At 71.6% G+C, this 226449-nt stretch carries 207 protein-coding genes (2 of these 207 only partly in view); 114 read left to right on the top strand and 93 right to left on the bottom strand.

Translation table 11 applies throughout. The features are described 5' to 3' along the window. Positions 1-567, top strand: partial view of a diacylglycerol/lipid kinase family protein gene (locus OHO83_RS12935; RefSeq protein ID WP_330279474.1) — the final stretch only. The gene continues 792 nt to the left of window position 1, outside the view; 567 of the gene's 1359 nt are visible here — the last part of the coding sequence; its start codon lies off the left edge, out of view; its stop codon occupies positions 565-567. Positions 568-948: 381 nt separating this feature from the next. On the opposite strand, the gene OHO83_RS12930 is transcribed toward OHO83_RS12935, so the two are convergent. From OHO83_RS12930 to OHO83_RS12920, 3 genes are all read right to left on the bottom strand, one after another. Then, positions 949-2112, bottom strand: coding sequence for a magnesium and cobalt transport protein CorA (locus tag OHO83_RS12930; RefSeq protein ID WP_330279473.1), 1164 nt, complete (start codon positions 2110-2112; stop codon positions 949-951). Positions 2113-2218: 106 nt separating this feature from the next. Continuing rightward, positions 2219-2863 (bottom strand): LysE family translocator, encoded by a 645-nt coding sequence (locus tag OHO83_RS12925; RefSeq protein WP_266558479.1) that lies wholly within the window; start codon positions 2861-2863, stop codon positions 2219-2221. Positions 2864-2955: 92 nt separating this feature from the next. Further along, positions 2956-3870, bottom strand: a complete 915-nt coding sequence (locus OHO83_RS12920) for a helix-turn-helix transcriptional regulator (RefSeq protein ID WP_330279472.1) — start codon at positions 3868-3870, stop codon at positions 2956-2958. A 109-nt stretch (positions 3871-3979) separates the two neighbouring features. Here OHO83_RS12920 and OHO83_RS12915 point away from each other — a divergent pair, with 109 nt between their 5' ends. Both OHO83_RS12915 and OHO83_RS12910 read left to right on the top strand, forming a co-directional pair. Next, positions 3980-5677: an AMP-binding protein gene (locus OHO83_RS12915; RefSeq protein WP_329433551.1), complete on the top strand. Its 1698-nt coding sequence runs from the start codon at positions 3980-3982 to the stop codon at positions 5675-5677. After that, positions 5674-7320, top strand: a complete 1647-nt coding sequence (locus tag OHO83_RS12910; protein ID WP_266675205.1) for an AMP-binding protein — start codon at positions 5674-5676, stop codon at positions 7318-7320. Before OHO83_RS12915 ends, OHO83_RS12910 begins: the two co-directional genes overlap by 4 nt. A gap of 120 nt (positions 7321-7440) precedes the next feature. Here OHO83_RS12910 and OHO83_RS12905 read toward each other — a convergent pair whose 3' ends face one another. Then, positions 7441-8241 carry a hypothetical protein gene (locus OHO83_RS12905; protein WP_329433547.1) on the bottom strand — a complete coding sequence of 267 codons (801 nt, stop codon included), beginning with the start codon at positions 8239-8241 and terminating at the stop codon, positions 7441-7443. 348 nt (positions 8242-8589) lie between these two features. Between OHO83_RS12905 and gcl the strand changes: the two genes are divergently transcribed. Continuing rightward, positions 8590-10377 carry a glyoxylate carboligase gene (gene gcl, locus OHO83_RS12900; RefSeq protein WP_266675207.1) on the top strand — a complete coding sequence of 596 codons (1788 nt, stop codon included), beginning with the start codon at positions 8590-8592 and terminating at the stop codon, positions 10375-10377. Positions 10378-10483: 106 nt separating this feature from the next. After that, positions 10484-11740, top strand: coding sequence for a Shedu anti-phage system protein SduA domain-containing protein (locus tag OHO83_RS12895; RefSeq protein WP_266675208.1), 1257 nt, complete (start codon positions 10484-10486; stop codon positions 11738-11740). A gap of 316 nt (positions 11741-12056) precedes the next feature. Here the strand turns inward: OHO83_RS12895 and OHO83_RS12890 are convergent, their stop codons facing one another. From OHO83_RS12890 to OHO83_RS12880, 3 genes are all read right to left on the bottom strand, one after another. Next, on the bottom strand, positions 12057-13514 hold the full coding sequence (locus tag OHO83_RS12890; RefSeq protein WP_266675209.1) for a catalase: 1458 nt from the start codon (positions 13512-13514) through the stop codon (positions 12057-12059). A 209-nt stretch (positions 13515-13723) separates the two neighbouring features. Then, the gene (locus tag OHO83_RS12885) at positions 13724-14614 is read right to left on the bottom strand and encodes a 2-hydroxy-3-oxopropionate reductase (RefSeq protein ID WP_330279471.1); all 891 of its coding nucleotides are present in this window, start codon (positions 14612-14614) and stop codon (positions 13724-13726) included. 56 nt (positions 14615-14670) lie between these two features. After that, positions 14671-15510 carry a TIM barrel protein gene (locus OHO83_RS12880; RefSeq protein WP_329433542.1) on the bottom strand — a complete coding sequence of 280 codons (840 nt, stop codon included), beginning with the start codon at positions 15508-15510 and terminating at the stop codon, positions 14671-14673. Between the two features lie 160 nt (positions 15511-15670). Here OHO83_RS12880 and OHO83_RS12875 point away from each other — a divergent pair, with 160 nt between their 5' ends. The 8 genes from OHO83_RS12875 (at position 15671) to OHO83_RS12840 (ending at position 23032) form a co-directional block, all read left to right on the top strand. Continuing rightward, entirely contained in the window at positions 15671-15922 is a 252-nt protein-coding gene (locus OHO83_RS12875) for a hypothetical protein (RefSeq protein WP_266675212.1), read from the top strand. Further along, the gene (locus OHO83_RS12870; protein WP_266675213.1) at positions 15919-16296 is read left to right on the top strand and encodes a helix-turn-helix domain-containing protein; all 378 of its coding nucleotides are present in this window, start codon (positions 15919-15921) and stop codon (positions 16294-16296) included. Before OHO83_RS12875 ends, OHO83_RS12870 begins: the two co-directional genes overlap by 4 nt. 156 nt (positions 16297-16452) lie before the next feature. Next, entirely contained in the window at positions 16453-16983 is a 531-nt protein-coding gene (gene uraD, locus OHO83_RS12865) for a 2-oxo-4-hydroxy-4-carboxy-5-ureidoimidazoline decarboxylase (protein WP_330279470.1), read from the top strand. Beyond that, complete coding sequence (uraH, locus tag OHO83_RS12860) at positions 16983-17372, top strand: hydroxyisourate hydrolase (RefSeq protein ID WP_227298087.1); 390 nt, start codon at positions 16983-16985, stop codon at positions 17370-17372. The genes uraD and uraH overlap by 1 nt, the downstream gene beginning before the upstream one ends. Before the next feature lie 5 nt (positions 17373-17377). Beyond that, positions 17378-18325, top strand: a complete 948-nt coding sequence (gene pucL, locus OHO83_RS12855) for a factor-independent urate hydroxylase (RefSeq protein WP_266675214.1) — start codon at positions 17378-17380, stop codon at positions 18323-18325. A 196-nt stretch (positions 18326-18521) separates the two neighbouring features. Then, positions 18522-19877: a nucleobase:cation symporter-2 family protein gene (locus OHO83_RS12850; protein WP_266675215.1), complete on the top strand. Its 1356-nt coding sequence runs from the start codon at positions 18522-18524 to the stop codon at positions 19875-19877. A 44-nt stretch (positions 19878-19921) separates the two neighbouring features. After that, entirely contained in the window at positions 19922-21310 is a 1389-nt protein-coding gene (locus OHO83_RS12845) for an 8-oxoguanine deaminase (RefSeq protein ID WP_266558447.1), read from the top strand. A 345-nt stretch (positions 21311-21655) separates the two neighbouring features. Next, positions 21656-23032: a nucleobase:cation symporter-2 family protein gene (locus OHO83_RS12840; RefSeq protein ID WP_266676739.1), complete on the top strand. Its 1377-nt coding sequence runs from the start codon at positions 21656-21658 to the stop codon at positions 23030-23032. 169 nt (positions 23033-23201) lie between these two features. On the opposite strand, the gene OHO83_RS12835 is transcribed toward OHO83_RS12840, so the two are convergent. Beyond that, positions 23202-24344: an MFS transporter gene (locus OHO83_RS12835; RefSeq protein WP_330280769.1), complete on the bottom strand. Its 1143-nt coding sequence runs from the start codon at positions 24342-24344 to the stop codon at positions 23202-23204. A 162-nt stretch (positions 24345-24506) separates the two neighbouring features. Here OHO83_RS12835 and OHO83_RS12830 point away from each other — a divergent pair, with 162 nt between their 5' ends. Then, positions 24507-25250, top strand: a complete 744-nt coding sequence (locus OHO83_RS12830; protein WP_266675216.1) for an AraC family transcriptional regulator — start codon at positions 24507-24509, stop codon at positions 25248-25250. A gap of 130 nt (positions 25251-25380) precedes the next feature. Here OHO83_RS12830 and OHO83_RS12825 read toward each other — a convergent pair whose 3' ends face one another. Continuing rightward, entirely contained in the window at positions 25381-26205 is an 825-nt protein-coding gene (locus OHO83_RS12825; protein ID WP_330279469.1) for a chitosanase, read from the bottom strand. 187 nt (positions 26206-26392) lie between these two features. Beyond that, positions 26393-27325, bottom strand: a complete 933-nt coding sequence (locus OHO83_RS12820) for a helix-turn-helix domain-containing protein (protein ID WP_330280768.1) — start codon at positions 27323-27325, stop codon at positions 26393-26395. Positions 27326-27427: 102 nt separating this feature from the next. Between OHO83_RS12820 and OHO83_RS12815 the strand changes: the two genes are divergently transcribed. Then, positions 27428-28282, top strand: a complete 855-nt coding sequence (locus tag OHO83_RS12815) for an NAD(P)H-binding protein (protein ID WP_330279468.1) — start codon at positions 27428-27430, stop codon at positions 28280-28282. 48 nt (positions 28283-28330) lie between these two features. Here OHO83_RS12815 and OHO83_RS12810 read toward each other — a convergent pair whose 3' ends face one another. The 3 genes from OHO83_RS12810 to OHO83_RS12800 all read right to left on the bottom strand — a co-directional run bounded on the left by OHO83_RS12810 (position 28331) and on the right by OHO83_RS12800 (position 30140). Beyond that, complete coding sequence (locus OHO83_RS12810; RefSeq protein WP_266675219.1) at positions 28331-28753, bottom strand: acyl-CoA thioesterase; 423 nt, start codon at positions 28751-28753, stop codon at positions 28331-28333. 61 nt (positions 28754-28814) lie between these two features. Beyond that, complete coding sequence (locus OHO83_RS12805) at positions 28815-29453, bottom strand: hypothetical protein (RefSeq protein ID WP_330279467.1); 639 nt, start codon at positions 29451-29453, stop codon at positions 28815-28817. Positions 29454-29546: 93 nt separating this feature from the next. Continuing rightward, positions 29547-30140 carry a histidine phosphatase family protein gene (locus tag OHO83_RS12800; protein WP_266675221.1) on the bottom strand — a complete coding sequence of 198 codons (594 nt, stop codon included), beginning with the start codon at positions 30138-30140 and terminating at the stop codon, positions 29547-29549. 222 nt (positions 30141-30362) lie between these two features. Here OHO83_RS12800 and OHO83_RS12795 point away from each other — a divergent pair, with 222 nt between their 5' ends. Both OHO83_RS12795 and OHO83_RS12790 read left to right on the top strand, forming a co-directional pair. Further along, on the top strand, positions 30363-33224 hold the full coding sequence (locus tag OHO83_RS12795; protein WP_330279466.1) for a DEAD/DEAH box helicase: 2862 nt from the start codon (positions 30363-30365) through the stop codon (positions 33222-33224). Next, positions 33221-34498: an SWIM zinc finger family protein gene (locus tag OHO83_RS12790; RefSeq protein ID WP_323186948.1), complete on the top strand. Its 1278-nt coding sequence runs from the start codon at positions 33221-33223 to the stop codon at positions 34496-34498. The genes OHO83_RS12795 and OHO83_RS12790 overlap by 4 nt, the downstream gene beginning before the upstream one ends. A 175-nt stretch (positions 34499-34673) precedes the next feature. Here the strand turns inward: OHO83_RS12790 and OHO83_RS12785 are convergent, their stop codons facing one another. Together OHO83_RS12785 and OHO83_RS12780 are read right to left on the bottom strand one after the other, a co-directional pair. Continuing rightward, positions 34674-35207: a hypothetical protein gene (locus tag OHO83_RS12785; RefSeq protein WP_266675223.1), complete on the bottom strand. Its 534-nt coding sequence runs from the start codon at positions 35205-35207 to the stop codon at positions 34674-34676. Positions 35208-35263: 56 nt separating this feature from the next. Continuing rightward, entirely contained in the window at positions 35264-35722 is a 459-nt protein-coding gene (locus OHO83_RS12780) for a hypothetical protein (protein ID WP_330279465.1), read from the bottom strand. Positions 35723-35793: 71 nt separating this feature from the next. Between OHO83_RS12780 and OHO83_RS12775 the strand changes: the two genes are divergently transcribed. Continuing rightward, a complete protein-coding gene (locus tag OHO83_RS12775) occupies positions 35794-36528 on the top strand; it encodes a DUF7873 family protein (RefSeq protein ID WP_266675225.1) in 735 nt (244 codons plus the stop codon). Positions 36529-36865: 337 nt separating this feature from the next. On the opposite strand, the gene OHO83_RS12770 is transcribed toward OHO83_RS12775, so the two are convergent. Both OHO83_RS12770 and OHO83_RS12765 read right to left on the bottom strand, forming a co-directional pair. Further along, positions 36866-37498, bottom strand: a complete 633-nt coding sequence (locus OHO83_RS12770; protein ID WP_330279464.1) for a peptidase — start codon at positions 37496-37498, stop codon at positions 36866-36868. After that, complete coding sequence (locus tag OHO83_RS12765; protein WP_266675227.1) at positions 37495-38703, bottom strand: pyridoxal phosphate-dependent aminotransferase; 1209 nt, start codon at positions 38701-38703, stop codon at positions 37495-37497. The genes OHO83_RS12770 and OHO83_RS12765 overlap by 4 nt, the downstream gene beginning before the upstream one ends. Before the next feature lie 92 nt (positions 38704-38795). Here OHO83_RS12765 and OHO83_RS12760 point away from each other — a divergent pair, with 92 nt between their 5' ends. Next, positions 38796-39434 carry a winged helix-turn-helix transcriptional regulator gene (locus tag OHO83_RS12760; protein WP_266675228.1) on the top strand — a complete coding sequence of 213 codons (639 nt, stop codon included), beginning with the start codon at positions 38796-38798 and terminating at the stop codon, positions 39432-39434. A 64-nt stretch (positions 39435-39498) separates the two neighbouring features. Here the strand turns inward: OHO83_RS12760 and OHO83_RS12755 are convergent, their stop codons facing one another. Genes OHO83_RS12755 through OHO83_RS12745 form a run of 3 tightly spaced genes read right to left on the bottom strand, consistent with a single transcriptional unit; the run spans position 39499 to position 42926 of the window. Further along, the gene (locus OHO83_RS12755) at positions 39499-40350 is read right to left on the bottom strand and encodes a hypothetical protein (RefSeq protein WP_330279463.1); all 852 of its coding nucleotides are present in this window, start codon (positions 40348-40350) and stop codon (positions 39499-39501) included. Continuing rightward, positions 40350-41621 carry a VWA domain-containing protein gene (locus tag OHO83_RS12750; protein WP_330279462.1) on the bottom strand — a complete coding sequence of 424 codons (1272 nt, stop codon included), beginning with the start codon at positions 41619-41621 and terminating at the stop codon, positions 40350-40352. The genes OHO83_RS12755 and OHO83_RS12750 overlap by 1 nt, the downstream gene beginning before the upstream one ends. Positions 41622-41666: 45 nt before the next feature. Further along, positions 41667-42926 (bottom strand): FAD-dependent monooxygenase, encoded by a 1260-nt coding sequence (locus tag OHO83_RS12745; RefSeq protein WP_266675231.1) that lies wholly within the window; start codon positions 42924-42926, stop codon positions 41667-41669. Between the two features lie 167 nt (positions 42927-43093). On the opposite strand from OHO83_RS12745, the gene OHO83_RS12740 reads away from it, so the two are divergent. Then, positions 43094-44008 (top strand): HipA family kinase, encoded by a 915-nt coding sequence (locus OHO83_RS12740; protein ID WP_330279461.1) that lies wholly within the window; start codon positions 43094-43096, stop codon positions 44006-44008. An 87-nt stretch (positions 44009-44095) separates the two neighbouring features. Here OHO83_RS12740 and aceB read toward each other — a convergent pair whose 3' ends face one another. Then, on the bottom strand, positions 44096-45733 hold the full coding sequence (gene aceB / locus OHO83_RS12735) for a malate synthase A (RefSeq protein WP_266675233.1): 1638 nt from the start codon (positions 45731-45733) through the stop codon (positions 44096-44098). A gap of 230 nt (positions 45734-45963) precedes the next feature. Then, the gene (locus OHO83_RS12730; protein ID WP_330279460.1) at positions 45964-46569 is read right to left on the bottom strand and encodes a nucleotidyltransferase family protein; all 606 of its coding nucleotides are present in this window, start codon (positions 46567-46569) and stop codon (positions 45964-45966) included. 224 nt (positions 46570-46793) lie between these two features. Between OHO83_RS12730 and OHO83_RS12725 the strand changes: the two genes are divergently transcribed. Continuing rightward, a complete protein-coding gene (locus tag OHO83_RS12725) occupies positions 46794-47108 on the top strand; it encodes a DUF5955 family protein (RefSeq protein ID WP_329433525.1) in 315 nt (104 codons plus the stop codon). A 35-nt stretch (positions 47109-47143) separates the two neighbouring features. Here OHO83_RS12725 and yczR read toward each other — a convergent pair whose 3' ends face one another. Then, positions 47144-48637 carry a MocR-like transcription factor YczR gene (gene yczR / locus OHO83_RS12720; protein ID WP_266675236.1) on the bottom strand — a complete coding sequence of 498 codons (1494 nt, stop codon included), beginning with the start codon at positions 48635-48637 and terminating at the stop codon, positions 47144-47146. A gap of 100 nt (positions 48638-48737) precedes the next feature. On the opposite strand from yczR, the gene OHO83_RS12715 reads away from it, so the two are divergent. Together OHO83_RS12715 and OHO83_RS12710 are read left to right on the top strand one after the other, a co-directional pair. Then, the gene (locus OHO83_RS12715) at positions 48738-48881 is read left to right on the top strand and encodes a hypothetical protein (protein ID WP_328542119.1); all 144 of its coding nucleotides are present in this window, start codon (positions 48738-48740) and stop codon (positions 48879-48881) included. Then, a complete protein-coding gene (locus OHO83_RS12710) occupies positions 48878-49411 on the top strand; it encodes a universal stress protein (RefSeq protein ID WP_329433523.1) in 534 nt (177 codons plus the stop codon). The genes OHO83_RS12715 and OHO83_RS12710 overlap by 4 nt, the downstream gene beginning before the upstream one ends. A 333-nt stretch (positions 49412-49744) precedes the next feature. Here the strand turns inward: OHO83_RS12710 and OHO83_RS12705 are convergent, their stop codons facing one another. Next, positions 49745-50371 carry a response regulator gene (locus OHO83_RS12705; protein ID WP_266675238.1) on the bottom strand — a complete coding sequence of 209 codons (627 nt, stop codon included), beginning with the start codon at positions 50369-50371 and terminating at the stop codon, positions 49745-49747. Next, entirely contained in the window at positions 50368-51546 is a 1179-nt protein-coding gene (locus tag OHO83_RS12700; protein ID WP_330279459.1) for a sensor histidine kinase, read from the bottom strand. Before OHO83_RS12700 ends, OHO83_RS12705 begins: the two co-directional genes overlap by 4 nt. 135 nt (positions 51547-51681) lie before the next feature. Here OHO83_RS12700 and OHO83_RS12695 point away from each other — a divergent pair, with 135 nt between their 5' ends. Both OHO83_RS12695 and OHO83_RS12690 read left to right on the top strand, forming a co-directional pair. Further along, complete coding sequence (locus OHO83_RS12695) at positions 51682-52758, top strand: ABC transporter permease (RefSeq protein ID WP_266675240.1); 1077 nt, start codon at positions 51682-51684, stop codon at positions 52756-52758. Then, positions 52755-53513, top strand: coding sequence for an ABC transporter ATP-binding protein (locus OHO83_RS12690; protein WP_330279458.1), 759 nt, complete (start codon positions 52755-52757; stop codon positions 53511-53513). The genes OHO83_RS12695 and OHO83_RS12690 overlap by 4 nt, the downstream gene beginning before the upstream one ends. Here OHO83_RS12690 and OHO83_RS12685 read toward each other — a convergent pair. Further along, entirely contained in the window at positions 53456-54256 is an 801-nt protein-coding gene (locus tag OHO83_RS12685; RefSeq protein WP_330279457.1) for an IclR family transcriptional regulator, read from the bottom strand. The two genes, OHO83_RS12690 and OHO83_RS12685, sit on opposite strands and share 58 nt — an antisense overlap. 304 nt (positions 54257-54560) lie before the next feature. Here OHO83_RS12685 and allB point away from each other — a divergent pair, with 304 nt between their 5' ends. Together allB and alc are read left to right on the top strand one after the other, a co-directional pair. Further along, entirely contained in the window at positions 54561-55901 is a 1341-nt protein-coding gene (gene allB, locus OHO83_RS12680) for an allantoinase AllB (protein ID WP_266675242.1), read from the top strand. 5 nt (positions 55902-55906) lie between these two features. Further along, positions 55907-57031: an allantoicase gene (alc, locus tag OHO83_RS12675; protein WP_266675243.1), complete on the top strand. Its 1125-nt coding sequence runs from the start codon at positions 55907-55909 to the stop codon at positions 57029-57031. 73 nt (positions 57032-57104) lie between these two features. Here alc and OHO83_RS12670 read toward each other — a convergent pair whose 3' ends face one another. Further along, the gene (locus OHO83_RS12670) at positions 57105-57836 is read right to left on the bottom strand and encodes an SDR family oxidoreductase (RefSeq protein WP_329433517.1); all 732 of its coding nucleotides are present in this window, start codon (positions 57834-57836) and stop codon (positions 57105-57107) included. A gap of 326 nt (positions 57837-58162) precedes the next feature. On the opposite strand from OHO83_RS12670, the gene OHO83_RS12665 reads away from it, so the two are divergent. Together OHO83_RS12665 and OHO83_RS12660 are read left to right on the top strand one after the other, a co-directional pair. Continuing rightward, on the top strand, positions 58163-59065 hold the full coding sequence (locus tag OHO83_RS12665) for a DMT family transporter (protein WP_266675245.1): 903 nt from the start codon (positions 58163-58165) through the stop codon (positions 59063-59065). A gap of 153 nt (positions 59066-59218) precedes the next feature. After that, positions 59219-59626: a ribonuclease gene (locus OHO83_RS12660; protein WP_266675246.1), complete on the top strand. Its 408-nt coding sequence runs from the start codon at positions 59219-59221 to the stop codon at positions 59624-59626. A 23-nt stretch (positions 59627-59649) separates the two neighbouring features. On the opposite strand, the gene OHO83_RS12655 is transcribed toward OHO83_RS12660, so the two are convergent. Continuing rightward, complete coding sequence (locus OHO83_RS12655; protein WP_330279456.1) at positions 59650-59850, bottom strand: hypothetical protein; 201 nt, start codon at positions 59848-59850, stop codon at positions 59650-59652. Between the two features lie 180 nt (positions 59851-60030). On the opposite strand from OHO83_RS12655, the gene OHO83_RS12650 reads away from it, so the two are divergent. The 10 genes from OHO83_RS12650 to OHO83_RS12605 all read left to right on the top strand — a co-directional run bounded on the left by OHO83_RS12650 (position 60031) and on the right by OHO83_RS12605 (position 71876). Then, positions 60031-61296: a histidine kinase gene (locus OHO83_RS12650; protein WP_330279455.1), complete on the top strand. Its 1266-nt coding sequence runs from the start codon at positions 60031-60033 to the stop codon at positions 61294-61296. A gap of 120 nt (positions 61297-61416) precedes the next feature. Beyond that, a complete protein-coding gene (locus tag OHO83_RS12645; RefSeq protein ID WP_330279454.1) occupies positions 61417-62091 on the top strand; it encodes a response regulator transcription factor in 675 nt (224 codons plus the stop codon). A 102-nt stretch (positions 62092-62193) separates the two neighbouring features. Beyond that, complete coding sequence (locus OHO83_RS12640; RefSeq protein WP_330279453.1) at positions 62194-63456, top strand: RNA-guided endonuclease InsQ/TnpB family protein; 1263 nt, start codon at positions 62194-62196, stop codon at positions 63454-63456. 148 nt (positions 63457-63604) lie between these two features. After that, the gene (locus tag OHO83_RS12635; protein WP_329433512.1) at positions 63605-64852 is read left to right on the top strand and encodes an ROK family transcriptional regulator; all 1248 of its coding nucleotides are present in this window, start codon (positions 63605-63607) and stop codon (positions 64850-64852) included. A gap of 45 nt (positions 64853-64897) precedes the next feature. Beyond that, complete coding sequence (locus OHO83_RS12630) at positions 64898-66079, top strand: cytochrome P450 family protein (RefSeq protein ID WP_330279452.1); 1182 nt, start codon at positions 64898-64900, stop codon at positions 66077-66079. Between the two features lie 68 nt (positions 66080-66147). Next, positions 66148-66594, top strand: coding sequence for a PaaI family thioesterase (locus OHO83_RS12625; protein ID WP_266675253.1), 447 nt, complete (start codon positions 66148-66150; stop codon positions 66592-66594). A 182-nt stretch (positions 66595-66776) separates the two neighbouring features. Then, the gene (locus OHO83_RS12620; protein WP_266675254.1) at positions 66777-67553 is read left to right on the top strand and encodes an IclR family transcriptional regulator; all 777 of its coding nucleotides are present in this window, start codon (positions 66777-66779) and stop codon (positions 67551-67553) included. 170 nt (positions 67554-67723) lie between these two features. Then, entirely contained in the window at positions 67724-69391 is a 1668-nt protein-coding gene (locus tag OHO83_RS12615; RefSeq protein ID WP_443066044.1) for an OPT/YSL family transporter, read from the top strand. 59 nt (positions 69392-69450) lie between these two features. Beyond that, the gene (locus OHO83_RS12610; RefSeq protein ID WP_330279451.1) at positions 69451-70515 is read left to right on the top strand and encodes a hypothetical protein; all 1065 of its coding nucleotides are present in this window, start codon (positions 69451-69453) and stop codon (positions 70513-70515) included. A 65-nt stretch (positions 70516-70580) separates the two neighbouring features. Then, the gene (locus OHO83_RS12605) at positions 70581-71876 is read left to right on the top strand and encodes an alpha/beta fold hydrolase (protein WP_329433507.1); all 1296 of its coding nucleotides are present in this window, start codon (positions 70581-70583) and stop codon (positions 71874-71876) included. A 25-nt stretch (positions 71877-71901) separates the two neighbouring features. Here the strand turns inward: OHO83_RS12605 and OHO83_RS12600 are convergent, their stop codons facing one another. Beyond that, on the bottom strand, positions 71902-72906 hold the full coding sequence (locus tag OHO83_RS12600) for a Gfo/Idh/MocA family protein (RefSeq protein ID WP_266675257.1): 1005 nt from the start codon (positions 72904-72906) through the stop codon (positions 71902-71904). Positions 72907-73033: 127 nt separating this feature from the next. Here OHO83_RS12600 and OHO83_RS12595 point away from each other — a divergent pair, with 127 nt between their 5' ends. The 9 genes from OHO83_RS12595 (at position 73034) to OHO83_RS12555 (ending at position 82040) form a co-directional block, all read left to right on the top strand. Further along, the gene (locus OHO83_RS12595; RefSeq protein WP_329437706.1) at positions 73034-73771 is read left to right on the top strand and encodes a GntR family transcriptional regulator; all 738 of its coding nucleotides are present in this window, start codon (positions 73034-73036) and stop codon (positions 73769-73771) included. A 150-nt stretch (positions 73772-73921) separates the two neighbouring features. Further along, positions 73922-74911, top strand: a complete 990-nt coding sequence (locus tag OHO83_RS12590) for a substrate-binding domain-containing protein (RefSeq protein ID WP_266675258.1) — start codon at positions 73922-73924, stop codon at positions 74909-74911. Between the two features lie 116 nt (positions 74912-75027). Further along, positions 75028-76032: a sugar ABC transporter substrate-binding protein gene (locus tag OHO83_RS12585; protein ID WP_266675259.1), complete on the top strand. Its 1005-nt coding sequence runs from the start codon at positions 75028-75030 to the stop codon at positions 76030-76032. Continuing rightward, positions 76029-77078, top strand: a complete 1050-nt coding sequence (locus OHO83_RS12580) for an ABC transporter permease (protein WP_266675260.1) — start codon at positions 76029-76031, stop codon at positions 77076-77078. The genes OHO83_RS12585 and OHO83_RS12580 overlap by 4 nt, the downstream gene beginning before the upstream one ends. Next, positions 77075-77875, top strand: a complete 801-nt coding sequence (locus tag OHO83_RS12575; protein ID WP_266675261.1) for an ATP-binding cassette domain-containing protein — start codon at positions 77075-77077, stop codon at positions 77873-77875. Before OHO83_RS12580 ends, OHO83_RS12575 begins: the two co-directional genes overlap by 4 nt. A 173-nt stretch (positions 77876-78048) precedes the next feature. Next, positions 78049-79233, top strand: a complete 1185-nt coding sequence (locus OHO83_RS12570; protein WP_266675262.1) for an ROK family glucokinase — start codon at positions 78049-78051, stop codon at positions 79231-79233. Further along, positions 79233-79811: a sugar kinase gene (locus OHO83_RS12565; protein WP_266675263.1), complete on the top strand. Its 579-nt coding sequence runs from the start codon at positions 79233-79235 to the stop codon at positions 79809-79811. Before OHO83_RS12570 ends, OHO83_RS12565 begins: the two co-directional genes overlap by 1 nt. Before the next feature lie 241 nt (positions 79812-80052). Then, positions 80053-81336, top strand: a complete 1284-nt coding sequence (pcaDC, locus tag OHO83_RS12560) for a bifunctional 3-oxoadipate enol-lactonase/4-carboxymuconolactone decarboxylase PcaDC (RefSeq protein ID WP_329437705.1) — start codon at positions 80053-80055, stop codon at positions 81334-81336. 68 nt (positions 81337-81404) lie between these two features. After that, entirely contained in the window at positions 81405-82040 is a 636-nt protein-coding gene (locus OHO83_RS12555) for an MBL fold metallo-hydrolase (RefSeq protein WP_266675264.1), read from the top strand. 29 nt (positions 82041-82069) lie between these two features. On the opposite strand, the gene OHO83_RS12550 is transcribed toward OHO83_RS12555, so the two are convergent. Beyond that, positions 82070-82642 (bottom strand): isochorismatase family protein, encoded by a 573-nt coding sequence (locus OHO83_RS12550; RefSeq protein WP_266675265.1) that lies wholly within the window; start codon positions 82640-82642, stop codon positions 82070-82072. A 158-nt stretch (positions 82643-82800) separates the two neighbouring features. On the opposite strand from OHO83_RS12550, the gene OHO83_RS12545 reads away from it, so the two are divergent. Next, on the top strand, positions 82801-83580 hold the full coding sequence (locus OHO83_RS12545) for an exodeoxyribonuclease III (protein ID WP_266675266.1): 780 nt from the start codon (positions 82801-82803) through the stop codon (positions 83578-83580). A gap of 72 nt (positions 83581-83652) precedes the next feature. Here the strand turns inward: OHO83_RS12545 and OHO83_RS12540 are convergent, their stop codons facing one another. Next, positions 83653-85425: an SGNH/GDSL hydrolase family protein gene (locus OHO83_RS12540; protein WP_330279450.1), complete on the bottom strand. Its 1773-nt coding sequence runs from the start codon at positions 85423-85425 to the stop codon at positions 83653-83655. A 167-nt stretch (positions 85426-85592) separates the two neighbouring features. Here OHO83_RS12540 and OHO83_RS12535 point away from each other — a divergent pair, with 167 nt between their 5' ends. From OHO83_RS12535 to OHO83_RS12515, 5 genes are all read left to right on the top strand, one after another. Then, positions 85593-86033: a DUF6278 family protein gene (locus OHO83_RS12535; protein WP_266675268.1), complete on the top strand. Its 441-nt coding sequence runs from the start codon at positions 85593-85595 to the stop codon at positions 86031-86033. A 105-nt stretch (positions 86034-86138) separates the two neighbouring features. Continuing rightward, on the top strand, positions 86139-86882 hold the full coding sequence (locus OHO83_RS12530; protein WP_266675269.1) for an amino acid ABC transporter ATP-binding protein: 744 nt from the start codon (positions 86139-86141) through the stop codon (positions 86880-86882). Between the two features lie 17 nt (positions 86883-86899). Next, the gene (locus OHO83_RS12525; protein WP_266675270.1) at positions 86900-87817 is read left to right on the top strand and encodes a glutamate ABC transporter substrate-binding protein; all 918 of its coding nucleotides are present in this window, start codon (positions 86900-86902) and stop codon (positions 87815-87817) included. 9 nt (positions 87818-87826) lie between these two features. After that, positions 87827-88471 (top strand): amino acid ABC transporter permease, encoded by a 645-nt coding sequence (locus tag OHO83_RS12520; RefSeq protein WP_266675271.1) that lies wholly within the window; start codon positions 87827-87829, stop codon positions 88469-88471. Further along, complete coding sequence (locus OHO83_RS12515; RefSeq protein ID WP_266675272.1) at positions 88468-89337, top strand: amino acid ABC transporter permease; 870 nt, start codon at positions 88468-88470, stop codon at positions 89335-89337. The genes OHO83_RS12520 and OHO83_RS12515 overlap by 4 nt, the downstream gene beginning before the upstream one ends. Before the next feature lie 54 nt (positions 89338-89391). Here the strand turns inward: OHO83_RS12515 and OHO83_RS12510 are convergent, their stop codons facing one another. Both OHO83_RS12510 and OHO83_RS12505 read right to left on the bottom strand, forming a co-directional pair. Next, positions 89392-90957: an alpha/beta fold hydrolase gene (locus OHO83_RS12510; RefSeq protein ID WP_266675273.1), complete on the bottom strand. Its 1566-nt coding sequence runs from the start codon at positions 90955-90957 to the stop codon at positions 89392-89394. Between the two features lie 143 nt (positions 90958-91100). Then, a complete protein-coding gene (locus OHO83_RS12505) occupies positions 91101-91859 on the bottom strand; it encodes a hypothetical protein (protein WP_329433497.1) in 759 nt (252 codons plus the stop codon). Positions 91860-91962: 103 nt separating this feature from the next. Here OHO83_RS12505 and ggt point away from each other — a divergent pair, with 103 nt between their 5' ends. The 3 genes from ggt to OHO83_RS12490 all read left to right on the top strand — a co-directional run bounded on the left by ggt (position 91963) and on the right by OHO83_RS12490 (position 96141). Then, positions 91963-93831, top strand: coding sequence for a gamma-glutamyltransferase (gene ggt, locus OHO83_RS12500; RefSeq protein WP_443066043.1), 1869 nt, complete (start codon positions 91963-91965; stop codon positions 93829-93831). A gap of 169 nt (positions 93832-94000) precedes the next feature. Then, positions 94001-94699 (top strand): glycoside hydrolase family 75 protein, encoded by a 699-nt coding sequence (locus tag OHO83_RS12495; protein ID WP_266675275.1) that lies wholly within the window; start codon positions 94001-94003, stop codon positions 94697-94699. Positions 94700-94887: 188 nt separating this feature from the next. Continuing rightward, positions 94888-96141, top strand: coding sequence for a M48 family metallopeptidase (locus OHO83_RS12490; protein WP_330279449.1), 1254 nt, complete (start codon positions 94888-94890; stop codon positions 96139-96141). An 85-nt stretch (positions 96142-96226) separates the two neighbouring features. Here the strand turns inward: OHO83_RS12490 and map are convergent, their stop codons facing one another. After that, positions 96227-96994, bottom strand: a complete 768-nt coding sequence (map, locus tag OHO83_RS12485) for a type I methionyl aminopeptidase (protein ID WP_266675277.1) — start codon at positions 96992-96994, stop codon at positions 96227-96229. A 52-nt stretch (positions 96995-97046) separates the two neighbouring features. Between map and OHO83_RS12480 the strand changes: the two genes are divergently transcribed. The 7 genes from OHO83_RS12480 (at position 97047) to hydA (ending at position 105069) form a co-directional block, all read left to right on the top strand. Further along, a complete protein-coding gene (locus OHO83_RS12480; protein WP_227298150.1) occupies positions 97047-97298 on the top strand; it encodes a helix-turn-helix domain-containing protein in 252 nt (83 codons plus the stop codon). Positions 97299-97416: 118 nt separating this feature from the next. Next, positions 97417-98745: a hypothetical protein gene (locus tag OHO83_RS12475; protein ID WP_330280765.1), complete on the top strand. Its 1329-nt coding sequence runs from the start codon at positions 97417-97419 to the stop codon at positions 98743-98745. A 174-nt stretch (positions 98746-98919) separates the two neighbouring features. Beyond that, complete coding sequence (locus OHO83_RS12470) at positions 98920-99762, top strand: nitrilase-related carbon-nitrogen hydrolase (RefSeq protein ID WP_266675278.1); 843 nt, start codon at positions 98920-98922, stop codon at positions 99760-99762. A 47-nt stretch (positions 99763-99809) separates the two neighbouring features. Beyond that, a complete protein-coding gene (locus tag OHO83_RS12465; RefSeq protein ID WP_266676754.1) occupies positions 99810-101096 on the top strand; it encodes an aspartate aminotransferase family protein in 1287 nt (428 codons plus the stop codon). Between the two features lie 51 nt (positions 101097-101147). Beyond that, positions 101148-102692, top strand: a complete 1545-nt coding sequence (locus OHO83_RS12460) for a PucR family transcriptional regulator (RefSeq protein WP_330279448.1) — start codon at positions 101148-101150, stop codon at positions 102690-102692. A 102-nt stretch (positions 102693-102794) separates the two neighbouring features. Next, the gene (locus OHO83_RS12455) at positions 102795-103637 is read left to right on the top strand and encodes a nitrilase-related carbon-nitrogen hydrolase (protein ID WP_266675280.1); all 843 of its coding nucleotides are present in this window, start codon (positions 102795-102797) and stop codon (positions 103635-103637) included. Between the two features lie 25 nt (positions 103638-103662). Next, the gene (hydA, locus tag OHO83_RS12450; protein ID WP_329433490.1) at positions 103663-105069 is read left to right on the top strand and encodes a dihydropyrimidinase; all 1407 of its coding nucleotides are present in this window, start codon (positions 103663-103665) and stop codon (positions 105067-105069) included. 36 nt (positions 105070-105105) lie between these two features. On the opposite strand, the gene OHO83_RS12445 is transcribed toward hydA, so the two are convergent. After that, positions 105106-105573: a hypothetical protein gene (locus OHO83_RS12445; protein ID WP_266675282.1), complete on the bottom strand. Its 468-nt coding sequence runs from the start codon at positions 105571-105573 to the stop codon at positions 105106-105108. Between the two features lie 123 nt (positions 105574-105696). Between OHO83_RS12445 and OHO83_RS12440 the strand changes: the two genes are divergently transcribed. Then, positions 105697-107145: an alpha/beta fold hydrolase gene (locus OHO83_RS12440; protein ID WP_330279447.1), complete on the top strand. Its 1449-nt coding sequence runs from the start codon at positions 105697-105699 to the stop codon at positions 107143-107145. A gap of 83 nt (positions 107146-107228) precedes the next feature. Here OHO83_RS12440 and OHO83_RS12435 read toward each other — a convergent pair whose 3' ends face one another. The 11 genes from OHO83_RS12435 to rfbB form a co-directional block, all read right to left on the bottom strand. Next, positions 107229-108350, bottom strand: a complete 1122-nt coding sequence (locus tag OHO83_RS12435) for a winged helix DNA-binding domain-containing protein (protein WP_329433486.1) — start codon at positions 108348-108350, stop codon at positions 107229-107231. A gap of 8 nt (positions 108351-108358) precedes the next feature. Continuing rightward, positions 108359-109480: an epoxide hydrolase family protein gene (locus OHO83_RS12430; protein WP_329433485.1), complete on the bottom strand. Its 1122-nt coding sequence runs from the start codon at positions 109478-109480 to the stop codon at positions 108359-108361. Between the two features lie 176 nt (positions 109481-109656). Continuing rightward, positions 109657-110769, bottom strand: a complete 1113-nt coding sequence (locus OHO83_RS12425) for a DegT/DnrJ/EryC1/StrS family aminotransferase (protein ID WP_266675286.1) — start codon at positions 110767-110769, stop codon at positions 109657-109659. A 9-nt stretch (positions 110770-110778) separates the two neighbouring features. Then, a complete protein-coding gene (locus OHO83_RS12420) occupies positions 110779-111234 on the bottom strand; it encodes a hypothetical protein (RefSeq protein WP_266675287.1) in 456 nt (151 codons plus the stop codon). 29 nt (positions 111235-111263) lie between these two features. Then, a complete protein-coding gene (locus OHO83_RS12415) occupies positions 111264-111716 on the bottom strand; it encodes a nuclear transport factor 2 family protein (protein ID WP_266675288.1) in 453 nt (150 codons plus the stop codon). Positions 111717-111788: 72 nt separating this feature from the next. Then, positions 111789-112964, bottom strand: a complete 1176-nt coding sequence (locus OHO83_RS12410; RefSeq protein WP_330279446.1) for a macrolide family glycosyltransferase — start codon at positions 112962-112964, stop codon at positions 111789-111791. Positions 112965-113014: 50 nt separating this feature from the next. Then, positions 113015-113617: a dTDP-4-dehydrorhamnose 3,5-epimerase family protein gene (locus tag OHO83_RS12405; RefSeq protein WP_266675290.1), complete on the bottom strand. Its 603-nt coding sequence runs from the start codon at positions 113615-113617 to the stop codon at positions 113015-113017. A gap of 12 nt (positions 113618-113629) precedes the next feature. Then, positions 113630-114544 carry a glucose-1-phosphate thymidylyltransferase RfbA gene (gene rfbA / locus OHO83_RS12400; RefSeq protein ID WP_266675291.1) on the bottom strand — a complete coding sequence of 305 codons (915 nt, stop codon included), beginning with the start codon at positions 114542-114544 and terminating at the stop codon, positions 113630-113632. Between the two features lie 166 nt (positions 114545-114710). Beyond that, positions 114711-116147, bottom strand: coding sequence for an MFS transporter (locus OHO83_RS12395; protein WP_266675292.1), 1437 nt, complete (start codon positions 116145-116147; stop codon positions 114711-114713). Positions 116148-116229: 82 nt separating this feature from the next. Further along, positions 116230-117255, bottom strand: coding sequence for an MDR family NADP-dependent oxidoreductase (locus OHO83_RS12390; RefSeq protein ID WP_266675293.1), 1026 nt, complete (start codon positions 117253-117255; stop codon positions 116230-116232). 108 nt (positions 117256-117363) lie between these two features. After that, a complete protein-coding gene (gene rfbB, locus OHO83_RS12385) occupies positions 117364-118332 on the bottom strand; it encodes a dTDP-glucose 4,6-dehydratase (RefSeq protein ID WP_266675294.1) in 969 nt (322 codons plus the stop codon). 449 nt (positions 118333-118781) lie between these two features. Here rfbB and OHO83_RS12380 point away from each other — a divergent pair, with 449 nt between their 5' ends. Together OHO83_RS12380 and OHO83_RS12375 are read left to right on the top strand one after the other, a co-directional pair. Continuing rightward, complete coding sequence (locus tag OHO83_RS12380; RefSeq protein ID WP_266675295.1) at positions 118782-119801, top strand: TIGR03842 family LLM class F420-dependent oxidoreductase; 1020 nt, start codon at positions 118782-118784, stop codon at positions 119799-119801. 157 nt (positions 119802-119958) lie between these two features. Then, positions 119959-121479 carry an NCS1 family nucleobase:cation symporter-1 gene (locus tag OHO83_RS12375; RefSeq protein WP_227298156.1) on the top strand — a complete coding sequence of 507 codons (1521 nt, stop codon included), beginning with the start codon at positions 119959-119961 and terminating at the stop codon, positions 121477-121479. Between the two features lie 16 nt (positions 121480-121495). On the opposite strand, the gene OHO83_RS12370 is transcribed toward OHO83_RS12375, so the two are convergent. Both OHO83_RS12370 and OHO83_RS12365 read right to left on the bottom strand, forming a co-directional pair. Next, positions 121496-122149: a hypothetical protein gene (locus tag OHO83_RS12370; RefSeq protein ID WP_330279445.1), complete on the bottom strand. Its 654-nt coding sequence runs from the start codon at positions 122147-122149 to the stop codon at positions 121496-121498. Positions 122150-122304: 155 nt separating this feature from the next. Further along, complete coding sequence (locus OHO83_RS12365) at positions 122305-123309, bottom strand: carboxymuconolactone decarboxylase family protein (protein WP_266675297.1); 1005 nt, start codon at positions 123307-123309, stop codon at positions 122305-122307. A gap of 200 nt (positions 123310-123509) precedes the next feature. On the opposite strand from OHO83_RS12365, the gene OHO83_RS12360 reads away from it, so the two are divergent. Together OHO83_RS12360 and OHO83_RS12355 are read left to right on the top strand one after the other, a co-directional pair. After that, complete coding sequence (locus tag OHO83_RS12360; protein ID WP_266675298.1) at positions 123510-124673, top strand: sensor histidine kinase; 1164 nt, start codon at positions 123510-123512, stop codon at positions 124671-124673. Beyond that, positions 124670-125353 carry a response regulator gene (locus OHO83_RS12355; protein WP_266675299.1) on the top strand — a complete coding sequence of 228 codons (684 nt, stop codon included), beginning with the start codon at positions 124670-124672 and terminating at the stop codon, positions 125351-125353. The genes OHO83_RS12360 and OHO83_RS12355 overlap by 4 nt, the downstream gene beginning before the upstream one ends. Before the next feature lie 36 nt (positions 125354-125389). Here OHO83_RS12355 and OHO83_RS12350 read toward each other — a convergent pair whose 3' ends face one another. Continuing rightward, complete coding sequence (locus OHO83_RS12350; protein ID WP_266675300.1) at positions 125390-126250, bottom strand: AraC family transcriptional regulator; 861 nt, start codon at positions 126248-126250, stop codon at positions 125390-125392. Positions 126251-126575: 325 nt separating this feature from the next. On the opposite strand from OHO83_RS12350, the gene OHO83_RS12345 reads away from it, so the two are divergent. The 15 genes from OHO83_RS12345 to OHO83_RS12275 all read left to right on the top strand — a co-directional run bounded on the left by OHO83_RS12345 (position 126576) and on the right by OHO83_RS12275 (position 143192). Next, positions 126576-128147, top strand: a complete 1572-nt coding sequence (locus OHO83_RS12345) for an ABC transporter substrate-binding protein (protein ID WP_323186951.1) — start codon at positions 126576-126578, stop codon at positions 128145-128147. A gap of 56 nt (positions 128148-128203) precedes the next feature. Next, positions 128204-129157 carry an ABC transporter permease gene (locus tag OHO83_RS12340; protein ID WP_323136394.1) on the top strand — a complete coding sequence of 318 codons (954 nt, stop codon included), beginning with the start codon at positions 128204-128206 and terminating at the stop codon, positions 129155-129157. 14 nt (positions 129158-129171) lie between these two features. Continuing rightward, entirely contained in the window at positions 129172-130032 is an 861-nt protein-coding gene (locus OHO83_RS12335) for an ABC transporter permease (RefSeq protein WP_389569907.1), read from the top strand. Beyond that, positions 130029-131060 (top strand): ABC transporter ATP-binding protein, encoded by a 1032-nt coding sequence (locus tag OHO83_RS12330; RefSeq protein WP_329433478.1) that lies wholly within the window; start codon positions 130029-130031, stop codon positions 131058-131060. Before OHO83_RS12335 ends, OHO83_RS12330 begins: the two co-directional genes overlap by 4 nt. Further along, on the top strand, positions 131057-132103 hold the full coding sequence (locus OHO83_RS12325; RefSeq protein WP_266675303.1) for an ABC transporter ATP-binding protein: 1047 nt from the start codon (positions 131057-131059) through the stop codon (positions 132101-132103). The genes OHO83_RS12330 and OHO83_RS12325 overlap by 4 nt, the downstream gene beginning before the upstream one ends. 19 nt (positions 132104-132122) lie before the next feature. Next, positions 132123-133967, top strand: coding sequence for a gamma-glutamyltransferase family protein (locus OHO83_RS12320; protein ID WP_330279444.1), 1845 nt, complete (start codon positions 132123-132125; stop codon positions 133965-133967). A gap of 120 nt (positions 133968-134087) precedes the next feature. Next, positions 134088-134939 carry an inositol monophosphatase family protein gene (locus tag OHO83_RS12315; RefSeq protein WP_330279443.1) on the top strand — a complete coding sequence of 284 codons (852 nt, stop codon included), beginning with the start codon at positions 134088-134090 and terminating at the stop codon, positions 134937-134939. A gap of 168 nt (positions 134940-135107) precedes the next feature. Then, a complete protein-coding gene (locus tag OHO83_RS12310; protein WP_330280764.1) occupies positions 135108-136517 on the top strand; it encodes a phytoene desaturase family protein in 1410 nt (469 codons plus the stop codon). After that, entirely contained in the window at positions 136514-137029 is a 516-nt protein-coding gene (locus OHO83_RS12305) for an O-acetyl-ADP-ribose deacetylase (protein WP_266675306.1), read from the top strand. The genes OHO83_RS12310 and OHO83_RS12305 overlap by 4 nt, the downstream gene beginning before the upstream one ends. An 88-nt stretch (positions 137030-137117) precedes the next feature. Continuing rightward, entirely contained in the window at positions 137118-138584 is a 1467-nt protein-coding gene (locus tag OHO83_RS12300) for an AlkA N-terminal domain-containing protein (RefSeq protein WP_330279442.1), read from the top strand. Between the two features lie 13 nt (positions 138585-138597). Next, entirely contained in the window at positions 138598-139086 is a 489-nt protein-coding gene (locus OHO83_RS12295) for a methylated-DNA--[protein]-cysteine S-methyltransferase (RefSeq protein WP_330279441.1), read from the top strand. Between the two features lie 490 nt (positions 139087-139576). Then, positions 139577-140212 carry a hypothetical protein gene (locus OHO83_RS12290; protein WP_330279440.1) on the top strand — a complete coding sequence of 212 codons (636 nt, stop codon included), beginning with the start codon at positions 139577-139579 and terminating at the stop codon, positions 140210-140212. A 108-nt stretch (positions 140213-140320) separates the two neighbouring features. Then, positions 140321-140548 (top strand): ferredoxin, encoded by a 228-nt coding sequence (locus tag OHO83_RS12285; RefSeq protein WP_266675310.1) that lies wholly within the window; start codon positions 140321-140323, stop codon positions 140546-140548. After that, positions 140538-141929 carry an NAD(P)/FAD-dependent oxidoreductase gene (locus OHO83_RS12280; protein ID WP_266675311.1) on the top strand — a complete coding sequence of 464 codons (1392 nt, stop codon included), beginning with the start codon at positions 140538-140540 and terminating at the stop codon, positions 141927-141929. The genes OHO83_RS12285 and OHO83_RS12280 overlap by 11 nt, the downstream gene beginning before the upstream one ends. 24 nt (positions 141930-141953) lie before the next feature. After that, on the top strand, positions 141954-143192 hold the full coding sequence (locus OHO83_RS12275; RefSeq protein ID WP_266675312.1) for a cytochrome P450: 1239 nt from the start codon (positions 141954-141956) through the stop codon (positions 143190-143192). An 8-nt stretch (positions 143193-143200) separates the two neighbouring features. Here the strand turns inward: OHO83_RS12275 and OHO83_RS12270 are convergent, their stop codons facing one another. From OHO83_RS12270 to OHO83_RS12260, 3 genes are all read right to left on the bottom strand, one after another. Further along, positions 143201-143938, bottom strand: coding sequence for an SIR2 family NAD-dependent protein deacylase (locus OHO83_RS12270; RefSeq protein ID WP_330279439.1), 738 nt, complete (start codon positions 143936-143938; stop codon positions 143201-143203). A gap of 67 nt (positions 143939-144005) precedes the next feature. Then, positions 144006-144503, bottom strand: a complete 498-nt coding sequence (locus tag OHO83_RS12265; protein WP_266675314.1) for an NUDIX domain-containing protein — start codon at positions 144501-144503, stop codon at positions 144006-144008. Positions 144504-144547: 44 nt separating this feature from the next. Beyond that, complete coding sequence (locus OHO83_RS12260) at positions 144548-145609, bottom strand: ADP-ribosylglycohydrolase family protein (protein ID WP_266675315.1); 1062 nt, start codon at positions 145607-145609, stop codon at positions 144548-144550. Positions 145610-145867: 258 nt separating this feature from the next. Between OHO83_RS12260 and OHO83_RS12255 the strand changes: the two genes are divergently transcribed. Then, positions 145868-147019, top strand: coding sequence for a glycerate kinase (locus OHO83_RS12255; RefSeq protein ID WP_330279438.1), 1152 nt, complete (start codon positions 145868-145870; stop codon positions 147017-147019). A gap of 187 nt (positions 147020-147206) precedes the next feature. On the opposite strand, the gene OHO83_RS12250 is transcribed toward OHO83_RS12255, so the two are convergent. After that, positions 147207-148058, bottom strand: a complete 852-nt coding sequence (locus OHO83_RS12250) for a PaaX family transcriptional regulator (protein ID WP_330279437.1) — start codon at positions 148056-148058, stop codon at positions 147207-147209. Between the two features lie 97 nt (positions 148059-148155). On the opposite strand from OHO83_RS12250, the gene OHO83_RS12245 reads away from it, so the two are divergent. Next, positions 148156-149361, top strand: a complete 1206-nt coding sequence (locus OHO83_RS12245) for an LLM class flavin-dependent oxidoreductase (protein ID WP_266675318.1) — start codon at positions 148156-148158, stop codon at positions 149359-149361. After that, on the top strand, positions 149358-150404 hold the full coding sequence (locus tag OHO83_RS12240) for a zinc-binding dehydrogenase (protein ID WP_330279436.1): 1047 nt from the start codon (positions 149358-149360) through the stop codon (positions 150402-150404). The genes OHO83_RS12245 and OHO83_RS12240 overlap by 4 nt, the downstream gene beginning before the upstream one ends. Before the next feature lie 58 nt (positions 150405-150462). Here the strand turns inward: OHO83_RS12240 and pssA are convergent, their stop codons facing one another. The 9 genes from pssA to OHO83_RS12195 all read right to left on the bottom strand — a co-directional run bounded on the left by pssA (position 150463) and on the right by OHO83_RS12195 (position 161786). After that, positions 150463-151317, bottom strand: coding sequence for a CDP-diacylglycerol--serine O-phosphatidyltransferase (gene pssA, locus OHO83_RS12235; protein ID WP_266675320.1), 855 nt, complete (start codon positions 151315-151317; stop codon positions 150463-150465). Beyond that, positions 151304-151960, bottom strand: coding sequence for a phosphatidylserine decarboxylase (locus OHO83_RS12230; RefSeq protein ID WP_100591521.1), 657 nt, complete (start codon positions 151958-151960; stop codon positions 151304-151306). The genes pssA and OHO83_RS12230 overlap by 14 nt, the downstream gene beginning before the upstream one ends. Before the next feature lie 171 nt (positions 151961-152131). Next, positions 152132-153337 (bottom strand): acyl-CoA dehydrogenase family protein, encoded by a 1206-nt coding sequence (locus OHO83_RS12225; protein ID WP_266675321.1) that lies wholly within the window; start codon positions 153335-153337, stop codon positions 152132-152134. Positions 153338-153364: 27 nt separating this feature from the next. Beyond that, positions 153365-153868, bottom strand: coding sequence for a MaoC family dehydratase (locus OHO83_RS12220; protein WP_266675322.1), 504 nt, complete (start codon positions 153866-153868; stop codon positions 153365-153367). 5 nt (positions 153869-153873) lie between these two features. After that, on the bottom strand, positions 153874-154839 hold the full coding sequence (locus tag OHO83_RS12215; RefSeq protein ID WP_266675323.1) for an HpcH/HpaI aldolase/citrate lyase family protein: 966 nt from the start codon (positions 154837-154839) through the stop codon (positions 153874-153876). Further along, a complete protein-coding gene (locus tag OHO83_RS12210) occupies positions 154836-156884 on the bottom strand; it encodes a protein meaA (RefSeq protein WP_266675324.1) in 2049 nt (682 codons plus the stop codon). Before OHO83_RS12210 ends, OHO83_RS12215 begins: the two co-directional genes overlap by 4 nt. A gap of 21 nt (positions 156885-156905) precedes the next feature. Continuing rightward, positions 156906-158243, bottom strand: coding sequence for a crotonyl-CoA carboxylase/reductase (gene ccrA / locus OHO83_RS12205; protein ID WP_330279435.1), 1338 nt, complete (start codon positions 158241-158243; stop codon positions 156906-156908). Positions 158244-159022: 779 nt separating this feature from the next. Continuing rightward, positions 159023-159853, bottom strand: a complete 831-nt coding sequence (locus OHO83_RS12200; RefSeq protein ID WP_329433461.1) for a TetR family transcriptional regulator — start codon at positions 159851-159853, stop codon at positions 159023-159025. A gap of 127 nt (positions 159854-159980) precedes the next feature. Beyond that, the gene (locus tag OHO83_RS12195) at positions 159981-161786 is read right to left on the bottom strand and encodes a 3-hydroxyacyl-CoA dehydrogenase family protein (RefSeq protein ID WP_266675327.1); all 1806 of its coding nucleotides are present in this window, start codon (positions 161784-161786) and stop codon (positions 159981-159983) included. A 355-nt stretch (positions 161787-162141) separates the two neighbouring features. Here OHO83_RS12195 and OHO83_RS12190 point away from each other — a divergent pair, with 355 nt between their 5' ends. Beyond that, entirely contained in the window at positions 162142-162741 is a 600-nt protein-coding gene (locus OHO83_RS12190) for an adenylosuccinate lyase (RefSeq protein ID WP_266675328.1), read from the top strand. On the opposite strand, the gene OHO83_RS12185 is transcribed toward OHO83_RS12190, so the two are convergent. The 3 genes from OHO83_RS12185 to OHO83_RS12175 form a co-directional block, all read right to left on the bottom strand. Then, the gene (locus tag OHO83_RS12185) at positions 162731-163300 is read right to left on the bottom strand and encodes a GNAT family N-acetyltransferase (protein WP_330279434.1); all 570 of its coding nucleotides are present in this window, start codon (positions 163298-163300) and stop codon (positions 162731-162733) included. The genes OHO83_RS12190 and OHO83_RS12185 overlap by 11 nt on opposite strands. A 59-nt stretch (positions 163301-163359) precedes the next feature. Further along, entirely contained in the window at positions 163360-164931 is a 1572-nt protein-coding gene (locus OHO83_RS12180; protein ID WP_330279433.1) for an alpha/beta hydrolase, read from the bottom strand. Positions 164932-165064: 133 nt separating this feature from the next. After that, positions 165065-166111 carry an Rv2578c family radical SAM protein gene (locus OHO83_RS12175; protein WP_266675331.1) on the bottom strand — a complete coding sequence of 349 codons (1047 nt, stop codon included), beginning with the start codon at positions 166109-166111 and terminating at the stop codon, positions 165065-165067. 143 nt (positions 166112-166254) lie between these two features. On the opposite strand from OHO83_RS12175, the gene OHO83_RS12170 reads away from it, so the two are divergent. The 4 genes from OHO83_RS12170 to OHO83_RS12155 all read left to right on the top strand — a co-directional run bounded on the left by OHO83_RS12170 (position 166255) and on the right by OHO83_RS12155 (position 172750). Further along, positions 166255-166698 (top strand): SRPBCC family protein, encoded by a 444-nt coding sequence (locus OHO83_RS12170; RefSeq protein ID WP_266675332.1) that lies wholly within the window; start codon positions 166255-166257, stop codon positions 166696-166698. Positions 166699-166877: 179 nt separating this feature from the next. Next, complete coding sequence (locus OHO83_RS12165) at positions 166878-169289, top strand: MFS transporter (RefSeq protein WP_389565908.1); 2412 nt, start codon at positions 166878-166880, stop codon at positions 169287-169289. A 154-nt stretch (positions 169290-169443) separates the two neighbouring features. Further along, positions 169444-171900: an ATP-binding SpoIIE family protein phosphatase gene (locus OHO83_RS12160; protein WP_330279432.1), complete on the top strand. Its 2457-nt coding sequence runs from the start codon at positions 169444-169446 to the stop codon at positions 171898-171900. Positions 171901-172027: 127 nt separating this feature from the next. Beyond that, positions 172028-172750, top strand: a complete 723-nt coding sequence (locus OHO83_RS12155) for a class I SAM-dependent methyltransferase (RefSeq protein WP_266675334.1) — start codon at positions 172028-172030, stop codon at positions 172748-172750. Here OHO83_RS12155 and OHO83_RS12150 read toward each other — a convergent pair. From OHO83_RS12150 to OHO83_RS12140, 3 genes are all read right to left on the bottom strand, one after another. Continuing rightward, on the bottom strand, positions 172718-173119 hold the full coding sequence (locus OHO83_RS12150) for a hypothetical protein (protein ID WP_330279431.1): 402 nt from the start codon (positions 173117-173119) through the stop codon (positions 172718-172720). The genes OHO83_RS12155 and OHO83_RS12150 overlap by 33 nt on opposite strands. A 54-nt stretch (positions 173120-173173) precedes the next feature. Then, entirely contained in the window at positions 173174-173440 is a 267-nt protein-coding gene (locus OHO83_RS12145; RefSeq protein WP_266675336.1) for a GlsB/YeaQ/YmgE family stress response membrane protein, read from the bottom strand. A gap of 132 nt (positions 173441-173572) precedes the next feature. Next, on the bottom strand, positions 173573-175099 hold the full coding sequence (locus tag OHO83_RS12140) for an LCP family protein (RefSeq protein WP_266675337.1): 1527 nt from the start codon (positions 175097-175099) through the stop codon (positions 173573-173575). A 114-nt stretch (positions 175100-175213) separates the two neighbouring features. On the opposite strand from OHO83_RS12140, the gene tatA reads away from it, so the two are divergent. The 8 genes from tatA (at position 175214) to OHO83_RS12100 (ending at position 183676) form a co-directional block, all read left to right on the top strand. After that, positions 175214-175402 carry a Sec-independent protein translocase subunit TatA gene (gene tatA, locus OHO83_RS12135; protein ID WP_266675338.1) on the top strand — a complete coding sequence of 63 codons (189 nt, stop codon included), beginning with the start codon at positions 175214-175216 and terminating at the stop codon, positions 175400-175402. 114 nt (positions 175403-175516) lie between these two features. Next, positions 175517-176350 carry a M55 family metallopeptidase gene (locus tag OHO83_RS12130; RefSeq protein ID WP_266675339.1) on the top strand — a complete coding sequence of 278 codons (834 nt, stop codon included), beginning with the start codon at positions 175517-175519 and terminating at the stop codon, positions 176348-176350. Next, on the top strand, positions 176343-177677 hold the full coding sequence (locus OHO83_RS12125; RefSeq protein ID WP_266675340.1) for a M20/M25/M40 family metallo-hydrolase: 1335 nt from the start codon (positions 176343-176345) through the stop codon (positions 177675-177677). The genes OHO83_RS12130 and OHO83_RS12125 overlap by 8 nt, the downstream gene beginning before the upstream one ends. Before the next feature lie 88 nt (positions 177678-177765). Then, complete coding sequence (locus OHO83_RS12120) at positions 177766-179772, top strand: dipeptidyl-peptidase 5 (protein WP_330280763.1); 2007 nt, start codon at positions 177766-177768, stop codon at positions 179770-179772. Beyond that, on the top strand, positions 179769-180707 hold the full coding sequence (locus OHO83_RS12115) for a S66 peptidase family protein (protein WP_266675341.1): 939 nt from the start codon (positions 179769-179771) through the stop codon (positions 180705-180707). Before OHO83_RS12120 ends, OHO83_RS12115 begins: the two co-directional genes overlap by 4 nt. A gap of 201 nt (positions 180708-180908) precedes the next feature. Further along, on the top strand, positions 180909-182642 hold the full coding sequence (locus OHO83_RS12110; protein WP_330280762.1) for a CocE/NonD family hydrolase: 1734 nt from the start codon (positions 180909-180911) through the stop codon (positions 182640-182642). Positions 182643-182786: 144 nt separating this feature from the next. Further along, positions 182787-183077, top strand: coding sequence for a LapA family protein (locus tag OHO83_RS12105; protein ID WP_266675342.1), 291 nt, complete (start codon positions 182787-182789; stop codon positions 183075-183077). Positions 183078-183121: 44 nt separating this feature from the next. Then, complete coding sequence (locus tag OHO83_RS12100; protein ID WP_329433448.1) at positions 183122-183676, top strand: GNAT family N-acetyltransferase; 555 nt, start codon at positions 183122-183124, stop codon at positions 183674-183676. On the opposite strand, the gene OHO83_RS12095 is transcribed toward OHO83_RS12100, so the two are convergent. Next, positions 183645-183998: a DUF6204 family protein gene (locus OHO83_RS12095; protein ID WP_266675344.1), complete on the bottom strand. Its 354-nt coding sequence runs from the start codon at positions 183996-183998 to the stop codon at positions 183645-183647. The genes OHO83_RS12100 and OHO83_RS12095 overlap by 32 nt on opposite strands. Before the next feature lie 146 nt (positions 183999-184144). Between OHO83_RS12095 and OHO83_RS12090 the strand changes: the two genes are divergently transcribed. Next, the gene (locus tag OHO83_RS12090) at positions 184145-186139 is read left to right on the top strand and encodes a DUF5107 domain-containing protein (protein ID WP_266675345.1); all 1995 of its coding nucleotides are present in this window, start codon (positions 184145-184147) and stop codon (positions 186137-186139) included. 22 nt (positions 186140-186161) lie between these two features. On the opposite strand, the gene OHO83_RS12085 is transcribed toward OHO83_RS12090, so the two are convergent. The 6 genes from OHO83_RS12085 to OHO83_RS12060 form a co-directional block, all read right to left on the bottom strand. Next, a complete protein-coding gene (locus OHO83_RS12085) occupies positions 186162-187442 on the bottom strand; it encodes an amidohydrolase (RefSeq protein WP_405603600.1) in 1281 nt (426 codons plus the stop codon). Further along, a complete protein-coding gene (locus OHO83_RS12080; RefSeq protein WP_330279430.1) occupies positions 187343-188641 on the bottom strand; it encodes an amidohydrolase family protein in 1299 nt (432 codons plus the stop codon). The genes OHO83_RS12085 and OHO83_RS12080 overlap by 100 nt, the downstream gene beginning before the upstream one ends. 199 nt (positions 188642-188840) lie before the next feature. Beyond that, entirely contained in the window at positions 188841-189572 is a 732-nt protein-coding gene (locus tag OHO83_RS12075; protein WP_266675348.1) for a GntR family transcriptional regulator, read from the bottom strand. Positions 189573-189633: 61 nt separating this feature from the next. Beyond that, positions 189634-189993: a VOC family protein gene (locus tag OHO83_RS12070; RefSeq protein ID WP_116507920.1), complete on the bottom strand. Its 360-nt coding sequence runs from the start codon at positions 189991-189993 to the stop codon at positions 189634-189636. Positions 189994-190110: 117 nt separating this feature from the next. Beyond that, a complete protein-coding gene (locus OHO83_RS12065; protein ID WP_266675349.1) occupies positions 190111-190950 on the bottom strand; it encodes a class I SAM-dependent methyltransferase in 840 nt (279 codons plus the stop codon). 107 nt (positions 190951-191057) lie between these two features. Beyond that, on the bottom strand, positions 191058-192563 hold the full coding sequence (locus OHO83_RS12060) for a bifunctional phosphatase PAP2/diacylglycerol kinase family protein (protein ID WP_266675350.1): 1506 nt from the start codon (positions 192561-192563) through the stop codon (positions 191058-191060). 92 nt (positions 192564-192655) lie between these two features. Between OHO83_RS12060 and OHO83_RS12055 the strand changes: the two genes are divergently transcribed. From OHO83_RS12055 to OHO83_RS12045, 3 genes are all read left to right on the top strand, one after another. Next, positions 192656-194287: an ATP-binding cassette domain-containing protein gene (locus OHO83_RS12055; RefSeq protein ID WP_266675351.1), complete on the top strand. Its 1632-nt coding sequence runs from the start codon at positions 192656-192658 to the stop codon at positions 194285-194287. Between the two features lie 218 nt (positions 194288-194505). Then, positions 194506-195765, top strand: a complete 1260-nt coding sequence (locus tag OHO83_RS12050; RefSeq protein WP_266675352.1) for an aminotransferase class I/II-fold pyridoxal phosphate-dependent enzyme — start codon at positions 194506-194508, stop codon at positions 195763-195765. After that, positions 195762-196787, top strand: coding sequence for an MBL fold metallo-hydrolase (locus OHO83_RS12045; protein WP_266675353.1), 1026 nt, complete (start codon positions 195762-195764; stop codon positions 196785-196787). The genes OHO83_RS12050 and OHO83_RS12045 overlap by 4 nt, the downstream gene beginning before the upstream one ends. On the opposite strand, the gene OHO83_RS12040 is transcribed toward OHO83_RS12045, so the two are convergent. After that, on the bottom strand, positions 196767-197429 hold the full coding sequence (locus OHO83_RS12040; protein WP_266675354.1) for a DedA family protein: 663 nt from the start codon (positions 197427-197429) through the stop codon (positions 196767-196769). The genes OHO83_RS12045 and OHO83_RS12040 overlap by 21 nt on opposite strands. Next, the gene (locus tag OHO83_RS12035; protein ID WP_266675355.1) at positions 197426-198199 is read right to left on the bottom strand and encodes an MBL fold metallo-hydrolase; all 774 of its coding nucleotides are present in this window, start codon (positions 198197-198199) and stop codon (positions 197426-197428) included. Before OHO83_RS12035 ends, OHO83_RS12040 begins: the two co-directional genes overlap by 4 nt. Before the next feature lie 84 nt (positions 198200-198283). On the opposite strand from OHO83_RS12035, the gene OHO83_RS12030 reads away from it, so the two are divergent. From OHO83_RS12030 to OHO83_RS12015, 4 genes are all read left to right on the top strand, one after another. Beyond that, positions 198284-198715 (top strand): hypothetical protein, encoded by a 432-nt coding sequence (locus OHO83_RS12030; protein ID WP_330279429.1) that lies wholly within the window; start codon positions 198284-198286, stop codon positions 198713-198715. A 124-nt stretch (positions 198716-198839) separates the two neighbouring features. Further along, a complete protein-coding gene (locus tag OHO83_RS12025) occupies positions 198840-200993 on the top strand; it encodes a phage holin family protein (RefSeq protein WP_266675357.1) in 2154 nt (717 codons plus the stop codon). An 86-nt stretch (positions 200994-201079) separates the two neighbouring features. Then, positions 201080-202465 carry an amino acid permease gene (locus tag OHO83_RS12020; RefSeq protein ID WP_330279428.1) on the top strand — a complete coding sequence of 462 codons (1386 nt, stop codon included), beginning with the start codon at positions 201080-201082 and terminating at the stop codon, positions 202463-202465. Between the two features lie 93 nt (positions 202466-202558). Next, positions 202559-202984, top strand: a complete 426-nt coding sequence (locus tag OHO83_RS12015; RefSeq protein WP_266675359.1) for an OsmC family protein — start codon at positions 202559-202561, stop codon at positions 202982-202984. Positions 202985-203111: 127 nt separating this feature from the next. On the opposite strand, the gene OHO83_RS12010 is transcribed toward OHO83_RS12015, so the two are convergent. Continuing rightward, the gene (locus OHO83_RS12010) at positions 203112-203972 is read right to left on the bottom strand and encodes a helix-turn-helix domain-containing protein (protein ID WP_266675360.1); all 861 of its coding nucleotides are present in this window, start codon (positions 203970-203972) and stop codon (positions 203112-203114) included. 150 nt (positions 203973-204122) lie between these two features. Next, entirely contained in the window at positions 204123-204938 is an 816-nt protein-coding gene (locus OHO83_RS12005; RefSeq protein ID WP_266675361.1) for a helix-turn-helix domain-containing protein, read from the bottom strand. Between the two features lie 84 nt (positions 204939-205022). Here OHO83_RS12005 and OHO83_RS12000 point away from each other — a divergent pair, with 84 nt between their 5' ends. Then, positions 205023-205328: a 4a-hydroxytetrahydrobiopterin dehydratase gene (locus tag OHO83_RS12000; protein ID WP_266675362.1), complete on the top strand. Its 306-nt coding sequence runs from the start codon at positions 205023-205025 to the stop codon at positions 205326-205328. A gap of 6 nt (positions 205329-205334) precedes the next feature. Beyond that, complete coding sequence (locus OHO83_RS11995; RefSeq protein WP_266675363.1) at positions 205335-206048, top strand: class I SAM-dependent methyltransferase; 714 nt, start codon at positions 205335-205337, stop codon at positions 206046-206048. Positions 206049-206083: 35 nt separating this feature from the next. Here OHO83_RS11995 and OHO83_RS11990 read toward each other — a convergent pair whose 3' ends face one another. Together OHO83_RS11990 and OHO83_RS11985 are read right to left on the bottom strand one after the other, a co-directional pair. Continuing rightward, complete coding sequence (locus tag OHO83_RS11990; RefSeq protein ID WP_329433433.1) at positions 206084-206548, bottom strand: hypothetical protein; 465 nt, start codon at positions 206546-206548, stop codon at positions 206084-206086. Continuing rightward, positions 206548-207024, bottom strand: coding sequence for a hypothetical protein (locus tag OHO83_RS11985; protein WP_266675365.1), 477 nt, complete (start codon positions 207022-207024; stop codon positions 206548-206550). The genes OHO83_RS11990 and OHO83_RS11985 overlap by 1 nt, the downstream gene beginning before the upstream one ends. Positions 207025-207063: 39 nt before the next feature. Between OHO83_RS11985 and OHO83_RS11980 the strand changes: the two genes are divergently transcribed. After that, positions 207064-208032, top strand: a complete 969-nt coding sequence (locus OHO83_RS11980) for a helix-turn-helix transcriptional regulator (protein ID WP_330279427.1) — start codon at positions 207064-207066, stop codon at positions 208030-208032. Positions 208033-208104: 72 nt separating this feature from the next. Here the strand turns inward: OHO83_RS11980 and OHO83_RS11975 are convergent, their stop codons facing one another. From OHO83_RS11975 to OHO83_RS11955, 5 genes are all read right to left on the bottom strand, one after another. Continuing rightward, positions 208105-208977, bottom strand: a complete 873-nt coding sequence (locus OHO83_RS11975; protein WP_323186953.1) for an aldo/keto reductase — start codon at positions 208975-208977, stop codon at positions 208105-208107. 68 nt (positions 208978-209045) lie between these two features. After that, complete coding sequence (locus tag OHO83_RS11970) at positions 209046-209831, bottom strand: ABC transporter ATP-binding protein (RefSeq protein ID WP_266675367.1); 786 nt, start codon at positions 209829-209831, stop codon at positions 209046-209048. Beyond that, complete coding sequence (locus tag OHO83_RS11965; RefSeq protein WP_330279426.1) at positions 209828-212557, bottom strand: ABC transporter permease subunit; 2730 nt, start codon at positions 212555-212557, stop codon at positions 209828-209830. The genes OHO83_RS11970 and OHO83_RS11965 overlap by 4 nt, the downstream gene beginning before the upstream one ends. 12 nt (positions 212558-212569) lie before the next feature. Beyond that, positions 212570-213826 (bottom strand): ABC transporter substrate-binding protein, encoded by a 1257-nt coding sequence (locus OHO83_RS11960; protein ID WP_266675369.1) that lies wholly within the window; start codon positions 213824-213826, stop codon positions 212570-212572. Positions 213827-213981: 155 nt separating this feature from the next. Further along, complete coding sequence (locus OHO83_RS11955; protein WP_266675370.1) at positions 213982-215808, bottom strand: AMP-dependent synthetase/ligase; 1827 nt, start codon at positions 215806-215808, stop codon at positions 213982-213984. Between the two features lie 494 nt (positions 215809-216302). Here OHO83_RS11955 and OHO83_RS11950 point away from each other — a divergent pair, with 494 nt between their 5' ends. Continuing rightward, complete coding sequence (locus OHO83_RS11950) at positions 216303-216509, top strand: hypothetical protein (RefSeq protein WP_266675371.1); 207 nt, start codon at positions 216303-216305, stop codon at positions 216507-216509. A gap of 151 nt (positions 216510-216660) precedes the next feature. Here OHO83_RS11950 and OHO83_RS11945 read toward each other — a convergent pair whose 3' ends face one another. After that, positions 216661-217527, bottom strand: a complete 867-nt coding sequence (locus OHO83_RS11945; protein WP_266675372.1) for a LysR substrate-binding domain-containing protein — start codon at positions 217525-217527, stop codon at positions 216661-216663. A gap of 132 nt (positions 217528-217659) precedes the next feature. Here OHO83_RS11945 and OHO83_RS11940 point away from each other — a divergent pair, with 132 nt between their 5' ends. Further along, a complete protein-coding gene (locus OHO83_RS11940; RefSeq protein ID WP_266675373.1) occupies positions 217660-218703 on the top strand; it encodes a bile acid:sodium symporter family protein in 1044 nt (347 codons plus the stop codon). On the opposite strand, the gene OHO83_RS11935 is transcribed toward OHO83_RS11940, so the two are convergent. The 3 genes from OHO83_RS11935 to OHO83_RS11925 form a co-directional block, all read right to left on the bottom strand. Further along, positions 218636-219886, bottom strand: coding sequence for a DUF4185 domain-containing protein (locus OHO83_RS11935; RefSeq protein ID WP_266675374.1), 1251 nt, complete (start codon positions 219884-219886; stop codon positions 218636-218638). The two genes, OHO83_RS11940 and OHO83_RS11935, sit on opposite strands and share 68 nt — an antisense overlap. Positions 219887-219896: 10 nt before the next feature. Next, positions 219897-221801, bottom strand: coding sequence for an exo-alpha-sialidase (locus OHO83_RS11930; protein ID WP_330279425.1), 1905 nt, complete (start codon positions 221799-221801; stop codon positions 219897-219899). Between the two features lie 135 nt (positions 221802-221936). Further along, positions 221937-222860 carry a quinone oxidoreductase family protein gene (locus OHO83_RS11925; RefSeq protein WP_266675376.1) on the bottom strand — a complete coding sequence of 308 codons (924 nt, stop codon included), beginning with the start codon at positions 222858-222860 and terminating at the stop codon, positions 221937-221939. A gap of 93 nt (positions 222861-222953) precedes the next feature. Between OHO83_RS11925 and OHO83_RS11920 the strand changes: the two genes are divergently transcribed. Next, positions 222954-223400, top strand: coding sequence for a MarR family winged helix-turn-helix transcriptional regulator (locus OHO83_RS11920; RefSeq protein ID WP_266675377.1), 447 nt, complete (start codon positions 222954-222956; stop codon positions 223398-223400). Between the two features lie 100 nt (positions 223401-223500). Here OHO83_RS11920 and fdhD read toward each other — a convergent pair whose 3' ends face one another. The 3 genes in view from fdhD to OHO83_RS11905 are tightly spaced (at most 7 nt apart) and all read right to left on the bottom strand, a layout consistent with a single transcriptional unit that may run on beyond the window. Beyond that, a complete protein-coding gene (gene fdhD / locus OHO83_RS11915) occupies positions 223501-224349 on the bottom strand; it encodes a formate dehydrogenase accessory sulfurtransferase FdhD (RefSeq protein WP_266675378.1) in 849 nt (282 codons plus the stop codon). A gap of 7 nt (positions 224350-224356) precedes the next feature. Then, a complete protein-coding gene (locus OHO83_RS11910) occupies positions 224357-225217 on the bottom strand; it encodes a 2Fe-2S iron-sulfur cluster-binding protein (protein ID WP_266675379.1) in 861 nt (286 codons plus the stop codon). Continuing rightward, positions 225214-226449: the 3' portion of an NAD(P)H-dependent oxidoreductase subunit E gene (locus tag OHO83_RS11905; protein WP_330279424.1), read on the bottom strand. It continues 669 nt past the right edge of the window; only the last 1236 of its 1905 coding nucleotides appear in the window; its start codon lies off the right edge, out of view — the gene reads right to left on this strand; it ends in the stop codon at positions 225214-225216. Before OHO83_RS11905 ends, OHO83_RS11910 begins: the two co-directional genes overlap by 4 nt.

Raw genomic sequence — 226449 nt, 5'->3', positions numbered from 1 at the left:
TCCTTCGGGGTGTACGCCGACGTCGTGCAACGGCCCGAGTACCGCGACGACAAGGCGGGCACGGTGCTGTCCCTCATGCCGGACCTGCTGCTCGGCGAAGGGGTGCGACGGCTCGACGCACAGGTCGACGGCACCGTGCTCTCCGACCAGCAGGCCCTGCTGGTCAGCAACAATCCGTACGTCTCACCCGACGAGATCAGCGCCGGCGGCCGTCGGCCCAGGCTCGACGACGGCGAGCTGGGGGTGCTCGGGATCCGGGTGGAGGACGCGGCGCAGGCCGCCGATCTGGCGGTGCGGGGCACGCAGTCCACGGGGCTGACCGTCATGACCGCACATCGGGTCGAGGTGACCGGCGGCACGGACGAGATCCCCGTCGCGGTCGACGGCGAGGCGCTGCAGATGCCCACCCCGGTCGTGTGCACGCTGCGCCCGGGCGCGCTGCGGGTCCTGGTGCCGCGCGACCGTCCGGGCACCGTCGCGCCTGCGCCGGCCATGAACTGGCGACTGATCATCGATCTCGCGCTCGGGCGCACCGAACGGACCGACGACGAGCAGATCCCCGCCTGACGAACGACGAAAGGCGGCCGTGAACGGGGCGCCGCCGGCGCGGGGCGACACCCTCCGCGCGCATCGCCGGCGGACGCGCGCGGTGCCGTAGTTTCGCCCTTCGACCTGGCCGGCGGCCGACGTTCCCGAGGAGCTCGTGCATGAATCAGCACCCACTCAACGCCGTCGGAATGAGTGGCTCTCGGAACGCCGCCGGTCGACGCTGAGCACGTTCGTCGCGACGGGCGCGGCAGCGCTTCTCCTCGGCCTCGACCGCAGCTGGACGCAGGTCTCAGGAGGCCGACATGTGCGCAACTGGGCATGCCGGTCGGCCTCGTCGCCGCCCCGGACAGCATCTGAGGCGTGCGGACGGCGCAGCGGCTCTCGCCGGTCCGCTCGTCGTCACAGCCAGTCCCGCCGCTTGAAGATGAAGTACAGGCTCACACACACCACCGCCATCAGAAGGATCGCGAACGGGTAGCCGAACCCCCAGCCCAGCTCCGGCATGTGGTCGAAGTTCATGCCGTAGATCGTGCCGACCAGGGTCGGGGCGAAGAGGATGGCCGCCCAGGACGAGATCTTCTTGATCTCCTCGTTCTGCTCGAAGCCCGCCTCCGCCAGTGCCCGCATCTCCGCGTTCTGCTGCTGGGTCACCTGCGTCGCGTTCACCGTCAGGATGTCCGCGAGGGCCTGGCGGAAGCCGTCGACCCGTTCGCTGGTGTGCGTGACGTGGTCGGCCACGTCCCGCAGGTAGCGCTGGAGTTCCTCGTCCGTGCCGTACTTGGCGAAGCCCGCCATCAAGCCGTGCAGCATGCCCACCAGGGGGCGGGTCGCGCGCTGGAACTCGACCATCTCGCGCGAGAGTTCGTAGATGCGCCGGGACACCTCGGGCGCACCGCTGAACACCTCCGTCTCGATCTCGTCGATGTCCGTCTGGACGCCGGCGACGACCGGGGCGTAGCCGTCCACGACCGCGTCGAGGATCGCGTAGAGCACCGCCTCGGGGCCGAGTTTCAGCAGCTCGGGGGAGTCCTCCATGCGGCGGCGCACACCGGACAGGTCGGGGGCCGCGCCGTGGCGGACCGTGATGACGAAGTCCGCGCCGACGAACACGTGCAGCTCCCCGAACTCGACCTCCTCCGGCGCGTCCAGGTAGCGGGCGGCGCGCAGGACGACGAACAGCGTGTCCCCGTACCGCTCCAGCTTCGGCCGCTGATGTGCCTCCAGAGCGTCCTCGACCGCGAGCGGATGCAGGTCGAACTCGGCCGCCAGGGAGAGGAGCTCGGACTCGGTCGGGCGGGCCAGGCCGATCCACGCCATGCCGTCCGGCTGCTCGCGCAGCTCGCGGAACGTCTCGGCGAGCGTCGCGGGCGACGACACCCGTACCCCGTCCCGGTACAGCGCCGCCTGCACCACGCTGGCCGTCTCCGGCCCGGGGCTCGTGGGTGCGGCGGGCGGGGGCGGAGTGGTGTCGAGCCTGGGCCGGTTCACCGGTGGCTGTCCGGTGGTGCGGCGCCACATGTACTTCTTCGGTTCCACTCCGGGGCGGGCCCGCCGCTCTGCCATGTCTCCGCCTTGCGTGTCGAAACGGCTGTCACTTCGGCCACTGCGCAGGATATATGGCCCAAATGCGGCCGGCGCGGGGTGATCGTCGGAAGCCGTCCGCCGGGGATCAGTCGGCGCGGCCCGTCGCCGCGACCGTCACGCCCAGGCCGATCATCGCGAAGCCTCCCGTGCCGCCGATCAGTGACAGGCGCCGGTCGGACCGGGCGAACCACGTACGCGCGGCGGACGCCGTCAGGCCCCACAGCGTGTCCGTGACCAGGCCGATCGAGATAGGCATCAGTCCCAACAGGAGCATCTGTGCCGGCACTTGACCGGCCGAGTGGTCCACGAACTGCGGCAGGACCGCCGCGAAGAAGACGATGCCCTTGGGGTTGGTGACCCCGACGAGCGCGCCGTCCGCCACCGTTCGCAGATCTCCGCGCGGCGGGCCCTGCGGCCCCCGGATGTCCTCGGCCCGCATCTCTTTGCGGTGCCGGAAAGCCTGCACGCCGAGGAGGACCAGATACGCGGCTCCCGCCAGCTTCACGGCCATGAACACCCCGGCCGAGCGCTCCACCAGGGAACCGATCCCGAGTGCCACGGCCACCACGAGCACGTACGAGCCGATGACATTGCCGAGCGCCGTCGCGACCGCCGTCCGCCGGCCGTGCGCGAGCGCGCGCCCGATCACGAACAGCACGCTCGGCCCAGGGATCACGATCACGAGGAGCGACATCGCCGCGAAGGCGAGATACCGGTCTGTGGACACCATGGCGCCCAGCATGTCCCGCTCCCCCCTTTCGCGTCCATGGAGCGCCTGAGGCGGTGCTCCCGGTCACCGAGGGCCTTGCCCTCGAGGAGCGGCTAAGGCAGCAGCCCTGCCCTCCGCGCCGCCACCACGGCCTCCAGGCGCGTGTGCGCGCCCAGTTTCCGCATCGCCGACCGCAGATAGCCCTTGACCGTCTCGGACCGCAGGCCGAGCCGCTCGGCCGTGACCGCGTTCGTCGCGCCCGTGGCCACGCACGCGAGGACGTCCACCTCGCGTGGGGTGAGGCCCACGTCGCGTACCCGTGGCGGAGCCGTCGCCGAGGCGAGCCGCCCGCACACCGCGAGGAGTTCCTCGCGCAGTGCCGGATCCACGACGCGAGGCGCGAGCGCCCGCAGCGCACCGTGCGCCTCCCGCACCTCCTCCCACGCCGCCGAGCCGACCGCCGCAACGGCCCCCGAACCGGCCGCCGGACCACCCGCACCGGCCACCGCCCCGGCCATCCCGCCGGCCACCGGGCCGGCGGCTCCCGCTCCCGCCACCGCCGCCAGCAGCGCGCGCGCCTCGTCCCGTACCACCAGTGCCTGTTCCACGTCGCGCGCGGCGGCGACCGCCTCGCCCAGCGTGCGGTCGCCCAGTGGTTGGGCGGTGCGCAGGGCGCCGTAGAGGACGCCCCGGACCCGGCGGCGTACGACGACGGGGACCGCGAGGACCGAGAGCAGGCCCTCGGCCGCGACCGCCGCGTCGTACTCATGGCTGATGTGCCGCGACACCGGGTAGTCCGTGACGGCGCACGGCCGGGACAGGGCGAGCGCCTTGCCGCCCAGGCCGTTGCCCGTCGCGATGGCGAGACCGCGGAGCGCGCCCGTCACCGCGCCGCTCAGCTCACCGATGCGCACCGAGCCGGCGCCGCCCGCCATGAGTCCGCCGAACGCGACGGGCAGTCCGGTGCCCCGCCGCAGCCGCACCAGAGCGGCACGCATCTCCACCGCGTCGGCCCCGTCTGCGCTCACTCGCCGTGTCCCTCCAGAGAGCGGGTCGTCCACCACCCCCGTCCGGGGGTGGTGAGATCTGCGTCACGGATTACACGATGGCATGCACGGTCCGCAATGAGGAGGACACATGACGACGGCGACCAGCGGTACGGATCCGAGCCCGACCGAGCAGTTCCGCACGGCGAGGGACTTCCTGCTGCGCAACGCGGACGACTACACCACCGCGTACGAGGGCTTCGCCTGGCCGCGCCCCGAGCGGTTCAACTGGGCCCTCGACTGGTTCGACGCCATCGCCGACGGCAACGGGAAGACGGCCCTGCACATCGTCGAGGAGGACGGCCGCGAGGGCCGCTTCACCTTCGACGAGCTGCGCCGCCGCTCGAACCGCGTCGCGAACTGGCTGCGCGGCCAGGGTGTTCGCGCGGGCGACCGGGTCCTCCTGATGCTCGGCAACCAGGTGGAGCTGTGGGAGATCATGCTCGCCGCGATGAAGCTGCGGGCCGTCGTCATCCCCGCGACGCCGCTGCTCGGCCCCGCCGACCTGCGCGACCGCGTCGACCGCGGCCGGGCCCGGCACGTCATCGTGCGGCCCGAGGACGTCGAGAAGTTCACCGAGGTCCCCGGCGACTTCACCCGAACCGTGGTCGGCGCGGGCGCCACGAACGGCTGGCTCTCCTACGAGGACGCCGATGACGCCCCCGAGACGTTCGAGCCCGACGGCGTCACCCTCGCGAAGGACCCGCTCCTCCTGTACTTCACCTCCGGCACGACCGCCCGGCCCAAGCTCGTCGAGCACACTCATGTGTCGTATCCCGTGGGGCACTTGGCGACCATGTTCTGGATCGGTCTGCGTCCCGGCGACGTCCATCTGAACATCTCGTCGCCGGGCTGGGCCAAGCACGCCTGGTCGAACTTCTTCGCGCCGTGGAACGCGGAGGCGACCGTCTTCCTCTACAACTACACGCGCTTCGACGCGGGCCGGCTCATGGAGGTCATGGAGCGCGCGGGCGTCACGTCGTTCTGCGCCCCGCCCACCGTGTGGCGCATGCTGATCCAGGCCGACCTGACACAGCTCGCGACGCCGCCGCGCGCGGTCGTCGCCGCGGGGGAGCCGCTGAACCCCGAGGTCATCGAGCAGGTGCGGCGCGCCTGGGGTATCACCATCCGGGACGGGTTCGGGCAGACGGAGACGGCCGTACAGGTCTCCAACAGCCCCGGTCAGGAGCTGAAGACCGGATCCATGGGGCGCCCCAGCCCCGGCTACAGGGTGGAGCTGCTGGACCCGGTCACCGGCGAACCCGGCGCGCAGGAGGGCGAAATCAGCCTCGACCTGTCCGAGTGCCCCGTCGGCCTCATGGTCGGCTATCACGGAGACCCCGAGCGCACGGCCGAGGCGATGGCGGGCGGTTACTACCGCACCGGCGACATCGGCTCGCGTGACGCCGACGGGTATCTCACGTACGTCGGCCGCTCGGACGACGTGTTCAAGGCGTCCGACTACAAGATCAGCCCGTTCGAGCTGGAGAGCGCGCTCCTGGAGCACGAGGCGGTCGCCGAGGCGGCGGTCGTGCCCGCCCCCGACGAGCTGCGGCTGGCCGTCCCCAAGGCGTACGTCGTCCTTGCCGAGGGGTACGAGCCCGGGCCCGACACGGCGAAGCTGCTGTTCGAGCACTCGCGGGACGTCCTCGCGCCGTACAAGCGCGTCCGGCGTGTGGAGTTCGCGGAGCTGCCGAAGACGGTCTCCGGCAAGATCCGGCGGATCGAGCTGCGCGAGCGCACGGCGCAGGGTTCCACGGCCGAGTACCGCGAGGAGGACTTCCGATGACACGCGAATCCCTCACGACGATCCAGTCCCCGCCGCTCTCGTACGCGCACGGGACGGACTCGGCGCCGCTCCTCGGCGACACGATCGGCCGCAATCTCGACCGGGCCGTGGCCGCCCACCCCGACCGTGACGCACTGGTCGACGTGCCGTCCGGACGGCGCTGGACCTACGCCCAATTCGGCGCGGACGTCGACGAGTTGGCGCGCGGACTGCTCGCCAGGGGCGTGCTCAAGGGGGACCGGGTCGGGATCTGGGCGGTCAACTGCCCCGAATGGGTCCTTGTGCAGTACGCGACCGCGCGCATCGGTGCGGTCATGGTGAACATCAACCCCGCCTACCGCGCGCACGAGTTGGAGTTCGTGCTCAAGCAGGCCGGCGTCTCCCTCCTCGTCGCCTCGACCGAACACAAGGGCAGCGACTACCGGGCCCTCGTCCGGCAGGTGCGGGAACGGTGCCCCGAGCTGCGCGAGGCGGTCTTCATCGGCGACGACGGCTGGGACGCCCTGACGGCGGGCGCGGCAGCGGTGACGGTGGAGCAACTCGACGCCAGGCAAGCGGAGTTGAGTTGTGACGACCCGGTCAACATCCAGTACACCTCGGGCACGACCGGCTTCCCGAAGGGCGCCACGCTCTCCCACCACAACATCCTGAACAACGGCTTCTGGGTGGGCGAGACGGTCGGCTACACCGAGCAGGACCGGGTCTGTCTGCCCGTGCCCTTCTACCACTGCTTCGGCATGGTGATGGGAAACCTCGGCGCCACGTCGCACGGCGCCTGCATCGTCATTCCCGCCCCGTCCTTCGACCCCGTCGCCACGCTCCACGCGGTCGAGCGCGAACGGTGCACGTCGCTGTACGGCGTCCCGACCATGTTCATCGCCGAGCTGAACCTCGCCGACTTCGCGACGTACGACCTGTCGTCGCTGCGGACCGGCATCATGGCGGGTTCGCCGTGCCCCGTCGAGGTCATGAAGCGGGTCGTCGCCGAGATGCACATGGCGGAGGTGTCCATCTGCTACGGCATGACGGAGACGTCGCCCGTCTCCACGCAGACGCGCCGCGACGACGACCTGGAGCGCCGCACCGGCACGGTCGGCCGCGTCCTTCCGCACATCGAGGTCAAGGTCGTCGACCCGGTCAGCGGCGTGACGCTGCCGCGCGGCGAGCCGGGGGAGCTGTGCACGCGCGGCTACAGCGTGATGCTCGGCTACTGGGAGGAGCCGGAGAAGACGGCCGAGGTCATCGACCCGGGACGGTGGATGCACACCGGTGACCTGGCGGTTCTGCGCGAGGACGGCTATGTCCAGATCGTCGGCCGCATCAAGGACATGATCATCAGGGGCGGCGAGAACGTCTACCCGCGAGAGATCGAGGAGTTCCTCTACGCGCACCCGAAGATCGCGGACGTCCAGGTCGTGGGCGTGCCGGACGAGCGGTACGGCGAGGAGGTCATGGCCTGTGTCATCCTCCGCGCCCCCGAGGACACGCTCACCCTGGGGGAACTGCGCGCGTACTGCCACGACCGGCTGGCCCACTACAAGACGCCGACCCGGCTGCGCATCCTGGACGCGTTCCCGATGACGGTGAGCGGCAAGGTCCGCAAGATCGAACTGCGGGAGGGGTACGGGGGCGACGCCGGCTGAGACATACGGATGTCTGCGGGGCCTCACCCGGGCGCGATCGGCCCAGGTGGGGCCCCGCCCCGTGCCTGTCGTCGTGCCCGCCCCCCTACCTGTCCCTGAGACGGAAGAACCCGGCAGGGCCTACGCCCCGGCAGCTATCAGTTCGTCCGCCGGATTGTTGACCGGCTGGGGCACGCCCGCCAGGTCGAGGACGAAGAGCGGGACATCGAGTTCGTCGGCGCGGGTGCGCGCGTCCTCGTCGTAGCCCGCGAGGGAGAAGTAGACGCACACCGCCGACTCCGTCATGCCGGTCAGCCACAGGCACTCCACGTCCCGCAGAGTGGCGGGCCGCACCGACGGCTCGACCTGGGCGACGACGCCGCGGGCCGCGAGGCCTATGCCGGACGAGGGGCGCTGGTCGGCGCGGCGCACGTCCCGGTAGCCGAGCCAGCGCAGATAGAGGGCGACGGCGGTCACGGCGTCGCGCGCCGTGCGGATGGCCACCGGCTGGAACGCGGGGCGCGGGGCGGGAGCCGTGGGCGGCAGCGGAATGTGGGCGGGCCCGGGTCGCGTCGTGCCGGCCGGATCCGGACCGCCCGGCGTGGGCGGGTGCGCGGGCCCCGGCCAGGTGGCGCCGCCCGCCACGGCGGAGTCCGGCGACGCGTCATGGCTCGGCGCCGGATCGCCCTCGACCGGGATCCGCAGCACCGTGCCGCACGCGCAGCCGAGCTCCGGGCGCGGCCAGCGGTCCCGGCGCCCGCAGGCCCCGCATCGCACGGTCACCCAGTCGTCGAGCCAGGTGCGGTGCGTGACCGGCTCCGCGGGCGCCCCGCGCCGCACCGGCGCCACGACGGGCGCGCCGCACGAGCACGGATAGACCGGTGGCGCATACACCTGTTCACGCCGGCAGGCGGGGCACCGCACCGGCACGTTCTGAGCCATGACCCACTCCCGGCATCCGCCCGGGGCTCCGCACCCGGGCTCACGCGATGGCTTCCCGCCCTTGGGTCTTTCGTTCGGATCAGGCCGGACGAAAGACCCTCGGTGCCCATCGTCCTCCAAACTCCCCGGCCGCGGCAGGCAGTCGGGCGAGATCCCTCCGGATCCGTCGACGAGAGGCCGTCCCTTGACGGTCGGGGGGTCGCCGCCTACATTGCTTCCATATAGCAGAACCTAGTTTCCGCAATGTGGAAATTAGACGCTGAAGACAGTACGAAGACGACACGGACTCACAGCTCGCCGCGGGGCGCGACGGGAGCGCGAATCCGACAGCCGAAGCAGGAGAACTCAATGGCTCGTATGACCGCTGCCAGCGCGGCAGTTGAGATCCTCAAGCGCGAAGGCGTCACGAACGCGTTCGGCGTGCCGGGTGCCGCCATCAACCCCTTCTACAAGTCCCTCAAGGAGGTCGGCGGCATCAGCCACACGCTGGCCCGCCACGTCGAGGGCGCCTCACACATGGCCGAGGGCTACACCCGTACGAACCCGGGCAACATCGGGGTCTGCATCGGTACGTCGGGCCCGGCCGGCACCGACATGATCACCGGCCTCTACTCGGCCATCGGTGACTCCATCCCGATCCTGTGCATCACGGGCCAGGCGCCCAGCCACCTCCTGCACAAGGAGGACTTCCAGGCCGTCGACATCGCCTCGATCGCCAAGCCCGTCACCAAGATGGCCGTCACGGTCCTCGAAGCGGCCCAGGTGCCCGGCGTCTTCCAGCAGGCGTTCCACCTGATGCGCTCCGGCCGTCCCGGCCCGGTCCTCATCGACCTGCCGATCGATGTCCAGCAGACCGAGATCGACTTCGACCCGGAGACGTACGAGCCGCTGCCCGTCTACAAGCCGGCCGCGACCCGCGCCCAGATCGAGAAGGCGATCTCCTTCCTCCTGGAGTCCGAGCGCCCGCTGATCGTCGCCGGCGGCGGCATCATCAACGCGGACGCCTCCGACCTCCTGGTCGAGTTCGCCGAGATCACCGACACACCGGTCGTCCCGACCCTCATGGGCTGGGGCACCATCCCGGACGACCACGACCTGAACGCGGGCATGGTCGGCCAGCAGACCGGCCACCGCTACGGCAACGCCACGTTCCTGGAGTCGGACTTCGTCCTCGGCATCGGCAACCGCTGGGCCAACCGTCACACCGGCTACAAGCTGGACGTGTACCGCGAGGGCCGCAAGTTCGTCCACGTCGACATCGAGCCGACCCAGATCGGCAAGATCTTCGCCCCGGACTACGGGATCGCCTCCGACGCCAAGGCCGCGCTCGAGCTGTTCGTCGAGGTCGCGCGTGAGCTCAAGGCCGCGGGCAAGCTCCCCGACCGCTCGGCGTGGGTCGCCTCCCACCTGGAGCGCAAGGGCACGCTGCACCGCCGCACGCACTTCGACAACGTGCCGATGAAGCCCCAGCGCGTCTACGAGGAGATGAACAAGGCGTTCGGGCCCGACACCCGATACGTCACCACCATCGGCCTCTCCCAGATCGCCGGCGCGCAGATGCTCCACGTCTACAAGCCGCGCCACTGGATCAACTGCGGCCAGGCCGGTCCGCTCGGCTGGACCATCCCGGCCGCGCTCGGTGTCGCCACCGCCGACCCGGACACCCAGGTCGTCGCGCTCTCCGGCGACTACGACTTCCAGTTCATGATCGAGGAGCTGGCGGTCGGTGCGCAGCACCGCATCCCGTACGTCCACGTCCTGGTCAACAACGCCTACCTGGGCCTGATCCGCCAGGCGCAGATCGGTCTCGACATCAACTTCCAGGTCAACCTGGAGTTCGAGAACCAGAACAGCCCCGAGCTCGGCGTCTACGGCGTCGATCACGTCAAGGTCGCCGAGGGCCTCGGCTGCAAGGCGATCCGCGTCACCGAGCCCGACCAGCTCCTGCCGGCCTTCGAGGAGGCCAAGAAGCTCGCCGCGCAGTACCGGGTGCCGGTCGTCGTCGAGGCGATCCTGGAGCGCATCACGAACATCTCGATGAGCCCGACGGCCGACATCAGCGCCGTCAAGGAGTTCGAGGAGATCGCCACCGAGCCCGGCCACGCGCCGACCGCGATCCGGCCGCTGACGGCCTGATCGGGCGCCTGCCGGTCCGATCAGGGGCGGTCCACCCGATGGGGGGTGGGCCGCCCCTTCGGCTTGCGCGGAGCCGTTGTCAGCGCCGCGCGCCACAATGCGACGCATGACGATACGAGTTGACATGTCGTTGGAGTGGCAGCTCCGCCAGATCGGCGGAGAGGCCGCCGACGAAGGGGTGCGGACGGCGATATCCGCCGTGGAGACGTACATGCACGGTGGGAGCGGCCGTAAGCGCCGGGGCGGCAAGGCGCTCGTGCGCCTGCTCGTCCTGGCGCGCGAGACAGCCGCTCGCGCGGGGGAGTGGGAGGCCGTACGGCAGCTCCACGACTCGATCGCCTATGCGGAGGGGCGCATCCTCCGGCCGGACTTCGAGGAGCGCTACCGGCTCTTCCAGGACGGGGCGCGCGACGAGGGCAAGCGTGACTTCCTCGCGCGCACACTGTGGGCGACACACCACTGGATGGTGTCTGCCGCCCGCGAGTTCATGAAGGACCGCCCCGACGCCACCGCGGGAGAGCTGGTGGAGCACTTCCGGATCCAGGGCGAGGACGCCAGGTTCATGGAGGCTCCCGACAGCCGACCCGGACGCTACGTCATCCCCCGCGGCCGGGCCGAGACCGCGATCTGGCTGGAGCGCATCCTGAGCGACGGCCGCATCGACATCGAGGACCCCGCCGAGTCGGCCCGGAAGATCGTCACGCGGCCGGAGGCGCTGGCGCTGCTCGCCGCGGACAGCGAGGGGCAACTGCTGCTCCAGGCGGCAGAGTTGCAGCGCAGGGCCGCCGGCCTGAAGGCGTTGTGCAAGGTCGTCGAGGACCCCGCGGCATCCGAGCAGGACCTGCACCGGGCTCTCCAGGGCCAGCCGTGGATCTTCGGCGGACGCTATGTGGGCGAGGCCGTTCAACGCAGGCTGGTGCCGGGCGACGAGGTGGACATCCCTTTGATCCGCGGGGACGGCGCTCTGCACGTGGTGGAACTCAAGCGTGCGATGAGCCTGAAGGGATCACTGGTCAAGAGGTACCGCGACGCGTGGGTGCCGACGGCCCAGGTGCACGACGCCGTGGGACAGGCCGTCAACTACCTTGTGGGCCTGGACGAGAACCGTGACCGCATCCGCGAGGAGTTCTGCATCGAGACACGCCGTGCCAGTGCGATCGTCCTGATCGGGCATCCTGATCTTCAGGCCGACGTGCCGGAGGCCGAGATCAGCGAGGCACTGCGCACGTTCAACACGCACGTGAACCGCGTCGAGGTCCTCACCTACAAGGAGCTCCTGGACAACGCGCGCCGCGCGCTCGGCACGCAGAAGAGTGCCGGTACGGGACCGTCCGTACCGGCACTCTGGCCTGACGTCAGATGAACGTTGACGTTGGTGCCGCCCGAAGGCACGCGACTGGCGAAACATGCATGCGTGCCGCCGGGCGGATTCTGTGGTGTGGACGGTACCGCGGCGGTCTGAGATGAACCCCGGCGGCTGCCTTTCCCTCAGGTCGAGAAGGGGCCGCCAGGATCTTGACCACCGCACTGGCTCGCAGAGCCGCCGCGGACCGTACCTGTCCGCCTGGGGCGGACCGCCCGCACCGCCGTGTGACCACCCCTCATCCGGGTCTGCACAGTGGCGCGGGCTTCGCGTCCGGGACCTGACCTCCCGTCAGACCCCGGACGCGGCTCGGGTGCTAGTCCTCGCGCAGGGCGCGGACCGCTTCCTCGACGCGCTTGCCGTACTCGGCGTCGGCGGCGTGGAAGTGAGCCAGGTTCTTCTCGATCACGTCGTCGCGCGAGACCTGCGAGAGGCCGCCGGCGATGTTGGCGATCAGACGGGACTTCTCGTCCTCCGACATCAGGCGGAACAGCTCGCCCGCCTGGAAGAAGTCGTCGTCCTTGGTGTGGGCGGGCGCCTCGTGCGTGCCGGTGTAGCCGGCGACGGCGAGCGGGGCCGACAGCGGGCGGCCGGTCTCGGCGGGCCCGTCGTACGAGTTGGGCTCGTAGTTCTTGCGGTCGCGGCCGTACGCGTTCGAGGCCATCAGGCCGTCGCGGCCGTAGTTGTCGGCGTCGGTCGCCTTCGGCGCGTTCACCGCGAGCTGCGTGTGGTTGACGCCCAGGCGGTAACGGTGCGCGTCCGCGTAGGCGAACAGGCGGCCCTGGAGCATCTTGTCCGGGGAGGGGCCGATGCCGGGCACGAAGTTGTTCGGGGAGAACGCGGCCTGCTCGACCTCGGCGAAGACATTGTCCGGGTTGCGGTCGAGGACCAGGCGGCCCACGCGCTGCAGCGGGTAGTCCTTGTGCGGCCACACCTTCGTGAGGTCGAAGGGGTTGAAGCGGTAGTCGTCCGCCTCGGCGACCGGCATGAGCTGCACGTACAGGGTCCAGGACGGGTTGACGCCGCGCTCGATGGCCTGGAGCAGGTCCGTCTGGTGCGAGTTGGGGTCCTTGCCCGCGATCTCGGCGGCCTGCTCGCCGGACAGCGAGCGGATGCCCTGGTTCGTCTTGAAGTGGTACTTGACGAAGAAGGCCTCGCCCTCGGCGTTCGTCCACTGGTAGGTGTGCGAGCCGTAGCCGTTCATGTGGCGGTACGAGGCCGGGATGCCGCGGTCGCCCATCAGCCAGGTGATCTGGTGCGTGGCCTCGGGGGCGTGCGCCCAGAAGTCCCAGACGTTGTCCGCCTCCTGCTTGCCCGTGAAGGGGTCGCGCTTCTGGGAGTGGATGAAGTCGGGGAACTTGATCGGGTCCTTGATGAAGAACACCGGGGTGTTGTTGCCGACGAGGTCGTAGTTGCCCTCTTCGGTGTAGAACTTCAGCGCGAAGCCGCGCGGGTCGCGGACCGCGTCCGCGCCGCCGAGGTTGTCCGCGACGGTGGAGAAGCGGATGAACGTCTCGGTGCGCTTGCCGACCGTGTTGAGGAAGTCGGCGTGGGTGAAGCCGGTGACGTCGTCCGTCACCTCGAAGTAGCCGTACGCGCCGGAACCGCGCGCGTGGACGACACGCTCCGGGATGCGCTCGCGGTTGAAGCGAGCGAGCTTCTCGAGGAGGTGCTGGTCCTGGAGGAGAAGCGGGCCACCGACGCCGGCGGTGGCGGAATTCTGGTTGTCGGCGACAGGAGCGCCGGACTCGGTCGTGAGCACACGCTTCGACATGGTGGCGAGGGTGACCTTCCGTACGGAACTGCTGGGACTGCTGACGGTGAACCGGAGCGTAAGAGGCTCTGAACAGCTACGTCAACAGTTTGTTGAAGTTGTGGTCAACAGTTTGTTGAAGTGAAAGGCATGGTTCCGGGCCGTGGCGACGCCTGGGCGCGACAGGACAGGTGTCAGCGCCGCCACGGCCCGGAAGTCCGGGGGGGGGGTCAGACCTGCTGACCGGAGAGGCGCTCGACGCCGCGCAGCAGCGCGGAGTGGTCGAGGCCGCCGTCGCCCTGGGCGCGCAGGGAGGCGACGAGCTGGGCGACCACGCCGCCGACGGGCAGGGCGGCGCCCACGTTGCGGGCGGCGTCGGTGACGATGCCCATGTCCTTGTGGTGCAGGTCGATCCGGAAGCCGGGCTTGAAGTCCCGGTTCAGGAAGTTGTCCTTCTTGCGGGTCAGGACGGTCGAGCCGGCCAGGCCGCCGTTGAGGACGTCGAGCGCGGCCGTCAGGTCCACGCCGGACTTCTCCAGGAAGACCACGGCCTCGGCGCACGCCTGGATGTTCACGGCGACGATCAGCTGATTGGCGGCCTTCACGGTCTGGCCCGAGCCGTGCGGACCGCACAGCACGATGGTCTTGCCGAGGACGTCGAGGAGCGGCTTGGCCTCGTCGAAGTCGGCCTGCTCACCGCCGACCATGATCGACAGGACGGCCTCGATCGCGCCGGCCTCGCCACCGGAGACCGGGGCGTCGATGACGCGGATGCCCTTGTCCTTGGCGGCCTTCGCGAGGTCCACCGAGGTCTGCGGCGTGATCGACGACATGTCGATGATCAGCGCGCCGGACCTCGCGTTCTCGAGGATGCCGTTCTCGCCGTACGCGATGGCCTCGACCTGCGGAGAGGCGGGCACCATCGTGACGATGACGTCGGCGTCCTTGACGGCCTCGGCGATCGAGCCGGCCGCGGTGCCGCCGGCGGCCGCGAGCCGCTCCAGCTTGTCCTTCTCGAGGGTGAAGCCGGTCACCGAGTAACCAGCCTTGATCAGGTTCTCGGACATGGGGGAGCCCATGATGCCGAGTCCGATCCACGCGATCTTGGGAAGGTTGCTCATGAGGGTGCCTCTCTAACTGCGGTCGTACGTAAGTGAGTTGGCGCGCGTCGGAATGCTCAGCGCGCGGCGCGGGCCGCGGTGGGCAGCCAGTCGAAGGCCTCGGCGCTCGGCTTGTCGCCGGGCTTGTACTCCAGGCCGACGTAGCCCTCGTAGCCCGTCTTCGCCAGCTGGTCGAGCAGTTCCTCGAGCGGCAGCGAACCGGTGCCGGGGGCGCCGCGGCCCGGGTTGTCGGCGATCTGCACGTGGCCGGTCTTCGCGGTGTACTGCTCGATCACTGCGGCCAGGTCCTCGCCGTTCATGGACAGGTGGTACAGGTCCATGAGGAACTTGGCGTTGCCGAGGCCCGTGGCGGCGTTCACCTTGTCGACGATCTCGATCGCCTTGGGGGCGCTCACGATCGGGCACAGCGGCGACTCGGGCTTGTTCAGGGCCTCGATCAGGAGGATCGCGCCGACGCGGTCGGCGGCACGGGCCGCGAGCACCAGGTTCTCCAGGGCGAGCTCGTCCTGCACGGCCGGGTCCACGCCGTCGACGCGGTTGCCGTACAGCGCGTTGAGCGCCTTGCAGCCGAGGGACTGCGCGAAGTCCGCCGCGATGTCGATGTTCGCGCGGAACCTGTCGCTCTCCTCGCCGGGAACCGACAGGGCGCCGCGGTCGGGGCCCGGCAGCTGTCCGGCGTAGAAGTTGAGCCCGGTGAGCTGTACGCCCGCGTCCTCGATCGCCTTCTTGAGGGCGTCGAGCTCGGACTGCTCGGGGGTGGGGGCGTCGACCCAGGGCCACCACAGCTCGACCGCGGTGAAGCCCGCCGCGGCGGCGGCCGCGGGACGCTCCAGGAGCGGGAGTTCCGTGAAGAGGATCGACAGGTTGACGTTGAAGCGCTGGTCTGCGAATCCCATGGGGGTCGGCGCTCCCTTCCGTATCGAGATCCGTACGGCACTCGGTGTCGAGTTCCGTATAGCGGAAGTTCGTTTCTGCTTGATGGAAGACTGCCGGGGATGCTTCGCTCTTGTCAAGAGGGGCTGCCGGAAAATCGGCGCGCGGCAGTAGGTTGACCCCGTGCGATTGAGAGTGGAGTTCACGACCGAGCCCTTCGACCTCGACGAGGCGCCGCCCCACGCGGTCGTCGCCCGCGACGTCATCCAGAAGGCCGAACTGGACGCGGTGGATGTCGGACCCTTCGGCAACACCGCCGAAGGGGAGGCGCAGGCCGTGCTCGGCGCGGTGGACGCGCTGCTGCGCCAGGCCCTGGCGGCCGGCGCCACCCGCGTCTCGCTCCAGGTCAATGTGATGGGGGAGGGCGATAAGTGACCGCTACAGGAGACGTCCCCTTCGTCAGCGCGGTGAAGCCGCTGGTGGACGCCATGGGGGGCGAGATGCTGCCGCCGCAGGAGGCGGGCAAGGATGACGTCGTCCTGCACTGGGAGGGTCGCGAGGTCATCGCCGTACGGCTGCCCCAGCTGGCCGACTCCCTGGATCACATCCTGGTGGCCATGGAGCGCGGACAGGGCATGCCCCTGTCGGCCCTCGACCGCAAGGCCAAACAGGAGGTCGTGCGGATACTGGAGGCACGAGGTGCCTTCTCCGTGCGGCACGGAGTGGAGACCGTGGCCGGGGCGCTCGGCGTCTCCAGGTTCACCGTCTACAACTACCTGAACAGGGAAAACGCGGCCAAGGGAGAGTAGGCCGCCCTCTAGCACGCCAAGGTGTCGAACCAGCCGCCGTCCGGATACCGGGCGGCGGTTTTTGTAACTCCGAGTTTTCAACAAAGTGTTGACGTGGTGTTTCGGAGGGCGTTAGCTATCCGCAGCCCGTCCAGCACAAGGCCACGGAGGCTTCCCGTGACTTCACGTCCGATGCCGGGGCTTTCCCGGTTCAACACGCTTCAGGAGAACGCGGCCGCCGCCGCGCTCCACGAGGTGTGTGCCAGCTCGGCGTGGGGGAGCAAGCTCCTCGCCCAGCGCCCCTTCACCACCGTGGAGGAACTCTTCGCCGCCAGCGACGCCGCCATGGCCGAGCTCGCAGCGGAGGATCTCGCCGAGGCGATGGCGGGGCATCCCCCGATCGGCCGCCCGAAGCCGGGCGACCCGACCTCGTCCCGCGAGCAGCGGGGCATGGCCGGCGCCTCCGAGGAGCTCAAGGCCGAGATGCTCGAACTGAACCTGGCGTACCAGGAGCGGTTCGGTCATGTCTTCCTGATCTGCGCCACCGGGGCGACCGGCGAGCAGATGCGCGACGCGATGAAGGCCAGGATCGGTAACGACACGGGTACGGAGCGCGAGATCGTGCGCACGGAACTGGGGAAGATCAACCGTATCCGCCTGACCCGCCTCGCCGAAGAAGACGTAGAAGTGGAAGAGGACAAGGACTGATGAGCACCGCGACCACCGCGTCGGTGTCGACGCACATTCTCGACACCAGCATCGGACGCCCCGCCGAGGGCGTCGCCATCTCGCTCGCCGCCCGCTCGGGCAGCGACGCCGAGTGGGTGGCGCTCGGCGGCTCCGCGACCGACGCGGACGGGCGCTGCAAGGACCTGCCGGCGCTGCCGGAGGGCACCACCCACGTACGCCTCGACTTCGCCGTCGAGACGTACTTCGAAAAGAAGCAAGCCGAGGCGCAGCAGGACGCCCCCCGCGTAAGGGACAGCGGTGCGTTCTTCCCGGAGGTGGCGATCACGTTCGCCGTCAAGCCGGGCGAGCACTATCACGTACCGCTGCTGCTCAACCCGTTCGGCTACTCCGTTTACCGAGGGAGCTAGCAGACATGCCCACGATTCTCGGCCAGAACCAGTACGGCAAAGCAGAGAACCGCGTCGTCAAGATCACGCGGGACGGCGACACCCACCACATCAAGGACCTGAACGTCTCCGTCGCCCTCTCCGGCGACCTCGACGACGTCCACTACAACGGCTCGAACGCCAACTGCCTTCCGACGGACACGACGAAGAACACCTGCTTCGCGTTCGCCAAGGAATACGGCATCGAGTCGGCCGAGCAGTACGGCATCCACCTCGCCCGGCACTTCGTGGACAGCCAGCCGTCCATCCACCGTGCGCGCATCCGCATCGAGGAGTACTCCTGGGAGCGCATCTCCGGCTCCGACGGCAACTCCAAGTTCATCGGCGCCGACGAGGTGAAGCACTCCTTCGTCCGTAAGGGCCAGGAGACCCGCCTCGCGCAGATCACGTACTCCGCCGAAGGTGACGGGGGAGGGAAGTTCGAAGTCCTGTCCGGGCTCAAGGACCTGACCGTGATGAACTCCACGAACTCCGAGTTCTGGGGCTACATCAAGGACAAGTACACGACGCTCCAGGAGGACTACGACCGCATCCTCGCCACGTCCCTGTCGACGTGGTGGCGGCACAACTGGACCTCCGACGAGCAGCGCATGCCGCAGTGGGAGAAGTCCTACGAGCAGTCCAAGAAGCACATCCTCCAGGCGTTCGTGGAGACGTACTCGCTCTCGCTCCAGCAGACGCTGTACCAAATGGGTTCGCGGGTCATCAACAACCGCAGCGAGATCGACGAGATCCGCTTCTCCGCGCCCAACAAGCACCACTTCCGGCAGGATCTCTCCGCCTTCGGTCTGGAGAACGAAGCCAAGGACGGCGCCGTGTACTACGCGGCCGACCGCCCCTACGGCCTGATCGAGGCCACCATCCTGCGCGACGGCTGCGAGCCGCACATCCCGGTCGACATGACCAACCTCTGACGGCAGTCGATGTCCCCGGGGCTCTGCAACGGCCCCGGGGACCGAGTTCCCGCAACGACCGGTCACATCACCGGAGGGAACAGCAGTGACTCCGCCCCAAGGGGCTCTTCACTCGGCCGTACGGTCTCATGACGGTCAAGCCCTGACCGCCCTCCCGTAGGAAGACGAGCGGTTTACTACAGCTCAGGAGACGTCAATGGTGCAGGACTTGACCGTCCACCCGGTTGACCAGAAGCTCCACCCCTCGCGGCTCGTCCCCGCGGCACTCCAGCACATCGCCGCGATGTACGCGGGCGTGGTCACGCCCCCGCTCATCATCGGTCAGGCCGTCCACCTCGACACGGCGGGCCAGACCCGCCTCATCGCCGCCAGCCTGCTCATCGCGGGCGTGGCCACCCTCCTGCAGACCCTCGGCGTCAAGGGGCTCGTCGGCAACCGGCTGCCCTTCGTCAACGCCGCCTCCTCGGCCGGCATCGCGCCGATGCTCGCCATCGCCGAGACCAACGCGCGGGGTGACCAACTCCCCGCCATCTACGGTGCGGTGATGGTCGCCGGCGTCTTCTGTCTCGCGATCGGCCCCTTCTTCGGCAGGCTCCTGCGCTTCTTCCCGCCGCTCGTCACGGGCGTCGTCATCACCCTCATCGGGGTGACCCTGATGCCGGTCCCGGTCGCCTGGGCCCAGGGCGGCGACAGGACCGCCGCCGACTTCGGCGACATGAAGTACCTGGGACTCGCCGCCTTCACGCTTGTCGTCATCCTGATGATCCAGCGCTTCGGCCGCGGCTTCGTCAAGCAAGTCGCCCTGCTTCTGGGCCTGTTGGTCGGCACGCTGGCCGCGATCCCGTTCGGCATGGCGGACTTCGGCGCCCTCAGGTCGGCCCCGGTCGCCGCACTGCCCACACCGTTCGCCTTCGGCACGCCCGAGTTCCAGCCCGCCGCGATCCTCTCGCTCTGCCTGGTGATGCTCGTCCTGATGACGGAGTCCAGCGCCGGAATGCTCGCCATCGGCGAGATCTGCGACCGGGAGACCAGCGGCAGGACCATCACCCGCGGCCTGCGCACCGACGGCCTCGCCACGCTTCTCGGCCCCGTCTTCGGCGGCTTCCCCACCTCGGCCTTCGCCCAGAACGTCGGCGTCGTCTCGCTGACGAAGGTGCGCAGCCGCTACGTGGTCGCCGCCGCGGGAGGCGCGCTCCTGGTCCTCGGCGCCTTCCCGGTGCTCGGCGCGGTGGTCTCCACGGTGCCGATGCCGGTCCTCGGCGGCGCGGGCATCGTCCTCTTCGGCTCCATCGCCGTCAGCGGCATCCGTACGCTGTCCGAGGCCGGCCTCGACGACAGCTCGAACATCATCCTGGTCGCCGTCTCGCTCGGTGCGGGCATCATCCCGCTCGCGGCGCCCACCTTCTACGCCGAATTCCCGGCGTGGGCACAGACCGTCCTCGGCTCCGGCATCAGCGCGGGCGCCCTGGTGGCCGTTTCGCTGAACCTGTTCTTTCACCATCTCGGCACCCGCGGCCGCGCCACCGCCGCCGCGGCACTCAAATCCTCCTAGGGTCCTGCCGTGCCCAATCGCCACTCACTCATGAAGGAAGCACCATGGCACCTTCGGCAGCCCCTTCCCGCATCGTCATCGAGAACGCGGCCATCGCGACGGTCGACGCCAACGACACCGAGTACGCCTCGGGGTACGTGGTCGTCGCCGACAACAAGATCGAGTCCATCGGCGCCGGCCAGGCCCCCGCGGGCCTGGAGAACGTCGTGCGCCGCGTCGACGGCACCGGCCACCTCGTCACGCCCGGTCTGATCAACACGCACCACCACTTCTACCAGTGGATCACCCGCGGCCTGGCCACGGACCACAACCTGTTCAACTGGCTGGTCGCGCTGTACCCGACGTGGGCACGCATCGACGAGCAGATGGCCCGCGTCGCCGCGCAGGGCTCCCTCGCGATGATGGCCCGCGGCGGTGTGACCACCGCGATGGACCACCACTACGTGTACCCGAAGGGCTCCGGCGACCTGTCCGGCGCCATCATCGGGGCCGCCTCCGACATGGGTGTCCGCTTCACGCTCGCCCGTGGCTCCATGGACCGCTCCGAGAAGGACGGCGGCCTGCCGCCGGACTTCGCGGTCGAGACCCTCGAGGGTGCGCTCGCGGCCACCGAGGAGACCGTCGACAAGCACCATGACGCCTCCTTCGGCGCGATGACCCAGGTGGCCGTCGCCCCCTGTTCGCCGTTCTCCGTGTCCACCGAACTCATGAAGCAGGGCGCCGAGCTGGCGCGTCGGCTCGGGGTACGGCTGCACACCCACGGCAGCGAGACGGTCGAGGAGGAGAAGTTCTGCCACGAGCTCTTCGGCATGGGCCCGACCGACTACTTCGAGTCGACGGGCTGGCTCGGTGAGGACGTGTGGATGGCGCACTGCGTCCACATGAACGACTCGGACATCGCGGCCTTCGCCCGTACGGGCACGGGTGTCGCGCACTGCCCGTCGTCCAACGCGCGTCTGGCGGCCGGCATCGCCCGCGTCCCGGACATGCTCAAGGCCGGCGTTCCCGTCGGTCTCGGCGTCGACGGCACCGCGTCCAACGAGTCGGGCGAGCTGCACACCGAGCTGCGCAACGCGCTCCTCATCAACCGGCTCGGCGCGCACCGCGAGGCCGCCCTGAACGCCCGTCAGGCGCTCCGGCTCGGCACCGCCGGCGGGGCCCGGGTCCTGGGCCGCGCCGCCGAGATCGGCTCCCTGGAGGCGGGCAAGCTCGCCGACCTGGTCCTGTGGAAGATCGACGGCATCGGGCACTCCTCGATCGCCGACCCGGTCACCGCCATCGTCTTCGGCGCGGCGGCCCCGGTCACCCTCTCCCTCGTCAACGGAAAGCCGGTCGTCGAGGACGGACGCCTGCTGCACGCCGACGAGGACGCCATCGCCCGCGATGCGCGTCAGGAGGCCCAGCGCCTCGCGCGGATCACCGCCGAGGCCTGACAACCCTGGAACTCCGGTCGGGGGGGACGGCCCCCGACCGGACTTGAGCTGCCGAGCGGGCTGCTCAAGTGCCGCCCCGGATCGTGGCCCAACACTTCACGATCCCGGGGCGGTCAGCACTACCTGGGCGCAGTACCCACAACCGAATACCGGCAAGTCCTTGCACGTCGTACCACCTCCCAGAAGCGAGTGCCGCCCAGGCACTGGAAAACAACCGGAGGAGCCGCTGTGGCCATCAAGCCCAGGTTCACCAAGCAAGGCACCACCCCCGACGAGATATCCGAGGGGCACACCGAACATCCGACGGGCAAGCACCCGGTGGACGAGAAGCTGCCGCCGCTGAAGATGGCGACGACCGGCCTCCAGCACGTCGCCGCCATGTACGCGGGCGTCGTCGCGCCGCCCCTCATCGTGGGCGCCGCCGTGGGCCTGTCGCCCAAGGAGCTCACCTTCCTGACCGGCGCCTGCCTCTTCACCGCGGGGCTCGCCACCTTCCTCCAGACCCTCGGATTCTGGAAGATCGGTGCCCGTCTGCCGTTCGTCAACGGCGTCACCTTCGCCGGCGTCGCCCCCATGATCGCGGTCGTCAACTCGACCGACGACAAGAAGGACGCGCTGCCCGTCATCTTCGGGGCCGTGATCGTCGCCGGCGTTCTCGGTTTCATCGCCGCCCCCTTCTTCAGCAAGCTGGTGCGGTTCTTCCCGCCGGTCGTGACCGGCACGGTCATCACCCTCATCGGCGTCTCGCTGATGCCCGTCGCGTTCGGCTGGGCCCAGGGGCCCAACCCCGCGGCGAAGGACTACGGTTCGACGACCTATCTCACGCTGGCCGGCATCACCCTGGTCATCGTCCTGCTGCTGCGCAGGTTCACCACGGGCTTCGTGAAGCAGATCGCCGTACTACTCGGCCTGATCATCGGCACACTCGTCGCCATCCCCTTCGGCGTCACGGACTTCAGCCCGATCGGCGACGCGGACGTCGTCGGATTCCCGACGCCGTTCCACTTCGGCGCCCCGCAGTTCGCCGCCGCGGCGATCGTCTCCCTGTGCGTCGTCATGGTCGTCTCGATGACCGAGTCCACGGCCGACATGCTGGCGCTCGGCGAGATCGTGGAGCGCCCCGCCGACGAGAAGACCATCGCGGCCGGTCTGCGGGCCGACACGCTCGGCTCGGCGCTCAGCCCGTTGTTCAACGGCTTCATGTGCAGCGCGTTCGCCCAGAACATCGGCCTCGTCGCGATGACGAAGATCCGCAGCCGGTACGTCGTCGCCACGGGCGGCGGCTTCCTCGTCCTGATGGGTCTGTGCCCGATGGCCGCTTCGCTGATCGCGGTCGTGCCCCGGCCCGTCCTCGGCGGCGCGGGCGTCGTGCTCTTCGGTTCGGTCGCGGCGAGCGGCATCCAGACCCTCGTCAAGGCGAACCTGGAGCGGGACAACAACGTGCTGATCGTGGCCGTTTCGCTGGCCGTCGGGCTCATCCCGATCGCGGCGCCGGAGTTCTACCACGCCTTCCCGGAGACCGCGAAGATCATCCTGGATTCGGGTATCTCCACGGGCTGTGTGGCCGCGGTGATCCTCAATCTGATGTTCAACCACATCGGCCGCGGCGAGGACGCGGACGACGTGACGGCCCCGATGGAGCCGGGCGGTGAGATCGCTCAGACGCGCACGGTCGCCGGCGCCTCCACCTCGGCAGGGTCTTCCGCGGCAGGGGTGCACTGAACGTAACGTGCGCGACGCCGCCGACCGCATGGCGGAAGTTACTTTCCAGTTAACCCGGATTGCCGGTCCCGTGTGAGCCGCTGCGCGACGGGACCGGCCCCGGCGTCACAGCACGGAAGAAGCGCCACCCATGAATGACACCCTGACGTGCGGGCTGCCGCGCTGACCGTCATTCCGCCTCCTTCGCGGACCTTCCGCCGGGCTCGCGCAGCGTCCGTACGAGCAGCCAGCCGAGCGCCGGCAGGACGGTCAGCGGAGCGAGCGCTGTCCGCAGGGAGGTGGCGTCCGCGAGGGCGCCGATCGCCGGGCTCGCGATGCCGCCGACGCTGACCGCGAGGCCCAGCGTGACGCCGCTCGCGGTGCCCACGCGCCTCGGCAGATAGTCCTGGCCGAGCGTGATGTGCAGCGAGAACGGCACGTACAGACCGGCCGACGTCAGCGCCACGCACCCGTAGAGCGCGGGACCGGGGACGAAGACGACCCCGGCCACGGCGAGGACCGTCAGGGCGTACGACCAGCGGAGCACCGGCACGCGGCCGAAGCGGGTCGCGAGTCTGCCGCCCGCCACGGTGCCCACCGCGCCGCCGACGTAGAGCACGAACAACGCGGCCGTGCCCGCCACCTCGCCCCCGCCCGCCCGCTGGCGCGCGTACAGCGAGATGAACGCGCTCAGGCCGACGAAGACGACCGAGCGGCACATGATGGCGCCCGTCAGCTTGAGGAACGACGGCCAGTCGGCCCTGTCGGCCGCCGCGAGCGCGGGTCCGGCCGTCGCCGGGGCATCTCTCCGGCCCGAGCGCAGGGCGGCCACGCACAGCGCCGCTCCGGCCAGGCCCGGGACGACGAGCAGCGGCGACGCGTGCAGCCCGCCGGTCGCGACCACGGCCGAGACCAGCAGGGGCGCGGTGGCGAATCCGAGGTTGCCGCCCAGCGAGAACCAGCCCATCGCCGTATGGCTGCCACGGCTCGCGGCGCGGGCCACGCGCGCGGCCTCCGGGTGGTAGGCGGCCACCCCGATCCCGGACACCGCGACCACCACCAGTGTGAGGGCGTACGAGTCCCCGACGCCGGCCAGCGCCACACCGGCCCCGCCCACCACGCAGCTCACCGGAAGCAGCCATGGCATCGCCCACCGGTCGGTGAGTGCGCCGAACAGGGGCTGCACCACCGACGACAGCAGGGACGCGGCCAGGACGATCCCGGAGGCGGCGGCGTACGTGTAGGCCCGCTCGGAGACGAAGAACGGCACCAGAGCGGCCACCGCGCCCTGGTAGACGTCCACACACGCGTGCCCCAGGGCGAGCAGGGTGATGGGCCCGCGCCGGGAGTCCGACGGTCCGGGGGCATGCGTGGGTGGAGTCGTGGGCCCGGTCGTCGCAGTCGCGGGTGCGGGGGAAACGGAGGTCCGGTTGTCTGACACCCGCCCATCGTCCGTACCGGCCACGGTGGCGCGCTTCCGATAAAGTGCCAACGTATGCCGGATATCCGCCACACCCCGCAGGCGCCCACCCGCACCCAGACGCTGGCGGCGGGCGGACGGATCGAGCCGCACCGGCACGACGAGCACCAGATCGTCTACGCGGGCTCAGGGGTCCTCGCCGTCACCACCGACGCCGGCACCTGGTTCGCGCCCGGCACCCGCGCCATCTGGGTACCGGCCGGCTGTGTCCACGCCCACCGCGCCCACGGCCACCTGGACCTCCACACACTCGGCCTGCCCGCCCGGGTCAACCCGCTCGGTCTGGAAGCGCCCACCGTCCTGACCGTCGGCCCGCTCCTGCGCGAACTGCTCCTTGCCGCCACCCGTGGCCCTTACGACGACCGCCCCGAGAGCAGGCGCCTGCGCGCCGTCCTCCTCGACCAGCTGCGGGCGTCCCCACAGCAGCCCCTCCAACTCCCCACCCCCACCGACCCGCGCCTGAAGGCGGTCTGTGACCTCCTGTACGACGACCCGGCCGACGCCCGCCCCCTGGCCGCGCTCGGGAGGGCGTCCGGAGCCGGCGAACGCACGCTGAGCCGCCTCTTCCGCCGCGAACTGGGGATGACCTTCCCCCAGTGGCGCACCCAGCTCCGCCTCTACCACGCGCTGCGGATGCTGGCGGAGGGCGACCCGGTCACCGCGGTCGCGCACCGCTGCGGCTGGTCCTCCACCAGCGCGTTCATCGACGTGTTCCGCCGCGCGTTCGGCTGCACACCGGGGGAGCACAGCCGGCGCTAGGGCCTCTCGCCGCGTCTCCCTCGGCCGCCCGTGGCGGGCGCCGCGTCGTGAGGGTGGCTGTTCGGCTTGGACGAAAGCGGCGCGCACGGCACCGGCAGGTGCCGAACGCGCCGCCCCACAAGGGGAGTTGTCAGCCGATGTGGTAGCTGTCCCCGTACACCATCCAGTCCAGCGGCGGGTCCAGGTCCAGGTTGCCGTTCTTCAGGAAGACGCGCTGCGCGGTGTCGACGCGGCTCGTGTCGCTGTGGGCCTCCTCCTGCTTCATGGCCCACACCCGCGCGTCGAGGAACGCGTTCAGGTACGCGACCTCGTCGCCACCCTGCGCCGGTGGCTTCGCCCGGGCGAGAGCGCGCTTGCGGATGTTGCGGAAGCTGGTCGCGTCGTCGCCGTCACCGTGCATCACGATGGCGTCGTAGTACGCGAACTGCCCGAGCGTGCCGATGCCGTCGGCCTTGCCCTGTGAGACCGCCGGGTTGAAGTACACGCGGTCGCGCTCGTCGTTCTGGGCCTGCTGGAACGCGGAGTCCTCGGCCGCCTTCCCCCAGTCGCGCCGGTAGTCGGGGTCGAGGCCGTCGTGCGAGTCGGTGCCGTCCACCTCGCGCAGGGCGGGCAGGTACTTCGCCAGGACGTTGCCGGGCTTGCGCCGGGTGTAGAGCTCCACGAGGTCGAGCATGTCGCCGGTGCCGGAACAGAAGCCGATGATCCCGGCGGTGTAGCCGCGGCCGTCGCCGATGTCCTCGATGTAGCCGTACTGGGCCTTCCAGTCGAGCGAGGAGTTCTCCGCGCTCGACACCAGCTTCATGGCGATCTCCTTCTTCGCCGGGTCGTCGAGCCCGCCCGCGGAGACGGGCGTGGCCGTCGCGAGCTGGGTCGTGAGCAGCGGGGCCGCGACGACCGAGGCGCCGATCAGGGCGAGCAGGGTGCGACGCGACGTGCGTATGTGGGGGGTGTGCACGGGACCTCCATGGGGGGAGCTCGTTGTTCCGCGAACTGTTAGGAAGGTTTCCTACCAGAGATTGCGGGTGACGTATACCCGTCAAGCGGGAGGGAGTTGGGGGTCCGGGGCGGGGGTCGCCGTACTGGTGCAGGTGTTCCCGCACGTGAACGGCGGTTTTATGTGTGGCGGGGAGAGGGGAGGTGCGTCAGCGGCCCGGGCCGCAGGGGCGCGCGGCCGGGAGGCGCCCCGAGACGAACGCCGTCGGCGGTACGCCGAACAGCGCGTGGAACTCCGCCGTCATGTGCGACTGGTCGTAGTAACCGGTGGCCTGCGCGAGCCCCGCCCACCGCGGGTTCCCCCCGGCGCCCGCCCCGGCGAGCACCTGGCGCACCCGGTCGATCCGAGCGAAATGCTTGGGGGACAGGCCGATGTCATCCGCGAAGACATTGCGCAACTGGCGCTCGCTCACGGCGAGTTGCCGCGCCACCTGCGTGACCGTCCCCGGCCGGTCGCGCCCCGGGGCGGTCGACAGAGCCTCGACCGCCGCCCGCACCAGGCCGTCGCGGGCACGCTCGTCCCGGTCGCGGGGCATGAGGTCCTCCGGCAACAGCTCCGCCATGCGCGCGAGCACGGCGTCCGGGTCCGGAGCGGGCCCGAGGGCGGCGAGCCCGCGCGCGAGCCGCCGGCCCGCCTCGCCCGGAAGTGACTCCAACGGCTCGGCGCGGCCCACGAGTTCGCGTACGGACACCCCGAACAGCGGGCGTGCGGCACCGGGCCGGAACCGGAGCTGCAGACACATCGGGAGCCGCTTCTCCTCGTAGTACGACGCCTTGGTGCGCGGCCCGATGGCGACCACGTCGGTGCCGCCGTCCGGCAGCACACGGAACACGAGCCGCGTAGCCGTGTCCGGGACGTGAGTGATCGCGCCGGTGTCCCCCTGACCGAAGTCCGGGGAGCCGACGGAGCCGACGGAGTCGATCGAGTCGATCTCGGTGATCCAGGGCCGCAGCACCTCCGGCGGCGCGACAGCGGTGCCGTAGCGCCCGGGGGTGCTGTGGTGCCGAGGGGTGCTGTGGTGAGCGGGGGTGCGGGTGCGGTCCGGCGTCCCCGCCTCTTCAGCTGTCCTGTCCCGCAGCATGGTCACCGCTCCACGTTAACCGGGGGGAGTGCCGTCCGGGGGCCGCCGGCTGTGCCGGAATTTCCTAGCCGCGGTGGCCCGCTGACCGGCAGCGTCGAAGCCATGATCCTCATCACCGGTGCCACCGGCACCATCGGCAGTGAAGTGACCCGTCTCCTCGCCGCGCGCGGCGTCCCGCACCGCGCCCTGACCCGTGATCCGGCCCGAGCCGCCTTCGGACCCGCCACCGAGGTCGTCCGCGGGGACCTCGACGACCCGAGGACCCTCGACGCGGCGACGGCCGGCGCCACGGCCGTCTTCATGGTGACCCTGCCCGGCTCGGGCTCAGGGCCAGGGGCCCAGGACAAGGCCCTGCTGGACGCGGCCGTGGCGGCGGGCGTACGCAGGGTCGTGAAGCTCTCGGCGATCGGCACGGGTGAGCCGGGCGCCGGAGGCTTCGGCATGTGGCACGTCCCGGGTGAAGAGGCGCTGCGGGCGGGTGACGTGGAGTGGACCGTGCTGCGTCCCACGACGTTCGCGTCGAACTTCCTGTGGTCGGCGCCGGAGATCCGCGCGGGGCGGCCCGTCCCCAACCAGTTCGGGGACGGCGCCCAGGGCGTGATCGACCCGCGCGACGTCGCCGAGGCAGCCGTGGAGACCCTCCTCGCCGACGGGCACGACGGCCGCGTCTACACCCTCACCGGGCCCGAACTCCTCACCGTGCCCGACCAGGCGGCCGCCGTCGCCGCGGTGGCCGGCCGGTCTGTCGAGACCGTCGAACTGACCCCGGAGTCCGCCCGCGAGTACGTGCGCGCCGCGGGCATCGCCGAGCAGTCCGTGGACAGCGTTCTCGAAGGGTTCGCCTACGTCCGCGCCGGCCGTAACGCGATCGTCACGGACGACGTCGAACGCATCCTCGGACGCCCGCCCCGCACCTTCGCCCTGTGGGTCGAGGAGCACAAGGAGGCGTTCGTGTAAGGCTGTTGGGTGAGTAGTCCTGCCCGGAAGCGCGTGGTTCTTCCGGAATCAGAGACCGAAAGCGCGTGGATCCGACGCGAGTGCCCGGAAGTATTCGCGCGGATCCGCCACGAGCCTGCGCTCCTTGAGGTCCATCAGGCCCCCCACCCCGGTCACCTCCGCCGCGAGTGTGCCGTCGGCCTTGCGCACCGACTGCTCGATCCGGAACGTCTTGCCCTCCGTCCACACGAACGTACAGCTCACGTCCACCTCGTCGCCCGCGCGCAGCTCGCGGCGGTAGCGGACGGTCGTCTCCAGGGTGACCGGGCCGACCCCCTTCGCCAGCAGGTCGGCCTGCTGGATCCCGCCGTGCTGGAGCAGCGCCCATCGCGCGTGCTCCGCGTACTGCAGATACACGCTCTGATTGAGGTGCCCCTGCGAGTCGGTCTCGTACCCGCGCACTTGAATGCGCACGGTGAACGGCTCGGCCACGATGTCCCCTTCGCCGGCTACTGGGTCTGCTGCTTCGACTGCTACGGCTGGTGCCTGATCGTCATGATCTTCTCGGCGACGCCAGCAAGTACCGGCCCCCGGTGCGGGGTTCCGCGTGCTCGCTGACCTGCCACCCCGCCCGCTCCAACGCGGCGGCGCAGCCCGCGGTTCCGTCCGGTCCACGCCCCCTCACGGCCACGGCCTCCGGCTGTGGTGTGCCGCCGACTCTATAGCCGTCCCCGTCCGTGCCCTCCGCCGGTGGGCAGCCCGCCGCCTCCAGGGCGAGGGCGGCGGCCTGCACCAGATGCGTGCGCTCCCAGGCGCACGGCCGGTCGGTGGCGCCGTCCGGATTGGTCATGCGGCGCATCTCCACGAGCCCCTGCCAGGCGCTGCGCACCTCGCGCGCCCGCGCCGGACCGCGAGGACCCGGCGCCTCTCCGCCCACCCGTGCCGCGAACGGGCCGCCGCCCGAAGCCTCCGGCGGCGGGGGCCGCTCGGCGCGCTCGGGCACGTCCCCCGCCTCCCGTATCCGGTGTCCGGTCGGTGTCAGGAAGTGGTCGTGCGGCGGGCGCGGGTGCCGGAACGCGAGCTTCATCAGGACGAGACGCGCGAGCTGCGCGTCGCCGCCCTTCAGCCGCCCGGTGACCGGGTCGGCCTCCTCGACGATGCGCCGCTGCGCGGCGGACAGCGGCCTGGTCATGGCGCCACCCCCTGATCCCGTCCCTCGGCCGTGCGTGCTCCGTACGTTCCGATGGTGCAGCAAGGGTCTGACAACGGCCGGTCCGACGGCGTATCAGGGTCGCAGGTTCCACCCGGCGACGACCGGGCGGCTGTGTTCCGTGCTCAGCCTGCTGACCGTGCCCGTCGCGAGCAGGAAGTGCGCGCCGTCCGCCGGGGTCAGGCCGAGCCTGCGCGCCGTGAGGACCCGCAGGAAGTGGCCGTGGCCGACGAGGACGACACTGCCCTCGTTCTCCGACAGCGCGGCGTCCACCTTGGCCAGCATCCGGTCGGCCCGCGCCCCGACCTCTTCGGGGCTCTCGCCGGGGTGCTCCGGGGGCCCTGGCGCGACCCCGTCCGTGAAGAGGAACCAGCCGGGCCGGGTGCGCTGGATCTCGAGCGTGGTGACGCCCTCGTACGCGCCGTAGTCCCACTCGCAGAGGTCGGCGTCGACCCGCACGTTCCCGAGACCCGCGAGTTTCGCGGTCTCGTGCGCACGCACCATCGGGCTCGAGAAGACGGCACCGACGTGATAGCTGTGGACGAGCGGGGCGAGCTTGCGGGCCTGCTCGCGGCCGTTCTCCGTCAGCGGGATGTCGGTCCAGCTCGTGTGCTGCCCGGACAGGGCCCACTCGGTCTCGCCGTGCCGGACCAGCAGCAGGTCACCCATGCGACTGTCCTGTTCTCTCCGAGGCTGCCGTCGGTCGGGCCCGGCGATCTTGCCCGGCCCGTCGTTCGAACCGTACACGCGGTGCGGGAGGGACGCCCGGCCTTGATTGTCAGACCCCGCCCGTAAGGTCGTAGACGTCGTCGGTCCCGCCGGACGAGGACGACGCGCGCCGCACCGACCAGGGCGAACGCATGCCGTACGGATCAGGGAAGGAGCCGGGCCATGACGGAGCAGACCCACCACCGGGGCGTCACCGTCTCCGCGGCCGCCGTGTTCCTCCCCGCGCCCCTGCCGCGCGAGAGCACGGTCGCGTTCTGGCACCCGGACGGCACGGACCTGCCCGGCGCCACCCCGCTCACCGTCGTCCGGCCGCACGGAGCGGGCGCCCGCACCCGGACCGTGCCCGCCGTCCGGCTGTCCGTCACCGACGCCCTGCCCCTGCTCGTGCGGGCGCGGCACACCCCCGGCGCCCACCCCGCCGCGGCCTGCTGGGGCGCCGCCGCCCTGCACGCCCTGCACCTCGTGGGCCGCGGCCGCCTCCTGCCCGGCCTCACCGCCTCCGATCACGACGCGTGGCGTGCGGGCCCGCTCGACGCGGACGACATCGCACAGCTGCGCGCCATCGCCGCCGCCATGCCGTACGAGGCCCATGCCGCGCCGGTGGAGGGCTCCGAGCCGCTGCGGCTGCCCGATCCCGAAGCTCTCGTGCGCGCGTTCCTCGACGCGGTCGCCGACTCCCTGCCGCGCAGCCCCGCCGCCCCCTTCGCGGCCGGGGCGCCCTTCGCCTCCTTCGCGCCGCAGCACCTGCCCCGCGCGCGTGCCTGGGCGGTCGAGGCGGCCGCAGGCATGGACGCGGGCGTGCGGGTCTCCCTGCGCCTCGACCTGTCGAACTTCACGCTCTTCGACACGGACGACGCCCCCGGCCCCGCCGACACCTCTGCCCGTGAGGACGGCCCGGCAAGCGCCGGTACCGAGGAGCGGCGGCGGGCCGGGGCCGCGCTCGTCCAGGTGCACAGCCTCGCCGACCCCACCCAGGTCGTCGACGCGGCGCGGCTCTGGGCCGGCGACGGCGAGGCGCACTTCGGCCCGCGCGCCAGGATCGACGCCGTTCTCGCCCTGCGCCGCGCCGCCCGCGTCTGGCCCCCGCTCGGCCGCGTCCTGGAGCGCGACGTGCCCGCCGTCCTCGCGCTCTCCGAGGGCGAGCTCCTCGACCTCCTCGGCCCGGCCACCGCCCGCCTCGCGGACGCGGGCGTCGAGGTTCACTGGCCCAGGGACCTGGCCCGCGCCCTCACCGCCACCGCCGTGGTGCGCGCCGCCGCGCCCGGCTCCGCCACCGACGGCACCCCGTTCTTCGACGGGGAGGAACTCCTCAAGTTCAACTGGCAGTTGGCGCTCGACGGCGACCCGCTCACCGAGCGTGAGATGGACGAACTCGCCGAGTCCCACCGTCCCGTCGTCCGGCTGCGCGACCAGTGGGTCGTCGTCGACCCCGACCTCGTCCGCAAGGCCCGCAAGCGCGAACTGGGGCTGCTCCAGCCCGTCGACGCGCTCGCCGTGGCCCTCACCGGCGAGGCCGAGATCGACGGGGAGCGGGTCGAGGCCGTCCCCACCGGAGTCCTCGCCCACCTGCGCGACCGCCTCGTCGAAGGCCCCTCCGCCGCCGCCCAGCCCGCGGGCCTGCACGCCACGCTCCGCGACTACCAGCTGCGGGGCCTCGCCTGGCTCGACCTCATGACCTCGCTCGGCCTCGGCGGCTGCCTCGCCGACGACATGGGCCTCGGCAAGACGGTCACCCTCATCGCGCTCCACCTGCGCAGGAACAAGGCGGCGCCCACCCTCGTCGTCTGCCCGGCGTCCCTCCTCGGGAACTGGCAGCGGGAGATCATCCGCTTCGCCCCCGGCGTCCCGGTCCGCCGCTTCCACGGCGCCGACCGCACCCTCGACGGCCTCGACGGCGGCTTCGTCCTCACCACGTACGGCACCCTGCGCACCCGCGCCGCCGAACTGGCCGGCCACACCTGGGGCATGGTCGTCGCCGACGAGGCGCAGCACATCAAGAACCCCTTCTCCGCCACCGCCAAGGCGCTGCGCACGATCCCGTCGCCCGCCCGTGTCGCGCTCACCGGCACGCCCGTGGAGAACAACCTCTCCGAGCTGTGGGCCCTGCTCGACTGGACGACCCCCGGGCTGCTCGGCCCGCTCAAGTCGTTCCGCGCACGGCACGCGCGCGCCGTGGAGACCGGTGAGGACGCCGAGGCCGTCGAGCGCCTGGCCCGCCTGGTGCGGCCGTTCCTGCTCCGCCGCAAGAAGTCCGACCCCGGCATCGTCCCCGAGCTGCCGCCCAAGACCGAGTCGGACCACCCGGCCCCCCTCACCCGCGAACAGGCCTCGCTCTACGAGGCGGTCGTCCGCGAGGCGATGGCCGAGATCGAGGCCGCAGAAGGCATCGCACGCCGCGGCCTGATCATGAAACTCCTGACGTCGCTCAAGCAGATCTGCAACCACCCGGCGCAGTTCCTCAAGGAGGCGGACGGCCCGCGCGCCCGCCTCACCGGCCGCTCCGGCAAGCTCGCCCTGCTCGACGAACTCCTCGACACGATCCTCGCGGAGGACGGCTCCGTCCTCGTCTTCACGCAGTACGTGTCCATGGCCCGCCTCCTCGCGACCCACCTGGCCTCCCGCGCGATCCCCTCCCAACTCCTGCACGGCGGAACGCCCGTGGCCGAACGCGAGCGCATGGTCGACCGCTTCCAGTCCGGCGAGGTACCCGTCTTCCTGCTCTCCCTCAAGGCCGCCGGTACCGGCCTCAACCTCACGCGCGCGGGCCACGTCGTCCACTTCGACCGCTGGTGGAATCCGGCCGTCGAGGAGCAGGCCACCGACCGCGCCTACCGCATCGGCCAGACCCAGCCCGTCCAGGTCCACCGCCTCATCACCGAGGGCACCGTCGAGGACCGTATCGCCGAGATGCTCGCCGCCAAGAAGGCCCTCGCGGACGCCGTGCTCGGCTCCGGCGAAGCCGCCCTGACCGAGCTGACCGACCGGGAGCTCGCCGACCTCGTCTCCCTCAGGAGGACGGCATGACCCCCCACACGCCGGGCCGCGCGGGCGCGCACGCCCAGGCCCGCGCCCGCGTCGACGACCGCCGCCGCACCTTCCCGCCCCTGCCGCCCCGCACCCGCACGGCCGACGACTTCGCCCTGACCTGGTGGGGGAACGCGTGGGTGGACGCCCTCGTGGACACGGCGCTCGACACGGCCCGCCTCACCCGCGGCCGCGCCTACGCCGACCGAGGGCACGTCGACGCCATCACCGCGACCCCCGGCCGCGTCATGGCCTACGTCCACGGCTCACGCCCCCGGCCGTACCGCACGGAGATCCGTCTGCGCACCCTTCACGACGACGACTGGGAGCGCATCCTCGACACGGCGGCCGCCCGCCCCGACCACATGGCCGCGCTCCTCGACAAGGACGTGCCGCACGCGCTGGCCGCCGTCGCCGACCTCCTGCCCGCCGTCGGCGACCTGATCCCCGACTGCTCCTGCCCGGACGACGGTCACCCCTGCAAGCACGCGGCCGCGCTCTGCTACCAGACGGCACGACTGCTCGACGAGGACCCGTTCGTCCTGTTCCTGCTGCGTGGCCGCGGCGAACAGGAGCTCCTCGCCGACCTGACCCGGCGCAACGCGGCCCGTGCCGCCGGCGAGCGCTCCGCCACGGCTCCCGCGCTGCCCTCGGTCGAGGCCCGCGAAGCCCTCGCCCCCCGCACCCTGCCGCACCTGCCCCCGCCGTTCCCGGCCCCCGCGCACCCGGGCCGCCCGCCCGTCTACCCGCACGCCTCCGGCGCCCCCGACCCGCTCGCCCTCGACCTCCTCGCCACGGAGGCCGCGGCCCGCGCCCACACGTTCCTCACCCGGGGCATCGACCCGATCGCCGGACTCACCCCCTGGCAGGACGCGGTCCGGCTCGCCGCCGCCCACCCCGGCTCCGGCCTCGCGGCGTCCACGCGCGCGCTGTACAAGTCCCTCGCCCAGGGCACCGGACGCACGGCCACCGACCTGGCCCGCGCCGTCGCCGCCTGGCGCCAGGGCGGACTCGCGGGCCTGGACGTCCTCGAAGGGGAGTGGGACCCGCCGGCCGGTCCCTTCGACCGCGCCCGCCCGGCCCTCATCGCCGCGGACTTCCCCCACTTCCGCCCCCACCGTAACCGGCTCTCGACCGACAACCTCCAGCTCCGCCTCGGCCGCGAAGGCCTCTGGTACGGCTACGAGTCGGACCCCGGCCGCGAGGACTGGTGGCCGAGAGGCACCCCCGACACGGACCCGGTGGGCGCCCTCACGGCATTGCTCGGCCGCTGAAGGCCGGGCCGGGCCGGCGGGCGCACCCCCGACACGGACCCGGTGGGCGCCCTCACGGCACTGCTCGGCTGCTGAAGGCCGGGCCGGGCCGGCGGGCCGTCAAGAGCTCGCTCCCACAAGGCGTACGGCTCACGGCGCACGACTCACGGCTCCGGCCCACGACCGGGCACGGTCTTCACAACGCCTCGGCCCACCGCGTCAGCGTCGTGAAGTCCCTCTCGCGCAGCCCGTGGCGCGGGTGGATGCGCAGGAGCAGCGCCGGGGCGTCGTGGTGCGCCGTCACATGACGGGAGTCCAGGTCCGTGATCATGTCGTCGACCCAGGCGAAGGGCCGCCCGGCCGCCCAGTCGAGCAGCGGGCGCGTCTTCCAGTAGAGGCCGTCGGGATCGCGGGCGAACAGTTCGGGCCACTCGATCACGGGGAGCGCGGCGGGCAGTCCGATCGCCGGGCCGATCATCTCGTTCGCCTCGTGCATCCACGTGGTCGCCCAGGCCAGTTCGAAGGGCAGGCCGACCAAGCGCCGGCCGTGGGAGGGGTTGAGCACGACCCGTAACCCGCGGCGGTGGCGGCGGGAGCCGGGGGTCTGGCGCGCGAGCCAGTTCGCCGGGTGGCAGCGGTGAGCGGCGTATCCGCGCAGACGGGGGAGGCGGGCGGCGTACGGGTTGAGGGGTCCGTCGACGTCGAGGAGGAGCAGCGGCCTGTCTGTCATGCAGAGGTGTTGCCCAGTGAGACCGGTGATCGCTCATCGCGCCGCCGGACACACCGTCAGCGCACGCTCGGGGCCGCCGACTCGATGAACCTCGTCAGGGCGTCCTTGCACCGCCGCGACCGCCGGTCCCGGTCCTCCTCGTCCACCGACTCGTGCAGACAGTTCGCCAACTCGAAGGCGGACTCCGCCAGTTGACGGGTTTCCGCCCGGTCGCACACCAACTGGAGCCGCGCCAGCGCCTGCCGCGCGCTGATCCGCGCCTCGTACGACGCGAAGCGGGCCTCCTCCGCCTGCGAGGAACCCGGCAACTCCTGCGCCCGGAACCACCGGTCGTTCTGACTGCGCCGGTAGTCGAACAGGGCCCCGGCGAACGCGCTGTAACTGGAGATCCGCTCCTGACGCAGCTGCTCGGCACGGGCGAGCCCGGCGACCCGCTCCGTGGACCGCGCCTGGAAGAAGTGGGTGACGACGGACCCGAGCAGGGTGCCGAGCACGGCTATCAGCGCCGCATCCATGGTGAGTTGCTCCTCGTGGTCCGGGGAAAAACCATTCGATTCGGAGTGCGGTGCCTGACTACCTTTCTCGCGTGGCAACGAAACTCAATCAGATCATCGCAGTCGAGAAAGGCGTCAAGTCCAAGGCACACCAGGACCTGACGGCGGCCCATCACGGGCTTCACAAGCCGGCACTCCTGGCCGGGATCTCGCGTACCTACCAGCCCAAGGACGAGGAGGGCGAGCAGCTGCCGCCCGAGTCGACACGGGTCCAGGTGAGGGCCGAGCACGTGCTGCGGGACACCGCGAAGACGCTCACCCGGCTGTTCGATGTGACCGCCACCAAGGACTGGGCGAACTGCGAGGCGCGCGCCGATGTCACCGTCGACGGACGGGCCGTCCTGAGCCAGGTGCCGGTCGCGTATCTGCTCTTCCTGGAGAAGCAGCTCGTCGACCTTAACGCCTTCGTGCGCAAGCTGCCCGTGCTCGACGCCTCCGAGGCGTGGACGCAGGACCCGTCGACCGACGACTGGAAGACGGAGCCGGTGCGGACGCTGCGCACCAAGAAGGTGCCGCGCAACCACGTGAAGGCCGAGGCGACCGAGAAGCACCCGGCGCAGGTCGAGGTGTACTACGAGGACGTGCCCGTCGGGTACTGGACGACCGTGAAGTTCTCCGGGGCGCTGCCCGCGCGCAGGGTGAACGAGCTGCTCGAGCGGATCGAGAGGCTCCAGCAGGCCGTCAAGTTCGCCCGCGAGGAGGCGAACGCGGCGGAGGTCGCCGACCAGCGGGCGGGTGACCCCGTGTTCAGCTACCTCTTCGGCTGATCCAGGGGCACATTCAAGACTCCCCGGGCGCCGCTGAGCGGCGGCCGGGGTGCGCGAGGAGCGCAAAGCTGAAGCTGAAGCTTGTCGTGACGGTGCGGTCCGCACAGCACACGCGGACCGCCATCAATCTCAGACTCTTGCTCCAGACTCAGTATTCGCCGCTCATCGCCGAATCGATCGGACCCGGGCCCCAGGCCCCGAATTGCCGGTTCGAATCCGGCCCGCCCAGCTCGATGGGCGGTAGTCCAAAGGCAGGACGCAGGGCATTGACACTGACCCGGGTCCTCAAGCGTGTCGGCGTGTGATGTGAGTGGCATTCATGGGGTCCGGGGGCCGGCTACGCCCTCGGACCCGCTCCGTGTCCGGGACCCAACGAGACTCCCCGCCCCGCGAAGAACGTCTCGAACGTCGCCGACGGCAGTTCCGCGCAACGGGTCTCGGGGCTGATCCCCGACGGGTTGTGGAAGCGGAAGCGGTCACCGTCGTGGGCCGTGAGCAGGACCAGGTGTCCGCCCCGGCCGGGCGCGGGCCGTTCCGGGCGCCGGATCCCGTAGTGGACCGACGCCATGACCGTACGGCCCCCATCGAGCAGCCCGGAGATCTCGTCGACCGTCAGTGTGCGGTGCACGGTCGCGTCCAGGCCGAGTTCCTCGCGGGCGTACTCGGCGAACGGGGCGTAGATCAGACCGTGGATGTCGCCCTCCGCGTCCACGGTGTACGCGCCGTACTTGAGCGCTCCGTCACGCAGGTCGAACAGGCTGGGAGCGGTCGGGCCGAGTGCCATGCGCAGGCAGGTCAGGCCGCACAGATGGCCGCACCACCGCGCGTAGTCCTCCACCGTGGCCGCGCCCGAGGTCTCCCAGGCGGGGTCGTCCGCGCGGTCGTGGCCGCCCTCCACGATCGCCTCGACGAGTTCGGGCGAGGCGAACTGCGTCAGGCTCGGCAGGGCGCAGGTGGTGCAGAACGTCACTGGCGGTACCCACTCAGGAAGCGGCCGATCCGGCTGATCGCGGCGTCTAGATCGTCAGCGTACGGGAGGGTGAGGATGCGGAAGTGGTCCGGGCGCGGCCAGTTGAAGCCGGTACCCTGGACAACCTGGATCTTCTCGCGGAGCAGCAGGTCGAGGACGAACTTCTCGTCGTCGACGATGGGGTGGACCTTGGGGTCGATGCGCGGGAACGCGTACAGGGCGCCCTTGGGCTTCACGCAGGAGACCCCCGGGATCTCGTTGAGCTTCTCCCAGGCCTTGTCGCGCTGTTCGAGGAGGCGGCCGCCCGGCGCGGTCAGTTCGCGGATGGACTGGCGGCCGCCGAGCGCGGCCTGGATGGCGTACTGGGCGGGGGCGTTGGCGCACAGCCTCATGGAGGCGAGCATCGTCAGGCCCTCCAGGTAGTCACGGGCGTGCTGCCGCGGTCCCGTGACGACCAGCCAGCCGGAGCGGAAGCCCGCGACGCGGTATGTCTTGGAGAGCCCGCAGAAGGTGAGGACGACCAGGTCGGGGGCGAGGGCGGCGGCGCTGTGGTGGACCGCGTCGTCGTACAGGATCTGGTCGTAGATCTCGTCGGCGAGCACCATCAGGCCGTGCCGGCGGGCGAGGTCGAGGATGCCCTCGATGATCTCCTTCGGGTAGACGGCGCCCGTGGGGTTGTTGGGGTTGATGATGACGACGGCCTTGGTGCGGTCGGTGATCTTCGCGGCCATGTCGTCGAGGTCGGGGTACCAGTCGGCCGACTCGTCGCAGACGTAGTGCACGGCCTTGCCGCCGGAGAGCGTCGTGACGGCCGTCCACAGCGGGAAGTCCGGGGCGGGGATGAGGACTTCGTCGCCGTCCTCCAGGAGTGCCTGTACGGCCATGGAGACCAGCTCGGACACGCCGTTGCCGAGGAACACGTCGTCGACGCCGACCTCGAGGCCGAGCGCCTGGTAGCGCTGGGCGACGGCGCGGCGGGCGGACAGGACGCCCCGCGAGTCGGTGTAGCCATGGGCCTGGGGGAGCATCCGGATCATGTCCTGGACGATCTCCTCGGGCGCCTCGAAGCCGAAGAGCGCGGGGTTGCCGGTGTTGAGGCGCAGGACGCTGTGGCCCGCCTCCTCAAGGGCGTTGGCGTGCTCGATCACCGGGCCGCGGATCTCGTAGCAGACCTCGCTGAGCTTGCTCGACTGCCGGAACTCCATGTGGTGCCCTCCCGGACTGCCCGTGACGTGTGTGACTTGGTTTTACCAAGTGACCGCTTGGAAAGTCCAACAAGTTGCATAGACTGCGAGCCATGCCACGCCGAAGCTACGACCAGTACTGCGCCGCCGCCCGCGCCCTCGACGCCGTCGGGGACCGCTGGACGCTCCTGATCGTCCGTGAGCTCCTCGCGGGGCCGCGCCGCTACACCGATCTGCACGCCGACCTGCCCGGCGTCAGCACGGACGTACTCGCCTCACGTCTGAAGGACATGGAGCGCGAAGGCGTCGCGGAGCGCCGCAGGCTTCCCGCGCCCGTCTCGGCGTATGTGTACGAACTGACCCCGCGCGGAAGGCAGTTGCTGCCGGTGCTCCAGGCGCTGGGGGAGTGGGGCGCGCCGGCCCTGGAGGAGCGCGGGCCCACGGACGCGGTGCGCGCGCACTGGTTCGCCCTGCCTCTCCTGAGCCATCTGGAGCGGCTGGGCGGCGAGGGCGTGGTGGAAGTACGCCTCGACGAGGGGGAGTTCCATGTGCGGGTCGGCGGCTCGGGCGCGGACGGGCCTGTGTACGGCGAGGGGCCCGTGGCCGGTGAGTCCGACGCGCGGCTCGTCCTCGGCACGGAGACCTGTGTCGCCGTGGTGCGGGGCGAGCTGACGCTGGAGGAGGCGGCGCGCGCCGGCCGTGTCGCCGTGTCCGGGGACGGCGCCCTGGCGAAGGCGCTGCGGGTGGCGTGACGCAGCGGCCGACTCGCCCATGGCGTCCGGCACTTGAGGTGCGCGGGCGCCATGGGCGGGGGTGTCACATGCCCGGCGGTACCCGGGACGGGCGGCCCGTGCCGCGCGTCAGGGCGTAGCCGCCGATGCCCGCGAGCGCCGCCAGGATGCCGCCCGCCGCCGTCCAGACCCAGCGGTCCGACCACCAGCCGGAGGACCAGCCGTCCTCGGGCTCACCCGTCGCGAGGGCCTGGCCGGCCGACGAGCCGTTCTCCTCGTCGGAGCCGTCGTCGGAGGCGGCAGCGGCTTCCTTCGTCGTCGAGCCCGGCACGAGCGGGGCCGCCAGCGTGCCGTCCACCGCCGAGGACCCGCCGACGTCCTTGGAGGTCACCTCGACCTCGGCCGAGACGGGCAGCCCCTGGTCCGAGGGCGTCAGTGTGGCCGCCGTGAGCCGGACGTAGTACGTGCCCGGCAGCGGGTCGTTCGCCCACTGCTCCGACCAGGCCCGCACCGTACGCAGGGTGCAGGACAGCCCGACCGACGTCGCGTCCGGCGCCGTCGCCCTCGACTGCATCCCGTACATGCAGGACTGACGGCGCCTCAGTCCGTCGTACACGTCGATCCGCCATATCGCGCCCGAGGGCCGCGCGGCCGAGTCCGGCAGCTTCACCGTCGCCTTGACCGTGGGACGCTGCCCGGCGTCCGCCGGGAACGACCAGTACAGGTAGTCGCCCGTGGAGGCGCCCGCGGTGGCCTGCTGGCCCTGCTTCACCTCCTGCGCGGTACGGAACGACGTGCCCGCCTCGGTGGGGGCCTTGTCGTCACCGGAGGAGCCGGAGTCGCCGGAGCCGGCGAACGCCGTACCGGCCCCGAGCAGCGCGGTCAGCGCGCTCGCGCCGAGAAGTCCCGCCGTCACCAGCAGTTTGGTCGTACGCATCAGTTGGTCCTCCAGACCGCGACCCGCCAGCGCGAGATCCAGCCCCACAGCACACCCGCGGCGAAGCCGGTGAGCACCAGGGCGCCGAGCAGCCACCAGCCGCGGCCGAGGCCGAACGCGGCCACGTCGGACGCCGCGCTCGGCGCGTCCACGACGTCGACGGTCAGCTCGACCGGGAGCCCCGGCGTCGTCTTGACCGACGCGGGGGCCGAGTAGGAGTTCGACACCTGGAGGCACACGGTCTCGGGCGCCGCCTCGTCGCCGTCCTGCTCGGGCTTCGGGTAGCGCAGACCCGTCGAGATCACGTCCGTACGCCCGTCGCCCGCCTCCGAGCCCCGGACGATCTCACGGCCGTGCTCGGTGACCGCGCGCAGCAGCACGCCGTAGTCCTTGTTGACGGCGCGGTCCGCGGCGACGCTCACCGAGGCGCGCAGTTCCTGTCCGGGAGCGACGGCCACACGGTAGAAGCGGTGCTCCCCGAACGTCTCGCGGTCCGTGTACAGACCGGGCTTGATCTCCGGCGCGCCGGTGCACTCGTCGGTGCCCTCGACGGCCACGGGGTTGACCACGGGGTCGGCCGCCCGGTCCACCAACTGGCCGACGCGGTCGGTGAGTTCGTCGGTGTGCCGCACGGAGGTGTAGGTCCCGCCGGTGGCCTCGGCGATGCAGCTGAGCTGGTCACGCGTCTTGGCGTCCGGGACCAGGCCGAGCGTGTCGATGGTGAGGTTGATGCCCTTGGCGGCGATGTCGCGCGCGACCTCGCACGGGTCCAGCGGCTGGCAGGTGTCCTCGCCGTCGCTGATGAGGACGATGCGGCGCGATCCGTCGCCGCCGTCCAGGTCCTCGGCCGCCTTCAGGAGCGCGGGGCCGATCGGCGTCCAGCCGGTCGGCGAGAGGGTGGCGACGGCGGTCTTCGCCTCGGTGCGGTCGAGCGGCCCGACCGGGTAGAGCTGCGCGGTGTCCTTGCAGCCCACCTTCCGGTCCTCGCCGCGGTAGTCGGCGCCCAGCGTGCGGATGCCGAGCTCGACCTCCTTCGGCGTCGCGTCGAGCACCTCGTTGAACGCCTGCTTCGCGGCGGCCATGCGGCTTCCGCCGTCGATGTCGCGCGCCCGCATGGAACCGCTCACATCGAGCACGAGCTCGACCTTCGGAGCGGCCGTGGGCTGCCCGTCGGGATTGTCCGCCGCGGAGGCGCCGACGGGTGTCAGCCCCATGGTCAGGGCGGCGAACAGGACGCAGGTTCCCGCCGCCAGCCGTTTTCTTATGATCATCGCCGGATCTTATGGATCAACGTACGCACACAACAAAACGAGTGCTCAGCGGGGATGCGGGCCGGTGCCGGAATCCAGCTGTTTCCCGCCGAACACCCCGGTTCCGTCCGCCTGTGCCCACCATGCCTCGAGCCCGGCCCGGTCCAACTCCCGCCAGTCGGGGGTCTCCTGCACGAGCGCCCGGCCCAGGCTCCGCCCGAGCCCGACCAGCGCACCGCCGGCGGCCGTGCGGGAGTCGTCGTACGCGGCGAGCGCCTCGTCGACGTCCGCCGCGGAGCGCAACGCGGATTCGAGGGCGGCGCCGTCCTGGAGGGCCTTCACCGCGCCCGCCCCGGTGTGCGGGCGCGCGACCGTCGCCGCGTCCCCGGCCAGCAGGAACCGGCCCGTCGCGTACCGCGGGGCCGTGAAGTCGTACATGGGCTGGAGCGCGAGCTCCTCCGGGGTGGTGAGGCGGACCAGGTCGCCCCAGTACGACGGCAGCAACTCCTCGGCCACATGGGCGAGATGGGAGTGCAGCGCGTCGGTGAGGGTGCCGGGCGGCAGGCTCGTCGGCAGGTCGACGCGCAGCGCCGCGTCGACGCCCGGCGGGGGAGCCGTGTAGAGAACCCAGTTCACGCGGTGGCCGCCGGCCGGGCCGCCGTCCGGGATCCGGTAGACGATGAGGTGTCCGCCGGGGAACACGACGTACGCGCAGTCCTCCTCGGCCCACAGCCCGGGCTCGGCGAGGCGCTCGGCCGGGAACGCGCCCCGCCAGGCCAGATACCCCGCGTACCGTGGCTGTACGTCGGGGAACGCGCAGGCCCTGACCGCCGAGCGGTAGCCGTCCGCGCCGATGACGAGGCCGAACTCCTCGGCGCCGCCGGCCGCGCAGTGCACGCGGGCCCCGCCCGCCGTCGCCTCGACCCGCGCCACCGCCGCACCCGTACGGAACTCGACGCCCGCCGGCACCGCCCGGCGCAGTTCGCGCCAGAGCGGCCCCCAGTTGTACGTACGGAACGGGAACGGCATGGTGGCGATCTCGCGGCCGAGCACTGTGTCCCTCGCGGACCCGCCGTCTCCGTCGCGTACGTACCAGCGGCGGCGCACCAGGCCCACCCACGGCATGCCCGCGTCCATGTACCCGGCCGACTCCAGCTCGGCGTACCGCGCGTCGTGCACCGCGAGCCCCACGCCGCGCTCCGCGAGGGAGCCCGCGGCCCGCTCGTACACGACGATCTCGTCCGCGCCCCCGCGATGCGCCGCGAGAGCCGCCGCGCAGCCCGCGATGCTCCCGCCCACGACCGCGACCCGGCCACCGTTCACCATGCGTATCCGTCCCCGTCCTCGGTCCCGCGCAAGGGAGATGGCGCGAGGAGATCTCCGCGGCCGGGACGACGGTACCGGCAGTCGCCGGGCGCCGCGCGGACCCGGAGCCCGCACGGTGCGTTCCCGGCCACCCCCGGCCGTGGGGGCCGCCGGTTAGGCTGGCGGGTGTGCTGCGAGAAGTGACGGCTGTCCGGTATCTGACTCCCCTGCGGACCGGCGGCTCCGTGCCGGGGGTCGTCGAGGCCGACGACCTGGGGACCTACGTCGTGAAGTTCACCGGCTCCGCGCAGGGCCGCAAGGCGCTCGTCGCGGAGATCGTCGTCGGTGAGCTCGCGCGCCGCCTCGGCCTGCGCTTCCCCGAGCTGGTCCTCACGCACTTCGACCCCGAGGTGGCCGCCCACGAGCCGCACCAGGAGGTCCAGGACCTGCTGCGCGCGAGCGACGGGCTCAACCTCGGGATGGACTTCCTGCCGGGCGCGAAGGACTTCACGCCCGAGGTCGCCGCCGCCTTCACGGTCGGCCCGCTGGAGGCCGGGAAGATCGTGTGGCTCGACGCTCTCACGGTCAACGTGGACCGTACGATCCACAGTTCGAACCTGATGATCTGGCCCACCTTCGGCATCCAGGAGCCGAAGCTGTGGCTGATCGACCACGGCGCGGCCCTGATCTTCCACCACCGCTGGGACGCGTCCGCGCCCGACAAGGCGTACGACTTCCGCCATCACGCCCTCGGCGCCTACGGGCCCGACACGGCGGCCGCCGACGCGGAGCTGGCACCCCTCGTCACCGAGGAGATGCTCCGCGAGATCACCGCTCTCGTCCCCGACGCGTGGCTGACCGACGAGCCGGGCTTCACCTCGCCGGACGAGGTCCGCGAGGCATACGTCTCCTACCTCGCGGCCCGCGCCCGTACGTCCGGCGCCTGGCTGCCGACGGACTTCCCGTCGCGCGACCAGCTCGCGGCGGCCGACGCACGCCGCGCCGCCGACACGGAGAAGGGCCGCCCCGACTGGCTCAAACGCGTCCCCGACCTGCACGGCAAGCCGGCCGCCGAGCAGGACTGGTCCGTCCACCTCGGCTGACCTCGGCCGATCGGGGTGTCCGCCCCGGACACCACCGAACCCCCGGCGCTGTGCGGTGCCGAGGGCTCGGGTGGTGCGGGGCAGGACTCAGCCGGCGAGCTGCTCGTACGCGGGCAGCGTCAGGAAGTCCGCGTAGTCCGCGTCCAGGGAGACCTGGAGGAGGAGGTCGTGGGCCTGCTGCCACTTGCCGGCCGCGAAGGCCTCCTCGCCGATCTCGGCCTTGATGTTCGCGAGCTCCTGGGCCGCGACCTCACGGGCCAGGTCGGCCGTGACGGTCGTGCCGGAGTGCTCGCCGCCCTCGAAGACGACACCGGCGTTGATCCACTGCCAGATCTGCGAGCGGGAGATCTCGGCGGTGGCCGCGTCCTCCATCAGGTTGAAGATGGCGACGGCGCCGAGGCCGCGCAGCCACGCCTCGATGTAGCGGATGCCGACCTGGACGGCGTTGACCAGGCCGTCGTAGGTGGGCCTGGCGTCGAGGGAGTCGATCGCGATCAGGTCGCCGGGCGCGACGGACACGTCCTCGCGCAGGCGCTCCTTCTGGTTCGGCCGGTCGCCGAGGACCGCGTCGAAGGACGCCATCGCGATCGGGACCAGGTCGGGGTGGGCGACCCACGAGCCGTCGAAGCCGTCACCGGCCTCGCGGTCCTTGTCGTTCTTGACCTTCTCGAACGCGACCTTGTTGACCTCGGCGTCGCGCCGCGACGGGATGAACGCGGCCATGCCGCCGATCGCGTGCGCGCCGCGCTTGTGGCAGGTGCGGACGAGGAGTTCGGTGTAGGCGCGCATGAACGGTGCCGTCATCGTGACCAGGTTGCGGTCCGGCAGGACGAACTTGGCGCCGCCGTCACGGAAGTTCTTGACGATGGAGAACAGGTAGTCCCAGCGGCCCGCGTTCAGGCCGGCGGCGTGGTCGCGGAGCTCGTAGAGGATCTCTTCCATCTCGTACGCGGCCGTGATCGTCTCGATCAGGACGGTCGCGCGGACGGTGCCCTGCGGGATCCCGACGTAGTCCTGCGCGAAGACGAAGATCTCGTTCCAGAGGCGGGCCTCCAGGTGCGACTCCGTCTTCGGGAGGTAGAAGTACGGGCCCTTGCCGAGCTCGATCAGACGCTTGGCGTTGTGGAAGAAGTACAGGCCGAAGTCGACGAGCGCGCCGGGAACGGGGCGGCCGGCCTCGTCCTTGAGGTGGCGCTCGTCCAGGTGCCAGCCGCGCGGGCGCATCACGACGGTCGCGAGCTCGTCGTTGCCCTTGAGGGCGTACGACTTGCCGCTGCGCTCGTCCGTGAAGTCGATGCTGCGCGTGTAGGCGTCGACCAGGTTGACCTGGCCCAGGACGACGTTCTCCCAGGTGGGGGCCGAGGCGTCCTCGAAGTCCGCGAGCCAGACCTTGGCGCCCGAGTTGAGGGCGTTGATGGTCATCTTGCGGTCGGTGGGACCGGTGATCTCGACGCGGCGGTCGTTCAGCGCGGCCGGGGCGGGCGCGACGCGCCAGGTGGTGTCCTCGCGGATATGAGCGGTCTCCGGGAGGAAGTCGAGCGTGGAGGTGCGGGCGATCTCGGCGCGACGCTCCGCGCGGCGGGTGAGGAGCTCGTCACGCCGGGGCGTGAACAGCCGGTGCAGCTCGGCCACGAAGGCGAGGGCCGCGTCCGTGAGCACCTCTTCCTGCCTGGGCAGGGGCTCTGCGTCGACGATGGCCAGCGGGGACGGCGCTGGTGCGGACATGAGCTGTCACTTCCTTCAGCGAACGGGCGCGGGCGGCACCGAGTGCCGTGGGCGCCGGGATACGACTACGGACCCCGCGCGGGGGGACCGGCCCTTCTGAACAGTGGATACTAGTTTCCTCATTGTGGAAGTTCAATGGTTTGTTGATGTCGAGATTCTTCGGGTCGACATAACGTGGCGCTCGGTGCCAGGCCCCTCACGCCCCGTTCATGCCCTCGCCCACCCCTCACTCATTCAAGGTGCTCGAGGTCGGCCTCGGTGTCGATGTCGTAGTCATCGGCCACATCGCCGCACTCCACGAGCGTGAGTTCCGGCGCGTGCTCCTTCAGGTACGCGCGCGCCCCGCGGTCCCCGGCCGCGCTCGCCACGATCCCCGGCCAGTGCTCCGCCCCGAACAGGACCGGATGCCCGCGTTCCCCGTCGTACGCGGCCGCCGCGAGCGACCCCGCCGACCGGTACGCGGCCCGGACCCGAGCCACCGCAGGCGCCCCGATGCCCGGTTGGTCCACCAGGAGTACGAGTGCGGCCGACGCCCCCGTGCCGGCGAGCGAGCCGAGGCCCGCCCGCAGAGAGGACCCCATGCCCTCCTCCCAGGCCGGGTTCTCCACGAGCACGCACCCCGTGAGGTCCGCCCGCGCCCGTACGTCCTCGGCGGCCGCGCCGAGCACGACGTGGACGCGCTCGCAGCCGCCCGCACGCAGCACCGCCACCGCGTGCTCCACCAGGGGGCGGCCGCGGTGCGTCAGGAGCGCCTTCGGCCGCCCGCCGAGCCTGCGCCCGCCGCCCGCCGCGAGCAGCAGTCCCGTCACCGGAGCGTCATCCGTTGCGTGTGTCATGAAGCCTGGATACCTCACCGGGCGCCCCGCGCGCCGACCTCCGGGACACTCGTGAGGCCGGAATTCGGTCGGCACGGTGGCGGGCGCGGCAGAAAGTGGCGTTTACTGGCCGGCGACCCCGATGTGGCGAGTCCGGCCGACGCCCCGCCGGGGCTGCGGAAGGCGTACGGCGTGCGGAACGCGCACGTTCGCGGTCGCACAAAGGCGTGCGAGGGGGGAGAGCGGTGTTGCGGAGCGTGGGGCAGAAGCTGGTGGCGGTCAGGGAAGAGGATCCGCGGGTGGCGGAGTTACGCACCGCGGTGTCCAGGCTGCGCCGTGAACTGGCCGCCCATCCGGCCGAGTTCCCCGACCGGGCCGTCGCCGAGGACGAACTGGCCGCCCTGGACGCGATGGCCGCCGGCGGCCTCCCCGAGATCCCGCGCCTGCGCCGCTCCCTGCTGCTCATCGCGGGCGCGATCGGCTCGGTCAGTGCCCTGGCGAAGGGCCTCGGGGATGTGCGGAACGCGGTGGAGCTGTTCGGCGGGCCGCCACTGCACTGACCTCGTAAGCGGGTTGACGGTCCCTCAGTCCGGTGTCACGCCACCCAGTGGGGCCGGCCCGGCTCGTCCCCCGTCGCGCCGAGGCCGTCCGCGAGTGTCTGCGCCAGGCGGCGCACCGCCTCCCTGGCGACCTCGGGAGGCTGGGTGTAGGGGAAGCGCAGCCGGTGCTCGTGCGTGCCCGGGTCCGCGCCGAAGCGGGAGCCGCCCTCGATACGTACCCCGTGCCGCAGGGCGGCCCGGGCGAGGGCCGAGGCGATCGGGCGGCCCAGGTCGATCCAGAGCGACAGGCCGCCCGGCGGCAACTGCCAGCGCCACTCCGGCAGTTCACGCGCCAGGTCCTCGGCGAGCGCGTCCCGCTGGGCCCGCATCCGCGGCAGGCGCTCGCTCAGGACCTCGTCCATCCGGTCGAGCAGCCGCAGCGCGACGAGCTGGTCGAGCACGGAACCCGACATGTCGAACGGCACCCGTGCCGTGGCCAGTTCCGTGATGAGCCGCGACCCGGCCCGCACCCAGCCGATACGCAGCCCGCCCCAGTGCGACTTGCTCAACGAGCCCACGGTGACGACCTGTTCGCCCGCGCCGTGCGCGGCGAGCGAGGCGAACGGCGCGGGCGCTGGCACGTCCAGCGCGATGTCGGCGACCGTCTCGTCCACGACCAGCCAGGTCCCGGTCGCCCGCGCCGCATCGAGGAGCCGCACCCGCTGCTCGCGCGGCATCAGCCGCCCGGTCGGATTGTGGAAGTCCGGGATCAGATAGGCGAGCCGCGGCGCGGTCTGCCGCAGCGCCGACTCGAACAGGTCCGTGTCCCAGCCGCCGTCCGTGACCGGCACCGGCGTGGCCCGCATCCCGCCCCTGTTCAGCGCGTCCAGGGCGTTCGGGTACGAGGGGTTCTCGACCAGGACGCGGTCGCCCGCCCTCGCGAGGAGCCCCAGGGTGAGCGACACCGCCTGCTGGGCGCCCGAGGTGATGAGGATCTGCTCGGGGAGCGTCGGCAGGCCGCGCCGAGTGAACCGCTCGGCGACCGCGGCCCGCAGCTCGGGAAGTCCGTACGGGTGGTAGCCGGGCGTCGACGCGTGCCGGGGCAGCAGTGTGCTCGCGGCGGCGAGCGCGTCGGCGAGTTCCGCCTCGGGCGCGCCGGGCGCCGCGACGGCGAGGTCGATCACGTCGTCGCCCGTGGGGAAGACGGCCACGCTGGCGGGCCGCTGTCCCTCGGGCAGCTCGGTCCAGGTGCCCGCGCCGCGCCTGCTGCGGGCGTAGCCGCCCTCGCGCAGCAGGTCGTAGGCGGCGGTGACCGTGGCGCGGCTGACCCCTAGGGCCGTGGCCAGCTCGCGCTCGGCGGGCAGCCGGGTGTGCAGCGGGATACGACCGTCGAGCAGCAGGGTGCGCACGCCCTGGGCGAGGGCGCGGTAGCCGGGCCTCTCCCCGGCGGTCACCGCCAGGAGGCCGGCGAGGCGGCGGCTGCCCAGGGATCTGTTCATGCTGTCCGCGCCCGGAGTGTTCAAGGCGTGGACCACTCGATTGCCTGCCATGCCAACTCTCCGTTATTGGCCCTGCTGTCCAGGCCAATCAGCGTACAGACTCGACAGAGGTCAGAGGCTTTGGCCTGGGGAGCGGCTGAGGAGGCATGCCATGGACGGATACGGGGCGGGCTGTGTCACGGACCGTTTCGAACGGGAGATGCAGCGTCGGGCGGAAGCGCGCACCGTACGCCCGGCGGGCGCCTGGGTGCGCGCGCTCGTGAACGGGAAGCGGCGCAAGGGGAGGAAGCCGTGACCGGGGTCGTGGCCCGGCGCCCCGAGACAGTGGCCGGGCGGGTCGTCGTCGGGGTGAGCGACTCGCTCGGCGGGCTCGCGGCGCTGCGCGCGGCCGCCGAGCAGGCGCGCCGCTCGGGCCGGGTCCTCGTCGCCGTCCTCGCCTGGGAGCCGCCCGAGGGCGAGGGCATGTACGCCCGCCGCCCCGACCGGCAGTGGGCCCGGCACTGGCACGGAGAGGCCCGCGCCCGCCTCGACCGCGCCTTCGCCGAGGCCCTCGGCGGGCCGCCCCGGGACGTGGACCTGGTACGCCGTGTGGTCAGGGCCAGGCCGGGCCGCGCCCTGCGCGACGCGGTGGCGGGCCCGGACGACCTGCTCGTCATCGGCGTCCGGCCGCGCCGCATGTGGCGCGGCCGGATCCACCGCTACGTCGTCGCACACGCCGGCTGCCCGGTCCTGACCGTGCCCGCGCCGCCGCTGGCACGGCACGAGCTGCGCGCGCTGCGCCGGGCGAGCGCACATGACTTCGCGGCGGCGGGTCCGGCGGGGTGACCGGGCGCAGCGCCGCGTGGGCCCGCGGCCGGTGACGGTCGCTGGGCGGATCCCCGGCGTGGGCGTGGGACGCGTCGGCCGGTGGTGCTGACGGTGCTGGGGCGGTATGGCTGCGGTGGGTGACCGCAGGTGATTTCGCGGCGGTGGGTCGGACAGGGTGACCGGGCGCAGCGCCGCGTGAGCTTGCGGGCGGTGATGGTCGTTGCGTGGATCCCCGGCGTGGGCGTGGGGTGCGCGTCGGCCGGTGGTGCTGATGGTGCTGGTGCCGGGATGGCATGGGCTGCGGTGGGTGGGTGCGGGTGACTTCGCGGCGTTGGGGGTCCGGCAGGCGGGTCAGCGGCGCATCAGGCCGCGCGCGGTGGCCGCGGCGACCGCCGCCGTGCGTGAATCGACGCCCAACTTGGCGTAGATGTGCACCAGATGGGACTTCACCGTCGCCTGGCTGAGGAACAGTTCCTTGCTGATCCGCTGGTTCGACAGGCCGTCCCTGACGAGCTGGAGGACCTCCAGCTCGCGGCGGCTGAGCGCCTCGGCCGGGGCCCGCATGCGGTCCATCAGGCGGTGCGCGATCGCGGGCGCGAGCGCGGACTGGCCGGAGGCCGCCGTGCGGACCGCCGCCGCGAGCTCCTCCGGCGGCGCGTCCTTCAGCAGATAGCCGGACGCGCCCGCCTCCACCGCGGCCAGGATGTCCGCGTCCGTGTCGTACGTGGTCAGGACGAGGACGCGCGGCGCACCGGGCCTCGCCGCGATGGCCGCGGTCGCCTCCGAGCCGTGCATGCCGGCGCCGAACTGGAGGTCCATGAGGACGACGTCGACCCCGCCGGCCGCGGCGAGCTCCACGGCCCGTTCCGCCGTGGCGGCCTCCGCGGCGATCTCGAAGTCGGGTTCGGCGTCGAGGACCGCGCGGAGCCCGGCGCGTACGACGGGGTGGTCGTCGGCGAGCAGGAGCCGGATGCTCATGCCACCCCTCCCGCCACCGGAAGAGGGAGCGTGATCGCGACAGCCGTGCCCTGACCCGGCGCCGACTCCACCGTGAACGTGCCCCCGAGGGACTCGGCGCGTGAGCGCATCGCGGGCAGGCCGAACCCGCCGTCACCGGCCGGGGCCGACGCGGGGTCGAAGCCGCGCCCGTCGTCCACGATGTCGAGCGCCACGGCCGTGTCCATGAAGCTGAGGGTGATCTCGGCTCGGCGCGCACCCGCGTGCCGCACGGTGTTGGCGAGGGCCGACTGCGCGATGCGCAGCAGCGCGACCTCGTACGGCGTCGGCAGCCCGGCCGGCGTGCCGCTTTCCGTGAAGCGGACGGTGAGCCCGGGAGCTGTCGCGCACAGCCGCTCCAGGGCCCCGGCGAGCGACCCGTTGTCCAGGTCCGGCGGGGACAGGGCCCGTACGAAACGGCGGGCCTCCGCCAGGTTGTCCTGGGCGGCCGCGCGCGCCTGTTCGATGTGCGGGGCGGCCGGGGACTGCGGCGGCAGCGCGCGCTGGGCCGCGCGCAGCAGGAGCTGGATCGAGGACAGGCCCTGCGCGAGGGTGTCGTGGATCTCGCGGGCCAGTCGCTCCCGCTCGGCGAGGGTGCCCGCCGTGCGCTCGGCGGCGGCGAGTTCGGCGCGCGTCGCCATCAGCTCCTCGATCAGGTGCCGTCTGCGCTCGCTCTCGCGGTACAGCGTCTGGTAGCCGATGACCGTCGCCACGGCCACGGCCGCGCCGAGGAGCGGCCCTATGAACGCCCCCGGGTTGAGAGGCTGCCCATGACGCACGTACGAGGCGATGGCCGCGCCCGCGGTGAGCGTCACGGCGGGCACGCCCCAGCGGGCGGGCAGCAGATGCAGCTCGAGGAAGTACAGCGGGAACGCCAGCCACAGGCCGTCGGGGGAGAGGGCGAGGAGCACCAGCCACACCGCGCACAGCGCCCCGAGCCACAGCGCCGCCCCCGCCCGCGTGGCCCGTACGGCCGGGATCAGCGGGCCCGCGCCGTACACGACGGCCATCACGACCGCGGCGGCCACCACGGCGCCCGCCCCCGTGGAGTCCCCGGCCAGTGCCCGGCCGGCGACCAGCACGAGCAGCCCGGCCATCAGCAGATGCAGGCACAGGCGCAGGACGCGCAGAACGGGGGTCAGGGAACGTGGATCCATACCGTCACCAGCGTAGGCAGAAGATCCCGGCCCGCGGTCAACCGAAAGTTTGAAAGGTGGCTCCTTCCTTCGATCCGGGTGAAGCGTGCTGTGGCGCGATGCCCGGGACGAGGGCCCGGCCGCAGGCTGGGGACCATGTTCGTCGCATGGAGAGATCTACGGTTCGCCAAGGGCCGGTTCGCGCTGATGGGAAGCGTGGTCGTGCTGATCACGCTGCTTGTCGGCCTGTTGTCCGGCCTGACCGCGGGCCTGGCCCGGGACAACACCTCGGCGCTGACCGGGCTGGCCGCCGACCGTCTGGCCTTCGCCCGGCCCCCGGACGGCCAGGCGGTGTCGTTCACCGGGTCGACGGTCGCGGCCGGGCAGTGGCGCGCGCTCGCCGCGAGCCCGGGGGTCGACAGCGCGCAGCCGCTCGGAATCAGCACCGTCAACGCCGAAGCGGGCCATCACACGGCGGCCGTGTCCGCGTTCGGTGTGCGGCCCCGCTCGGGGCTCGCGCCCGACACGACGGCGCCCGGCACGGCCGTCCTGTCCCAGCAGGCGGCGGACGATCTGGGCGCGGGGCCCGGTGACCGTATCGCCCTGTCCGGCACGTCCCTCACGGTGAGCGCGGTCGCGGGCGACGCCTCGTACAGTCACACGCCCGTCGTCTGGATCGACCTCGGTGACTGGCAGAGCGTGGCGCCGGGCGGGCAGCGCTCCGGGGAGCAGGCCACGGTGATCGCCCTGCGCACCGGGGACGGCGCCGACCTGGGCGCCGCGGACCGGGCCGCGGGCACCGAGACGCGGACCGTCGACGGGGCGCTGGAGGCCATAGGGTCCTACCAGGCCGAGAACGGCTCGCTCCAGCTGATGCGGGGCTTCCTCTTCGTCATCTCGGCGATGGTCATCGGCGCTTTCTTCACCGTGTGGACGATCCAGCGCAGCGGCGACATCGCGGTCCTCAAGGCTCTCGGCTCCTCGACGCCCTATCTGCTCAAGGACGCGCTCGGGCAGGCCGTGGTCATGCTCGTCGGCGGTACTGCTCTCGGTACGGCACTCGCGGCGCTCGTCGCCGTCTTCGTGCCCGACAGCGTGCCGTTCGTCATGGAGCCGCTCACCACGCTCGGCCCGGCCGCCGTCATGACCGTCCTCGGCGCGGCCGGCGCCGCCCTGTCCATCCGGCGCATCACCGCCGTCGACCCCCTCACCGCACTCGGGAGCGCCCGATGAGCCTCGACCTAGACGAGATCACCCTGACCTACCCGGACGGCGACGGCCGCATCACGGCGCTCGACGGGGTCACGCTGCACGTCCCGGCCGGCACGGTCACCGCCGTCGTCGGCCCGTCCGGCTCGGGCAAGTCCAGCCTCCTCGCGGTCGCGGCGACGCTGGTCACGCCCGACAGCGGCACCGTGACGGTGGGCGGCACGCCGACGGACTCGATCGGCCCGGCCGAACGCGCCGAGCTGCGCCGCCGCTCCCTCGGCATCGTCTTCCAGCAGCCCAATCTGCTGCCGTCCCTGACCGCCCTCGAACAGCTCCAGGTCATGGCCCACCTGGACGGCCGCAAGCCGCGCGAAGTGCGGGAGAGGGCAGGGGAGTTGCTGGCCGCGGTCGGGCTCACGGACCAGGCTCGGCGCCGCCCCCACCAGCTGTCCGGCGGTCAGCGCCAGCGCGTCAACATCGCCCGCGCCCTGATGAACGAGCCGTCGGTCCTGCTCGTGGACGAGCCGACGAGCGCCCTCGACCACGAGCGCGGGGCGGCCGTACTGGATCTGCTCGCCCGCCTCACGAGGCAGCGCGGCACCGCGACGGTCCTGGTCACGCACGACCGGGCGCATCTCGCGGTCGCGGACGAGGTGTGCGAAATGGTGGACGGGCGGCTCACGAAGGCCGACCCGTCCCGTGACACCGCGGGCGGTGCCCGCTACACGCCCACCCCGGAGCTCGACAGCGCCACCGACAGCTCTTCGGCGACCTGCTGAAGCACCGGCACGATCTTCTCGGTCGCCGCGTCGGTGACGCGGCCCGCCGGCCCCGAGATCGAGATCGCGGCGGCCGTGGGGGAGTTGGGCACGGAGACGGCGAGGCAGCGCACACCGATCTCCTGCTCGTTGTCGTCGACCGCGTACCCGGCGGTGCGCACCTCGGCGAGCGCGTCGAGGAAGCCTTCGGGTGTCGTGATCGTCTTCTCCGTGGCGGCCGGCATGCCGGTCCGCGCGAGCAGCGCGCGCACCTCGTTGGCCGGGGTGTCGGCGAGCAGGGCCTTGCCCACGCCCGTCGAGTGCGGCAGGACGCGACGGCCCACCTCGGTGAACATCCGCATCGAGTGCTTGGACGGCACCTGCGCGACGTACACGATCTCGTCCCCGTCGAGCAGCGCCATGTTCGCCGTCTCACCGGTCACCTCGACGAGGCGGGCGAGATAGGGGCGGGCCCAGGTGCCGAGCAGGCGGGAGGCGGACTCGCCGAGGCGGATCAGGCGGGGGCCGAGCGAGTAGCGCCTGTTGGTCTGCTGGCGCACGTAGCCGCAGGCGACCAGGGTGCGCATCAGTCGGTGGATCGTCGGCAGGGGAAGGCCGCTGCTCGCGGAGAGCTCACTGAGACCCACCTCGCCCCCGGCGTCGGCCATCCGCTCCAGGAGGTCGAAGGCGCGCTCGAGGGACTGGACTCCGCCGGTCGGGGCGGAAGGGCCAGAGGACTTGGTGCTGGCGCTTGACGTCGGCACGGGCGCGTTCCTTTCGGGGCGGAAGGGCAAGGCTGCAGCCTACCCGGCGGTCACCGCGGGGGGTGTGGCACGGCCCGGGTTGTTCCGGCCGGTCAGGGCGTCTTTGTCCGGGTGTCGCCGGGCCGTACCCGTGTTCTCTTGACGGTGTCGTCGTAGATAGCTACGTTCTGGCTTACGGAATTCTAATTCCACTTTGTGGAAACGTCCAGGACGGCGTCGCCCCGTACGAGACGGGTCTTGACGGACCCTGGACCGGAGTGAAAACTCCTTCAACAGAACGTTGAATTTACTGAGAGGGGCTCGGGTGTCCGACGTCGAACTGGTGCTGCGCTCGACCCGCGTCATCACCCCCGAAGGCACGCGGCCGGCGTCGGTCGCCGTCGCCGGGGGAAAGATCGCCGCCGTCCTTCCGCACGACGCGGACGTACCGGCCGGCGCCCGGGTCGAGGACTTCGGTGACGATGTCCTCATGCCCGGCCTCGTGGACACCCATGTCCACGTGAACGACCCGGGGCGCACGGAGTGGGAGGGCTTCTGGACGGCCACCCGCGCCGCCGCGGCCGGCGGCATCACCACGATCGTCGACATGCCGCTCAACTCGCTGCCGCCGACGACGACCGCGGCCAACCTCCGCACCAAGCAGGACGTCGCCGCCGCCAAGGCGCACATCGACGTCGGCTTCTGGGGCGGCGCGCTGCCCGACAACGTCAAGGACCTGCGTCCGCTGCACGACGCCGGTGTCTTCGGCTTCAAGTGCTTCCTCTCGCCGTCCGGCGTGGACGAGTTCCCGCACCTCAACGGTGACCAGCTCACCGCCTCCATGGCGGAGATCGCCGGGTTCGGCGGCCTGCTCATCGTGCACGCCGAGGACCCGCACGAGCTGGACGTCGCCCCGCACAACAGCGGTCCCAAGTACGACGACTACCTCGCGACCCGGCCGCGGATCTCCGAGGACGTCGCGATCAAGGGGCTCATCGACACCGCCAAGCGGATCGGCGCCCGCGTCCACATCCTGCACCTGTCCTCCTCCGACGCGCTGCCGCTGATCGCCGAGGCCAAGGCGGGGGGCGTCAAGCTCAGCGTCGAGACGTGCCCGCACTACCTCACGCTCACCGCCGAGGAAGTCCCGGACGGCGCGAGCGAGTTCAAGTGCTGCCCGCCCATCCGCGAGGCCGCCAACCAGGACCTGCTGTGGCAGGCGCTCGCCGACGGCACCATCGACTGCGTCGTCACCGACCACTCGCCGTCGACCGCCGACCTGAAGACCGACGACTTCGCCACCGCGTGGGGCGGCATCTCCGGCCTCCAGCTGAGTCTCTCCGCCATCTGGACCGAGGCCCGCAAGCGCGGCCACTCCCTCGACGACGTGGTGCGCTGGATGTCCTCGCGCACCTCGGAGCTGGTCGGCCTCGACGACCGCAAGGGCGCCATCGCCGCCGGCCGCGACGCCGACTTCGCGGTCCTCGCCCCCGAGGAGACGTTCACCGTCGACCCGGCCGAGCTGCAGCACCGCAACCGCGTCACCGCCTACGCGGGCAAGACGCTGCACGGCGTCGTGAAGTCGACCTGGCTGCGCGGTGAGCGCATCGTCGCCGAAGGCGAGTTCACCGCTCCCGCCGGCAAGCTCCTCGAAAGGAACAACTGATCACTGTGACGGCGATACCCGGCTTCACCGGCGACGCGAACCCCTACGGCGGCGGGGACCCCTACGCCGACTACCGCACCTCCGACTTCCCGTTCACGCAGTACGCCGACCTCGCCGCGCGGCAGCTCGGCGCCGGCGTCATCGCCGCCAACGACGAGTTCTTCGCCCAGCGCGAGAACCTCCTCGTGCCCGAGCGCGCCGAGTTCGACCCCGAGCACTTCGGCCACAAGGGCAAGATCATGGACGGCTGGGAGACCCGCCGTCGCCGCGGCACCGGCGCGGACCACCCGTGGCCGACCGCCGAGGACCACGACTGGGCGCTCGTCCGGCTCGGCGCCCCCGGCGTGATCCGCGGCATCATCGTCGACACCGCCCACTTCCGCGGCAACTACCCGCAGGCCGTCTCCGTCGAGGCCGCGTCCGTCGAGGGCGCGCCCACCCCGGAGGAGCTCCTGTCGGGCGACGTCAAGTGGACGACGCTCGTACCGCGCACGGCGGTCGGCGGCCACGCGGCCAACGGTTTCGCCGTCGACGTGGAGCAGCGCTTCACGCACCTGCGCGTCAACCAGCACCCCGACGGCGGCATCGCCCGCCTGCGCGTCCACGGCGAGGTCGTGCCCGACCCCAAGTGGCTCGCCACCCTCGGCACCTTCGACGTCGTCGCCCTGGAGAACGGCGGCAGCGCCGAGGACGCCTCCAACCTCTTCTACTCGCCCGCGAGCAACACCATCCAGCCGGGTCGCTCCCGCAAGATGGACGACGGCTGGGAGACCCGCCGCCGACGCGACCAGGGCAACGACTGGATCAGCTACCGCCTGGTCGCCCAGTCGCAGATCCGCGCCCTGGAGATCGACACCGCGTACCTCAAGGGCAACTCGGCGGGCTGGGCCTCGGTCTCGGTGCGCGACGGCGAGTCCACCGACGAAGCCGCGTGGGTCGAGGTCCTGCCCCGTACACGCCTGCAGCCCGACACCAACCACCGCTTCGTGCTCGACACCCCCGCGGTCGGTACCCACGCGCGCGTGGACATCTACCCGGACGGCGGCATCTCCCGCCTGCGCCTGTTCGGCTCGCTGACCGACGAGGGCACGGCCCGCCTGACGGCCCGCCACCAGGAGCTCGGCGGCTGATCCCGTCCCTCCCGCAGACCCGCGCGGGGGCGTACCGGCCCGACAGCACCGGTACGCCCCCGCGCGCATCACGTCACGCCGCGTGCCCGCCGTCCACGGCGAACTCCGCGCCCGTGATGTACGTGGCCTCGGGGCCCGCGAGATAGGCGACCATCGACGCCACCTCGTCGGCCGTGCCGAATCGGTCCAGCGCGACGGAAGCCGTCTGGCCCGAGGCGTAAGGGCCGTCCGCCGGGTTCATGTCGGTGTCGATCGGCCCCGGGTGGACGATGTTCGCCGTGATGCCGCGGCCGCCCAACTCGCGCGCAAGCGCCTTCGTCAGGCCGATCAGGGCCGCCTTGGTCGTCGTGTACACCGTCCCGCCGGGACCCGGTACGCGCTTGGCCATGCAGGTGCCGACGGTGACGATCCTGCCGCCGTCGGACAGCCGCGTCGCGGCGGCCTGCGAGGCCAGCAGGACACCGCGCACGTTCACCGCGAGCGCGTGGTCGATCTCGGCGAGGGAGAAGCCCTCCAGAGGTCCGAGCACCCCCAGGCCCACGTTGTTCACCAGCACGTCGAGCCTGCCGAACGCCTCCGCCGCCTGCTCCACGGCGCCGGCCGCCTCGTGGGCGTCCGCCGAGTCGGCGCGCAGGGCGAGGCCGCGCCGGCCCATGGCCTCGATGCGCCGCACGACCTCCTCGGCGGCCTCCTTGCCGTTCACGTAGGTGACCGCCACATCCGCGCCTTCGCGGGCGAGCCGCAGCGCGGTAGCCGCGCCGATGCCACGGCTGCCACCGGTGACGAGTGCTGCCCTGCCGTTCATGGGTCCTCCTGAAGCCATCGGTTGTTATGACTTCAAGTAAATGGACGGGCGGTCCCTGGCGCTGGCGGCAAACGGACACCTATGCCGCAGCCCCCGGCCACGCGGGCAGACCGATGAGTTGTGGGTGGGTGGGTGGGTGCGGGGCGTGGGTGCGGCCAGGGCCTCTCGTCCGGATCAGGCGAAAGTCCCGAGTCGGCCCGGTGGCCCGAGCCGGCCCGGTGGGCGGAAAGCGCTGGCCCGGACGATCTTGCCGCGGGTACGGTGAGCCGCCCCCGTGCGAGCCGCCGCCGTCTCCACGCCCGCCGTACGCCGCCGGAGACCGCACCTTGACCACGCTCACCGTCGCCGCGCCCCGCCGCGCCTGGCTCACCGACCTGCCCGTTCTCCTCGTGGCCGTCGTCTGGGGAGCCAGCTATCTCGCGGCCAAGGGCATCACCACACAGACCACCGTCCTCGCGGTGCTCGTGCTCCGCTTCGGCGCCGTCCTTCCGGCGCTCGCCGTCGCCGGGTGGGGCGCGCTGCGCGGGCTGCGCGCGGCGCAGTGGCGCGGGGCGGGACTCCTCGGGCTGATCCTCAGCGGGATCTTCCTTCTGGAGACCTACGGCGTCGTCCACACCTCCGCGACGAACGCGGGCCTCATCATCAGCCTCACCATGATCTTCACGCCCCTCGCGGAGGCCGCGGTGACCCGGATCCGGCCGTCCCGGACGTTCCTCGCCGCGGCGGCCGTCTCGGTGGCGGGCGTCGTCCTGCTCACCCAGAGCGGCGGCTTCACGGCCCCGTCGGCCGGTGACCTCCTGATGCTGCTCGCGGCACTCGCCCGTACCGTCCACGTCCTTGCCATGGCCCGGATGAAGTCCGTGCGGGGCGCGGACGCGCTGCCCCTGACGACGGTCCAACTGGGCTCTTCCGTGGTCGTGTTCGCCCTCCTGTGCGCGGTGCCGGGGACAGGCGCCGCGCCGTGGGATGCGGCCGCGGACTTCGGCGCGCGCGAGTGGGCGGGGCTCGTCTTCCTGTCCGTCTTCTGTACGCTCTTCGCCTTCTTCGTACAGATGTGGGCGGTCCACCGGACGTCACCGTCCCGGGTGAGTCTGCTCCTCGGTACGGAGCCGCTGTGGGCCGCGACGGCCGGCATCGTCATCGGCGGCGAACGCCTGGGACTGCTGGGCCTGTCGGGAGCCGTGTTCGTGCTGGCAGGGACGGCATGGGGGCGTCGGGCCACCGCCTGAGACACCGCCCCGGACGCACGGCGATCAGGCCCCGATCGGGCGCCGAACGCTCCCCGGGCGCGCCTGAAGCGGCGCCTCCGATCGGTTAACTTCCGGAAAACTCCCCTGACTTGACGTTGACACGTCATGCTCTACGCGCGTCACACTAGGGCCATGCGAATCCCCCCACGAATCGCCAGTGTCACTGCCCTCGCCGCCGCCCTGCTCATCGGCGGCCCCGTCCTCGCCGGCTCGGCCACCGCGGCCCCGGCCCCCGTCACGTACTCCGTGACCGCCGTCGGCGACATCTGCTACTCGGCGCTGCCCTCCCAGGCCCACGACACCCTCGACCTCATCGAGCAGGGTGGCCCCTACCCGTACGACCAGGACGGCGTCGTCTTCCAGAACAGGGAAGGCGTCCTGCCCTCGCAGTCCACCGGCTACTACCACGAGTACACGGTCATCACTCCCGGCTCCCCGACCCGCGGCGCCCGCCGCATCGTCACCGGTGAGCAGTCCCAGGAGGACTACTACACCGGCGACCACTACGCGACGTTCGACCTCGTCGACCGCGGCTGCTGAACCGTCCGCGGTGACCGGCGCCGTCAGCTCCTGATGCTCTCCGACGCGGCGAACAGGGCGAACGCGAGCACGGTCAGCGCGATGCTCCCGTACACCTCGTGGCCGTCGAGGAAGCCGAGGTGCTGGACGACGCCCCAGCTCAGCCATCCGGTGAACTCGTGCAGCAGGCCGATCGCGCCCTGAATGAGCGCGATCGCGCCGATGAACTCCAGAACCTTCTTCATAGGTGACAACCTCGCCCCGCGGACCTCCCACGCACATCGGCCGCGGGGCGAGGCGCGTCCCGCCGCAGGACGCGACTTCCGCAGGAGCGTGCCTACCGAAGTACCGGCCGCCGCGACTTTCGTCCACGGTCCGCTCCACGGGGCGGTCCCGGGCGCCCCGGGTGCGTAGATTTGTCGACCATGGAGGTTCAGGAGCGGACAGATGCGACCCCACCGGGAGAGCGGTACCGGTGGCGGCGCAGGATGCTGCCCTCGGCCGTCGCCGACGAGCTCGACCTGGACCCGGACGGCCGCCCCGGCCGCAGGCGCCGCACCCTGCGCGACTGGGTCGTCGACTTCACTTCCTTCGGTGTCGCCGTGGGCATCGGCCTGCTCGGCGCCCACTCCGTCTCGAACGACCCGAACACCTCCGAGGGCCTCGCCGACCTCGACCAGTGGCTCGGCGCTCTCGCCTGTGCCTCCGTGTGGCTGCGCAGGCGGTGGCCCATGGGCCTGGCCGTCGCGCTGTCGGCCGTCAGCATGGTGTCGAACAGCGCGGGCGGCGCCACCCTCGTCGCCGTCTTCACCCTCGCCGTGCACCGCCCCTTCCGATACGTCGCCTGGGTCGCCGGCGCCTCCTGCGCCCTGATCCCGTTCTTCTTCTGGATCCGGCCGGACCCGGACTCGCCGTACCTCGTCTCCGTCGCCTTCACGATCGTCCTGACGATCACCGTCGTCGGCTGGGGCATGTTCGTACGCTCCCGGCGCCAGCTCCTGCTGTCGCTGCGCGACCGGGCGCGGCGCGCCGAGACCGAGGCCGGACTGCGGGCCGAGCAGGCGCAGCGCCTCGCCCGTGAGGCCATCGCCCGCGAGATGCACGACGTGCTCGCCCACCGGCTCACGCTGCTCAGCGTCCACGCGGGCGCCCTGGAGTTCCGGCCCGACGCCCCGCAGAAGGAGGTCGCCCGCGCGGCCGGCGTCATCCGCGAGAGCGCCCGCGAGGCGCTCCAGGACCTGCGCGAGATCATCGGCGTCCTGCGGGCCGACGACCACGGAGAGGAGTCGGGGCGGCCCCAGCCGACGCTGGCCGCGCTCGACGCCCTGGTCGCCGAGTCGCGCGAGGCGGGCATGAAGATCGTCCTCGACCACCGGGTCGCCGCCCCGGACGCCGTCCCCGCGTCCGTCGGCCGCACCGCCTACCGCATCGTCCAGGAGGGACTGACCAACGCCCGCAAGCACGCCCCCGGCGCCGAGGTCGTGGTCGTCGTCTCCGGCGCGCCGGGCGACGGCGTCACCGTCTCGGTCCGCAACCCGCCGCCCCCCGGCGAGGTCCCGCACGTGCCCGGCTCGGGCCAGGGCCTGATCGGCCTCACGGAGCGCGCGACCCTGGCCGGTGGCAGCCTCGGCCACGGCGCCTCCGACGACGGAGGCTTCGCGATCGAGGCGTGGCTGCCGTGGCCCGGGTGACCCCCGCCCGCGGCGGGCACCCGTGGACCAGGTGATCACCGCCTCGCTACGGTGACCCCCGGGGACGGTGGCGGCGGCGACGGTGACGGCTGCGGTACGAGGGCGCGAAGGCGGGACTGGATGAGTGCGGTGGAACCGATCAGGGTGCTTCTCGTCGACGACGACCCGCTCGTGCGCGCGGGGCTCTCGTTCATGCTCGGGGGCGCGTCCGACATCGAGATCGTCGGCCAGGCGGGCGACGGCTTGGAGGTCCCCGCCCTCGTCGCCGAGACCCGTCCCGACGTCGTCCTCATGGACATCCGCATGCCGGACGTGGACGGGCTCGCCGCGACCGAGGCGCTGCGGGCTCACCCCGACGCACCCGAGGTCATCGTCCTCACCACGTTCCACGCCGACGAACAGGTACTGCGCGCACTGCGCGCCGGGGCCGCGGGTTTCGTCCTCAAGGACACCGCGCCCGCCGAGATCGTCGAGGCGGTCCGCCGGGTCGCCTCCGGAGCGCCCGTCCTGTCGCCGACCGTGACCCGGCAGCTCATCGCGCGGGCCACCGGCCCCGACCCGCAGCGGGACCGCAGGGCACGCGCGCGTGAACGGCTCGCCGAACTGGCCGACCGTGAGCGGGAGGTGGCCGTCGCCGTGGGCCGCGGCGCCGCCAACGCGGAGATCGCCGCCGAGCTCTACATGAGTGTCGCCACCGTCAAGGCGCACGTCTCCCGCATCCTCGCGAAGCTCGGCCTGAACAACCGAGTCCAGATCGCCCTCCTCACACACGACGCGGGACTTCTGGACGACTGACCCGCGCGGCACGGGTAAATAGCCCGTCGGTTTCGTAAGGGCGCGGAGCGCCCGCGATCGGTTCTGCCCGGCGGCGCCGGGACAGGCGAACACCCGTCCAGGGTGTCACTGGATCGCGGACAGGAATGCGAAAGTCGTTTGTGTGTGCGGGGGTTGGTTTTAGCGTCAGGTGTCATGAAGCTGGTGGTGCAGGTCAAGCTGCTGCCGACGCCGGAGCAGGCGGCGGCTCTGGAAGCGACCCTGCGCGTCTGCAACAGGGCCGCCACCCACGTCGCGTCCGTCGCGTTCGACACGGGTGTGAAGGACTGCAACGGGCTGCAGAAACTCCTCTACACGGACATCAAGGCGACCTTCGGACTGTCGGCGCAGCCCGCGGTGCGGGTGGTGAAGAAGGTCGTCGACGCCTACGCCGCGCTGGCCGCCCAGGCCAGGGCCGGGATCCTGGGGAAGGCCACCTCGAAGCGCTACCGCAGGGCGATGAGCAGCCCGGTCAGCTTCCGGCCCGAGGCGGCGCAGCCGTTCGACGACCGCTGCCTGTCCTGGCAGCAGGATGCACTCACCGTGTCGATCTGGACGGTCGAGGGCCGGATGAAGGTCCTGCGCTACACCGGCTCCGCCGGCCAGCTGAAGGTCCTGCACGAGCACCGCAAGGGCGAGTCCGATCTTGTGCAGCGCGGCGGGAAGTGGTTCCTGATCGCCACCTGCGACCTGCCCGAACCTGATGTTGGGGAGCCGGTGGACTTCATCGGTGTCGATCGCGGGATCGTCAACCTCGCCACGACCTCCGACGGCGTCAACTACCAGGGCCGCGGCTTGCGGCGCTACCGGAACTGGTGCGCGCGCAAACGGGCCGAGCTGCAGAAGAAGCAGACGCGCTCGGCCACCCGCCGTCTGGCGCGGCGGTCGAAGAAGGAGCAGCGGCATGCCACCCACCTGAACCATCGCATCAGCAAGGAGATCGTGTCGGTCGCGCAACGCACCGGTCGTGGCATCGCCGTCGAGGAACTCGGCGGGATCCGGGACCGGGTACGGCTTCGACGCGACCAGCGCGGCACGCTCTCCTCCTGGCCCTTCCGCCAGCTCGGCCGGCACCTCGCCTACAAAGCCCGACAGGCCGGGGTGGCTTTCCTTGAGGTGGATGCGGCCTATACCTCGCAGCGCTGCCCGCGCTGCGGCCATACCGAGAAGGCCAACCGGCCCGCTCGGGACCACTTTTGTTGTCGTCGGTGCGCTCTCGCTGGACCCGCCGACGTCGTCGCCGGGGTCAACGTGCGTGATCGCGCACGCTCGGCGTGGGTATTTGTCACCATGCCCGTCCCCGCCACCGCGGCACAGCCGGAGGCGAAGGGGAGATGCGACCCGTGACCGTCCCGTCGTAGGGGACAGTCGGGAGCGCGACAAGGTGTAGACGATACAGAGCGAACAAGCTCGATCGTTTACGGTCGAGAGGGTGACAGCGTGATCCGGGTGTGGCGAACAGCGTCCAGGGTCCGCCGCACGGGGGAGGATGACGATGGCCGGACCACGCCGGCGCACGGTGCGTGACCTCAGACGCAACAACCGCGCCACGGTGCTGCGCAAGCTCTACTTCGACGGACCGCTCAGCCGACAGGAGTTGGGACCCCTCACCGCACTCAGCTCGGGGTCGATCAGCAACGTCGTCTCCGAACTCGTCGCCGACGGCCTCCTGGAGGAGGCCGGGTCGGTCGACTCCGACGGCGGCAGGCCGCGTACGCTCCTGCGCGTCGCCCCGCACTGCGGCCACCTCGCCGGCGTCGACATCGGCGAGACACGCGTACGGGTGGAGCTGTTCGACCTCACCCTGAACGAACTCGCGCGTGTGGACGCCCCGTTGCCCGACGGACACCATGACGCACAGGACGTCGTACGGATCGTCGCGGCCGGCCTCGCGCAGGTGCTCGGCGAGGCGCAGGTCGCCCCGGACGCCCTCATCGGCGTCGGCATCGGCGTGCCCGGCATCGTCGACGCCTCCGATGCGGGCGGCGCCGTCGGGGCCGTCGTGCACGGGCAGGCCATCGGCTGGGACGCCGTCCCTCTCGAAGCGATGCTCCGCGACTGCGGTGAACTCCCCACGGAACTGCCCCTGTTCGTCGACAACGGCGCCAGGACACTGGGTCTCGCCGAGATGTGGTTCGGCGCGGGCCGCGGCGCCCGCACCGCCGTCGTCACCCTCATCGGCTCCGGCGTCGGCGCCTGCGTCATCGCCGACGGCGTCCCCTACCAGGGCTCGTCCGGCAGTGCGGGGGAGTGGGGCCACACGACGCTCCAGGTCGGCGGCCGCCGCTGCCGGTGCGGGGCGCGTGGCTGCCTTGAGGCGTACGCGGGTGCCGAGGCGCTGCTCGAACGATGGCGCGAGAGCGGCGGCCACTGGACCTCGACCGACGAGGAAGGGGCGCTGGCCGAACTCCTCGCCGACCCCGGCGCCGGTGAACTCCTCGACGAGACAGCGGAGTTCCTCGGAGCGGGCATCGCCGACCTCGTCAATCTCTTCAACCCGGAGCGCATCGTCGTCGGCGGCTGGGCCGGGCTCCTCCTCGGCCCCCGACTCCTCGAACCGGTCCGGCGGGCGGCCGCCGCGTACGCCCTGCGCCACCCGTACGCGCAGACCACGATCGAACTCGGGCGCCTCGGGCCCGACGCCGTGACGGTCGGCGCGGCGACCCTGCCGCTCGCGCGCTTCCTCGCCGAGGGCGGCGCGTCGATCACCTCACGGGAACCGATCGTCAGTGGCGCGAGTTAGATTCGGCAGAAGGTGAGGGCCAGGGTCACAGCGAGGGGCGGCGCCATGGGGGAAGCGATCGATCTGGGCGGATACGCGGGCTTCACGGCCGACCCGTATCCCGTCTACGAGGAGCTGCGCGCCCGCGGCCCGGTGCACCGGGTGCTGCTGCCCAAGCCCGCCGACGACGGCGAGGCGTGGCTGATCGTCGGGCACGAGGAGGCGCGCGCCGCGCTCACCGACCCACGCCTGGTCAAGTCCCCCGCCAAGCTGGGCTTCTCGGGCCTCGACGAAGAGCTGATCGGCACCCATCTGCTGATCACCGACCCGCCGCACCACACGCGGCTGCGCTCCCTCGTCACCCGCGCCTTCACCGCACGCCGCGTCGAGTCGCTGCGCCCGCGCATCCAGCGCATCACCGACGACCTGCTCGACGCGATGCTCCCGCACGGCCGCGCCGACCTCGTCGAGTCGTTCGCCTTCCCGCTGCCGCTCACGGTCATCTGCGAGCTCCTCGGTGTCCCGGACATCGACCGCGCCGACTTCCGGCGTATGTCGAACGAGGTGGTCGCGCCGAGCGACCGCGACGGCGAGTACGCGACGTTCGTGGAACTCGCCGCGTACCTGCGCGACCTGATCGAGGACAAGCGGGCGTCGGCCCCCGCCGACGACCTGCTCAGCGCCCTGATCCGCACGACCGCGGAGGACGGCGACCGGCTCTCGCCCGACGAGCTGTGCGCCATGGCCTTCATCCTCCTCATCGCGGGCCACGAGACGACGGTGAACCTGATCGCGGGCGGCGTGCGCGCCCTGCTGATGCACCCGGACCAACTCGCCGCGCTGCGCGCCGACATGACGCTCCTCGGCGGCGCCGTCGAGGAGATGCTGCGGTACGAGGGTCCCGTGGAGAACGCGACGTACCGGTTCACGGTCGAGGACACCGAGGTCGGCGGCACGGTCATCCCCGGCGGCTCCGCCGTCCTCGTCGGTCTGGCCGCCGCCGACCACGACCCGGAGCGCTTCCCGGAGCCGGACCGCTTCGACATCCGGCGCGACGCCCGGGGCCACATCGCCTTCGGGCACGGCCTTCACCACTGTCTCGGCGCGCCCCTGGCCCGCCTCGAAGGCCAGATCGCGCTGCGCGCGCTCCTGGACCGCGCCCCCGCGCTCGCACTCGACGGCCCGGCGGACGACTGGCTGCCCGGCATGTTGATACGGGGCGTGCGAAGCCTGCCGGTCCGGTGGTGACCGACGCCCCCGCGTGCGCCACGGCCGGCCGGCCGTACCCGCCCCAGCCGACCTGCCCGGAGACCTCCATGACCGCACCACGCGACAACGACAGCCCTCAGGAGCCGGACCTCGCCCTGGCGGCGAAGCTCCTGGACGCTCAGCCGTTCAGCCGTCTCGTGGGCGCCCGGCTCACCGCGTTCGGTGACGGCGCGGCCACCATCGAGGTCGACATCAGACCGGAGCTGCACCAGCAGAACGGGTTCCTGCACGGCGGGGTCCTGTCCTACGCCGCCGACAACGCGCTGACGTTCGCGGGCGGCACCGTCCTCGGCGCGGCCGTGCTCACCGGCGGCTTCTCCATCCAGTACGTCCGCCCGGCCACGGGCCGCACCCTGGTCGCCCGCGCCCAGGTCGTGCACGGCGGCCGGCGCCAGGCCGTCGTCCGCTGCGACCTGTCGACCGTGGACGAGGAGGGCGCGGAGAGGCTGTGCGCCGTGGCCCAGGGGACGATCCTGCCGGTCGCCCAGAGCTGAGCCTGCCGGTCGCGCAGGGCTGAGCCGACTGCGCCGACGGCGTCCCCCCGAGTTTCATTCGAGGGCTGGAAACCCTTGACACCTGCGATGCCGCACACCCATAGTTCTCGCCGCTGAGCGCAACGACGTTGCGCTCAGCGCACCGAACCGGAGTGAGAACCAGGCGTCAGGAGGAGCGGGCGATGACCGAGAACAGCCCGAAGACCGGTGGACCCGGAGTCCTCCAGGGCGCCGATCGCGCCCTGCTCGCGCTGCTCTCCTTCACGGAGCGCCGCCCCGAGTGGGGCGTGAGCGAGATCGCGAGGGAACACGGCTGGGACAAGGCCGTCGCCCAGCGCATTCTCGCCACACTCACCGCACGCGCGTTCCTGACCTGTGACAGTACGACACGGCGCTACCGGCTCGGGCCCGCCGTGTCCCGGCTGGCCCGCGTCGGGGAGCACAGCGGCGTCCTGCCGTCCCTGGTACGGCCCGTCCTCGCCGGCCTACTGCGCGAGACCGGCGAGAGCGTCGTCCTCAACGTGCCCAACGGCAGCGGCTACCGCTGTGCCGCCGCCGTCGACGGCACCGGTCCCGTCCGCTACACGGCGATAGTCGGCGCCCTCATGCCCGGCCACGCCGGAGCCTCCGGACACGCGATCTTCGCCCACTACCCCGAGGCGGAGATCCGGCAGATCTTCGGCGCGACCCCACTCCAGCGCTTCAACGACCACACCGTCACCGACTTCGACGACCTGCTCCGCGTCTATGGAGACGTACGGGAGAAGGGCCACAGCGTCAGCCTCGGCGAGTACGACGAGGCGGTCGCGGCCATCGCGGCACCCGTGTTCCAGGCCGGCACCGTCGCGGCGTCGCTCACGGTCATCGGCCCCTCGCACCGCATCGTGCGCGACGCCGACCGCATCACCCGGCTCGTCGTCGAGGGAGCACACGAGGCCACGGCCGCCTTCGGTCCCTGACGCCCTCCCACCGCTCCCGGCCGGCGCGGACCGCGCTCCCGGCAGGTCCGGCCCCGAATCGCAACTGCCACACCCACCGCATCAGCCCCATACCTGTCTTCACCTGTCCCCGCGCCGTGCGCCGCCCCGCGCACGCCGCCCGGTCCCGCCTGCCCGCAAAGGGGTGTCCCGTGTCGCACCACACCTCAGTCACCACCGTCAACGCCGAACCACCCCCGGGGGACAGCCCCGGCTCCGGACACCCCCGCGTCCGTGAACCCGTCGTTCTCGTCGTGCTCGCCGCGCTCTCCGTCGTCGGCGCGCTCATCGGCGCCGACCTCGTCGCCAAGCTCGGCATCTCCGCCAACACCTCCGTGGTCGGCGCCCTCATCGCCATGCTGGTCGGCCGCATCCCCGTCGCCGGGCTGCGCAAGATGCGCTCGGTGCACCGGCAGAACCTCGCCCAGAGCGCCATCTCCGCCGCCACCTTCGCCTCCGCCAACGCCCTGCTCACCTCGGTGGCCGTGCCGTACGTCTTCGGCCGCAAGGACCTGGTGTGGCCGATGCTGGCGGGCGCGTTCATCGGCCTGCTCATCGACACCTGGGTGCTCTACCGCGCGTTCGGCTCCCGGCTCCTGCCCGCCGACGCGGCCTGGCCGCCCGGCACCGCCGCGGCCGAGACCATCAAGGCCGGCGACAAGGGCGGCAAGCGCGCCCTCGTCCTGGGCGCGGGCACCCTCGTGGGGCTCGGCGGCACCCTCCTGAGCATGCCCCTGTCCGCCGCCGGTGTCGCCTTCCTCGGCAACGTCTGGGCCCTGCTGATGTTCGGCGTCGGCCTGGGACTGCGGGAGTTCAGCCCGGACCTGTTCCACACGGACCTCGGCGCGGGCTACGTACCGCACGGCGTGATGGTCGGGGCGGGCGTCGTCGCCCTCGGCCAGGCGGTCCGGCTGCTCGTGCAACGCCGCCCCTCGCGGACGACCGCCCGCGCCGAGCCCCAGGCACCCGCCGGCCCCGCCGCGGACCCCACGACCGCCTTCACCGTCGACGAGCGCACGCTGCGCCGCACCCTCCTGCGGGGCTACGCCCTGTTCACCGGCGGAGCCGTCGTCCTCGCCGTCGCGGGCGGACTGATCGGCGACATGAGCCCCCTCGGCCTCGTCGGCTGGGTCCTGTTCGCCGCGTTCGCCGCCCTCGTGCACGAGCTGATCGTCGGGCTCGCCGCGATGCAGTCGGGCTGGTTCCCGTCCTTCGCCGTCACCCTGATCTTTCTCGTCTTCGGCCTGCTCATCGGCATACCCTCCGTGCCGCTCGCCCTCCTCGTCGGCTACGTGTCCGCCACCGGCCCCGCCTTCGCCGACATGGGCTACGACCTCAAGGCCGGCTGGCTCCTGCGCCGTGACCACAGCCCCTGGGACCCCTACGAGCGCGAGGGCCGCCGCGAGCAGTTCCGCGCCGCGCTCATCGGCTTCGCCGCCGCCCTCGTCGTGGTCGCCGTCCTGTGGCAGTCGTACTTCCGCCAGGGCCTGATCCCGCCCGTCGCCAAGGTGTACGCGGACACCGTGAAGCACGGCCTCGGTGACCCGGGCGTCCTGCGCACCATGCTGCTCTGGGCGATTCCCGGAGCCCTGATCCAGCTGCTCGGCGGCCCCCGCCGGCAGATGGGCGTGATGCTGGCGACCGGCCTCCTGATCCTCACCCCGAACGCCTGCTGGCTGGTCCTCGCCGCACTCGCCGTGCGCGTCGTCTACCGCAGGGTCCGCGGACCCCGCGCGGACGAGGAACTCAACCTCGTCGGCGCCGGCCTCATCGCGGGCAGCTCACTCGGCGACTCGGCCCAGATCGTCAAGGCCGGCTGAACGCCCTTTCCCACCACCGCAGTTCACACTGCAGCGCACGTGCAAGGAGAAGTACCCCCATGGAGATGTTCAGCCGCCTCGAACCCCGCGGCGAGTACCTGAGCTTCGAACTCGCCCTCGCCGCCCGCAAGCTGGTCGAGCAGGTCATGCTGGTCAAGCCAGGCGAGCACGTCGTCCTGACGGGCGACACCAGCAGCGACCGCCGTGTCGTCGACGCGACCGCGCAGGCCGTCGCCGCGGCGGGCGCCCACCCCGTCGTCGTCTGGTACGAGACGATGCCCAGCTCCTCCATGGAGCCGCCGCGCCCGGTCGCCGGTGCCATCGCGGACGCCGACGTGTGGATCGAGTTCGCGGTCTCCTACGTCATGCACTCGGACGCCTTCCGTACGGCGATGGCGAACGGCTGCCGCTACACCAACCTCACGGCCATGGACGTCCACATGCTCGTGGCGACCGTGGGACGCCCCGACTTCGACGGGGTCATCCGCCTGGGCAAGGCCCTCGTACGCCTCCTGGAGCAGGCCGACGAGGTCCGCATCACCTCCGCGAACGGCACCGACATCACCGGCCGCAACGGGGACCGGCCCATCAACCTGCGCGGCAAGCCCGCCGAGAAGCCCGGTGAGACCGTCATGCTCTCGGGGCAGATCTCCTGGAACCCCCTGGAGGAGACCCAGGACGGCGTCCTCGTGTTCGACGGCGCGCTGTGGCCGCCGGACCAGCTCGGCCTGCTGCGCTCCCCGGTGCGCTGCACCGTCGAGAAGGGCGTCGTCACCAAGATCGAGGGCGGCCAGGACGCGGACGTCTTCCGCCGCTGGATGGAGTCCTGGGACGACCCGAACATGTACCGCATCGCCCACTGGTCGCTCGGCTTCAACCCGGGCGTGCTCGCGCCGACCGGCCGCATCGTCGAGGACGAGCGCGTCTTCGGCTGCGTCGAGCTCGGCATCGGCACCAAGGGCGCCTGGATCGGCGGCGAGCCCTGGGTGTCCGCCGCCCACACCGACGGCTCGGTCCTCGGCCCGTCGATCTATCTCGACGGCGAGTGCATCGAGCGCGACGGCGTGTACGTGCACCCCGAACTGGTCAGGATCTGCCAGGAGTTGGGCGTCGAGGGCTACTGACCGACCCTACCGGGTCGCCCCTCGCGAGGGGCGCCCCGCCTCCGTACGACCTCCTGGAGCCAGCCATGACCACCTACCGCCACAGCGGTCTCGTCTGCCACGACCACACCCTCGACGTACCGCTCGACCACGCGCGCCCCGACGGCCCGGCGATCTCCCTGTTCGCCCGCGAGGTCGTCGCCGAGGAGCACGAACACCGCGACCTGCCCCGGCTCCTGTGGCTCCAGGGCGGACCCGGGGGCCGCGCGGAGCGGCCCAACGCGGCCGGCGCCTGGCTGCGCCGCGCCCTCGAGGACTACCGGGTCGTCCTGCTCGACCAGCGCGGCACGGGCCGCTCCGCACCGGCCGACCGCACCACGCTCGCCGCCGTCGAGGACCCGGCCGCCCACCTCGCCCACTTCCGTGCCGACTCGATCGTGCGCGACGCCGAACTCCTGCGCCGCCACCTCCAGGGCGACCGCCCCTGGACCGTCCTCGGCCAGAGCTTCGGCGGGTTCTGCGCCCTGACCTATCTGAGCCTGGCGCCCGAGGGCCTGGGCCAGGTGTTCATCACCGGGGGCCTGCCCACGCTCACCGGTCACGCGGACGACGTCTACCGTGCCGCGTACCGCCGCACCCTCGCGCACAACGACCGCTACTTCGCCCGCTATCCGGGTGACCTGCGGCTCGCCGGCGCGGTTGCCGCGCATCTGGCGGACCACGACGTCCGGCTCCCCGGCGGGGAGCGCCTGACCGTGCGCCGCTTCCAGACCATGGGCATCAACTTCGGCACCTCGGCCGGCTTCGACGCACTCCACTACCTCCTGGAGACCGCGTTCGTCGACGGTGCCCGCGGGCCCGCCCTGTCCGACCCGTTCCTGCGCGGCGTCGACGCCACGGTCTCCTTCGCCCCGCGCCCCCTCTACGCCGTCCTGCACGAGCCGATCTACGCCCAGGGCGGCCGCGCCACCGACTGGTCGGCCCACCGGATCCGCGACGAGTTCCCGCAGTTCGACGCCCCCGGCACCGCCAGGACCGGTACCGCCACAGCCCTCCTCCGCTTCACCGGCGAGATGATCTACCCCTGGCAGTTCGACGAGGACCCGGCTCTCGTCCCCCTCAAGGACACGGCCGAGCGCCTCGCCCGCCGCACGGACTGGCCCGCCCTCTACGACCTCGACCGGCTCGCCGCGAACGAGGTGCCGGTCGCCGCGGCCGTCTACCAGGACGACATGTTCGTCGACCGCGAGCACTCCCTGGAGACGGCGAAGCTCGTACGGGGGCTGCGCGCCTGGGTCTCGGACGCGCACGCCCACGACGGCGTGAAGGCGGACCCCGCGGTCCTCGACCGGCTGATCGCGACGGCGCGCGGGGAGGCCTGAGCCGGGCTCGGCGGGGGCTCGGGGATCAGCCCCCGGGGATCTCCTCCATCCGGACCAACCGCCGTTCCCGGCGGGACAGTTCGCAGGCCTCCGCGATCCGCAGGGCGTGCAGCGCCTCGCGGCCGTCGCACGGGTTCTCGCGTTCGCCGCGCACCACGTCGACGAACGCGACGAGCTCCGCCTCGTACGCGGGGGCGAAGCGCTCCAGGAAGCCGGGCCAGGGCTTGGACGCGGCGGGCGGGCCCTTGGGCTCGGTGGAGGCGACGGGCGTGCGGTCGTCGAGGCCGACGACGACGGTGTCCAGCTCGCCGGAGAGTTCCATGCGTACGTCGTAGCCCGCGCCGTTGCAACGTGTCGCCGTCGCCGTGACCAGCGCGCCGTCGTCCAGTGTGAGGACGGCGGCCGCCGTGTCGACGTCCCCGGCCTCGCGGAACATCGCGGGTCCGGCGTCGGACCCGGTCGCGTACACCTCCGTCACCTCGCGGCCGGTCACCCAGCGCAGGATGTCGAAGTCGTGGACCAGGCAGTCCCGGTAGAGGCCGCCGGACAGCGGCAGATACGCGGCCGGCGGGGGCGCCGGGTCGCTCGTCATGGCCCGTACGGTGTGCAGCCGGCCGAGGCGGCCCGAGCGAACCGCCTCGCGCGCCGCGGTGTACCCCGCGTCGAAGCGGCGCTGGAAGCCCAGCTGGAGCACCGTCCCGGCCCGCTCGACCTCGGCGAGCGCGGTCAGTGTGCCCGGCAGGTCGAGGGCGATGGGCTTCTCGCAGAACACCGGGAGCCCGGCCCGCGCCGCCCGCCCGATCAGCTCGCCGTGCGCGGACGTCGCCGCCGTGATGACCACCGCGTCCACGCCCCACGAGAAGATCTCGTCCACCGTGGGCGCCGCCGTCGCGCCGATCCGGTCCGCGAGCGCGACGGCGCGCTCCGGGTCCGCGTCCGTGACGACGAGCGAGCCGACCTCGCGGTACCGCTCCAGAACTGCTGCGTGGAAGGTGCCGATACGGCCCGTCCCGATAAGTCCGATGCGCATGCAGTCAAGGTGCCGCCCGGGGAACCCGCTGTCAACGGTTTGTCCGGACAACCGAACTTCACGACTTCCCGTCAACATTCCTTGCGACTACGCTCGGCCCGTGGCCAAACCAGTAGTCGACCCGACCGTGTCGCTCCAGCTCAGCGTGGACCGCAGCAGTCCGGTCCCGCTCTATTTCCAGCTCTCGCAGCAGCTGGAGGCGGCGATCGAGCGCGGCTCCCTGACCCCCGGCAGCCTGCTCGGCAACGAGATCGAGCTCGCGGGCCGGCTCGGTCTGTCCCGGCCCACCGTGCGCCAGGCCATCCAGTCCCTCGTCGACAAGGGTCTCCTCGTCCGCCGGCGTGGCGTCGGCACCCAGGTCGTCCACAGCCAGGTCAAGCGCCCCCTGGAGCTGAGCAGCCTCTACGACGACCTGGAGGCGGCGGGCCAGAAGCCCGAGACGCGCGTCCTGGCCAACACGCTCGTGCCGGCGTCCGCCGAGGTCGCGGCCGCGCTCGGAGTGGGGGAGGGCGACGAGGTGCACCGGGTCGAGCGGCTGCGGCTGACCCACGGTGACCCGGTCGCGTACCTCTGCAACCACCTGCCCACCGGGCTGCTCCCGCTCGACACGGAGCGGCTGGAGGCGACGGGGCTCTACCGGCTGATGCGCGCCGCCGGGATAACCCTGCACAGCGCCCGCCAGTCCGTCGGCGCGCGCGCCGCCACGGTCGAGGAGGGCGAGCGGCTCGCCGAGCCCGCGGGCGCCCCGCTCCTGACGATGCAGCGGACCACGTTCGACGACACCGGCAGACCCGTCGAGTTCGGGTCGCACACGTACCGGGCGTCCCGCTACTCCTTCGAGTTCCAGCTCCTCGTACGGCCGTAGAAGCGTCGTGGAAGCGCCGTGGGCGTGGCGCGAACTCGACGCCGAAGACCAGCCGTAAGAATGTTATGACAAAGTCATTGACGGTGCCGGGTGCCCACCGCTAGAACTCCTCCAGCCGCACACGGGCGGCGAGGAGAGAGGTGGCACACCATGCGCACAGCCCGCACGGCAGCAACCCTCATGGCGGTCGTCGCACTCGCGGCCGGATGCAGCAGCTCCGGAGGCAAGACCTCCGAGGACAAGGCCGACGGCTCCACGGGCGGCAAGCCGGCCGGCACGCCCCGCCTGAAGATCGCGATGGTCACCCACTCCGGCGAGGGCGACACCTTCTGGGACATCGTCCAGAGCGGCGCCAAGCAGGCCGCGGCCAAGGACAACGTCCAGTTCCTCTACTCGAACGACAAAGAGGCCAAGGGGCAGGCCGAGCTGGTCCAGTCCGCGATCGACAAGAAGGTCGACGGGATCGTCGTCACCCTCGCCAAGCCCGAGGCCATGAAGGCTGTACTCGCCAAGGCGAAGGACGCCGGGATCCCGGTCGTCACGATCAACTCGGGCGGCGAGTTCTCGCAGCGGTTCGGCGCGCTCACCCACATCGGGCAGGACGAGTCCGTGGCCGGCGAGGCCGTCGGCAGCGAACTCAACGAGCGCGGCCGCAAGAAGGTGCTCTGCGTCATCCACGAACAGGGCAACGTCTCCCTGGAGCAGCGCTGCGCCGGAGTCAAGAAGACCTTCAGGGGCACCGTCGAGAACCTCAACGTCGACGGCACCGACGCCCCCTCGTCCCAGTCGTCCGTCGAGGCCAAGCTCCAGGCGGCCAAGGACATCGACGCGGTCGTCGCGCTCGGCGCCCCCGTCGCGGCCGTCGCCGTCAAGGCGAAGCAGGACGCGGGCAGCGAGGCGGAGGTCGACACCTTCGACCTGAACGCGGCCGTGGTCAAGAGCCTCAAGGCCAAGGACGTCGGCTTCGCCGTCGACCAGCAGCCCTACCTCCAGGGCTATCTCGCCGTCGACGAACTGTGGCTCTACAGGACCAACGCCAACGTCATCGGCGGCGGAAAGCCCGTCCTGACAGGCCCGGCGATCGTCACCGAGAAGGACGTGCCGAAGCTCGAGAAGTACACCGCGCGCGGTACCCGGTGAACGGACGCGTGATCCCGGTGCCTGATACTTGGACGTTTGGGGCCGGTCGTCGAGCCCCCGGGGCAGGTCCGCCGGCCCCGCAGATCCAGGCACCAGAAGAAGAAGGGCACGGCCTCGTGGCACGGTTTCGGAGCTGGGTGAGCATCGCCCTCGCAGGGGCAGTCGGTCTCACCCTCGCGGGGTGCAGCAGCACCGGCGGCAAGCGGGCGGAGGACGCCAGGAAGGCGGCCTCGGCCCAGGGCAAGGCCGCGGTGAACACCCCGCGCTGGACCGTCGCGATGGTGACCCATTCGGGCGACGGCGACACCTTCTGGGACATCGTCCAGAGCGGCGCCAAGCAGGCCGCCGTCAAGGACAACATCAACTTCCTGTACTCGCACAGCGACGAGGCGCAGCAGCAGGCCCAGCTCGTCGACGCGGCCGTGGACAAGAAGGTCGACGGCCTGATCGTCACGCTCGCCAAGCCCGACGCCATGAAGGCCGCCGTCGCCCGCGCCGAGAAGGCCGGCATCCCCGTGATCACCGTGAACTCCGGCTCCGAGGAGTCAGAGAAGTTCGGCGCGCTCACGCACATCGGACAGGACGAGACGATCGCGGGCCGGGCCGTCGGCGAGGAGCTGAACAAGCGCGGCCGCAAGAAGGCCCTGTGTGTCCTGCACGAGCAGGGCAACGTCGGCCACGAGCAGCGCTGCGCCGGTGCCAAGGAGACCTTCAAGGGCCAGATGCAGAACCTGTACGTCGAGGGCACCAACATGCCCGACGTCCAGTCCTCCATCGGCGCCAAGCTCCAGGCCGACAAGTCCATCGACTCCGTCGTCACGCTCGGCGCGCCCTTCGCCGCCACCGCCGTGAAGGCCAGGCAGGACGCGGGCAGCAAGGCCGAGATCGACACCTTCGACCTCAACGAGAAGGTCGCCGCCGGCCTGAAGGACGGCACGCTCGGCTTCGCCGTCGACCAGCAGCCCTACCTCCAGGGCTACGAGGCCGTGGACCTGCTCTGGCTCTACCGCTACAACGCGGACGTCCTCGGCGGCGGGAAGCCGGTACTCACCGGTCCGCAGATCATCACCAAGGACCAGGCCGCCAAGCTCGAGGAGTACACGAGGCGGGGGACCCGATGAGCGCCGCCGCACCAGAGACCCCGCCGCTGACGGACGAGCGGCTCCTGAAGACGTCGCCGCTGCGCAAGCTCATGGGCCGGCCCGAACTCGGCTCGGTCGTCGGCGCCGTCGCCGTGTTCGTCTTCTTCGCGATCTTCGCGGACAGCTTCCTGCGGGCCTCCAGCCTCGCCACGGTCCTGTACGCGTCGTCGACGATCGGCATCATGGCCGTACCGGTGGCCCTGCTGATGATCGGTGGCGAGTTCGACCTCTCCGCCGGCGTCATGGTCACCACGTCAGCGCTGATCTCGTCGATGTTCAGCTACCAGATGACGGCGAACGTCTGGGTCGGCGTGGGCGTCTCGCTCCTGCTCACGCTCGCCATCGGCGTGTTCAACGGCGTCATGCTGACCCGCACCGACCCGCCGAGCTTCATCATCACGCTCGGCACGTTCCTGATGCTGACCGGCATGAACCTCGGTTTCACCAAGCTGATCAGCGGCACCGTCTCCACCAAGTCGATCTCCGACATGGAGGGCTTCTCCTCCGCGAAGGACGTCTTCGCCTCCACGCTCACCATCGGCGGCGTCGACTTCAAGATCACCATCCTGTGGTGGCTCGCCCTGATCGTCGTCGCCACCTGGATCCTGCTGCGCACCCGCGTCGGTAACTGGATCTACGCGGTCGGCGGCGGCGAGGACGCGGCCCGCGCCGTCGGTGTCCCGGTCAACAAGACCAAGATCGGCCTGTACATGGGCGTCGCCTTCGGTGCCTGGATCTCGGGGCAGCACCTGCTGTTCTCGTTCGACGTCGTGCAGTCCGGCGAGGGCGTCGGCAACGAGCTGATCTACATCATCGCGGCCGTCATCGGCGGCTGCCTGATCACCGGCGGCTACGGGTCCGCGGTCGGCGCGGCCATCGGCGCCCTGATCTTCGGCATGACGAGCAAGGGCATCGTGTTCGCCGAGTGGAACCCGGACTGGTTCAAGTTCTTCCTCGGGGCGATGCTGCTCCTCGCGACCCTGCTCAACGCGTGGGTCCGCAAGCGCGCGGAGGCGACGAAATGACCGAGACCGCAGAACGTACGGCGCTTGTGGAGCTCGACGGCGTCAGTAAGTACTACGGAAACATCCGGGCCCTGGAGGACGTCTCCCTCGTCGTGCACGCGGGCGAGATCTCCTGCGTCCTCGGCGACAACGGCGCGGGCAAGTCGACCCTCATCAAGATCATCGCGGGTCTGCACAAGCACGACTCCGGGTCCTTCAGCATCGAGGGCGAGGAGACGCGGCTCGCCAACCCGCGCGAGTCCCTCGACCGCGGCATCGCCACGGTCTACCAGGACCTCGCCGTCGTCCCGCTGATGCCGGTCTGGCGGAACTTCTTCCTCGGCTCCGAGCCGACGAAGGGCTCCGGCCCCTTCAAGCGCCTGGACGTCGACCTGATGCGCCGGACGACCCATGCGGAGCTGCTCCGCATGGGCATCGACCTGCGCGACGTCGACCAGCCCATCGGCACCCTCTCCGGCGGCGAGCGCCAGTGCGTGGCGATCGCCCGCGCCGTGTACTTCGGCGCCAAGGTCCTCGTACTCGACGAGCCGACCGCCGCGCTCGGCGTCAAGCAGTCCGGCGTCGTCCTCAAGTACGTCGCCGCCGCGCGTGACGCGGGCCTCGGCGTGGTCCTGATCACGCACAACCCGCACCACGCCTACCTCGTGGGCAACCGCTTCGTCCTCCTGAAGAGGGGCACGATGTTCGGCAGCTACGCACGCGACGAGATCACCCTCGACGAACTGACCCGCCAGATGGCAGGCGGCAGCGAACTGGACGACCTGCGCCACGAGCTGGAGGGCCGGGACGCCCCGTGAGCGAGGCGCCCCCGAAGGCGCGCGGCGGGCCGTGACACGGGCGGCTCCGCCGCGGGGCGCGCCGGGCCGAAGACAACCCGCGACGACGGACCCGCGGTAGCGCCCCGGTCACTCCGAGTGACCGGAACCGAGCGGATACGCCCCCGCTGCTGCGAAATGGCACAATCGGCGCGATGAGCACCTACCGCGACCTCGCGCACCGCGGCTCCGCACGAGCCACTGTCCTGCGGACCGTCGGCACACGTGAGCGCCGTTCCCACCTGACGGCGCCCCGCGTCCCGACCGTCGGTATCGACATCGGCGGTACGAAGGTGATGGCGGGTGTCGTCGACGCCGACGGCAACATCCTGGAGACCCTGCGCACCGAGACGCCGGACAAGTCCAAGAGCCCCAAGGTCGTCGAGGACACCATCACGGAGCTGGTGCTCGACCTCTCCGACCGGCACGACGTGCACGCCGTCGGCATCGGCGCGGCCGGCTGGGTCGACGCCGACCGCAACCGGGTCCTGTTCGCCCCGCACCTGTCCTGGCGCAACGAGCCGCTGCGCGACCGTCTCGCCGGCCGCCTCTCCGTCCCCGTACTCGTCGACAACGACGCGAACACGGCCGCCTGGGCCGAGTGGCGGTTCGGCGCGGGCCGAGGCGAGGACCACCTCGTCATGATCACGCTGGGTACCGGCATCGGCGGCGCGATCCTGGAGGACGGCCAGGTCAAGCGCGGCAAGTTCGGCGTCGCCGGTGAATTCGGCCATATGCAGGTCGTTCCCGGCGGCCACCGCTGCCCGTGCGGCAACCGCGGCTGCTGGGAGCAGTACAGCTCCGGCAACGCGCTCGTGCGCGAGGCCCGCGAGCTCGCCGCCGCGGACTCCCCGGTCGCGTACGGGCTCATCGAGCGCGTCAAGGGCAACGTCCCCGACATCACGGGCCCCCTCATCACCGAGCTCGCCCGCGAGGGCGACGCCATGTGCATCGAGCTGCTCCAGGACATCGGCCAGTGGCTCGGCGTCGGCATCGCGAACCTCGCGGCCGCCCTCGATCCGTCCTGCTTCGTCATCGGCGGCGGCGTCTCCGCGGCCGACGACCTGCTGATCGGTCCGGCCCGCGAGGCCTTCAAACGCCACCTCACCGGCCGTGGCTACCGCCCCGAGGCCCGCATCGCCCGCGCCCAGCTCGGGCCCGAGGCCGGAATGGTCGGCGCCGCGGACCTCGCCCGGCTCGTCGCCCGCCGCTTCCGCCGCGCCAAGCGCCGTCGCGTGGAACGGTACGAGCGCTACGAGCGTTACCACCAGGGCAAGGACTTCGGCCCCGGCCCGCAAAGCCCGGCGAGCGCCGCCGGCGAGAATCAGGGACCCAAGTAATGACTGTGCCACGCCAGCCCTCGTCCCCCGACGCAGGGCAGCGCCCCCCTGAGAACCGCCGGAGGGTCATCCGCCGCCGCGCGCTCACGCTGCTCACGATCGTGCTGCTCATCGGCGTGCCCGCCGGCTATCTGGTGATCTCCGCGGACCAGAGCCGTAGCAGCGGCAAGGACAAGGAGGCCAAGTACTCAGCCACGGGCCTCACCATCGGCTGGCCCTCCAAGGTCCAGCGCCGGCTGTACCAGGTGCCGGTCCCGGTCTCCTCCGCCAAGGGCGTCGCGTACTACGAGACGAACAACCTCCGGACGAGCCGTCTCTACGTCCGCTTCCGCACGACGGACTCGGGCCTCGACAAGTTCCTGAAGACCATCGGGACCAGCTCGTCCAAGCTGGAGAAGGACGAGATCACCATCAGCGCGCGCAATCAGAGGGTCGTGGGCTGGGTCTTCAACGGCCCGGGCCCGTACTGGGGCCTGACCCACAAGCAGAAGAACCCCGAGCCGACCCTGGACATCGTGGTGAACCGCGCGAACCCGGCGAAGCCCTTCGTGTACGTGGTGTCGACGACGACGCCGTAGCGCCGGCGCGCACCGCTGCGGCCGGGGCCGGGCGATCCGTCCACCGCACCGGCGATCCCGGCGTCGCACCGCCCGCACGTCGTGCTCCGGCGCCGCTCACCGCTCCTCGCGGTCGGCGGCCTTCACACCGCCTCCCCGAACCCCGAACACCACCAGCCCCACGCGTACACTCCGTGCGCACTCACGGCCCCCGCCCCGAACCCTCACAGAGCGACTGGATAGCGTGGAGCAAGTGAGTGAGATGAAGACGCCTGCCCTCCAGTACCGCCTCGACGGCCCGGACGACGCCCCGGTGCTCATCCTCGGGCCCTCGCTCGGCACCACCTGGCACATGTGGGACCGGCAGGTACCCGAGCTCGCCCGGCAGTGGCGGGTGTTCCGTTTCGACCTTCCCGGGCACGGCGGCGCCCCCGCGCACCCGGCCGGCTCCGTAGCCGACCTCGCCACGCGGCTCCTGGCCACGCTCGATGAACTCGGCGTGCAGCGCTTCGGCTACGCGGGCTGTTCCCTGGGCGGCGCCATCGGCGCGGAGCTGGCGCTGCGCCACCCCCATCGCGTGGCCTCCCTGGCGCTGATCGCGGCCTCGCCCCGCTTCGGCACCGCCGACGAGTTCCGCCAGCGCGGCGTGATCGTCCGCAGCAACGGCCTCGACCCCATCGCCCGCACGTCCCCCGAGCACTGGTTCACCGGCGGCTTCGCGGCCGCCCAGCCCGCCATCACCGACTGGGCCGTGCAGATGGTGCGCACCACCGACCCGGGCTGCTACATCGCGGCCTGCGAGGCGCTCGCGTCCTTCGACGTACGGGCCGAACTCGGCTCCATCGGGGCGCCCACGCTCGTCCTCGTCGGCTCCGACGACCAGGTGACGGGCCCCGCCCAGGCGCGCACGCTCGTCGCCGGCATACCGGACGCCCGGCTCGCCGTGGTGCCCGCCGCCTCGCACCTCGCCCCGGTCGAGCAGCCCGCCGCCGTCACCGACCTTCTCGTACGGCACTTCTCCACCGCCTGGCAGCCCGCGTACGAGACCGGGCAGCACGCGATCCCCGCCGCGCCCGTCAAGCCCGTCCTCGCGCCGCCGCCCCCGCCGGTCGCACCCGTCGCGGAGATCGGCCCCACTGAGGCCCAGCCCGAGGCGGCCGTCCGGCCCGACCGGCACGACATGGGTCTCAAGGTGCGCCGCGAGGTGCTCGGCGACGCGCACGTCGACCGGGCCCTGGCCTCGGCGGACGCCTTCTCCGGCGACTTCCAGGAGTTCATCACCCGCTACGCGTGGGGGGAGATCTGGAGCCGGCCCGGCCTCGACCGCCGCATGCGCAGCTGTGTGACGCTCACCGCGCTCGTGGCCGGCGGCCACCTCGACGAGCTGGCCTTCCACACCCGGGCCGCCCTGCGTAACGGCCTCACCGCCGACGAGATCAAGGAAGTGCTGCTCCAGGCCGCCGTGTACTGCGGTGTGCCCGCGGCGAACTCGGCGTTCAAGGTGGCGCAGGCCGTGATCCGCGAGGAGACCACGCCGCAGGAGTAGCAGCCGGGGGAGTGGAAGACGGGCGCCGGGACGGGCCGGAGGCGGGCGGGGAGCGCAGGATGGTTCGTATGAAGCTCACGAAGAAGATCCATGCCTGCGTCCGCCTGGAGAAGGACGGGCGGACGCTCGTCATCGACCCGGGCGGCTTCTGCGAGGAGGACGCGGCTGTCGGGGCCGAGGCGATCCTCGTGACGCACGAGCACGCCGACCACTTCGACGAGGCCCGGCTGCGGGTGGCCCTCGACGCCGACCCGGCCACCGAGATCTGGACCCTGAAGTCCGTGGCCGACAAGATCTCGTCGGCGTTCCCGGGGCGGGTGCACACGGTCGGGCACGGTGACACGTTCGAGGCGGCCGGTTTCGACATCCAGGTGCACGGCGAACTGCACGCCGTCATCCACCCGGACATCCCGCGCATCACGAACGTCGGCTATCTGATCGACCACGGCCGCGTGTTCCACCCCGGCGACGCGTTCACCGTCCCCGACCAGCCCGTCGAGACGCTCCTCGTGCCCGTGATGGCTCCCTGGAACAAGATCGCCGAGGTCATCGACTACCTCCGCGAGGTCGGTCCGCAGCGCGCGTACGACATTCACGACGCGCTGCTGACCGACCTGGCATGGCCCATCTACGAAGGGCAGATCGGGGCACTCGGCGGCACGGACAACCTGCGGCTGACGCCGGAGGAGTACGCGACGCTCTGAGCTCTCCCCGGAGGGTCCGAGAACTCCCTTTACAGGCCGAGGAGTTCGACGACCTCGTCGGTCGTGGCGAGTTCCGCGATCCGCGGGAAGATCTTGCCGAAGCTGTGCTCGTGGGAGGCGGCGTCCGTGTCCGTCGTCGCGTCCTCGACCACCGTGAGGTGGTAGCTCAGCTCGAAGGCGGACCGGGCGGTGGACTCGACGCCGATCGAGGACGAGATCCCCGCGAGCACGATCTGCGTCACTCCGCGGCGGCGCAGCTGGAGGTCCAGCTCCGTCCCGGTGAAGGCGCCCCAGTGGCGCTTGGTGATCACGATGTCGTCGCCGAGCGGGCCGAGCTCGTCAGGGAACTCGGAGAACGCGGCGGGCGGTGCCTGGGTGAGCCCCGGAGCGGCCGACCGGCTCACCGGCAGGTCGCCGCCGTCGGGGGACCAGGCGACGCGGACGCGCACGACGGGCAGGCCCTTGGCGCGGAAGGCCTCCGCCAGCGTGACCCCGTTCTTCAGGACGGCGTCGGCGGGGTGGACGGTGGGCAGGCCGAGGATGCCGTTCTGGAGGTCGATGAGGACGAGGGCGGTGCGCTCGTCGAGGGTGGTGGCGGGCATGAGGGGTGCTCCTTGCGGATCCGGGGGAGATACTTCGACAGGCTAACTTTCAAGCAGGGAAACTTGCAAGGTAGCCTGCCTATCCTGCCCTGTCTGCGGGTGACGGCCGCAACCTGGGGTCGGCGGGCGTTGTCGTACCCGCCCGGTAGGTTGTGGGCATGCGGATTGCTACCTGGAATGTGAACTCGATCACCGCCCGGCTCCCCAGGCTTCTCGCCTGGCTGGAGAGCACCGGGACGGACGTGCTGTGCGTCCAGGAGACCAAGTGCACGGCCGAGCAGTTCCCCGCGGACGAGCTGCGCGAGCTGGGCTACGAGTCCGCGGTGAACGCGACCGGGCGGTGGAACGGCGTGGCGCTGATCTCCCGCGTCGGCCTGGAGGACGTCGTCACCGGCCTGCCCGGCGACCCCGGATACGAGGGCGTCCACGAGCCCCGCGCGATCTCCGCCACGTGCGGCCCCGCGCGCGTGTGGTCGGTGTACGTGCCGAACGGCCGCGAGGTGGACCACCCGCACTACGCGTACAAGCTCCAGTGGTTCGAGGCGCTCAAGGCGGCCGTCGCGGGCGACGCCGGGGGCTCCCGCCCGTTCGCCGTGATGGGCGACTACAACGTCGCGCCGACGGACGACGACGTCTGGGACATCTCCCTCTTCGACGGCGCCACGCACGTCACCCCCGCGGAGCGCGCCGCGCTCGCCGCGCTCCGGGAGTCGGGCCTGTCCGACGTGGTCCCGCGCCCCCTGAAGTACGACCACCCCTTCACGTACTGGGACTACCGCCAGCTCGGGTTCCCCAAGAACCGCGGCATGCGCATCGACCTCGTCTACGGGAACGAGCCGTTCGCCAAGGCCGTGAAGGACTCGTACGTGGACCGCGAGGAGCGCAAGGGCAAGGGCGCCTCGGACCACGCGCCGGTGGTCGTGGACCTGGACGTGTAGGGCGAGGCCGCCGCGCGATCCCGGGGCCGGAGGCGAAGGCCTCCATGCCCCGCGATCCGAGGGGCCTGAGCCCTACGGCTTCAGCGCCCCCAGGTCCACCGCCCGGGCCATCGCGTCGAGCCCCGCGTCCCCGGGGTGCAGATGGTCCCCGCTGTCGTACTCGGGCCGGATCCGCGCGGGATGCGCCGGATCCCGTACCACGGCGTCGAAGTCGACGACCGCGTCGAAGTCGCCCCCGCTGTCGCGCACATACGCGTTGACGACCTCCCGCTCCCGGTCCGCCGTGGCCGTGCACAGGGTCTCGCCCTCGCACGGAGTGACCGTCGCCCCGACCACGCGCAGACCCCGCGCGTGGGCGCGGGCGGCGATCTCCCTCAGTCCGGCGACGACCTGGGCCCCGGAGAAGCCGGCCCGTACGTCGTTGACGCCCTGGAACACGACGACCGTGCGGGCCGACGTCTGGGACAGCACGTCACGGTCGAGGCGGTGCAGCGCGCTCACGCCGCCCGTGTCCGTCGAGACGCCGTCCCCCGGATAGCGGTCGCCCGTCACCCGGTTCGCCGAGATCCCCTGGTTCAGGACCCCGTAGTGCGGCACCGTGTCCTGCTCCCGCAGCCGGGTGGCGAGGACATCGGGCCAGCGGTGGTTCGCGTCCGGCGTCGACTTCACGCCGTCCGTGATGGAGTCGCCGAGCAGGACGACCGATCCGGGCCCGCCGCTCACGTCGACACCGGTGAGCAGCGGCCAGTACGTGATCGTCGACGTGTACGAGGCCGCTGAGGCCTCCGCCGCGTGATCGCCCTCCAGGCTCACGTACGAGCGCTGGATCGCCTGGCTGTGCACCGGCGCCGTGGCGACCGCCTCCGGGAGGTGGAAGCTGACCAGCAGATTCGCGCCCGCCGGCACGTCGAAGCCCACCGCGTCGCTGAACGCCTGCGCCCCCGCGGGGATCTCCGTACCCTCCGCGCCCCGGAACGTCAGCGGCACCGGGTCGGCCTTGGCCCCGGCGCCCGTGTCCTGCACGGCCACCGTCGCGCTCCCGACCCGCACCGGCGCCGACGCGAACGTGTTGTCGAGCCGGATCCGCACGCGCGGCCCGCCCACGCTGGTGTGCACGACCAGCCGCACCGTACGGTCCGCCCAGGGCCCGACGGCCGTGTGTCCGGCGGTGGACGCCGACCAGGTGCCGGTCCACCCCGGCGCGGGCGAGCGCACCGACAGTGCGAAGACATGCAGGTCGGGGGTGCCGGGGTCCCGGGGCAGATCCACGGAGGCGATCTCGCGGCCCCTGGCCACGGGCACGGTGACGACGAACAGGCGTGTCCTCTCGGCGAGTTGACCGCCGGGCGTGTTGCGGTGGGGCAGTGCCACGGACTTGGTCGCGAGCGGCCCCGTGCGCCAGTCGGGCGCGGTGAGGCGGTACGTGGAGCGCGAGCCGTCCCGGTAACGCACGCCGCCGGAACCGGCCGCGTCGCCGCCGGTTCCGGCCACCAGGAAGGCGAGCGCGTCGCCCCGGCCGTGCACGCGGACGCGCTGGCCGTCGGCGCGCACGTTGTCGGGCCCCTTCGACGCCGTGCGCGGCCAGGTGAGGCGCGCGCCCTCAATACCCAGGGCGCGCCCGGGAGTCCAGCCGGCCGCCGTCAGGTCCCCGGCGGACAGTGAGCTGCCCGAGCCGTCGAAGTCGGCGTCCCCGGCCCGGTCGTCGGCGCTGACCGCCCTGTTGTCGAAGAGCCGCTCCAGGGGGAGCGGCTCGGGTCTGTGCGGGGCGGCCTGCGCGACGGCGGTCGGGGCGAAGCCCGTAAAGAGCGCCAGTACAGCTGCCGTTCCCCAGACGCGTCGGCGCACGACCGACTCCCTCCGCTTGTGAGTGAGACGTGACAGTTGCGCCACGAAGCTAAAGACGAGACAGCCGTGCGTCAATGAGCCGCGTGCGAACGTGGCCCGAACTCTCCGTAACGGGGCTCCGCGCGCCCTGTGGTGCGACGGCCTGCGGGGATGTCAGGGTGAGTGGTATGAACATCCCTTTCTTGGACAACTGGCGCAAGAAGCACGGCTCCGCCTTCGGTGTGGCCGTCTTCACCGAGGGTGACGGCGGGGCCGAGGGCGTCGCGGAGCTTCTCTCCGAGTGCGAACTGCTGCGCTCGCAGGCGTACGAGGCGGGGGTCGAACTGGACGACACCGTCGCGTCGTTGGAGGCGCTCGACCAACTGGTGCCGCGCTGGCGCGAGGACGAGGAGGCGCTGCCGTGGCTCGGCAACGACGCCGGCCTGTACCTCGGTACGGTCCTCGTCCGCCAGGTGCCGGGCGCGAGGTGGGTGATCTGGCCCAACGGGCAGCCGGTGGTGCGGCTCCGCTCCGGCCGCGAGGTCGACGTCGTCGCCGCGGGGCACGAGTGGGCGACGAGCGGGGCCCCCGAGCTGTCACAGTTCTACGCCGAGACATCGGAGACGTAGACCCGCAAATACGGTTAATGCCCCTACGTGCGTGTCGTCGGTCAAGTCCAAAATTGACGTGGATAGTTTGCGCGGACCGACACAGCTGAGAGTGGGCAGGTCTGCATGGCCGTCGATCCGTTGATCGAGCTGCGTGACGTCAACAAGTACTACGGGGAGCTGCATGTCCTCCAGGACATCAACCTCACCGTCGGCAAGGGGGAGGTGGTGGTGGTCATCGGCCCTTCGGGGTCGGGAAAGTCGACGCTGTGCCGGACGATCAACAGGCTCGAGACGATCCAGTCGGGGAACATCAGGCTCGACGGACAGCCGCTTCCGGAGGAGGGCAAGGCTCTCGCCCATCTGAGGGCCGAGGTGGGGATGGTCTTCCAGTCCTTCAACCTCTTCGCGCACAAGACGGTCCTGCAGAACGTCTCCCTCGCCCAGACGAAGGTCAGGGGCCGCAAGAGGGACGAGGCCGACAAGCGCTCCCGTGAACTCCTGGACCGAGTGGGGCTCGCCTCGCAGGCGGCCAAGTTCCCCGCCCAGCTCTCCGGCGGCCAGCAGCAGCGCGTGGCCATCGCCCGCGCCCTCGCGATGGACCCCAAGGCCCTCCTCTTCGACGAGCCCACCTCGGCCCTCGACCCGGAGATGATCAACGAGGTCCTCGAGGTGATGCAGCAGCTCGCCCGCGAGGGCATGACCATGGTCGTGGTCACCCACGAGATGGGCTTCGCCCGCTCCGCCGCCAACCGCGTCGTCTTCATGGCCGACGGCCGCATCGTCGAGGACCGCACCCCCGAGGACTTCTTCACCAACCCTCGCAGCGAGCGGGCCAAGGACTTCCTCTCCAAGATCCTCAAGCACTGACGGGGGTGGACCGATCCATGCTGCGCAAGACACGTGTGTTCCGCGCCGTCGCCGCCCTCGCCCTCACCGCCCTGGCCGCGGCGGCCTGCGGCAAGGAGGGCAGCCCGCCGACCAAGGGCCCGTCGGACGCGCAACTGCCCACATACCAGGTGGCAAAGGGGTTTGAGCTGACCGACTCCAAGACGTGGCTCAGGGCCAAGAAGCGCGGGCACTTCGTCGTGGGGGCAAAGGAGGATCAGCCCTACCTCGGCGAGAAGGACCCGGCCACCGGCGTCTACTCCGGCTTCGACATCGAGATCGCCAAGATGGTCTCGGCCTCCCTCGGCTTCGCGCCCTCGTCGATCGACTTCAGGACGATCGCCTCGGCCAACCGCGAGACCGCCCTGCAGAACGGGCAGATCGACTACTACGTGGGCACCTACACGATCAACGACAACCGCAAGAAGCTCGTCGGCTTCGCCGGCCCCTACTTCATGGCCGGCCAGTCGCTCCTCGTGCGCACCGACGAGCACGACATCAACGGACCGCAGGACCTGGACGGCAAACGCGTCTGCTCCGCGGCCGGCTCGACCCCCTACCAGCGCATCCAGAAGGATTACCCGAAGGCGGTGCTCGTCGCGTACGACACGTACTCGGTCTGTGTCGACAACCTGCTCACCTACCAGGTCGACGCCGTCACCACCGACGACGCGATCCTGCTCGGCTTCGCGGCCAAGGCGCCCGACGAACTCAAGCTGGTCGGCAAGCCGTTCTCCGAGGAGCCCTACGGCATCGGCGTACCGAAGAGCGACAACGCGCTGCGGTTCGCGATCGACACCGCGCTCCTGACCCGCCAGAAGGACGGCGACTGGAAGAAGGCGTACGACGCGACGCTCGGTCTCTCCGGAGTGCCCGCGCCGAAGCCGCCCCCCATCGACCGCTACCCGGCGAGCTGAGGAGGCCCCGTGGACGTACTGACCAGCAATTTCTCCACCTTCGCCAAGGGGTTCCTCGGGACGGTCGAACTGACCGTCTACGCCTCGGTCCTCGCGCTCGTCCTCGGCTTCGTGATGGCGTCGTTCCGGGTCGCGCCCGTCGGATCCTTCCGGGTCTTCGGGACGGTGTGGGTCAACATCCTGCGCAACACCCCGCTGACCCTGCTGTTCTTCGCCGTGCTGCTCGGCCTGCCGCGCTTCGGAATCGTGCTGCCCTTCCAGGTGTTCGCGATCCTCGCGCTCGGCTGCTACACCTCCGCGTTCATCTGCGAGGCGCTGCGGTCCGGCATCAACACCGTGCCGAGGGGACAGGGCGAGGCGGCCCGCAGTCTCGGCATGACGTTCAGCCAGACGCTGTCGATGGTGGTGCTCCCGCAGGCATTCCGGTCCGTCATCCCGCCCGTCGGCTCGACCCTCATCGCCCTCGCCAAGAACTCGGCGATCGCCGGCGCGTTCAGCGTCAACGAGCTGCTCGGCACCTACAAGACCCTCAGCGAGCTGGGCTACAACATCATCTGGACCTTCTTCTGGATCGCCGTCGGTTACCTGATCATCACCCTCACCATCAGCGCGATCTTCAACCTGCTCGAGAAGCGCTGGGGAGTTCCCCGATGAAAGCTCTCGCCCACGACGCGACGGCCCTCTACGACGTACCGGGACCGAAGACCGAGCGCCGGCACCGGCTGTACGGGGTGCTGTCCACGCTGATCCTGCTCGGCCTGCTCGCCTGGATCTTCTACCTCCTGTTCGACACCGACCAGTTCACGTACACGAAGTGGATGCCGTTCGAGTACAAGGGCATCCAGGAGCTGCTCCTGCGCGGGCTCGGCAACACGCTGAAGGCCTTCGCCATCGCGGCCGTGCTCTCGCTCGTGCTCGGGACCGTCCTCGCGGTGGGGCGCCTGTCCGACCACCGGCCGGTGCGCTGGCTCGCCACGCTCGTCGTGGAGTTCTTCCGCGCGATGCCCGTCCTGGTGATGATCTTCTTCATCTTCGTGGCGCTGAAGGTCCAGCCGCTGCCCGCCCTCGTCGCCGGGCTCACCCTCTACAACGGTTCGGTGCTCGCCGAGGTCTTCCGCTCCGGCGTCAACTCCGTCGAACGCGGCCAGGGCGAGGCCGCGTTCGCGCTCGGCATGCGCAAGACCCAGGTCATGACGCACGTCCTCGTGCCGCAGGCCGTACGCGCCATGCTGCCCGCCATCATCAGCCAGCTGGTGGTCGCCCTGAAGGACACCTCGCTCGGCTATCTCATCACCTACGAGGAGTTTCTTCACGCCGGGAAACTCATCGCCTCGAACCTCGACTACGATTTGCCCTTCATCCCCGTGGTGATGGTGATCTCTCCGATCTACATCGGGATGTGCATGCTGCTTTCGTGGTTCGCCCAGTGGGTGTCCAAGCGCCAGCGGCGCAACCCCAAGGTCGAGGCGGCCGAAGTCGCCCCGGCCGAACCGGGGACGCTGCTGCCGGGGGTGCAGTAGCAGGGGCTCCTTGCAGAGACCACAGGGCCATGCCCGCCCGGCAGCAGCCGGAGATCACTGCTCGCGCAGGGGGATCGACACGTATGACGGGTCGTCCTTCGGCGAGGAGAAGGTCAGCTGCGCGCCGGTCGGGTTGTGCTCGATATAGAGCGGGTCGACCGTGTCGACGACCAGGGCGAGCCGGTGCCCTGCCGGGACGTCGTAGGCCGTGGAGAACAACTCCAGGTCCACGCCGAACGGAGCACCGGGTGTCTTGCCGTGGAAGGTGTACGGCGCGTTGCTGACCAGCTTGCCGAGGCCGAGCGGGCCCACGTCGTAGAGGTATGCGACGAGGGTTCCGCTCTCCTTGGTCGGGGTGAGCGTCGTGTGCAGCCTCGCCGTCCCGCGCACATGCTGCTCGGACGAGTACTTCTCCGACTGCCACACGCCCGCCCAGCGGCGCGGCAGCAGGGGCACCGAGGCCGTCGGGGGCAGCCGCAGGAACTGGTCGAGGATGTTCGAGAGTTCCAGGAGCCCGCCGTTGGCGCCCGAGTCGACGTTCGTGTGGATCGTGGTCGTGCCCGCGAGCGCGATCTTCTTCTTCGTCGCGCCGACCGACTTCCAGTCGGGGTAGCTCTCGTACGCGCCGGTGGAGCGGGACTTGATGCGGACAGGAAGTTCGCGGTCGACGCCGTTGTCGTCGCCCTTGAGGTAGTGGTCGAACCAGCGGTGCGTGTCCTCCCACGTGTCGTTGGGCAGCCCGAGCAGTCCGGTCGCCTCGGCCGTGGCGTGGTCGCCGGGGCGGAACTCCAGGCGCTTGGGCGTGGTGAGCTTCTCGTAGAAGTCCGCGTACTGGTTGGGCGGGAAGATGGTGTCGCCCCAGGCGTTGCCGAGCAGGACGGCGGCGCCGTTCTTGTTGATGCTGTCGATGTACGTCTCGGGGGAGCGCTTCTTGCCCCACGCGATCATGTCGTCCTCCTTGGCCAGGTTCGAGCCGAGGAAGTCCTTCATGACCTGCTGGAGTTCGGGGCTCGGGCGGCCCGTGAGGTAGCCGGCGCCGGAGAGCAGGGCGGCGGCCTGGAAGTGCTGGGTGCGGCCCGAGTAGATGGAGTCGATCAGGTCGCCCCAGCCGCTGAGCGCCGCCACGGCCTTGATGCGCTTGTCGTGCCCCGCGGCGAGCAGGCTGATGCCCGCGCCGTAGGAGACGCCCGCCATGCCGACCTTGTCCGGGTCGGCCTGGGTGTTCGCGAGGGCCCAGTCGATGACCTTCGAGGCGTCCTCGATGTCCTCGGGGCCGCCGACCTCGATCTCGCCGCCGGACTGCCAGAAGCCGCGCGAGTTGTAACTCACCACGACATAGCCGGAGTCGGCGAGCTGCTTGGCCTGGGCGAGGTACTCGATCTGCGGCACGGCCCAGCTCGTGGGGAGCACGACGACCGGGTATCTGCGCGAGGTGTCGGAGGGGGCTACGACGTTGGCCTTGAGGACCGTTCCGCCGGCGCCGCTGATGTCGACGAAGCGGACGCCCGGCCCCGGCGCCGCCTGCGCGGCCGGGGCCAGGCCGAGTGCCGTCCCGGCGATCAGGGTCGCGGACACGGCACCAACAGTGGTCGTACGCAGCGCTCTGCGCGGGTGTCCCACGGGTCACTCCTCACTCGTGTCAGTGCAAAGTGACCCGACGGTAACCGTGGCGGCTTACCGTAGGTAACCCGTCGGTAAGTTACGTACGGGTAACGATGTTTCGTTGTTCAACGGCGTCCGCCGGACGGCAGGTCGGGGGCGGGTCACTTCGCCCGGTGCGAGGAGGCACGGGGCGTCGCCGCCGGGGCCGGCGCCTGGGCGGCGCGGGTGACGTCACCGACCAGCTCGACCACATCGGGGCCGTACGCCTGGGAGTTGACGACCTTCAGGAGGAGCGCGAACGCGTTGCCGCCGTGCTTGCGGGCCAGGCGCTCGTGGTGGCGGGCGAGATAGCGGGTGGCCGCCTGGTTGGTGACCGGCAGCTGGCCGCAGAAGAGGAAGACCGGGCGCGAGCCCTGCCCCTGGCCCGCCGTCAGCCGGGCGAGCAGCACGTACTCCGTGATCCCCGGCTCCAGGCGGTAGCGCTCACTGCCTATCTGGAACGCGCCCCGGTCGGGGCCGGGCTCCGGGTCCGTGTTGACGCGGACGCCCGGCAGAAGGCTGTGCATATGGGCGGCCATCCGTCGGTTCGACGCCGGTCCGCCCACGCAGAACTCCGTGCGCTCTCCGAAGCCCTGCTGGGCCGTGTCGTGCGCGACGACCTGCGCGTGCGCCCCGCAGTCCTTGATGATCGCCGAGAGTTCGAGCAGGGCGAAGACGTCGTGGCGCTTCACCGTCAGCTCGGGGCCGCCCGCGTCGCGGTTGACCACGAGGAGCGACTCGGAGTTGTCGGGCAGCCCGAAGAAGGCCTGCCTGCGGCGGAGTTTGCGCTTCCACAGGTAGGTGCGGGCGAGCCAGCCAAGGGCGGCGCTGATCCCGGCTGCGATCACGCCGAGGAGGATGTTGCGCACGTCTTCAGTCATGGGGGCGCATGCTAGCGGGCGGACGGATCCTTGTTCGAGGGGGTCCTGACGGCTCGCGGAAGGGAAGTTACGCTGCGCAGACGGCTGTTGACTGGAGGTACGGATGAGACGTCCTGTTGCGCGGAATCAGCGAAATCAGCGGAATCAGCCAGGCCTGCGAAGTCTGCGGAATCTCTCGGGACTGGCCGTCGCGGCCACGCTGGTGACGGTGGGCGCCGCGGCGCCCCCGGCTTCCCCCGCGTCCGAGGCCCCCGTCGCGTCCGCGCAGAAGGTGCCGCTGGCCGTCGGCTACGGCGGCGCCGTCTCCAGCGTCGACGCGGACGCGTCCGCCGCCGGCATCGAGGTCCTGCGCAAGGGCGGCAACGCGGTCGACGCCGCCGTCGCCACGGCCGCGGCGCTCGGCGTCACCGAGCCGTACTCCGCGGGCGTCGGCGGGGGCGGCTACTTCGTGTACTACGACGCGAAGACCCGCAAGGTGCACACCGTCGACGGCCGCGAGAGGGCCCCGTTCACCGCGGACTCGGGGCTGTTCCTGGAGAACGGCAAGCCGCTCGACTTCAACGACGCGGTGACGAGCGGCCTGAGCGTCGGGACGCCGGGCACGCCCGCCACCTGGCAGACCGCGCTCGACACCTGGGGCAGCGAGCGCCTCGGCTCGGTGCTTCGGCCCGCCCAGAAGCTGGCGCGGGACGGGTTCAAAGTCGACGCCACGTTCCGCTCCCAGACCGAGGCGAACCAGGCGCGGTTCAAGGACTTCCCCGCCACGGCCGAGCTGTTCCTGCCGGGCGGCGCGCTCCCCGTCGTCGGCTCCACGTTCAAGAACCCCGATCTCGCCCGCACCTACGACGAGTTGGGGCGCAAGGGCGTCGGCGCCATCTACCGGGGCGACATCGGCGAGGACGTCGTACGCACCGTGAACAAGCCGCCCGTGGACCCGGCGTCGGGCCGGGTCGCGCGGCCCGGCAAGCTGTCCGTCAAGGACCTCAAGGCGTACGGGGCGAAGCTCCAGGCCCCGACGCGCACGTCGTACCGCGGGCTCGGTGTCTACTCGATGGCACCGTCGTCCTCGGGCGGTACGACGGTCGGCGAGGCGCTCAACATCCTTGAGCGGACGGACCTGTCGAAGGCCACGCAGGAGCAGTATCTGCACCGCTACATAGAGGCGAGCCGGATCGCGTTCGCGGACCGCGGGCGCTGGGTCGGCGACCCAGGATTCGAGGACGTACCGGCCAAGGAACTGCTCTCCCAGCGGTTCGCCGACTCGCGGGAGTGCCTCATCAAGGACGACGCGGTCCTGAAGAGCCCGTTGGCGCCGGGCGATCCGCGGCACCCCGGCACGTGCGGTGAGCCGGGCGACAAGGCCGCCCCGACGACGTTCGAGGGCGAGAACACGACCCACCTGACGGTCGCCGACAAATGGGGCAACGTCGTCGCGTACACGCTGACGATCGAGTCGACGGGCGGCAGTGGCATCACGGTCCCCGGGCGTGGCTTCCTGCTCAACAACGAGCTCACGGACTTCTCGTTCGCGCCGGCCGACCCGGCGGTCCATGACCCGAACCTGCCGGGGCCGGGCAAGCGCCCGCGCTCGTCGATCTCCCCGACGATCGTGCTCGACCGGCACAACCAGCCGGTCGTGGCCCTCGGCTCGCCCGGCGGCGCGACGATCATCACGACCGTCCTGCAGACGCTGACCGGCTTCGTCGACCGCGGGCTGCCCCTGGTGGACGCGATCGCCGCGCCCCGCGCCAGCCAGCGCAACGCGGCGGCGACGGAGCTCGAACCGGGCCTGTGGGACTCGCCGGCAAGGGCGCGTCTGGAGGGGCTCGGCCACGTCTTCAAGCAGAACCCGGAGATCGGCGCGGCCACGGGCGTGCAGCGCCTGAAGAACGGCGAGTGGCTCGCGGCGGCCGAGAAGGTGCGGCGCGGCGGCGGCTCGGCGATGGTGGTGACACCGGCCTCCGGCGGCTGACCGAACGTGCGCTGAGGGGCCCGTGGGTCCCGTCGGTTGATGTGTGATCGACGTCAACTGGCGGGAGCCGCGGGCCTCTTGGCGTATTCGAGGGGTTGACAGGTACCTGCCGTGGCGCGAAATTTAGGCTCGAAGGTAAGGAAACTTTCCTAACAGAAGGGTCCCCCACGTGCGTACTCGAACGCTCGCCCTCACCGCCTCCGCCGGGGCCGCGCTGCTCGCGACGGCTCTGCTCCCCACGAACGCCACCGCCCGCGAGAGCGGCCCCCAGCGCGCCCAGGAGGGCACGGTCGGCGCGGCGGACCTGCTCGCCAAGGTCACGTCCTGCTCGCAGATATCGAACGGCAAGTACCGCACCGACGAGGAGACCTCGGCGACCGTGCCGGTCTGCGGCAAGAACGGCGCGGTGTTCTGGAAGGCCGACATGGACATCGACTGCGACGGCCGGATCACCACACAGTGCAACGCCGACACCGACCCCTGGTTCCAGGACGACACGGCCTTCCACCAGTCCGACGGCAAACCGCTGAGCGCCGAGAATCTCCCCTACGTCGTCGTGCCCAGCTCCAGCGGCATCTGGAACTACGCGGGAGCCGGCATCAAGGGCGGCGGCGTCGTGGCCGTCATCTACAACAACAAGGTCGAGTACGCGGTGGTCGGCGACACCGGCCCGGACAAGATCATCGGTGAGGCGTCCTACGCCACCGCGAAGGCCCTCGGCATCGACCCGGACCCGGAGACCGGCGGCACGGACTCCGGCGTCACGTACATCGTGTTCAAGAACAACCAGACGTCCCCGATCGAGAGCCACGGTGCGGCGGTGACCCTCGGCGACTCCCTGGCGAAGAAGTTCCTCCAGGACAACTGAGGAAGATCCTTCAGGGTGACTGAGGGAGATCCTTCAGGGCCGCTGAGGGTGAAGGCGATGCCCCTGTTCAAGGGTCCCTCCTGCGGGTTTACGCTGCGCTGTCGCGTACTCGTTCGAATGCGTCGACGGGACAGCGCGGCCCGGGGGAGGGCCGCCGGACGAGGGGGGCCTCGCAGGTGCACCGCACCATGGAACAGACCGTTCAGCCATGCCCGCAGTGCGGGACGGAGATCAGGACCGACCGGCGGTTCACCACGTGGTGCTCCGCGTGCGACTGGAACGTCGACCCGGTCGAGCCGGACGAGCGGCCGGGCCGCGTCGAGAGGATGCGGCGCGGCATCGCCCACCGCTACGGGGAGCGGCTGCTCGCCGAGATGACGCGTGGGGAGTCGCCGCGGCCGCGTCGTGACGTGGCGGGCGTCCTCGCTCACACCGTCGCGCTGTGCGTGCACGGAGTGACGGTCGCCCTGTTCGTCACGGGTGCGCTGCTCGTGTCTCTCGGCTGGGGCGGTGCGCTGCCCGTGCTCGGTGCCTTCCTGCTGGGTCTCGCCTGGCTGTTCCGGCCCAGGTTCGGGCGGCTTCCCGATGACGCTCCCGTACTGCACCGGGCCGACGCGCCCCGGCTGTTCGCCGTGATCGACGAGGTCGCCGCCTGCGCGCCGACCTCCGGGGTGCACGCCGTCGCGGTCACGGCCGAGGCGAACGCGAGCGTCAGTACGTACGGAGTCCGGCAGCGCCGCCTGCTCACCCTCGGGCTGGGGCTGTGGGAGATCACGACACCGCAGGAGCGCGTCGCGCTGCTCGGGCACGAGCTCGGCCACTTCGCGCACGGCGACACACGCCACGGCGTGATCATCGCCAACGCGCTGCACTCCTTGAACTCCTGGCGCTACCTCGTGGCACCCATCAGGAACCCGAGCGGGCTCGAAGTGATCCTCAACGCCTTCTACCTACTGCCGTTCCTCGCCGTTCAGGGCGTCATGATGCTTCTCGACCAGCTGACCCTGCGTGCCGCGCAGCGCGCCGAGTACCTGGCCGACGCGACCTCGGCCACCGCCGCCTCGACGGACGCGGCGGTGGCCCTCCAGGACCGTCTCCTGGTGTGCGGCCCGGCCGAGGCCCTGCTGCTGCGTGAGTCCAACGCGCGCCAGGTGCGCGGCGCGGCGAAGAGCGACGAGCCCGGGCAGGGGCTGTGGGACCGCCTTGCCGCATACGTCGAGTCGATCCCCGAGAGCGAGTACGAGCGCCGCCGCAGGGTGGGCGTCCTGCGGGGCCACAGCGTCGACGCGACCCACCCGCCGACGCATCTGCGACGGGCCTGCCTCCTCGCGAGGCCGGCCGAACCGGCCGCGGTCCGCGTCGACGCCGCGGCGGTGGCCGCCATCGCCGCGGAACTGGCCGACGCGCGCCGGGTGGTGGCGCGGCGCGTGCTGCGCGGCTAGAGGACGTTGCGGCGCATCCGGCCGGGTGCCTCCCGCTCGGCCGGCGGGCGGCACCCGCCGGGGACGCGCCCCGGGCGCGGCCCGCTCACAGTGCCGTCAGGATCCGCGGCCCCGCGTCCGTGATGGCGACCGTGTGTTCGGCGTGGGCGGCGCGGGTGCCGTCACCCGTGCGCAGGGTCCAGCCGTCCGGGGCCGCGTAGTAGTCGTCCATGCCTCCGGCGATCACCATCGGCTCGATCGCGATCACCATGCCGTGCTTGAGGCGCATGCCCCGGCCGGCCCGTCCCTCGTTCGGGACGGGCGGGTCCTCGTGCATCTTGCGGCCGATGCCGTGCCCGCCGAAGCCGTCCGGGATGCCGTATCCCTCCGCCCGGCACACCTTGCCGATGGCGTGCGCGATGTCCCCGATCCTGTTGCCGACGACCGCCGCCGCGATGCCCGCCGCGAGCGCGCGCTCCGCCGTCTCGATGAGGTGTACGTCGTCGGGGCGCGCCGTGCCGACCGTGAAGCTGATCGCCGAGTCCCCGGCCCAGCCGCCCAGTTGGGCGCCGAAGTCGGCCGAGAGCAGGTCGCCGTCGCGCAGCCGGTACCCGTCGGGGATGCCGTGCACGATCGCGTCGTTCACCGACGCGCACAGGACCGCCGGAAAGGGGGTCGGGGCGAACGAGGGGCGGTAGCCGAGGAAGGGGGAGCTCGCGCCGGCGGCGCGCAGCACGCCGTGCGCCACCGAGTCCAGCTCCAGGAGCGAGACCCCTACGGCCGCCTTCTCGCGGACCGCCGCGAGCGCCCGGGCCACGACCCGGCCCGCTTCCCGCATCTCGTCGATCGATGTGTCTGTCTTGAGTTCCACCATGCCAATTACAATACCGGTATTTGAATGGGGGATCTGCCAGTAGACTGGACGCATGGTCCGAACCCCCCTGACCCCCGAAGAGCGCGAGCGCGGTGAGCGGCTCGGCCTGCTGCTGCGCGAGGCCCGGCGCGGGCGGAGCATGGTCGAGGTCGCCGCGAGCGCGGGTCTGTCCGCCGAGACGCTCCGCAAGATCGAGACGGGCCGTGCGCCCACCCCCGCCTTCTTCACGGTCGCGGCCCTCGCCCGGACCCTCGGCCTCTCCATGGACGAGATCGTGGCGAGCTGCTCGCCGGTGACTGTCTAGCTGCGGCGAGTGAGGACGGTGCCACTGCGGAAAAGCGCCCGTAGCGCCCTCGAAACACGAAGGGTGTTTTCTTCCGAACCGGAAGACTCCACTCTGCGGAGGGATCGGGCGGCGTGTGATGGAAGTGGAACAACTCCCTGACCAGGTCCGGGAGTTCGCCGAGTACCTGCGTAACCTTCTGACCCGGCTCGACCAGGACGCGGGCTGGTGCGGCATCTTCTGGCAGCGCGACCCCGACGGGATGAGGGTCTGCCTCACGGGCGCCGAGGTGCCTCCCTGGGATGTCGTGGAAGCCCTGCTCCAGGATCTGGGCGTGGGCGGCGGGTCCTGCGAGGCCGAGGTCGAGGCGGAGGCCGTACGGGCCCGCGCCCTGCACCGCGCCTCGCTCGCCGCCTTCGACGCGCGGGCCGGCGGCCGTGAGCTGCTCGGTGACCGGCTCGACGTGATGCTCCGTGAGCAGCGGTACGCCGCAGGGCGCCAGGTGGAGCTGGCCCAGCTCCTGCACACGGCCGCCACGCGGGAGCAGGCGGAGGCGATGCGCCTCGACCTGGCCTGGGCACGCGACGACCATGAACGCGCGACGGCCCGCTGCGCGGAGCTCCACCGGAGGATCGCGGACCTGGACCGCCGGCCATCACCGCCACCCGTGCCCCTACCGCAGCAGCACCCGCAGCCGGCGCCGCCCGAACCCCCAAAACGCTCCGAATCGTCCAAGGAACGCAAACGCCGCCCACGAGGCAGCGCCCGTTTCGCCGGGATGCCCGCCGAGGCCGCGCCCGCCGACGACGCGCCCCTGCCCGCCGCCCTCGCCGTTCAGGGCCCGTTACGGGACGCCGTGGCGAGCCCTCGCGGCGCCCGGTTCGCCGGAGCCGCCGAAGGGGAGACGACGGCACCGCCGGCCCCGCAGCACCTCGACAGCGAGGCGCGCGCCGCCATCGCCGCCTGCGTCGGCACTCTCCTGCGGCTGCGCGCCGAGGGCCGCGGCGGGGAGGCGCACGGCGTGCTCGTCGAGGCGGCCCACTGGCCCGCCGCCCGATTCCCGCTGCTCGCAGCCGAGTTGGGCCGCGCCGGACTCGGCGCCGACTGGGCGACCTTGCTCTGGGAGACGGCCTCGCTCCCGGCGGACCTCCTGGTGGCCGCCGCCGACGCGCTCGCCGCCGCGGGACGCACCGCCGACGCGCAGCAGATCCTGCGCCAGGGAGTGGCCCGTCCCGCCACCGAGATCGGCGCGTCCGTGCTCCGCCTCACCGGCGAGGGCCGTCATCGCGAGACCCGTGCGCTCCTCGACGCGTACGTCCGCGTACGCACCCCCGAGGAGGCCGCCCGCAGCGTGCGCGACGACCCCGGACGCCTCGTGCCGTTGCTCGCCGAGGCGGCGCGCGGCGTGTCCGACGAGCGGTACTGGGATGTCGTGCACGCGCTCAGAGTCGCCGGGTTCCATGCGTAGCCCGGTCGCTTCTCACCCGCACGGGTGCGAAACATGATCGATTCCGCCGGTTAACGGCGATGGTCTTGGCAAGGCCGCCGGTGAGGCTTACGTTCGTCCCTCTACGGCCTGTGTCTACGGGCGTAGAGGCTCTCTGACGTCCCCCGGCGGGGGCAACAGGCAAAGGAGCGGCACATGGCCCACGTCGTACGCGCCGCGCTGGTCCAGGCGACCTGGACGGGCGACACCGAATCCATGATCACCAAGCATGAGGAACATGCGCGGGAGGCGGCCCGGCAGGGCGCCCGGATCATCGGCTTCCAGGAGGTCTTCAACGCCCCCTACTTCTGCCAGGTGCAGGAGGCGGAGCACTACCGCTGGGCCGAGCCCGTGCCGGACGGGCCGACCGTGACCCGGATGAAGGCGCTGGCCCGCGAGACCGGGATGGTCGTCGTGGTACCGGTCTTCGAGGTCGAGCAGTCCGGGTTCTACTTCAACACCGCGGCCGTGATCGACGCCGACGGCACGTACCTCGGCAAGTACCGCAAGCACCACATCCCGCAGGTGAAGGGCTTCTGGGAGAAGTACTACTTCAAGCCGGGGAACCTGGGATGGCCGGTCTTCGAGACCGCCGTCGGCCGCGTCGGCGTCTACATCTGCTACGACCGGCACTTCCCGGAGGGCTGGCGCCAGCTCGGCCTCAACGGCGCCCAGCTCGTGTACAACCCGTCCGCCACGAGCCGTGGCCTCTCGGCCTACCTGTGGCAGCTGGAACAGCCGGCCGCGGCCGTCGCGAACGAGTACTTCATCGCCGCGATCAACCGCGTGGGCGTCGAGGAGTACGGGGACAACGACTTCTACGGCACGAGCTACTTCGTTGACCCCCGTGGGCAGACCGTGGGCGACGCCGCGAGCGACAAGGACGAGGAACTCCTCGTACGGGACCTCGACTTCGGCCTCATCGAAGAGGTGCGCCAGCAGTGGGCGTTCTACCGGGACCGCCGGCCCGACGCATACGAAGGGCTGGTGCAGCCATGACCACTGTCACTCGTGAAGGAGCCGACGAAGGGACCCGTGCGACCTTGATGACCCCCGACCTCCACGCCCGTCACCGCGCCGTCCTGCCGGACTGGCTCGCCCTGTACTACGACCGCCCGATCGAGATCACCCACGGCGAGGGCCGTCACGTCTGGGACGCCGCCGGGAACAAGTACCTCGACTTCTTCGGCGGCATCCTGACGACGATGACCGCGCACGCCCTGCCGGAGGTGACCAAGGCGGTCAGCGAGCAGGCCGGACGCATCATCCACACCTCGACCCTCTACCTCAACCGGCAGATGGTCGAACTCGCCGAGCGCGTGGCCTCGTTGTCCGGCATCCCGGACGCCCGCGTCTTCTTCACCACCTCCGGCACCGAGGCCAACGACACGGCGCTGCTGCTCGCCACCGCGCACCGCCGCTCGAACCAGATCCTCGCGATGCGCAACAGCTACCACGGCCGGTCCTTCTCCGCCGTCGGCATCACCGGCAACCGCGGATGGTCCCCGACCAGCCTCTCCCCCCTCCAGACGCTGTACGTCCATGGCGGGGTGCGCAGCCGGGGCCCGTACTCCCGTCTGACCGACGCCCAGTTCATCGAGGCGTGCGTCGACGACCTGCGGGACATCCTCGGCCAGACACGTGGCGTCGCCGCGCTGATCGCCGAACCCATCCAGGGCGTCGGCGGGTTCACCTCGCCGCCCGACGGCCTGTACGCGGCGTTCCGCGAGGTGCTGCAGGAGCACGGCATCCTGTGGATCGCCGACGAGGTGCAGACGGGCTGGGGCCGCACCGGCGACCACTTCTGGGGCTGGCAGGCGCACGCGCAGAACGGTCCCCCCGACATCCTGACCTTCGCCAAGGGCATCGGGAACGGCATGTCCATCGGCGGCGTCGTCGCGCGCGCCGAGGTCATGAACTGCCTGGACTCCAACTCCATTTCGACGTTCGGCGGCTCGCCGGTGACGATGGCGGCCGGCCTGGCCAACCTGATCTACCTCCTGGAACACGACCTCCAGGGCAACGCCCGCCGCGTCGGCGGCCTCCTCATCGAGCGGCTCCGGGCCGTCGGCGCCGCCACGGAGTGCGTACGAGAAGTACGCGGCCGGGGATTGATGATCGGCATCGAGCTGGTGAAACCCGGCACGGACGAGGCCGACCCGGACGCGGCGGCGCGCGTGATCGAGGCGGCCCGCGAGGGCGGACTCCTCGTCGGCAAGGGCGGCGGGCACAACACCAGCGTGCTGCGCATCGCGCCACCACTGACGCTCACCGTCGCCGAGGCGGAAGAGGGAGCGGCCGTCCTGGAGCGGGCCCTGCACAGCGCCTGTTAGCCGAGGCAGCGGGTCTGCCCGTTCGAAGGCAGTGCCAAGGAAGGGGGCCCCATGACCGTCACCGCCGCCGAACACGCCCTGTCCGTACGGCAGATACTCGCCCTGGAGCGGATCGCGGCGGGGGACCCCGAGGTGGTCGCGGGGGCCGGTCACCTCGACCGGCCCGTGCGCTGGGTGCACGTCGCCGAGGCCGCCGACGTCGGGGTGATGCTCAGCGGCGGCGAGATGGTCCTCACCACCGGCGTCCTCCTGGCCGGGAACGCCCACGCCAGGACCGAGTACATCGAGTCCCTGCACCGCGCGGAGGCGGCGGCCGTCGTCCTCGGGCTCGGCCGTGCCTTCCCGTCACCGCCCGAGGACATGCGGCGCGCGGCCGAGCGGTACGGGCTGCCGATGGTCGTCCTGCACCGCCCGTTCCCCTTCGCCGAACTCACGGAGGAGGTCCAGTCGAGGCTCGTGAGGCGGAAGTTCGCCGCCGTCAGCCTCTCCGAGGGGATCCGCACCGCGCTGACCGGACTCATCACGGCGGGCGCCCCGCTCCAGCGGCTCCTCGACGAGATCGCCGCGCACAGCGGCTGCCCGGTCGTCGTCGCCAACCTCGCCCACCGTGTCCTCGCCACCGCCGGTGAGCGGTCCGCCGTGGACGACGTGCTGCGCGACTGGGAACGCATCGCGCGCCGGGCGGGCTGCGCCGACGGCGCCGACTGGTACCGCGCCGCCCTCGACGGGCGCGGCGAGCGCTGGGGCAGCGTCGTGCTGTGCGGCTACCGGGGCGACGGCCCCACCGGACGGCTCCTCGCCGAACGTGCAGCCGAGGCCCTCGTCCTGCACCGCATGCTCGGGGGCGCCGCCCACACCTGGGAGCAGCAGTCCGCGCAGGGCATCCTCACCGAGCTCGTCTCCGGCGTCGTACCGGCCCGCCAGCTCCTGCCCCGGGCCAGGGTCGCCGGTCTCCCCGTCAACCGCCGCACCTTCGTCCCGCTCGTCGTCCGCGACGGCGACCCGGCCGAACTCGGCCGCGTACTACGCCTGTTGGGGCTCTGCGGGCTTGCTGCCGAGCTCGCGGACGGCGCCACCGCCGTCCTGCTCAGCCTCGCCCGCGACCAGGCCGCCGGACCGCTCACCGAGCACTTCGCGGCCCGCCTGGGCACCGGGGCGGGGGAGCAGGCCGTCGTGGCGGCCGCCGAGCCGTGCACCGCCTGGGACGACGTGGCCGCCGGGCTGCGCGAGGCGCTGCACGTCGCGCAGGCCGCGGCCGGCACCCCGGACGTCCCGCCCGTCGTGCGCCTGCGTGACGTACGCCTGCGGGGCCTGGTACGGCTCCTGCGCGACGACCCGCACGTGCAGGCCTTCGCCGAACGCGAGCTGGACGGGCTCCTGTACGCCGACGACCCGGGCCTGCTGCCCGTGCTGCGGACCTATCTCGCGACCGGGCGCAACAAGTCGCGCACGGCGCAGCTCCACCACATGAGCCGCCCCGCCCTCTACCGCAGGCTGGAGGCCATTGAGTCGCTCCTCGGCCTGGACCTCGACGACTTCGAGCAGGCCGCGTCCGTCCACATCGCCCTCCTCGCCCATGACGCGCAGAGAGGGTGACAGCGTGGAACGCCGTACGGCTCCAGACGTGACACGGTGCACCTCCGGTACACGGCGCGGACTTCCTAGGCTCACGGCACACCGAGCGACCGGAGGTCCCCGATGAGCACCGTGATCCGCGCCGCGATCTTCCAGACCGCCTGGACGGGCGACAAAGAGTCCATGATCCAGGTCCATGAGCAGGCCGTCCGCGACGCCGCCGCGCAGGGGGCGAAGGTCCTCTGCTTCCAGGAGCTGTTCTACGGCCCGTACTTCTGCCAGGTGCAGGACGCGAAGTTCTACGAGTACGCCGAGGCGATCCCCGACGGCCCCACCGTCCGCCGCTTCCAGACGCTCGCCGCCGAGCACGGCATCGTCCTCGTGCTGCCGATGTACGAGGAGGAGCAGCCCGGCGTCCTCTACAACACGGCCGCCGTGATCGACGCCGACGGCACCTACCTCGGCAAGTACCGCAAGACCCACATCCCGCAAGTGAAGGGATTCTGGGAGAAGTTCTACTTCCGGCCGGGCAACTCCGGCTGGCCCGTCTTCGACACGGCCGTCGGGAAGATCGGCGTCTACATCTGCTACGACCGGCACTTCCCCGAGGGCTGGCGCGCACTGGGCCTCGAAGGGGCGCAGATCGTGTTCAACCCGTCGGCGACCTCGCGCGGTCTGTCCGGCTACCTGTGGCAGCTGGAACAGCCGGCGTCCGCCGTCGCGAACGAGTACTTCGTCGGCGCGATCAACCGCGTCGGCCAGGAGGAGTACGGCGACAACGACTTCTACGGGACGAGCTACTTCGTCGACCCGGAGGGCCAGTTCGTCGGGGAGGTCGCCGGGGACAAGGAACCCGAACTCGTCGTACGGGACCTCGACATGGCCAAACTGCGCGAGGTCCGCGACCGCTGGCAGTTCTACCGCGACCGCGCGCCGGGCGCGTACACGCCGCTGACCAACCCGTAGGCAGCGTAGACACGGAAGAGGGAGCATGAGCAGCAGCCGTACCGTCATCCGCGGCGGACTCGTCGTCACCGCCGCCGACGAGATCCACGCCGACGTACTCATCGAGGACGGGCGCATCGCCGCCCTCGCCGCGGCCGGCACCGACGCCGCGGAATCCTGGACCGCGGACCGGACGATCGACGCCCGCCAGAAGTACGTCATCCCGGGCGGTGTCGACGCGCACACCCACATGGAGATGCCGTTCGGCGGCACCTTCGCCGCCGACACCTTCGAGACGGGCACCCGGGCGGCGGCCTGGGGCGGCACGACCACCATCGTCGACTTCGCCATCCAGTCCGTCGGGCACACCCTGCGCGAGGGCCTGGACGCCTGGCACGCCAAGGCCGACGGGAACTGCGCGATCGACTACGGCTTCCACATGATCGTCTCCGACGTGCACGACGAGACGCTCAAGGAGATGGACCTGCTCGTCGCCGAGGGGGTCACGTCGTTCAAGCAGTTCATGGCGTACCCCGGCGTCTTCTACTCCGACGACGGGCAGATCCTGCGCGCCATGCAGCGGGCCGGTGAGAACGGCGGCCTCATCATGATGCACGCCGAGAACGGCATCGCGATCGACGTCCTCGTGCAGCAGGCGCTGGAGCGCGGCGAGACCGACCCGCGCTTCCACGGCGAGGTCAGGAAGGCGCTCCTCGAAGCCGAGGCGACGCACCGCGCCATCAAGCTCGCCCAGGTCGCGGGCGCGCCCCTGTACGTGGTGCACGTCTCGGCGCAGGAGGCGCTCGCCGAGATCGCGCGGGCCCGCGACGAGGGCCTGAACGTCTTCGGCGAGACCTGCCCGCAGTACCTCTTCCTGTCCACGGACAACCTCGCCGAGCCGGACTTCGAGGGCGCCAAGTACGTGTGCAGCACGCCCCTGCGGCCCAAGGACCACCAGGCGGCCCTGTGGCGTGGCCTGCGCACGAACGACCTCCAGGTCGTCTCCACCGACCACTGCCCGTTCTGCTTCACCGGGCAGAAGGAGCTGGGCCGCGGCGACTTCTCGAAGATCCCCAACGGCATGCCCGGCGTCGAGAACCGCATGGACCTCCTGCACCAGGCCGTCGTCGACGGACACATCTCGCGCCGCCGCTGGATCGAGATCGCCTGCGCGACCCCGGCCCGCATGTTCGGCCTCTACCCGAAGAAGGGCACCATCGCGCCGGGCGCCGACGCCGACGTCGTCATCTACGACCCGCACGCCGAGCAGGTCGTCTCCGCCGAGACCCATCACATGAACGTCGACTACTCGGCGTACGAGGGCAAGCGGATCACCGGCCGCGTCGAGACGGTGCTCTCCCGCGGTGAACTGGTCATCGATCAGCGGACGTTCACGGGTCGGGCCGGACACGGCGTGTACGTCCCCCGCGGCATCACGCAGTACGTCGGCTAGCGGGCCCGCACCGGCGACGAACGCCAAGGCTCTCGCTCAGGCGGCGCACGGAAGCGCGGAGGAGGAGGTCCTGGTGGCGGTGACGTGGGAGATCACCGACCCTTGCAGGTTGCCGTTGAGGTCGTAGATCAGTGAGGTACCGGAGCTGCTGAAGTCCGTTCCTTCCTGGACGGCGTCCTGGTTGATCTGGATCCAGCCGGTGGCCGTCCCGTTCGCATCGGTCAGTGATTCCTTGATCTTGTAGTTGAACTGCTGGGATCCGCTCCGGGTCCAGGTTCCGCTGCTGGTCGCGGTGCCGGACCCGGAGGTGGTTATCAGGCACGCATGGCCGGATTTGCCGAAGGAGAGCTGGATCGGGTCGCTCGCTCCGGGGCGGGTGACCGTGCCCGACCAGGTTCCGACGGGAGTAAGGGCGCACAGCTGGGACGCCCCGGCGGTGCCGGTCGTTGTCACCACGCCCAGGAGCGCGGCCGCCGTCACGGTGAGGATGAGTCGCGTTTTCATGGCGATGAGAATGGCTGATTGGCCTCTAGCGCTGCTGGAGGATCGTCGTAGCGGGCCGCGGCTCGCCTCACAGCTCCATGCCGGCTCCGGAGTGCCTCTAGCGCCGAGCCGGACCGTGCCCTCATGACATGGGACGAATCCGGGTTGCGCCACTTTCTGACGCAGCAACTGACGTGGAAGCCGGGCGAATTCGACGACAGCCTCGAACTCGCCTTCATCGAAGTGCCGCTCGACTACGCGCACCCTTCCGGTGAGCGCATCGAGCTGGCGCTCAGCCGGATCCGGGCGCTGGATCAGCGCAGGAGGCGTGGTGCGCTGCTGTCCCTCAACGGTGGCCCGGGCGGCGACGGCGGTCTCGGCAGGCTGCTGCCGACGCGTCTGGCCGGCACCGCGCCCCACGAGGTCTACGACCTGATCGGTTTCGACCCTCGTGGAACCGGCGCTTCGACCCGGGTCGAGGGCGAAGCGAGTCCGACGACCGTGCCGTTCGACTCGCGCCCCCCGGACTCCGTGTTCGCCGCCATCTCCGCGGACATGTGGGAACGCGACCAGGGGTGCGTGCGCGCCGGGGGCAACCTGCGCCGTCACACCACCACGGCCAACAGCGCCCGCGACATGAACGTGATCCGCATCCTGCTCGGCGAAGCGCGGATCAGCTTCGTCGGCTGGGCCTACGGCACGCTGCTCGGCGCGCTCTACGGGGCGATGTTCGGAGCGCACCTGGACCGCAGCGTCCTCGACTCCTCGGTCCATCCGGACTGGGACTGGCGGGAGCAGTTCGCCTCCCAGGCGCTCGCGGTGCGCGAGAACGTGGACCTGTGGGCGGAGTGGGTCGGGCAGCGTGACCGGTTCTTCGGTCTCGGCGACGGCGCCGCGCGGGTACTGGAGAGCGTGGAGGAGGCCGCGGCGGCCCTGGCCTCCATCGGCGAGGGCGCGTCCTTGCGTACTGCGTTCGACGGAGTCGTCGGCACCCTGAGCGCGGCTCGCGGTCGCTGGCAAGAACTCGGCGCCCTGATAGGCGAGTTGGGCAAGGCGACCGGCGCCGGCGACGCGGAGCGGGCCCGTGAACTGCTAGCGGGCCAGTCCCGCTGGCGGCCGGGTACCGCGGCGGGCGGACTGCGCGACGCCGTGCTGGAAGCCGTGACGTGCGAGACCGAGTGGCCGGCCGACCTGGAGATCTACTACCGCGACATGCGTGACTTCAGGGACCGTTTCCCCTACGGCTTCGGCGTGATGCGCGCTCAGCCCTGGGTCGCCGCCTTCGGTACGTGCACACCCGTCGAGCGGCGCCCGGCCATCATCCGCGGCGACTACCCGACGGGGCTTGTGGTGCAGGCCGACGGCGACCCGCTGGACCACTGCCCGGGGGCGGTGGCCATGGCCGAGCGACTGGGGCATCCGCTGATCCTGGTCACCGACTCCGGAGCCCACGAGATCTACCGGCTCGGCGGCAACGCGCAGGTGGACGCGCTCGTCGACGCGTACCTGGTAGACGGTGAACTGCCGCCCACGCGTGTGGAGTTGCCGGGAGAGGCCCGGCCGAGCATCCCCGCGGACTCGAGCTTGAGCTGACAACGGCCTGGGCTGACAACGAACCCCCTGGCGGACGGTGTGCGATCGACGATCACCGTCCCCCAGGGGGTTCGTCCGTCGCGTCACGCGTCGGCGATGCGAAGTTCACGCGGTGCGGCGCCGTCCGAGGCGAAGAGCAGCAGACGCTCGCCCTCCTCCGCGAGCTCGGCACGCACCCGCTTGCTCACGGCGGAGAAGAGCTGTACGTCGACGGTGGTCGACGCGCGCGCACGGTCGACCCGCCAGGCGCCGGCGACGAATCCGTCGACGAGGATCGTCCCCGGAATCACGGCGTTCTTCGTCGCGATGGCCTTGCGATGGGCATCGCTGATGATCCGGGTGCGGTCCGCGTGGGAGAGGATCGCGTTGTCGTACGGCGCCAGATAGCGAACCGGTGCGGGCGCGTCGGTGCCCGGCCGCGGGGCGTCCGGCAGATCCAGGAGCTCTCTTCCTTCCTCGTCGCGCAAGGAGACCAGCCGCGGACGCAGGCGGTCGGTCACCGCGCGCAGCCGGGTGAGACCCGACCATGCCTGGATGTCCTTGACGGTGGCGGGCCCGAACGCCGCCAGATAGCGCAGGACCAGGTCGTCGAGGTCGGGCTCCGTGTCCAGCGGGGCGCCGATCCAGTCCTCCGCCAAGGCGTACGTCGGCTGTCCGCCCTGCCCCCAGACTCCGCGGGGCGGGATCTGGACCACCGGCAGCAGACAGCGCACGACGTTGCTGAGCGCGTTGGCGGGGTGGTCCGGCCAGGTCGCACGCAGGGCGGCGGTCAGGTCGCCGACGGTGTGCGGAGCCTCTTCCAGGAGCTCCCGGCCCGCTGCCGCCACCTTGGCGGGATCCAGTCCGTTCAGGTCCTTGGCGAAGGTGCTGATCAGGCTTCGTTCCAGGAACGGCTTCACGCACGGCCGCAGTCTGCGGCAGTCGGAGGACGTGACCAGATGGACGGTGCCGCGCATCAGCGGGACGCGCACGGCCTGCCGCCCGGTGAGGAGTTCGGCCAGTTCCGTGGGACGGAAGTCCTCCAGCCTGGTCCACAGGCCGTAGTACGGGGGGAAGGGCGCCTGCGCCTGCAGGCCCACGAGGTGCTCGAGCGCTGCTTCTGCCGGCATCGGTCGTCGGTTCAGCAGCAACTGGCGTGCCAGAAAGGCGCGGTTGAGAGCCCGCCGGTCGAGCACGTCGGCGGGCTGGGACGCAGTGGTGGCCATCTGACCTCTCAGTTCAGGAGAGCGAAGAACGCTCGCAGTTCATCGGCGAGGACGGAGGGCCTCTCCAGGGCCGGGAAGTGCCCGCCGCTGTCGAGATCCTTCCAGTAACGCAGATCCGTGAAGCGCTGTTCGGCCCACGCGCGCGGCAGCCACGCGTCCTTGGGAAACACGGAGCATCCGACGGGTACGTTCGTGGGATTCATCGGCTCCTTGTTGAAGCTCTCCCAGAACAGCCGTGCCGACGAGGCCCCGGTGCCCGTCAGCCAGTAGACGGTGGCCATGTCGAGCAGCGCGTCCTGGGGCAGCGCCTTCTCCAGGCTGCCGTCGTGGTCGACCCACTCCCAGAACCGGTCCAGGATCCAGGCGAGTTGACCGGTGGGGGAGTCCGCGAGGCCGTATCCGAGCGCTTGCGGGCGCGTGGACTGGATGGCCGCGTAGCCCGAGCGGTTCTGGCCGAAACTCTTCATCCGTGCCATGGCCTGCTGGTCGCGCGCGTCCAGTTCCACCGGGTGATCGGGTGCCTTGGCCAGCGGCATGGTCAGATGGATGCCCAGGAGGTGGTCCGGGTCGGCGGTGCCGAGTTCGGCGCTCACCCACGAACCCCAGTCACCGCCGTGCGCGCCGTATCGCGGGTAGCCGAGCCGGGCCATCAACTGCGCCCAGGCCCTGCTGGTCCTGCCGACCGTCCAGCCCGCGGACGACGGCCTGCCGCTGAATCCGTGTCCCGGCAGCGACGGGCACACCACGTGGAAGGCCTGGGACGGGTCTTCGGGATCGGTGAGCTCGGGAATCAGGTCCAGGAACTCCAGGACCGAGCTGGGCCACCCGTGGGTCAGCAGCAAGGGCGTGGCGCCGGCATGGGGGGAACGCGCGTGCAGGAAGTGCACGTCCAGGCCGTCGATCTCGGTGCGGAACTGGGGGACGGCGTTGAGGCGCTCCTCGGCGGCGCGCCAGTCGTACTCCCGCTCCCACGAAGCGCACAGATTTTTCATGTACGACAGCTTCGGACCCTGCTCCCAGCCGTCGACCGTCTCGGCGTCCGGCCAGCGCGCGGCAGTCAGTCGTCGACGCAGCTCCTGCACCGAGTCGTCGGGGAAGTGCACCCGGAACGGTGTGATCTCTGTGCCCATGCTTGAGGCCTCCTTGTCAGCCCGAGACAGTCGGGTGTCCTGAGGCTAGGGACGGCTGCTACAACCGCGGTCGAGCCGCCGCTGTGCCGGCACCCGCGTCCGGGCCGAGGCGGGACGAGGAGGCGGGGGCGCCGACCGGTGCCCCCGCCTCCTCGTCCCGCGCTGTCCGGCGACGGTCACCAGCCGCCCTTGACGGTCTTCGCGATGTGGGCCCGGTCGTCGTCCGACACCCACCAGCCGACCGGTAGGGCGATGTGCCGCCCGGCCACGCGGTCGAGCCCGGGCAGGACCGCTGTGCAGTCCCGGGTGGCGCCGTAGACGTCGTTGCGCTCGTGGACCTCGCTCGTGGCGATTCCGGCATCCTTCATGCGCAGGACGAACGCGTCGCGGTCGTCCACCTTGAGGGAGTAGTACCAGAACGACGGATTTCGGTCGGAGGCCCGCTCCGTCAGCTCTGCACCGGCCACCCCGGCCAGCTCGCCGTCGTAGAACGCGGCGTTCTCGCGGTGCCGGGCGACGAGGTCGTCGACGGCCTCGAGGTTCGCCAGCCCGATGGCCGCGTTGATGTCGTTCATATTGAACTTGAAGCCGTACTCGGGGATGTCGTTCTTGAACCGGGCCCCGCCGCCGTCGCGGTCGATGCCGTACCAGCGCAGCATCCTGGCGCGGTGCAGCAGTTCGTCGTCGGGCAGCACGATCAGTCCGCCGTCACCGGTCGTGAGGTGCTTGATCGCCTGGAAGCTGTAGACACTGATGTTGCCGTGCCCGCCGAGCGGGACGCCCTGGTACGTGGCGCCCCATGCGTCGGCGCAGTCCTCGATGACCCGGGGCCGGACTCCGTGGACGCGTTCGGCCTGGTCGAGAACGGAGTTCAGGCGGTCGAGGTCGACGGGGTAGCCGCCCCAGTGCACGAGGACGATCGCCCGGGTCGCGGGCGTGATCTTCCGGGCCAGGTCGTCGAGGTCCACGTTCAGGGTCGCCGGGTCGGTGTCCACCCAGCGGATCCGCATCCCGTTCGCCAGGATCGGCCAGTTCGTCGCCGTGCAGGTCAGCGCGGTAGCCAGGACCTCGCCGTCCCGACCGGACTCCGTCGCGACCAGGTGCAGGGCCAGGTGCAGCCCGGACGTGGCGCTGTTGACGGTCAGGATCCGGGGGTTGTCCAGCCGCTCGGCCAGGGCGCGTTCGAACTCGTCGACCTTCGCGCCCTGACCGATGTAGCCGCTGTCCAGAACCTCGCCGACCAGCGCCGACGCCTTCGCGGACATCGCCACCTTGAAGAGAGGGATCATGTGTCGTCCTCAGCAGCGGGGGGCGCCGGCGACGCGGTGGACATCGACGTCGGCGACTTGGGTGAACTGGGGGTTCCCGGCCATGTCGTAGACGTGAGAGACGCCGGTGCTGGTGAAGGCGCTGCTCACCGCCTCGGTGTTCTGGTCGATGTGGATCCAGCCGAGCTGTGTGCCGGTCTCGTCGATCATCGCCTCGGCGATCTTGTAGTTGAAGTCGCCGGCGCCGCCGGTGGACTTCCAACTGCCCCTGCTGACACCGGCGGACGTGATGAGGCACGCCTTGCCGCTCGGTGTGAAAATGAGCTCGATATCACCGGTGGTGCCCCCATGGGTGACCGTACCGGCCCACTTGCCCACCAGTTGGCGGGAGGAGTCGGTGCCCGCGTAGGGCGCCGGGTGCGCGGTGCCTGCCGCCAGGGCGGTCAGGGCACCGACCGACACCATCGTGGCGATGATCCTTTTCATGTCCGACGACCTCTCGGCTCGCGCGGTGCTCACTTGTACTCGCCGTCGGTCTCGACGAAGCGGTTCCGAACGAGCCACGTCCCGTTCGAACGGACGAGCTCGTCGTCGCAGAGGGTGTGGTGGCGGAAGTGCACCTCCCCGCTCAGGAGCGTGCGGTCAGGGGTCACGTAGACCATGACGTAGCTCTGTGCGCGGACGGTGTCGTCGTCGATCTGCTCGACGGTCAGCTGCCCGACCCAGTGCCGCAGGACGAGCCCCTCGTGCAGGCCGCTCTGCCGCTCGATCGCCTTGACGAGTATGTCGCGGCCGACCAGGGGATCGGGCATGTCGGCGGCCTGGAACACGCCGTCCTCCGTGAAGGTGCGCGCCCACTGCTCGCCGTCACCACGGTCGAGAATCTTGAGCTGCAGCGCGTAGAACTGCTGGATCTCCAGGTACAGGTCGCTCGGGACGAGCTTGGTGCTGAGATCGTGCGAATTCATCAGTTTCTCCAGTCGGGTTCGGTGACTGCTCGGCAGCTGCTTCGGTGGTTGATCCGGCGGTTGTTCGGGTGGTTACTCCGACACGGTGTGGAGGTGGCCGAGGATCGTGTCGGCCGCGCGCGGTGCGCCGCCCGCCTCCTTCATGTACTTGCGCATGTCACGCAGGTTCGCCTGCACGGTCTCGTCGGCGGCGACCTCCAGGACGGCCTCCCGCAGGGTCTCGGCGGTCACCTCCTCGGGGGGCAGGACACGGCCGAGGCGCAACTCGCCCGTGCGCGCGGCGATCATCTCCGAGTCGCCGTTGTGCGGTACGGAGACGAGGGGCACCCCCGCGTACAGGGCGTTCATGGTGTTGCCGGCGCCGCCGTGGCATACGAACGCGCCGGCGTGCTCGAGGACCGCCTGCAGCGTCAGCCACGTGTGGATCTCGGCGTTGGGCGGCAGTTCGCCCACCGCCTCCAGGTCCACGCCGGGGCCCGCCGCGATCACCACGTGCCACGGCAGCCCCTCGAAGGCCTTCGCGCACATCGCGAAGAATTCGGGCTGGGTGTTGAAGGTCGTGCCCAGGGAGATCAGCACCACGGGCTTGTCGCTCGACGGCTGCCACGTGCCCTGCAGGTCGCTCTCCCGCAGCGGGATCCCGACGAACGTGTACCGGTCCTCGGGGAAGGAGTCGGCGTCGGACTGGAACTCGCGCGGCATGAAGGAGATGTTGCGGGGCGCGTCCGACATCAGCTCGTCCAGCGTGACGTCCTGCAGCCCGTGTGCGTCGGCGAACGCCCGCAGTTCGCGGGTCAGTTGGCCGAACATCCCCTCGGCGGCGCCCTCCGCCTCGGAGAAGTACTGGTGGGACGCCAGGACCGGATAGAGCTGGATCCCCGGCACGCCGAACTTGCGCGACATCACCCGGCCGAGGAACTGCATGGAGATGTCGTAGACGAGGCAGTCCGGCAGATCGTCACCGAAGTGGGCCTCCAGCGTCGGCGCCGTGGCGGCCGCCTCCCGGACCGCGCCCAACAGGACACGGGCCAGCCAGTCCTCCGCGCCGGTCGGGGCGATCGTGCGCGGGTCGAGCGTCGTGGCGTAGGGAATGACGTCAGCGCCCGTCGAGGCGATCTTCTCGGCGAAGCCGTCGGCGGCCAGGTAGCTGACCTTGTGACCGCGCCTGACCAACTCCTCGACCACGCCCAGCGTCGGCGTGACATGCCCCGCCGCGGGGATGTTCAGGAAGGCGATGTGCTTCTGCATGAGTAGTCCTGCTCCTGGTGTCGTCGACTCGCTCGGGGACGCCGGCCGCGTCATCCCAGCGGCCGGATCGGTGTCTTGACGCGAAGGTCCGCGTACTTCGGGAGCACGCCCAGGGCCTCCGTCTCCGCCAGCGTCGGCGCGGTCCTGTCCTTGTCCGAGAGGACGAGGTCGTCCAGGTCGGGCCATGGCAGGGCGAGCTGCGGGTCCAGCGGATTGATCGAGATCGCCTTCCCGGGGGTGTAGACGTTGTCGCACAGGTACGTGACCACGGCGGTCTCACTGACCGCCGCGAACCCGTGGCCGAGCCCCCCGGGGATGTACACGGCGCGGCGCTGCTCGTCGTCCAGCGGGATCGCGAGGGACGCGCCGTACGTGGGCGAGCCGAGGCGGACGTCGACGACGACGTCGACGATCGAACCGCTGACGCACGTCACGTACTTCGCCTCACCCGGCGGGGACGCCGTGAGATGGATTCCGCGGATCGTGCCGCGTCGCGAGACCGAGCAGTTGACCTGCGCCACGTCCATCGGACGGCCGGTCGCCGCGGACAGCCGGTGGCCGACGAACAGTTCCAGGAACGCGCCGCGCGAGTCGCCGAACACCTGTGGCTCGACGAGGTGGACGCCCTCGATGCCGAGTTCTTCGAAGTTCATCAGGCCTCCTCGTCACCCGTTGGCGCCGGCGCCGACCGGGACCAGCCGCTGGATGTCCTGGGTGGCGGCCTCGGGCAGTCCCATGAGGTACTCCCCGTAGCCGCTGGAAAGGAGCGGCTGCGCGAGCTCCCGGAGCCGGTCGCTGTCGATGAGGCCGTTGCGCCAGGCCGCCTCCTCGACGCAGCCGATCTTCTGTCCCTGTCGCTCCTCGATCACCCGGACGAACTCCGACGCCTGCACCAGCGAGGCGAAGGTCCCGGTGTCGAGCCACGCCGTGCCGCGGTCGAGCACGGTGACGCTGAGCTCACCGCGGCGCAGATACGTCTGGTTCACCTCGGTGACCTCCAGCTCGCCGCGCGCGCTGGGCCGCAGGGACCTGGCGATGTCGACCACGCGGTTGTCGTAGAAGTACAGGCCGGGGACCACGTATCGCGATTTCGGGTGGGCCGGCTTCTCCTCGATGGAGACGACGCGCCCTTCGAGGTCGAAGTCCAGGACACCGAAGTCGCTCGGGTTCGCCACCGGGTAGGCGAAGATGTGACCGCCTTCCGGGTCGGCGTGCGCCTTCAGCTGATCCCCGAGGCCGGCTCCGTGGAAGATGTTGTCGCCGAGGATGAGCGCCACCGGCTCGTCCCCGATGAAGTCCGCGCCGATCAGGAACGCCTGGGCGATGCCCCCGGGCCTGGGCTGCGTCGCGTACTGGATCTGCAGGCCCAGGTGCGAGCCGTCGCCCAGCAGCCGCTCGAAGGAGTCCCGGTCGGACGGCGTGGTGATGACGAGGACGTCCCGCACGCCCGCCAGCACCAGCGTGGACAGCGGGTAGTAGATCATCGGCTTGTCGAACACCGGCATGAGTTGCTTCGACATGGCTTGAGTGATCGGCCACAGGCGGGAGCCGGTTCCGCCGGCCAGAATTATTCCTCGCATGTCTCGGAAGCTAATGACGGCGGCTATAGGGACGATCGAGGCCGGGTGGGCCCAGCAGCCGGGCACCGTCGCAGCTCGTACCGGCTCGCCGAGCGGCAGCAGCACGCGCCACAAGCCCGCCCGGTGCGAACCGGGCGGGCTTGCGCGTGCCTGTGTGCCGTGGGGCCTACTGCGGCTGCGGCCCGCGCGGCACCGCGGCCGCGGCCGCGAGGCTGAGGGCGAGCAGCACAGCGGTCGCCAGGAACGCGACCCCGTAGCCGGACGCGAACGCGTGGGCGTCGGGAGGACCGTCACCGGCGACGTCGGCGGTACGGACCTGAGCCAGCGCGACCATGACCGCGAGGCCGGCCGCGCCGCCCAGCGACTGCGAGGTGTTCAGCACCCCGGACGCCAGGCCCTGCTTGTCCTCTGGCACACCCGCCGTCGCCGCGCCCGCCACCGAGGTCACCACGATCCCGAGGCCCAGGCCGAACAGCAGGCTAGGACCCATGAGGTCGGCGACGTAGGACGCGTGCTCGTTCGCCGCCGACTGCCACACCAGTCCGCCGATCATCGGCAGGAGGCCGCCCAGCATCATCGGCCGGGGACCGGTCCGCGGTCCGACCACCGAGGAGGCGGCGGCACCGATGAACGCGAAGACCGTCAGGGGCAGGAACACCAGTCCCGTACGCATGGCGCTGTAATGGAGCACCGACTGGTACAGCAACGTCAGGAAGTAGAACGTCGTGGGCAGTGCCGCCCCGAACGCCAGCATCGTGACGTTGGCCGCCCACACCGAGCGGTTGCGGAACAGACTCAGCTCCATCAACGGCTGCCTGGCCAGCTTGGCCTGGTCGAGCACGAACACCGCGAGCAGCACCACGCCGATCGTCAGTGACCCGACGATGCGCGTCGACCCCCACCCGTAACGCTGTCCTTCGGCGAGCCCGTAGACGAGCGCGGCGATCCCCAGCGTGACCGACACGGAGCCCAGCACATCGAGCTTCGCCCCCTTGCGGGTGTCACCGCGAGGTGTGGGTGCGACCGACGAGACGGCCATCCCCACGATCAGCAGGCACAGCGGCACGTTGATGAGGAAGACCCAGCGCCACGACATCCACTCGACGATCGCTCCGCCGCTAAGCACGCCGATCGCCCCGCCGCTGCCCGAAGCCGCACCCCACAGGGCGAGCGCCTTGGCCCGCTCCATCGGCTCGGTGAACGTGGAACTCAGCACGGCCAGCGAGGCGGACGCCATGATCGCGCCGCCGAAGCCCTGCCCGGCGCGGCCGAGTACCAGCGTCACCGAATTCGTCGCGACGCCGCCGACGAGGCTGAACGCCGTGAACACGGCGAGGCCGATGAGCAGCAGACGCCGCCCGCCGAACAGGTCCACCATCCGCCCGGCCAGCAGCAGGAAGCCGGCGAACGGAATCAGGTACCCGTCGTACACCCAGGTCAGGCTGCCCGGTGTGAAGTGCAGCGCGTTCTGGATGGAGGGGATGGCGACGTTCACGATCGACGCGTCGAGGATCACGGTCAGCTGCGCGAGGCAGCACACCGCGAGGACCAGTCCGGCCCGGCGCGGCTGCGCCGGGGCGTCCAGTGCAACCTGATCGATCATCGGAGGGGACTCCTCATTCGGACGGATGACTTCGCCGCACCCGGGTCCCGGCGCGCGCGCCGCACCTGTGCTGCGTCAGCCATCACGAGATCTTGACGAGCACGTTGCCCTTGTAGGCGCCGCCGAGCAGTGCGGTGAGCGCCTCGGGCGCGGCGTCGACGCCGCCTTCCACCACGGTGTAGGGCAGGACGATCTTTCCTTCCTGCAGCCACTGGGCGAAGTGCTGGTTCCACGCCTGGATCTGCTCCGGCGTGTGGTACGTCGAGAACGGCTTGATGACGATCTGCCGGATGATCCCGGCCATGATGTCCAGCTTGGGGAACGCGCCTTCGGCGTTGCCGGTCTGCGCGGACACGGCCCCGCCCAGCACGAGCCGGGCTCCCTGCGCCGACGCCTGCACGGCGGCCTCGAACTGCTCCCCGCCGACGAGGTCGAAGAACACGTTGATCCCGTCGGGAGCGAGTTCCCTGAGCTGGTCGACGACGGGCCCGTCCTTGTAGTTGAACGCGGCGTCGTAGCCCAGTTCCTTGGTGAGGTACTCCACCTTCTCGGCGCTGCCGGCCGAGCCGATGACGCGCTTGGCGCCGCGGGCCTTGGCGATCTGGCCGGCGAGCGAGCCGACACCGCCGGCCGCGTTCGACACGAACACGACGTCGTCCTCGCCGACTTCGGCGACGTCGGCCATGCCGTGGTAGGCCGTGATGCCCTGGTTCAGGAAGTACTCCGGGCCGGGGTACCACGACGGGTCGACCTTGAAGTACTGGCCGGCGGGACCGGTGGAGTACTCGGTCCAGCCGTCCATGTGCTGGACGGTGTCGCCCACGGCGAGGTCGGGGCTCTGTGAGGCCACGACGACGCCGACCGCGCCGCCCCACGGCCGCTCGCCGACCTTGTAGGCCGGCATCATGGGCAGCCCGGGGTCCTCGGTCATCAGGTCCCGCATGACGGCGGTCACCTGGAGGTACAGGTTGCGCACCAGCACGTTGCCGGACGTGGGCTCGGCGACATCCACCTCCACGACCTCGAAGTCGTCCTTCGCGGGCTGGTTCACGACATAGCGCGCCAGCCGCACTTCCTTGCCGGTGGCCGGGAGAGTCTGAGCGGTCATTGGTTATCCCCTTTGGTTCATTTCGATATGACCGAGGTCCGAGCGATTCAGTGACTACGTCGCAGCACTCGAAAATCGCCTGAACGATGCTCGAACTTCGCGGGTTTTCTACTGGTTCCACCAGGAAGTGTTTTCCCTGTACCACTCGACGGTGGCCTTGAGGCCCGTGTCGAATGATTGCCGCGGGGTGAAACCCAACTCATTTCGGATCTTGGTCATGTCCAGCGAATACCGCTGGTCGTGGCCGAGCCGGTCAGCGACGCGTTCGACCATGTCCCAACCCGTTCCGCAGCTTTCCAGCAGGCGCGCGGTCAGTTCCTTGTTGGTCAGCTCCGTGCCGCCGCCGACGTTGTAGACATGGCCGGGCCTGCCACCGCGCAGAACCAGTTGAACGGCCAGGCAATGGTCTGCGACGTGCAGCCATTCACGGACGTTGTCGCCCTCCCCGTAGAGCGGAACCCGCCGCCCCTGCAGAAGGTTCGTCACGAACCGCGGAATGACTTTCTCCGGGTTCTGGTGGGGGCCGTAGTTATTCGAGCAGCGAGTGATCACGACATCAAGTCCGTGGGTCCGGTGCGCGGAAAGCACCAACAGGTCGGAGCTCGCCTTGGACGCCGCATAAGGTGAATTCGGCGCCAGCGGCTGCGACTCGGTCCACGACCCCACGGGTATGGAACCGTAGACCTCGTCCGTCGACACATGCAGGAAACGCCCGACTCCGTGCCGCCGGGCCGCGTCCAGCAGGACCTGTGTGCCGAGCACGTTCGTCGTCACGAACGCGCGGGCGTCTTCGATGGACCGGTCGACATGCGACTCGGCGGCGAAGTGAACGATGGCGTCGTGCCCGCGCACGACCTCGTCGACCAGTTCCGCGTCGCAGATGTCACCGCGGACGAACCGGAAACGAGGATTCTCCGCTACCGGCGCGAGGTTCCGCAGGTCGCTGCCGTGGCCGAGTGCGTCGATGACGGTCACCCGGGCGTCATTCAGGTCCGCCCCTGGAAGCTCGCCGGACAGCAGTGCCCTTACGTACTGTGACCCGATGAATCCCGCACCGCCGGTAACAAAGATCCGCATGTGGGTGACAGTAAGGTCCGGGACTCGAAGCTGACTTGAGCCGAAGGGGCCTGCGCGCAAGGTCTACCCCTTCGAGGTCCGTTTCTGCGACACCGATCGTCAGGGCCCTGTGCTTCTCCCTGAATCAGTGGTGGGCGCGCGTAGAGTCCTCTTGCCAAGCCCGAGGAGAACGTCCAGGATTGGGCCCCCTCGGATCGCCTCGGAGGCGTCGCTCCACAGGGTTCGGCACGGTCCGGGACGGAAAGACCCACCGGATCGGGGCTTGGGGGCACGCGGTATGCGCACGTGGCGAGCACTGAGGCACTCCGTCGGCGCGCCGCCCCGCCGAGACCGTGCTCCGGGGGTGAACTCACCTTCTCCGAGCGCGAGTTCACGAGACGCTCCGGGCGCGGCGGGTACACCCCGCACTCCACCTGCCAGTACCTGAACTAGAAAAATTGGCGGATCACATGGACTTCGGACTCGTCCTCCAGACCGACCCCCCGGCCTCCGGCGTCGTCTCTCTCATGCAGCGCGCCGAGCGCGAGGGCTTCACCCACGGGTGGACCTTCGACTCGGCCGTGCTGTGGCAGGAACCCTTCGTCATCTACAGCCGGATTCTGGCCGAGACGTCGCACCTCACCGTCGGCCCGATGGTCACCAACCCGGGCACCCGCACCTGGGAGGTCACCGCCTCCACCTTCGCCACCCTCAACGACATGTACGGCAACCGCACCATCTGCGGCATCGGCCGCGGCGACTCCGCGATGCGCGTCGCCGGACGCAAGCCCAACACGCTCGCCCGGATCAGCGAGGCCATGAAGGTCATCAGGGCGCTCGGCCGCGGCGACGAGGCCGACCTCGGCGGCACGGTGATCCGCTTCCCGTGGGTGCGGGACGGCGCCCAACTGCCCGTCTGGATGGCCGCGTACGGGCCCAAGGCCCTGAAGATGGCCGGCGAGGAGGCCGACGGGTTCATCCTCCAGCTCGCCGACCCGTATCTGACCCAGTACATGATCAAGGCCGTGCGGGACGCGGCCGCCGCAGCGGGCCGCGACCCGTCCGAGGTGAAGATCTGTGTGGCGGCGCCCGCCTACGTCACCGCCGACGACTCGCCCGAGGCCCTCGCCCACGCGCGCGAGGAGTGCCGCTGGTTCGGCGGCATGGTCGGCAACCATGTCGCCGACCTCGTCACCAAGTACGGCGAGCACTCGTCGATGGTCCCCGACGAACTCACCGACTACATCAAGGCCCGACAGGGCTACGACTACGCCCACCACGGCAGGACCGGGAACCCCGACACGGCGTTCGTGCCGGACGAGATCGTCGACCGGTTCTGCATCATCGGCACCGCACAGGACCACGTCGAGAAGCTGCGCGCCCTGCGGGACCTCGGCGTCGACCAGTTCGCGCTCTACGCGATGCACGACGCGAAGGAGGAGGTGATCGACGCGTACGGGGAGCACATCATCGCGGCGGTGAACGCCTGAGGCGATCCCCCGGGCAACGCCCGAGCCCCATCTCGGTACAGCCCGTCACCCCCGTCCTCCCCGCCAGGGTCCCCACCGCCCGCACCCGCACGGCCCGTTCGCACCTCCCCGCTGTCCGAGCCGCGGCTCCTCCGGCTCCCGAACGAATGGCCTGCTCATGACCGACACCGCGCCACCCACGCTGCCCGCGGGCGGCGGCATCGACCTCAGTGCCGACGCCTACCCCTCCGACAGCCGCTACGCCAACGACGACCTGCGCCCCGTCCCCCTCGCCGAACGCCGCTGGACCACCTACAACTTCGTGGCCCTGTGGATCGGCATGGCCCACTGCATCCCGTCCTGGACCCTCGCCTCGGGCCTCGTCGCCCTGGGCATGGACTGGAAGCAGGCCGTCCTCACCATCGCCCTCGCCAACGTCATCGTGCTCCTGCCGATGCTGCTCACCGGGCACGCGGGACCCAAGTACGGCATACCCTTCCCCGTCCTCGCCCGCGCCTCGTTCGGCCTGCGGGGCGCCAATCTGCCCGCGCTGATCCGGGCGGCGGTGGCCTGCTGCTGGTTCGGCATCCAGACCTGGATCGGCGGGCAGGGCGTGTTCGTCCTGCTGGGGAAGGTCTTCGGAGGCTGGGCCGACGTGTCGAAGGTCGGCGGCTACCCGTGGACCCTGTGGCTGTGCTTCGTGCTCTTCTGGGTCCTCGAACTCGCCATCATCTACCGGGGCATGGACACCCTGCGCCGCTTCGAGAACTGGGCGGCGCCGTTCGTCCTCGTCGGCGCGGTCGTCCTGCTCGTGTGGATCGCGAACAAGGCGGGCGGCTTCGGCACGCTCCTCGACGAGCCGTCCCGGGTCGGCTGGGGCGCCGACTTCTGGAAGATCTTCTTCCCCGGCCTCATGGGCATGATCGGCTTCTGGAGCACACTCAGCCTCAACATCCCGGACTTCACGCGCTTCGGCAAAGGACAGCGCGCCCAGGTCTGGGGGCAGACCCTCGGTCTGCCGACGACCATGACGCTGTTCGCCCTGATGTCCGTCCTGGTGACGTCCGGATCCGAGAAGGTCTACGGCGCCGCGATCTGGGACCCGGTCGCGCTCGCCGGCAAGACCGACAACGTCTTCGGGCTGCTGTTCGCGCTCATCACGGTCTTCGTCGCGACCATCTCCGTGAACATCGCGGCGAACGTCGTGTCACCCGCGTACGACCTGGCGAACCTCGCGCCCAAGCTCATCAACTTCCGCACCGGCGCGCTGATCACCGGGGTCATCGGCGTCCTCGTCATGCCGTGGAAGCTGACGTCCACGCCCGAGCTGTACATCTTCACCTGGCTCGGCGTCGTCGGCGGACTGCTCGGCACCGTCGCCGGCATCCTCATCGCCGACTACTGGATCATCCGCCGCACGGTGCTCCACCTCGCCGACCTGTATCTGCCGAACGGCCGGTACTGGTACTCGGGCGGCTGGAACTGGAACGCGGTGATCGCCTTCGCCGTGGGCGGCGTCCTCGCGGTCGGCGGTTCGTACTCGACGGTCGACGCGAAGGGCGCCAAGCAGGGCCCGTTCCCGGTGGACGGCCTGATCCCGTTCCTCAAGCCGCTCGCGGACTACGGCTGGGCGGTCGGGCTCGGGTCCTCGCTGATCCTTTACGTGGCGCTGACCAAGGCGCGCGGGGCCCGGGTCTGACCCCTCCCCGCCCGTCTCAGCCGGACTTCTTACCGGTCAGCGCCGCCACCGCGTCCCCGGCCGCCTTCAGGGCGCCCTTGTAGATGCCGTCCGCCGGGGGCGCGCCGTGGGACTCGAAGTCGCTGCCGTTGTAGGTGACGGTGACCAGGGCGTTGCCGGCCCTGACCGTCACCACGGCCTCCCGGGTGTTCTGCTTGTCGTGCGAGGTGAGGGCGACGGCGATCCTGGCCTCGTCACCGAGGCCGGGCGCCACGTCGCCCTTGCCGCGCGCGGAGAAGGAGGTGTCCGCCGCGGCGGCCGACTCCTTGATCTCGAAGGAGACGTCGAGCCAGCGGTAGTCGTAGTCCTTCAGCGCGCTCCACGAGCAGCCACGGCGCAACGAACGGTCGGCGGCGGCCAGTTCCTTGCCCGCCGGGTCGGCCTTCGGCACCAGGTCCGCGACCGTGTCCGCCGTGACGGCGGAGCACGGCTCGGGCGGCTTGTCGTAGGCGCGGCTCGTCGCGGACCCCGCCGACTGCGCGGCACGCTTCGGCGTGGGCTGCGGGGCAGCGGCGGGCTGTCCGGACGAGTCCGCCATCGGGCCCGAGGTCCAGGCCCAGCCGGCGCACGCGAGCACCACGACCGGCAGGACCCGCACGGTCAGCGCGAGGGGGAGGGGGAGAGAACGCACGGCGTACGCCCCTTGTGCGAGGGGGAGGGGACGCCAGTGTCACACGAGTTGCCCCGTGACAACACCGCCCCCTTGCCCCTCATGCGTCTCACGCGCAGTTCCGTACGCCGGCGCCGCCGCGCCTTCACCCCAAAGGGGTCTTCCGCGTACGCGGGTCAGGGCCGCTCCATGAGGGCGGGCAGGGGCAGGGCGGACTCGATGCGGTCGATCGCGGCGAAGGCGCCGTACGCGATCAGATGGACCAGACAGTGATCGGTGAAGGGCGGCTTGAGCCAGGCCGCCACGTCCTCGTCGGTGATGCGGTACGGGGCGACAGCGGCCAGCACCGCCAGGCGCGCCCCGGGCCGCCGTTCGCGGTCGGGCAGCTCGTCCCACGCGAGCGGCGGATGCGAGCCGTCCCAGGCGGCGACGGCTTCCTCGACCAGCGCGATATCGACGTCGTCGAGCAGTCCCGCGCCCGTGGACGCGGCCTCCAGCAGCGCGGCGTACGCCGGGCCCACAGGCGTGCCGGCCGCCCAGGCGGGGCCGGGGCCCGGATCGTCGAGCAGGGCGAGACTCGCGCCCGGCACATGGTCCCGGCGCACCGTCCGCGCCAGGCTCCGGCCCCCGAGGCTGCGCACCGGGCGCAGGCGCTGGGCGTTGCAGGGCAGCAGGTTCTCGGTGAGCAGGGCGGACACGACGCGGTTGATGAAGTGGAAGGCGAACGCGGTCCCGAGCTGCGCGGGGACTTCGGCACTCGGGAAGGGGAGCGGGGTGAGTCCGGGGGAGCCGGGCGTGCGGGTGGCGCGGCCCCAGTCGAGCACGCGCGCGTGCCGCTCGTCGGACGGGGCCTCGCCGCGCGCCAGGGACTCGGCGAGCGCGTGGTCGCCGGTGGCGTGCAGCAGCATGGTGTGCGCGTCCACGCAGAACGGGCACCGGTTCGCGAGCGACACCCCGGCAGCGACCAGCTCCCTGTCGGTACGGGTCCCCGCGCCCGCGATCAGCGACTCCCGCATCAGCGCCCAGGCGGGGGCCAGGAGTTCGGGGGCCGACGCCAGGACGACGAAGGTGGCGGCGCGCTCGATCCCGAAGTCCTCGCCGAGCTGCCGGTAGACCTCGGCCACGCGACCGGTGGCCGACTGCGGGGGCGGCGGGCTGGTGTAGCGGAACGTCCGTGACATCGGGTCCTCCTGGTGGCTGCGGGCTGCTTTCGGCACACCCCACAGTGGCCGGACGCGGCACCCCCACGCGTCGTACGCCGGAGGTGAGTCGGGGCTGCGCCCCGGAGGCCGAACCGGCCGCCGACTACTGCACAGGGAGTAGTCCAGGGGCGGTCCCCAGGGGTGACGCCCCTGCCGGCGGCCCGGTCTAGGGTGCTGGCATGGAGGGGGACCGCAGGCGCCTCACGGGTCCGGTCGGCGCGGACCGCAAGGCCCTGATCGGCGACGTCACGCTGGCCGTCGTCATCGGGGCGCTGGTCGTGGCCGCGGCGGTGGCCGACGGGGGAGTGACGCCGCCCGACGCCGTCCTGATCGCCGCGGGCGCGCTCACGCTCGCCGCCTACCGGCGGGCGCCGCGCACGGTCCTCGCGCTCACCACGGCGTGTACCGCGGGCTACGTGCTCCACGCGGAGCCGGGCGCCCTCGCCGCGCTGCCCGTCCTGGCGGCCGTGCACACGGCGTCCCGCGCGGGGCACCGTCTGCTCGCCGCGCTGGCGGGCGCCGCGTTCCTCGTCGTGTGCGGTGTGGCGGGACGGCCCTTGGAGAGCTGTCTGCTCCTCGCCGGCTGGTTCCTGTGCGCCGTCGTCACCGGGCTCGCCGACAAGAACTGGCAGGCGTATCTGCGCCAGACCGAGGAGCGCGCCCTCGAGGCGGAGCGCACCCGGGAGGAGGCCGCGCTGCGCCGGGCCGGGGAGGAGCGCCTGCGCATCGCCCGCGAGTTGCACGACTCGCTCACGCACAGCATCTCGATCGTCAAGCTCCAGGCGGGCGTCGCCGTGCATCTGGCCCGCAAGCGCGGCGAGGAGGTGCCGCCCGCGCTGCTCGCGATCCAGGAGGCCAGTGGCGAGGCGATGCGCGAGCTGCGCTCCACCCTGGACGTGCTGCGGGCCGACGAGCCCACGGGAAGCCCGGCGCTTCTCGTCGAGCGCGCCCGCTCGGCCGGCCTCGACGTGGAGCTGGTGGTGACGGGCCGGGAGCGGCTGCTCCCGACGGCCCTGGACCGGGCCGCGTACCGCATCGTCCAGGAGTCGCTGACGAACGTCGCACGGCACGCGGGCCCGACCGGCGCGACCGTGCGACTCGCCTATGAAGAGGATGAGTTGCTGATCTGTGTCGAGGACGGCGGCGCCGCCGACCCTGCGCGTCCGCCGGTCCCGGGCAACGGACTGAAGGGCATGGCCGAACGCGTCGCCGCGCTCGGAGGAACCCTCCACGCCGCGCCACGCCCCGAGGGCGGCTTCGCCGTGCGGGCCCGGCTTCCGGTGGACGGTGCCGGCCAACTCCCCGGGAGGGAAAAGGACATGGCGGAGAGGGCGGCCCGATGAGCGGCGGTGGGCGTCCCGTGATCCGGGTCGTGCTCGTCGACGACCAGGCGCTCATGCGGGCCGGGTTCCGCGCTCTCCTGGAGGCCGAGGACGGCATCGAAGTGGTCGGCGAGGCGGCCGACGGGGAGCAAGGGGTCGCCCTCGTGGGGGAGCACGTGCCCGACATCGCCCTCGTGGACGTCCAGATGCCCGTGATGAGCGGCATCGAGGCGACCCGCCGGATCGCCGCCGACCCGCGCCTGAGCGGTGTACGCGTCGTCATCCTCACCAACTACGGCCTGGACGAATACGTCTTCGACGCGCTGCGCGCAGGGGCGTCCGGCTTTCTGCTCAAGGACACCGAGCCCGAGGACCTGCTGGCCGGGATCGAGGTCGTGGCCCGCGGGGACGCTCTGTTGTCGCCGGCCGTGACGCGCCGCCTCATCGGCGAGTTCGTGTCCCGGCCGCCCGACCGATCCACGCCGCCGGGCCTGGAGTGCCTCACGCGCCGCGAACGCGAGGTGACCGCGCTCGCGGCCCGAGGCCTGACGAACGAGGAGATCGCGGCGCACATGGTCGTGAGCCCGTTCACGGCCAAGACCCACGTCAGCCGTGCCATGACGAAGCTCGGCGCCCGCGACCGGGCCCAACTCGTCGTGTTCGCCTACGAGTCGGGCCTGGTCGCGGCGCGCACGCGGTGACGCGCGGGGCGTCTTCGGATCGAGCCTGTCGGGAAACTACTCCCGCTCGACCGGGATCCACAGCTGGGCGTCCGCCTGTGCCGCGTCGGGTGACAGACGTGTGCTGAGGATCTCGGGGCCCGGCCTGCTCCGGTACGGGTTGGACGGAAACCACTGGGTGAACACGTCCCGCCACAGATGCTGGAGCGTGTGCGGGAACGGGCCCGAGCTGTCGAAGACGGCCCACGTGCCCGCGGGGACGGTGAGGGTGTCCAGGTCGTCGGGGCCGGCGGCGGAGGCCACCACCGCGTGGTAGTAGTCGAGCTCGGTGCCCTCCGCGCGGCTCGGGTCGAGGTCGTCGCTCACCGAGACGATCCCCTCGGGCTCCTGGTCGGACAGCGCGTGGATCCGGCGCACGGTCTCCTGGTCGATGCCCCTGATGAAGTCGGCGATCGCCGGATTCACGCCCTCGTGGACAAGGGGGACCCGCGCCTTCCTGCCGACCACGTGGAACTCGGGCTTCTCCGTCACCCGGTATCGCATGGTGGTGCTCCCTTCGACGATGAGACGGAAGGACATCCGGGGCTGGGACCGCAGGGCCGCACCGGTCCGCCTGGCCTCGCCGGGGCCCACACCGTGCAGCCCCCGGAAGGCGCGGGCGAAGGCCTCGCCCGAGCCGTAGCCGTAGCGCACCGCGATCTCGAGGAGCGTCGGCTCCCCGGAGAGCACCTCCGCGCCCGCGACCGTCAGCCGCCGGCGCCGGATGTACTCGGAGAGCGGCAGCCCCGCGAGCGCGGAGAACATCCGTCGGAAGTGGTACTCCGACGTCGCCGCGATCCGGGCCAGATCGGCGATGTCGATCCGCCGGTCGAGGTGGCGCTCGATGTGGTCCATGGCCTCGTTGAGCCGGTCAAGCACCCCGGGCTCCTTCCTGTTGACATCGCTCACGCTAGGGAGGACCCATGGTCACGGACCCGACATCCTGTGCCCGTTCCGGTCGGACGTGCCCGTTCCGGCCGCTTGGGGCCTTGTGACCTTCTTTGTCGGGGCCGGTTATTCAATCTTCATCAAATGTGTTCCGCCATGCGGACAACCCCCTTGCCTGTGGACTGTATGCGAAATACGTTCTGCGGTATTCCTTGATCACACACGGATCACCCACAGGATGTCCCGCACACTCGTCCCCTGGCGGAGGTATCTCCTCGTGCGCCGAACAGCGGTTGCCTGCACGGCAGTTGCCCTGGTGTTGTCCACAACGGCGGGCTGCGGCTCCCTCCAGTCCTCGGCCACCGAGGTCGGCGGGGAGCGCATGACCGACGACCGGCCCGTACGCGACGGCGGCACGCTCACCGTCGCCCTCAACGCGGACCCGGACAAACTCGACCCCTCGCTCGCCCAGACCCTCGTCGGCCGCACGGTCTTCGCCGGAATGTGCGAGAAGCTCTACGACGTCGACGAGGCGGGCAAGGTCGTCCCGCAGCTCGCCACCGCGCTGCCGAAGACCTCGCCCGACGGCCGCACCGTCACCTTCTCCGTCCGCAAGGGCCTGAAGTTCAGCGACGGCACCTCCCTCGACGCGGCCGCCGTCGTCACCTCGCTGCTGCGCCACCGCGACCTGCCGGGGTCGGCCCGCGCCACCGAACTCGCCCCGCTGAAGGCGGTCGAGGCCACCGGCGCGAACACCGTGAAGCTCACCCTCAAGCAGGCCTACGTCCCGCTCACCGCCGTGCTCGCCGACCGCTCCGGCATGGTGATGTCCCCGGCCGCGCTCAAGAAGTACGGCAAGAACTTCACCAACCACCCCTCCTGCGTGGGACCGTTCAAGTTCGTCGAGCGCGTCGGCGGTGACCGCATCGTGCTCGCCAAGGACCCGAACTACTACGACGCACGCGACGTCCACCTCGACAAGGTGATCTACAAGCCGATCCCCGACGGCAGCGTCCGCCTCGCCAACCTCCGCTCCGGCGACATCCAGGTCGGCGACCAGATGGCCCCCGTGGACGTGAAGAGCGCGCTCACCGAGCCCAAGCTCCAGCTGTTCAACTCGCCCTCGCTCGGCTACCAGGGCATCGGGCTCAACGTCGGCAACGTCAAGGGCCTCGGAGAGAAGCCCGGCAAGCTCGACACCGCCCTCGCCCGCGACGTGCGTGTGCGGGAGGCCTTCGAGCTGTCCATCGACCGCGACCTGATCAACAAGGTCGTCTTCCAGGGCATGTACGAACCCGCCTGCGGGCCCGTCTCGCCCGAATCCGCCATCGCGCCCGGCGTAGCGGCCTCCGCCTGCCCCAAGCGCGATGTCGCCAAGGCGAAGCGGCTGCTCAAGGCGGCGGGCGTGAAGACCCCGCTCAAGATCGAGCTCAAGACGTCCACCACGCCGGAGAACAGCCGTCTCGGCCAGGTCGTCCAGGCCATGGCCAAGGAGGCCGGCTTCGCCGTCTCCCTGCGCCCCACCGAGTACGCCACGATGCTCGAGGAGACCGACTCCGGTCACTACGACGCCTTCACCAGCGGCTGGTCCGGGCGCCTCGACCCCGACGGCAACATCGCCAGCTTCCTGCAGACGAAGGGTGCCATGAACGCCTACGGCTTCTCGGACGACGAGACCGACGCCCTCATCGAGCGCGGCCGCACCGAGGCCGACCCCGCCGAACGCGCCAAGATATACGGCGAGCTGACCCGCCGCGCGAACGACGCCCACGCGCTCATCTACGTCTACCGCCAGAAGAACTACGTCGTCGCGGGGAAGGACGTCGCGGGCATCCGCGTCTACGGCGACGGCCTGGTCCGCGTGAAGGCTGCGGGGTACGCCAAGTGACGACCGCTCAAGCGACCCTGCCCAAGGCGCGGCTCGCCCTCCTCTCGGGGCATCCGATGGCCGCGTACGTGCTGACCCGCGTACGCCAGTCCGTCATCACCCTCTTCCTCGTCTCGATCGTCGTCTTCGCCGGCATCCGCGCGCTGCCCGGCGACCCGGCCCTCGCGCTCGCCGGCGAGGAGCGCAGCCCCGCCGCGCTCGCCGCGATCCGCGCCGAGTACGGCCTCGACGACAACATCGTCATCCAGTACGGCCGGTTCATCGGGCACGCCCTCACCGGCGACCTCGGCACCTCGTCGCGCACCGGCCTGCCGGTCTCCGACGCCATCGGCCAGGCCCTGCCCGTCACCCTCGAACTCGCGGCGCTCTCCCTCCTGCTGGCGGTCGTGCTGGGGATCGGCGCGGGCATCGTCGCCGCCGTCCGCCGCGGCAGGCCCGCCGAGTGGATCGCCAACGGCCTCGCCCTGCTCGGCCTCTCGGTCCCCACCTTCTGGCTCGGCATGGTCCTGGTCCTCGCGTTCGCCATCGCCGTCCCGGTCTTCGCCGCCTCCGGATACGTGCCCTTCGGCACCGACCCGCTCGACAATCTGCGCCGCATGGTGCTGCCCGCGATCGTCCTCGGCTCCGGGCTCGCCGCCGTCGTCATGCGGCAGACCAGGGCCGCGATGCTCGACTCCCTCTCCGCCGACTACGTGCGCACCGCCCGCGCCAAGGGCCTGACGCGCCGCGAGGTCATCGGCGGTCACGCGCTGAGGAACTCCCTGGTCACCGTGGTGACCGTGCTCGGACTCCAGCTCGGCCACCTCATCTCGGGCGCCGTCGTCACCGAGCAGATCTTCGTCCTGCCCGGCTTCGGCAAACTCACCATCGACGCCGTCTTCACCCGCGACTACGCGACCCTCCAGGGCGTGGTGCTGTGCACCTCCGCCGCCTACATCCTCATCAACCTGCTGGTCGACGTCGCGTACTCGGTCATCGACCCGCGCATCCGGCTCGGAGGCGCCAAGTGACCACGGCCCTTTCCCTGACAGCTGTCCGTTCGCGTGCCGCGGGCAGCGCCAAGCTGCGCGCCCTGCGCAAGAACCGGCTCGCGATGACCGGCGGTGTCATCGCCGGAATCTTCGTCCTGGCCGCGCTCCTCGCCCCGCTCGTCGCCCCGTACGACCCGGCGCAGCCCGACTTCGGCAACGTGCTCGCCGCGCCGGACTGGTCGCACTGGCTCGGCACCGACGACCTCGGACGCGACCAGCTCTCCCGCGTCGTGTTCGGCGCCCGCGCGTCCATGCAGGTCGGCGTCCTCGCGGTGATCCTCGCGTTCGTCGTCGGCGTCCCCCTCGGACTGCTCGCCGGCTACTACGGCAAGCTCGCCGACAGCGTCGTCTCGCGCGTCACCGACACGATGCTCGCGTTCCCCTTCCTGGTCCTGGCCGTCGGTCTCGCCGCGGTCCTCGGCCCGTCCCTCACCAACGCGACCATCGCGATCGGCATCTCACAGATCCCGGCCGTCATCCGCATCACCCGCGCGGAGACCCTGCGGCTCAAGCACGTCGACTATGTCGCCGCCGCCGTCGCCAACGGAGGAGGGGACGGCACCGTCCTGTTCCGCCACATCCTGCCCAACGCGACCTCGGCGCTCGTCGTCCAGGCCACCGTCGGCATCCCCGCCGCGATCATCGGCGAGGCACTGCTCAGCTTCCTCGGTCTCGGCGTCCAGCCGCCCGAGCCGTCCCTCGGTGTGATGCTGTCCTCCGCCCAGGCCTTCCTCGCCCCCGCGCCCTGGATGGCGGTCTTCCCCGGCCTCGCCGTCGTCGCCGCGACCCTGGCGTTCAACCTGCTCGGCGACGGCCTGCGCGACGTACTCGACCCCCGTGGAGCGACCCGATGAGCCCGAACCCCGAAGCCGTGCTCAGCGTCCGTGACCTGTCGGTCTCGTTCCGCACCGACGCCCGCACCGTCCACGCCGTCGACCACGTCTCGTACGACCTCGCGGCCGGTGAAGTCCTCGCCGTGGTGGGCGAGTCGGGCTGCGGCAAGTCCGTCACCTCCATGGCCGTCATGGGCCTGCTCCCGCCCACCGCGCACATCACCGGGTCGATCAGGCTCGGGACACGCGAACTCGCGGGCGGCGACGACAAGGCGTACGGGAAGATCCGCGGCAAGGACATCGCGATGATCTTCCAGGAGCCGATGACCTCCCTGAACCCGGTCCTCACCATCGGCCGGCAGATCGGCGAGGTGCTCCGCCGCCACCAGGGCCTGAACAAGAAGGACGCACGCGCGCGTGCCGTCGAACTCCTCGACCTCGTGGGCATCCCCGCCCCGGCCCAGCGCGTCGACGAGTACCCGCACCAGCTCTCCGGCGGTATGCGCCAACGCGTGATGATCGCCATCGCGGTCGCCTGCGACCCGGCCGTCCTCATCGCCGACGAGCCGACCACCGCCCTCGACGTCACCGTGCAGGCAGGCATCCTGGAGGTCCTCCAGTCGCTGCGCGAACGCCTCGGCACGGCGATCGTCCTCATCACGCACGACCTCGGCGTCGTCGCCGACATCGCCGACCGCGTCCTCGTCATGTACGCGGGCCGGCCCGTCGAACAGGCCCCCGTGGACGAACTGTTCGCGGCGCCCCGCCACCCGTACACCCGCGGACTCCTCTCGGCGGTCCTGCAGCCCGGCGCCTCGGCCGCCGCGGACGGGGGCGGCAAGCGGCGCCTGCCCGAGATCCCCGGCCTCGTGCCGAGCCTCGACTCCCAGCCCGACGCCTGCACCTTCGCCCCGCGCTGCGCCCGCGCCGACGAGCGGTGCACGACGGCCAGGCCCGGCTTCGAGTCCGTCACCGAGGACGCCGGAGACGGCGCCCCGCACCTGACCGCCTGCTGGCACCCGAACACCCTCCAGGAGGCCGCACAGTGAGCACCCCGGTCCTGCAACTCGATGCTCTGGAGCGGCACTTCGCCGCCCCGGGCGGCACCGTACGCGCCGCCGACGGCGTCACCCTGACCGTCGGCCGCGGCGAAGTCGTCGGTCTCGTGGGGGAGTCGGGCAGCGGCAAGTCCACCGTCGGACGCTGCGCCGTACGCCTGGACGAGCCCACCGGCGGCACCGTACGCATCAACGGCACCGACGTGACAGCCATGTCCCGGCGCGCCCTGCGCCCCCTGCGCAAGGACTTCCACCTCGTCTTCCAGGACCCGTCGTCGTCCCTCGACCCGCGCATGACCGTCGGGCAGATCGTCGCCGAACCGCTGCGGCTGCACGGCATCGCGAAGGGCGAGGCGGCACGCGCGCGCGTGGCGGAACTCCTCGCCCAGGTGGGCCTGCGCCCCGAACACGCCGACCGGCACCCGCACGAGCTGTCCGGCGGCCAGCGCCAGCGCATCTCCATCGCTCGCGCCCTGTCGGTCGACCCGGCGCTCCTCGTCGCCGACGAGCCGACGTCCGCCCTCGACGTGTCCGTCCAGGCGTCCGTCCTCAACCTGCTCGCCGACCTCCAGCGCGACCACGGCTTCGGCTGCCTGTTCATCACCCACGACCTCGCCGCCGTCGAGTACCTCGCCGACCGGATCGCGGTCATGTACCTCGGCCAGATCGTCGAACAGGCCCCCACCGCCGAGCTGTTCGCCGACCCCAAGCACCCCTACACACAGGCCCTCCTGTCCGCGGCGCCCGTGCCCGACCCGGTCACCCAGCGCACCCGCGAACGGATCGTCCTCAGCGGCGAACTCCCCAGCCCGCTGGCACCCCCGCCCGGCTGCCGCTTCCACACGCGCTGCCCGCTCGCCGTCGACCGCTGCCGCACCGAGGTCCCGGCCCTGCGCACCCTGGACAGCGGCCGCGAGGTGTCCTGCCACCTCGTCGCCGACGACGGCACCGCCCCCGACGCCGCGGCACCCCGTCCCGCGGACGCCGACACCTCACTTCGTACGATCCCTCACAGCCGCCCCGCATCCGCCTGACGCCCGAGGAGCACCACCCTTGTTCACCACCCGGCCGACCCTGCAAGGCACCTTCGGCATGGTCTCGTCCACCCACTGGCTCGCCTCCCAGTCGGCCATGGCCGTCCTGGAGAGCGGTGGCAACGCCTACGACGCAGCCGTCGCCGCGGGCTTCGTCCTGCACGTCGTCGAACCCCACCTGAACGGCCCCGCCGGTGAGGTCCCGATCATCCTCGCCCCCGCCGGCCAGGACGTCAGCGTCCTGTGCGGGCAGGGCGTCGCGCCCGCCGGGGCCACCGTCGCCCACTACCGCTCCCTCGGCCTCGATCTCGTCCCCGGCACCGGCCCCCTGGCCGCCGCCGTGCCCGGCGCCTTCGACGCCTGGATGCTCCTCCTGAAGGACCACGGCACCAAGTCCCTGGCAGAGGTGCTCAGCTACGCGATCGGGTACGCCGAGGACGGGCACGCGCCCGTGGAGCGCGTCGGCGAGACCGTCGAGACCGTGCGCGCCCTCTTCGAGGACGAGTGGCCCTCCTCGGCCGAGGTCTACCTCAAGGACGGCGCCTCCCCGAAGCCCGGGGAGCTCTTCCGCAACCCGCAGCTCGCCGCGACGTGGCGGCGCGTCATCGAGGAGGCCGAGGAGATCGCGGGCGACGCCGGCGACAAGCGTGTCGCCGAGATCGAGGCCGCCCGCGCGATCTGGCGCGAGGGCTTCATCGCCGAGGCCCTCGTCCGGCAGGCCGGCCGGCCCACCATGGACACCAGCGGTACCCACCACACCGGCACGCTCACCGCCGCCGACCTGGCCGGCTGGTCCGCGAGCTACGAGGCGCCCGCCACGTACGACTGGAACGGCTGGACCCTGTGCAAGGCCGGCGCCTGGAGCCAGGGCCCCGCCTTCCTCCAGCAGCTCGCCCTCCTCCCCGACGAGCTGCCCGCGTACGGCTCCGCCGAGTACGTCCACCTGCTCATCGAGGGCTGCAAGCTCGCCATGGCCGACCGTGAGGCCTGGTACGGGGACGCCGGCCCCGAGGACGTGCCCGTCGCCGAGCTCCTGTCCGACGAGTACAACGCCGCGCGCCGCGCCCTCATCGGCGACAAGGCGTCCCACGAGCTGCGGCCGGGCAGCCCGCGCGGCACCGAGCCCCGCATCTCCGCGCACGCGCACGCCGTGGCCGCGGGGGACGACGGGTTCGACGCCATGGGGATAGCGGGCGCCGGAGCCGGTGAGCCCACCGTCGCCAAGAGTGGTGACCAGGAGGTCGCCGCGGACGGCGCGACCCGCGGCGACACCTGCCACCTCGACATCGTCGACCGCTGGGGCAACATGGTCGCCGCGACGCCCTCCGGCGGCTGGCTCCAGTCGAACCCCGTCGTGCCCGAGCTCGGCTTCCCGCTCGGCACCCGTCTCCAGATGGCCTGGCTGGAGGAGGACCTGCCGAACTCGCTCACGCCGGGACGCCGTCCCCGCACGACGCTGACGCCCTCTCTCGCCCTGAAGGACGGGGTGCCGGTCCTCGCGTTCGGCACGCCCGGAGGCGACCAGCAGGACCAGTGGCAGCTCCACTTCTTCCTCGCCGTCGCCCTGCGCGCGGCCGTGCGCGGAGGGCTCGACCTCCAGGGCGCGGTCGACGCCCCGAACTGGCACAACGACTCCTTCCCCGGCTCCTTCTTCCCGCGCGGCATGCGGCCCGGCAGCGTCACCGTCGAGTCCCGCGTCGGTGAGGACGTCGTCGAGGAGCTGCGCCGCCGCGGCCACGAGGTGACGGTCGGCGAGCCCTGGTCGGAGGGCCGCCTGTGCGCGGTCGCCCGCGACCCGGAGACCGGCGTCCTGTCGGCCGCGGCCAATCCGCGCGGGATGCAGGGGTACGCCGTCGGACGCTGACGCATCAGGCGGTGTCCGGATCGACGTGCCAGGGGTGGGGTTCCGTGGTGTTCAACGGGATTCCACCCCTCGTACACCGGGCGGGTACGAATTGTCAGCGGGGCGTGCTCTCATGGACGCATGATCGAAGCACAGGAAACGACGGAAAGCATCGACGACTTTCTCGTACACGGGGTCACCGAGGTGGAGCGCGCCGTGCGAGCCGCTGCCGCCGCGGAGGTGATGCCCCGATTCCGGCAGCTCGCCGAGGGCGACGTCGCCCAGAAGAGCGGCCCGCACGACCTCGTGACCACCGCCGACCGACTGGCCGAGGAGTATCTGACCCGTGAGCTGAGCGCCCTGCTGCCCGGCTCCGTCGTGGTCGGCGAGGAGGCGGTGCACGCCGATTACGCGGTCTACGACGCGATAGGCGAGGACGCCCCGGTGTGGATCGTCGACCCGGTCGACGGCACCCGCCAGTTCGTCCACGGAGACCCCGGATTCTGCATGCTCGTCGCGCTCGCCCAGCACGGCACGGTCCTCGCCTCCTGGACGTTCGCGCCCGCGCTCGGCGAGTTCGCCGTGGCGGTCCGCGGCAAGGGGGCCTGGCTCAACGGCGAGGCGCTGCACGCCGGTTCGCCCGGCGCGGACGAGTCCATCGACGTGGCGACGTCGCACCCCGACTACACGACGGACGCGCAGAAGCGCGACCTCCTGGGCCTGTGGGCCGACGGGGTGCTCCCGCGCCCGTGCGGCTCGGCCGGCCTCGAGTATCTGGCCGTCGCCCGCGGCGAGTTGGACGCCACGGCCTTCTCGTGGGAAGCCGCCTGGGACCACGCGGCGGGGCTGCTGCTCGTCGAGGAGGCGGGCGGCACGCACCTGACGAAGGCGGGCGAGCCCTTCCGGATCACCGGGGGGAACGCACTGCCGTTCACGGCGGCCCGGGACAAGGCCACCGCCCGGCGCGTGGTGGGCCTGCTCGGCGGCGAGTGACCCGGCGGCCGGGCCCTGGCGGGCGCCCGCGCCCATGACCTGCGCCGACCCTCGGCGCACCTCCGCGCAGCCCGTCCGGGAACGCCCCGCGCCCCGGCTCTGTCAGCCCTCCGGCATATCCTGTCGGCCAGTGGCCTCGGCTGACAAAGGAGTCCGAAGGTGCCGTCGATGCTCGATGCCGTCGTCGTGGGTGCGGGACCGAACGGACTGACCGCTGCCGTGGAGCTGGCCCGCCGAGGCCTCTCCGTGGCCGTCTTCGAGGCCAGGGACACCGTCGGCGGAGGCGTGCGCACCGAGGAGCTCACCCTCCCCGGATTCCGCCACGACCCGTGCTCGGCCGCTCACCCCCTGGGGATCAACTCGCCCGCGTTCAGGGACATGCCGCTGGACCGGTACGGCCTGGAGTGGCTGCACGCCGAGCTCCCCATGGCGCACCCCTTCCCCGACGGCAGCGCGGCCGTCCTGTCACGCTCCGTGGCCGAGACGGCCGCCTCGTTCGGGCCGCACGACGCGGGTGCCTACCGCCGTCTCGTCGCGCCTCTCCTGCCCAAGTGGGACGCCCTCGTACGGGACTTCATGGCGCTGCCGCTGACCACGCTGCCGCGCGACCCGCTCACCCTGGCCCGCTTCGGGCTCGCGGGGCTTCCGCCGTCCACATGGCTGATGCGCCGCTTCCGCGACGACCGGGCGCGCGCCCTGTTCTCCGGCCTCGTCGCCCACGCCATCGCCCCGCTCGGCGGCCTGGGCACGGGAGCCGTCGGCCTCGTCTTCGCGCTCGCCGGCCACGCCCGCGGCTGGCCCGTCGCCCGCGGCGGCTCACAGTCGATCTCCGACGCGCTCACCGCGTACCTCAAGGACCTCGGCGGAGCCGTCCACACGGACTACGAGGTCAAGCGTCTCGACGACCTGCCGCCCGCCCGCGCCTACATCTTCGACACCTCGCCCACGGCGCTCGCCCGCATCGCCGGGCTCGGCAGCTACTATGCGCGCTTCCGGTACGGCGCGAGCGTCTTCAAGCTCGACTACGCGCTAGACGGCCCCGTGCCATGGACGGCGAAGGAGGCCAGGAGCGCGGGAACCGTCCAGGTCGGGCCCGGCAGCCGTGACATCGCGGCGGCCCTGCGCGCCGCGTCCCGCGAGGGCCGCGCTCCGGACAAGCCCTTCCTCATCACCGTCCAGCCCAGTGTCATGGACCCTTCCAGAGCCCCGTCGGGCAAACACGTCTTCTGGGCGTACGGCCATGTCCCGAGCGGCTGGGACGGCGACCTCACCGACGCCGCCGAGCGACAGCTGGAGCGCTTCGCGCCCGGGTTCCGCGACCTGATCCTGGCGCGGGCCACCGCGGGACCACCCGAGCTGGCCGCGCGGAACGCGAACTATGTGGGCGGTGACATCGCCTGCGGCGCGGTGAGCGGACTCCAGCTGCTGCTGCGGCCGAAGCTGTCCCTGTCGCCGTACACGACGCCGCACCCCGCCGTCTTCATCTGCTCGTCCGCGAGCCCGCCGGGGCCGGGCGTCCACGGCATGTCCGGGCACAACGCGGCCAAGGCCGTGTGGAGGAGGATCCGCGCGTCATGACCCGAATCACCCTGGTGAAGGGCGACATCACCGCCGAAACTGCCGACGCGATCGTGAACGCGGCCAATTCCTCGCTGCTCGGTGGCGGCGGGGTCGACGGCGCGATCCACCGGCGCGGCGGCCCCGAGATCCTCGCCGAGTGCCGCAGACTCCGCGCCTCGCACTACGGCAAGGGCCTGGCCACCGGGCAGGCGGTCGCCACGACGGCCGGGAACCTCGACGCCGGGCATGTGATCCACACCGTCGGCCCGGTGTGGTCCGCTTCCCTGGACCGGTCCGAGCTGCTCGCCTCCTGCTACCGCGAGTCGCTGCGCGTGGCGGCCGACCTCGGCGCCCGGACCGTGGCCTTCCCCGCGATCTCGACCGGGATCTACGGCTGGCCGCTGGACGACGGGGCGCGCATCGCGGTCCGCACCGTGCGCGAGGCCGCCGGGCCGCCGGTCGAAGAAGTGCGGTTCGTCCTCTTCGACGACAGGGCGTACGCGGCCTTCACCGAGGCCCTGGCCGACTGACGGCTCTCCGTCGCGGGCCGGACCGGCGCACACGTTGATGTCGGATTCTCGCCAGCCGGGGGCCTCGGCCTTCGGCGATGCTTGCTTCATGCACACCGACACCGACCGATGCGTCCGGGCCGTCCAGTCCAAGGACGCCCGCTTCGACGGCTGGTTCTTCACCGCCGTCCTGACGACCCGGATCTACTGCAGGCCCAGCTGCCCGGTAGTGCCTCCGAAGCCCGAGAACATGACCTTCCTGCCCAGCGCCGCGGCCTGTCAGCAGGCCGGATTCCGGGCCTGCAAGCGCTGCCGCCCCGACACGAGCCCCGGCTCCCCCGAGTGGAACCAGCGCGCCGACCTGGTGGCCCGCGCCATGCGCCTCATCGGCGACGGCGTCGTCGACCGCGAGGGCGTCCCCGGCCTCGCCGGACGCCTCGGCTACAGCACCCGCCAGATCGAGCGCCAGCTCCTCGCCGAGCTGGGCGCGGGACCCCTCGCCCTGGCCCGCGCCCAGCGCGCGCAGACCGCGCGCATCCTCGTCGAGACGACCGAGCTGCCGATGGCCGACATCGCGTTCGCCGCCGGCTTCTCCTCCATCCGCGCCTTCAACGACACGGTCCGCGAGGTCTTCGCGCTCTCCCCGAGCGAGCTGCGCACCCGCGCGCCCAGGAACGGTGCCTCGGCGCCCGGCGCGATCACGCTGCGGCTGCCGTTCCGTGCCCCGCTCAACCCCGACAACCTCTTCGGCCACCTCGCCGCGACCGCCGTACCGGGCGTCGAGGAGTGGCACGACGGCGCGTACCGGCGCACGCTGCGCCTCCCCTACGGGCACGGCATCGTGACCCTCACACCCGCCCCCGACCACATCGGCTGCCGCCTCGTCCTCACCGACCAGCGCGACCTGACCGTCGCGATCAGCCGCTGCCGCCGCATGCTCGACCTCGACGCCGACCCCGTCGCCGTCGACGAGCAGTTGCGCGCCGACCCGCTGCTCGCGCCGCTCGTCGACAAGGCGCCGGGCCGCCGGGTGCCGCGCACCGTCGACGAGCCCGAGTTCGCGGTCCGCGCCGTGCTCGGCCAGCAGGTGTCCACGGCCGCCGCCCGCACCCACGCCGCCCGCCTCGTCACCGCGCACGGTGAGCCCGTCGACGACCCCGAGGGCGGCCTCACCCACCTCTTCCCCTCACCGGCGGCCCTGGCGGCACTCGACCCCGAGGCGCTCGCCCTGCCGCGAAGCCGCCGCACCACCTTGACCACGCTGGTGCGCGAACTCGCGGAGGGCACCCTCGTCCTCGGCCCCGAGAGCGACTGGGACGAGGCCCGCGACCGCCTCATGGCGCTGCCCGGCTTCGGGCCGTGGACGGTCGAGGTCATCGCGATGCGCGCCCTCGGCGACCCGGACGCCTTCCTGCCGACCGACCTCGGAATGCGGCGCGCCGCACAGGAGTTGGGGCTGCCCCACACCCCGGCCGCGCTCACCGCGCGCGCCGCCTCCTGGCGCCCCTGGCGCGCGTACGCCGTCCAGTACCTGTGGGCCACCGACGACCACCCGATCAACTTCCTCCCCGCGTAAGGGACTCGGCACCATGACCGTCAAGCAGCACCACGTCATCGACAGCCCCTACGGGCCGCTCACGCTCGTCGCCACCGACGGCACGCTCAGCGGCCTCTACATGACCGACCAGCGCCATCGCCCCGCCGAGGAGACCTTCGGGGAGCGCGACGGCAGGCCCTTCGGAGCGGTCGTCGATCAGCTGGAAGCCTATTTCCAGGGCGAGTTGAAAGAGTTCGACCTGCCGCTGCGCCTCGAAGGCACCCCGTTCCAGCGCAGCGTCTGGGAGCAGCTCCAGCACATCCCGTACGGGGAGACCCGCACCTACGGGGAACTCGCCGAGGCACTCGGCAACGCGAACGCGTCCCGCGCGGTGGGCCTCGCCAACGGCAAGAACCCCGTCGGCGTCATCGTCCCCTGCCACCGCGTCATCGGCGCGAGCGGCGGTCTGACCGGCTACGGCGGCGGCCTGGAGCGCAAGCAGCGCCTCCTCGACTTCGAACAGGGCGCGGCGCTGTTCTAGCCCTCACGGGAGCAGCTCGCCGGGCAGCCGGGGGAGCGCCGTCCTGCTCGGTCGGCGCACGACCTCGCCGGGCCCGGTCGTCGCACGGCGCCGGCTCGGCTTCCCCGGTGACAAGCCGCGCCCGGTTGCCCGCCGTGAGGCCCGCGAGGCCCCGAAGGCAACGCCCGTGAGTGCGCGGTGGGCTGCGCCTGGAGCCTGCCGGCAGCGGCGAAGAACACCTGGCACGTCTTCGCGGCCGACACACTCTCCCGGCACCACCGCGTCGAGCCGCTCCCCGAACGTCACGGCCGCCGACTTCAGGATCCCCCGGCACACCAGGCAACGGGATCGACCTCGCCCGCCTCGACCCGCGCGACGGCGTCCGCCGTCGCGCCCCGGTGGTCATGGCCTGTATGGCGCATCCCCGTCTTCCTCCCGGGTGACCCCGGTGGCGCGAGCCCCGGATCGCTGGTGTCTGTACGAAGGAGGACCAGGCAGAGAGCGAGGGACCATGGAGCGACAGCACGAGCGCCTTGCGACACCCTGGGCGGCCGGAGTAGCTGGGGTGGTGTTCGCGATCCTGATGGGCGCGGCGATCGTCCTGGTCCGCATCGCTCTGCCCGCCGGCGCCGAGGACGGCGCAATCACCGATGCCGCACAGCGCAGCGCCGTACGGACGGCGCTGGAGTTGCTCCCGTTCGCCGGGATCGCCTTCCTGTGGTTCATGGGCGCCCTGCGCGAGCAGGCCGGCGAAGGCGAGGACCAGTTCTTCTCCACCGTGTTCCTGGGCAGCGGCCTTGTCTTCGTCGCCACTCTGTTCGGCGCCGCCGCGGCGGCCGGAACCGTGGTCGACGAGAGTCAGCAGCACCCTCCTTTCGGCCGGCACTTCGCCTACGCCCTGCTGACCACGTACGCCATGCGGATGGCGGCGGTGTTCATCATCACGGCCTCGACCATCGGCCGCCGACGCGGCACCCTCCCGCGCCCGCTCGTCGTCCTCGGCTACCTGGCGGGCCTCGCCCTGCTCGTGATGGGAGCGAACGTGCCCTGGTCCGAGCTGGTCTTCCCGGCCTGGGCGCTGCTCCTGAGCCTCAACATCCTCAGGAACCGGCGTCCCGTCCGGCCACGGCCGGCTCCGTCGACCTGAGCAGACCGCTCCGCTCACTCGAACGGCCTTCTTCTCGTCGCCGCATCCTGTCCGGCCGCCGAGGCTGGTGACAGAGGACTGACCGGGCCCTTGGAGAGGATCGATCCCGTGGTAAGGATTGCCGTCGACCTGAACCGCTGCCAGGGGTATGCGCAGTGCGCGTTCCTCGCCCCCGAGATCTTCACCCTGCACGGCGAGGAGGCTCTGCTGTACGCCCCGGAGGCCGACGAGGCGCAGCGCGCGAAGCTGGCCCAGGCCGCCGCGGCCTGCCCGGTCCAGGCCATCCTCGTCGACGCGGTCGACGTACCGGCCGAGGCGGTGTCCGATGCTCGGTGACGGATCCCTGGAACGGCTCAAGCGCGAGGGCCGCATCGTCGTCGTGGGCGCCTCGCTGGCCGGGCTGCGCGCTGCCGAGACCCTGCGGGCCGAGGGCTTCGAGGGCTCCCTGACCATGATCGGCGACGAGCCCCACGAGCCGTACGACCGGCCTCCGCTCTCCAAGCAGGTGCTGCTGGGCAGGGCGGCCGCCGACCGCACCGCGCTGCCCAGGCTCCGATCGGTCGACGCGACCTGGAGGCTGGGTGTCCCGGCCACCGGCCTGGACATGGCCGCGGGCCGGGTGCGGCTGGCCGACGGCGACGAGGTGCCGTACGACCGGCTGCTGATCGCCACCGGCGTGCGGGCGCGAGCGTGGCCGCGCGAGGCCGAGGCGGAACTCGACGGCGTCTTCGTCCTGCGGACCCGCGACGACAGCGCCGCGCTGGCGCGGCGGCTGGAGGAGGGCCCCAAGCGGGTCCTCGTCATCGGGGCCGGGTTCACCGGTTCGGAGATCGCCTCCGCCTGCCGCGAACGCGGCCTTGCCGTCACCGTCGCCGAGCGCGGCGCGGCCCCTCTGGTCGGCGCTCTCGGCGGGGTGGTCGGCGCGGTCGCCGCCGAGATGCAGCGCGAGCACGGTGTGGACCTGCGGTGCGGGGTCATGGTGACCGCTCTGGAGGGCGATGCCTCGGGACGGGTGCGCGCCGCGCATCTGTCCGACGGCTCCACCGTGGAGACCGACATCGTGATCGTCTCGCTCGGAGCCATCCGCAACACCGAATGGCTCGCCGGATCCGGACTGGGAGCGGGCCCCCGCGGTATCGCCTGCGACGCCGGCTGCCGCGCCTTCGACATCCGCGGAATCGTCACCGACGACATCTACGCGGCGGGCGACGTCGCACGCAGCCCGCACCCCCTGTTCGGCTACCAGTTCCTGTCTCTGGAGCACTGGGGAAACGCCGCCTCCCAGGCCCGGATCGCGGCGCACAACATGATCAGCGAGAGCACCGACCGCATCCCCCACATGGAGGTGCCGGCCTTCTGGTCCTCGCAGTTCGGAGTCAACATCAAGTCGGTCGGGGTGCCGTCGCTGGGGACGGAGGTCCTCATCTCGCAGGGAGCGCTCAGGGATCACCGGTTCATCGGCGTCTACGGGTACCAGGGACGCGTCATCGGCGCGGTCGCCTTCGACCAGGCCCGGTGGCTGCCGTTCTACCAGGAGCTGATCGAGACCACCGCGGCGTTCCCGCCGCCGTTCCCCACGGTCGACCGGCGCTCGGACGGACAACGGCCGGTCGACGCCGACTTCCCCGACCCGTCGGTCCCCACGCACGGTCCCACCGTGACCCTCGGCGGATACTCGCCGGCCGACCGCCGGATGACGTTCACCCCCGCCCACTGACCCGTACGGCCACGAGGACTCGCCATGACGCAATCCTTGCTGCACCAGATCCTGGACTACGCCAACCGCGCCAACCCGTACCCGCTCTACGAAGAGCTGCGGAAGAGGCCGGTGCACCACGACGACGGCGGGCCGTACGTCGTCAGCACCTACTACGAGATCCGCAGTCTCCTGCACGATCCTCGGATCAGCTCCGACGTCCGCAATCTGGCCTCGACCGCCGGCGACCCGCTGGCCGAGCCGGCCCAGGAGGAGGAGAGCACCCTGCCGCCCGGGTTCCTGCGGCTCGACCCGCCGGAACACGACCGGCTGCGACGCATGACCAACCGGCCCTTCGGCCCGCCGCACTCCCCCCACCGTGTCGACGGGATGCGCGGAGAGCTCCGCGACATCGTCTCCGGCCTCATCGACGGCATCGGCGACCCGGGCCGGATGGACCTGGTGGAGCAGTTCTCCTACCCCTTCCCGGTGACCGTGATCTGCCGGCTCCTCGGGGTGCCGCGCGAGGACGAGTCGCGCTTCCACACCTGGGCGGACACGCTCGCCGCGAGCCTGGACCCCGACCCGGACGCGGACCCCACGGAGCGGGGCAAGGGCGCGCACGACGCCCGGATGCAGTTGGGCATGTACCTGGCCGGCCTGATCGAGGAGCGCCGCAGGAATCCCGGCGACGACATGCTCTCCCAGCTGGCCACGGCCACGGGCGAGGACGGCTCGATGACCACGATGGAACTGCTCAGCACCGCCGCCCTGCTGCTGATCGCTGGGCACGAGACCACCGTCAACCTCATCACCAACGGAATGCTGACCCTGCTGCGCCATCCCGACGTCCTGCAGCGGCTGCGCGAGGATCCGCAGCTGGCCGTGCCCGTCGTCGAGGAGCTGCTGCGCTTCGAGCCGCCGGTGCAACTGGTGCCACAGCGCACCACCCTCGCCGACATCGAGGTCCGCGGCGTCACCATCCCGAAGGGCGCCTCGCTCTGGCTGGTTCTGGCGTCCGGCAACCGTGACCCCCAGCGTTTCGAGGACCCGGACCGCTTCGACCCGGACCGCCGGGACAACCAGCATCTCGGCCTGGGCAGCGGCATCCACAGCTGCTTCGGCGCACCACTGGCCCGGCTGGAGGCCCAGTTGGCCCTGTCGGAGCTGGCCCGGAGGCTGGAGAACCCACGTCTGCTGGAGGACCCGCCCCCGTACCGGCAGAACGCCGTGCTGCGCGGGCCACGGCATCTGCACATCTCCTGCGACGGGATCCGCCCCTAGGGGGACCCCTACGCGCGCTCCACGCCGAGTTGGCGCAGCAGCTTCGGCAGCGCGGTGCCGATGGGCTCGCGGATGACCTCGTCGGCCAGTTCGTCGTACGGCGTCGCCTCGGCGTTGACGATGACGAGCCGTGCCCCGTGATCCGCCGCCACGCCGGCGAGCCCCGCCGCGGGCTGGACCTGAAGTGTGCTGCCGACGGCGATGAAGACGTGGCAGGCCTTGGTGATCGAGACGGCCTCACCGAGCACCACCGGATCGAGCCGCTCGCCGAACATCACGGTGGCCGACTTGAGGATCCTGCCGCACTCCAGACACGGCGGGTCGTCCTCCCCGGCCTCGACCCGGGCGAGGGCGTCCTCCATGGGCCCGCGCGCATGACAGCCCGTACACACGAAACTCCGTGCGGAGCCGTGCAGTTCGAGCACCTTGCGGGCGGGCATCCCGGCGAGCTGGTGCAGTCCGTCGACGTTCTGCGTGATGACCCGCACCGGGACGCCGGACTTCTCCAGCTCGGCCACGGCGCGATGCGCGGCGTTCGGCTCGGCCATCAGGGTGCGGTTCTTGCGCCGCATCTGCCACGACCGCCGCCGGATCTCCGGGTCGGCCATGTAGTACTCGTACGTGACGAGCTTCTCCGCCTCGGGATCCCGCCGCCACAGACCGTTGGGCCCGCGGTAGTCCGGGATCCCGGAGTCCGTGGAGATGCCTGCACCACTGAGGATCGCGACGAGAGGCTGCGTGCTCATGGCGCCGAGGGTAGGCGCCCCGCCGGGGGACCGCGAGGCGATATCGGCGCCCGCCGCGCGAGGCCGGTCAGGCCACGCGGTTGCCGTCCTCCAGCTCGGCCGTGCCCCCGCCCGTCGTGAGCACCTCGAGCGCCGCCAGAACGCGCCGTCCGAGCGAGCCCGGCAGATGCTCCGGCAGGTCGGCCCGGTCCACGAGACGCCAGGAGAGCAGTTCCTCCTCCTGGAGCCTGATCGCCTTGAAGCGGTCCTCGTCCAGGACCCCGCCGTCGTAGAGATACGCCACGAGCGGCGGTCGCGCGGCCGTGCCCGACACCCAGTCGACCGCGAGCAGCCGGCCGAGCTCCACGTCGAGGCCGATCTCCTCGGCCGTCTCGCGCAGGGCCCCCTGGCGCGGGGTCTCCCCGGTGTCGGACTCGACGGTGCCGCCGGGCAGCGCCCACCCGTCGCGGTAGTTCGGCTCGACGAGCAGCACACGCCCCTCGGAGTCGCGGAAGAGCGCGGCGGCGCCGCACAGGACACGGGGGAGACCCGCGATGTACGCGGCGAACTCGGCGGAGGCAGTCATGGGGGAAGCCTAACGACCGTGTGCCGCGGCCCGCTTCCGGCCGACTACGCCTCTGCCAACTCGACCGTACGCGCAGCGAGTTCGCTGATCCGTGCGCCGTCGAACCCGAACACCGCGCTGCGCACCCGGTCCTCCAGCGGGTCCTTCCACCGCGCCGGGATCGCCGCCGCCCCGCACAGCACACCGGCCACGGAACCGGCCGTCGCGCCGTTCGAGTCGGTGTCCAGGCCGCCGCGCACCGTGAGCGCGACGGTGCGGGTGAAGTCGCCGTCGCCGTACAGGAGCCCGGCCGTGATGACGGCCGCGTTCGGGACGGTGTGGATCCACCCGAGGCCGGCGGTCTCCTCCTCCAGCGTGGCCAGCGTCTCCTCCCAGCTCAGCCGCGACTCGTGGAGCGTCGCCGTGCGGCGCACCGTGCGGGCCAGTCGGCTGCTCGCAGGGATCACGGTGAGCGCGGTGTCGAGCGCAGCGCGCGGGCCCGGCGCCGTGAACGCCGCCGCGACGAGGGCCGCCGCCCACATCGCCCCGTACACGCCGTTGCCCGTATGGGACAGGACCGCGTCGCGGCGGGCCAGGGACGCCGCGCGGCGCGGGTCGCCCGGGCAGGTCCAGCCGAAGACGTCGGCCCGGATCAGCGCGCCGATCCACTCCTGGTACGGGTTGTCGTACGTCGCCGTGAGCGGCGGCTTCAGCCCGTTCGCGAGATTGCGGTACGCCATCCGCTCCGCGGTGAACGTCTGCAGATACGGCAGCCTCAGCAGCCACAGATCACCCACCTGTTCCGTGGAGAAGGCGAAGCCGTACGTCTCCAGGAGGTGCAGGCCGAGGATCGCGTAGTCCACGTCGTCGTCCCGGCAGCTGCCGTGGATCCGCCCGCGCACGCACCGGCGCCACTCGGGGCGCAGCGCGAGGCCGTCGGACTCGTCGGCGGGTTCGGGCAGATAGTCGGTGAGCGGCAGGGCGGCGGCCCGCCGCAGATAGCCGTCGATGCGCGCCCGGGTCCAGTACTCGCCCTGTTCCACCGGCTTGCCGAGCATGTTGCCGGCGATCCGGCCGAGCCAGCCGCCGAGCACCCGGTCCTGGAGGTCGCTGCCCACTGGGGTCATGTTCTTGGTGTACCCGATGAGGGGGCGCGGCGGGGCGAGACGTCCCGGTGCGGGTGCCGTAGCGTCGCGTCGCGCCCGGGTGATCGATCATTCCCGCGCTCGGGACGCCCCGCTTTGGGCGGGAATATCGGGTCTTATCGTCCGGGTGCTCCGTTTCGCGGACCGGACAGCCATGGGCAGAGGCCCCCACCTCCGGTTAAGGTCGCAGCGGCGCGACTGCCTTGCGCGAGCAAGGCGCGAAAGCAAGGGGAATGCAAGGTGGCGGACGCTGGAGTGACGGCGGAGCGCGTGCTCATCGCCGCGGACAAGTTCAAGGGCTCGCTCACGGCCGTGCAGGTCGCCGAGCGGGTCACGGCCGGCCTGCGGCGGATCGCGCCCGGGGTGACGGTCGAGTCCGTGCCCGTCGCGGACGGCGGGGACGGCACGGTGGCCGCGGCCGTGGCGGCTGGTTTCGAGCGCCGCGAGGTACGGGTGACCGGGCCGCTCGGTGACGAGGTCACGGCCGCGTACGCCCTGCGCGACGGCACGGCCGTCGTCGAGATGGCCGAGGCGTCCGGGCTCCAGCTGCTGCCCGAAGGCGTCTTCGCGCCGCTGACCTCGACCACGTACGGATCCGGCGAACTGCTCGCCGCGGCGCTCGACGCGGGCGCCCGCTCCATCGTGTTCGGCGTGGGCGGCAGCGCCACGACCGACGGCGGCGCCGGAATGCTGGCCGCGCTCGGCGCGCGCTTCCTGGACGCGGACGGCAAGCCCGTCGGCCCGGGCGGCGGGCCCCTCGCCGACCTGGCCACGGCCGACCTCTCGGGGCTCGACCCGCGCCTGGCCGACGTGGAGATCGTCCTCGCCAGCGACGTCGACAACCCGCTGACCGGCCCGAAGGGCGCGCCCGCGGTGTACGGCCCGCAGAAGGGCGCGACGGCGGACGACGTCGCCGCCCTGGACGCGGCGCTGGCCCACTTCGCGCGGGTCCTGGCCGAGGAGCTCGGCCCGAAGGCACTCGAGTACGCCGACTCGCCCGGCGCCGGAGCCGCCGGCGGCATCGGCTACGGCGCCCTCGTGGGCCTCGGGGCGAGCTTCCGGGCCGGGATCGAGGTCATGCTCGACGTCCTCGGCTTCGCGCCCGCGCTCGCCCGCGCCACGCTCGTCATCACCGGCGAGGGCTCCCTCGACGAGCAGACGCTGCACGGCAAGGCCCCGGCGGGCGTCGCCGCGGCGGCCCGCGCGGCGGGCATCGAGGTCGTGGCGGTCTGCGGCCGTCTCGCCCTCCCCCCGGAGGCCCTGGGCCGCGCGGGCATCCGGCGCGCCTACGCCCTCACGGACGTGGAGCCGGACGTGGCCCGCTGCATCGCCGAGGCGGGCCCGATCCTGGAGACGGTGGCGGAGCGGATCGCCCGCGATTTCTTCGTCTGACGGGTGACCCCTGACGCCTGACGTGCGCCGGGATGAGGGGGCCCCTCATTCCGGCAGAGCCGGTACGTGTCGAGTGCCTGGGTCATCTCCATCTCCTCGAACCGGTCGGTGATCCTTCGGCCCGACCGGTCGGTGACCGGCGGCTGAAGGTCGTGCGCCGGGCACAGGAGTCGGAGGCCGCCAAGGGCTACACGCCGTCCGTGGCTCGATCCCCGGTGAGGCCGCGCCAGTAGCGGTCGGCGGGCTCCCGCAACGCCCGCCACGCGTCGACGAACAGCCGGGTCGCGGCGCGGCCCGGCCAGTCGTCCGGCAGCAGCGCGCCGGGCAGCCGCGGATCCCGCTCGAACGTCCCGCGCCAGGCGTGCACCAGCCGGGTCCTGGCCACGAACGCGGCCGCGTCGCCGGACGCGTTCTCCGCTGCGCGGAGGCCGGCGAAGCGCGCCACGAACCGCTCGTGGCTCTCGCGGACCGTGGCCAGGTCCCAGGCCCGCTCGATGAGCCGCGCGTCGTCCGGCGTGCGGGAGGTCAGCCACAGCGCGTACGCGTCGAGCCCCTGCTCGCGCAGCAGCTCGCGCAGCACCGGCACACCACCGGCGTCGGCGGCCACCCACACCCCCTGCCCGAGCGGTCCGAACCCCTCGAACGCCAACTGCTGCTCCACCAGCGCCCGTTCACGCCACGCTCCCGGCGGGACACGCAGCAGCAGCTGCTGCCACTCGCCGCCCCACGCCGTCTCGTCGACCGCGCGCTCCAGGCGGTGCGTCCACGCGGTGAGCAGCGTCACCAGGCGTGGCTCCAGGACGAGGCGGGTCCTGCGCCCGGCCGGCTCCGTGCGCACCCAGCCCTCCCGCGCGAGCCGCGTCAGGGCCCGGCGCGTCGCCGCCTCACCGATGCCGCAGGCGCCGAGCGCGCCCACGACGGCCCCCGACCACACCTTGCCGTCGCCGGGATACCGCACGTACTCGCCGAGAACGGTGAGCGCGAGCGTGCGCGCACTGGGCGAACCGTCGCCCCGCCGCCGGGTCCGTGGCTCTTCCAACTCCCGCTCCCTGCGCCGCTGTTGCCGTGTGCGTCTGTTGATTTATACGCCGCGCCGCTATAGGACGTAAGAAGCACGATGCCCGACCTTGTGTCTCATGTCCTGGCCGACGAAAGGCGTACGCGTGCACCCTCCAGCGCATCGACTGCCCACGCGCTTCGGCGCGTTCATCGCCCCGTACCACGGAACCGACGGCAGCCCCGCCCTCCAGATCCGCGGCGACCTCGACCTGGTCCGTCATCTCGACACCCTCGGCTACGACGAGGCGTGGATCGGCGAACACCACTCCGCCGGGTACGAGACCGTCGCGTCGCCCGAGGTGTTCATCGCCGCGGCCGCCGAGCTCACGCGGCGGATCAGGCTCGGCACGGGCGTGAACTCCCTGCCGTACCACCACCCCCTGATCCTCGCCGACCGGCTGCTCCAGCTCGACCACCAGACGATGGGACGGGTGATGTTCGGCGCGGGCCCCGGCCAGCTGGCCTCCGACGCGTTCATGATGGGCATCGACCCGCTGCGCCAGCGCGCGATGATGGCCGAGGCGCTCGACGCGATCGTCCGCCTGGTGCGCGGCGAGACGGTCACCGAGCGGACGGACTGGTACGAGCTCGCCGACGCGCGCCTCCAGCTCGGCCCCTACCGGCCCGAGGGCCTCGACATGGCCGTCGCCTCCACGGTCTCGCCCTCGGGCTCCGTCCAGGCGGGCCGGCACGGCATCGGCCTGCTGTCCCTGGCCGCCGCCGACCCGGCCGGCCTCGCGGCGCTGAACGGGAACTGGACGGCGTACGAGAAGTCCTGCGCCCGCCACGGCCACACCGCCGACCGCGCCGCCTGGCGCCTCGTCGTGCCGATGCACCTCGCCGAGACCCGCGAGGCGGCCCGGGAGCAGGCGGCGTACGGGGTCCTGCACCTGGTGCGCTACATCGAGGGCCTGTCCGGCACGGAGCTGCCCTGGGGCCGCACCGCGAAGGACGCGCTCGACCGGTGGACGTCCGACGGCTTCCCGGTCTTCGGGGTCGCCACCATCGGCACCCCGGACGACGCGCTGGCCCGTATCGAGGCGCTCGCCGAGGCCTGCGGCGGCTTCGGCACGCTCCTCCTGCTCGACCTGCCGACCGGCACCCCCGCCACCAAACGGCGCAGCTACGAACTGTTCGCCGAGCACGTGGTCCCGCACTGCACCGGCGCGAACCGCCGCCGCACCGCGTCTGCCGCCTGGGCCCACGAGAACAGCGAGCGGTTCGTCGGGGCGATGCGCAGCGCCGTCGAGGCGGCCGTGCGCGGCGGGGGAGAGTCCCGATGAGGGCCGCCGTCCTGCGCCGCGGCCGGTTCGTCGAGGACGACGTGCCCGAGCCCGCGGCGGGACCGGGCCAGGTCCTCGCCGAGCCGCTCGCCACCGGCATCTGCGGCTCCGACCTGTCCGCCGCCCGCCACACGGACGCCTTCCTGCGCGCCTCCCGCGACTCCGGCACCGAGGCGTTCCTCTTCGACCCGGACACCGATCTGGTCATGGGGCACGAGCTGTGCGCGCGGGTGCTGAGCCCCGGCGAATGGCAGGGCAAGGTCGTCGTCGGGCTGCCATGGGTGCTCGACGGGGGCGGCACCCTGCGCACCGTCGGATACGCCACCGCCTTCCCGGGCGGCTTCGGGCAGCGCGTCGTGCTCCAGGAGGCCGCGCTGATCCCCGTGCCCGACCACGTGGCGCCGCATGTCGCCGCGCTCACCGAGCCGCTCGCCGTCGGCTTCGGGAACGTCGCGCGGGCCGCGCCCGAGCCCGGCTCCGGGGCCGTCGTCATCGGGGCCGGGCCCATCGGCCTCGGAGCCGTCGCCGCGCTCGTGGAGCGGGGCGTGGCGCCCGTCGTCGTGTCGGAGCCCTCCCCGAGAAGGCGCGCCCTCGCCGAGCGCTTCGGCGCGCACGTGTGCGTCGACCCGGCGGCACAGGACCCCTACGACGCATGGCGCGCAGCCGCGCCCCCGGACACGCCGCTCACGGTCCTGGAGTGCTCGGGCCGCGCCGGCATGTTCAACGAGATCCTGCACAGGGCGCCGCGCCGGACCCGGGTACTCCTGATCGGAGCCTGCATGACGGAGGACGTCTTCACGCCCGTCGTCGGCCTCTACAAGGACATCTCCGTGACCATGTGCATGGCGTATCCGCCGGAGGAGTTCGCCAGGACCCTGGAGCGTATCGCGGACGGCACGATCGACGCGGCCGCTCTCGTCACGGGCCAGGTGGGCCTCGGCGGGGTGTCCGCGGCGCTGGACACGCTGCGGCAGCCGGACGACCACGTGAAGGTCCTGGTGCGCCCCGGCCTGCCCGGCACCGGCCTGCATCCCGCGCCCTGAGACGGACGAAGGGCCCCGAACCAAGCGGTTCGGGGCCCTTCGGACGTTCGGGTGCGGGTTACGGCAGCTGCGCGGCGCGTGCCTCGCGGCGGTTGCCCCGGAAGTTGTTCACCCTCCGGGCCGTCGCGAACAGCGGGATCACGGCGCCGAGGACCAGCTGGAGCGCGCAGCCGGTCTGGAGCAGCAGCTGGCCGCCGGGGGCGTCGAACGCCCAGGCCGCCAGGAGCCCCATCGCCGCCACGATCCACCCCAGCATCGCGACCGCGAGCGGACCGCGCGGCTTCGGGTACTCGACGCGGCTCACCATCAGCCAGGCCGTCCCGATGATCGCGAGGACCGTGGCCACGAACGGCAGCTCGAGGAGCACGATCGACACGACCGTGAGCGCCCCGAAGGGGCTCGGCATGCCCTGGAAGGTGCCGTCCTTCACCGTCACGCACGAGAATCTCGCGAGCCTCAGCACGACGGCCAGGAGCACCACGATGGCGCCCACCGCCGCGACCCGCTGATGCGCGTCGTCCGCGACCATGCCGTACACGAGGACGAAGTAGGCGGGCGCGAGGCCGAAGCTGATGAGGTCCGAGAGGTTGTCCAGCTCGGCCCCCATCGGCGACGAGCGGAGCTTGCGCGCCACCAGGCCGTCGAACAGGTCGAAGATCGCCGCGGCCAGCATCAGGATCACGGCCGTGGCCGCGCTGTGCCGGGCCATGCCGGAGTCGTTGCTGCCCTGGATGTGCGGGATCAGGATGCCGGTGGTGGTGAAGTACACCGCCATGAAGCCGCATGTGGCGTTACCGAGCGTGAGGGTGTCCGCTATCGACAGGCGCAGTGAAAGCGGCATTTCCTCCGCTTCGTCCGCCTCCTCGGCCTCGGGCACCCATCCGGCCTGCGTCTCTGGATCAGTCACGGTCAATGCGAGTCACCCCAGCCACGGTCTTCTGACCGACCTCGAGCGCGACCTCGACACCCTCGGGGAGGTAGATGTCGACGCGCGACCCGAAGCGGATCAGACCGATGCGCTCGCCCTGCTCGAGCTTGGTGCCCTGCGGGACGTACGGGACGATCCGGCGGGCGACCGCACCGGCGATCTGCACCATCTCGATGTCGCCGAGCTCGGTGTCGAAGTGCCAGACAACGCGCTCGTTGTTCTCGCTCTCCTTGTTGAACGCCGGGACGAACCCGCCGGGGATGTGCTCCACGGACGTCACCGTGCCCGCGAGGGGCGCGCGGTTGACGTGGACGTTCAGCGGGCTCATGAAGATCGCGACCCGGGTCCGCCCGTCCTTCCACGGCATGATGCTCTGCACCACGCCGTCGGCCGGGGAGATGACCCGGCCGGGGGCGATCTCACGCTCGGGGTCGCGGAAGAACCACAGCATGCCGGCCGCCAGAGCGGTGGCGGGTACGGCTACTGCGGCGGCCTTCTTGGAGCGACGCGAACGGGCCAGGCTCAGGGCGGCTGTGGCGACGGTCGGCAGGAGCCACGGCGATGCTCCGCGCGCAATGCGTCCTCCGAGGACGCCGTCGCGTGGTGCAGAGGTTTGGCTGTGGGGCATGGATGACCTTCGTAGCGGATGATGCCGCGCTCTGTACGGGGGGACGGCGGCTTTTCCGGGATGCTATCGGGTGCGAGCCACAACTGGGCAAGCCAGGAAGCTGAGTCGGCGGCTGAAGAGTGCTGACAGGGTGTGATCTTCTTCTCGAACAAAACACCCTGTAGCGGACATTCAGCCCTGGAATCGATACTCCTCGAGCAGGCGGCGGCCAATGATCATTTTCTGGATCTCGGCGGTACCTTCACCGATCAGCAGCATGGGCGCCTCGCGGTAGAGACGCTCGATCTCGTACTCCTTGGAGAAGCCGTAGCCGCCATGGATCCGGAAAGCGTCCTCGACCACTTCCTTGCAGTATTCGGAGGCGAGATACTTCGCCATTCCTGCTTCGAGGTCGTTTCGTTCCCCGGAGTCCTTTTTGCGTGCTGCGTTGACCATCATCGCATGGGCGGCCTCGACCTTGGTAGCCATCTCCGCGAGCTTGAACTGGATGGCCTGGTGCTGGGCGATCGGCTTACCGAAGGTGTGTCGCTGCTGGGCGTAGGAAACCCCCAGCTCAAACGCACGCTGTGCGACACCGCAGCCACGTGCCGCGACATTCACGCGGCCGACTTCGACTCCGTCCATCATTTGGTAAAACCCTCGGCCGGTCTCGCCGCCGAGTACCCGATTGGCCGGAATGCGTAGTCCGTCCATGATGAGTTCCGTCGTGTCGACGCCCTTGTAACCCATCTTGTCGATCTTCCCAGGGATCGTGAGGCCGGGGCGGACCTCTCCGAAGCCGGGCTCCTTCTCGACGAGGAAGGTCGTCATCGACTTGTGGGGCGCCGTGCCCTCGGGGTGTCCTTCGTCACTCTTGACCAGAACGGCCACCAGAGACGACGAGCCGCCGTTCGTCAGCCACATCTTCTGGCCGTTCAGGACGTACTCGTCCCCGTCCTTCACCGCCTTCGACGAGATCGCCGATACGTCCGAGCCGAGCGCCGGCTCCGACATCGAGAACGCGCCGCGCGTCTCGCCCAGCGCCATGCGCGGCAGGAAGTGGTCCTTCTGCTCCTGCGTGCCGTGCTGCTTGAGCATGTACGCCACGATGAAGTGGGTGTTGATGATGCCGGAGACCGACATCCAGCCGCGGGCGATCTCCTCGACGCACAGCGCGTACGTGAGAAGGGACTCGCCCAGGCCCCCGTACTCCTCGGGGATCATCAGGCCGAACAGACCCAATTCCTTGAGACCGTCGACGATCTGCTGCGGGTACTCGTCGCGGTGCTCCAGCTCGGTCGCGACCGGGATGATCTCCTTGTCCACGAAGTCGCGGACGGTGGAGAGGATCTCCTGCTGGACGTCGGTGAGACCGGCGGTCTGGGCGAGTCGGCTCATCTCTGCTTCTCCTGCGACTTGGCGTAGTTAATTGGAAGGCGTCGGGCGGCCGGGCTGCTCGCCGCCGCGCTCCTTGATGTACGTCTCGGTGGGGACCATCACCTTGCGGCGGAACACGCAGACCAGGGTGCCGTCCTGCTTGTAGCCCTTGGTCTCCACGTGGACGATCCCGCGGTCGTTCTTCGAGCGGGAGGGCGTCTTGTCGAGGACCGTGGTCTCGCCGTAGATCGTGTCGCCGTGGAAGGTCGGCGCCACGTGCTTGAGCGACTCGATCTCGAGGTTCGCGATCGCCTTGCCCGACACGTCCGGGACGGACATGCCCAGCAGCAGCGAGTAGATGTAGTTCCCCACGACGACGTTCTTGCCGAAGTCCGTCGTGTTCTCCGCATAGTTGGTGTCCATGTGGAGGGGGTGGTGGTTCATCGTCAGGAGACAGAAGAGGTGGTCGTCGTACTCCGTGACGGTCTTTCCGGGCCAGTGCTTGTAGACCGCGCCGACCTCGAACTCTTCGTACGTGCGTCCGAACTGCATGGTGCTCAGGCCTCCGGGGCTTCGAACTTGGAGGTGCGCTGCATGCCCGCGGCGCGTCCCTTGCCGGAGATGACCAGGGCCATCTTGCGGCTGGCCTCGTCGATCATCTCGTCGCCCAGCATCGCCGAGCCCTTCTTGCCGCCGGCCTCGGACGTGCAGAAGTCGTACGCGTCCAGGATCAGCTCGGCGTGGTCGTAGTCCTCCTGCGACGGCGAGAAGATCTCGTTGGCAGCGGCGACCTGGTCCGGGTGCAGCACCCACTTGCCGTCGAAACCGAGGGCCGCGGCGCGCTTCGCGACCGCCTTGTAGCCCTCCTGGTTGCGGATCTGGAGGTAGGGGCCGTCGATCGCCTGGAGGTTGTTGGCGCGGGCGGCCATCAGGATCTTCATGAGGATGTAGTGGTAGGCGTCGGCGTCGTAGCCGGGCGGCTGCTCGCCGACGACGAGGGACTTCATGTTGATGGAGGCCATGAAGTCGGCCGGGCCGAAGATGATCGTCTCGACGCGCTGGGAGGCCGTCGCGATCGCGTTGACGTTGTTGAGGCCCTGGGCGTTCTCGATCTGCGCCTCGATGCCGATCTTGCCGACCTCGAAGCCCATCGTCTTCTCGATCTGCGTCAGCAGCAGGTCGAGCGCGACGATCTGCTGCGCGTCCTGGACCTTCGGCAGCATGATGCAGTCGAGGTTGTGGCCCGCGCCCTCGACGACCGTGACGACGTCCCGGTAGGTCCACTCGGTCGTCCAGTCGTTCACGCGCACCACACGCGTCTTGCCCGTCCAGTCACCCTCGTTGAGGAACTTGACGATGGTGTGCCGCGCCTCCGGCTTGGCGAGCGGCGCGCAGGCGTCCTCCAGGTCCAGGAACACCTGGTCCGCGGGCAGGCCCTGGGCCTTCTCCAGGAAGCGGGGGTTCGAACCCGGCACCGCGAGACACGAGCGGCGGGGACGCAGACGGTTGATGGGCGCGGTCATGCGGGGACCTCCAGAGGGTCGAGCTGGTTCGCTTGCCGGATCTCGTCGACGATACGTCCGATGATCTCCGTGATGCCGAAGTCCTTGGGGGTGAAGACGGCGGCCACGCCCGCGCGCTTCAGGTCCTCGGCGTCGCCGTTGGGAATGATGCCGCCGACGATCACCGGGATCTCGGCGGCGCCCGCCTCGCGCATGCGGTCGAGGACGTCGGGCACGAGCGCGGAGTGCGACCCGGAGAGGATCGACAGGCCGACGCAGTGCACGTCCTCGGCGAGCGCGGCGGACACGATCTGTTCGGGCGTGAGCCTGATGCCCTGGTAGACCACCTCGAAGCCCGCGTCACGGGCCCGGACGGCGATCTGCTCGGCGCCGTTCGAGTGCCCGTCGAGGCCCGGCTTGCCGACGAGGAGGCGCAGCTTGCCGCCGAGCTCGTCGCCGGTGCGGCGGACCTTCTCGCGGACGAGGGCGAGCGGCGTGCCCTCCTCGGCGGTGACGGCGACCGGCGCCGACGAGACGCCCGTGGGGGCGCGGAACTCGCCGAACACCTCGCGCAGCGCCTGGGACCACTCGCCGGTCGTGACCCCGGCACGGGCGCATTCGAGCGTGGCTTCCATCAGGTTCTCGGTGCCGGCCGCGGCCTCCTTCAGACGCTCCACGGCCTGCTGGGTGGTCGGGTAGTGGAACGGGTCGCCCAGGCCCTGCCGGTCGCTCGACTCCTGGCGCGTGGTGCGCCACTCGTCGATGGCCCGCACGACCCGGGACTCGACCTGGTGATCCACCGTCATGATCGCGGCGTCCAGGTCGGCGGTGAGCGGGTTCGGTTCGGTCGCCTCGTGGATGTTCACACCGACGATCTTCTCCTCGCCGCCCTCGATCCGCGCCCGTCGCTCGGCGTGCGAGGAGACGAGCTGCGACTTGAGGTAGCCGGACTCGACGGCGGCCATCGCGCCGCCCATCTCCTGGATCCGCTCGATCTCGGCGAACGATTCGGCGACGAGCTCGTCGACCTTCTTCTCGATGACATGCGATCCCGCGAAGATGTCCTCGTACTCCAACAGGTCGCTCTCGTGTGCGAGGACCTGCTGGATGCGCAGGGACCACTGCTGGTCCCAGGGGCGGGGCAGGCCGAGCGCCTCGTTCCAGGCAGGGAGCTGGACGGCGCGGGCACGGGCGTCCTTGGACAGCGTCACGGCCAGCATCTCCAGGACGATGCGCTGGACGTTGTTCTCCGGCTGCGCCTCGGTCAGGCCCAGGGAGTTGACCTGGACGCCGTAGCGGAAGCGGCGCTGCTTCGCGTTCTCGATGCCGTAACGCTCGCGTGTGATCTGGTCCCAGATCCGCCCGAACGCCCGCATCTTGCACATCTCCTCGATGAAGCGGACACCCGCGTTCACGAAGAAGGAGATACGGGCCACGACGTCCCCGAACTTCTCGGCGGGGACCTGCCCTGAGTCGCGCACGGCATCGAGAACGGCGATGGCGGTGGACATCGCGTACGCGATCTCCTGGACCGGTGTGGCCCCCGCCTCCTGGAGGTGGTAGCTGCAGATGTTGATCGGGTTCCACTTCGGCATGTGCCGGACCGTGTACGCGATCATGTCCGTCGTCAGCCGCAGGGAGGGACCCGGCGGGAACACATGCGTGCCCCGCGACAGGTACTCCTTGACGATGTCGTTCTGCGTCGTGCCCTGGAGCTGGGTGATGTCCGCACCCTGCTCCTCGGCGACGACCTGGTAGAGCGCCAGGAGCCACATGGCGGTGGCGTTGATGGTCATCGAGGTGTTCATCTGCTCCAGGGGGATGTCCTGGAACAGCCGGCGCATGTCACCGAGGTGCGAGACCGGCACCCCGACCCGGCCGACCTCGCCGCGGGCGAGGATGTGGTCGGGGTCGTAGCCGGTCTGCGTCGGCAGGTCGAAGGCGACCGACAGACCCGTCTGGCCCTTGGCGAGATTGCGCCGGTACAGCTCGTTGGACGCCTCAGCCGTGGAGTGACCGGCATAGGTGCGCATGAGCCACGGCCGGTCCTTCTGGCGCTCAGTCATGTTCCGCTACTCCTTGGGGGTTCAGATGTTGCGGAAGCGGTTGATGGCGTCGATGTGCTGGGCGCGCAGTTCCTGGTCGCGGACGCCCAGGCCCTCCTTCGGGGCCAGCGCGAGGACGCCGACCTTGCCCTGGTGGAGGTTGCGGTGCACGTCGTAGGCGGCCTGGCCGGTGTCCTCGAGCGAGTACACCTTCGACAGCGTCGGGTGGATCTTGCCCTTGGCGACCAGGCGGTTCGCCTCCCACGCCTCGCGGTAGTTGGCGAAGTGCGAGCCCACGATCTTCTTGAGGGACATCCACAGGTAGCGGTTGTCGTACTCGTGGTTGTAGCCGGACGTCGAGGCGCAGGTGACGATCGTGCCGCCCTTGCGGGTGACGTACACGGAGGCTCCGAAGGTCTCGCGGCCCGGGTGCTCGAAGACGATGTCCACGTCCTCGCCGCCGGTCAGCTCGCGGATGCGCTTGCCGAAGCGCTTCCACTCCCTGGGGTCCTGGGTGTGCTCGTCCTTCCAGAACTTGTAGCCCTCGGCGTTGCGGTCGATGACCGCTTGGGCGCCCATGGCCTCGCAGATGGCGGCCTTCTCCGGGCTGGAGACGACGCAGATCGGGTTGGCGCCGCCGGCCAGCGCGAACTGCGTGGCGTACGAACCGAGCCCGCCGCTGGCGCCCCAGATGAGGACGTTGTCGCCCTGCTTCATGCCGGCGCCGTTGCGCGAGACGAGCTGGCGGTACGCGGTGGAGTTCACCAGACCGGGGGCCGCGGCCTCTTCCCAGCTCAGGTGGTCCGGCTTCGGCATCAGCTGGTTGGACTTGACGAGCGCGATCTCGGCGAGGCCGCCGAAGTTCGTCTCGAAGCCCCAGATGCGCTGCTCGGGGTCGAGCATCGTGTCGTTGTGGCCGTCCGACGACTCCAGCTCGACGGAGAGGCAGTGCGCGACGACCTCGTCGCCGGGGTTCCAGGCGTTGACGCCGGGACCGGTGCGCAGCACGACGCCCGCGAGGTCGGAACCGATGATGTGGTACGGCAGGTCGTGGCGCTTGGTGAGCTCCGACAGGCGTCCGTAACGCTCCAGGAAACTGAAGGTGGACACCGGCTCGAAGATCGAGGTCCAGACCGAGTTGTAGTTGACGGAGCTGGCCATGACGGCCACGAGCGCCTCGCCCGGACCGAGTTCGGGGACCGGCACGTCGTCCAGGTGGATCGACTTGCGGGGGTCCTTGTCCCGGGTGTCGAGGCCGGCGAACATCTCCGCTTCGTCCTTGTGCACGGTGATGGCGCGGTACGACTCGGGGAGCGGCAGAGCGGCGAAGTCGGCCGAGGTCGACTCCGGCGACTGAATCGCGTCCAGGATTTCCTTCACGGTATTGCCTCCGGCGATGCGTCCACGGGGGACGTTGAGGGGTACGTCGGGGTGGAGAGCTGCTGTGTGGGTGGAGAGGTGCCGTCGGTTCGGCGGGGGTGTTGCTACGGCAGCGCTTGGTCGGCGCGAGAAGTTTGCCTGTGACGCAGGCGTCCGGGCGCACTCGCCACGGTTTGGGGTGGCTTGTGGGGACAGCCGACGTACGGAAGTTCTCTGCACGCCGGCCGCCCGGACACATTCAACGTATGGCACCGCGTGCCAGTCGGCAAGACACTGGGTGCCACAAGTTTTTGAGCGATGATCGATCAGTGCAGGTCAGGGGTGGTGCGGCTCGGTGGCACCGGAGGTCATGGGTGGCCCTGAACTGCGCCTCAGGGGCCCTGGAGGGGGCTCGCGGGGCCTCGGAGGGGCCTCCGGGAGGTCGGGGCGACGCAGGGGAGAGACGCGGCGAGAGGGCCGCGGGCGGGTCGCGCGTCTTGCGGCCGGGCAGCGGTTCGGTCCTGGCCGGCCGGTGGGGGATCGCCGCCGCACTCAGGCAGCCGCGCGCGCCGATCGCGCCGGACGGCCTGACGGGGGCGGCGACCCTTCGCCGAGCGGGAGCCCGCGGCGGCGCACGTGGTCGGGCCGATCAACCGGGTCGTGCGCGTGCGGCGCGCGGCGACGCTCGCCGAACGGGAGCCCGCGCCCGGGGAGCGCCGGGGCGTGCCGCGTACGCGGGTTTCCCGAAGTGGGCGTCAACAGCCCCTGAATTTCGCGGAGTTCGGAAGAATTCCGGCGGACTAGCCGCGGTCCCGCAGCGCCTTCTCGATCGTCCCCATGATCTCGTCCAGCGGCGCGTCCGTACGCGCCACGGTGACCAGGACGTCGCCTCCGGTGCTCACCGAGGCGGCGGGGGTGGTGGCGGTGGCGGTGTCCCGGCCCGCGCCGATGCCCGTGCCGAACGTCTTGCGGACGATCGCGAAGGCGTGGTCGAGCTGATTCTCGACGTCGCCCTGACCGCCGGCCCGCAGCCAGCGCCGCAGCACGTGGTTGTGGGCGGTGACGACGGCGGACGCGGCGACCTCGGCGAGCAGCGGGTCGTCATTGCCGTGCTGGTGGGCGTGCTCGTCGAAGTGGCCGAGGAGATAGCGGGTGAACAGCCGCTCGTAGCGGGCCACCGAGGCGATCTCGCGCTCGCGCAGGGTGGGTACCTCGCGCGTGAGACGGTAGCGCTCCACCGACACGGCGGGAGACGCCGCGTACATCTTCATGACTTCCTTGATGCCGCGGCACACCGTGTCGAGCGGATGCTCGTGCGCGGGCGCCGCGTTGAGGACCGCCTCCGCCCGGATCAGGGTGTCGTCGTGGTCCGGGAAGATCGCCTCTTCCTTGGAGCGGAAGTGGCGGAAGAAGGTCCGCCGTGCGACCCCCGCCGCGGCCGCGATCTCGTCGACCGTCGTGGCCTCGTAGCCCTTGGTCGCGAAGAGCTCCATCGCCGCGGCCGCCAGCTCCCGGCGCATCTTGAGCCGCTGGGCGGCTGCGCGGGACCCCGCGGCGCTCTCGGGAGCGTCGGGCGTGGGCGTCGTACGGGAGGACTTGGCGGCCTTGGACATGCCATGAACGTACTGCATATGCGCGGTGGCGTGCGCCCGAGCGGGGTTCCCCCCGCCCGGGACCCGGGCGGGGGGTGTGAGGCCGGGCGGCCGGAGCAGCCCGCCCCAGTCCGTGGGGCGGGTGGTGCCGCTGCCCGTGGGCCGGTCAGCGCCGGGCATATTCGCGGAAGCCGCGGCCGGTCTTGCGGCCGAGGCAGCCCGCGGCCACCAGGTGCTCGAGCAGCGGCGCGGGGGCCAGGCCCGGGTCGCGGAACTCGCGGTGCAGGACCTTCTCGATGGCCAGCGAGACATCGAGGCCGACCACGTCCAGGAGCTCGAAGGGCCCCATCGGGTAGCCGCCGCCGAGCTTCATCGCGGCGTCGATGTCGTCGAGCGTCGCGTAGTGCTCCTGCACCATCTTGATCGCGTTGTTCAGGTACGGGAACAGCAGCGCGTTCACGATGAAGCCCGCGCGGTCGCCGCAGTCCACCGGGTGCTTGCGGATCTTCGCGCACACCTCGCGGACGGTGGCGTGCACGTCGTCGCCGGTCAGCACGGTCCGCACGACCTCGACGAGCTTCATGGCGGGGGCTGGGTTGAAGAAATGCATGCCGATCACGTCCTGCGGGCGCGAGGTCGCGCGGGCGCAGGCCACGACGGGCAGCGACGAGGTCGTGGTGGCCAGGACCGCGCCCGGCTTGCACACCTTGTCGAACGTCGCGAAGAGCTGCTGCTTGATCTCCAGGTCCTCGGCCACGGCCTCGAGGGCCAGGTCGACATCGGAGAAGGCGTCGTACGTATCGGCCGGAGTGATCCGGTCCAGGGTCTGCGCCGCCGCCTCCGCGGTCATGCGGCCCTTGTCGACAGAGCGCGAAAGAGACTTGCCGATACGGGACTTGGCCTTCTCGGCCTTCTCCTCGCTGCGCGCGGCGAGCACCACGTCGTAGCCCGCCTTCGCGAAGACCTCCGCGATGCCGGACGCCATGGTCCCGGAGCCCGCGACGCCGACCGAGCGGATCGTGCGCGCCCCGGCCGCGACCTCACCCGAGAGCGGGGTGAGCGCGTCCCGCACCACCTCGGAGCTGCCCGGCTCCGCGTACGTGTAGAAGCCGCGCCCCGACTTGCGGCCGGTCAGACCCGCCTCGCTGAGCTGCTTGAGGACGGGCGCCGGCGCGTGCAGGCGGTCGTGGGACTCGGCGTACATCGCGTCGAGGACCCTGCGCGCGGTGTCGATCCCGATGAGGTCGAGCAGCGCGAGGGGACCCATGGGCAGGCCGCAGCCCAGCTTCATGGCGGCGTCGATGTCCTCGCGGGAGGCGTACTTGGCCTCGTACATCGCGGCGGCCTGGTTGAGGTAGCCGAAGAGCAGGCCGTCGGCGACGAAGCCGGGCCGGTCGCCCACCGCGACGGGCTCCTTGCCCAGTTCGAGGGCGAGATCCGTGACCGCCGCGACGGCCGTGGGCGCGGTGAGCACCGACGAGACCACCTCGACGAGCTTCATCGCGGGCGCCGGGTTGAAGAAGTGCAGCCCGAGGACGCGCTCGGGGCGGGCCGAGTCGGCGGCGAGCCGCGTCACGGACAGGGCGTTCGTACCGGTCGCGAGGATCGTCTCGGGCCGCACGACGGTGTCGAGCTCCCGGAAGATCTGCTGCTTGATCTCGTACGACTCCGGAGCCACCTCGATGACGAGGTCGGCGTCGGCCGCGGCCTGGAGGTCCGTGAAGGTGCGGAAGCGGGCGAGGACGTCCCGCCGCTCGTCCTCGGTGAGGCGCTCGCGGCGCACCGCACGCGCCGTCGAGGCCTCGAGCGCGGCGACGGCCTGCGCGGCCGCGGCCTCGCTGACGTCGATACCGATGACCTCACGGCCGGCGCGGGCGAGCACCTCGGCGATGCCGGTGCCCATCGTGCCGAGGCCGACGACCGCGACGGTCGGGAGGGTGGCCGGGGATGCGGGGGACAGGGGAGCGTCCATGTGAGGACTCCAGGAGGGAGGAGTGACGACTGAGGGGCACACGCGGATACGCCGACGGGCGCACGGAGTGCGGGAATTCGAGCCCGGACGCGACGCACGCAGGCGTCCGGCGAATCGGAGAGAGGAAGATCCGGCGGGCCCTGTCCCGGGGCCGCGCCGTACTGCGGTACCTGAGGCACCGAACCGACTGACACTCTCGGCGGCTGCGTCACCAGGCCGCCAGGAGTGGGGTTGCGGGGAGTGTGCCCCGCTCAATTGAGATTAACCGGCGAGTAACGAGCGCGCCAGTCCTCGGTGTTCATCAGTCTCTGTGATCTACGTCGCCGGGGCCCCGGGCCTGTCTACGCTGGACCGCATGGACGAAGAGTTGCGATCGGTCACGGAGCGCTTACGGGCCGAGTCGGGCGCCTCCCCCCTTCTCGACCGCCTCACGGCGACCGGCGACACCGACGAGCTCGCGGCCGTGCTGACCGAGCCCGGGCAGCCGCTGTGGGTGCGGGAGCTGACCGCGTACCGCCTCGGAGTGGCGGGGGATCCCCGGGCCTTCGAGGCGCTCGTCCTGCTTCTCAACCACCGCGACCCGGCCCGCTGTGCCACCGCCGCGCACGCTCTGGCCGCCCTCGGTGACCCGCGCACCGCACGCGCGGCCGCGGCGCTCGCCACGAACGAGCGGCGGGTCGCGTACGCGCTGCACCCGGTGCGGCTCCTGGCCGCACTGCGCGCGCCGGAGTCCGCGCCGGCGCTGATCACCACCCTGGAGCGGCGCCTCGGCCCGCGCGACCCGTACCGCGCGGTCGCGCTCGCGTGCGTGGAGGGGCTCGGCGGCCTCGCGGACGCCCGCGCCCGGCCGGTCCTGACCGCGGCCCTCGCCCATCCGGCGCTCGCGGAGGCCGCGGTGCGCGCGCTCGCGCGACTGCCCGAGCAGCGGGAGAGCCCGCGCGGCGTCAGGGACTGACAGCGCGCACGTAACGCACTTCCGGTACGAGTTCCCCGCCCGCCTCGTACGGCTCCTCGGCGCCGTCCGGGGTGAACCCGGCGCGCTCGTAGAACGCGCGGGCGCGGGTGTTGCCCTTGAGCACCCACAGGCGTATCCGCTCGTAGCCGGATTCGGCGCAGCGCTCCAGGCAGCTGTGCAGGAGCGTGCGGCCCACGCCCGTGGACAGCCGGCCGTCATGCACGTAGATCGCGTACAACTCGGCTTCTCCGGGCGGGAGATCGTCGTCGCGGGACGGGCCGTGACAGGCCCAGCCGACGATGTCGCCGGCGTGCTCGGCGACCACGTTCACCACGGACGAACCGGCCTGCGCGAGACGCTCGCGGCGGCGTGCCGCGTCTTCCTCGATGCTCAGCTCGGCCAGAAAGGACGCGGGCATCAGGCCCGCGTACGCCGTCCGCCAGCCGCGGATCCGGATCCCGGCCACCGCCTCGCAGTCGGCGTCGGCCATGGCCCGGACGCGGATCTCCGCCGCCGGGACAGAAGCAGGGGCGGTGTCGTGGGTCCGAGGGGTGCTCATGCGCCCATCGTGACCCGGCGGACACCGCCCCGGCCAGGGTGTGCATCAAAGGGAAGTGCTCAGCCGCGGAAGCCCATCAGCCCGTGCAGGCTCACACCGCGTGACGGGGGCGGGCCGGCGCCCTTCTTCGTGAGCGGCTTCGGATCCGGCCGCTTCTTGCATGTCGCGTCGGCCTCTCCGCTGCCGCGCGGCACCTTCCCGGTCCGCAGATAGTCGGCCAGGTACCGGTCCAGGCAGGCGTTCCCGCTCAGGCTGATGCCGTGGTTCCCGCCGCCCTGCTCGACCACCAGGCTGGAGCCGCGCAGCTCGTGGTGGACGGCGACCCCGCCCTCGTACGGCGTGGCCCCGTCGTCGGTGGCCTGGAAGAGCAGCGCCGGCGGCAGGTCGTCGTTGGACACGTCCGGCGGCTCCAGCCGGCTCGTCGGCCAGAACGCGCACGGCGCGTTGTACCAGGCGTTGTTCCAGGTGGAGAAGGGGGCCTTCTCGGCCGTCTGCCAGTTGTCGTCGCGCCACTGGTTCCAGTCGCGCGGCCACCGGGCGTCCCGGCACTGCACGGCCGTGTAGACGCTGTAGCCGTTGTCGCCCGCGGCGTCGACGGCGCCCAGCCTCTTGTACGCCGAGACCAGCGGGGCCGGGTTCTTGTCCTTCACGTACGCCCTGAACGCCTCGGCCAGATAGGGCCAGTAGCCGTTGAAGTAGCCGCCCGGCAGGAAGGTGTCCTCCAGCTCGGCGGCACCGACCGTCCTGCCCGCCGGCTTCTTCTGCAACGCGTCGCGCATCGCGTACCACTTGGCCTCGACCTTCGCCGGGTCCTTGCCGAGCTTGTACGTCGCGTCGTACCGCGCGACCCAGGCCAGGAACGACTGGTGGCGGGCGTTGAACGCGTGGTCCTGCCCCAGGTTGTCGTCGTACCAGACCCCGCCCGGGTCGACGATCGAGTCGAGCGCCAGGCGCCGCACGCGCTGCGGGTAGAGCTTGGCGTAGACGGCGCCCAGGTAGGTGCCGTACGAGTAGCCGAAGTAGTTGAGCTGCCGCGCGCCGAGCGCCGCGCGGATCGCGTCCATGTCCCTGACGGTGCTCACCGTGTCGAAGTACGGGAGTACGTCCGCGTACTTCGTGGTGCACGCCTTCGCGAACGCCTGCGCGCGGCCGAGGCCGGCGCGCTCGATCGCGGGGGTGGAGGGCACGCTGGGCGGGCGCACGGCGGCGAAGTGCTTGGGGCGGCAGTCGAGGGCCGGTTTGCTCTTGCCGACGCCGCGCGGGTCGAAGCCCACGACGTCGTACTGGGCGGCGACGTTCTTCGGCAGCGCGTGTGCCACGAAGCCCGCCAGCGACAGGCCGCTGCCGCCGGGGCCGCCGGGGTTCACCAGGAGCGGGCCCTGCGACGTCTTCGCGGTGTGCCGGACCCGGGACAGGGCGAGCGTGATCTGCTCATCGCCGGGCCGGTCGTGATCGAGCGGCACCCGCACCGAGGAGCACTGGAGCTTCGGGTAGTTCTTGGTGCCGCAGTCCTTCCAGGTGAGGGCTGCGCGCTGGACGGAAAGGGTCGGGGCCGCGGCGGCCGGTGCCGCGGTGAGCATGCCGGCCACCATGGTGGCGGCGCCGCACACGGCGGCTGCGCTTTTCTTCATCGGGCCTCCCAGGACGGAGGGTTCGGGGCCGCGAGCGCGCGGCCCCCGCGGCATGGTCCCCGAATCCACGCCGGGAACGTCCCGTTCTGCTGAGAGTTGACCCGATTGGCGTGTACGTGTCCGGACGTCGCGCTCAGAGAAGCGTGAGCTGGGTGGCCGCAGGGGCGGGCTCCGGCTCATGGCGTGCGCGCAGCCGTCGCGGGCCCTCCGCGCGCGAGGGGCCGATGCCGAACTCCTCGGCCAGCTCGTGCACCTGACGGGTGATCCGGCGCTGGTACCACTTCGGCGCGTAGGCGCCCTCCGCGTACAGCCGCTCGTAGCGCCGCACCAGGTGCGGGTGGTGCAGCCCGAGCCACGACATGAACCACTCGCGTGCCCCGGGGCGCAGATGCAGCACGAGCGGGGTCACGGAGGTCGCGCCGGCCGCCGCGACGGCCCGTACGGTCTCGCGCAGCTGCCCCGGGTGGTCACCCAGGAACGGGATCACGGGGGCCATCAGGACCCCGCAGCCGATGCCGGCCTCGCCGAGGGCGCGGACGACATCGAGGCGGCGCTCCGGCGCGGGCGTGCCCGGCTCGACGGTGCGCCACAGCTCGCGGTCGACGAAGCCGACGGACACCGAGACGCCGACGTCGGTGACCTCGGCGGCCTGCCGCAGCAGGTCGAGGTCGCGCAGGATCAGCGTGCCCTTCGTGAGGATCGAGAACGGGTTCGCGTAGTCCCGGAGCGCCTCGATGATCCCCGGCATCAGCCGGTAACGACCCTCCGCGCGCTGGTAGCAGTCCACGTTCGTGCCCATCGCGATGTGCTCGCCGTGCCAGCGGCGCGAGGCCAGGTGGCGGCGCAGCAGTTCCGGCGCGTTCACCTTCACGACGATCTGGCTGTCGAAGCCGAGGCCCGTGTCGAGGTCCAGATAGCTGTGGGTCTTGCGGGCGAAGCAGTAGACACACGCGTGCGTGCATCCCCGGTACGGGTTGACCGTCCACTCGAACGGCATGCGCGAGGCGCCGGGCACGCGGTTCACGATCGACCTGGCCCGGATCTCGTGGAAGGTCACGCCGGCGAATTCAGGCGTGTCGAAGGTGCGGGTCGTCACGGTGTCCGCGCCGAACAGCGCGGCGTCCGTGACCCTCCCTGTCGGGATTTCGGCCGGATTCTCCGTGAGGTTCTCCCAGCGCATGACGCCTCCTAGCTAGCACTGGGCACAGAATAGAACACATGTTCCCTTGATCGTGCGACCCCGATTTTGGCGGCCGATGCGGAGGGTGGTTGGCTTGGGCCCCCTCTCGAACACCGAGAACACCGACTGCTGGAGGAAGTGCCATGGCGCAGGTCGAGGCCATCACGGAGCGGGTCATCGCCGCCAAGCCGGACGACGTATTCGACGCGCTCGCCGACTACAGCGGCACGCGCGCGAAGCTGCTGCCCGAGCACTTCAGCGAGTACGAGGTCCGCGAGGGCGGCGACGGCGAGGGCACGCTCGTCCACTGGAAGCTCCAGGCCACCAGCAAGCGGATCCGCGACTGCCTCCTCGAGGTCGGCGAGCCCACCGACGGCGAGCTCGTCGAGAAGGACCGCAACTCCTCGATGGTCACCACCTGGCGCGTGACCCCCTCCGGCGAGGGCGCCTCCCGCGTCGTCGTCAGCACCGTGTGGAACGGCGCGGGCGGCATCGGCGGCTTCTTCGAGAAGACCTTCGCCCCCAAGGGTCTCGGCCGCATCTACGACGAGGTCCTCGCGAAGCTCGCCGCCGAGGTGGAGAAGTAACCCCGATGTAGTGCTCACCGTTTCGAGTGGTTTTCCGCTCGCGCGCGGTTGTACGCCGTAGGGCTCCCACCGGCGCATTCGCGCCCGGAACCCGCCGGAGCCGCCCCTCGTCGCGCTTGCCCGCAGTTGTCGCGTAATGCGAGAAATATGCGGCGCAGGCGCGACGAGGGGAGCGACAGGTGGGCACGACGACACTGGTGACGAGTGAGCCGGGGCCGGTGCCGGCGACGGAACCGACCCCGCACCCCGAGCCCCGACCGGCCGTGGAGCAGCGGCAGTTCCCCGACCACGGCCTCAGCCCGAGCCGGGTCCGGATGGTCTTCTTCGGACTCATGCTGGCGCTGCTGCTGGCAGCGCTCGACCAGATGATCGTCGCCACCGCGCTCCCGAAGGTCGTCGGCGAGCTGCACGGCCTCGACAAGATGTCCTGGGCGATCACCGCCTATCTCCTGACCGCCACCATCGGTCTGCCGATCTACGGCAAGCTCGGCGACCTCTTCGGCCGCAAGGGCGTCTTCCAGTTCGCCATCGCCGTGTTCGTCGTCGGCTCCGCGCTGGCCGGCTGGTCGCGCAACATGGACGAACTCATCGCGTTCCGCGCCGTCCAGGGCATCGGCGCCGGCGGTCTCATGATCGGCGTGCAGGCGATCATCGCGGACATCGTGCCGCCCCGCGAACGCGGCCGCTACATGGGCCTCATCGGCGCCGCGTTCGGCCTCGCGTCCGTCGCGGGCCCGCTGCTCGGCGGCTACTTCACCGACCACCTCACCTGGCGCTGGTGCTTCTACATCAACGTGCCCTTCGGGCTGGTCACGTTCGCCGTGGTCACCGTCGTGCTCAAACTGCCCCGCCCCAAGGCCAAGGCCAGGCTCGACGTCCTCGGGGCCCTGCTGCTCGCGGCGGCATCGACCTGCCTCGTGCTGCTGACCAGTTGGGGCGGCACCGAGTACGCGTGGGGTTCGCGCGTCATCCTGGGGCTCGCCGCCGGAGCGGCCGTGACGGCCGCGCTCTTCCTCGTCGCCGAGCACTTCGCCGCCGAACCCATCATCCCGCTGCGGCTGTTCCGCGACCCCGTCTTCAACATCACCGGCCTGGTCGGCATGGTCATCGGCATCGCCCTCTTCGGCGCGGCCAGTTACCTGCCGACCTTCCTCCAGATGGTCGACGGCGCGAGCGCCACCGAGTCCGGGCTGCTCATGCTCCCGATGATGGGCGGCATCGTCATCGCCTCGGTCGTCTCCGGCCAACTCATCAGCCACACCGGGCACTACAAGATCTACCCGATCCTCGGCGGGGCCCTCTCGACGGTGGGCATGTGGCTCCTGTCCCGCCTCGAAGTGGACACCTCGCGGCTGCACTACAGCCTCTTCATGGCCGTGCTCGGCGCGGGCATCGGCCTGATCATGCCGGTCCTGATCCTCGCCGTGCAGAACGCCGTACGCCCCGCCGACATCGGCACCGCGACCAGCGCCAACAACTACTTCCGGCAGATCGGCGGCAGCGTCGGCGCCGCGATCTTCGGCACCCTCTTCGCCGACCGGCTCGCCGACGCACTCGCGGACCGGCTGCCCAAGGGGGCGGGCCTGCCCGACCCGGAGTCCATCACCCCGCAGCTCGTCCACGCCCTGCCGCCCGCGCTGCGCGACGGCTACATCCAGGCGTACGCCGACGCGATGCCCCGGATCTTCCTCTACCTCGTCCCGGTGCTCGTCCTCGGCCTCGTGATCGCCTTCTTCCTCAAGGAGACACCCCTGTTGTCCAGTGCCGCCCCCCACAGCGCCCCGAGCGGCGAGACCACCGCGGTCCCGTCCCAGTCCCGGCCCCCGTACGGCGCCGGCGTGCCGGTCTGCGGCATCGTCCAGCACTCCGACGGGACCGCGGTGCCGCGCGCAGCCCTCACCCTCATCGACGTCGGCGGCCAGCAGATCGGGCGCGGCGCGAGCGGCGACGACGGCCGGTACGCGCTGTCGACGCCCGGCTCCGGAAGTTACGTCCTGATCGCGGCCGCGGGCGGACACCAGCCCCAGGCCGTGACCGTCACCGTGGGGGAGCGGCCCGTCGACCTCGACGTCGTCCTCGGCGGCGCCGGGCGGCTCGCCGGGAGCGTACTGACCGCCGACGGCGCGCCCGTGCGCGACGCCACCGTGACCCTGACCAACGTCCACGGCGAGGTCGTCGCCACGACCCGCAGCGGGCGCGAGGGCAGCTACGTCATCACGGAGCTGGTGGCCGGCGAGTACACGCTCGCCGGGAGCGCGCCGGCGTTCCGCCCCGCCGCGCTCCCCGTCACCGTGATGGCCGCCCGCGAGACCCGCCAGGACGTCGAACTCGCGGGCGGCGCCGTGCTGCGCGGCACGGTCAGGGCCGGCGGCGGCCGCCCCGTCGAGGACGCGCGCGTGACCCTCCTCGACGCGGCGGGCAACGTCGTCGACACCCTCACGACCGGTATCGACGGCACGTTCCGCTTCGTCGACCTGTCATCGGGCGAGTACACGGTGATCGCCGCCGGTTACCCGCCGGTCGCCACGGTGCTGCACATGGCGGGCGGCGGCCGCACGGAGCGTGACCTGCAACTGGGCCACGAGGACTGAGTGTTGGGGGCCGGGCAGGGCGCCCGGCCCCGGCGTGCCGCGCCCGTTCAATTCGGCCGATGAAGCCCCCTGTATCCCCGTACCGCGTACGGTGGAACGGGAAAGGGCCGAACCAATGACGCTCGGTCGCCGCGCGGGGAAGGGAGCGCAGGCCATGCACAGTGGCACCGGGACGGCCCCGCAGAGCCCCGTGCCCGGCCGTGTACCCCTGGCGGTCGTCGTGGTCGACGAGTCGGGACTCGTCTCGCACTGGAGCACCGGCGCGCGCCGCCTCTTCGGACCCGCACGTGAGGACGCCGTCGGCCGTCCCGCCACCGACCTGCTGCCCGTCTCCGGCGCACTGCCCGACGTTCCCCGCTCTCGTGCGTACGGGGACGAGAGCGTGTACGACGAGCTCGGCCCGGAGCTGGAGTCCTCGCTCGACGGGGCCTCCTACCCCGCCGCGGGCCGCGCCCGCCTAGAGGCACCGTGCCACGAGCGCATCGACGTCCTGTGGTGGGCCTACCCGCTCGTCGGCCCCGGGCCCGAGAAGCTCCTCGTACTCGCCGCCGACGCCGGTCGGCTGCACGCCGACGACGTGCCCGACGGGCATCCGCTGGAGCGCATCGCACCCGGCTTCGCCCTGCACACCGACTTCCCCGGAGCCGACGAGCTGGCCCGCGGACTCCCCGCCATCCTGCCCAGCATGAGCGTCGGCGAGAGCGCCCGCATCGTCTCCCAGGTGCTCGAACTCGGATATCCCGTCCTGGAGTTCAGCCTCCACGACCGCGTCCCCGTCACCGCCGACTGGGGCGTGCCCCGGCGCGCCGAGCGCAAGGCCCGCAGGGCGGAGGCCGCCCGCGCGGCCGCCGCCGGGCTGCCCGCGCCGCGCCACGCACCCGACGACGAGGCGGACGACGACGCCGGCGACCTCGAGTACGCGGCCGTGCGCGAACACCTGGAGTTCCTCAACGAGGTGAGCGGGCGCATCGGTTCGTCCCTCGACCTGTCCCGCACGATCACCGAGGTCAGCCGGGCCGTCGTGCCGCGCTTCACGGACGTCGCGGGCACCTATCTGCGCGAACAGGTCGTCGCGGGCGAGGGGTTCCCTGACGGGCCGCCCGACGCGACCACGATGTGGCACCGCGTCGCCCTGGAGCACACGGACGAGCCGGGCCGCTGGGACGACGTCGTACCCGTCGGTGAGTCGATGCCGTTCCCCGCGCACACGCCGTTCTTCCAGTGCATGACCTCCGGGCAGCCCGTCCTCGTCCCGCGCATCACCGAGGAGATGGGCAACGCGATCGCGTCGCAGTTCGAGAAGCGCGACATCAGGCCCCTCATCACCGACCGCTCGATGCTGGTGGTGCCCCTGAAGGCGCGCAACGTCGTCCTCGGGTTCATGATCCTGCTGCGCCACCGGGAACGCCCGGTCTTCAACGACATGGACCGCGTCACCGGCGCCGAACTCGCAGCCCGCGCGGGCCTCGTCCTCGACAACGCCCGCATGTACACGTACCAGGAGAGCGTCGCCGAGACCCTCCAGGACAGCATGTTGCCGCACATCGAGCCCCGCATGCCCGGCTGTGACATCGCCACCCGCTATCTGCCCGGCACCCTGCTCGGCCGCGTCGGCGGCGACTGGTTCGACTCGATCAAACTCCCGGGCTCGCGGACCGCTCTCGTCGTCGGCGACGTCATGGGCCACGGCCTCAACTCGGCAGCGATGATGGGCCAGTTGCGCACCGCCGTCCAGACCATGGCCGCCCTCGACCTGCCACCGGCCCAGCTGCTGCGCAACCTCGACGACCTCGCCCAGCGCCTCGGCGAGCACTACCTCGCGACCTGCCTGTACGCGGTCTACGACCCCATCGCCAACGAGCTGGAGCTCGCCAACGCCGGGCACATCCCGCCGGTCCTCGTCCGTGCCGAGGACGGCCGCAGCGAACTGCTCGAACTGCCCACCGGCGCGCCCATCGGCGTCGGCGGTGTCCCCTTCGAATCGGTCCGCGTCCCGATGGCGCCCGGCGACCGGCTCGTCATGTGCACCGACGGCCTCGTCGAGGTGCGCGGCGAGGACATCGGCGTCGGCCTCGCCACACTGTGCGAGTCCGCCGCCCACCCGGCCGCCTCCATGGACGCCGCCTGCGACACCATCATCAGATCCCTGGCCGTGACATTTGCTGACGCGGGCCGCGGCGGCCGCAAGGACGACGTCGCCCTCCTCATGGCCCGGCTCAACGGCATCGCGCCCGAGGACGTCGCCCACTGGAGCGTGGCTCCCGAGCCCGCCGAGGTGTCCCGCACCCGCGCCCTCGTCCGCGACCAGCTCGCGGCCTGGGACCTCGGCGCGCTCACCGCCCCTGCCGAACTCATGGTGGGGGAACTCGTCACCAACGCCGTGCGGCACGCCCGCACCCGCAGCGTCGAGGTACGCCTGGTGCGCTCGGGGACCCTCGTCTGTGAGGTCGAGGACGACGACCAGAGGCTGCCCACGCTGCTCAACGCGGGCCCGGGCGACCAGTTCGGCCGCGGCTTGCGCGTCGTGAGCGCCCTCGCCGGGGAGTGGGGCACGAGCCGTACGGGTTCCGGGAAGACGGTGTGGTTCGAACTGGCGTCGCCACGAGCGTAGTCGGCGACGTGGGCGCCCCGGCGTACGCGTATCGAATGCGGCGTGAAGGTATGTGCCGGGTGCTTGTGGGCGGGACCGGGGCGCGGTAGACCGATCTTGCCGTGCCACCGCACTCCGGGAGTTGCAGATGAGCGTGACGAGTCGGTACAAGGACGCCTGGGAGAGTTTCTGGCGCGAGGCTCCCGGCGAACCCGGCGGGGTCTTCTGGGACGCCGAGCCCGACCTCACGGCGGGTGTCCATCTCGCCCTGTTCGAGCCGCACTTGGCGAAGGACCTGCCCGTCGTGGACCTCGGCTGCGGGAACGGCACCCAGACCCGCTTCCTCGCCGACCGCTACCCGCGTGTCATCGGCGCCGACCTGTCCGTCGCCGCGCTCGGCCACGCCCGGCACGCCGATCCCGCGGGCCGGGCCGACTTCCGGCAGATCGACGCCACCGAGCAGACCGAGGCACATCAGCTGCACGCCGAACTCGGCGACGCGAACGTGTACATGCGGGGTGTGTTGCACCAGTGCGAGTCCGCAGACCGCCAGCCGCTGATCGACGGCATCGCGGCGCTCGTCGGCGAGCACGGCCGGGCCTTCGTCGTGGAGCTCGCCGAGGCCGCCCGGCCCGTCCTGATGTCTCTCGCGCAGAGCCCCACGGGCCCGCCCGCGAAGCTGGCACCGGTCTTCGCACACGGCATCGCGCCCGGCGAGGTGTCCGACGCGGCGGTCCCCGACTACGTACGCACCGCGGGCCTCGATGTGCTCGCGAGCGGAGAACTCCCGCTCACCACCACCGAGTACACGCCCGACGGCACCCGTATCGAACTCCCGTCACGATGGCTCGTCGTGGGGCGGGCCCAGTAGGCGCCACAGGCCGAATCGGTGCAGGGCTCTGCCGAAGGGGCCCAGGAGATGCGGGCAGAGCGGGCGGCCGTGGTGGAGCGGGACGCCTTCGTGTGCGGTGACCGCGAGGAAGAAGCCGCGGCCGGGCCGGGTCTGGAGCGTGGTGTTCCAGCGGTGGTCGTGGCCCTGCGCCAGCGCGACCCGCACCGCGCGCCGGCCGAGCCCTTCCTGACGGCGTGACTCCAGGATCCAGACGCCGAGGAGCCGGCCCGTGCGGCACGGGGCGCACAGCCGGAAGCGGACCTGGCCGACGAGCGCGCCGCTCACGTCGTGGAGCAGCACCTCACCGGCGCCGCGCGCCGTGCGGGGCGGGATGCTCGTCAGGCGCACCGGCCCGGACGGTGACGCCGGCGGGCCGGGGCCCATGAGGGATCGACCCGCCCGTCAGTCGCGTGAGTTGCCGAAGAGGAGGCGGTAGCCGATGAGCAGGACCAGCGAGCCGCCGATGGCCGCGATCCAGGTGGTCCCGTCGAAGAACTGGTTCTCGATCGGGCGGTCGAGGAACCGCGACGAGATCCAGCCGCCGACGAACGCGCCGGCGACGCCGATGAGGGTCGTGCCGATCAGGCCGCCCGGGTCGCGGCCGGGGAGCAGGACCTTGGCGATGACTCCTGCGACGAGGCCGAGGATGATCCAGCTGATGATGCCCACGTGTGCGTCGTTCCCCTCGGTGATGTGTGGTGCTTCGCGCCGGTGTTTCCGGCAGAGCTTGTGCGTTGCGAATTTGCGCAACTGTACAGACAGAGGTGAAGACGCGATACGGTCCCGGTCGGTTGCACCAGGTCAGCCGTAGGACAGGTTCGAGCACAGGTTGTCGTCGGCGGAGCGGGCGTCGTCGGAGACCTCGGACGGTACGGCGGTGGGTTCCGGCGACGCCGTGGCGTCGGCCGACGGATGGTCCGCGTAGTCCTGCCCGAGAATCGCCCTGATGCCCGTGGTCGAGGTCTCTTCCAGGCGTGCGCCCGGGAACCGCTGGGCGAGCGTGCCCGCTCGCGCCTTCTCGCCGGGGCCGTACTGGATCAGTGTGGTGGCCTGGTCGTGGGTGGACGCCGTCGCCGTGCCCGTGACGGTGAACCCGTCGCCCTCGAGGGTGCGCGCGGCCTGGGCGGCCAGTCCCATGACGGTCGTGCCGTTGTAGACGGTGACGCGGATGCCGTCGCCCGGACTCGGCGCGGCGGACGGCGCGGGGGAGGCGCTCGACCGGGCCCCCTTCTTGCCGCTGGCGTCCTTCCCGTCGATGGTCCGGTCGTCCCTGAGTGACGCCCACAGGGCGTCGGCGTCCGGTTCGACGACCGCGACGCGGCTTCCCTCGTAGCGCCAGGGGATGGTGACGAACTTGGTGTTGTGCAGGTCGATGTTCTTGAGGGACATCGCGAAGGAGAGGAGTTTGTCGGCGGAGCCGAGGCCGGGGTCGACGGTCATCGACCGCGTGGCCGCGTTCGCGAGCGGCAGGAGCTTCGTGGGCGTCAGGCCGTCGCTCTTGACCTTCTTGATGAGGCTGCCGACGAAGGCCTGCTGCCGCTTGATGCGGCCGATGTCGGAACCGTCGCCGATGCCGTGCCGCAGGCGGACGTAGTCGAGGGCCTTCTGCCCCGAGACCTTCTGCTCGCCGCGCGGGAACAGGAGCTTGCCCGGGGTCGTGCGATGGGGGTTGAGGTCGCCCTGGTGGATGGGCTGCGGGAGGCACACCGTCACGCCGCCGACGACGTCGGTCAGGGCGGCGAAGCCCTTGAAGTCCACGACGACGGTGTGGTCGACGCGCAGGCCCGTCAGCTTCTCCACCGTGTTCTGCGTGCAGGCGGGGTTGCCGCGGGCGGTCTCGCCGGTCGAGTACGCGGCGTTGAACATCGTGTCGGGCCGCGTCCTGGTCCAGCTGCCGTCGGGCAGTTTGCAGGGCGGGATCGTGACGAGGGTGTCGCGCGGGACGGACACCGCGACGGCGTTGCGATGGTCGGCGTAGACGTGCAGCAGGAACGCCGTGTCCGAGCGGCCGATGTCGCCCTTGTCGCCGCCGCCCAGCGCCTCGTTGCCGCCGGTGCGTGCGTCGGAGCCGATGACGAGGACGTTCTCACCCTTCGACGCGTCGGCGTCCGGGCGGTCGCCGGAGATGCCGTCCGAGCTGAACGTGTTGATGTCGCCGCCGAGTTTGAGGTACACCCAGCCCGCGCCGCCGGTCAGCAGGACGAGCAGGGACAGGGCTATCGCGAGCGTGAAGCGCACGCGGCTGCGCCTCGGTCGCGGCGAGCGTGCGGCGGACCTGGCGCTGCCTCCTCGGCGCGCGGGTGACAACTGCTCACGGGTGCCTGCCATGGGGTGCGCCCTCACTCGGATCCGGGGTTGTACAGTTGCGCAATGTAGCAAGCTTCTTGGTGGGCGCCGTCCGTGGCGCCCATCTCATCCGAAGAGACGAAGGATGGGGCGAAAATGTTCCGCAACGGTCTGGAGCCCTGGCACCTGCTCATCGTGGCGATCGTCGTCATCGTCCTGTTCGGCTCGAAGAAACTCCCCGACACGGCGCGCTCGCTCGGTAGATCGCTGCGGATCCTCAAGAGCGAGACCAGGGCGATGAAGGCCGACGAGGTCGAGGAGCGCCGGGACGCGGCCGCCTCCTGAACGTTCGTGATCCCCCCTGACCGCGGGGGCGCCTGCCGCCTTTCGGTGGACTGGACCTCTGGCTCTCAGGGTGGCTCTGGCCTGCGCGTTCCCTGACGCGTACCGTGATGCGCCATGAAGATCCTCATCAGCGCCGACATGGAGGGCGCCACCGGCGTGACCTGGCCGGGGGACGTGCTGCCCGGCACTCCGCAGTGGGAGCGCTGCCGGTCCATGTTCACCTCGGACGTCAACGCCGCCGTGCTCGGCTTCTTCGACGGGGGCGCCGACGAGGTGCTCATCAACGAGGCCCACTGGTCGATGCGCAACCTGCTCCTGGAGCAGCTCGACGAGCGCGCCGAGATGATCACGGGCCGCCACAAGACGCTCTCCATGGTCGAGGGCGTCCAGCACGGCGACGTCGACGGCATCGCGTTCATCGGCTACCACACGGGCGCCGGTACGGAGGGCGTCCTCGCCCACACGTACCTCGCGAACTCCATCACCGGCGTCTGGATCAACGGCGTCCGGGCGAGCGAGGGCCTGCTCAACGCGCACGTCGTCGCCGAATACGGCGTACCCGTCGTCCTCGTCACCGGCGACGACCTCACCTGCGACGACGCGCTCGGCTACGCGCCCGAGGCCCGCAAGGTCGCGGTCAAGGACTATGTGTCCCGGTATGCGGCTGTCTGCCGTACGCCGAAGCGGACCGCCGCCGACATCAGGGACGCGGCGAAGGAGGCGGCGGCACTCGCCGTGCGCCACGAGCCCGTCCAGGGCGGCCCGTTCACCATCGAGCTCGAGTTCGACGCCGAGCATCTGTCGATGTCCGCGACGGTGGTGCCCGGCGTCCGGCGCACCGGCGAGCGCAAAGTCTCTTACACGAACGACACCATGTACGACGGCATCCGCACCTTCAAGGCGGTCACCACGATCGTCTCGGCCGCCGTGGAGGAACAGTATGGCTGACCAGGCATTTCAGGTGGACGAGCAGGCGCTCGACGAGGTCGTGACCTTCACGTCCGAGCTCATCCGCATCGACACCACCAACCGCGGCGGCGGCGACTGCCAGGAGCGCCCGGCCGCCGAGTACGCGGCCGCGAAGCTCGCCGAGGCGGGCCTGGAGCCGACCCTCCTCGAACGCACCAAGGGGCGCACGAACGTCGTCGCGCGCATCGCCGGCACGGACCCGTCCGCCGACGCGATGCTCGTCCACGGCCACCTCGACGTCGTCCCCGCGGAGGCCGCCGACTGGAGCGTGCACCCGTTCTCCGGAGAGATCCGCGACGGGGTCGTGTGGGGCCGTGGCGCCGTCGACATGAAGAACATGGACGCGATGATCCTCGCCGTCGTCCGGCAGTGGGCCCGCGCCGGTGTGCGCCCGCGCCGGGACATCGTCGTCGCCTTCACCGCCGACGAGGAGGCGAGCGCCGAGGACGGCTCCGGCTTCCTCGCCGACCAGCACGCCGGCCTCTTCGAGGGCTGCACCGAGGGCATCAGCGAATCGGGCGCCTTCACCTTCCACGACGGCCAGGGCAAGCAGATCTACCCGATCGCGGCGGGCGAACGCGGCACGGGCTGGCTCCGGCTCACCGCCCACGGCAAGGCGGGCCACGGTTCGAAGGTGAACCACGCCAACGCCGTCACCAGGCTCGCCGCCGCCGTCGCGCGGATCGGCGCGCACGAGTGGCCGGTGCGGCTCACGCCGACCGTGGCCGCCGCGCTGACCGAGCTGGCGGCCCTGTACGGCATCGACGCCGGCGTGGACTCCCCGGACTTCTCGGCCGACGAGCTCCTCGCCAAGCTCGGCCCGGCCGCGGCGCTCGTCGCGCCGACCGTCCGCAACAGCGCCAACCCGACGATGCTGTCCGCCGGATACAAGGTCAACGTGATCCCCGGCGAGGCGACCGCGCACATCGACGGCCGGTATCTGCCGGGCGGTGAGGACGAGTTCCGCGAGACCCTCGACCGGCTCACCGGACCCGATGTGGAGTGGGAGTTCGAGCACCGTGAGGTCGCGCTCCAGGCGCCGGTCGACTCGCCGACGTTCGCGAGGATGCGCTCGGCGGTGGAGGAGTTCGCGCCCGAGGGGCACGTCGTGCCGTACTGCATGTCGGGCGGCACCGACGCCAAGCAGTTCTCGCGGCTCGGCATCACGGGCTACGGCTTCGCGCCGCTGAAGCTCCCCGAGGGCTTCGACTACCAGGCGCTCTTCCACGGCGTGGACGAGCGGGTCCCGGTCGAGGCGCTGCACTTCGGAGTCCGCGTGCTCGACCGCTTCCTGCGGTCCGCGTAGGCGCCGCCGGGAGGGGTTTCGGCAAGCGGTTGGGGAGACGGTCTAGGAAATGGCGTCACACGTGGAGAACATGGGGGCCTCTGAAGTCATGGGGGACGTGGACAAGTTGGTGCTGATCCAGAGTTACGGATCGTGGCCGTCGCCGATCACGGCCGCGGTGGCCGCGGCGCACGACGGGAAGCCGGAGTACGTCGGCTTCGTCGGCGACGAGGCGTGGTGGACCGAGCCCCGCCCTGCCGAGGGCGGCCGGCGGGCCCTGATCAGGCGGCGCGCCGACGGCACGGAGCACAGCGTGCTGCCCGCGCCGTGGAACGTGCGCAGCCGCGTCATCGAGTACGGCGGACAGCCGTGGGCCGGCGCCGGGCGCCCCGAGGGCCCGCGCGGTCCGCTGGTGGTGTTTGTCGACTTCGCGGACCAGCGGCTCTACGCCTACGAGCCCGACACCCCCGGCGCCGTACCCCGCCCCCTCACGCCCGTCTCCGCGGTGGGGGACGGGCTGCGGTGGGCCGATCCGCAGATCCACCTCGACCGGGGCGAAGTGTGGTGCGTCCTGGAGGAGTTCACCGGGGACGGGCCGACCGACGTGCGCCGCGTCGCCGCCGCTGTGCCGCTCGACGGGAGCGCGGCCGGGGACCGGGGGGCCGTTCGCGAACTCTCCGACGGCCGCCACCGGTTCGTCACGGGCCCTCGCCTCTCGCCCGACGGCAGCCATGCCGCCTGGCTCGCCTGGGACCACCCGCGCATGCCGTGGGACGGCACGGAGCTGGTCGTCGCCGACGTGTCCGCGGACGGCACGTTCAGCGGGGCGAGGACGGCGTTCGGCGGGCCCGACGAGTCCGTCGCGCAGGTGGAGTGGGCACCGGACGGCACCCTCGTCTGCTCCAGCGACCGCAGCGGCTGGTGGAACCTCTACCGCGTCGGCCCGGACGGCGCGCCGCAGCCCCTGTGCCCGCGCGAGGAGGAGTTCGGCGGGCCCCTCTGGAAGATCGGCCACCGCTGGTTCGCCCCGCTGGAGAGCGGCCTGATCGCCGTCGTCCACGGCGTCGGTGCCACCGCGCTCGGCGTCCTCGACCCGGCGACCGGCGAGGTCGTCGACGCCGCCGGCCCCTGGACCGAGTGGAGCCCCGCGCTCGCCGCGCACGGCACCCGCGTCGTCGGCATAGCCGCCAGCCCGCGCACCGGCCACGAGGTCGTGGAACTCGACACCTGTACGGGCCGGGCGCGCGTCGTCGGCGCCGCGCACGTCGACGCCGTCGACCCCGCGTACTACCCGGAGCCGCAGATCCGCACCTTCGCGGGTCCCGAGGGCAGGGACATCCACGCCCACATCTATCCGCCGCACAGCCCCACCCACGCCGCGCCCGACGACGAACTGCCGCCCTACGTCGTGTGGGCACACGGCGGCCCCACCGGGCACTCACCCCTCGTGCTCGACCTGGAGATCGCCTACTTCACCTCGCGCGGCATCGGCGTCGCCGAGGTCAACTACGGCGGCTCCACCGGCTACGGCCGTGAGTACCGCAACCGCCTGCGCGAACAGTGGGGCGTCGTCGACGTCGAGGACTGCGCGGCCGTGGCGCTCGCGCTCGCCGCCGAGGGCACCGCCGACCGCGACCGGCTCGCGATCCGCGGCGGCAGCGCCGGAGGCTGGACCACGGCCGCGTCCCTGACCGGCACCGACGTCTACGCCTGCGGCACGATCCTCTACCCCATCCTCGACCTCACGGCCTGGGGCTCCGGCGAGACCCACGACTTCGAGTCCCAGTACCTGGAGTCGCTCGTCGGGCCGCTCGCCGAGGTGCCCGCGCGATACGCCGAGCGCTCGCCGGCCGAGCACGCGGAGCGGCTCACCGCGCCGTTCCTGCTGCTCCAGGGCCTCGACGACGTGATCTGCCCGCCCGCGCAGTGCGAGCGGTTCCTCGCCCGCCTGGACGGCCGGCGCGTCCCGCACGCGTACATCGCCTTCGAGGGCGAGGGCCACGGGTTCCGGCGCGCGGACACCATGATCCGCGTCCTGGAGTCCGAACTCTCCCTGTACGCCCAGGTGTTCGGCCTCCATCCGGCCGGGATCCCCACGCTGGAGTTGTCCAAGTGACGTCACCGAAACCGCTCACCCGCCCCGCTCGTCTCGCCCCCGGGGCCCGCGTCGCCGTCGTCGCGCCCAGCGGGCCGGTGCCCGAGGAGCGGCTCGAGGCAGGGCTCGACCTCCTGCGCGGCTGGGACCTGGAGCCCGTCGTCGAGCCCCAGGTCCGCGCTGTGCACGAACGGTTCGACTACCTGGCGGGCAGTGACGCCGAGCGCGCCGCCGGCCTCCAGCGGGCCTGGTGCGACCCGTCCGTGGACGCCGTCCTGTGCGCGCGGGGCGGATACGGCGCACAGCGCATGACCGACCTGCTCGACTGGGACGCGATGCGGGCCGCCGGACCCAAGGTGTTCGTCGGGTACAGCGACATCACGGCGCTGCACGAGGCGTTCGCCGCCAGGCTCGGTCTCGCGACCCTTCACGGGCCGATGGCCGCGGCGGCCGACTTCCTCAAGAGCGCACGCGCGCAGGACCACTTGAGGGCCACGCTCTTCGCGCCCGAGACCGTACAGACGATCACGGCCGTGGGGGGCGGGCGGCCGCTCGTGGGCGGCACCGCGCGCGGCGTCACGCTCGGCGGCTGCCTCTGCCTGCTCGCCGCCGACCTGGGCGCCCCGCACGCCCGTCCGACGGCCGCCGGCGGGCTGCTGTGCCTGGAGGACACCGGTGAGGAGACGTACCGCATCGACCGCTATCTCACCCAACTCCTGCGCGCCGGCTGGCTGGACGGGGTCGCGGGGATCCTGCTCGGGTCCTGGGCCGAGTGCGACGCGTACGACGGGCTGCGCGCGCTGCTCGTCGACCGGCTCGGCGGGCTGGGGGTGCCCGTCGTCGAGGAGTTCGGCTTCGGGCACTGCGAGGGAGCGCTGACGATCCCGTTCGGCATTCCCGGTGAACTCGACGCGGATGCGGGGACGTTGACCCTGGATGTGCCCGCGCTGGCCTGAATCGTTCGGTTATTGAATCTTCGTCAAGAAACACACGTCGCGGTGATTGACCCGTGTATGACACGTGTCACAACATGACCACGCCCAGACTTACCGGTCGGTAGCCGGTGGGTCTTCCTCAGCGTGGAGGTAGCCGTGTCCCGTGCCGTGCCCCGATCCCGACCGCGATCTCCACTGGCGCCGGCCCTCGCCCTCGGCGCCATGGTCGCCGCGCCGCTCGCCCTCACAGCGCCCGCGAACGCCGCACCGCAGACGGGCGAATACACCGTCACCGCGCTGAAGTTCACGGTCCGGACCGGCGGCCGCAGCTGCGTCGTCGACGCCGACCTCTACCGGCCCGCGGGCGTCGACGCCGCCCACACCGCGCCCGCCGTCCTCGCCACCAACGGCTTCGGCGGCAGCAAGTCCGACGGCTCGACCGACGCCATCGGCAAGGCCTTCGCCGCCCGGGGCTATGTCGGACTCGTCTACTCCGGGCTCGGCTTCGGCAAGTCGGGGTGCCTCGTCTCGCTCGACGACCCCCGTATCGACGGCGCCGCGGCCTCCGGACTCGTCGACTTCCTCGCCGGGACCCGCGCGGCCGACGACGGCACGAAGGCCGACTACGTCACGAGGGACGGCAAGGGCGACCCCCGTGTCGGCATGATCGGCGGCTCCTACGGCGGGGCGATCCAGCTGGCCACGGCTGCGGTCGACCACCGCGTCGACGCCCTCGTCCCGATGATCACGTGGAACGACCTGGCGTACTCCCTCGACCCGAACAACGCCGCCGACCGCTCCGTCCCCGGCGCCTTCAAATGGCAGTGGACCAACGGCTTCTACCTGATCGGCGAGGGCCAGCCCCTCCTCGAACCGTCCCTCGACCCGTCCCGGATCAACAAGCTCACCTGCCTGCACTTCGTCACCGACGCCTGCGAGACGATCCGCACCCTGAACTCCGGCCGCTACCCGTCCGACAAGGCGGGACCGATGCTCGACTACGCGCGCAGTGTCTCGCCGGTCTCGTATCTGAAGCAGGTCAAGGCGCCGACGCTGCTCGTGCAGGGCCAGTCCGACAGCCTCTTCAACCTGAACGAGGCACAGGCCACGTACGGGACCCTCAAGGCGCAGGGCACCACCACGAAGATGATCTGGCAGTCGTGGGGTCACAGCGGCGGCCTCACCGACCCGGCGAGCGGTGAACTCAACCTCGCGCAGGGCAACCTGGAGACCTCGTACGTCGGCAAGCGGATCCTCGCCTGGTTCGACCGCTACCTCCAGCACAAGAAGGACGTCGACACCGGACCCGCGTTCGCCTACTACCGCGACTGGATCACGGACCCCGGCCAGACCTACGCCACCGCGCAGAGCGTCCCGGCGCTGAGCCGGAAGCTGTACCTCTCCGGCGACGGCAAGCTCGTCGACAACCGGTCGAAGGTCGCGCGCGGCAGCCGCGAGTACCGGAACTGGCTGATCCCCACCAGCCACTCCGAGTCCTCCCTCGCCGGCCTGATCGGCCTCCCCGACCCCGCCCCGCGCGACACCGCGGGCACCTACCTCGGCTGGACCAGCGAGCCGCTGACCCGCACGACCGACGTCGTGGGCTCCCCGAAGGCCACCCTGAAGGTCGTCTCGCCGAGGACCGAGCGGGTCCAGAACTCCGACGACGCCGCCGACAAGCTCGTCCTCTTCGCGAAGCTGTACGACATCGCGCCGGACGGCAGCAAGACCCTCGTGCACCGCCTGGTCGCACCGGTCCGCGTGCCGGACGTGACCCGCTCCTTCACGGTGTCGCTGCCCGGCATCGTCCACCGCTACGAGAAGGGGCACCGGCTCCAGTTCGTCATCGCGGCGAGCGACGACGCCTACGGCGGCAACAAGGGCATCAAGCCCGTCACCGTCACCAGTGCGCCCGAGGACACCGGCGTCCTGGAGCTGCCCGTCGTCGGACAGTAGGTCCGCGCCGGGTCCGCCCGGTGACGCCGTCACCCGTATGGCCCACGCCCCGCCCCGGAGGGACACCCCGCCGTGCGCGAACCCCGCCCGGCCGCACATGCTGGGCGGGGAAGGCACACGTCGCTCCGACGGAAGGGTCCACCGATGAGCCCCAGGGAAACGGCGAGCTCCGACAGGAGCGCGGGCACCAGCACCTTGAGCCCGGAGGAAACGGCGAGCTCCGACCGGAGCGCGGGCACCAGCACCTTCACACCGGGCCGGATCGCGATCACCGCGCTGGTCGTCCTCGTCCTCGTCTTCGTCTTCGAGAGCACCTGGCCGGTCACGATCCGTCGGCTGATCCCCGAAGTGTCCATGCCGCTCTGGCTGGCGCTCGGCGCCGCCGCCGTCATCGGGGCGATCTGCGGCGGCTACGTCATCCGCAGACGCAGGTGAGGCGGACCCGCACCGGTCCCACGGCCGCCGCGTAGGCTGGCCGGATGTCTGCCACCGGCCACCGCCCCCTTGCTGAAGGCCCCCGCGTGGGCATACGCCCCTTCGCCCTCGCGGACGCCGACGAGTTCACGGCGCGGGCGCGGGAGAGCGAAGACCTGCACCACCCCTGGCTCTACCCGCCGACCGCCGCCGACGCCTACGCCGCCTACGCGGGCGCCCTCATCGACGACCCGACGCGGTTCGGCTGCCTGGTGTACGAGCGGGCCGGCGGCGGCATCGCCGGCTTCATCAACATCAACAACATCGTCCGCGGAGGCTTCCGCTGCGGCGCCCTCGGCTACGGCGCGTTCGCGCACGCGGCGGGCCGCGGCCTCATGAGCGAGGGCCTCGGCCTCGTCGTCCGGTACGCCTTCGGCCCCCTCGCACTGCACCGACTGGAGATCAACGTGCAGCCGGGCAACGAGGCGTCCATCGCGCTCGCGCGTCGCGCCGGATTCCGTCTCGAGGGCTACTCGCCCGACTTCATCTTCATGGACGGCGCCTGGCGCGACCACGAGCGCTGGGCGCTCACGGCCGAGATGCCCGGTGCTTCCGGTTGACCTTCATCGTGTCCATGTCCGTCGCCGACGACTTCAGCGCCCCGAAGCCGTAGCCCTCACCGAGCGCCCTGAGCGCCGCCTCGGCCCGCTCCTCGGCGAGCGCCTCGGCCATCTCCTCGCCGTCCTCGGCATCCGACTCCACGACGAACCGGTACGAGAAGTGCTTCAGCACCCGGTCGTACGTGAGCGATCCCTCCGACGTGAACCTCATCGACGCGAGCCCGTGCTCGTCGGCCTCGGCCAGCAGTCGCTCGCGCGCGCCGTCCGCCAGACCGTCCCATGTGCCGCGGACGATGACCCGATAGGTGTGCTGCGTTCCCATCCGCGGAGACTAACCCGGCGGGCCGAAATGCGCCTTTGCTTAATTCTGACCCGGGGAACCCCTGGTCAGCTCCTGGGCGAGCCTGTTCCATGGTCGTCGGGGCACACCGCGTGCGGACGGCGGGCCCCGCGAACCGGGAGGCGGACTTGACGGACTCGCAGGCCGAGCGGACGACCCTTCGACGCGACGTACTGACCCTGCCCGGCGTGGCGGTGGGCGCCCCCGACCCGCTGCCGCCGCTGCGGCCCCTGGACGAACTCCACGAACTCGACGCCCGCTCCAAGCAGGGCATGCCGCGCGACATGGCCCGTCAGATCGGCTACGAGAAGCTGCGCAGCGTACTGCCGGAGCAGCTCAAGAACGGCTACGGGCGCGAGCGCGCTCCCCTCACCCTCGACACGCTGGTGATCGAGAACGACCGGCTGCGCGTCACGGTCCTGCCCGGACTCGGCGGCCGCATCCACTCGATGTTCCACAAGCCCACCGGTCGTGAACTCCTCTACCGGAACCCAGTGTTCCAGCCCGCCGACTTCGCGCTCAACGGCGCCTGGTTCTCCGGCGGCATCGAGTGGAACATCGGCGCGACCGGGCACACCACCCTGTCCTGCGCACCCCTGCACGCCGCCCGCGTCACCGCGCCCGACGGCGGGGACATGCTGCGCCTGTGGGAGTGGGAACGGCTGCGCGACCTGCCGTTCCAGGTGGACCTGTGGCTGCCCGCCGGATCGGACTTCCTCCATGTGGGGGTGCGGATACGCAACCCCCACGAGCGGCCCGCGCCCGTCTACTGGTGGTCGAACATCGCCGTCCCCGAGGAACACCGCGTCCTCGCCCCCGCCGACGAGGCCTGGCACTTCGGCTACGAGCGCAGCCTGCGCCGCGTCCCCGTCCCCGAGTCCGACGGCGTGGACCGCACCTACCCCCTCAGCGGCGAACACCCGGCCGACTACTTCTACGAGGTCCCCGACGGGCAGCGCCGCTGGATCGCCGCCCTCGACGACGACGGCCACGGGCTCGTACAGACCTCGACCGACCTGCTGCGCGGCCGCAAGCTGTTCCTCTGGGGCCACGGCGCGGGCGGCCGGCGCTGGCAGGAGTGGCTGACCGAGCCCGGCACGGGCGGCTACGCCGAGATACAGGCGGGTCTCGCCCGCACCCAGCTGGAGCACGTACGCCTGGACGCCGAGGGCGAGTTCACGTGGCTGGAGTCGTACGGACCGCTGTCCGCGGCGCCCGACGCCGTGCACTCGGCCGAGGACTGGGCGGCCGCGCGCGGTGAGGTCGAGGAGTGTCTCGAAGCCGCGCTGCCGAGGGCCGACGTCGACGCCGCCCACGAGGCCTGGCGCCCGCACGCCGACACCGAACCGGGGGAGTTGCTCGCGGCAGGCTCCGGCTGGGGCGCCCTCGAAGTGCTGCGCGGCGATTTCAAGCTTCCCGGCACCCCCTTCGACGAGTCGACCCTCGGCCCGGCGCAGACACCCTGGCTCGACCTCCTGCGCACCGGCTCCATCCCCGAGCCGCGCCGCGTCGGACCGCCCGGACCCACGCTCGTCGCGCCGCACTGGCGGGACATGCTGGAGACGGCGCCCGCACAGCCGCTCACCGAGTACCACCTCGGCGTCGCCCAATGGCACGCGGGCGACCTGGCACAGGCGGTGCGCAGCTGGGAGCGCGGCCTGGAACTCGCCCCGTCCCTCTGGCCGTTGCTGCGCTGCCTGGCCGTCGCCGACCAGGAGGCGGGTCATCGGGAACGCGCCGCCGACCGCTACGCCGAAGCCTTCGACGACCTGTGCCAGGAGCGGCGCGACGACGGCGAGGCGTGGACGGCGGCCACCGCGGCGCTCGGCCGTGAGGCCATCGACGCGCTGCTCGCGGCCCGCCGCCCCGGACCGGCCCGCGCCGTCTGGGAGCGGCTGCACGCCGCGACCCGGGCCCGCGGCCGCTTCCGGCTCGTCGAGGTCCGCCTCCTGATCGCCGAGGGCGACAAGGAGGCGGCGCGGGCCGTGTTCGACGAGGGCTTCGAGGTCGCCGACCTGCGCGAGGGCTCGGAGATCATCGCCGAACTGTGGGCGCGCCTGGCCCGACCGGGCGAGCGGCTGCCCGCCCAGTACGACTTCAGCATGCGGCCCAGGGAGTCCTGACCGGCGCGCACGGCGCGGGTGGTCAGGGCAGCAGCAGCTCGCCGTCCCTGGCCACGACCCGGCCCGCCCTGACGACCAGGTCGCGCGCGGGCAGGTCCACCACGACCTGGGGCAGGCACTCGCCGCGCACCAGGAAGAAGTCGGCCGGTGAACCGACGGACAGATCCAGGTGGGGGAGGCCGACGACGCGGGCGCCGTCGTCGGCGGCGACACGGAAGGCGTCGGCCAACTCCTCGTCCAGACGCGCCCCCTGGGCCCGGGCGAGCAGGTGCGCCCGGTGCAGCATGTCCGCGTTGCCGAACGGGCTCCACGAGTCGCGCACCCCGTCCGAACCGAGCCCGACCCGCACCCCGAGCTCGCGGAGCCGGCGCGTGGGCAGGACCAGCGGCCGCGAGGGCGCCACGGTCGTCAGGGAGATCCCCGCGTCCGCCAACTCGGCGCCCATGCGGTCGAGTTCGACCCCTTCGAGGCCCGGCACGCAGAACGCGTGACTGATGCTGACCTTGCCCTGGAGGGACAGCGCCCTGGTCCGGTCGATGATCGCGTGCACCGCGGACAGGCCGGGGACGGACCGGTCGTGGAGGTGGATGTCGACGCCCACGCCGTGCCGGTCGGCGATCCCGAAGACCAGGTCGAGCTGGGCGTCGAGCGCCTCGTCGAAGCCGATCGGGTCGATGCCGCCCACGAGGTCGATGCCACCGGTGCGGGCCGCCTCCTCCAGGAGCTCCGCGGTGCCGGGCGCCCGCAGGACGCCGTGCTGCGGGAAAGCGACGATCTGCACGTCGACCGCGTCCCGCAGCGCCTCGCGCGCGGCGCCGACACCCTCGACACCGGCAAGGCCGAAAGCGGGCGCGACATCGACATGGGCCCGCATCGCCCGGGTGCCCCGGGTGATCGCGTGCGCCATCAGGCGCTGGGCGCGGTCCTTGAGGGGCGTGGTCTGCGAGCGGTACAACTCCGCGTCCGCCGCGGCGAATTCGGCGATCCCCGACGCGGGTTTGCGCGACACCCAGGGCTCGCCCCACGCGGTCTTGTCCGGGTGGATGTGCGCGTCCACCAGGGTCGGCAGCGCGATCCGGCCGCCGCAGTCGACGACCTCGGCGCCCTCGGGCGGCGGACCGTCCACGATCACCCCGTCGACGACCGTGAGGTCCACGGCCTCCGTCGCGCCGAGCGGGCGTACGTTCCGGAAGACGGTGGCCGTCATACGGCGACTCCCGTACGCACCACGCGCACCGGCTTCTTCAGCACCGACACGTCGGCGAGCGGATCGCCGGACAGCAGGATCGCGTCGCCGGCGTATCCGCGCGCGAGACGGCCCACCTTGCCCTCGAAGCCGAGAAGACGGGCCGCGTTGGTGGTCGCGGTGCGGATCGCGTCGAGCGCGGACAGGCCGGCCGAGTACATCATCTCGATCTCGGCGCCGATCGGCTCGACCGAGCCGCCCGACGAGTCCGTGCCGGACACCAGACCCACGCCCAGCTCGTGGGCGAGCTTCGCGGCGGCCTTGAGCTTCGGCAGGTAGGTGCGGCCGCGCTCGTCGAGAACCGGGTCGGGGTCGCCGATCATGCCGCCGATCGCGACCATCGTGGGCGTGAAGTACGTACCGCGGCGGCGCATCTCGTGCAGGGTTCGCTCACTGATGAACGCGCCGTGCTCGACGGACTTGACGCCGGCCATGACGGCGTCGTGGCAGCCCTTCTCGCTGTAGCTGTGGCACAGCACGTCCTTGCCGCCGCGGCGGGCGGTGGCGACGATCGTGGAGAGCTGCTCGCGGCTGTAGACCTGCTCCAGCGGGTCCTGCTCGGCCAGGCCGGCGCGCGGGTTCACGCGTGTCTTGACGGTGTCGACACCACGGGCCAGGTTGACCTCGACGACGCGGCGCAGCGCCTCGGTCGAGGTGACGCCGCCCTTGAGGCGGGCGAGCGGGGTGAGGTCGGGGTCCGCGAGGATCGTGTCACCGAGGTCGGGCGTGACGAAGATGCCGGACGCGCGCAGCCTGGGGGCCAGGCCCGGGGCCTGCCGGGAGAGCTCGCGGACAGCGATGTCCTGGTAGAAGTTCGTCGAGCCGCTGCGCGCGGTGGTGGCGCCGAGCGCGAGGGTCTTGGCGGCCTCGGCGGCGGTGTTCAGGTGGATGTGCGAGTCGACGAGACCCGGCAGGACCCACTGGCCGTGCGCGTCGAGGACGGTGACGCCGGCGGGCACGTCGACATTCTTGCGCTTGCCGGCCGCGCGGACGACGCCGTCACGTATGACGACGACCGCGTCCTCGGTGACCTCGCCCGTCGCGGGGTCGAGGAGGGTGCCGCCGTCGATGACGAGGTCACCGCCGCGGGGGGCGTTCCCGGAGCGGGCGGCGGACGCGCGGGTCATCGGGGCGGCGGCGGACGCGCCGGGCGCGGCGGCGAGGGCGGCGGCGGTGCCCGCGAGCGCGGCGGCACCCGCGAGTACGCCTCGGCGGGTCAGCCGGTTCGACGGCGGGGGGCAGTTCTCGACGCACATGCGGGGCTCCTCGGCGGGTGGCGGGAGGGATCGGCTGGTCCGACATTTTGTATACCAAGATGAGGGAGCGGGCAAGGAGTGGATGATTCCGCTCAGGCCTGACCTGCATGTTCTGCCCGAACTCTGGTCAACCGGAGCAAGGGTCGGCAGTAGCCTGGTATACAAAGCGGCGCCGTCTCGGTCACCGTCTCTGAGGACGTCACCCCCGGCCGTCATCGCCCTCGTCGCCGAAGAGCGAGCGCAGCGCCACCGACCGGCTGTCGCGCACGTGCAGCAGCGTGCTCGCGGCGGCCGTCTCCTCGTCGCCCGCGACGATGTGCCGGAAGATCACCGCATGCTGCGCCCGCATGTGGGCGGGCTCCTCGCGCAGGCCGAACAGGAGCTGGAGCTGCCAGCCGAGCTGCTCCATGGTCCGCGCCAGAAGAGGGTTCCCGGACAGGGTCACGATGCCCTCGTGGAACGCGGTGTGCGCGGCCACCTCACGCGCGCCCTCGTCGGCCGCGGCCGCCCGCTCCGCCACGTCCAGCGTCCCGCGCAGCGCGCCTAGCCCCTCCGGCTCCCGCGGAGCGGCCCGCCCGACCCGCCGGGCCGCGAGCCGGGACGCCTGTACGGCCAGCGGCTCCCACACCTCGTAGAGATGCTCCACATCGGCCCGCGCCAGCCGCCGTACGCGCACCCCGCTGTGCGGCAGGAGTTCGAGCAGGCCCTCGGTGACGAGCGAACGCAGCGCCTCCCGCACGGGGACGCGCGACATCCGGAGCTCTTCGGCGACCTCGCGCTCCACGAGCCGGGAGCCCTGCGGGTAGCGCCGGTCGACGATGCGCTCCCGGATCGCGTCCCGCGCGCGCGAGCCGAGCGGCGGCCGGGCCCCGCCGTTCTTCGCGGATTGCCCGGCCTCTCGGGTCTCGCCGCCGTCGTCGTTGCCCGCCATGTGCACCGTCCTCGCTCCCGCGTCCCGGGCGAGGATACGGGGACGGGCCCCTGACCTGTCGCTAAGCCTGGGCCTGGCCCTGCCGGTCGGCGTACTCGAAGACCGAGCCGTCCGGGTGCATCGCGATGAGGTTGCGGCCCGCGGGTGTCGGGACCGGCCCCGCGAGGACGTGTGCGCCGGACGCGCTGAGGACGGCGTGCGCCTCGTCGACGTCCGGGACGGCGATCGTCGCCGCGACCTTGCGCAGGACGTCGATCTCCTCCTTCGGACCGCTCATCAGGAGGAAGCAGCCGACCGCCGCGACGGAGACCCCGCCGCGCTCGAAGCGCAGGGCCCGGCTGCCCGCGAGCCGTTCGTAGAACGCGACCGAGGACTCCAGGTCCTCGACGCAGATACGCAGCGTGGTTCCCAGGATCTCCATGGCGGTGAGCGTAGTTGGCCACGCGCGGACGCGTGATCGTTTCCGGGGATCGGTCAGGAGCGGGCGGCGGGCCCGTGTCACCGGGAGGCCGGCGGCACGGGCCCCGCATCGCCCGGCTCAGCTCGCGGCGCCCTCGCGATCCGTCTTGCGGCACAGGATCTCGCCGTGCAGCACCGAGAACCAGGCGTCCGGCTGCTTCCCCCACGTCCGCCAGGCCTCGGAGATCTCCTCCAGCTGACCGGCCGTGGCGTGGCCGCTCTCCGTCGCGCGGTCGGCGTACGCGGAGGCGACGGTGCGGTCCGCCCACAGGCCGCTCCACCAGTCGGTCTCGTCCGGCGAGGAGTAACACCAGGTGGAAGAGGAGGCGTTGATGTCGGCCGGGGAGAAACCCGCCTCCAGTGCCCAGGACTTGAGGCGCCGGCCCGCGTCCGGTTCGCCGCCGTTGGCGCGGGCGACCCGCCGGTACAGGTCCAGCCAGTCGTCCATGGCCGGCGCGTTCGGGTACCAGGTCATGGCCGCGTAGTCCGAATCGCGGACGGCGATGAAACCGGTGGGCTTGGTGACGCGGCGCATCTCGCGCAGGGCCTGCACGGGGTCGCCGACGTGCTGGAGCACCTGGTGGGCGTGCACGACGCAGAACGTGTCGTCCGGGTAGTCCAGTGCGTGGACGTCCGCGGTCGCGAAGTCGACGTTGGTCAGGCCGCGTCCGGCCGCTGTCGCCCGGGCCTGGTCGAGGATCCCCGCGGCCTGGTCCACGCCGGTGACGTGCCCCTCGGGGACCAGCGCCGCCAGGTCGGCGGTGATGGTGCCCGGGCCGCACCCGATGTCCAGGATCTTCATGTGCGGCTTCAGCGAACCGAGCAGATACGCCGCCGAGTTGGCGGCGGTGCGCCAGGTGTGGGAGCGGAGCACGGACTCGTGGTGGCCGTGCGTGTAGACAGCGGTCTCCTTCGGCATGGCGGACCCCTTCGCAAGATCGGTGAGCGGTGAACCCAGTGAGATCACCGTACGCCGCTCCTCCGAATATTGAGATGGCCATCTCATGATGCGGACCTGATGTGGTGTCACAGTATGGTCAGCGGCCGGTAGACCCGCAGCGCCTCGTGCTGCTTCTCGATGACCAGCTCCCGCCCGCACGGGCCGACTTCGCCGTCGAAGGCCAGTGGTGTGCCGGGGCTGATGTGGTCCATGCGCAGCCGCGTGCGCCGGACCGCTGCGTGGAACGGGGAGCGGGAGAGCGGTCCCGCGAACGCCGCCGCCAGCAGTCGTACGCCCGGCAGCCGGCCGCCGTGCACCACGCGCACGTCGAGCAGGCCGTCCGCGAGATCCGCGCGCCGCCCCGCCGTGAGCCCCATCCGGCGGTACGTGCAGTTCCCGGCGAACACCATCCACAACGGCCGCCGGGTGCCGTCCAGTTCGGCCTGCAACGGGTGGTCGCGGCGCAGCACGTGCGTGGCGGCGACCACGTCGGCGAGCCGTCCGCCGATCCGCCGCGACCAGCGCTCGCGCTCCTTCACCAGCTCCGGGTACACGCCCAGGCTGAAGGTGTTGAGGAAGATCCCCGAGGTCGCCGACGACCGGAAGCGGCCGACGTCGACCGCGACGGCGTCGCCCGCCTCGACGGCCCGCGACAGATCGCCCGGGTCCTCGATGCCCAGGTCGTACGCGAAGTGGTTGAGCGTGCCGCCGGGAAGCACGGCGAGCGGCAGACCGTGGCGCAGGGCGACCCCTGCCGCCGTGTTCACGGTGCCGTCCCCGCCGCACACCCCGAGCGCCCGCGCCCGGGTCGCCGCCTTCTCCAGCGCGGTCGGCACATCGGACCCGGAGGCCTCGACGATCTCGGCCTGCGGCAGCAGCCCGCGCAGCGCTCGCGCCTGGTCCGGACTGCCCGCGCCCGTGTTGACCACCATCACCAGGCCCTCACCGCCGGGCAGCTTCGGCACGTCGTCCACCAGCGGGCGGCCCGGCGAGGGCATCTGGTCGCGGGTCGGCACGAGTCCCCGCACCGCGAACGCCGCGCCCGCCCCGAGCGCGGCGCCCGCGAGGACATCGCCCGGGAAGTGAGCGCCCGTATAGACACGGGACGCGGCGACGGAGAGCGCGAGGGGCGCCACCAGCGCGCCCAGCGGACGGGACTCCAGCGCGACGCCCGCCGCGAACGCGGCCGCCGACGCCGCGTGCCCGGACGGGAACGAGGTCGTGACCGGCTGCCGCTTCAGGCGCCGAACCAGCGGCACCGGGTCGAGCACGGGCCGCGGCCTGCGTACCGAACGCTTGCCGAGTGTGTTGATCGTCACGGATGCCACGGCGAGCGAGGCGACACCGCGCACGGCAGCGCGGCGGGCCTTCGGCGAGCCGCCCACCGCCAGCGCGCCCGCCACCGCGAACCACAGCACCCCATGGTTCGCGCTGCGGCTCAGCCGGGGCAGGACGCGGTCGGCGCCAGGCCAGTGCCGCCGCGCCGCGTACTCGAAAACACGCAGGTCAAGCGCGGCCAGTCGGCCGCGCAGGCCGGGCCCGGAAGGGGTCGCGGTCCGCCAGGTCGTCAAAGGGTCGAGGTCAGCGCACATTGCGCACGTGTACCCGCCCCGGGACCGCGCACCCCCAAGGCGTGCCGAAATCGTTTTGCTCCTCACCCGGCCGGGCGCCCACAATGCGGACCATGGGACATCTGGAAGCCGCGCACCTCGAGTACTACTTGCCGGACGGGCGGGCGCTGCTCGGTGATGTCTCCTTCCGGGTCGGGGAGGGCTCCGTGGTCGCCCTCGTCGGGCCGAACGGCGCGGGAAAGACGACGCTCCTCAAGCTGATCTCCGGCGAGCTGAAGCCGCACGGCGGCACTGTCACCGTCGGCGGCGGACTCGGCGTGATGTCGCAGTTCGTCGGCTCGGTGCGCGACGAGACGACCGTGCGCGACCTGCTCGTATCGGTCGCGACCCCGCGGCTCAGAGAGGTCGCGAAGGCCGTCGACAAGGCCGAGCACCTGATCATGACCGTCGACGACGAGGCGGCGCAGCTCCAATACGCGCAGGCCCTGTCCGACTGGGCCGAGGCACGCGGCTACGAGGCCGAGACGGTCTGGGACATGTGCACCATGGCCGCCCTCGGCATCCCGTACGACACGGCGCAGTTCCGCGAGGTCCGCACCCTCTCCGGCGGCGAGCAGAAACGACTCGTCCTCGAAGCGCTGCTGCGCGGCACCGACGAGGTCCTCCTCCTCGACGAGCCGGACAACTATCTCGACGTGCCCGGCAAGCGCTGGCTGGAGGAGAAGCTGCGCGAGACCCGTAAGACGGTCCTGTTCGTCTCCCACGACCGGGAGCTGCTCGCCCGCTCCGCCGAGAAGATCGTCAGCGTCGAGCCGGGACCCGCCGGCGCCGACGCCTGGGTGCACGGAGCCGGCTTCGCGACGTACCACGAGGCGCGGCGCGAGCGGTTCGCGCGCTTCGAGGAGCTGCGCAGGCGCTGGGACGAGAAGCACGCCCAGCTGAAGAAGCTCGTGATCAACCTGCGGCAGGCGGCCGCGGTCAGCCACGAGATGGCGTCCCGCTACGCGGCGGCGCAGACCCGCCTGCGCAAGTTCGAGGAGGTGGGACCCCCGCCCGAGCCGCCGCGCGAGCAGGACATCACCATGCGCCTGCAGGGCGGTCGCACCGGGGTGCGGGCCATCACCTGCAAGGGCCTGGAGCTGACCGGCCTGATGCAGCCCTTCGACCTGGAGGTCTTCTACGGAGAGCGGGTCGCGGTCCTCGGCTCGAACGGCTCCGGCAAGTCGCACTTCCTGCGGCTGCTCGCCGGGAACCCCGACGACCAGGTCGCGCACACGGGGGAGTGGAGGCTCGGCGCGCGCGTCGTGCCCGGCCACTTCGCGCAGACCCACGCCCACCCCGAGCTCCAGGGCCGCACCCTGCTCGACATCCTCTGGCTCGACCACGCCAAGGACCGTGGCGCGGCGATGGGACGGCTGCGGCGCTACGAGCTGACGGCCCAGGCCGAGCAGAAGTTCGAGCGACTCTCGGGCGGCCAGCAGGCCCGCTTCCAGATCCTGCTGCTCGAACTGGCCGGAGTGACGGCGCTCCTCCTCGACGAGCCGACGGACAACCTCGACCTGGAGTCCGCCGAGGCGCTCCAGGAGGGCCTGGAGGCGTTCGACGGCACGGTCCTCGCCGTCACGCACGACCGCTGGTTCGCCCGCTCCTTCGACCGCTACCTCGTCTTCGGCAGCGACGGCCGCCTGCGCGAGTCCGACGAACCCGTCTGGGACGAGCGCAGGGTGGAGCGGGCGCGGGGGTAGCCGCCGCGGCGCCCCCTGCTGTCGCCCCGTCACCCACTCGGCCCAGGCCCGCGGCACCCTCCCCTCACCGCACTCCCCCGTGCTCCCGCTTCCGCGCGACGGGCACCGATCCAACCGTGCAGGCCGCGCGGGAGTGTGCGGCTCGGGAGAGGCTGGGGAGGGTATGAGGTGCCCATGAGGTCCCGGCAGTGCGGACTGGCAGCGCGTGGAGGTGGCACATGCGGGGCAACGACCACGGGATCCTGGAGGGGCGCGGGCCCGTCCGGTACGGGCCGCCGCTGCCGGACGACGGCCTTCCCGTCCTGCCCGAGCTGGCCGCCGCGGCCGCCGCTGCGGACCCGGCAGTACCGGAACCGCCCGGCGGCGCCCCCGTCCTCCTCGACGCCGCCTGCGGCTACTGGCTGCGCCGCGGTCTTCCCGCCGAGCCGGGCAGCACCGCTGCCGCGCCCGGCGGCGTACCCCTGCTCCTCGCGCTGACCGCCGCGATCGGCGGCGACGTGCTGCTGCCCCGGCCCTGCCCGGCCTGGTGGGAGCCCCAGGCGCGGCTGCTGGGCCGGTCGGTCTTCCATGTGGCGACGCCCGCCGAGTGCGGCGGCGTCCCCGATCCGTACGCCCTCCTCGAAACCGTGCGCCGGGTCCGCGCCGAGGGCGGCGACCCGCGGCTCCTCGTCCTGTCCGTCGCCGACGACCCGACCGGGACGGTGCCGCCGCCCGAGATCGTCCACGAGGCGGTCGAGGCCGCCGCGGAGGAGGGCCTGCACATCGTCAGCGACGAGACCTGGCGCGACACCCTGCACCACGACCCGGCCCGCACCACCGTCCTGATCGACCCCGCCGAGATGCTGCCCGAGCACGTCACCGTCGTCACCGACCTCACCGGCGCCTACCTGCCGCCCGGACTGCCCGCGGCCGTCGCCCGCCTCCCCGCCACGGCACGCGGGGCCGCGCTGCGCGCCCGCGTCCTGGACATCCTCACGGCGCTCGGCGCGGTCCTCTCCGCGCCCGCCGCGGCGGCCGCCACCTACGCGCTGGGCGAACCCGCCGGGATCACCGCGCGCCTGCGCGCCGCGACCGCCCTCCACGCGCGCGTGGCCGCCGCCGTCCACCGCGCGCTGCTCGTCTCCGGCGGACTCGCCCGGCCGCCCGAGGCCGGCCGCCACCTGTACGCGGACCTGGACCGGCTGCGCCCCGCGCTCGCCGCCCGCGGTGTCGGCGACGCCCAGGACCTGGAGGACCGCCTCTCCGAGCGGCTCGGCATGCCCACCCCCGGCGGCCACCGCTTCGGCGACGACCTCGCCGCACTGCGCGTACGCCTGTCCACCGGCCCCTTCCTCGGCTCAACCCCGCAGGAGCGCATGACGTCTCTCACCGCACCGGAACCTCTGGAATTGCCGCACGTACAGCGCGCGTTGAGCATGTTGGAGTCGGCGCTCGACGATCTCAGGGCCGACGTCAAGGGATGGGAGAGTCCTCGATGACGCAGCAGTCCGAGTCGACGGCACAGCGGGCTGATGCCCCCGCGTCCTTCGTTCCCCTCGCCGAGCCGAAGCCGCTCGGCGGGGCACGCACCTGGCCCAAGTCGTTCGCCGACCGTCTGACGGCGCCGCTGCCCGGACTGCGCGCCTTCGCCCGGTTCGCCAGGGAGGGCGCGCTGCGGCCGCCGCCCGAGGCCCTGAACGAGATCGCCGCCCTGCCGTTCGAGCCGGGCCCGCTGCCGGCCGTGGACGCCCGTACCGTCGCCGTCAGCTGGGCGGGCCACGCCAGTTGGGTGCTGCGCATAGGCGGCCTGACCGTGCTCACCGACCCCGTCTGGTCCCGCAAGATCCTCGGCACCCCGGCACGCGTCACCCCCGCGGGCGTCGCCTGGAGCGCCCTGCCGCGCGTCGACGCCGTCGTCATCAGCCACAACCACTACGACCACCTGGACGCCCCCACCCTCAAAAGACTCCCGAAAGACACCCCCGTGTTCGTGCCCGCCGGACTCGGCCGCTGGTTCACGCGCCGCCGCTTCACCCGCGTCACGGAGCTCGACTGGTGGGAGGCGGCCGAACTGGACGGCGTGCGCTTCGACTTCGTCCCGGCCCACCACTGGTCCAAGCGCAGCCTCGTCGACACCTGCCGCACCCTGTGGGGCGGTTGGGTCCTCACCGACCTGGAAGGACAGCGGGTCTACTTCGCGGGGGACACCGGATACGGGCACTGGTTCTCGGAGATCGGCAGCCGCTACCCCGGCATCGACCTGGCGCTCCTGCCCATCGGCGCGTACGAGCCGCGCTGGTGGCTGCGGGACGTCCACTGCGACCCGGAGGAAGCGGTCCGGGCGGCGCAGGACGTGGGTGCGCGCCGGATGGCGCCCATGCACTGGGCGACGTTCCTGCTCTCGGCCGAGCCGGTCCTCGAACCCCTCACGCGCGTACGAGCCGCGTGGCAGAAGGCGGGCCTGGCGCGCAAGGACCTGTGGGACCTGCCGGTGGGCGCCTCACGCGTGCTGACCGTCTGAGCGGCCCCCGCGCAGCCGCCGCCACACGGCGGGCGCCGCGCTGATCAGCAGCGTCAGGCCGACCGCCGCCACGACGCCCTCCCACGGCTCGCTGAACAGCGAGCCGCCGAGGATGCCGATGAGCTGATACGTCAGGGCCCAGGCCAGGCACGCCGGGACGTCCCCGCGGGCGAACTGCCGCAGCGGCATCCTCGCCATCAGGCACGCCAGCATCACGGGGATACGCCCGGCGGGCACGAGCCGGGACAGGACGAGCACCATCACTCCGTGGTCGGCGAGCTTGTCCTGCGCCTGCGCGAGCCGCTCCTCGGGCGCCCGGTCGCGGATCGCGGCCAGCCACTTGCTGCCGTTCTTCGAGCCCATGCCGCGCTGCCCCAGCCAGTACAGCGCCACATCGCCGAGGAACGCAGCGAACGCGGAGACACCGAACACCAGCAGCAGCGAGAACGGAGCCGTCTGATGGAAGGCGACCACCGCCGCCGAGCTGACGAGCGCCCCCGTGGGGACGACCGGCACGAGCGCCCCGATCACGATCAGCAGGAACAGCGACGGATATCCGACCGCCTGCTGGGTGGACTCCGGCGGCGTGTGCGCCACCGCGGCGGCGAGCAGCTCATGGCCCGCGCCACTGGCAGGGTTCACCGGGCGACCTCCGGCCGCACGCTCTCGCCATGGCCGAGCAGATGCACCGTCACCTCGGGCGCCAGCTCGGCGGAGCGCCGCACGAACTCGTCGCCCGGCGCGTGGAATTCGTGCGGCCGCACCGCGTCCAGGCCGATCGGCCAGTACGTCCCGTAGTGCACCGGCACGGCGCTGCGCGGCGCGATCCGCGCGAGCGCCTCGGCGGCCCGGCCCGCGTCCAGGTGGTGCGGCCCGAGACAGGGCCCCCACCCCCCGACCGGCAGCAGCGCCACATCCACCTCGCCCACCGCCTCCGCCATGGAGTCGAAAAGCCCGGTGTCGCCCGCGAAGTAGGTACGGGCCTCGCCGCTCACCACGAACCCGAGCGCGGGGGAGCGGTGCGGTCCCACGGGGATGCGCCGCCCGTCGTGCGACGCGGGCACGGCCCGTACGACGAGGCCGCCCACCTTCACCTGGGTGCCCGGCTCGACCTCGGTGATCCGCAGATGTGTGAGCTTGCGCAGGCCGGGCACCGCGCGCCGGGCCCCTCGCGGGAGCAGGACCAGGGTGCCGGGGGCGAGCCGGGCCAGGGACGGGACGTGCAGGTGGTCGGCGTGCAGATGGGACACGAGGACGACGTCGGCGACGGCGGCCTCGGGCGGCGGGGGCGCCCCGCGCCGCCGGCGCAGATGGGCGAGGCGGCGCGTGAAGAGCGGGTCGGTCAGCACACGGATCCCCGAGTCCTCGACCGTGCAGGTGGCGTGACCCCACCAGGTGATCTCCACCGGCACCTCCAGGACCTCCTCCGTGCGACTCCCCCCGAGCCTAAGGGCAGGAGTAGGGTCGTCGGGGAAACCGGAGGTGAGGGGGACACCATGGGTGAACCGGCGGAAGAGACGGCGGCCGGCGCGGTCCGCGTCACGGCGATCGCCAGCCTGACGCCGCTGGAGGAACTGGACGCCGACCCCTTCCTCGTGGACTCGCGCAGCCAGCACGCGATGTGCGCCCGCTGGGCCGCCGACCGGGGCTACGTCGTGACCAGAGAACTCCTCGTCCACTCACTGCGCTCCGACCACGACGCGCTGTGGGCGGACGTCGACGCGGGCCTCGTCGACCTGTTCGTCGCCCCGAGCGACCGGGTCCTGCGGGCCGCGCTGCGCTCGGTCGACGAGTTCACGGCCGAGTGCGAGCGCCGCGGCGTGCGCCTGGAGACCGCGGGGCTCGCGGAGCCGTCGTACGACGCGGAGATGAAGAAGCGCGTCCACCGCCGCATGTCGATGCCGACGGCCGGTTACGACGGCTGCTGAGCCGGCACCCCGCGCGTCCCGCGCCGGGCACTTGTGTTCGCAGTCAGGGGAGAACCCGGACGTATCGCGCTCATATGACACGCTTGGCCCGGGGTCGACGAGACGGCGAGAGGGTGAGCGAGGCGTGGGCGAGGGGCGTTGGCGGCGGTTCACCGGCACGTGCTGGCGGTCGATCGCCGTGTGGGCGGTCAGCACCGTCACGATGCTCGTGCTCGCCGGGATCCTGCCGGACTTCCAGCTCCAGTCGGACAACGGCGACAGCGCCACCCGCATCGCCATCACCGCCGCGCTCGGCGCGGGCGCCTTCGGCATCCTGTCCGCGCTGGTGTGGCCGCTCCTCGTGCGCGCCCTGCTCCTGGTGCCCGCGCTCGTCCTCGGCCTCGCCGTCTTCTTCCTCAACGGCGGCCTGCTGATCTTCGCCCTGGCCCTCGTCCCCGACGGCCGGGGCGAGGCCAACCCCGAGACCGCCGTCGTCGTCGCCGCCGTCATGTCCGCGGTCGCGTCCGCCACCGGGGGCGCCCTCGCCGTGCGCGACGACGACGCCTACCGCCGCCGCCTGTACCGCCTCGCCGACCGGCGCCGCCGCAGAGGAAGCGCCGGGGCGGGACCGTCCACCCCCGGCACGGTCTTCCTCCAGCTCGACGGCGTCGGCCACGACGTCCTGCGCGACGCCGTGGACCGGGGCGTGACGCCCACCGTCGGCGCCTGGCTCGGCGCCGGCACCCACCGCCTCACCCCCTGGCGCACCGACTGGTCCAGCCAGACGGGCGCCAGTCAGCTCGGCATCCTGCACGGCAGCAACTACGACGTGCCCGCGTTCCGCTGGTACGAGAAGGACACCCGCGAGATCCAGGTCTCCAACCGGCCCACCAGCGCCGCCGAACTCCAGCGCCGCGCCATCGAGCACACCGGCGACGGCGGCCTCCTCACCCTGGACGGCGCCAGCCGGGGCAACCTCTTCAGCGGAGGAGCCGAACAGGTCGCCCTCGTGCTGTCGGTCGCGGCCCGCCGAGGCAAGGAGAACCGCTCGCGGGCCGGCTACTTCGCGTACTTCAGCGACCCCGCGAACGCCGTGCGCACCGCCCTGTCCTTCGTCGCCGAGGTCGTCCGCGAGACAGGCCAGTCCACCCGGGCCCGCCTGACCCGGCAGCGACCCCGCGTCGGCCGCGGCGGGCTCTACCCGTTCATCCGCGCGTTCGCGACCGTCGTGGAGCGGGACGTCGTCGTCGCCGCGGTCATCGGCGACATGCTCGCGGGCCGCAGCGCGGTCTACGCCGACCTCGTCGCCTACGACGAGGTCGCCCACCACTCCGGGCCCGTCAGCCGCGACGCCGAGAAGGTCCTCGCGCGTCTCGACCGCTCCCTCGCGCTGATCGCGAAGGTCGCCGAACACGCCCCGCGCCCGTACCGGATCGTCGTCCTGTCCGATCACGGGCAGAGCCCCGGCGAGACGTTCCGCGCCCGCTACGGGCTCGGCCTCCAGGACCTCGTCCGGGCGGGCTGCGGCCTGCCCGTGCCGCGCCGTGCCCGGCGCACCCTTCCCCAAGCTCTCGGCTTCGCTCGAGCAGGGGAGACCCCAACCGGCGCCGAGGCCCGCTCCGCCGTCAGGGCCGCGCTGCGCAGGCCCGTCGAGGAGGGCGGCGAGAAGCACCGCCCGGCGTCGCGCCGCTCCGAGCCGATCGTGCTCGCCTCCGGGAACCTCGGCCTGGTCTCCTTCCCGGACGTGCCGCACCGCATGAGCAAGGAGGAGATCGACGCCCGCCACCCGGCGCTCCTGCCCACCCTCGCCAACCACCCCGGCATCGGCTTCCTGCTGGTGCGCAGCGAGGAGCACGGCGCCGTCGTCCTCGGCGCGCGCGGCGCCGAGATCCCCCTGGCCGATCTCGACGAGCGCCCGGGCCCCCTGGCCGACTTCGGCGCGCACGCCGCCGACGCGGTCCGCCGCACCGACTCCTTCCCGCACACCGCCGACATCATGGTGAACTCCTGGTACGACCCGGCCGAGGGCGAGGTGCTCGCCTTCGAGGAGCAGATCGGCTCCCACGGAGGGCTCGGCGGCGCCCAAGGCCACCCGTTCCTGCTCGCCCCGGAGGCCTTCTCGCCGCCGGTCGCGCAGGGCGCGGAACTGGTGGGCGCCCAGCAGGTCCACCACGTGCTCCGCCGCTGGCTGCGCGAGGGCAGCGGCCCTCAGGTCCCGGTGGACAAATCCCGGCACGAGCCCGCCCCCGACGCATCATTTACGGCCGCAACGGTCACTCCGCAGGACAAATCCGCCTGATTTTGAACGATGTGTGCCGGGGGCCGACCATGGGACGTCGCCCGGCGATCCCGGTCGGCGCCCGCACGAGAGAGGCGCACCACCCCATGCCCCACACCGGAACCGTGACGAAGCCGGCTCCGGCCCCGCAGCACGAAGAGCTCCCCAGCAAGCACGCCCGACGCTTCGGGCTCCCCATCGCCACCGCCCTCGTGATGGGCAACATCATCGGCGGCGGCATCTTCCTGCTCCCGGCCTCCGTCGCCCCCTTCGGCACCATCAGCCTCGTCGCGTTCGGTGTCCTGACCGTCGGAGCCATCGCGCTCGCGCTCGTCTTCGGCCGCCTCGCCCGCCGCCATCCCCTGACCGGCGGACCGTACGTCTACGCACGCGAGGCGTTCGGCGACTTCGCCGGATTCCTGGCCTCCTGGTCGTACTGGATCACCACCTGGGTGTCGAACGCGGCGCTCGCCGTGGCCGCCGTCGGCTACCTCGACGTGCTCCTGCCCCTCCACGGCTCCCGGTTCTGGACCATCGTCGCCGCGCTCACCGTCCAGTGGCTGCCCGCCCTCGCCAACCTCGCGGGCACCCGCTACGTCGGCGCGGTGCAGCTCGTGTCGACGGTCCTGAAGTTCGCGCCGCTGCTCCTCGTCGCCGTCGGCGGCCTGTTCTTCTTCCACGCCGACAACCTCGGACCGTTCCGGGCGAGCGGCGACTCCCCGCTCGGCGCCGTCTCCGCGTCCGCCGCGATCCTCCTCTTCAGCTACCTCGGCGTCGAGTCCGCCTCGGTCAGCGCCGGCGAGGTCCGCGACCCCGAGCGCAACGTGGGCCGCGCCACCGTCCTCGGCACGGGCCTCGCCGCCCTCCTCTACCTGCTGTGCACGGTCGCCGTGTTCGGGACCGTCGCCCACGACCGGCTCGTCGACTCCAGCGCGCCCCTCTCCGACGCCGTCAACGCCATGTTCGGCGGCACCTGGGGCGGCACCGCCGTGGCGATCGCCGCGATCGTCTCCATGCTCGGCGCCCTGAACGGCTGGACGCTCCTGAGCGCCCAGACCCCGTACGCCGCCGCCAAGGACGGCCTGTTCCCCGCGGTGTTCACCAAGAAGAAGCGCGGCACCCCGACCGTCGGCGTCCTCGTCGCCGTCACCCTCGCGTCGCTCCTGACGGTCTACAACTACACCGCGGGCTCGGCCGGGGTCTTCGAGACCCTCGTCCTCGTCACCACGTTCACCGCGACCGTCCCCTACCTCCTCGCGACCGCCGCCCAGATCTACTTCCTGCTGTCCGGTCAGGGCCACCGCGTCAGCGGCCCGCGCCTGGCCCGCGACATGGTGCTCGCACTCGCCGCGTTCGGCTTCTCCCTGTGGCTGGTCGGCGGCGCCGGATACGCGGCCGTCTACCAGGGCGTCCTGTTCCTCTTCGTCGGAGTCCTCGTCTACGCGTGGATGGCGGCCCGCAAGAAGCGGACCGCCGGGGACACCACCGGCTGATCCGTGCCCCGTGCGCATTCCGGCCATAAGCGGTCCGGGTGTGGTCGGATGGTGCCCAACGCCCCAACCGGCACCCGACTGAAGGGAATCACCGTGGCTACCACGCGCTCCGCGCACACCGTGTGGGAAGGCGATCTGCTCAAGGGGAGCGGAGTCGTCACCTTCGACTCGTCCGGCATCGGCCGGCAGGCCGTGTCCTGGCCCTCCCGCGCCGAGCAGGCCAACGGCAAGACCAGCCCGGAGGAGCTGATCGCCGCCGCGCACTCCAGCTGCTTCTCGATGGCCCTGTCCAACGGCCTGACGACCGGCGGCAACCCGCCCACCAAGCTCGTCACGTCCGCGGACGTCACCTTCCAGCCGGGCGAGGGCATCACCGGCATTCACCTCACGGTGGAGGGCACGGTGCCCGGGCTCGACGAGGCCGGATTCACCGCGGCGGCCGAGGACGCCAAGAAGAACTGCCCGGTGAGCCAGGCGCTCACCGGCACCACGATCACCCTCACGGCCAAGCTCGCCTGAGAGCGCACACGCAGCCTTCATGTGCCGCGGTCCCGCAGAGACGGGCCCGCGGCACTGCTGTCACCCGGCGTCGGCGGTCACCATGCGTCGCTGTCACCACAGGTCGGCGGTCACCACGCGTCCTGGGTCAGAGCGCGTCGCGCTTCTTCCGCAGCAGCTCCACCGTGCGCTCCGCGGACGCCGCCTGCGCCGCGATGTGGTCGAGCACCTCCAGATGGGTGCCCACCTCGGCCCGGCCGTCCAGATAGAGCGCGCCCGTGACGTACTCGCTGAAGACCATGTCCGGCAGCTCGCGCACCGGGAACCGGAACAGCGTGAACGGGCCGAACGTCCCCGGGTGCGGGCCCGCCGCGAACTCGGCTATCTGGAGCGTCACTTGAGGCAACTCGGCCGCCTCGATGAGCCGGTCGAGCTGATGGCGCAGCACCTTGGGGCCGCCCGGCGGCCGGCGCAGCACCGTCTCGTCCATCACGACCCACAGATGGGGCGCGTCCTCACGGGTCAGCAGCGCCTGCCGGGCCATGCGCAGCGTCACATGGCGTTCGAGATCACCGGGCCGGGTGCGGCCGACGGTGCCCGCGTCCAGGACGGCCCGCGCGTACTCCTCCGTCTGCAGCAGCCCCGGCACGAAGTGCGGCTCGTACGACCTGATGAGCCCGGCCGCGCTCTCCAGGCTCACGTACAGGCTGAACCAGTCGGGCAGGATGTCGTGGAACCGCTGCCACCAGCCCGGCAGATTCGCCTCCTCGGCGAGCCCGACGAAGGCCTCGGTCTCCTGCTCCGGCACCCCGTACAGCTCCAGGAGCATCTGTACGTACGGGATCTTGAGGGCGACCTCCGCCATCTCCATGCGGCGTATCGTCGCGCCGGTGACGCGCAGCGCGCGGGCGGCCTCGTCGCGGTTGAGCCCGGCCGACTCCCGCAGTTCCCGCAGACGTCTGCCCAGAACCACCTGACCCACGGTCGGCGCGGGCCGCCGTTCACTCACGTCACGTCTCCCCACGTGCCGGGCGGCGAGCGGATTCGGGAGCCGGTGCGCTCCCAGCCGCGGCACTGTGCGCACTGAACATGTGCGCGAGCCGCGTGAACGGTACCAGTGCGATGAGTGGCCTGCCCACTACCGTGACGAGGCCACCGACTACGGTGCGAGCGACCGCAGATACTTCGCCGTCGCCGGGTCGGCGGGCAGGAACGTCTCGATGGCCAGCTCGGCCACCGTCACGTCCATCGGGGTGTTGAACGTCGAGATCGACGACACGAACGACAAAACCTGCCCGTCGTGCTCGATCACCATCGGCAGCGCGAAGTACGGCACCGCCTCACCGCCCTCCTCACCGTCGTCGCCCCCGTCCCTCTCCGCCACCGGATACGCCTTGACCTCGTCGTACACCGCGCGCAGCGCCTCCGAGCGGTCCAGCGCGATCTGCCGCTCCATCTGCGCCAGGAGATGCCCCCGCCACTCGCGCAGGTTCCGGATCCGCGGCGCGAGGCCCTCCGGGTGCAGGGTGAGCCGCATCGCGTTGAGCGGCGGGGTCATCAGCGACTCGGGAATCCCCTCCATCAGCATCGCGATGCCCCGATTGGCGGCGACCACCGTGTACGTCGCGTCGACGACCAGCGCCGGATACGGCTCATAGCCGTGCAGGAGCCGGTCCAGGCCCTCCCGCAGCGCCCCCATCGACGGGTCGTCGAGCGGGGTCTCCGCGAACCGCGGCGCGTAACCCGCCGCGAGGAGCAGCGCGTTGCGCTCCCGCACCGGCACGTCCAGATGCTCTGCGAGCCGCAGGACCAGCTCCTCGCTCGGCCGCGACCTGCCCGTTTCCACGAAGCTGAGATGCCGGGCGGACGAATCGGCGCGCAGGGCGAGTTCCAGCTGGCTCACCCGCCGCCGTTCCCGCCACTCCCGCAGCAGAGGACCGATTCCGGACTGGCGAGCACGCGTGGCAGTCGACATGACACGACCGTAGCCGAGGGGCGCGCGGCGCCATCCCTGTGGGACGCTGGATCTCCTCGCACATCACAGGGAAAGGACCTGGTCATGCCCGTGGAGCCGCTGTCCCAGAAGGAGATCGAGGACCGTCTCGCCGAGCTGCCCGGATGGAGCGTGGCCGATGACAGACTCACCCGCACCTACCGCCTGGCCAACCACTTCGCGGCCACGGCCCTCGTCGTGCACATCGCGCAGATCCAGGACGAGCTCGACCACCACTCCGACCTGACCCTCGGCTACAACTCGGTCGACGTGTCCGTGAACACCCACAGCGTGGGCGGCCTCCTCACCCACCTCGACTTCGGCCTCGCCCAGCGCGTCCAGGAGATCGCCCCCACCCACGGCGCGCGCTGACCGCCGGTGCTGGACTACGACAAGGAAGCCGCGGTCTACGACGCGACCCGCGGCGGCATACCCCGCGCCCGGTCCGCCGCCGAGGCCGTGCTCGGCCTCGTGCCGCCCACCGCCCGCACCCTCCTCGACCTGGCCTGCGGCACCGGGCTCGTCACCATGCGGCTCACCAGGCCGGGCCTGCGCGCCGTCGGCATCGATCTCGCCCCGGGCATGCTGCGCGCCGCGGCGCCCCGCCTCGACGGGGCCGCCGTCCGCGGCGACAGCCGCCAACTCCCGTTCCGCAGCGCCTCCGTGGACGTCGTGACCGTGATCTGGCTGCTGCACCTGCTGCCCGACGCGCGCCCCGTCATAGCCGAGGCCGCCCGCGTCCTGCGGCCCGGCGGAGTCCTGGTGACCACCGTCGACAAGGCCGCCGCCCACGACGTCGGCAGTGACATCGACACCCTCGTGGCCCCCTACCGAGGCCGCTTCCCCTCCGACGCGGCCGCACAGGTCGCCGCCCACGCCGCCGGCCACGGACTGCGGCCGAGCGGAGAGGCACGCTTCCCCGGACACTGCCAGGGCCGCACCCCGCGGCGCCTCGCCGACGACGTGCGGCGCGGCAGAGTTTACGCGGCCGGGGGCACCGCGCTCGCCGACCGACTCGCCGCGCTGCCCGACCCCGAAGTCAGGCGAGCGGACCCGCAGTTCACCGTGCACGCCTTCACGCGGCACATCTGACGCGAGATCAGTGCGCGGCGTCCACCGATGACGGGTCAGCGGTGACGGGTGAACGCCATCGTCCAGTTCGACAGCCATGTGTCGCCGCCGTCCACCGAGAAGAACTGCTCCCAGTGCGCCGTCGTCGCCGAGATCCCCGACCACACGAACCGCACCCGGACGTCCTTGCCGTCATGCGTGTCGTCGCCCTCGAAGACGCCCCGCCCGTCCCCGTCGAAGTGGCCGACGACCGGCGGGAACAGGACGCCCGTACGGCTGGACGACCAGTTCAGCGACCACGTACCGGCCGCGTGGTCGAAGAGCCGCAGCGTGAGCCCCTTGAAGCCTTCCGTGGGGCAGTCCATCTCGTCGATGTTCGCCGCCCCGCCGAACAGGCTCCAGCAGCGGCTTGTCGCCGCGAACTCCTCCCAGCAGCTGTCCGCGTCGAGGAAGTCGGTGCGCCTGCGGTGGGCGACGTCCCAGTCGCCGAAGAAGAAGTCGAAGTCGTGCGCGGTGCTCATCAGCGGTCTCCCGTGGTGCCGTCGGTGAGTGAATCGGCCAGATACCCGCCGAGGTCGGGGGCGTTCGGGGCCAGCATGTGCCGCACCCACGCGTCGCGTTCGTGCAGCACGGGCGGCAGCTCCCACACACAGCCGATCCACGGCAGATCGAGGATCACGAACCGCGTCGGATCACGGTCGGGACAGCCGATCACCGGCTGCCCCGCCGCCGCGCCCCGGAAGTGCAGAACGTTGTCCCACACCCAGCTGTACGCGTTGATGTACGCACCGTCGTCACCGCCGCGGTGCAGCACGACGAACGTGGCCGCAGGCGTCCCGTCCGGCTCCGGAAGCAGCTCCGGCAGCATCGCGTACGCCGCCTTCTCCACCTCCGGCGCGATCCCCGCCGGATCCGCGCTCACGTGATAGCGCTTGACGCGCCGGCCCGCCACCTCGACGGGCGGCAGCGACCACAACAGTTTCTCCTCGAAAGCCATGGCTGGAAGCTACGGCCGCTCCACTGACATCCTGTGTCAGTGAAGTCCAGCCGACTGGTGTCCATCCTGCTGCTGCTCCAGACCCGCGGCAGAATGACCGCCGCCCAGCTCGCCGCCGCCCTGGAAGTCTCCGTACGCACCGTGTACCGCGACATCGACGCCCTGCACGCGGCGGGCGTACCGCTCCACGGGGACGCCGGGCACGCCGGCGGCTACCAGCTCATCGACGGCTACCGCACCCGCCTCACCGGCCTCACCACCGACGAGGCCGAGGCCCTCTTCCTCGCCGGCGCGCCGGGACCCGCCGCCGAACTCGGCCTCGGCCCGGTGCTCGCCGCCGCCCAGCTCAAGGTACGGGCCGCGCTCCCCGCCGAACTGCGGACCCACTCCGAACGCATCAGCGCGCGCTTCCACCTCGACGCCCCCGGCTGGTACGCCGACGAGGACGACGTCCCCCACCTCCCGGCCGTCGCCACCGCCGTCTGGAACAGCCGGGTCCTGCACGTCCGCTACCGGCGCTGGCGCGCACCCACCGACGTCGAACGCCGCCTCGAACCGTACGGACTCGTACTCAAGGCGGGCCGCTGGTACGTGATCGCCTCCGCCGGAACGGGAGACCTCCGCACCTACCGCGTCGACCAGATCCTCCAACTCCACGCTACCGACGAGGAGTTCGAGCGGCCCGCCGACTTCGACCTCGCCGCGTACTGGCGCGCCTACCAGGACGACTTCCACGGCCGGCTGCACAGCGGCGACGCCCTCGTGCGCCTGGCCCCGGGCGTCGCCGACCGGCTGCCGGGCCCCGCCCTGCGCGAAGCGGCCCGTGCCACCGCCCGCCCGGAACCCGACGGCTGGACCAGAGCGGTCGTCCCCATCGAGTCCGTCGACCGTGCCCACGACGAGTTCCTGCGCCTGGGCGCCGGCATCGAGGTCCTGGAACCCGCCGAGCTGCGCCACCGGATCCGGGCCACGGTCGAAGCGCTCGCCGCCCTCTACGGCCGTGTCTGATGCCCGGCCCCACACGCGTGTGCCCCGCCTCCGGACGGAGACGGGGCACACGAAGCCGTACGCGTGAAGCGGTCAGGCCACGTCGAACGTCGCCGGGTCGGGACCCAGGCGACGGTCCTCGTTGAGCGCGCTGATCGCCGCGATGTCCTCGACGTCCAGCTCGAAGTCGAACACGTCGATGTTCTCCACGATCCGCGACGGCGTCACGGACTTGGGGATCACGACATTGCCGAGCTGGACGTGCCAGCGCAGCACGACCTGAGCCGGCGTACGCCCGTGCTTCTGGGCGATGGCGACGATCGCCGGGACCTCGAGAAGGCCCTTGCCCTGACCCAGCGGCGACCAGGCCTCGGTGGCGATGCCCTGCTCCGCGTGGAACTCGCGCGCGGCGCGCTGCTGGAGGTGCGGGTGCAGCTCGATCTGGTTGACCGCCGGGATGATCGACGTCTCGCCGAGGAGGCGCTCCAGGTGCTCCGGAAGGAAGTTGGAGACACCGATGGCCTTGGCCCGGCCGTCCGCGTAGATCTTCTCGAGGGCCTTGTACGTGTCGAGGTAGCTGTCCTTCGAGGGCAGCGGCCAGTGGATCAGGTACAGATCGAGGTAGTCGAGGCCCAGCTTGTCGAGGGAGGCGTCGAAGGCGCGCAGCGTCGCGTCGTAGCCCTGGTCGGCGTTCCACAGCTTCGTCGTGACGAAGAGCTTGTCGCGGGCGATGCCGGAGGCGGCGACGGCCTTGCCGGTGCCCTCCTCGTTGCCGTAGATCGCGGCGGTGTCGATGCTGCGGTACCCGGCCTCCAGGGCCGTCGCGACAGCCTTCTCGGCCTCGTCGTCCGGCACCTGCCAGACGCCGAAACCGAGCTGGGGCATCTCGACGCCGTTGTTCAGGATGATCGGGGGGACCTTGCTCACGAGCTCTCGATCCTTCGCGTTGTCGGGTGGTACTCCCATCGTCAACGATCACGGCCCGGGACGCATTCCCGTTCACGGCGTGTTCACAGGCGCGCCCCAGGCCTCGCTCACCCGGCGGAACCGAGATAGGCGTCCCGCACGGCCGGGTCGGCACGCACCGCCGCCGGGGTGCCCTCGGCGAGCACGGTCCCGAGGTCGAGCACGACGATGCGGGAGCACAGGTCCATGACGAAGGCGACGTTGTGCTCGACGAGGAGCACGGCGCAGCCCTGTTGGTCCGACAGATGACGGATGACGGATTTCAGCTGACAGATTTCATCATCTGTCATTCCTGACGCGGGCTCGTCGAGCAGCACCACCCGCGCCCCCTCCACCCCCGCCCGGGCCAGTTCCACCATGCGTGCCTGGCCCACGGGCAGCGCCCCCGCGTACTCCCCGGCCAGCGCTTCGAGGCCGCACGCGCGCAGCATCGACGACGCCCGCTCGCGGCGCCGGCGCTCGTACGTCCGCCTGGTCGGCGCCGCCAGCAGGTCGGCCGCGAGCCCGCCCCCGCCGCCCCGCCACTCCTGCGCCACCAGCAGGTTGTCCGCGACCGTGAGCTGGCCGAAGAGCTGCTGGCGCTGGAACGTGCGGCGCATCCCGTGGCGGGCCCGCCACACGGGGGAGCGTCGCGTGATGTCCTCGCCGTCCAGGAGGACACGGCCCGTGTCGGGGCGCCGGATCCCGGAGACGACGTCGAAGAACGTGGTCTTGCCCGCGCCGTTCGGGCCGATGAGGCCGCACACCTCGCCGGCGCGCAGCGTCACGCCGGCCCCGTCGAGCGCGCGGATCCCCCCGAACCGGACGCCGACCCCGGCCGCTTCGAGCACGGGTCCCCCCGTGGTTCCGCTCATGGCCGCACCGCCCCTTCCTCTGCCGCGTCCTGCGCCGTGCCCGGCCCGCTCGCGGCGAGCCCCAGGTAGGCCTCGGTGAGCCGGTCGGCGCGCACGTCGGCGCGCGGACCGCACCACGAGACGTGGCCCCGGTCGAGATACGCGACGGTGTCGGCGACGCCGAGGATCTCGGTGGCCTTCTCCTCGACGAGGAGCAGCCCCGTTCCGGCGTCGCGGAGTTCGGTGAGCAGCCGGAACACGTCCTCGACGATGCGTGGCGCGAGACCGAGGGACGGCTCGTCGGCGATGAGGACCCGGGGCGGCTCCTGGAGCAGCGGGGCGAGGGCGAGCAGTTGCTGTTCACCGCCGGAGAGTGCGCCCGCGGTGACGTTGCGGCGGGCGGCGAGCCCGGCGAAGCGCTCGTACACGGCCTCGCGCGCGTGCTTGTCGGGGAGGTGCAGGGTGAGGTTCTCCTCGATGGTGAGGGCGGGGAAGATGCCGCGTCCTTCGGGGGCGAGGAGTACGCCGGCCCGCGCCCGGCGGACGGGGCCCTCGCGTGTGACGTCCCGCCCGGCGACGTACACCTGCCCCCGCAGAGGAGTGAGGAGTCCGGCGGCGGTGCGGCACGTCGTGGACTTCCCGGCGCCGTTGGGGCCGAGGAGGGCGACGATCTCGCCGGGGTGGACGGCGATGCCGACTCCGTGCAGGACGGGCGCGCCGTCGTATCCGGCGTGCAGGTCGCGCAGTTCGAGGGCCGGCGGGGTGCCGCTTCCGGAAGCGGGCGTGGCCGCCGGCGCCGGGCCCGTTTCCCCGGAGACAGGGACCCCTGCTCCTGTCTTCGTACTTCTGTGCCTGTGCCGTCGTATGGAGATGGCCGCGCAGTACCCGTCCGGGTCATTGGCGAGTGCGAGGCCCGCCAGGCCGAACAGGACGACCGGGAGATGGACGGAGTCCGTGACGTAGTCCGCGACGAGGTGCGGCACGATCGCGTAGACGAGACCCGCGACGACCGCGAACTGCGGGCGCCGTACCCCTGCCGCGACGACCACCGCGAGCCAGATCAGGCCCGTCATCGCGGTGAAGTCGGTAGCGGTGATGCGGGTGTTGTACGACGCGTACATCACGCCCCCGAAGCCCGCGAGGCCGGCCGAGAGGGTGAAGAGGAGGAGCTTGGTGCGGATGACGGAGACGCCGGAGGCCATGGCCGCGGCGGGCGCCGAGCGCACGGCGAGCATCGCGCGGCCCGAGGGGGAGTTGCGCAGTGCGCCGAGGGCGGCCACGGCGGCCGCGCACAGGACGACCATCGCGACGCCCATCGCCCGGTCGTCGCCGAGGTCGACGGGTCCGAAGACGGGGCGCGGGATCTCCCAGCCGGTGTCGCCGTTCCTCAACCACCCCATCTGGAAGAGGACCTGGTCGGCGAGGAAGGCGAGGGCGAGCGTGGCGAGGGCGAGGGTGCGGCCGCCGAGGCGCAGCGCGGGCAGCGCCACGAGCGCCCCGAGGACGGCCGCGACACAGGTGCCCACGAGAGCCGCCGCGATGAACGGCCAGCCGTGGCTCATCAGGAGCCCGGCCACGAGCGCCGAGCCGGTGACGAAGGTGGCCTGCGCGAGGGACACCATCGCTCCGAGCCCCGTCACGACGGTGAAGGAGACGAAGACGAGCGAGAGGGCGAGGCCCTGGGCGAGGATGCCGCTCCAGAACGGGGTCGTCACCGTGTAGAAGGCGGCCGCGAGCAGCACGGCGGCCACCGACCACGGCCCCCACTTCCGTACCCAGGGGCGGCCCGCGAGGTAGTCGACGGGCGGGGCGTCGGCGGCGGCCGTCCCCGCCGTGCGCTGTCGCCGGGTGAGCAGCAGCAGTCCGGCGAAGAGGATCAGGAACGGGACGGCGGTGTGGAACCCCGTGATGCGTTCGGCGAAGGAGGAGTAGCCGGCGACGAGGTTCTGCAGGACGCCGAGGCCGAGTCCGCCCGCGAAGGCGAGGGGTACGGAGGCGAACCGCCCGAGGACCGCGGCGGTCGCCGACACGAACAGGAACAGGGTGAAGTCGTGGGCGGACAGGCCGAGCAGCGGGGCCGCGAGGACGCCGGCGAGGCCCGCGAGCCCGGACGACAGCATCCACGCCACGGTGGAGAGCCGGTCGGCGCTCATGCCGCGCAGTTCGACGAGTGAGCGGTTGTCGACGGCGGCCCGCAGGCGCAGGCCGAGGGTGGTGTGGCGCATGAGGATCCACAGGCCGAGCGCGACCGCGGCGGTCGCCACCCAGGTGATCAGCTGGTCGGAGTCGATGCCGACGCCGTCCATCAGCTGCCAGTTCTTCGCGGGGCTCGGGCCGACGCCCGGCAGCCCGAACTGGTTCTCGGCGGGCTTGACGGACACCCCCGCGTCGTCGAGCAGTTCCACCACCCACAGGCCGAGCGCGGGCAGCGCGACGAGGAGGCCGATGGTCGCGACGATCTGCGCGGTCTCGCCGACGCGCGCCAGCTTGCGGAACATCAGCCGGTCAAGTCCCCAGCCCAGCAACGGAGATACGACACAGACGAGGAGGAGCGCGGTCGGCACGGCGGGCCAGCCGAGACCGGAGTGCAGTTCGTAGAAGGCGAGCGCGCACAGGTAGGCGGTGGCGCCATGGGCGAAGTTGAAGAGGCCGGAGGCCGAGTAGGACAGGACGAGGCCGGTGGCGAGGAGCGCGTACAGCGCACCCGACACGAGCCCGCTCAGCACGAAGGCCAGCAGGTCGGACATGCGGGGCGCCCCCTACTTGAACGGGATGGGCTCGTAGCACTTGAAGGGTGACGAGACGCGGTACGCCCCGTTCTTGAGCTGGACGAGGGCACCGCAGCCGAACGACTCCTTCTGCCCCTTGGGCAGGGCGCGGTCGCCGACCATCGTGCCGGTGTCGGAGAACCCGTTCGCGGCCTTCTGGAAGGAGGCGACGGTGAGGTTGCGGCCGGCCTTCTGCGCGATGGAGAGGAACAGGTCGGCGGACATGTAGCCGGTCATCATGTGCATGTTGAGCGGCACGTCCTTCCCGCCCGAGGCCTTCTTGATGTCCGCCTTGAACTGCTTCATCGCCGCCGAGCGCGTCTCGAAGGGCTCGAAGGTCAGCAGGATGTGCACCCCGTCGAGCGCCTCCTTCGTCGCGCTCTTGGCGAGCAGCCCCGGGTCGTAGTCGGTCGGGTCGGTGAGGACGCCGCGGTACCCGGAGCGCTTGACGGCGGTGAACAGGCCGATGTTGTACGGGGTCTGCATGACGGAGACGACGATGTCGGGCGCCTTGCCGCCGTCGCTGCGCAGGATCTCCTTGGTGTACGCCGACCAGTCGCTCGGCACCGAGGTCGCGGGCACGGACGACTTGGCGAAGGTGACCTTGTATCCGGCGGACGCGAAGCTCTGCTTGTAGGTGCGGATGGCGAAGGTGCCCGCGTCGTTGTCGTTGGCGAGGATGGCGACGGTCTTCCCCTTGGCGCCGTGCGTGACCTGCTTGAGGCCCTCGGGCCAGGTCTGCGAGATGGTGCCGCCGGGCATCGGGACCATGCAGCCGCCGAAGCCGTAGATGTAGGTGGGTCCGCAGAAGGACGGGATCGTGCCCCAGCCGAACGTGGGGACCTTCTGCTTCTGGAGGAAGTCGGCGCCGGAGAAGGTGACCGAACTCATCGGCGAGATCGCGAACACCTTGTCCTGCTGGACGAGTTTGCGGGCCGCGGCGAGGTTCTTGGCCGGGTCCTGGCCGTCGTCCTCCGCGCCCAGGTAGTCGATCTTCCTGCCGTTGATCCCGCCCTCGGCGTTGGCGCGGGCGAAGCGGGCCCTCGCACCGAGGTCGGTGTCCTTCTTGCTGTAGCCGCTGGCGGTCGTCATGGAGACGATCCCGCCGACCTTGATGGCGTCATCCGTCACTCCGCGTACCGAACTCCCCTTGCTGTCGGGGGAGTTGCTGGTTGCCGCGGAGTTGCAGGCGGTGGCGAGCAGCAGTGCCGCCACAGTGGCGGTGATGGTGCGGACAGTTCGCGACACGATGGACCCCCTCCGTCGGGTGAGGGTGATTCTGTGTGCGACCTGATGAACCGTCAATAACTGACGCATCGATAATTGATGAACCGTCAGAAACGGTTCACGGCCGGGTCAGGGCCTTGTGACGGGGTTACCGTGGGGAACGTACCGGCGCGCGATCAGCCCCGGTACAGCGCCTCGACCTCTTCCGCGTACGCCGTCTCGATCGCCTTCCGCTTCAGCTTCAGGGACGGCGTGAGCAGCCCGTGCTCCTCGGTGAACTGGTAGGCCAGTATCCGGAACGTGCGGATCGACTCGGCCTGCGAGACCAGGGTGTTGGCCGCCACGACGGCCCTGCGCACCTCGGTCTCCAGGTCCGGGTCGTGGACCAGCTGGGCGGGCTTCAGCGGTGGCTTGCCCCGCATGTTCAGCCAGTGCTCGACGGCCTCGGCCTCCAGCGTGACGAGCGCGGCGATGTACGGGCGGTCGTTGCCGACGACGATGCACTGGGCGACCAGCGGATGGTCGCGCACCCGCTCCTCCAGCTGCTGCGGCGAGACGCTCTTGCCGCCGGAGGTCACGAGGATCTCCTTCTTGCGGCCGGTGATCGTCAGGTAGCCGTCGTCGTCGAGCGCGCCGAGGTCGCCGGTGGCCAGCCAGCCGTCGTGCAGGGTGGCGTCGGTGGCCTTCGGGTCGTTGAGGTACCCCTGGAACACATTGCCGCCGTACAGCCAGACCTCGCCGTCGTCGGCGATGTGGACCGTCGTGCCGGGGATGGCCTGGCCGACCGTGCCGTAGCGGGTCTGCTCCGGCGGGTTCGCGGTCGCCGCGGCCGTGGACTCGGTGAGGCCGTACCCCTCGTAGATCGTGACGCCGGCGCCCGCGAAGAACAGGCCCAGGCGGCGGTCCATGCCCGAGCCGCCCGACATGGCGTGCCGCACGCGGCCGCCCATCGCCTCGCGGACCTTGGAGTAGACGAGCTTGTCGAAGATCGAGTGCTGCATGCGCAGCGACGCGGACGGTCCGGGGCCGGTGCCGAACGCCTTGGCCTCCTGCGCGTCCGCGTACTTGACCGCGCACTCGACGGCCTTGTCGAACGGACCCGACTTGCCGTCCTTCTCGGCCTTGCGGCGGGCCGCGTTGAAGACCTTCTCGAAGATGTACGGCACGGCGAGGATGAACGTCGGGCGGAACGACTGCAGGTCGGGCAGCAGGGCCGCCGCGTTGAGCTGCGGCTGGTGGCCGAGCTTCACGCCGCCGCGGATCGTGGCGATCTGCACCATGCGCCCGAAGACGTGCGCGAGCGGCAGGAACAGCAGGGTCGAGGCCTCGTCGCCGCGCTTGGAGTGGAACACCGGCTCCCAGCGGCTCACCATCGTGTCCGACTCGAACATGAAGTTCGCGTGGCTGATGACGCAGCCCTTGGGGCGGCCCGTGGTGCCCGAGGTGTAGATGATCGTGGCGATGGCGTCGGGGGTGACGGCACGCCGATGGCGGTGCACCACCTCGTCGTCGATGTGGGCGCCGGACTCGATGAGACGGGGCACGGGATCGGAGTCCAGCTGCCACATCCGGCTGAGGGTGGGCAGGCGGTCGATGACGGTGGCGATCGTCATCGCGTGGTCCTCGTGCTCCACCATCGCGGCCGACACCTGCGCGTCGTGGAGGGTCCAGAAGACCTGCTCGGCGGAGGCCGTCGGGTAGATCGGCACGACCTGGGCGCCGATCGTCCACAGCGCGAAGTCGAAGAGGGTCCACTCGTAGCGGGTCCTCGACATGATCGCGACGCGGTCGCCGAAGCGGACGCCCTGCGCGAGCAGCCCCTTGGCGAGCCCGAGCACTTCGTCACGGAATTCGGCGGCGGTCACGTCGCGCCAGCGGCCCGCATCGTCCTTGCGGCCGAGTGCGACGCGCAGCGGATCCTCCAGGGCATGGTCGAACACGGCGTCGGCCAGGCCGCCCACCGGCGGCGCCGACGCCAGAGGGGGGTTGGTGAACTCGCGCAATGTTGCTCCTTGTGGCGCCCCGCACAGCGCCGGTGACGGTACCCCACCGCGCGCCCCGGCGGGAGGGGTCCAAATGGGCCGGAGCGCGCGGAATATGCACTGGTCAGCCGGTGAAATACGGCCACAAGGGGAAGGGCGGGACAGAATTCTTACGGTTCAGTAAGTTTCGGTGGCGCAATCTCCACGGAATCTGTACGGGGTGCTTACCGGGGGTCCGCTGCGGGGTTTTTGGGCGGACTGGTCGCTTCCGATTTCTCCACGGAGGGTCCACGACTGTCCCCGGCGGCCGCGGAGGTGGTCGCTCCCGGAGCGCGGTGGGCGGCCCGCGGCGCCCTCACCAGCGCAAGGACCAGCACCCCCGCGACGAGCGCCGCACAGCCCGCGACCACGGACGCCGTGTTCAGTCCCGACGCGAAGGCCACCCGCAGCGCGTGCTCCGGGACCACCCCGCCCGGAGCCCGCGCCCCGCCGCTCGCGAGCGTGTGCGCGGCGCCGTGCGACAGCGAGTGCTGCATCGCGGACGTGACCAGCACATCGGCTCGAGCTCCCTCTGCATCGACATCGAGTACGACACCGCGCGCGTCGGCTTCACCAACGGTGCCGTGCTGTGGATCACGGCGGCGCCCGCCTCCCCGGACTCCGTCGGCCGCGCGCTCTCCGAGCACCGGGAGATCGCCTGCGCCGCGCTGATGTACGCGTAGAGGGCGGCGGTGTCCCGCGTCACGACGGTGGCGACCAGGTTCGAGGGGCCCGCGGTCGCGGCAGGCTCGGCCGGCTCGAAGGCGTCCAGCACGTGGAGGCCTCGCCGTTCATGCGGAAGGTCAAGCGGCTGACGTACCAGCCGCCCGTTCGCTAGCGGCTGCGGTGCAGCCGGTCGCCCCCGTCGAGGATCGCCTGGGCCAGCGCCTGCGCCGCGCCCCGGGCGCCGGCGTGCCGCGGCCCGTGCAGCAGGACGAAGTCCACCTCGCCCAGCTCCGGCAGCCCCGCCCGCTCGGGTACGCGGACCAGGCCGGGCGGGATCAGGCCGCGCGAGTGCGCCATCACGCCGAGGCCCGCCCTGGCCGCGGCGATGAGGCCGTTGAGGCTGCCGCTGGTGCAGGCCACGCGCCAGGCGCGGCCGTGCCGCTCCAGGGCTTCGAGGGCCAGGGCCCGCGAGATGCCCGGCGGCGGGTACACGATGAGCGGCACCGGACGGTCCGGGTCCAGGCGCAGCCGCTCGGCGCCGATCCACACCAGCCGGTCGTGCCACACGGACTTGCCGCGTGGGTCCTCCGGGCGCCGCTTGGCGAGGACCAGGTCGAGCTTGCCCGCGTCGAGCTGCTCGTGCAGCGTCCCGGACAGCTCGACCGTCAGCTCCAGGTCCACCTCGGGGTGGTCGTGCCGGAACGCCTCCAGGATCTCGGTGAGCCGGGTCAGGACGAAGTCCTCCGACGCCCCGAAGCGCAGCCGTCCCCGCAGCCGCGTGCCCGTGAAGAACGCCGACGCCTGCTCGTGCACCTCCAGGATCCGGCGCGCGAAGCCGAGCATCGCCTCGCCGTCCTCCGTGAGCTCCACGGTGTGCGTGTCGCGGGTGAACAGGGTCCGCCCCGTGGCGTCCTCCAGGCGCCGCACATGCTGGCTGACGGTGGACTGGCGCAGGCCGAGGCGGCGGGCTGCCTGCGTGAAGCTCAGCGTCTGGGCCACCGCGAGGAACGTACGCAGCTGCGAGGGGTCGTACATGCCCCCGACCCTACCCGCGCCCATCGCGAAACGTGATGACAGTCAGTGCGGTATGCAGGATTCCCGATCGCGGTGATCAGGAGGACGATGGAGAGGGCACGACCTGAACCGACAGCAAGGAACATGGAACCCGTGAAACGCCTGACTTGGCCGTCCTGGATGCCGGTCGACCCCTACATCCTGGCGCTCATAGGGACGGTGGGCCTCGCGGCGCTCCTGCCCGCGCGCGGTGGTGCGGCCGATGTCGCGTCCGGCGCCTCGACCACCGCCGTCGCGTTCCTCTTCTTCCTCTACGGGGCGCGCCTGTCGACCCGCGAGGCGCTCGACGGCCTCAGGCACTGGCGGCTCCATGTGACCGTCCTCGCCGCCACGTTCGTCGTCTTCCCGCTCCTCGGCCTCGCGGCCCGCGGCCTCGTCCCCGTGGTCCTCACGCCGTCCCTCTACGACGGTCTGCTCTTCCTCACACTCGTCCCCTCGACGATCCAGTCGTCGATCGCCTTCACGTCCATGGCCCGCGGCAACGTGCCCGCGGCGATCTGCGCGGGCTCCTTCTCCTCGCTCGCCGGCATCGTCATCACGCCGCTGCTCGCGGCGGGCCTGCTCGGCAACAGCGGCGGCGGGTTCTCCGCGGACTCCCTCGTCAAGATCGTGCTGCAGCTGCTCGTGCCGTTCCTCGCCGGGCAGTTCCTGCGCCGCTGGGTCGGCTCCTTCATCACGCGGCACAAGAAGGTCCTGAGCTACGTCGACCGCGGCTCGATCCTGCTCGTCGTCTACACCGCGTTCAGCGAGGGCATGGTCCAGGGCATCTGGCACCAGGTCAGCGCGGTGCGCCTGGGCGGGCTCCTCGTCGTCGAGGCGGTGCTGCTCGCCGTGATGCTGGCGGTCACCTGGTACGGCGGCAAGGCGCTCGCCTTCGGGCGCGAGGACCGCATCGCGATCCAGTTCGCCGGGTCGAAGAAGTCCCTGGCGGCCGGACTCCCCATGGCGAGCGTCCTGTTCGGGGCACACGCGTCCCTCGCCGTGCTGCCGCTGATGCTGTTCCACCAGATGCAGCTGATGGTGTGCGCCGTGATCGCCAAGCGCCGGGCGCTCGACCCCCTGGAACAGGTCAGCGCGGGGGAGCAGCGAGCCGCAGAGCCACGAACCGCGGCCGGTACAGCGACACGTTCCCGCTGACCTGTGCCTGTGCGGTGGCGGGCGCCGCGTCCAGCCAGTTGACGTCGTAGCTGAGCAGCACGCGCCCGTCACCGCTGAGTGCGGGGTGCGCCTGCGGGTTGTACGCGGTCGTGCCCTGCCGGAGCGCCCCGTCCCGCGGCAGCGGCGCCTCGAAGCCCTTCGCGGGGCCGTGCCAGGGCCCGGTCGGGGTGCAGGCCCAGTAAGAGGTGACGCGGGTCAGGCCCGCGGTCCCGGCGGCCATCGTGAACAGGACGTAGGTACCGCCGTCGCGCACGACGGTGAACGCGCTGCCGACCCCGCGCCGTCGACCGTCGCCGAGGACCGCCCGTGGCCGTGGAGTTCGCGTCCAGCCCGAGCCGTCCCAGTAGCGCCACGCCCCCGGTTCGGCGAGCCGGCCGTGCGGCACCCGCGCGACATAGGCACGGCGCGTGGCACCCTGCCCGTCGTCACCGCCGAACACGTACGTCCATCCGCCCCGGTCGACGGCCGTCGTGCCGAACAGGACGCGCCGAGCCGGGTCCGGCACGCCCCGCTGGTCGAGGACCGTGGCGACGCTCTCGACGCGCAGGCCGGGCAGTGACAGCGTGGCGACCTCGGTGGCGGCGGGCATGCCGTAGATCCAGGGACCCGTCCCCGTCGTACGCGTCCACAGCAGGACGCGGACGACCTGCTCGGCGGAGCCGGGGGAGCGGGGCTCGACGCGGGCCGCGACGGGCCAGCGCCACTGCTGCGGCGCCGGGTCGGGGAACAGGGGCGCGGGGAGTGTGCGTTCCAGGGTGCCCGAACGGCCCATCAGCACGGCCGAGTTGCGCACGAACGGCGCCGAGACGTCCCGCCAGGAGTGCGGCCGGCCCGCCGGGTTGGGCGGCGCGTGCACCTGCCCGAGATAGGTGTCGGAGAACAGCCACAGGACCCGCCCGTCCGGGAGCCGCACCGAGTGCGTGCCGTCGCCGCCCGTCCAGTCGTCGCCCCGCGACGCGTCGTCGCCGTAGCGAACGAACGAGCCCGTGAGGCCGGCGTCGGCGGACCACGAGGCGACGGTACGCGCCGCGCACGGGCGACCGCCCTCCCGGTCGTCGTCCGGGAGGGCGGTCATAAAGGCGGCGGCGCACACCAGGGCCAGCAGCAGGCCGAGACCCGCTCCCCTGCTCCTGCGGCGCGCCGCCTCCGTGTCCGCGGGCACCTCTCGGACGCTAGTGGCCGCCGCGCACGCGGTCCATGGGCAGCCACAGGACGGTGTCCGGGGTCACAGTGGTGACCGGGGTGTCGAGCTCCTCGTCGCTCAACGCCCGGTCCTGGACGCGGACGTCGTCGATCGCGCCGGTGAAGTGCGCCCGGCTGTCCATCCGTTCACCCACGTGCACGCCGAACGGCGAGTTGCGGCTGACGGAGCCCGGCACGTCGGGCGTGACGACCGACGTCCCGTCGACGGTGAGCGTCAACTGTCCTTTGCCGCGCCGCAGTACGGCGTGGTGCCACTGGCCGTCGTTGTACGCGGCGGTGGTGCGCACCGAGGCGGTGCGCGGGGCCGCTGCCCCGTCCCGTGTGGTGATCAGGCCCGTGATGCGGTTGCTCGCGGGCTCGGCGCGCAGCCACACCTGCGGCTGCGTGGTGCCGATGCCGCCCATCCACAGCAGGGGCTGCTCACCGGTCGTGGCGGAGTAGCGGAACCACAGCGACGCGGTGAAGTCCTTCGTGCCGAGCGGCAGTCGGTCGCTGTACGGGAGCCGTACGGCGTCGTCCGTGCCGTCGAAGGAGAGCGCCCCGCCGAAGCGGCCGGCGGTCGGGGAGGCGCCGCCGAGCACGGCCGCGTCCCGCGCGTGGCGGGCCCGGTCCTCGGTCGTCGGGTCGGCGCCGCGGCGCGGTGTCAGCCAGTCCTCGGTGAAGCGCGCGAAGCGGATCTCGTCGCGGGCGTCGACCGCGCCGCCCTCGTACATGAGGCCCACCTGGTCGCGGGTCGCCTGCACGAGGTCCGAGTAGCCGGACCAGTCGGTCGTCACCACGGTCGAGCGGTCGAAGCTGTCCCAGGTCCGCCCGCCGTCGTACGAGGAACGGATGGTCATGGTCCGGCGCCGGTCGGGGTCGCCGGGGCAGGCCAGCAGGAGCCGGTTGCCCGTGCGCAGGACCGAACCCTGCACCTGCGGGGCGTAGAGGTCGGGGATCGCTGTGAAGCGCCGCGTGAACGAGTCGCCCCCGTCCCGGCTCCACGTGTGCGTGCGGTGACCGCGGTCGGTGCCGTCCTGCTCGCGCCCCGAGACGTACAGGGTGCCGCCGGGCAGTTCGGCCAGCGTCATCTCGGACGGCTTCTGCCGGAAGGTGCCGTCGTCCGCGATCGGCCAGGAGTCCTGCGCGCCGACCCGCCAGTGCCTGCCGCCGTCGTCGCTGACCATGAGCGCGGCGTGGTTCGCGGTGACGCGACTGCCGTTCCAGGTCTCGGCGTTGACGGTGAAGACGAGCCGGCCCCGGTGGCGTCCCTGGGTGAGCTGGATGCCGTGCACGGGTCCGGTCGCGTACCAGGAGTTCCAGTCCTTCGGCAGGATCTCGTCGCTCAGGTCGCGCGGCGCCGACCAGGTGCGGCCGTCGTCGTCGCTGTACTGGAGGTGCGGGGTGCGGTCGCACGGGACGTCGCAGTTCTTCCCGTCCGTGCGGCCGGTGTTGTACGTCTCCGCGAGCAGGATGCGGCCCGTCCTGAGGTCGACCACGGGGGCGGGGTTGCCGTGTGTGTCACCGGCGCCCTCGTTCACGACCTGGAGCGGGCTCCAGGTGCGGCCGCCGTCCTCGGACCGCTTGACGACGATGTCTATGTCGCCCGCGTCGGAACAGTCCTTCGTCCGTCCCTCGGCGAAGGCGAGCAGCGTCCCCTGCTTCGTCTTCACGACGGCGGGAATGCGATAGCAGGCGTACCCGGGATCCTGGGAAGCCTTGAAGAGGACCTGTTGCTCGAACGGCGGCTGCGCCGCGGCCGCTCGGGCCGCCTGCGTCGCCGCGCCGGCCGGTTCGGCGGCGTGCGCGGGCAGTGCGGCTCCCGCGGCGACGGCGAGCAGCGCGACGACGGATGTGCCCAGGGATCTCAGACGTACGCGGAGACTTGACGGCATGGTACGGCCACCCTTCAACGGCTCATGTCAAGGCTGATGTCACGGCTCATGCGTCTGGACATCCAGACATCCCACGTCCAATGTCCGCTTCACAGACGCTACTTGGGACGCTCGGCACGCCACAAGCACCGTGCATCAGGGGATCAGGACGACCTTGCCGAGATTGGCGCGCCCCTCGATGGCCTCGTGGGCCCGCGCCGCGTCCTCCAGGGCGAACTCCGCGTGCACCACGGGCCGCAGGGCCCCCTCGAAGAACAGCCGCCACAGCTCTTTGCGCCACCGTTCGTACGTCTCGGGCTTCCCTCGCGCGATGAGCGCCATCTGGAAACCGATGACGGACTTGGCGCCCACGAGCAGGTCGTACGCCTCGACGGTGCCGCCGCCCGAGCTGTACGCCACGAGGCGCCCGTGCGGCGCGAGCGCCTTGAGGCCAGGCGTCAGGAGGTCGCCGCCGACCGCGTCCAGGACGTAGTCGACGGGATCGCCCCAGCTCTCGTCGTCGTAGACCACCACGTCGTCCGCGCCGAGTCCGCGTACGAACTCGGCCTTGCCGGGCCCCGACACCGCGCCCATGACCCGGGACGCCCCGCTCGCCGCCGCGAGTTGCAGGGCCAGATGGCCGACCCCGCTCGCCGCCGCCGTGACGAGCACCGCCTCACCCGGCTCGGGACGCGCGGCCTGCAGCGCTCCGTACGCCACGAGCCCGCTGCGGACCAGCGCGACCGCGTCGGTGGCGCGCGCGCCGTCCGGCACCGGGGACGCCATGGCGACGTGCAGCAGCGCGTAGTCGGCGTATCCGTGCCCGAAGACGAGGCCGGTGACGCGGTCGCCGGGGGCGTACTCCGTCACGCCGGGGCCCACGGCCGCCACGTCGCCGGCGATCTCGCCGCCGAGGGCGATGGGTTCGCGCGGCTCCCGGACCTTGCGGACGACGGGCAGCGTGACGCCGATCGCCTCGGTGCGGACGAGGAGTTCACCGGGTCCCGGCTCGGGGACGGGCGCGTCTTCCAGGAACAGGACATCGGGGCCACCGCTGTGTTCGTACCGGACGCGCCGCATCGGCACACCGCCTTCCCGGGGTGGAGTCGTTGGGAGCGCCAACGATACCCAGATTCATTGGGAAGTCCAACGATTACTGGTTAGACTGACCCCGTGTCCGAGAACCAGCCCGCCCTGGGCGCCATCCGCACCCTCCCCAGCTGGCGCCTCGGCCGCGCCGCCGAGCGCGGGCGCGGCCTCGTCGCCGACGCGCTCGCCCGCGAGGGCCTGAAGATGTGGCACCACGTGGTCCTGTGCGCGGTGACGGACCTGCAACCCGTGGCCCAGGCCGACCTGGTACGCAGCGTCTCGCTCGACCCCAAGGACATGGTCGGCGTCCTGAACGACCTCCAGGACGCGGGACTCGTCGTCCGCACCCCCGACCCGAAGGACCGCCGCAAGAACGCCGTCACGGTCACGGACGAGGGCAGCGCGACGCTACGACGGTGCGCAGCGGCCGCCGAGGACGCCAACGCCGCGCTCCTGGCGCCGCTTTCCGCCGGCGAGCGCGCCGCGTTCATGGACATGCTGGGGCGGATATCCGGCGAGCCCGGCACGTAGCGAAAAAGGGTTGCCGAGGCGTCGGCGCGTGGGGCCCGGCCGGCGCAGGGGGCGCTCCCCGCCGGATCCGGGCCCCGTCGCCGTGCCGCGGGGAATCCGGTCAGCCCTGGGCGGCCGCGGCCCGCAGGGCGATGCGGTCTTCTCCCGCGTACACGTTCATGTTGGGCCCGCGCAGGAAACCGACCAGCGTGAGGCCGGTCTCGGCGGCCAGGTCGACCGCGAGCGACGACGGCGCGGACACGGCCGCGAGAACCGGGATGCCCGCCATCACCGCCTTCTGCGCGAGCTCGAAGGAGGCGCGGCCCGAGACGAGCAGGATCGCGCGCGAAAGGGGAAGCCCGCCGTTCTGGAGGGCGCGCCCGACCAGCTTGTCCACCGCGTTGTGCCGGCCCACGTCCTCGCGGATGTCGAGCAGTTCCCCGGCCTCCGAGAACAGGGCCGCGGCGTGCAGACCCCCGGTCCGGTCGAAGACCCGCTGGGCCTCGCGCAGCCGGTCGGGGAGGCTCGCCAGGAGCGAGGGCTCGATCCGGACCGGGGGAGTGTCGTCGATCGCGAACCGCGTCGTCGTACGGACCGCGTCCAGGCTCGCCTTCCCGCACAGGCCGCACGACGACGTCGTGTACACGTTGCGTTCGAGCGTGATGTCGGGGATCACCACACCGGGAGCGGTGCGCACGTCGACGACGTTGTACGTGTTGGACCCGTCCTGGACCGCCCCCGCGCAGTACACGATGCTCTGGAGTTCCTCCGTCGCGCCGAGGACGCCCTCGCTGACCAGGAATCCCGCCGCGAGCGCGAAGTCGTCGCCCGGGGTGCGCATCGTGATGGCGAGGGGCTTGCCGTTGAGGCGGATCTCCAGGGGCTCCTCGGCGACGAGCGTGTCGGGCCTGCTGGAGACCTGCTCGTCCCGGATGCGGAGCACCTTGCGTCGTTCCGTGACTCGTCCCATGTGTCGATCAGTCCCGGTTCTGTACGTGCTGATAGCCGAAGCGGCCCTTGATGCAGAGGTTGCCGTGGGTCACCGGGTTGTCGTGCGGCGAGGTGACCTTGACGATCTCATTGTCCTGCACATGGAGAGTGAGGTTGCAGCCCACTCCGCAGTACGCGCACACCGTCGTCGTCTCCGTCTGCTCCGCCTCGTTCCAGGTCCCCGCCGCCCGCATGTCGAACTCCGACTTGAAGGACAGCGCGCCCGTCGGGCACACCTCGACGCAGTTGCCGCAGTACACGCACGCCGAGTCCGTCAGGGGCGCGTCGTGCTCCACGGCGATCCTGGCGTCGAAGCCGCGCCCCACGACCGAGATGGCGAACGTGTTCTGCCACTGATCACCGCACGCGTCGACGCACTTGTAGCAGAGGATGCACTTGTCGTAGTCCCGGACGTACAGGTCGTTGTCGACGCGCGGCTCCTCGTCCACACGCGCCGCGTCCGGTCCGAACCGGTCGGGCTTCGCCTCGTACTCCTTGATCCACTCGGCGGCGCGCGGCGTCGTCGACAGGTTCACGGACGAGGCGAGCAGTTCGAGGACGACCTTGCGGCTGTGCCGGGCCCGCTCCGTGTCCGTGCGCACCTCCATCCCCGCCTCGGCCTTGCGCGAGCACGCCGGGGCGAGGGTGCGGGCGCCCTCGACCTCGACGACGCAGACCCGGCACGCGTTCTTCGGGGTGAGGGTGTCGCCCTGGCACAGCGTCGGGATGTCCTTGCCCGCGGCCCGGCAGGCGTCCAGGATCGTCGACCCCTCGGGCACCCGCGCCTCCTGCCCGTCCAGCGTGAACTCGACGAGGCGGCGCGGCACTCCCAGCGGTATGGCGGTCATTCGTACGCCCCCAGGCGGTCGATGGCGGATTCCACGGCGTTCCACGCGGTCTGCCCCAGACCGCAGATCGAGGCGTCCCGCATGGCCCGCCCCACCTCCCTGAGCAGCGCGATGTCACCGGCGGCCGCCGCGCCCGTCCGCTCGGCGATCCGGTGCAGCGCCTCCTCCTGCCGCACGGTGCCCACCCGGCACGGCACGCACTGCCCGCACGACTCGTCCCGGAAGAACTCGGCGATGCGCAGCAGGATGCGCGGCAGCGGCACGGTGTCGTCGATGGCGAGGACGACGCCCGAGCCGAGCGTCGTGCCCGCCGCGCGCGTTCCCTCGAACGTGAGCGGGATGTCCATCTCGTCGGCGCGCACGAAGCCGCCCGCGGCACCGCCGAGGAGCACGGCCCGCAGGTTCCCGGGCTTGCCCGCGAGGCCGAGCAGTTCGCCGAGCGTCGCGCCGAACGGCAGCTCGTAGATACCGGGCCGCTCGACGCTCCCCGACACGCAGAACAGCTTCGGCCCGGTCGACTTCTCCGTCCCGATCGCCGCGTACGCCTCGGCGCCCATGGTCAGGATCGGCAGCACGTTCACGAGTGTCTCGACGTTGTTCTCGGCCGTCGGCTTCCCGAACAGGCCCTTCTCCACGGGGAAGGGGGGCTTGGAGCGGGGCTCGCCCCGGTAGCCCTCGATGGAGTTGAACAGCGCGGTCTCCTCGCCGCAGATGTACGCGCCCGCTCCCCGCCGGATCTCGATGTCGAAGGCGTAGCCCTGACCGAGCACGTCGTCACCGAGGAGGCCGCGGGCGCGTGCCTGCTCGATCGCGTTGCCCAACAGCCTTAGCGCGCGCGGGTATTCACCCCGCAGATACAGGTACCCCTTGTGGGCGCCGACCGCGTACCCGGCGATCGTCATGGCCTCGATGAGGGAGTACGGGTCCCCTTCCATCAGGACCCGGTCCTTGAAGGTGCCGGGCTCGGACTCGTCGGCGTTGCACACCAGATAGTGCGGACGGTCGGGCTGCGAGGCGGTGGCCTTCCACTTCACACCGGTGGGGAAGGCCGCCCCACCGCGCCCGACGAGGCCCGCGTCGGTCACCTCACGGATCACCCCGGCGGGCCCGAGCTCGAACGCCCGGCGCAGGGCGGAGTATCCGCCGTGGGACCGGTAGTCGTCGAGCGAGGCGGGGTCCACGACGCCGATGCGGCGCAGCAGGGTGAGCCCGGGCTGCCCGGCCTGCGGGAC

The sequence above is a fragment of the Streptomyces sp. NBC_00569 genome (assembly GCF_036345255.1).
In the GTDB taxonomy this organism is placed as follows: Bacteria; Actinomycetota; Actinomycetes; order Streptomycetales; family Streptomycetaceae; genus Streptomyces.
The sequence above is the reverse complement of the archived record's forward strand: the minus strand, read 5'-3'. Positions and strand labels throughout refer to the sequence as shown.

Excerpts from the sequence above, each read along its gene's own strand:
- OHO83_RS12930 (WP_330279473.1), bottom strand. The coding sequence starts at position 2,112 with ATGGCAGAGCGGCGGGCCCGCCCCGGAGTGGAACCGAAGAAGTACATG.
- OHO83_RS12925 (WP_266558479.1), bottom strand. The coding sequence starts at position 2,863 with ATGGTGTCCACAGACCGGTATCTCGCCTTCGCGGCGATGTCGCTCCTC.
- OHO83_RS12915 (WP_329433551.1), top strand. The coding sequence starts at position 3,980 with ATGACGACGGCGACCAGCGGTACGGATCCGAGCCCGACCGAGCAGTTC.
- OHO83_RS12910 (WP_266675205.1), top strand. The coding sequence starts at position 5,674 with ATGACACGCGAATCCCTCACGACGATCCAGTCCCCGCCGCTCTCGTAC.
- OHO83_RS12905 (WP_329433547.1), bottom strand. The coding sequence starts at position 8,241 with ATGGCTCAGAACGTGCCGGTGCGGTGCCCCGCCTGCCGGCGTGAACAG.
- gcl (WP_266675207.1), top strand. The coding sequence starts at position 8,590 with ATGGCTCGTATGACCGCTGCCAGCGCGGCAGTTGAGATCCTCAAGCGC.
- OHO83_RS12895 (WP_266675208.1), top strand. The coding sequence starts at position 10,484 with ATGACGATACGAGTTGACATGTCGTTGGAGTGGCAGCTCCGCCAGATC.
- OHO83_RS12890 (WP_266675209.1), bottom strand. The coding sequence starts at position 13,514 with ATGTCGAAGCGTGTGCTCACGACCGAGTCCGGCGCTCCTGTCGCCGAC.
- OHO83_RS12885 (WP_330279471.1), bottom strand. The coding sequence starts at position 14,614 with ATGAGCAACCTTCCCAAGATCGCGTGGATCGGACTCGGCATCATGGGC.
- OHO83_RS12880 (WP_329433542.1), bottom strand. The coding sequence starts at position 15,510 with ATGGGATTCGCAGACCAGCGCTTCAACGTCAACCTGTCGATCCTCTTC.
- uraH (WP_227298087.1), top strand. The coding sequence starts at position 16,983 with ATGAGCACCGCGACCACCGCGTCGGTGTCGACGCACATTCTCGACACC.
- pucL (WP_266675214.1), top strand. The coding sequence starts at position 17,378 with ATGCCCACGATTCTCGGCCAGAACCAGTACGGCAAAGCAGAGAACCGC.
- OHO83_RS12850 (WP_266675215.1), top strand. The coding sequence starts at position 18,522 with ATGGTGCAGGACTTGACCGTCCACCCGGTTGACCAGAAGCTCCACCCC.
- OHO83_RS12845 (WP_266558447.1), top strand. The coding sequence starts at position 19,922 with ATGGCACCTTCGGCAGCCCCTTCCCGCATCGTCATCGAGAACGCGGCC.
- OHO83_RS12840 (WP_266676739.1), top strand. The coding sequence starts at position 21,656 with ATGGCGACGACCGGCCTCCAGCACGTCGCCGCCATGTACGCGGGCGTC.
- OHO83_RS12830 (WP_266675216.1), top strand. The coding sequence starts at position 24,507 with ATGCCGGATATCCGCCACACCCCGCAGGCGCCCACCCGCACCCAGACG.
- OHO83_RS12820 (WP_330280768.1), bottom strand. The coding sequence starts at position 27,325 with ATGCTGCGGGACAGGACAGCTGAAGAGGCGGGGACGCCGGACCGCACC.
- OHO83_RS12815 (WP_330279468.1), top strand. The coding sequence starts at position 27,428 with ATGATCCTCATCACCGGTGCCACCGGCACCATCGGCAGTGAAGTGACC.
- OHO83_RS12805 (WP_330279467.1), bottom strand. The coding sequence starts at position 29,453 with ATGACCAGGCCGCTGTCCGCCGCGCAGCGGCGCATCGTCGAGGAGGCC.
- OHO83_RS12800 (WP_266675221.1), bottom strand. The coding sequence starts at position 30,140 with ATGGGTGACCTGCTGCTGGTCCGGCACGGCGAGACCGAGTGGGCCCTG.
- OHO83_RS12795 (WP_330279466.1), top strand. The coding sequence starts at position 30,363 with ATGACGGAGCAGACCCACCACCGGGGCGTCACCGTCTCCGCGGCCGCC.
- OHO83_RS12790 (WP_323186948.1), top strand. The coding sequence starts at position 33,221 with ATGACCCCCCACACGCCGGGCCGCGCGGGCGCGCACGCCCAGGCCCGC.
- OHO83_RS12785 (WP_266675223.1), bottom strand. The coding sequence starts at position 35,207 with ATGACAGACAGGCCGCTGCTCCTCCTCGACGTCGACGGACCCCTCAAC.
- OHO83_RS12780 (WP_330279465.1), bottom strand. The coding sequence starts at position 35,722 with ATGGATGCGGCGCTGATAGCCGTGCTCGGCACCCTGCTCGGGTCCGTC.
- OHO83_RS12765 (WP_266675227.1), bottom strand. The coding sequence starts at position 38,703 with ATGGAGTTCCGGCAGTCGAGCAAGCTCAGCGAGGTCTGCTACGAGATC.
- OHO83_RS12760 (WP_266675228.1), top strand. The coding sequence starts at position 38,796 with ATGCCACGCCGAAGCTACGACCAGTACTGCGCCGCCGCCCGCGCCCTC.
- OHO83_RS12755 (WP_330279463.1), bottom strand. The coding sequence starts at position 40,350 with ATGCGTACGACCAAACTGCTGGTGACGGCGGGACTTCTCGGCGCGAGC.
- OHO83_RS12750 (WP_330279462.1), bottom strand. The coding sequence starts at position 41,621 with ATGATCATAAGAAAACGGCTGGCGGCGGGAACCTGCGTCCTGTTCGCC.
- OHO83_RS12745 (WP_266675231.1), bottom strand. The coding sequence starts at position 42,926 with ATGGTGAACGGTGGCCGGGTCGCGGTCGTGGGCGGGAGCATCGCGGGC.
- aceB (WP_266675233.1), bottom strand. The coding sequence starts at position 45,733 with ATGTCCGCACCAGCGCCGTCCCCGCTGGCCATCGTCGACGCAGAGCCC.
- OHO83_RS12730 (WP_330279460.1), bottom strand. The coding sequence starts at position 46,569 with ATGACACACGCAACGGATGACGCTCCGGTGACGGGACTGCTGCTCGCG.
- yczR (WP_266675236.1), bottom strand. The coding sequence starts at position 48,637 with ATGGCAGGCAATCGAGTGGTCCACGCCTTGAACACTCCGGGCGCGGAC.
- OHO83_RS12715 (WP_328542119.1), top strand. The coding sequence starts at position 48,738 with ATGGACGGATACGGGGCGGGCTGTGTCACGGACCGTTTCGAACGGGAG.
- OHO83_RS12705 (WP_266675238.1), bottom strand. The coding sequence starts at position 50,371 with ATGAGCATCCGGCTCCTGCTCGCCGACGACCACCCCGTCGTACGCGCC.
- OHO83_RS12700 (WP_330279459.1), bottom strand. The coding sequence starts at position 51,546 with ATGGATCCACGTTCCCTGACCCCCGTTCTGCGCGTCCTGCGCCTGTGC.
- OHO83_RS12695 (WP_266675240.1), top strand. The coding sequence starts at position 51,682 with ATGTTCGTCGCATGGAGAGATCTACGGTTCGCCAAGGGCCGGTTCGCG.
- OHO83_RS12690 (WP_330279458.1), top strand. The coding sequence starts at position 52,755 with ATGAGCCTCGACCTAGACGAGATCACCCTGACCTACCCGGACGGCGAC.
- OHO83_RS12670 (WP_329433517.1), bottom strand. The coding sequence starts at position 57,836 with ATGAACGGCAGGGCAGCACTCGTCACCGGTGGCAGCCGTGGCATCGGC.
- OHO83_RS12660 (WP_266675246.1), top strand. The coding sequence starts at position 59,219 with ATGCGAATCCCCCCACGAATCGCCAGTGTCACTGCCCTCGCCGCCGCC.
- OHO83_RS12655 (WP_330279456.1), bottom strand. The coding sequence starts at position 59,850 with ATGAAGAAGGTTCTGGAGTTCATCGGCGCGATCGCGCTCATTCAGGGC.
- OHO83_RS12650 (WP_330279455.1), top strand. The coding sequence starts at position 60,031 with ATGGAGGTTCAGGAGCGGACAGATGCGACCCCACCGGGAGAGCGGTAC.
- OHO83_RS12645 (WP_330279454.1), top strand. The coding sequence starts at position 61,417 with ATGAGTGCGGTGGAACCGATCAGGGTGCTTCTCGTCGACGACGACCCG.
- OHO83_RS12635 (WP_329433512.1), top strand. The coding sequence starts at position 63,605 with ATGGCCGGACCACGCCGGCGCACGGTGCGTGACCTCAGACGCAACAAC.
- OHO83_RS12630 (WP_330279452.1), top strand. The coding sequence starts at position 64,898 with ATGGGGGAAGCGATCGATCTGGGCGGATACGCGGGCTTCACGGCCGAC.
- OHO83_RS12625 (WP_266675253.1), top strand. The coding sequence starts at position 66,148 with ATGACCGCACCACGCGACAACGACAGCCCTCAGGAGCCGGACCTCGCC.
- OHO83_RS12620 (WP_266675254.1), top strand. The coding sequence starts at position 66,777 with ATGACCGAGAACAGCCCGAAGACCGGTGGACCCGGAGTCCTCCAGGGC.
- OHO83_RS12610 (WP_330279451.1), top strand. The coding sequence starts at position 69,451 with ATGGAGATGTTCAGCCGCCTCGAACCCCGCGGCGAGTACCTGAGCTTC.
- OHO83_RS12605 (WP_329433507.1), top strand. The coding sequence starts at position 70,581 with ATGACCACCTACCGCCACAGCGGTCTCGTCTGCCACGACCACACCCTC.
- OHO83_RS12600 (WP_266675257.1), bottom strand. The coding sequence starts at position 72,906 with ATGCGCATCGGACTTATCGGGACGGGCCGTATCGGCACCTTCCACGCA.
- OHO83_RS12590 (WP_266675258.1), top strand. The coding sequence starts at position 73,922 with ATGCGCACAGCCCGCACGGCAGCAACCCTCATGGCGGTCGTCGCACTC.
- OHO83_RS12580 (WP_266675260.1), top strand. The coding sequence starts at position 76,029 with ATGAGCGCCGCCGCACCAGAGACCCCGCCGCTGACGGACGAGCGGCTC.
- OHO83_RS12575 (WP_266675261.1), top strand. The coding sequence starts at position 77,075 with ATGACCGAGACCGCAGAACGTACGGCGCTTGTGGAGCTCGACGGCGTC.
- OHO83_RS12570 (WP_266675262.1), top strand. The coding sequence starts at position 78,049 with ATGAGCACCTACCGCGACCTCGCGCACCGCGGCTCCGCACGAGCCACT.
- OHO83_RS12565 (WP_266675263.1), top strand. The coding sequence starts at position 79,233 with ATGACTGTGCCACGCCAGCCCTCGTCCCCCGACGCAGGGCAGCGCCCC.
- pcaDC (WP_329437705.1), top strand. The coding sequence starts at position 80,053 with ATGAAGACGCCTGCCCTCCAGTACCGCCTCGACGGCCCGGACGACGCC.
- OHO83_RS12555 (WP_266675264.1), top strand. The coding sequence starts at position 81,405 with ATGAAGCTCACGAAGAAGATCCATGCCTGCGTCCGCCTGGAGAAGGAC.
- OHO83_RS12550 (WP_266675265.1), bottom strand. The coding sequence starts at position 82,642 with ATGCCCGCCACCACCCTCGACGAGCGCACCGCCCTCGTCCTCATCGAC.
- OHO83_RS12545 (WP_266675266.1), top strand. The coding sequence starts at position 82,801 with ATGCGGATTGCTACCTGGAATGTGAACTCGATCACCGCCCGGCTCCCC.
- OHO83_RS12535 (WP_266675268.1), top strand. The coding sequence starts at position 85,593 with ATGAACATCCCTTTCTTGGACAACTGGCGCAAGAAGCACGGCTCCGCC.
- OHO83_RS12530 (WP_266675269.1), top strand. The coding sequence starts at position 86,139 with ATGGCCGTCGATCCGTTGATCGAGCTGCGTGACGTCAACAAGTACTAC.
- OHO83_RS12525 (WP_266675270.1), top strand. The coding sequence starts at position 86,900 with ATGCTGCGCAAGACACGTGTGTTCCGCGCCGTCGCCGCCCTCGCCCTC.
- OHO83_RS12515 (WP_266675272.1), top strand. The coding sequence starts at position 88,468 with ATGAAAGCTCTCGCCCACGACGCGACGGCCCTCTACGACGTACCGGGA.
- OHO83_RS12505 (WP_329433497.1), bottom strand. The coding sequence starts at position 91,859 with ATGACTGAAGACGTGCGCAACATCCTCCTCGGCGTGATCGCAGCCGGG.
- ggt (WP_443066043.1), top strand. The coding sequence starts at position 91,963 with ATGAGACGTCCTGTTGCGCGGAATCAGCGAAATCAGCGGAATCAGCCA.
- OHO83_RS12490 (WP_330279449.1), top strand. The coding sequence starts at position 94,888 with ATGGAACAGACCGTTCAGCCATGCCCGCAGTGCGGGACGGAGATCAGG.
- map (WP_266675277.1), bottom strand. The coding sequence starts at position 96,994 with ATGGTGGAACTCAAGACAGACACATCGATCGACGAGATGCGGGAAGCG.
- OHO83_RS12480 (WP_227298150.1), top strand. The coding sequence starts at position 97,047 with ATGGTCCGAACCCCCCTGACCCCCGAAGAGCGCGAGCGCGGTGAGCGG.
- OHO83_RS12475 (WP_330280765.1), top strand. The coding sequence starts at position 97,417 with ATGGAAGTGGAACAACTCCCTGACCAGGTCCGGGAGTTCGCCGAGTAC.
- OHO83_RS12470 (WP_266675278.1), top strand. The coding sequence starts at position 98,920 with ATGGCCCACGTCGTACGCGCCGCGCTGGTCCAGGCGACCTGGACGGGC.
- OHO83_RS12465 (WP_266676754.1), top strand. The coding sequence starts at position 99,810 with ATGACCCCCGACCTCCACGCCCGTCACCGCGCCGTCCTGCCGGACTGG.
- OHO83_RS12460 (WP_330279448.1), top strand. The coding sequence starts at position 101,148 with ATGACCGTCACCGCCGCCGAACACGCCCTGTCCGTACGGCAGATACTC.
- OHO83_RS12455 (WP_266675280.1), top strand. The coding sequence starts at position 102,795 with ATGAGCACCGTGATCCGCGCCGCGATCTTCCAGACCGCCTGGACGGGC.
- hydA (WP_329433490.1), top strand. The coding sequence starts at position 103,663 with ATGAGCAGCAGCCGTACCGTCATCCGCGGCGGACTCGTCGTCACCGCC.
- OHO83_RS12445 (WP_266675282.1), bottom strand. The coding sequence starts at position 105,573 with ATGAAAACGCGACTCATCCTCACCGTGACGGCGGCCGCGCTCCTGGGC.
- OHO83_RS12440 (WP_330279447.1), top strand. The coding sequence starts at position 105,697 with ATGACATGGGACGAATCCGGGTTGCGCCACTTTCTGACGCAGCAACTG.
- OHO83_RS12435 (WP_329433486.1), bottom strand. The coding sequence starts at position 108,350 with ATGGCCACCACTGCGTCCCAGCCCGCCGACGTGCTCGACCGGCGGGCT.
- OHO83_RS12430 (WP_329433485.1), bottom strand. The coding sequence starts at position 109,480 with ATGGGCACAGAGATCACACCGTTCCGGGTGCACTTCCCCGACGACTCG.
- OHO83_RS12425 (WP_266675286.1), bottom strand. The coding sequence starts at position 110,769 with ATGATCCCTCTCTTCAAGGTGGCGATGTCCGCGAAGGCGTCGGCGCTG.
- OHO83_RS12420 (WP_266675287.1), bottom strand. The coding sequence starts at position 111,234 with ATGAAAAGGATCATCGCCACGATGGTGTCGGTCGGTGCCCTGACCGCC.
- OHO83_RS12415 (WP_266675288.1), bottom strand. The coding sequence starts at position 111,716 with ATGAATTCGCACGATCTCAGCACCAAGCTCGTCCCGAGCGACCTGTAC.
- OHO83_RS12410 (WP_330279446.1), bottom strand. The coding sequence starts at position 112,964 with ATGCAGAAGCACATCGCCTTCCTGAACATCCCCGCGGCGGGGCATGTC.
- OHO83_RS12405 (WP_266675290.1), bottom strand. The coding sequence starts at position 113,617 with ATGAACTTCGAAGAACTCGGCATCGAGGGCGTCCACCTCGTCGAGCCA.
- rfbA (WP_266675291.1), bottom strand. The coding sequence starts at position 114,544 with ATGCGAGGAATAATTCTGGCCGGCGGAACCGGCTCCCGCCTGTGGCCG.
- OHO83_RS12395 (WP_266675292.1), bottom strand. The coding sequence starts at position 116,147 with ATGATCGATCAGGTTGCACTGGACGCCCCGGCGCAGCCGCGCCGGGCC.
- OHO83_RS12390 (WP_266675293.1), bottom strand. The coding sequence starts at position 117,255 with ATGACCGCTCAGACTCTCCCGGCCACCGGCAAGGAAGTGCGGCTGGCG.
- rfbB (WP_266675294.1), bottom strand. The coding sequence starts at position 118,332 with ATGCGGATCTTTGTTACCGGCGGTGCGGGATTCATCGGGTCACAGTAC.
- OHO83_RS12380 (WP_266675295.1), top strand. The coding sequence starts at position 118,782 with ATGGACTTCGGACTCGTCCTCCAGACCGACCCCCCGGCCTCCGGCGTC.
- OHO83_RS12375 (WP_227298156.1), top strand. The coding sequence starts at position 119,959 with ATGACCGACACCGCGCCACCCACGCTGCCCGCGGGCGGCGGCATCGAC.
- OHO83_RS12365 (WP_266675297.1), bottom strand. The coding sequence starts at position 123,309 with ATGTCACGGACGTTCCGCTACACCAGCCCGCCGCCCCCGCAGTCGGCC.
- OHO83_RS12360 (WP_266675298.1), top strand. The coding sequence starts at position 123,510 with ATGGAGGGGGACCGCAGGCGCCTCACGGGTCCGGTCGGCGCGGACCGC.
- OHO83_RS12355 (WP_266675299.1), top strand. The coding sequence starts at position 124,670 with ATGAGCGGCGGTGGGCGTCCCGTGATCCGGGTCGTGCTCGTCGACGAC.
- OHO83_RS12340 (WP_323136394.1), top strand. The coding sequence starts at position 128,204 with ATGGCCGCGTACGTGCTGACCCGCGTACGCCAGTCCGTCATCACCCTC.
- OHO83_RS12330 (WP_329433478.1), top strand. The coding sequence starts at position 130,029 with ATGAGCCCGAACCCCGAAGCCGTGCTCAGCGTCCGTGACCTGTCGGTC.
- OHO83_RS12315 (WP_330279443.1), top strand. The coding sequence starts at position 134,088 with ATGATCGAAGCACAGGAAACGACGGAAAGCATCGACGACTTTCTCGTA.
- OHO83_RS12310 (WP_330280764.1), top strand. The coding sequence starts at position 135,108 with ATGCTCGATGCCGTCGTCGTGGGTGCGGGACCGAACGGACTGACCGCT.
- OHO83_RS12305 (WP_266675306.1), top strand. The coding sequence starts at position 136,514 with ATGACCCGAATCACCCTGGTGAAGGGCGACATCACCGCCGAAACTGCC.
- OHO83_RS12300 (WP_330279442.1), top strand. The coding sequence starts at position 137,118 with ATGCACACCGACACCGACCGATGCGTCCGGGCCGTCCAGTCCAAGGAC.
- OHO83_RS12295 (WP_330279441.1), top strand. The coding sequence starts at position 138,598 with ATGACCGTCAAGCAGCACCACGTCATCGACAGCCCCTACGGGCCGCTC.
- OHO83_RS12290 (WP_330279440.1), top strand. The coding sequence starts at position 139,577 with ATGGAGCGACAGCACGAGCGCCTTGCGACACCCTGGGCGGCCGGAGTA.
- OHO83_RS12280 (WP_266675311.1), top strand. The coding sequence starts at position 140,538 with ATGCTCGGTGACGGATCCCTGGAACGGCTCAAGCGCGAGGGCCGCATC.
- OHO83_RS12275 (WP_266675312.1), top strand. The coding sequence starts at position 141,954 with ATGACGCAATCCTTGCTGCACCAGATCCTGGACTACGCCAACCGCGCC.
- OHO83_RS12270 (WP_330279439.1), bottom strand. The coding sequence starts at position 143,938 with ATGAGCACGCAGCCTCTCGTCGCGATCCTCAGTGGTGCAGGCATCTCC.
- OHO83_RS12265 (WP_266675314.1), bottom strand. The coding sequence starts at position 144,503 with ATGACTGCCTCCGCCGAGTTCGCCGCGTACATCGCGGGTCTCCCCCGT.
- OHO83_RS12260 (WP_266675315.1), bottom strand. The coding sequence starts at position 145,609 with ATGACCCCAGTGGGCAGCGACCTCCAGGACCGGGTGCTCGGCGGCTGG.
- OHO83_RS12245 (WP_266675318.1), top strand. The coding sequence starts at position 148,156 with ATGTCCTGGCCGACGAAAGGCGTACGCGTGCACCCTCCAGCGCATCGA.
- OHO83_RS12240 (WP_330279436.1), top strand. The coding sequence starts at position 149,358 with ATGAGGGCCGCCGTCCTGCGCCGCGGCCGGTTCGTCGAGGACGACGTG.
- OHO83_RS12230 (WP_100591521.1), bottom strand. The coding sequence starts at position 151,960 with ATGCCCCACAGCCAAACCTCTGCACCACGCGACGGCGTCCTCGGAGGA.
- OHO83_RS12225 (WP_266675321.1), bottom strand. The coding sequence starts at position 153,337 with ATGAGCCGACTCGCCCAGACCGCCGGTCTCACCGACGTCCAGCAGGAG.
- OHO83_RS12220 (WP_266675322.1), bottom strand. The coding sequence starts at position 153,868 with ATGCAGTTCGGACGCACGTACGAAGAGTTCGAGGTCGGCGCGGTCTAC.
- OHO83_RS12215 (WP_266675323.1), bottom strand. The coding sequence starts at position 154,839 with ATGACCGCGCCCATCAACCGTCTGCGTCCCCGCCGCTCGTGTCTCGCG.
- OHO83_RS12210 (WP_266675324.1), bottom strand. The coding sequence starts at position 156,884 with ATGACTGAGCGCCAGAAGGACCGGCCGTGGCTCATGCGCACCTATGCC.
- OHO83_RS12200 (WP_329433461.1), bottom strand. The coding sequence starts at position 159,853 with ATGCAGTACGTTCATGGCATGTCCAAGGCCGCCAAGTCCTCCCGTACG.
- OHO83_RS12195 (WP_266675327.1), bottom strand. The coding sequence starts at position 161,786 with ATGGACGCTCCCCTGTCCCCCGCATCCCCGGCCACCCTCCCGACCGTC.
- OHO83_RS12190 (WP_266675328.1), top strand. The coding sequence starts at position 162,142 with ATGGACGAAGAGTTGCGATCGGTCACGGAGCGCTTACGGGCCGAGTCG.
- OHO83_RS12185 (WP_330279434.1), bottom strand. The coding sequence starts at position 163,300 with ATGAGCACCCCTCGGACCCACGACACCGCCCCTGCTTCTGTCCCGGCG.
- OHO83_RS12180 (WP_330279433.1), bottom strand. The coding sequence starts at position 164,931 with ATGAAGAAAAGCGCAGCCGCCGTGTGCGGCGCCGCCACCATGGTGGCC.
- OHO83_RS12175 (WP_266675331.1), bottom strand. The coding sequence starts at position 166,111 with ATGCGCTGGGAGAACCTCACGGAGAATCCGGCCGAAATCCCGACAGGG.
- OHO83_RS12170 (WP_266675332.1), top strand. The coding sequence starts at position 166,255 with ATGGCGCAGGTCGAGGCCATCACGGAGCGGGTCATCGCCGCCAAGCCG.
- OHO83_RS12160 (WP_330279432.1), top strand. The coding sequence starts at position 169,444 with ATGCACAGTGGCACCGGGACGGCCCCGCAGAGCCCCGTGCCCGGCCGT.
- OHO83_RS12155 (WP_266675334.1), top strand. The coding sequence starts at position 172,028 with ATGAGCGTGACGAGTCGGTACAAGGACGCCTGGGAGAGTTTCTGGCGC.
- OHO83_RS12140 (WP_266675337.1), bottom strand. The coding sequence starts at position 175,099 with ATGGCAGGCACCCGTGAGCAGTTGTCACCCGCGCGCCGAGGAGGCAGC.
- tatA (WP_266675338.1), top strand. The coding sequence starts at position 175,214 with ATGTTCCGCAACGGTCTGGAGCCCTGGCACCTGCTCATCGTGGCGATC.
- OHO83_RS12130 (WP_266675339.1), top strand. The coding sequence starts at position 175,517 with ATGAAGATCCTCATCAGCGCCGACATGGAGGGCGCCACCGGCGTGACC.
- OHO83_RS12125 (WP_266675340.1), top strand. The coding sequence starts at position 176,343 with ATGGCTGACCAGGCATTTCAGGTGGACGAGCAGGCGCTCGACGAGGTC.
- OHO83_RS12120 (WP_330280763.1), top strand. The coding sequence starts at position 177,766 with ATGGGGGACGTGGACAAGTTGGTGCTGATCCAGAGTTACGGATCGTGG.
- OHO83_RS12110 (WP_330280762.1), top strand. The coding sequence starts at position 180,909 with ATGGTCGCCGCGCCGCTCGCCCTCACAGCGCCCGCGAACGCCGCACCG.
- OHO83_RS12105 (WP_266675342.1), top strand. The coding sequence starts at position 182,787 with ATGAGCCCCAGGGAAACGGCGAGCTCCGACAGGAGCGCGGGCACCAGC.
- OHO83_RS12100 (WP_329433448.1), top strand. The coding sequence starts at position 183,122 with ATGTCTGCCACCGGCCACCGCCCCCTTGCTGAAGGCCCCCGCGTGGGC.
- OHO83_RS12095 (WP_266675344.1), bottom strand. The coding sequence starts at position 183,998 with ATGGGAACGCAGCACACCTATCGGGTCATCGTCCGCGGCACATGGGAC.
- OHO83_RS12080 (WP_330279430.1), bottom strand. The coding sequence starts at position 188,641 with ATGTGCGTCGAGAACTGCCCCCCGCCGTCGAACCGGCTGACCCGCCGA.
- OHO83_RS12075 (WP_266675348.1), bottom strand. The coding sequence starts at position 189,572 with ATGGCGGGCAACGACGACGGCGGCGAGACCCGAGAGGCCGGGCAATCC.
- OHO83_RS12070 (WP_116507920.1), bottom strand. The coding sequence starts at position 189,993 with ATGGAGATCCTGGGAACCACGCTGCGTATCTGCGTCGAGGACCTGGAG.
- OHO83_RS12065 (WP_266675349.1), bottom strand. The coding sequence starts at position 190,950 with ATGCCGAAGGAGACCGCTGTCTACACGCACGGCCACCACGAGTCCGTG.
- OHO83_RS12060 (WP_266675350.1), bottom strand. The coding sequence starts at position 192,563 with ATGTGCGCTGACCTCGACCCTTTGACGACCTGGCGGACCGCGACCCCT.
- OHO83_RS12055 (WP_266675351.1), top strand. The coding sequence starts at position 192,656 with ATGGGACATCTGGAAGCCGCGCACCTCGAGTACTACTTGCCGGACGGG.
- OHO83_RS12050 (WP_266675352.1), top strand. The coding sequence starts at position 194,506 with ATGCGGGGCAACGACCACGGGATCCTGGAGGGGCGCGGGCCCGTCCGG.
- OHO83_RS12045 (WP_266675353.1), top strand. The coding sequence starts at position 195,762 with ATGACGCAGCAGTCCGAGTCGACGGCACAGCGGGCTGATGCCCCCGCG.
- OHO83_RS12030 (WP_330279429.1), top strand. The coding sequence starts at position 198,284 with ATGGGTGAACCGGCGGAAGAGACGGCGGCCGGCGCGGTCCGCGTCACG.
- OHO83_RS12020 (WP_330279428.1), top strand. The coding sequence starts at position 201,080 with ATGCCCCACACCGGAACCGTGACGAAGCCGGCTCCGGCCCCGCAGCAC.
- OHO83_RS12005 (WP_266675361.1), bottom strand. The coding sequence starts at position 204,938 with ATGTCGACTGCCACGCGTGCTCGCCAGTCCGGAATCGGTCCTCTGCTG.
- OHO83_RS12000 (WP_266675362.1), top strand. The coding sequence starts at position 205,023 with ATGCCCGTGGAGCCGCTGTCCCAGAAGGAGATCGAGGACCGTCTCGCC.
- OHO83_RS11990 (WP_329433433.1), bottom strand. The coding sequence starts at position 206,548 with ATGAGCACCGCGCACGACTTCGACTTCTTCTTCGGCGACTGGGACGTC.
- OHO83_RS11985 (WP_266675365.1), bottom strand. The coding sequence starts at position 207,024 with ATGGCTTTCGAGGAGAAACTGTTGTGGTCGCTGCCGCCCGTCGAGGTG.
- OHO83_RS11975 (WP_323186953.1), bottom strand. The coding sequence starts at position 208,977 with ATGGGAGTACCACCCGACAACGCGAAGGATCGAGAGCTCGTGAGCAAG.
- OHO83_RS11970 (WP_266675367.1), bottom strand. The coding sequence starts at position 209,831 with ATGAGCGGAACCACGGGGGGACCCGTGCTCGAAGCGGCCGGGGTCGGC.
- OHO83_RS11965 (WP_330279426.1), bottom strand. The coding sequence starts at position 212,557 with ATGTCCGACCTGCTGGCCTTCGTGCTGAGCGGGCTCGTGTCGGGTGCG.
- OHO83_RS11945 (WP_266675372.1), bottom strand. The coding sequence starts at position 217,527 with ATGTACGACCCCTCGCAGCTGCGTACGTTCCTCGCGGTGGCCCAGACG.
- OHO83_RS11930 (WP_330279425.1), bottom strand. The coding sequence starts at position 221,801 with ATGCCGTCAAGTCTCCGCGTACGTCTGAGATCCCTGGGCACATCCGTC.
- OHO83_RS11925 (WP_266675376.1), bottom strand. The coding sequence starts at position 222,860 with ATGCGGCGCGTCCGGTACGAACACAGCGGTGGCCCCGATGTCCTGTTC.
- fdhD (WP_266675378.1), bottom strand. The coding sequence starts at position 224,349 with ATGGGACGAGTCACGGAACGACGCAAGGTGCTCCGCATCCGGGACGAG.
- OHO83_RS11910 (WP_266675379.1), bottom strand. The coding sequence starts at position 225,217 with ATGACCGCCATACCGCTGGGAGTGCCGCGCCGCCTCGTCGAGTTCACG.